At 54.5% G+C, this 226,205-nt stretch carries 223 protein-coding genes, 2 tRNA genes, 1 other RNA gene and 1 other annotated feature (2 of these 227 running past the window's edge); of the genes, 123 read left to right on the forward strand and 103 right to left on the reverse strand.

Going from position 1 to position 226,205, the window contains the following annotated elements; genetic code table 11:
* From phoQ to WFN75_RS04415, 4 genes are all read right to left on the reverse strand, one after another.
* Positions 1-1,412, reverse strand: partial view of a two-component system sensor histidine kinase PhoQ gene (gene phoQ / locus WFN75_RS04400; RefSeq protein WP_263616300.1) — the 5' portion only. It extends 52 nt beyond the left edge of the window; 1,412 of the gene's 1,464 nt are visible here — the first part of the coding sequence; it begins with the start codon at positions 1,410-1,412; its stop codon lies off the left edge, out of view.
* Positions 1,413-2,084 carry a two-component system response regulator PhoP gene (gene phoP, locus WFN75_RS04405; RefSeq protein ID WP_040078526.1) on the reverse strand — a complete coding sequence of 224 codons (672 nt, stop codon included), beginning with the start codon at positions 2,082-2,084 and terminating at the stop codon, positions 1,413-1,415.
* A 74-nt stretch (positions 2,085-2,158) separates the two neighbouring features.
* Positions 2,159-2,404 (reverse strand): tyrosine-type recombinase/integrase, encoded by a 246-nt coding sequence (locus WFN75_RS04410; protein WP_336996222.1) that lies wholly within the window; start codon positions 2,402-2,404, stop codon positions 2,159-2,161.
* Positions 2,350-3,297 carry a site-specific integrase gene (locus WFN75_RS04415; protein ID WP_263616299.1) on the reverse strand — a complete coding sequence of 316 codons (948 nt, stop codon included), beginning with the start codon at positions 3,295-3,297 and terminating at the stop codon, positions 2,350-2,352. The genes WFN75_RS04410 and WFN75_RS04415 overlap by 55 nt, the downstream gene beginning before the upstream one ends.
* Here WFN75_RS04415 and WFN75_RS04420 point away from each other — a divergent pair.
* Positions 3,283-4,413, forward strand: a complete 1,131-nt coding sequence (locus WFN75_RS04420; protein WP_263616298.1) for a hypothetical protein — start codon at positions 3,283-3,285, stop codon at positions 4,411-4,413. The two genes, WFN75_RS04415 and WFN75_RS04420, sit on opposite strands and share 15 nt — an antisense overlap.
* Before the next feature lie 30 nt (positions 4,414-4,443).
* Here the strand turns inward: WFN75_RS04420 and WFN75_RS04425 are convergent, their stop codons facing one another.
* From WFN75_RS04425 to WFN75_RS04435, 3 genes are read right to left on the reverse strand one after another with little or no spacing between them, the layout of a single operon-like run.
* Positions 4,444-6,093, reverse strand: coding sequence for a DUF6056 family protein (locus WFN75_RS04425; RefSeq protein ID WP_263616297.1), 1,650 nt, complete (start codon positions 6,091-6,093; stop codon positions 4,444-4,446).
* The gene (locus tag WFN75_RS04430; protein WP_263616296.1) at positions 6,080-7,009 is read right to left on the reverse strand and encodes a glycosyltransferase family 2 protein; all 930 of its coding nucleotides are present in this window, start codon (positions 7,007-7,009) and stop codon (positions 6,080-6,082) included. Before WFN75_RS04430 ends, WFN75_RS04425 begins: the two co-directional genes overlap by 14 nt.
* A complete protein-coding gene (locus WFN75_RS04435; RefSeq protein WP_263616295.1) occupies positions 7,006-7,368 on the reverse strand; it encodes a GtrA family protein in 363 nt (120 codons plus the stop codon). Before WFN75_RS04435 ends, WFN75_RS04430 begins: the two co-directional genes overlap by 4 nt.
* A gap of 114 nt (positions 7,369-7,482) precedes the next feature.
* On the opposite strand from WFN75_RS04435, the gene WFN75_RS04440 reads away from it, so the two are divergent.
* The gene (locus WFN75_RS04440) at positions 7,483-7,722 is read left to right on the forward strand and encodes a DNA polymerase V (RefSeq protein ID WP_263616294.1); all 240 of its coding nucleotides are present in this window, start codon (positions 7,483-7,485) and stop codon (positions 7,720-7,722) included.
* 1 nt (position 7,723) lies between these two features.
* Positions 7,724-8,038 carry a hypothetical protein gene (locus WFN75_RS04445; protein WP_263616293.1) on the forward strand — a complete coding sequence of 105 codons (315 nt, stop codon included), beginning with the start codon at positions 7,724-7,726 and terminating at the stop codon, positions 8,036-8,038.
* 143 nt (positions 8,039-8,181) lie between these two features.
* On the opposite strand, the gene WFN75_RS04450 is transcribed toward WFN75_RS04445, so the two are convergent.
* The 7 genes from WFN75_RS04450 to rluE form a co-directional block, all read right to left on the reverse strand.
* Complete coding sequence (locus WFN75_RS04450; protein WP_263616292.1) at positions 8,182-8,610, reverse strand: type II toxin-antitoxin system PemK/MazF family toxin; 429 nt, start codon at positions 8,608-8,610, stop codon at positions 8,182-8,184.
* Positions 8,611-8,624: 14 nt separating this feature from the next.
* Entirely contained in the window at positions 8,625-8,906 is a 282-nt protein-coding gene (locus tag WFN75_RS04455) for a hypothetical protein (RefSeq protein WP_263616291.1), read from the reverse strand.
* Positions 8,907-9,461: 555 nt separating this feature from the next.
* Positions 9,462-10,832, reverse strand: a complete 1,371-nt coding sequence (gene purB, locus WFN75_RS04460; RefSeq protein WP_212477851.1) for an adenylosuccinate lyase — start codon at positions 10,830-10,832, stop codon at positions 9,462-9,464.
* Between the two features lie 19 nt (positions 10,833-10,851).
* Complete coding sequence (gene hflD, locus WFN75_RS04465; RefSeq protein WP_040076078.1) at positions 10,852-11,481, reverse strand: high frequency lysogenization protein HflD; 630 nt, start codon at positions 11,479-11,481, stop codon at positions 10,852-10,854.
* A gap of 27 nt (positions 11,482-11,508) precedes the next feature.
* Complete coding sequence (mnmA, locus tag WFN75_RS04470; RefSeq protein ID WP_046885871.1) at positions 11,509-12,618, reverse strand: tRNA 2-thiouridine(34) synthase MnmA; 1,110 nt, start codon at positions 12,616-12,618, stop codon at positions 11,509-11,511.
* 41 nt (positions 12,619-12,659) lie between these two features.
* Complete coding sequence (locus WFN75_RS04475) at positions 12,660-13,133, reverse strand: NUDIX hydrolase (protein ID WP_212477853.1); 474 nt, start codon at positions 13,131-13,133, stop codon at positions 12,660-12,662.
* On the reverse strand, positions 13,126-13,797 hold the full coding sequence (gene rluE, locus WFN75_RS04480; protein ID WP_336995661.1) for a 23S rRNA pseudouridine(2457) synthase RluE: 672 nt from the start codon (positions 13,795-13,797) through the stop codon (positions 13,126-13,128). Before rluE ends, WFN75_RS04475 begins: the two co-directional genes overlap by 8 nt.
* 117 nt (positions 13,798-13,914) lie before the next feature.
* Between rluE and icd the strand changes: the two genes are divergently transcribed.
* Positions 13,915-15,165 (forward strand): NADP-dependent isocitrate dehydrogenase, encoded by a 1,251-nt coding sequence (icd, locus tag WFN75_RS04485; protein ID WP_212477855.1) that lies wholly within the window; start codon positions 13,915-13,917, stop codon positions 15,163-15,165.
* Between the two features lie 326 nt (positions 15,166-15,491).
* Here icd and yncL (WFN75_RS04490) read toward each other — a convergent pair whose 3' ends face one another.
* A complete protein-coding gene (gene yncL / locus WFN75_RS04490) occupies positions 15,492-15,584 on the reverse strand; it encodes a stress response membrane protein YncL (RefSeq protein ID WP_336995662.1) in 93 nt (30 codons plus the stop codon).
* Positions 15,585-15,938: 354 nt separating this feature from the next.
* Here yncL (WFN75_RS04490) and WFN75_RS04495 point away from each other — a divergent pair, with 354 nt between their 5' ends.
* Positions 15,939-16,187 (forward strand): GlsB/YeaQ/YmgE family stress response membrane protein, encoded by a 249-nt coding sequence (locus WFN75_RS04495; RefSeq protein ID WP_040076073.1) that lies wholly within the window; start codon positions 15,939-15,941, stop codon positions 16,185-16,187.
* Positions 16,188-16,227: 40 nt separating this feature from the next.
* On the opposite strand, the gene yoaJ is transcribed toward WFN75_RS04495, so the two are convergent.
* From yoaJ to WFN75_RS04505, 3 genes are read right to left on the reverse strand one after another with little or no spacing between them, the layout of a single operon-like run.
* A complete protein-coding gene (gene yoaJ, locus WFN75_RS22625) occupies positions 16,228-16,302 on the reverse strand; it encodes a protein YoaJ (protein WP_072039564.1) in 75 nt (24 codons plus the stop codon).
* Positions 16,303-16,401, reverse strand: a complete 99-nt coding sequence (locus tag WFN75_RS04500; RefSeq protein ID WP_154298865.1) for a YoaK family small membrane protein — start codon at positions 16,399-16,401, stop codon at positions 16,303-16,305.
* 44 nt (positions 16,402-16,445) lie between these two features.
* Positions 16,446-17,474, reverse strand: coding sequence for a sensor domain-containing diguanylate cyclase (locus WFN75_RS04505; protein ID WP_336995663.1), 1,029 nt, complete (start codon positions 17,472-17,474; stop codon positions 16,446-16,448).
* A 334-nt stretch (positions 17,475-17,808) separates the two neighbouring features.
* Here WFN75_RS04505 and WFN75_RS04510 point away from each other — a divergent pair, with 334 nt between their 5' ends.
* Positions 17,809-18,114: a hypothetical protein gene (locus WFN75_RS04510; RefSeq protein WP_212477857.1), complete on the forward strand. Its 306-nt coding sequence runs from the start codon at positions 17,809-17,811 to the stop codon at positions 18,112-18,114.
* A 1-nt stretch (position 18,115) separates the two neighbouring features.
* Here WFN75_RS04510 and WFN75_RS04515 read toward each other — a convergent pair whose 3' ends face one another.
* Positions 18,116-18,460 carry a DUF488 domain-containing protein gene (locus tag WFN75_RS04515; protein ID WP_336995664.1) on the reverse strand — a complete coding sequence of 115 codons (345 nt, stop codon included), beginning with the start codon at positions 18,458-18,460 and terminating at the stop codon, positions 18,116-18,118.
* A gap of 114 nt (positions 18,461-18,574) precedes the next feature.
* Between WFN75_RS04515 and WFN75_RS04520 the strand changes: the two genes are divergently transcribed.
* Positions 18,575-19,282: a CTP synthase C-terminal region-related (seleno)protein gene (locus WFN75_RS04520; RefSeq protein ID WP_046885876.1), complete on the forward strand. Its 708-nt coding sequence runs from the start codon at positions 18,575-18,577 to the stop codon at positions 19,280-19,282.
* A gap of 7 nt (positions 19,283-19,289) precedes the next feature.
* On the opposite strand, the gene WFN75_RS04525 is transcribed toward WFN75_RS04520, so the two are convergent.
* Positions 19,290-20,477 carry a CynX/NimT family MFS transporter gene (locus tag WFN75_RS04525; RefSeq protein WP_336995665.1) on the reverse strand — a complete coding sequence of 396 codons (1,188 nt, stop codon included), beginning with the start codon at positions 20,475-20,477 and terminating at the stop codon, positions 19,290-19,292.
* Between the two features lie 99 nt (positions 20,478-20,576).
* On the opposite strand from WFN75_RS04525, the gene WFN75_RS04530 reads away from it, so the two are divergent.
* Positions 20,577-21,353: an AraC family transcriptional regulator gene (locus WFN75_RS04530; RefSeq protein WP_046885878.1), complete on the forward strand. Its 777-nt coding sequence runs from the start codon at positions 20,577-20,579 to the stop codon at positions 21,351-21,353.
* Here WFN75_RS04530 and WFN75_RS04535 read toward each other — a convergent pair.
* From WFN75_RS04535 to WFN75_RS04545, 3 genes are all read right to left on the reverse strand, one after another.
* Positions 21,337-21,783, reverse strand: coding sequence for a DUF441 domain-containing protein (locus tag WFN75_RS04535; protein WP_040076064.1), 447 nt, complete (start codon positions 21,781-21,783; stop codon positions 21,337-21,339). The genes WFN75_RS04530 and WFN75_RS04535 overlap by 17 nt on opposite strands.
* 107 nt (positions 21,784-21,890) lie before the next feature.
* Positions 21,891-23,927 (reverse strand): glycoside hydrolase family 31 protein, encoded by a 2,037-nt coding sequence (locus tag WFN75_RS04540; protein WP_336995666.1) that lies wholly within the window; start codon positions 23,925-23,927, stop codon positions 21,891-21,893.
* A 15-nt stretch (positions 23,928-23,942) separates the two neighbouring features.
* Entirely contained in the window at positions 23,943-25,277 is a 1,335-nt protein-coding gene (locus tag WFN75_RS04545; protein ID WP_046885880.1) for a glycoside-pentoside-hexuronide (GPH):cation symporter, read from the reverse strand.
* A 294-nt stretch (positions 25,278-25,571) separates the two neighbouring features.
* Here WFN75_RS04545 and yoaI point away from each other — a divergent pair, with 294 nt between their 5' ends.
* The 3 genes from yoaI to WFN75_RS04560 all read left to right on the forward strand — a co-directional run bounded on the left by yoaI (position 25,572) and on the right by WFN75_RS04560 (position 29,052).
* Positions 25,572-25,676 (forward strand): small membrane protein YoaI, encoded by a 105-nt coding sequence (gene yoaI / locus WFN75_RS04550; protein WP_281064309.1) that lies wholly within the window; start codon positions 25,572-25,574, stop codon positions 25,674-25,676.
* A 202-nt stretch (positions 25,677-25,878) separates the two neighbouring features.
* The gene (locus tag WFN75_RS04555; protein ID WP_336995667.1) at positions 25,879-27,909 is read left to right on the forward strand and encodes a TonB-dependent copper receptor; all 2,031 of its coding nucleotides are present in this window, start codon (positions 25,879-25,881) and stop codon (positions 27,907-27,909) included.
* Between the two features lie 246 nt (positions 27,910-28,155).
* A complete protein-coding gene (locus WFN75_RS04560) occupies positions 28,156-29,052 on the forward strand; it encodes a diguanylate cyclase (RefSeq protein WP_336995668.1) in 897 nt (298 codons plus the stop codon).
* A gap of 37 nt (positions 29,053-29,089) precedes the next feature.
* Here WFN75_RS04560 and WFN75_RS04565 read toward each other — a convergent pair whose 3' ends face one another.
* Positions 29,090-30,373 carry a YeaH/YhbH family protein gene (locus WFN75_RS04565; RefSeq protein WP_040076058.1) on the reverse strand — a complete coding sequence of 428 codons (1,284 nt, stop codon included), beginning with the start codon at positions 30,371-30,373 and terminating at the stop codon, positions 29,090-29,092.
* A gap of 92 nt (positions 30,374-30,465) precedes the next feature.
* Positions 30,466-32,400: a protein kinase YeaG gene (gene yeaG / locus WFN75_RS04570; RefSeq protein WP_046885883.1), complete on the reverse strand. Its 1,935-nt coding sequence runs from the start codon at positions 32,398-32,400 to the stop codon at positions 30,466-30,468.
* 431 nt (positions 32,401-32,831) lie between these two features.
* Between yeaG and WFN75_RS04575 the strand changes: the two genes are divergently transcribed.
* Together WFN75_RS04575 and WFN75_RS04580 are read left to right on the forward strand one after the other, a co-directional pair.
* Positions 32,832-33,578 carry a MipA/OmpV family protein gene (locus WFN75_RS04575; RefSeq protein ID WP_046885884.1) on the forward strand — a complete coding sequence of 249 codons (747 nt, stop codon included), beginning with the start codon at positions 32,832-32,834 and terminating at the stop codon, positions 33,576-33,578.
* Between the two features lie 90 nt (positions 33,579-33,668).
* The gene (locus WFN75_RS04580) at positions 33,669-34,523 is read left to right on the forward strand and encodes an aldo/keto reductase (protein WP_336995669.1); all 855 of its coding nucleotides are present in this window, start codon (positions 33,669-33,671) and stop codon (positions 34,521-34,523) included.
* A gap of 42 nt (positions 34,524-34,565) precedes the next feature.
* Here the strand turns inward: WFN75_RS04580 and WFN75_RS04585 are convergent, their stop codons facing one another.
* Entirely contained in the window at positions 34,566-35,450 is an 885-nt protein-coding gene (locus WFN75_RS04585) for a D-hexose-6-phosphate mutarotase (RefSeq protein ID WP_046885886.1), read from the reverse strand.
* A gap of 73 nt (positions 35,451-35,523) precedes the next feature.
* Complete coding sequence (gene gapA / locus WFN75_RS04590; RefSeq protein WP_336995670.1) at positions 35,524-36,519, reverse strand: glyceraldehyde-3-phosphate dehydrogenase; 996 nt, start codon at positions 36,517-36,519, stop codon at positions 35,524-35,526.
* Between the two features lie 341 nt (positions 36,520-36,860).
* Here gapA and msrB point away from each other — a divergent pair, with 341 nt between their 5' ends.
* The gene (msrB, locus tag WFN75_RS04595; RefSeq protein WP_040076050.1) at positions 36,861-37,274 is read left to right on the forward strand and encodes a peptide-methionine (R)-S-oxide reductase MsrB; all 414 of its coding nucleotides are present in this window, start codon (positions 36,861-36,863) and stop codon (positions 37,272-37,274) included.
* Positions 37,275-37,316: 42 nt separating this feature from the next.
* On the forward strand, positions 37,317-37,592 hold the full coding sequence (locus tag WFN75_RS04600; RefSeq protein ID WP_040076049.1) for a YeaC family protein: 276 nt from the start codon (positions 37,317-37,319) through the stop codon (positions 37,590-37,592).
* 49 nt (positions 37,593-37,641) lie between these two features.
* Here the strand turns inward: WFN75_RS04600 and pncA are convergent, their stop codons facing one another.
* The 4 genes from pncA to sppA all read right to left on the reverse strand — a co-directional run bounded on the left by pncA (position 37,642) and on the right by sppA (position 41,810).
* Positions 37,642-38,283: a bifunctional nicotinamidase/pyrazinamidase gene (gene pncA, locus WFN75_RS04605; RefSeq protein ID WP_212477915.1), complete on the reverse strand. Its 642-nt coding sequence runs from the start codon at positions 38,281-38,283 to the stop codon at positions 37,642-37,644.
* A gap of 94 nt (positions 38,284-38,377) precedes the next feature.
* Positions 38,378-38,809 carry a DUF2569 family protein gene (locus tag WFN75_RS04610; RefSeq protein ID WP_336995671.1) on the reverse strand — a complete coding sequence of 144 codons (432 nt, stop codon included), beginning with the start codon at positions 38,807-38,809 and terminating at the stop codon, positions 38,378-38,380.
* A 69-nt stretch (positions 38,810-38,878) separates the two neighbouring features.
* Positions 38,879-39,895, reverse strand: coding sequence for an asparaginase (gene ansA, locus WFN75_RS04615; protein ID WP_040076047.1), 1,017 nt, complete (start codon positions 39,893-39,895; stop codon positions 38,879-38,881).
* A 58-nt stretch (positions 39,896-39,953) separates the two neighbouring features.
* Positions 39,954-41,810 (reverse strand): signal peptide peptidase SppA, encoded by a 1,857-nt coding sequence (gene sppA, locus WFN75_RS04620; protein ID WP_336995672.1) that lies wholly within the window; start codon positions 41,808-41,810, stop codon positions 39,954-39,956.
* A gap of 162 nt (positions 41,811-41,972) precedes the next feature.
* Between sppA and WFN75_RS04625 the strand changes: the two genes are divergently transcribed.
* From WFN75_RS04625 to WFN75_RS04635, 3 genes are all read left to right on the forward strand, one after another.
* A complete protein-coding gene (locus WFN75_RS04625) occupies positions 41,973-42,524 on the forward strand; it encodes an NAD(P)H nitroreductase (protein ID WP_212477918.1) in 552 nt (183 codons plus the stop codon).
* Between the two features lie 116 nt (positions 42,525-42,640).
* On the forward strand, positions 42,641-43,684 hold the full coding sequence (gene selD, locus WFN75_RS04630) for a selenide, water dikinase SelD (RefSeq protein ID WP_046885890.1): 1,044 nt from the start codon (positions 42,641-42,643) through the stop codon (positions 43,682-43,684).
* Positions 43,685-43,688: 4 nt separating this feature from the next.
* Entirely contained in the window at positions 43,689-45,596 is a 1,908-nt protein-coding gene (locus tag WFN75_RS04635; protein ID WP_336995673.1) for a DNA topoisomerase III, read from the forward strand.
* Positions 45,597-45,653: 57 nt separating this feature from the next.
* On the opposite strand, the gene gdhA is transcribed toward WFN75_RS04635, so the two are convergent.
* Positions 45,654-46,997, reverse strand: a complete 1,344-nt coding sequence (gdhA, locus tag WFN75_RS04640) for an NADP-specific glutamate dehydrogenase (RefSeq protein WP_046885892.1) — start codon at positions 46,995-46,997, stop codon at positions 45,654-45,656.
* A gap of 248 nt (positions 46,998-47,245) precedes the next feature.
* Here gdhA and WFN75_RS04645 point away from each other — a divergent pair, with 248 nt between their 5' ends.
* Positions 47,246-47,509, forward strand: a complete 264-nt coding sequence (locus tag WFN75_RS04645; RefSeq protein ID WP_442913307.1) for a DUF1496 domain-containing protein — start codon at positions 47,246-47,248, stop codon at positions 47,507-47,509.
* Here the strand turns inward: WFN75_RS04645 and WFN75_RS04650 are convergent.
* Entirely contained in the window at positions 47,469-47,888 is a 420-nt protein-coding gene (locus tag WFN75_RS04650) for a pyrimidine (deoxy)nucleoside triphosphate diphosphatase (RefSeq protein ID WP_207293567.1), read from the reverse strand. The two genes, WFN75_RS04645 and WFN75_RS04650, sit on opposite strands and share 41 nt — an antisense overlap.
* 10 nt (positions 47,889-47,898) lie before the next feature.
* The gene (gene xthA / locus WFN75_RS04655) at positions 47,899-48,705 is read right to left on the reverse strand and encodes an exodeoxyribonuclease III (protein WP_336995675.1); all 807 of its coding nucleotides are present in this window, start codon (positions 48,703-48,705) and stop codon (positions 47,899-47,901) included.
* A gap of 444 nt (positions 48,706-49,149) precedes the next feature.
* On the opposite strand from xthA, the gene astC reads away from it, so the two are divergent.
* The 7 genes from astC to ves all read left to right on the forward strand — a co-directional run bounded on the left by astC (position 49,150) and on the right by ves (position 56,852).
* A complete protein-coding gene (astC, locus tag WFN75_RS04660; protein ID WP_040076038.1) occupies positions 49,150-50,370 on the forward strand; it encodes a succinylornithine/acetylornithine transaminase in 1,221 nt (406 codons plus the stop codon).
* Positions 50,367-51,401, forward strand: a complete 1,035-nt coding sequence (gene astA, locus WFN75_RS04665; RefSeq protein ID WP_336995676.1) for an arginine N-succinyltransferase — start codon at positions 50,367-50,369, stop codon at positions 51,399-51,401. Before astC ends, astA begins: the two co-directional genes overlap by 4 nt.
* On the forward strand, positions 51,398-52,885 hold the full coding sequence (gene astD / locus WFN75_RS04670; RefSeq protein ID WP_327061738.1) for a succinylglutamate-semialdehyde dehydrogenase: 1,488 nt from the start codon (positions 51,398-51,400) through the stop codon (positions 52,883-52,885). The genes astA and astD overlap by 4 nt, the downstream gene beginning before the upstream one ends.
* The gene (gene astB, locus WFN75_RS04675; protein WP_336995677.1) at positions 52,872-54,197 is read left to right on the forward strand and encodes an N-succinylarginine dihydrolase; all 1,326 of its coding nucleotides are present in this window, start codon (positions 52,872-52,874) and stop codon (positions 54,195-54,197) included. The genes astD and astB overlap by 14 nt, the downstream gene beginning before the upstream one ends.
* Before the next feature lie 10 nt (positions 54,198-54,207).
* The gene (gene astE / locus WFN75_RS04680; protein ID WP_336995678.1) at positions 54,208-55,173 is read left to right on the forward strand and encodes a succinylglutamate desuccinylase; all 966 of its coding nucleotides are present in this window, start codon (positions 54,208-54,210) and stop codon (positions 55,171-55,173) included.
* Positions 55,174-55,511: 338 nt separating this feature from the next.
* Positions 55,512-56,000 (forward strand): ATP-independent periplasmic protein-refolding chaperone Spy, encoded by a 489-nt coding sequence (gene spy, locus WFN75_RS04685; RefSeq protein ID WP_040076032.1) that lies wholly within the window; start codon positions 55,512-55,514, stop codon positions 55,998-56,000.
* Between the two features lie 294 nt (positions 56,001-56,294).
* Positions 56,295-56,852 (forward strand): environmental stress-induced protein Ves, encoded by a 558-nt coding sequence (gene ves, locus WFN75_RS04690; protein WP_040076031.1) that lies wholly within the window; start codon positions 56,295-56,297, stop codon positions 56,850-56,852.
* On the opposite strand, the gene cho is transcribed toward ves, so the two are convergent.
* Together cho and nadE are read right to left on the reverse strand one after the other, a co-directional pair.
* Positions 56,830-57,708: an excinuclease Cho gene (gene cho / locus WFN75_RS04695; RefSeq protein WP_207293573.1), complete on the reverse strand. Its 879-nt coding sequence runs from the start codon at positions 57,706-57,708 to the stop codon at positions 56,830-56,832. The two genes, ves and cho, sit on opposite strands and share 23 nt — an antisense overlap.
* A gap of 85 nt (positions 57,709-57,793) precedes the next feature.
* Positions 57,794-58,621, reverse strand: coding sequence for an ammonia-dependent NAD(+) synthetase (gene nadE, locus WFN75_RS04700; RefSeq protein WP_263616928.1), 828 nt, complete (start codon positions 58,619-58,621; stop codon positions 57,794-57,796).
* A 231-nt stretch (positions 58,622-58,852) separates the two neighbouring features.
* Here nadE and osmE point away from each other — a divergent pair, with 231 nt between their 5' ends.
* The 7 genes from osmE (at position 58,853) to chbG (ending at position 64,692) form a co-directional block, all read left to right on the forward strand.
* A complete protein-coding gene (gene osmE / locus WFN75_RS04705) occupies positions 58,853-59,197 on the forward strand; it encodes an osmotically-inducible lipoprotein OsmE (protein WP_040076027.1) in 345 nt (114 codons plus the stop codon).
* A 269-nt stretch (positions 59,198-59,466) separates the two neighbouring features.
* Complete coding sequence (gene chbB / locus WFN75_RS04710; RefSeq protein WP_040076026.1) at positions 59,467-59,784, forward strand: PTS N,N'-diacetylchitobiose transporter subunit IIB; 318 nt, start codon at positions 59,467-59,469, stop codon at positions 59,782-59,784.
* Between the two features lie 82 nt (positions 59,785-59,866).
* A complete protein-coding gene (gene chbC / locus WFN75_RS04715) occupies positions 59,867-61,225 on the forward strand; it encodes a PTS N,N'-diacetylchitobiose transporter subunit IIC (protein WP_040076024.1) in 1,359 nt (452 codons plus the stop codon).
* A 44-nt stretch (positions 61,226-61,269) separates the two neighbouring features.
* Positions 61,270-61,617 carry a PTS N,N'-diacetylchitobiose transporter subunit IIA gene (gene chbA / locus WFN75_RS04720; RefSeq protein WP_040076023.1) on the forward strand — a complete coding sequence of 116 codons (348 nt, stop codon included), beginning with the start codon at positions 61,270-61,272 and terminating at the stop codon, positions 61,615-61,617.
* Positions 61,618-61,619: 2 nt separating this feature from the next.
* A complete protein-coding gene (gene chbR, locus WFN75_RS04725; RefSeq protein WP_072039513.1) occupies positions 61,620-62,462 on the forward strand; it encodes a transcriptional regulator ChbR in 843 nt (280 codons plus the stop codon).
* A gap of 104 nt (positions 62,463-62,566) precedes the next feature.
* On the forward strand, positions 62,567-63,922 hold the full coding sequence (locus WFN75_RS04730) for a 6-phospho-beta-glucosidase (RefSeq protein WP_336995679.1): 1,356 nt from the start codon (positions 62,567-62,569) through the stop codon (positions 63,920-63,922).
* Positions 63,923-63,933: 11 nt separating this feature from the next.
* On the forward strand, positions 63,934-64,692 hold the full coding sequence (chbG, locus tag WFN75_RS04735; RefSeq protein ID WP_336995680.1) for a chitin disaccharide deacetylase: 759 nt from the start codon (positions 63,934-63,936) through the stop codon (positions 64,690-64,692).
* Positions 64,693-64,728: 36 nt separating this feature from the next.
* On the opposite strand, the gene katE is transcribed toward chbG, so the two are convergent.
* Positions 64,729-66,987: a catalase HPII gene (katE, locus tag WFN75_RS04740; RefSeq protein WP_286931609.1), complete on the reverse strand. Its 2,259-nt coding sequence runs from the start codon at positions 66,985-66,987 to the stop codon at positions 64,729-64,731.
* 199 nt (positions 66,988-67,186) lie between these two features.
* On the opposite strand from katE, the gene cedA reads away from it, so the two are divergent.
* On the forward strand, positions 67,187-67,441 hold the full coding sequence (cedA, locus tag WFN75_RS04745) for a cell division activator CedA (protein WP_072039512.1): 255 nt from the start codon (positions 67,187-67,189) through the stop codon (positions 67,439-67,441).
* Positions 67,442-67,487: 46 nt separating this feature from the next.
* Here cedA and WFN75_RS04750 read toward each other — a convergent pair whose 3' ends face one another.
* The 4 genes from WFN75_RS04750 to hxpB form a co-directional block, all read right to left on the reverse strand.
* On the reverse strand, positions 67,488-68,879 hold the full coding sequence (locus WFN75_RS04750) for an L-cystine transporter (protein ID WP_040076018.1): 1,392 nt from the start codon (positions 68,877-68,879) through the stop codon (positions 67,488-67,490).
* A gap of 129 nt (positions 68,880-69,008) precedes the next feature.
* On the reverse strand, positions 69,009-69,599 hold the full coding sequence (locus WFN75_RS04755) for a metal-dependent hydrolase (protein ID WP_040076017.1): 591 nt from the start codon (positions 69,597-69,599) through the stop codon (positions 69,009-69,011).
* Positions 69,600-69,693: 94 nt separating this feature from the next.
* Entirely contained in the window at positions 69,694-70,455 is a 762-nt protein-coding gene (gene kduD / locus WFN75_RS04760; protein ID WP_207293581.1) for a 2-dehydro-3-deoxy-D-gluconate 5-dehydrogenase KduD, read from the reverse strand.
* Positions 70,456-70,597: 142 nt separating this feature from the next.
* Entirely contained in the window at positions 70,598-71,266 is a 669-nt protein-coding gene (hxpB, locus tag WFN75_RS04765) for a hexitol phosphatase HxpB (protein ID WP_336995681.1), read from the reverse strand.
* A 137-nt stretch (positions 71,267-71,403) separates the two neighbouring features.
* Between hxpB and WFN75_RS04770 the strand changes: the two genes are divergently transcribed.
* A complete protein-coding gene (locus tag WFN75_RS04770; RefSeq protein WP_207293583.1) occupies positions 71,404-71,940 on the forward strand; it encodes a YniB family protein in 537 nt (178 codons plus the stop codon).
* Between the two features lie 37 nt (positions 71,941-71,977).
* Here WFN75_RS04770 and WFN75_RS04775 read toward each other — a convergent pair whose 3' ends face one another.
* The 3 genes from WFN75_RS04775 to pfkB all read right to left on the reverse strand — a co-directional run bounded on the left by WFN75_RS04775 (position 71,978) and on the right by pfkB (position 74,251).
* Positions 71,978-72,838: a fructosamine kinase family protein gene (locus WFN75_RS04775; RefSeq protein ID WP_040076013.1), complete on the reverse strand. Its 861-nt coding sequence runs from the start codon at positions 72,836-72,838 to the stop codon at positions 71,978-71,980.
* 105 nt (positions 72,839-72,943) lie between these two features.
* Positions 72,944-73,231 (reverse strand): type V toxin-antitoxin system endoribonuclease antitoxin GhoS, encoded by a 288-nt coding sequence (gene ghoS / locus WFN75_RS04780; protein ID WP_207293584.1) that lies wholly within the window; start codon positions 73,229-73,231, stop codon positions 72,944-72,946.
* A gap of 87 nt (positions 73,232-73,318) precedes the next feature.
* Complete coding sequence (pfkB, locus tag WFN75_RS04785) at positions 73,319-74,251, reverse strand: 6-phosphofructokinase II (protein ID WP_046885908.1); 933 nt, start codon at positions 74,249-74,251, stop codon at positions 73,319-73,321.
* A 292-nt stretch (positions 74,252-74,543) separates the two neighbouring features.
* Here pfkB and WFN75_RS04790 point away from each other — a divergent pair, with 292 nt between their 5' ends.
* Both WFN75_RS04790 and WFN75_RS04795 read left to right on the forward strand, forming a co-directional pair.
* Positions 74,544-75,302: a DUF481 domain-containing protein gene (locus WFN75_RS04790; protein WP_212477934.1), complete on the forward strand. Its 759-nt coding sequence runs from the start codon at positions 74,544-74,546 to the stop codon at positions 75,300-75,302.
* Between the two features lie 255 nt (positions 75,303-75,557).
* The gene (locus WFN75_RS04795) at positions 75,558-75,791 is read left to right on the forward strand and encodes a hypothetical protein (RefSeq protein WP_040076008.1); all 234 of its coding nucleotides are present in this window, start codon (positions 75,558-75,560) and stop codon (positions 75,789-75,791) included.
* Positions 75,792-75,970: 179 nt separating this feature from the next.
* On the opposite strand, the gene yniD is transcribed toward WFN75_RS04795, so the two are convergent.
* Both yniD and yncL (WFN75_RS04805) read right to left on the reverse strand, forming a co-directional pair.
* Positions 75,971-76,078, reverse strand: coding sequence for a small membrane protein YniD (gene yniD, locus WFN75_RS04800; RefSeq protein ID WP_154298868.1), 108 nt, complete (start codon positions 76,076-76,078; stop codon positions 75,971-75,973).
* A 98-nt stretch (positions 76,079-76,176) separates the two neighbouring features.
* Entirely contained in the window at positions 76,177-76,269 is a 93-nt protein-coding gene (yncL, locus tag WFN75_RS04805; protein ID WP_156132618.1) for a stress response membrane protein YncL, read from the reverse strand.
* 312 nt (positions 76,270-76,581) lie between these two features.
* Between yncL (WFN75_RS04805) and thrS the strand changes: the two genes are divergently transcribed.
* From thrS to selO, 14 genes are all read left to right on the forward strand, one after another.
* A complete protein-coding gene (gene thrS, locus WFN75_RS04810) occupies positions 76,582-78,510 on the forward strand; it encodes a threonine--tRNA ligase (protein WP_040076006.1) in 1,929 nt (642 codons plus the stop codon).
* A 3-nt stretch (positions 78,511-78,513) separates the two neighbouring features.
* Positions 78,514-79,056, forward strand: a complete 543-nt coding sequence (gene infC, locus WFN75_RS04815) for a translation initiation factor IF-3 (protein WP_059287945.1) — start codon at positions 78,514-78,516, stop codon at positions 79,054-79,056.
* A 97-nt stretch (positions 79,057-79,153) separates the two neighbouring features.
* Complete coding sequence (rpmI, locus tag WFN75_RS04820) at positions 79,154-79,351, forward strand: 50S ribosomal protein L35 (RefSeq protein ID WP_003030583.1); 198 nt, start codon at positions 79,154-79,156, stop codon at positions 79,349-79,351.
* 51 nt (positions 79,352-79,402) lie between these two features.
* On the forward strand, positions 79,403-79,759 hold the full coding sequence (gene rplT / locus WFN75_RS04825) for a 50S ribosomal protein L20 (protein ID WP_000124850.1): 357 nt from the start codon (positions 79,403-79,405) through the stop codon (positions 79,757-79,759).
* A gap of 235 nt (positions 79,760-79,994) precedes the next feature.
* Positions 79,995-80,119, forward strand: a sequence feature (Phe leader region).
* Positions 80,000-80,044 (forward strand): pheST operon leader peptide PheM, encoded by a 45-nt coding sequence (gene pheM, locus WFN75_RS04830; RefSeq protein WP_001386830.1) that lies wholly within the window; start codon positions 80,000-80,002, stop codon positions 80,042-80,044. It overlaps the preceding feature by 45 nt.
* A gap of 62 nt (positions 80,120-80,181) precedes the next feature.
* Positions 80,182-81,165, forward strand: coding sequence for a phenylalanine--tRNA ligase subunit alpha (gene pheS / locus WFN75_RS04835; protein WP_040076004.1), 984 nt, complete (start codon positions 80,182-80,184; stop codon positions 81,163-81,165).
* A gap of 15 nt (positions 81,166-81,180) precedes the next feature.
* Entirely contained in the window at positions 81,181-83,568 is a 2,388-nt protein-coding gene (gene pheT / locus WFN75_RS04840) for a phenylalanine--tRNA ligase subunit beta (protein WP_336995682.1), read from the forward strand.
* A 4-nt stretch (positions 83,569-83,572) separates the two neighbouring features.
* Positions 83,573-83,872 carry an integration host factor subunit alpha gene (gene ihfA, locus WFN75_RS04845; RefSeq protein ID WP_006820203.1) on the forward strand — a complete coding sequence of 100 codons (300 nt, stop codon included), beginning with the start codon at positions 83,573-83,575 and terminating at the stop codon, positions 83,870-83,872.
* A 101-nt stretch (positions 83,873-83,973) separates the two neighbouring features.
* Entirely contained in the window at positions 83,974-84,954 is a 981-nt protein-coding gene (gene btuC / locus WFN75_RS04850) for a vitamin B12 ABC transporter permease BtuC (RefSeq protein ID WP_040076002.1), read from the forward strand.
* 36 nt (positions 84,955-84,990) lie between these two features.
* A complete protein-coding gene (locus tag WFN75_RS04855) occupies positions 84,991-85,542 on the forward strand; it encodes a glutathione peroxidase (RefSeq protein ID WP_046885913.1) in 552 nt (183 codons plus the stop codon).
* Entirely contained in the window at positions 85,542-86,297 is a 756-nt protein-coding gene (gene btuD, locus WFN75_RS04860; protein WP_336995683.1) for a vitamin B12 ABC transporter ATP-binding protein BtuD, read from the forward strand. Before WFN75_RS04855 ends, btuD begins: the two co-directional genes overlap by 1 nt.
* 73 nt (positions 86,298-86,370) lie before the next feature.
* The gene (locus tag WFN75_RS04865) at positions 86,371-86,835 is read left to right on the forward strand and encodes a C40 family peptidase (protein ID WP_040075998.1); all 465 of its coding nucleotides are present in this window, start codon (positions 86,371-86,373) and stop codon (positions 86,833-86,835) included.
* Positions 86,836-87,105: 270 nt separating this feature from the next.
* Entirely contained in the window at positions 87,106-87,825 is a 720-nt protein-coding gene (locus WFN75_RS04870; RefSeq protein WP_046885915.1) for an EAL domain-containing protein, read from the forward strand.
* 54 nt (positions 87,826-87,879) lie between these two features.
* Positions 87,880-89,322, forward strand: a complete 1,443-nt coding sequence (gene selO, locus WFN75_RS04875; protein WP_336995684.1) for a protein adenylyltransferase SelO — start codon at positions 87,880-87,882, stop codon at positions 89,320-89,322.
* On the opposite strand, the gene WFN75_RS04880 is transcribed toward selO, so the two are convergent.
* The 8 genes from WFN75_RS04880 to ppsR form a co-directional block, all read right to left on the reverse strand.
* The gene (locus tag WFN75_RS04880) at positions 89,319-90,098 is read right to left on the reverse strand and encodes a heme ABC transporter ATP-binding protein (RefSeq protein ID WP_336995685.1); all 780 of its coding nucleotides are present in this window, start codon (positions 90,096-90,098) and stop codon (positions 89,319-89,321) included. The two genes, selO and WFN75_RS04880, sit on opposite strands and share 4 nt — an antisense overlap.
* Positions 90,091-91,083 carry a FecCD family ABC transporter permease gene (locus WFN75_RS04885; RefSeq protein WP_336995686.1) on the reverse strand — a complete coding sequence of 331 codons (993 nt, stop codon included), beginning with the start codon at positions 91,081-91,083 and terminating at the stop codon, positions 90,091-90,093. Before WFN75_RS04885 ends, WFN75_RS04880 begins: the two co-directional genes overlap by 8 nt.
* A complete protein-coding gene (locus WFN75_RS04890) occupies positions 91,083-91,904 on the reverse strand; it encodes a heme/hemin ABC transporter substrate-binding protein (protein ID WP_336995687.1) in 822 nt (273 codons plus the stop codon). The genes WFN75_RS04885 and WFN75_RS04890 overlap by 1 nt, the downstream gene beginning before the upstream one ends.
* Entirely contained in the window at positions 91,901-92,929 is a 1,029-nt protein-coding gene (locus tag WFN75_RS04895) for a hemin-degrading factor (protein ID WP_263616722.1), read from the reverse strand. Before WFN75_RS04895 ends, WFN75_RS04890 begins: the two co-directional genes overlap by 4 nt.
* A 47-nt stretch (positions 92,930-92,976) precedes the next feature.
* Complete coding sequence (locus WFN75_RS04900) at positions 92,977-94,962, reverse strand: TonB-dependent hemoglobin/transferrin/lactoferrin family receptor (RefSeq protein WP_336995688.1); 1,986 nt, start codon at positions 94,960-94,962, stop codon at positions 92,977-92,979.
* A 68-nt stretch (positions 94,963-95,030) separates the two neighbouring features.
* Positions 95,031-95,225: a hemin uptake protein HemP gene (gene hemP, locus WFN75_RS04905; protein WP_040075988.1), complete on the reverse strand. Its 195-nt coding sequence runs from the start codon at positions 95,223-95,225 to the stop codon at positions 95,031-95,033.
* Between the two features lie 170 nt (positions 95,226-95,395).
* On the reverse strand, positions 95,396-96,442 hold the full coding sequence (gene aroH, locus WFN75_RS04910; protein ID WP_046885991.1) for a 3-deoxy-7-phosphoheptulonate synthase AroH: 1,047 nt from the start codon (positions 96,440-96,442) through the stop codon (positions 95,396-95,398).
* Positions 96,443-96,594: 152 nt separating this feature from the next.
* Positions 96,595-97,428, reverse strand: a complete 834-nt coding sequence (ppsR, locus tag WFN75_RS04915) for a posphoenolpyruvate synthetase regulatory kinase/phosphorylase PpsR (protein ID WP_040075986.1) — start codon at positions 97,426-97,428, stop codon at positions 96,595-96,597.
* Positions 97,429-97,765: 337 nt separating this feature from the next.
* Here ppsR and ppsA point away from each other — a divergent pair, with 337 nt between their 5' ends.
* The 3 genes from ppsA to WFN75_RS04930 all read left to right on the forward strand — a co-directional run bounded on the left by ppsA (position 97,766) and on the right by WFN75_RS04930 (position 104,178).
* A complete protein-coding gene (gene ppsA / locus WFN75_RS04920) occupies positions 97,766-100,144 on the forward strand; it encodes a phosphoenolpyruvate synthase (protein WP_046885923.1) in 2,379 nt (792 codons plus the stop codon).
* Between the two features lie 254 nt (positions 100,145-100,398).
* Positions 100,399-101,799 (forward strand): MFS transporter, encoded by a 1,401-nt coding sequence (locus WFN75_RS04925; RefSeq protein WP_046885924.1) that lies wholly within the window; start codon positions 100,399-100,401, stop codon positions 101,797-101,799.
* Between the two features lie 3 nt (positions 101,800-101,802).
* Positions 101,803-104,178, forward strand: a complete 2,376-nt coding sequence (locus tag WFN75_RS04930) for a glycoside hydrolase family 3 N-terminal domain-containing protein (RefSeq protein ID WP_336995689.1) — start codon at positions 101,803-101,805, stop codon at positions 104,176-104,178.
* 4 nt (positions 104,179-104,182) lie between these two features.
* Here WFN75_RS04930 and rprA read toward each other — a convergent pair.
* Both rprA and ydiK read right to left on the reverse strand, forming a co-directional pair.
* An RNA gene (rprA, locus tag WFN75_RS04935) (antisense sRNA RprA) lies at positions 104,183-104,290 on the reverse strand.
* 187 nt (positions 104,291-104,477) lie between these two features.
* Entirely contained in the window at positions 104,478-105,590 is a 1,113-nt protein-coding gene (gene ydiK, locus WFN75_RS04940; protein ID WP_046885926.1) for an AI-2E family transporter YdiK, read from the reverse strand.
* A 312-nt stretch (positions 105,591-105,902) separates the two neighbouring features.
* Here ydiK and ydiJ point away from each other — a divergent pair, with 312 nt between their 5' ends.
* The 3 genes from ydiJ (at position 105,903) to WFN75_RS04955 (ending at position 109,649) form a co-directional block, all read left to right on the forward strand.
* The gene (gene ydiJ / locus WFN75_RS04945; RefSeq protein ID WP_336995690.1) at positions 105,903-108,959 is read left to right on the forward strand and encodes a D-2-hydroxyglutarate dehydrogenase YdiJ; all 3,057 of its coding nucleotides are present in this window, start codon (positions 105,903-105,905) and stop codon (positions 108,957-108,959) included.
* On the forward strand, positions 108,956-109,366 hold the full coding sequence (gene menI, locus WFN75_RS04950; RefSeq protein ID WP_336995691.1) for a 1,4-dihydroxy-2-naphthoyl-CoA hydrolase: 411 nt from the start codon (positions 108,956-108,958) through the stop codon (positions 109,364-109,366). Before ydiJ ends, menI begins: the two co-directional genes overlap by 4 nt.
* 88 nt (positions 109,367-109,454) lie before the next feature.
* The gene (locus WFN75_RS04955) at positions 109,455-109,649 is read left to right on the forward strand and encodes a YdiH family protein (RefSeq protein WP_040075977.1); all 195 of its coding nucleotides are present in this window, start codon (positions 109,455-109,457) and stop codon (positions 109,647-109,649) included.
* Between the two features lie 223 nt (positions 109,650-109,872).
* On the opposite strand, the gene WFN75_RS04960 is transcribed toward WFN75_RS04955, so the two are convergent.
* Positions 109,873-110,028 carry a hypothetical protein gene (locus tag WFN75_RS04960; RefSeq protein ID WP_212477951.1) on the reverse strand — a complete coding sequence of 52 codons (156 nt, stop codon included), beginning with the start codon at positions 110,026-110,028 and terminating at the stop codon, positions 109,873-109,875.
* 437 nt (positions 110,029-110,465) lie between these two features.
* Here WFN75_RS04960 and sufA point away from each other — a divergent pair, with 437 nt between their 5' ends.
* The 7 genes from sufA (at position 110,466) to ldtE (ending at position 117,100) form a co-directional block, all read left to right on the forward strand.
* Positions 110,466-110,834, forward strand: coding sequence for a Fe-S cluster assembly scaffold SufA (gene sufA, locus WFN75_RS04965; protein WP_040075975.1), 369 nt, complete (start codon positions 110,466-110,468; stop codon positions 110,832-110,834).
* Positions 110,835-110,842: 8 nt separating this feature from the next.
* On the forward strand, positions 110,843-112,330 hold the full coding sequence (sufB, locus tag WFN75_RS04970) for a Fe-S cluster assembly protein SufB (RefSeq protein WP_286781070.1): 1,488 nt from the start codon (positions 110,843-110,845) through the stop codon (positions 112,328-112,330).
* A 16-nt stretch (positions 112,331-112,346) separates the two neighbouring features.
* Positions 112,347-113,093, forward strand: a complete 747-nt coding sequence (gene sufC / locus WFN75_RS04975; RefSeq protein WP_046885930.1) for a Fe-S cluster assembly ATPase SufC — start codon at positions 112,347-112,349, stop codon at positions 113,091-113,093.
* Positions 113,068-114,342: a Fe-S cluster assembly protein SufD gene (gene sufD, locus WFN75_RS04980; RefSeq protein WP_336995692.1), complete on the forward strand. Its 1,275-nt coding sequence runs from the start codon at positions 113,068-113,070 to the stop codon at positions 114,340-114,342. Before sufC ends, sufD begins: the two co-directional genes overlap by 26 nt.
* Positions 114,339-115,559, forward strand: a complete 1,221-nt coding sequence (gene sufS / locus WFN75_RS04985; protein WP_336995693.1) for a cysteine desulfurase SufS — start codon at positions 114,339-114,341, stop codon at positions 115,557-115,559. The genes sufD and sufS overlap by 4 nt, the downstream gene beginning before the upstream one ends.
* Positions 115,560-115,573: 14 nt before the next feature.
* The gene (sufE, locus tag WFN75_RS04990; protein WP_336995694.1) at positions 115,574-115,990 is read left to right on the forward strand and encodes a cysteine desulfuration protein SufE; all 417 of its coding nucleotides are present in this window, start codon (positions 115,574-115,576) and stop codon (positions 115,988-115,990) included.
* A 96-nt stretch (positions 115,991-116,086) separates the two neighbouring features.
* Complete coding sequence (ldtE, locus tag WFN75_RS04995; RefSeq protein WP_207293602.1) at positions 116,087-117,100, forward strand: L,D-transpeptidase LdtE; 1,014 nt, start codon at positions 116,087-116,089, stop codon at positions 117,098-117,100.
* A 63-nt stretch (positions 117,101-117,163) separates the two neighbouring features.
* Here ldtE and lpp read toward each other — a convergent pair whose 3' ends face one another.
* From lpp to WFN75_RS05010, 4 genes are all read right to left on the reverse strand, one after another.
* A complete protein-coding gene (gene lpp, locus WFN75_RS05000) occupies positions 117,164-117,400 on the reverse strand; it encodes a murein lipoprotein Lpp (protein WP_001082307.1) in 237 nt (78 codons plus the stop codon).
* Between the two features lie 311 nt (positions 117,401-117,711).
* On the reverse strand, positions 117,712-119,133 hold the full coding sequence (pykF, locus tag WFN75_RS05005) for a pyruvate kinase PykF (RefSeq protein WP_040075967.1): 1,422 nt from the start codon (positions 119,131-119,133) through the stop codon (positions 117,712-117,714).
* A gap of 7 nt (positions 119,134-119,140) precedes the next feature.
* Positions 119,141-119,335, reverse strand: a complete 195-nt coding sequence (ynhH, locus tag WFN75_RS22630; protein WP_419395493.1) for a protein YnhH — start codon at positions 119,333-119,335, stop codon at positions 119,141-119,143.
* Positions 119,336-119,495: 160 nt separating this feature from the next.
* Positions 119,496-119,663, reverse strand: a complete 168-nt coding sequence (locus WFN75_RS05010; RefSeq protein WP_336995695.1) for a hypothetical protein — start codon at positions 119,661-119,663, stop codon at positions 119,496-119,498.
* A gap of 108 nt (positions 119,664-119,771) precedes the next feature.
* On the opposite strand from WFN75_RS05010, the gene WFN75_RS05015 reads away from it, so the two are divergent.
* The 8 genes from WFN75_RS05015 to WFN75_RS05050 all read left to right on the forward strand — a co-directional run bounded on the left by WFN75_RS05015 (position 119,772) and on the right by WFN75_RS05050 (position 125,550).
* Positions 119,772-120,794 (forward strand): methionine ABC transporter ATP-binding protein, encoded by a 1,023-nt coding sequence (locus WFN75_RS05015; RefSeq protein WP_336995696.1) that lies wholly within the window; start codon positions 119,772-119,774, stop codon positions 120,792-120,794.
* Positions 120,787-121,455 (forward strand): methionine ABC transporter permease, encoded by a 669-nt coding sequence (locus WFN75_RS05020; RefSeq protein ID WP_040075965.1) that lies wholly within the window; start codon positions 120,787-120,789, stop codon positions 121,453-121,455. Before WFN75_RS05015 ends, WFN75_RS05020 begins: the two co-directional genes overlap by 8 nt.
* A gap of 28 nt (positions 121,456-121,483) precedes the next feature.
* On the forward strand, positions 121,484-122,296 hold the full coding sequence (locus tag WFN75_RS05025; RefSeq protein WP_039029111.1) for a MetQ/NlpA family ABC transporter substrate-binding protein: 813 nt from the start codon (positions 121,484-121,486) through the stop codon (positions 122,294-122,296).
* A 107-nt stretch (positions 122,297-122,403) separates the two neighbouring features.
* Positions 122,404-122,613, forward strand: coding sequence for a fumarate hydratase FumD (gene fumD / locus WFN75_RS05030; RefSeq protein WP_040075964.1), 210 nt, complete (start codon positions 122,404-122,406; stop codon positions 122,611-122,613).
* A 137-nt stretch (positions 122,614-122,750) separates the two neighbouring features.
* On the forward strand, positions 122,751-122,918 hold the full coding sequence (locus tag WFN75_RS05035; RefSeq protein WP_046885936.1) for a hypothetical protein: 168 nt from the start codon (positions 122,751-122,753) through the stop codon (positions 122,916-122,918).
* A 130-nt stretch (positions 122,919-123,048) separates the two neighbouring features.
* Complete coding sequence (locus WFN75_RS05040; protein WP_336995697.1) at positions 123,049-124,377, forward strand: sensor histidine kinase; 1,329 nt, start codon at positions 123,049-123,051, stop codon at positions 124,375-124,377.
* Positions 124,370-124,981 carry a response regulator transcription factor gene (locus WFN75_RS05045; protein WP_336995698.1) on the forward strand — a complete coding sequence of 204 codons (612 nt, stop codon included), beginning with the start codon at positions 124,370-124,372 and terminating at the stop codon, positions 124,979-124,981. Before WFN75_RS05040 ends, WFN75_RS05045 begins: the two co-directional genes overlap by 8 nt.
* An 89-nt stretch (positions 124,982-125,070) precedes the next feature.
* On the forward strand, positions 125,071-125,550 hold the full coding sequence (locus tag WFN75_RS05050) for a GlcG/HbpS family heme-binding protein (protein ID WP_336995699.1): 480 nt from the start codon (positions 125,071-125,073) through the stop codon (positions 125,548-125,550).
* Between the two features lie 31 nt (positions 125,551-125,581).
* Here the strand turns inward: WFN75_RS05050 and WFN75_RS05055 are convergent, their stop codons facing one another.
* The gene (locus WFN75_RS05055; protein WP_046885940.1) at positions 125,582-125,722 is read right to left on the reverse strand and encodes a hypothetical protein; all 141 of its coding nucleotides are present in this window, start codon (positions 125,720-125,722) and stop codon (positions 125,582-125,584) included.
* A 260-nt stretch (positions 125,723-125,982) separates the two neighbouring features.
* Between WFN75_RS05055 and fhuE the strand changes: the two genes are divergently transcribed.
* A complete protein-coding gene (fhuE, locus tag WFN75_RS05060; protein WP_336995700.1) occupies positions 125,983-128,142 on the forward strand; it encodes a ferric-rhodotorulic acid/ferric-coprogen receptor FhuE in 2,160 nt (719 codons plus the stop codon).
* Between the two features lie 144 nt (positions 128,143-128,286).
* Positions 128,287-128,922, forward strand: a complete 636-nt coding sequence (locus tag WFN75_RS05065; protein WP_040075960.1) for a carbonic anhydrase — start codon at positions 128,287-128,289, stop codon at positions 128,920-128,922.
* Between the two features lie 27 nt (positions 128,923-128,949).
* On the opposite strand, the gene WFN75_RS05070 is transcribed toward WFN75_RS05065, so the two are convergent.
* Entirely contained in the window at positions 128,950-129,885 is a 936-nt protein-coding gene (locus tag WFN75_RS05070) for a LysR family transcriptional regulator (RefSeq protein ID WP_336995701.1), read from the reverse strand.
* A 99-nt stretch (positions 129,886-129,984) separates the two neighbouring features.
* Between WFN75_RS05070 and WFN75_RS05075 the strand changes: the two genes are divergently transcribed.
* Positions 129,985-130,419 (forward strand): DMT family transporter, encoded by a 435-nt coding sequence (locus tag WFN75_RS05075; protein WP_233802099.1) that lies wholly within the window; start codon positions 129,985-129,987, stop codon positions 130,417-130,419.
* Positions 130,420-130,422: 3 nt separating this feature from the next.
* The gene (locus WFN75_RS05080) at positions 130,423-130,881 is read left to right on the forward strand and encodes a DMT family transporter (RefSeq protein ID WP_336995702.1); all 459 of its coding nucleotides are present in this window, start codon (positions 130,423-130,425) and stop codon (positions 130,879-130,881) included.
* Positions 130,882-130,905: 24 nt separating this feature from the next.
* Here WFN75_RS05080 and WFN75_RS05085 read toward each other — a convergent pair whose 3' ends face one another.
* A complete protein-coding gene (locus WFN75_RS05085) occupies positions 130,906-132,504 on the reverse strand; it encodes an FAD-NAD(P)-binding protein (protein ID WP_336995703.1) in 1,599 nt (532 codons plus the stop codon).
* A 194-nt stretch (positions 132,505-132,698) separates the two neighbouring features.
* Here WFN75_RS05085 and WFN75_RS05090 point away from each other — a divergent pair, with 194 nt between their 5' ends.
* The 23 genes from WFN75_RS05090 to WFN75_RS05200 all read left to right on the forward strand — a co-directional run bounded on the left by WFN75_RS05090 (position 132,699) and on the right by WFN75_RS05200 (position 162,845).
* Positions 132,699-132,899 carry a hypothetical protein gene (locus tag WFN75_RS05090; RefSeq protein WP_336995704.1) on the forward strand — a complete coding sequence of 67 codons (201 nt, stop codon included), beginning with the start codon at positions 132,699-132,701 and terminating at the stop codon, positions 132,897-132,899.
* A gap of 757 nt (positions 132,900-133,656) precedes the next feature.
* Positions 133,657-134,148 (forward strand): type VI secretion system contractile sheath small subunit, encoded by a 492-nt coding sequence (tssB, locus tag WFN75_RS05095; protein ID WP_336995705.1) that lies wholly within the window; start codon positions 133,657-133,659, stop codon positions 134,146-134,148.
* Between the two features lie 42 nt (positions 134,149-134,190).
* Positions 134,191-135,726, forward strand: coding sequence for a type VI secretion system contractile sheath large subunit (gene tssC, locus WFN75_RS05100; protein WP_286931627.1), 1,536 nt, complete (start codon positions 134,191-134,193; stop codon positions 135,724-135,726).
* A gap of 13 nt (positions 135,727-135,739) precedes the next feature.
* Positions 135,740-137,080: a type VI secretion system baseplate subunit TssK gene (tssK, locus tag WFN75_RS05105; protein ID WP_336995706.1), complete on the forward strand. Its 1,341-nt coding sequence runs from the start codon at positions 135,740-135,742 to the stop codon at positions 137,078-137,080.
* A complete protein-coding gene (tssL, locus tag WFN75_RS05110) occupies positions 137,077-137,730 on the forward strand; it encodes a type VI secretion system protein TssL, short form (protein WP_336995707.1) in 654 nt (217 codons plus the stop codon). Before tssK ends, tssL begins: the two co-directional genes overlap by 4 nt.
* Before the next feature lie 3 nt (positions 137,731-137,733).
* The gene (locus WFN75_RS05115) at positions 137,734-139,455 is read left to right on the forward strand and encodes an OmpA family protein (RefSeq protein WP_336995708.1); all 1,722 of its coding nucleotides are present in this window, start codon (positions 137,734-137,736) and stop codon (positions 139,453-139,455) included.
* A gap of 1 nt (position 139,456) precedes the next feature.
* Complete coding sequence (hcp, locus tag WFN75_RS05120) at positions 139,457-139,948, forward strand: type VI secretion system effector Hcp (RefSeq protein ID WP_233802084.1); 492 nt, start codon at positions 139,457-139,459, stop codon at positions 139,946-139,948.
* A 160-nt stretch (positions 139,949-140,108) separates the two neighbouring features.
* Positions 140,109-142,748, forward strand: a complete 2,640-nt coding sequence (gene tssH / locus WFN75_RS05125) for a type VI secretion system ATPase TssH (protein WP_336995709.1) — start codon at positions 140,109-140,111, stop codon at positions 142,746-142,748.
* Complete coding sequence (locus WFN75_RS05130) at positions 142,748-143,308, forward strand: type IV secretion protein Rhs (RefSeq protein ID WP_336995710.1); 561 nt, start codon at positions 142,748-142,750, stop codon at positions 143,306-143,308. Before tssH ends, WFN75_RS05130 begins: the two co-directional genes overlap by 1 nt.
* Positions 143,305-143,850, forward strand: coding sequence for a putative T6SS immunity periplasmic lipoprotein (locus WFN75_RS05135; protein ID WP_336996223.1), 546 nt, complete (start codon positions 143,305-143,307; stop codon positions 143,848-143,850). Before WFN75_RS05130 ends, WFN75_RS05135 begins: the two co-directional genes overlap by 4 nt.
* Positions 143,837-146,359, forward strand: coding sequence for a type VI secretion system Vgr family protein (locus WFN75_RS05140; protein ID WP_336995711.1), 2,523 nt, complete (start codon positions 143,837-143,839; stop codon positions 146,357-146,359). The genes WFN75_RS05135 and WFN75_RS05140 overlap by 14 nt, the downstream gene beginning before the upstream one ends.
* A gap of 9 nt (positions 146,360-146,368) precedes the next feature.
* Positions 146,369-148,708, forward strand: a complete 2,340-nt coding sequence (locus WFN75_RS05145) for a hypothetical protein (RefSeq protein WP_336995712.1) — start codon at positions 146,369-146,371, stop codon at positions 148,706-148,708.
* Positions 148,705-149,676 carry a formylglycine-generating enzyme family protein gene (locus WFN75_RS05150; RefSeq protein ID WP_336995713.1) on the forward strand — a complete coding sequence of 324 codons (972 nt, stop codon included), beginning with the start codon at positions 148,705-148,707 and terminating at the stop codon, positions 149,674-149,676. The genes WFN75_RS05145 and WFN75_RS05150 overlap by 4 nt, the downstream gene beginning before the upstream one ends.
* A 15-nt stretch (positions 149,677-149,691) precedes the next feature.
* The gene (locus tag WFN75_RS05155) at positions 149,692-150,657 is read left to right on the forward strand and encodes a formylglycine-generating enzyme family protein (protein WP_263616229.1); all 966 of its coding nucleotides are present in this window, start codon (positions 149,692-149,694) and stop codon (positions 150,655-150,657) included.
* Positions 150,658-151,227: 570 nt separating this feature from the next.
* Complete coding sequence (locus tag WFN75_RS05160; protein ID WP_263616230.1) at positions 151,228-151,485, forward strand: PAAR domain-containing protein; 258 nt, start codon at positions 151,228-151,230, stop codon at positions 151,483-151,485.
* Between the two features lie 2 nt (positions 151,486-151,487).
* Positions 151,488-152,690: a hypothetical protein gene (locus WFN75_RS05165; protein WP_336995714.1), complete on the forward strand. Its 1,203-nt coding sequence runs from the start codon at positions 151,488-151,490 to the stop codon at positions 152,688-152,690.
* Positions 152,669-156,091, forward strand: coding sequence for an ImcF-related family protein (locus tag WFN75_RS05170; RefSeq protein ID WP_336995715.1), 3,423 nt, complete (start codon positions 152,669-152,671; stop codon positions 156,089-156,091). Before WFN75_RS05165 ends, WFN75_RS05170 begins: the two co-directional genes overlap by 22 nt.
* Complete coding sequence (gene tssA, locus WFN75_RS05175; protein WP_336995716.1) at positions 156,091-157,668, forward strand: type VI secretion system protein TssA; 1,578 nt, start codon at positions 156,091-156,093, stop codon at positions 157,666-157,668. Before WFN75_RS05170 ends, tssA begins: the two co-directional genes overlap by 1 nt.
* Before the next feature lie 29 nt (positions 157,669-157,697).
* The gene (gene tssF, locus WFN75_RS05180; RefSeq protein ID WP_336995717.1) at positions 157,698-159,461 is read left to right on the forward strand and encodes a type VI secretion system baseplate subunit TssF; all 1,764 of its coding nucleotides are present in this window, start codon (positions 157,698-157,700) and stop codon (positions 159,459-159,461) included.
* A complete protein-coding gene (gene tssG / locus WFN75_RS05185) occupies positions 159,461-160,516 on the forward strand; it encodes a type VI secretion system baseplate subunit TssG (RefSeq protein WP_336996224.1) in 1,056 nt (351 codons plus the stop codon). The genes tssF and tssG overlap by 1 nt, the downstream gene beginning before the upstream one ends.
* On the forward strand, positions 160,497-161,033 hold the full coding sequence (tssJ, locus tag WFN75_RS05190) for a type VI secretion system lipoprotein TssJ (protein WP_336995718.1): 537 nt from the start codon (positions 160,497-160,499) through the stop codon (positions 161,031-161,033). The genes tssG and tssJ overlap by 20 nt, the downstream gene beginning before the upstream one ends.
* 1 nt (position 161,034) lies before the next feature.
* The gene (tssE, locus tag WFN75_RS05195; protein ID WP_336995719.1) at positions 161,035-161,478 is read left to right on the forward strand and encodes a type VI secretion system baseplate subunit TssE; all 444 of its coding nucleotides are present in this window, start codon (positions 161,035-161,037) and stop codon (positions 161,476-161,478) included.
* A gap of 23 nt (positions 161,479-161,501) precedes the next feature.
* Complete coding sequence (locus tag WFN75_RS05200; protein WP_336995720.1) at positions 161,502-162,845, forward strand: VasL domain-containing protein; 1,344 nt, start codon at positions 161,502-161,504, stop codon at positions 162,843-162,845.
* Positions 162,846-163,114: 269 nt separating this feature from the next.
* Here WFN75_RS05200 and WFN75_RS05205 read toward each other — a convergent pair.
* From WFN75_RS05205 to mdtK, 3 genes are all read right to left on the reverse strand, one after another.
* Positions 163,115-163,191, reverse strand: a tRNA-Val gene (locus WFN75_RS05205).
* 10 nt (positions 163,192-163,201) lie between these two features.
* Positions 163,202-163,278 (reverse strand) — tRNA-Val (locus WFN75_RS05210).
* A gap of 151 nt (positions 163,279-163,429) precedes the next feature.
* The gene (gene mdtK, locus WFN75_RS05215; protein ID WP_286931648.1) at positions 163,430-164,803 is read right to left on the reverse strand and encodes an MdtK family multidrug efflux MATE transporter; all 1,374 of its coding nucleotides are present in this window, start codon (positions 164,801-164,803) and stop codon (positions 163,430-163,432) included.
* 226 nt (positions 164,804-165,029) lie between these two features.
* Between mdtK and WFN75_RS05220 the strand changes: the two genes are divergently transcribed.
* A complete protein-coding gene (locus tag WFN75_RS05220; RefSeq protein ID WP_046885965.1) occupies positions 165,030-165,671 on the forward strand; it encodes a riboflavin synthase in 642 nt (213 codons plus the stop codon).
* A 29-nt stretch (positions 165,672-165,700) separates the two neighbouring features.
* Here the strand turns inward: WFN75_RS05220 and cfa are convergent, their stop codons facing one another.
* Together cfa and punC are read right to left on the reverse strand one after the other, a co-directional pair.
* Positions 165,701-166,849 (reverse strand): cyclopropane fatty acyl phospholipid synthase, encoded by a 1,149-nt coding sequence (gene cfa, locus WFN75_RS05225; protein WP_207293621.1) that lies wholly within the window; start codon positions 166,847-166,849, stop codon positions 165,701-165,703.
* Positions 166,850-167,145: 296 nt separating this feature from the next.
* Positions 167,146-168,342 carry a purine nucleoside transporter PunC gene (gene punC, locus WFN75_RS05230; protein ID WP_336995721.1) on the reverse strand — a complete coding sequence of 399 codons (1,197 nt, stop codon included), beginning with the start codon at positions 168,340-168,342 and terminating at the stop codon, positions 167,146-167,148.
* Positions 168,343-168,457: 115 nt separating this feature from the next.
* Here punC and punR point away from each other — a divergent pair, with 115 nt between their 5' ends.
* Positions 168,458-169,390 (forward strand): DNA-binding transcriptional activator PunR, encoded by a 933-nt coding sequence (gene punR, locus WFN75_RS05235; protein ID WP_336995722.1) that lies wholly within the window; start codon positions 168,458-168,460, stop codon positions 169,388-169,390.
* Here the strand turns inward: punR and purR are convergent.
* Positions 169,387-170,412, reverse strand: coding sequence for an HTH-type transcriptional repressor PurR (purR, locus tag WFN75_RS05240; protein ID WP_040075925.1), 1,026 nt, complete (start codon positions 170,410-170,412; stop codon positions 169,387-169,389). The two genes, punR and purR, sit on opposite strands and share 4 nt — an antisense overlap.
* 296 nt (positions 170,413-170,708) lie before the next feature.
* Between purR and cydH the strand changes: the two genes are divergently transcribed.
* Entirely contained in the window at positions 170,709-170,798 is a 90-nt protein-coding gene (gene cydH, locus WFN75_RS05245) for a cytochrome bd-I oxidase subunit CydH (RefSeq protein ID WP_040075924.1), read from the forward strand.
* 162 nt (positions 170,799-170,960) lie between these two features.
* Positions 170,961-172,127 carry an MFS transporter gene (locus WFN75_RS05250; RefSeq protein WP_040075923.1) on the forward strand — a complete coding sequence of 389 codons (1,167 nt, stop codon included), beginning with the start codon at positions 170,961-170,963 and terminating at the stop codon, positions 172,125-172,127.
* A gap of 37 nt (positions 172,128-172,164) precedes the next feature.
* On the opposite strand, the gene sodB is transcribed toward WFN75_RS05250, so the two are convergent.
* Both sodB and WFN75_RS05260 read right to left on the reverse strand, forming a co-directional pair.
* A complete protein-coding gene (sodB, locus tag WFN75_RS05255; protein WP_336995723.1) occupies positions 172,165-172,746 on the reverse strand; it encodes a superoxide dismutase [Fe] in 582 nt (193 codons plus the stop codon).
* A 121-nt stretch (positions 172,747-172,867) separates the two neighbouring features.
* Positions 172,868-173,659: a C40 family peptidase gene (locus WFN75_RS05260; protein ID WP_207293625.1), complete on the reverse strand. Its 792-nt coding sequence runs from the start codon at positions 173,657-173,659 to the stop codon at positions 172,868-172,870.
* 335 nt (positions 173,660-173,994) lie between these two features.
* Here WFN75_RS05260 and grxD point away from each other — a divergent pair, with 335 nt between their 5' ends.
* Positions 173,995-174,342 (forward strand): monothiol glutaredoxin 4, encoded by a 348-nt coding sequence (gene grxD, locus WFN75_RS05265; RefSeq protein ID WP_032617810.1) that lies wholly within the window; start codon positions 173,995-173,997, stop codon positions 174,340-174,342.
* 42 nt (positions 174,343-174,384) lie between these two features.
* Here the strand turns inward: grxD and rnt are convergent, their stop codons facing one another.
* The 5 genes from rnt to eptA form a co-directional block, all read right to left on the reverse strand.
* Positions 174,385-175,035 (reverse strand): ribonuclease T, encoded by a 651-nt coding sequence (gene rnt / locus WFN75_RS05270; RefSeq protein WP_040075919.1) that lies wholly within the window; start codon positions 175,033-175,035, stop codon positions 174,385-174,387.
* Between the two features lie 95 nt (positions 175,036-175,130).
* On the reverse strand, positions 175,131-175,538 hold the full coding sequence (gene gloA, locus WFN75_RS05275) for a lactoylglutathione lyase (RefSeq protein WP_046885972.1): 408 nt from the start codon (positions 175,536-175,538) through the stop codon (positions 175,131-175,133).
* A gap of 83 nt (positions 175,539-175,621) precedes the next feature.
* Entirely contained in the window at positions 175,622-176,719 is a 1,098-nt protein-coding gene (locus WFN75_RS05280; RefSeq protein ID WP_336995724.1) for an alkene reductase, read from the reverse strand.
* A gap of 53 nt (positions 176,720-176,772) precedes the next feature.
* A complete protein-coding gene (locus WFN75_RS05285; RefSeq protein WP_336995725.1) occupies positions 176,773-177,372 on the reverse strand; it encodes a TetR/AcrR family transcriptional regulator in 600 nt (199 codons plus the stop codon).
* Between the two features lie 38 nt (positions 177,373-177,410).
* Positions 177,411-179,039, reverse strand: a complete 1,629-nt coding sequence (eptA, locus tag WFN75_RS05290; protein ID WP_263616282.1) for a phosphoethanolamine transferase EptA — start codon at positions 179,037-179,039, stop codon at positions 177,411-177,413.
* A gap of 149 nt (positions 179,040-179,188) precedes the next feature.
* On the opposite strand from eptA, the gene WFN75_RS05295 reads away from it, so the two are divergent.
* From WFN75_RS05295 to sodC, 3 genes are all read left to right on the forward strand, one after another.
* Positions 179,189-179,428, forward strand: coding sequence for a DUF1289 domain-containing protein (locus WFN75_RS05295; RefSeq protein ID WP_040075915.1), 240 nt, complete (start codon positions 179,189-179,191; stop codon positions 179,426-179,428).
* Positions 179,429-179,476: 48 nt separating this feature from the next.
* Entirely contained in the window at positions 179,477-180,373 is an 897-nt protein-coding gene (locus WFN75_RS05300) for an aldo/keto reductase (protein ID WP_263616247.1), read from the forward strand.
* A gap of 81 nt (positions 180,374-180,454) precedes the next feature.
* Complete coding sequence (gene sodC / locus WFN75_RS05305) at positions 180,455-180,973, forward strand: superoxide dismutase [Cu-Zn] SodC (RefSeq protein ID WP_040075913.1); 519 nt, start codon at positions 180,455-180,457, stop codon at positions 180,971-180,973.
* Here sodC and WFN75_RS05310 read toward each other — a convergent pair.
* From WFN75_RS05310 to WFN75_RS05320, 3 genes are read right to left on the reverse strand one after another with little or no spacing between them, the layout of a single operon-like run.
* The gene (locus tag WFN75_RS05310; protein WP_336995726.1) at positions 180,952-182,985 is read right to left on the reverse strand and encodes an FUSC family protein; all 2,034 of its coding nucleotides are present in this window, start codon (positions 182,983-182,985) and stop codon (positions 180,952-180,954) included. The genes sodC and WFN75_RS05310 overlap by 22 nt on opposite strands.
* Entirely contained in the window at positions 182,982-183,842 is an 861-nt protein-coding gene (locus tag WFN75_RS05315; RefSeq protein ID WP_207293632.1) for an efflux RND transporter periplasmic adaptor subunit, read from the reverse strand. Before WFN75_RS05315 ends, WFN75_RS05310 begins: the two co-directional genes overlap by 4 nt.
* A gap of 5 nt (positions 183,843-183,847) precedes the next feature.
* Complete coding sequence (locus WFN75_RS05320; protein WP_040078506.1) at positions 183,848-184,084, reverse strand: DUF1656 domain-containing protein; 237 nt, start codon at positions 184,082-184,084, stop codon at positions 183,848-183,850.
* A 186-nt stretch (positions 184,085-184,270) separates the two neighbouring features.
* Between WFN75_RS05320 and slyA the strand changes: the two genes are divergently transcribed.
* The gene (gene slyA / locus WFN75_RS05325; RefSeq protein ID WP_040075910.1) at positions 184,271-184,711 is read left to right on the forward strand and encodes a transcriptional regulator SlyA; all 441 of its coding nucleotides are present in this window, start codon (positions 184,271-184,273) and stop codon (positions 184,709-184,711) included.
* A gap of 69 nt (positions 184,712-184,780) precedes the next feature.
* On the opposite strand, the gene slyB is transcribed toward slyA, so the two are convergent.
* A complete protein-coding gene (gene slyB, locus WFN75_RS05330; RefSeq protein ID WP_046885978.1) occupies positions 184,781-185,248 on the reverse strand; it encodes an outer membrane lipoprotein SlyB in 468 nt (155 codons plus the stop codon).
* A 285-nt stretch (positions 185,249-185,533) separates the two neighbouring features.
* Between slyB and anmK the strand changes: the two genes are divergently transcribed.
* The 5 genes from anmK (at position 185,534) to pdxY (ending at position 190,116) form a co-directional block, all read left to right on the forward strand.
* Positions 185,534-186,658: an anhydro-N-acetylmuramic acid kinase gene (anmK, locus tag WFN75_RS05335; RefSeq protein ID WP_336995727.1), complete on the forward strand. Its 1,125-nt coding sequence runs from the start codon at positions 185,534-185,536 to the stop codon at positions 186,656-186,658.
* A gap of 93 nt (positions 186,659-186,751) precedes the next feature.
* Positions 186,752-187,075, forward strand: coding sequence for a C-type lysozyme inhibitor (gene mliC / locus WFN75_RS05340; RefSeq protein WP_336995728.1), 324 nt, complete (start codon positions 186,752-186,754; stop codon positions 187,073-187,075).
* A gap of 57 nt (positions 187,076-187,132) precedes the next feature.
* Positions 187,133-187,789 carry a pyridoxamine 5'-phosphate oxidase gene (pdxH, locus tag WFN75_RS05345; RefSeq protein ID WP_046885980.1) on the forward strand — a complete coding sequence of 219 codons (657 nt, stop codon included), beginning with the start codon at positions 187,133-187,135 and terminating at the stop codon, positions 187,787-187,789.
* 125 nt (positions 187,790-187,914) lie between these two features.
* Positions 187,915-189,189, forward strand: coding sequence for a tyrosine--tRNA ligase (tyrS, locus tag WFN75_RS05350; RefSeq protein ID WP_040075905.1), 1,275 nt, complete (start codon positions 187,915-187,917; stop codon positions 189,187-189,189).
* 66 nt (positions 189,190-189,255) lie between these two features.
* Entirely contained in the window at positions 189,256-190,116 is an 861-nt protein-coding gene (gene pdxY, locus WFN75_RS05355; RefSeq protein ID WP_046885981.1) for a pyridoxal kinase PdxY, read from the forward strand.
* Positions 190,117-190,151: 35 nt separating this feature from the next.
* Here the strand turns inward: pdxY and gstA are convergent, their stop codons facing one another.
* The 12 genes from gstA to blr all read right to left on the reverse strand — a co-directional run bounded on the left by gstA (position 190,152) and on the right by blr (position 200,725).
* Positions 190,152-190,757, reverse strand: a complete 606-nt coding sequence (gene gstA / locus WFN75_RS05360) for a glutathione transferase GstA (protein WP_040075902.1) — start codon at positions 190,755-190,757, stop codon at positions 190,152-190,154.
* 108 nt (positions 190,758-190,865) lie between these two features.
* Positions 190,866-192,374, reverse strand: a complete 1,509-nt coding sequence (dtpA, locus tag WFN75_RS05365) for a dipeptide/tripeptide permease DtpA (protein WP_046885982.1) — start codon at positions 192,372-192,374, stop codon at positions 190,866-190,868.
* Between the two features lie 618 nt (positions 192,375-192,992).
* A complete protein-coding gene (gene nth, locus WFN75_RS05370; RefSeq protein ID WP_046885983.1) occupies positions 192,993-193,628 on the reverse strand; it encodes an endonuclease III in 636 nt (211 codons plus the stop codon).
* The gene (locus tag WFN75_RS05375) at positions 193,628-194,317 is read right to left on the reverse strand and encodes an electron transport complex subunit E (RefSeq protein ID WP_046885984.1); all 690 of its coding nucleotides are present in this window, start codon (positions 194,315-194,317) and stop codon (positions 193,628-193,630) included. Before WFN75_RS05375 ends, nth begins: the two co-directional genes overlap by 1 nt.
* 2 nt (positions 194,318-194,319) lie before the next feature.
* Entirely contained in the window at positions 194,320-194,940 is a 621-nt protein-coding gene (gene rsxG / locus WFN75_RS05380) for an electron transport complex subunit RsxG (RefSeq protein ID WP_046885985.1), read from the reverse strand.
* Positions 194,941-194,950: 10 nt separating this feature from the next.
* Complete coding sequence (gene rsxD, locus WFN75_RS05385) at positions 194,951-196,000, reverse strand: electron transport complex subunit RsxD (protein ID WP_212477991.1); 1,050 nt, start codon at positions 195,998-196,000, stop codon at positions 194,951-194,953.
* A complete protein-coding gene (rsxC, locus tag WFN75_RS05390; RefSeq protein WP_336995729.1) occupies positions 196,001-198,400 on the reverse strand; it encodes an electron transport complex subunit RsxC in 2,400 nt (799 codons plus the stop codon).
* Positions 198,393-198,968, reverse strand: coding sequence for an electron transport complex subunit RsxB (gene rsxB / locus WFN75_RS05395; RefSeq protein WP_212477993.1), 576 nt, complete (start codon positions 198,966-198,968; stop codon positions 198,393-198,395). The genes rsxC and rsxB overlap by 8 nt, the downstream gene beginning before the upstream one ends.
* On the reverse strand, positions 198,968-199,549 hold the full coding sequence (gene rsxA / locus WFN75_RS05400) for an electron transport complex subunit RsxA (protein WP_046887210.1): 582 nt from the start codon (positions 199,547-199,549) through the stop codon (positions 198,968-198,970). Before rsxA ends, rsxB begins: the two co-directional genes overlap by 1 nt.
* A 76-nt stretch (positions 199,550-199,625) precedes the next feature.
* Positions 199,626-200,066, reverse strand: a complete 441-nt coding sequence (locus tag WFN75_RS05405; protein ID WP_040075890.1) for a DUF2569 domain-containing protein — start codon at positions 200,064-200,066, stop codon at positions 199,626-199,628.
* Positions 200,067-200,150: 84 nt separating this feature from the next.
* Positions 200,151-200,366, reverse strand: a complete 216-nt coding sequence (gene ydgT, locus WFN75_RS05410) for a transcription modulator YdgT (RefSeq protein WP_040078505.1) — start codon at positions 200,364-200,366, stop codon at positions 200,151-200,153.
* A 230-nt stretch (positions 200,367-200,596) separates the two neighbouring features.
* The gene (gene blr / locus WFN75_RS05415; RefSeq protein ID WP_172657838.1) at positions 200,597-200,725 is read right to left on the reverse strand and encodes a division septum protein Blr; all 129 of its coding nucleotides are present in this window, start codon (positions 200,723-200,725) and stop codon (positions 200,597-200,599) included.
* Between the two features lie 246 nt (positions 200,726-200,971).
* On the opposite strand from blr, the gene WFN75_RS05420 reads away from it, so the two are divergent.
* Entirely contained in the window at positions 200,972-202,012 is a 1,041-nt protein-coding gene (locus WFN75_RS05420; protein ID WP_263616253.1) for an oxidoreductase, read from the forward strand.
* 73 nt (positions 202,013-202,085) lie between these two features.
* Here WFN75_RS05420 and add read toward each other — a convergent pair whose 3' ends face one another.
* From add to malX, 3 genes are all read right to left on the reverse strand, one after another.
* On the reverse strand, positions 202,086-203,087 hold the full coding sequence (gene add, locus WFN75_RS05425) for an adenosine deaminase (RefSeq protein ID WP_263616254.1): 1,002 nt from the start codon (positions 203,085-203,087) through the stop codon (positions 202,086-202,088).
* Between the two features lie 346 nt (positions 203,088-203,433).
* Positions 203,434-204,609 carry a MalY/PatB family protein gene (locus WFN75_RS05430; protein ID WP_336995730.1) on the reverse strand — a complete coding sequence of 392 codons (1,176 nt, stop codon included), beginning with the start codon at positions 204,607-204,609 and terminating at the stop codon, positions 203,434-203,436.
* A gap of 48 nt (positions 204,610-204,657) precedes the next feature.
* Entirely contained in the window at positions 204,658-206,250 is a 1,593-nt protein-coding gene (malX, locus tag WFN75_RS05435; RefSeq protein WP_336995731.1) for a maltose/glucose-specific PTS transporter subunit IIBC, read from the reverse strand.
* A gap of 177 nt (positions 206,251-206,427) precedes the next feature.
* Between malX and WFN75_RS05440 the strand changes: the two genes are divergently transcribed.
* From WFN75_RS05440 to WFN75_RS05460, 5 genes are all read left to right on the forward strand, one after another.
* Positions 206,428-207,456 (forward strand): Mal regulon transcriptional regulator MalI, encoded by a 1,029-nt coding sequence (locus WFN75_RS05440; protein ID WP_263616257.1) that lies wholly within the window; start codon positions 206,428-206,430, stop codon positions 207,454-207,456.
* Between the two features lie 188 nt (positions 207,457-207,644).
* The gene (locus tag WFN75_RS05445) at positions 207,645-208,499 is read left to right on the forward strand and encodes a ChaN family lipoprotein (RefSeq protein ID WP_336995732.1); all 855 of its coding nucleotides are present in this window, start codon (positions 207,645-207,647) and stop codon (positions 208,497-208,499) included.
* Positions 208,500-208,621: 122 nt separating this feature from the next.
* Positions 208,622-209,278, forward strand: coding sequence for an energy transducer TonB family protein (locus WFN75_RS05450; RefSeq protein ID WP_336995733.1), 657 nt, complete (start codon positions 208,622-208,624; stop codon positions 209,276-209,278).
* A gap of 184 nt (positions 209,279-209,462) precedes the next feature.
* A complete protein-coding gene (locus WFN75_RS05455) occupies positions 209,463-211,682 on the forward strand; it encodes a TonB-dependent receptor domain-containing protein (protein WP_336995734.1) in 2,220 nt (739 codons plus the stop codon).
* 34 nt (positions 211,683-211,716) lie between these two features.
* On the forward strand, positions 211,717-212,892 hold the full coding sequence (locus tag WFN75_RS05460; protein WP_263616261.1) for a YncE family protein: 1,176 nt from the start codon (positions 211,717-211,719) through the stop codon (positions 212,890-212,892).
* Positions 212,893-212,943: 51 nt separating this feature from the next.
* On the opposite strand, the gene WFN75_RS05465 is transcribed toward WFN75_RS05460, so the two are convergent.
* Complete coding sequence (locus WFN75_RS05465) at positions 212,944-214,479, reverse strand: YdgA family protein (RefSeq protein ID WP_233804400.1); 1,536 nt, start codon at positions 214,477-214,479, stop codon at positions 212,944-212,946.
* A gap of 100 nt (positions 214,480-214,579) precedes the next feature.
* A complete protein-coding gene (manA, locus tag WFN75_RS05470) occupies positions 214,580-215,752 on the reverse strand; it encodes a mannose-6-phosphate isomerase (RefSeq protein ID WP_263616262.1) in 1,173 nt (390 codons plus the stop codon).
* 198 nt (positions 215,753-215,950) lie between these two features.
* On the opposite strand from manA, the gene fumA reads away from it, so the two are divergent.
* Together fumA and fumC are read left to right on the forward strand one after the other, a co-directional pair.
* Positions 215,951-217,597 (forward strand): class I fumarate hydratase FumA, encoded by a 1,647-nt coding sequence (fumA, locus tag WFN75_RS05475; protein WP_040075875.1) that lies wholly within the window; start codon positions 215,951-215,953, stop codon positions 217,595-217,597.
* A 136-nt stretch (positions 217,598-217,733) separates the two neighbouring features.
* Entirely contained in the window at positions 217,734-219,128 is a 1,395-nt protein-coding gene (fumC, locus tag WFN75_RS05480) for a class II fumarate hydratase (protein WP_040075874.1), read from the forward strand.
* On the opposite strand, the gene tus is transcribed toward fumC, so the two are convergent.
* From tus to WFN75_RS05495, 3 genes are all read right to left on the reverse strand, one after another.
* The gene (gene tus, locus WFN75_RS05485) at positions 219,129-220,058 is read right to left on the reverse strand and encodes a DNA replication terminus site-binding protein (protein WP_207293651.1); all 930 of its coding nucleotides are present in this window, start codon (positions 220,056-220,058) and stop codon (positions 219,129-219,131) included.
* Positions 220,059-220,131: 73 nt separating this feature from the next.
* A complete protein-coding gene (rstB, locus tag WFN75_RS05490; protein WP_336995735.1) occupies positions 220,132-221,433 on the reverse strand; it encodes a two-component system sensor histidine kinase RstB in 1,302 nt (433 codons plus the stop codon).
* Positions 221,434-221,555: 122 nt separating this feature from the next.
* Positions 221,556-222,437, reverse strand: a complete 882-nt coding sequence (locus WFN75_RS05495; protein ID WP_336995736.1) for an oxidoreductase — start codon at positions 222,435-222,437, stop codon at positions 221,556-221,558.
* A 135-nt stretch (positions 222,438-222,572) separates the two neighbouring features.
* Between WFN75_RS05495 and WFN75_RS05500 the strand changes: the two genes are divergently transcribed.
* Complete coding sequence (locus tag WFN75_RS05500; protein ID WP_212478009.1) at positions 222,573-223,175, forward strand: TetR/AcrR family transcriptional regulator; 603 nt, start codon at positions 222,573-222,575, stop codon at positions 223,173-223,175.
* 30 nt (positions 223,176-223,205) lie between these two features.
* On the opposite strand, the gene WFN75_RS05505 is transcribed toward WFN75_RS05500, so the two are convergent.
* A complete protein-coding gene (locus WFN75_RS05505; RefSeq protein WP_336995737.1) occupies positions 223,206-224,540 on the reverse strand; it encodes an aminotransferase-like domain-containing protein in 1,335 nt (444 codons plus the stop codon).
* A gap of 106 nt (positions 224,541-224,646) precedes the next feature.
* On the opposite strand from WFN75_RS05505, the gene WFN75_RS05510 reads away from it, so the two are divergent.
* Complete coding sequence (locus WFN75_RS05510) at positions 224,647-225,540, forward strand: DMT family transporter (protein WP_336995738.1); 894 nt, start codon at positions 224,647-224,649, stop codon at positions 225,538-225,540.
* Positions 225,541-225,625: 85 nt separating this feature from the next.
* Here the strand turns inward: WFN75_RS05510 and WFN75_RS05515 are convergent, their stop codons facing one another.
* Positions 225,626-226,205: the 3' portion of a TetR/AcrR family transcriptional regulator gene (locus WFN75_RS05515; protein ID WP_207293655.1), read on the reverse strand. The gene runs 26 nt beyond the window's last position; only the last 580 of its 606 coding nucleotides appear in the window; the start codon falls outside the window, past its right edge — the gene reads right to left on this strand; the stop codon is at positions 225,626-225,628.

The raw sequence follows: 226,205 nt of genomic DNA on the forward strand, positions 1-226,205 counted from the left end.
GCACCGCCGAGCAGGCTGTCGCCCGTTTCGATACGGCCGTCATACTGCTCAACAATATCCCGCGCGACCGAAAGCCCCACGCCCTGGCCTGGACGCAGGGTATCAGCCCGCTGTCCGCGGTCGAAGACCTGATCGCGTTTACCCTGGGGAATACCGGGGCCATCGTCCTCAACAATAATATGAAGTTGATCGTCGTCCTGTCGGGCCGAGATTTCGACAAACTCGAGGCAATATTTGCAGGCGTTATCAAGCAGATTACCCATCACCTCCATAAAGTCGTTTTTCTCGCCAATGAAGCTTATCTCCGGCGAAATATCGAGGCTGATGCTGACCCCTTTACGTTGATAGACCTTGTTCAACGCCGAGGTGAGGTTGTCCAGCAGCGGCGCCACCGGGTGAAGTTCGCGGCTGAGCAACGCACTGCCAGAACGCATACTTGCCCGGTGCAGGTAGTAGCCAATCTGCTGGGAGATACGGCTGATCTGTTCCAGCATCACCGGCTCGGCGTCGTCCACGCTCAGCTTCGCGCTGCGCAGGGAGCGTAAGGTACTTTGTAATACCGCCAGCGGCGTCTTCAGACTGTGGGTCAGGTCGGTCAGCGTTGTGCGGTATTTATCATAGCGTTCACGCTCACTTTTCAGCAGGCGGTTCAGGTTCCGCACCAGGCTGGTCAGTTCACGGGTGGTGACCGGGTTAAGTCTCTCCCGGTGATGCTCTTCCAGCTCACGCACCTCTTTCGCCAGCGACTCGATAGGGCGCAGGCTCCACCAGGCGGCGACCCACAACAGGGGGATCACCAGCAGCAGGTTCGCCACCAGCACATAGACGAACCAGTTCCACACCATATAAGAGCGTTTTAGCTCAACGGGAATGGTATCGATCACCACGATGGTGAGCTGGGGCATTTCGAGGGTCGCGGGGTAGAGATTAATGGCGACCGAGTGGGTCATCTCAGTGTCGTCATCATCTTCGCGGATCTCGCTCAGTTGCTGCTGCATAGAGCGGTCATTACCCACCAGGCTGCTGGAGGCGTTAAGATCTGCCTCCAGCTCGTGAAATCCGTTGGTTCTCAGCCACTCCGGCTGGATACGGTTCACCAGCCAGGGTACATCTCGCTGGGCCCAGAGAAGCTGGCCCTTTTCACCGTATATCAGGGCGATGGTCGGGCTCTGTCGGTCCAGATGTTCCGGCATGTCGATGCTGATTTTATTATTTTCCCATCGGGCAAGGGTATAAAACAGGTTACTTTCGCCGCGCAGTAGGCGAAAGGTGGTCTTATCAAAGCTAACGCTGTAACCCACCAACGCCACCAGACCATAGGCTAAAGAGAGCACCAGCACCACGGCGGCTGTCGCCAGCAGGAAGCGAACCCGCAGCGAAAGCGGCAGGAAGTGACGCAGAATTTTTTTCATTTAGCGTAATTCGAAAAGGTAGCCCTGACCGCGGACCGTCGTAATGACATCTTCCGGATACTGTGCCTGGATCTTTTTCCTTAGACGCCCCATCAGCACATCAATGGTGTGGCTTTCACGCAACTCAGCATCAGGATAGAGCTGCAACATCAGGGAATCTTTGCTAACCACTTTGCCGCTGTTGCGGATCAGGGTTTCCATAATGGTGTATTCGAAAGCGGTCAGTTTGATCACCTCGTCATTGATGGAGAGCTCACGGCGAGAGAGATCGACCTGGAAAGGCGGTAGCGAGATCACCTGAGAGGCGTGGCCGCTGTTACGGCGCATCAGGGCCTGCATGCGGGCAGCGACTTCTTCAATATGGAAGGGCTTGGTCACATAGTCGTCGGCCCCGGCGCTAAGTACCTCGACTTTATCCTGCCACCCTTCGCGGGCGGTTAACACCAGCACGGGCAGTGAGACATCGTGGCTGCGCCAGCGACGAATGAGCGACAGGCCGTCTTCATCCGGCAGGCCGAGATCAACGATGGCAATATCCGGCAAGTGTTCATTCAGATAGTAGTCAGCCTCTTTGGCATCTTCGGCATCATCCACCTGATGACCCATTTCCTGAAGTTGAACCTTCAGGTGATGACGTAATAATGCATTATCCTCGACAACCAATACGCGCATCATCGCTTCTCCCTAAAATAAATGCTCTGAATAGTTTAACGCTGATTATGTGACATGGAATCAGCCCCATGAAATTAAATGACTTTTTTCATGCTCCCCAACCCTTGGGGGCTTCTTGGGGGCAACGCCGTCGGCATTTGCTTGTTCAGCATGTTGACCTGATCCTGATTCATATCGCTAATCCACTTCGAATAAACCTGATACACCATACGCGCGTCCTCGTGTCCCATCTGACTAGCAATAAAAGAAGGGTTGGCACCGGCCATCAGCGTCCAGCATGCGAAAGTATGGCGCGTCTGATAGGCGTTTCTCTTACGGATACCGGAAAGTTTAGTACCGCGCTTCCAGCGTAGGAGATTGAGTTTTTCGAAAAATGGTTATTCTTTGATCCTGAGTTTTCGCCAGGTATGAAAACAAAGCGTAAATTCTGCCGCTCAGTCTTACCCAGTTCACGATGATGAAACACTATCTCCTGCTTCTGACCGCCGCCCATGATTTCATATTGCACCAGCAGGGCCTCATGGGCAGGCTTCAGCAATGTGATAGTTCTTATGCCTGCATCCGTTTTAGGCGGCACAAATAACCGCTTGTTCGTCAGGCTTCTCGATACGTGGATTTCACCCTTTTTCAGGTCAATATCTTCCCATGCGAGTGCACAAATTTCGCCAGGCCTTAATCCCGTATGTACCGCAACAATGATGATCAAAGCTTGTCTACGGGGAAGGGCGGCGATTAGGGCCTGGTACTCATGAAGTAAAAGCGGATCCGGATCTGGCTTAGACAGTTTGAGTCTCGATACCCCCTCATGAGGAGCATGTAATATAAACTGACTTCGCTGCGCGAGCTTCAGCATTTCTGATAAAACAGCTATCTGTTTATTGACCGTTGAGGGGGCGCGACCCTGCTTTGCCGTATTAGGTATTGCCGGGTTGATAACTGACCCTGTTAGCAGTTCTCTGCGGTAGTTCAAAATGTCAGCATGCTGGATATCATCGAGACGAGTATGTACTCCCACAACACGTTGCAACGTATTTACTGCTGAGGTAATTGATTGCAATGTTGCGGCAGATACTTCCAGGGCCTTGGTATCAAGGAAAAATTCGCTTAGCTCGCTGAACGTTACGATCCGTTTTGTTGTTGAGAATTTTTTCAGCGATTTGGATTCAGGGAATCGTTCAGCGTAACTGAAGTTCCCCAGTTGGATCTCACTCATGATGAGTGCGCGAAGATTACCCGTGGCGATTCAGACATTTACCTCAATGAATCGACAGTTCGTTATCACTGCGCAGCGCAAGGATGGGGAGACTGGATAGCAACTAACTGCAAACATCTTGGCCTTCTTGGCTTGCAAACATTAGAGTTCTGGGCCTCCAAGCGCGATTATATGTCATCCTGGGATGGTGAAGTTAAGGTGCTTGGGCTTAAAGTAATTGTGCCATCCAGCTGCCAAGGTTATTTTGTCTTGTCGAGCCTTGAGCTAAAACACAATGGTAACTTTTTGGCTACGAGTCCTGACGTGATTATTAAGGATGTGACAATAGATTTATCGAATGCTTCTGGGCTTGTAGATCTGCGTATTCTTGATTTAGGGTTATCTGCAGGAACTAACCTTGAGCAGTATATGATACTGCCAAATAGTCATTACATTGAAAATGTCAAAGTTGTCGGTACAAGGAGTTTTGGTGCCAGTCTGTCTGCAAGTGTTGTTTATAACCAAAGGAACTACTCAGGAATAACGGCCCCTCAACTTTCAACTATCGTAGGGAGAGGAAAATATAAGCTTACGGTGAAGGATGTGGACTTGGCTCGGCTTGGGAATGCTACGCAGGCATCCAACCCTACATATAACGTGCAATCGTTTAAGTTTACGACATATCGTGTTCTTCAAGATGTGACAATCAATAACAGTTACAACTGTGTCCCTTATATCTCTGGCTGGGATGATATGCTGGTCCGGGTTTCCAATCAGGATATGGCTATGGGTTATATCGACGGAGCTGTATCTCGTACAAGCCCCTCGTATAATCGAATCTTCTTCAGCAACTGCAGAATTTACGGAGTTGGGTGGGGGGCTAGCGGCGGGCAGAGAACTGGAATTTTTGACTTCACGAGTTGCGTTTTCGGATGGTTTTCAGCAATAACTGGCGTTACCGAAACATCAAACACAAGTATTGGTGCGCTATTTGGTTCTGCTGAAGGCAATAATACTTCTACAGGAAAGATGTCGGGGTGTGCCATTTTGGTTCCTACCAACTCTTATCAGCAGGTTGATGCGACTTTCAAAACAAGAGTGACAACAGGTTACACAAACCCGGGAGTTTATCAGTAAAAAAAGGGTGGGCCACGCCCACCCCGAACTCTAATTTACAGGGATGTTGATTTTATGAAGAACACCAGAAAGGTCATAGGTCCCTACCTCGATGTTTGCAATATCACCTTTGTTAATTGACTTAGCGGTCCAGCTATAATCTGTCAACTTAGTAGATCTCGGCCAGAAGTCCGTATAAACAGGGCGCGCCTCTCCTTTATAGGTAATTCTCATATACACCTTTGGCCCCTGTTTAAAGTTACCGGATGAAATGTCATTATTAGTTTTAAGCACAATTAGATCATTGCTTTTAGCTATGTAAATGCTTTCAAGTACCGTTCCCTTTTCTGGAATAATTGGTTTGTCAACCTTAACTTCTTTGGACTCAGGCAGAATTGAATAGTCAAACGTTGAGTTGGACTTTCTTATTCTTGAAACTCCGAAGTATTCTCCATAAGTATTTACCGAGTGGTACATATCAAACTTCTCACCCACCGACAGAAGCTTGGGGAAGTAGAAATCGGGGATCGAAAAGTCTTTTTTCCCCTTAAGCTTCATTTCCTCAATGACTTTCATACGTACGTCATTCTGCATGAATGCTGATTTATATGAGTTGTACATGAAGTAATAGGATGGGGAGAAGTATGCGAAAAGTACTGCGGCAATACCGGCAAAAAATAGCTTAATAGAAGTTCCGTGGTAAGCCTGATTTATTGCAAAAGACATAGAGATAAGCATCAGAACCAGAGTTCCGTTGCCTGAACGTGGAGGATAACCCGGAGCCGCAGCCATCATTGCAACAGAGAGAAGGGATGCTGACAGGAACGCCGCTGAGCAAATGATTCTTGATTTCAGTACATCTTTAACTTTTGCATTCAAACATCCCGCAAGCAGTGACACACTGATCATAAGCAATGGCAGCCAAAGCATGCCTATCATCTCTGGCGCCCGGCTATAGAAGTGTTCAACAAGCCTATCCACCATAGGTTTGTCATACCAGTATGCAAAATACTTAGCTCGAGCAGCGTTGCCAGGCGATAGTACTAATATAGCATAACCAATTAGCGCACTGAATGAGTACAATGCAAATGAATAGTTAAGCTCTTTTTTAAGGAAATATCTTATTACAAAGAAAAGAGCAGGAGCAGCGACGGCCACAAAACCTGTATTTTCGTTAGAGCATCCCGCAGCTAAAGCAAGGAGCAATGAAACAATTGATAAACTATTATCTTGCTTAAAGTAAGACTTAAATATGGAAAGCAAGAAGAAGCATAGTATGACGTTAGTCCATAAGTAGTTTGCAGACCCAACCAGCCAGAAGGTTGTTTGTCCTATGTTAGTATTGGATATCCAATATGTAAGGAAAACAATTATTGATACAACAATGAATCCTGAGCAAGACTGGTTCTTTGTTGTGGTATAACCTATTCTGGTTAAGGAATAGGTTAATAAAACTGGAGCCAGTGAGTTTATTGCTGCCCTAATGTAATGATTATCAATGAAGAGTATGAACCCGCTAATGTAGTCCGCTATTACCCGCCCACTCCATGTAAAATAGTGGTTGATATGCGAGTCTAATCCAATGCCCTTCAAAGCATAAGCATAATCATCAGAATGAATTGGTGTATGCAATGCTATGCCAAGCGTTAAGGCATACATTAGAAAATATGCAAGAGAAATTTTAATCTTATCGACGTTCATTTTTTATTCCTTTGATTATATATCTTGGTCTTGATTTTACTTCGACATATATCCTGCCAATGTATTCTCCAAGCACACCAATACCTATCAACTGAATTCCACCTAGGAATAGAATAGAAACTAAAAGAGATGGATAACCACGTACAGCGTTACCGAACACCAACGTGTCGAAAATCATCCATGCGCCGTAAAGGAACGCCACCCCAGCAACGAACAGGCCGACATATGTCCACATGCGTAGAGGGAAAGTTGAGAAGCTGGTGATTCCTTCAAGCGCCAGGTTCCACAACTTCCAGCCGTTGAATTTAGTGCTGCCAGCCACACGCTCGGCTCGGGCATACTCTACAACATCAGTGCGGCCACCAACCCAGCTCAGAACGCCTTTCATGAAAAGATTCCGTTCAGGCAAAAGCTTGATATTTTCCACAACATCACGTGACATTAAGCGGAAATCGCCGACGTTCTCCTCGATTTTAGGATTGCTGATTTTATTATGAAGTTTGTAGAACCACTCGGCAGTTTTGCGTTTCATCCTTCCATCAGTAGAGCGGTCATGTCGCTTAGCCAGAACCATATCGGCGCCAGCCTGCCACTTCTCAATCAGGCGAGGAATAACCTCGATAGGGTCCTGCAAATCAACATCGATCGGGATAATCGCCTCGCCGGTTGCATGATCAAGTCCAGCGAAAAGCGCCGGCTCTTTGCCGAAATTACGAGTAAATGAGAGGGTCTTTACGAGTGGGTCGGATATAGCAAGCGCGTTAATTATTGACTCTGTCGCGTCTTTGCTGCCGTCATTAATGAAAACAATCTCAATATCGTGCTGCTTTAATCCCTCGAACTCCCGCACCGTTTTATAGAAAATCGGTATCGCGTCCTCTTCATTAAAGACGGGAACTACCAAAGAAATTTTCATTTCGCATCCCTAAAGACAATGAACTTTGAATAAATGAAACCGCAGACCAGGCTGATCCCGGAGAACACGACCAGCGTAGCTATAGGAGGGAATGCAAACTTATCTGCAATCCATCCCACTATTGCGCTTAACGTTCCCATAAATCCGACATAAAGCATGTATCGGCCAGCGGTTGTATGGGAATCAAATGTAAATCTTGCGTTTGCAAAAAAGCTGAAACTTACCGCAATAACGAATCCGGCAAAGTTTGCCAGGGCCTGGTTTGTTCCCAGCATGTAGATGCAACAGGCAAACACGACCCAGTGGATCAGTGTGTTGAGAATGCCGACCGATGTGTACTTGGCGAATAACTTTAACATTATAGAAATCAGTGAATTCTGAGAGGTGGAGAAGTTTAGCAAACATCCCGTACTTGATCGACAGCCATAACAAACGATACTGTATATATATACAGTAATCATGGAGGAAAGGTTATGGCACAAAAATACGAAATACCAGGCGCGTTCAAGGCAGCCATCAAGAGAGAGCCTAACGGGCGCCAGACAGTTTCCACGCAGGACTTTGTTACCCAGCTCGCTAAGGTTAACTGGAACTGGTCTCTGCATGAGGCTAACCAGTGGATCGAGCATTACGTCACCACCTTCAAGGACATCTCCCCCACTGAGGGTGAGAACCGCCTGTTCATGCTCTACAACCCGAACGGAGGGCTGTGACATGGGCTTTCCTTCACCGTCAATGGATTTTATTGAGCAGCGCTTGTCGCCAACGAGTATTTGCACAACGCCAGACAGCCGCATTATTGAGACGGCAGAAGGTTATACAGTCATTGAGCCAGTAACTAGGCTGAACGCAGGCCAGGTGCTATTAATCCTTTGTGATGGCCACACTCAGCTTGCGAAACTGCAGGGGAAGTCGCTGATTAATGGTGACGGTGAAGCGATCGAGGGGGAGGCACTTTCAGAAATTGAAGTTATGGGGCGCGTGACGTTTTTTATTAACCGTGCGACAGAAGATAATCGACCGGTTTGATGGATTTTTTCCTTTCCATATATGTGGTCATAGACAATCTTACGTAGCGAGTTTTTAAGCATCGCTCTCTGAAGTGACTCGGCCCCCAAGATTCAGAGGCCATCTTTTGAAGTTGAAACTGATAAGTTCTAAGGAGGGTTCGACTAAGCAGCAAGATGAATCGAATTCTGCATGGCCGTTTTTACAGCAGGGAGGTAGCTGAGGTGCAGGACACCCATTTTGGGGTTGGTTGTTGGTTTTTGGCCTGGCTGAACTGGCGCCAAGTCGAACCAGTCTGAATCATACGGAATGGTGACAACCGTGTTCATGTCAAACTTGGTGTCAAACGCAAGACCGCTGTCAGAAAAATTTGCATCTGCTTTCTTCAGCACAAATTCGGACTTGTAAATTTTGTCCGTTTTTTGGCTGGTACCGTACACAACCTTCACAGTATGGTGTTCAGGCGATACCGCGATTACTAGTGCGGGGCGGGGTTTTGGGCCAGGGTTACCAATATTTGCCGTGGTAGGGAAGTGGCACCAAACAATATCGCCTGGGGTCGGTAGCGGATTGTGTTTATAAGATGCAGACATATTTTCTCCTTAGATTAGAGTAGTGTCATAGTAAAACTCTCCTCCGGTACGTCGCGCGCTGGTGATACTTCGCGGATGGTCTGGATTTGAGCAGGGGTTAGCGCAGCGTCATCTCGCTCATAGTGCGGCAGATAAGCATCAGCCAGATTTCTAAGAGCCAAATGTGTAACTTCTGTTTTGCTCAAGCCGGTTTTTTGCATTAAAGCATCAAGCGTGTCATTGCTAACTCCTGTCGGCGTGTCCTGAGACCGCAACCTAAAGAGAAAACTTGCTTGTTTCTCGGCGTGGACATTCATAGCGTTTTCCTCGGTTATTTTCTGTGTATTAAATATTCCTCATGGTTAGTTAGGTCATCGAAGTCTTATACGATGGGTTAGTACCAGGCGATCGACAGTGATTTTTTTAGACATAATTTTCCGAATAAGTTATTGAATAATAAAATTTTATAGGATTTTTAATTTGCTACAGTTCAAATCAAATCAAGGTCGTTTCTAAGCGACAACTGAAAGATATCAAATCTATATCATTTGGTCAATGCGGTTGATATAGATTTGATATCACTAGTGAGATGGCGTGTGCTTAAAGCTGTTAAACGGTGGTAGCTTTTGGGGGCAATTTTGGGGGCAAAACTTAGCTGGGGGCAGTTATTGGGGCGATGAAATGTACAATATTGTCCGTTATTGTCCGACTACGAAGGTTTGTAACCTTTTGATTTTTATATAATTGTATGTTTTAAAAGTTGTTTAAAAACATGCCGTGTAATTTAACGCTGATTATGTTGGGAAAGGGATAAACATTTAATAAACCGGGGGAGGGAACCCTCTTTCCGGACGGAAAGAGGGGGAATGCGATTACTTCAGTTCATCAACCATGGTAATGGCGCGGCCGATGTAATTCGCCGGGGTCATTGCTTTCAGACGGGTCTTCTCTTCTTCCGGCACGTCCAGGCTATCGATAAACTGTTTCATGCCTTCTGCGTCAACGCGCTTACCGCGGGTCAGCTCTTTCAGCTTCTCATACGGTTTTTCGATGCCATAGCGACGCATCACGGTCTGAATCGGCTCGGCCAGGACTTCCCAGTTGTGATCCAGTTCGTCCAGCAGACGGTCGCGGTTCACTTCCAGCTTGCTCACGCCCTTCAGGGTGGACTGATAAGCAATCAGCGCATAGCCAATACCCACGCCCAGGTTACGCAGGACGGTGGAGTCCGTCAGGTCGCGCTGCCAGCGGGAAACCGGCAGTTTGCTCGCCATGTGTTGCAGCACGGCATTCGCCAGGCCGAGGTTGCCTTCGGAGTTTTCGAAGTCAATCGGGTTCACTTTGTGCGGCATGGTGGAGGAGCCGATTTCGCCGGCGATGGTTTTCTGCTTGAAGTGGTTCAGCGCAATGTAACCCCAGACGTCACGATCAAAGTCGATCAGGATGGTGTTGAAACGCGCGATGCAGTCAAACAGCTCAGCAATATAGTCGTGCGGCTCGATCTGGGTGGTGTACGGGTTCCACTGAATGCCCAGTGAGGTCACGAACTCTTCGCTGAACTGGTGCCAGTCCACTTCCGGGTAGGCAGCGATGTGGGCATTGTAGTTACCGACAGCGCCGTTGATTTTACCGAGAATTTCAACCTGTTCCAGCTGACGGAACTGGCGCTCCATACGGTAGGCCACGTTCGCCATCTCTTTACCCATGGTAGATGGGGTAGCTGGCTGACCGTGGGTACGGGAAAGCAGCGGGATATCGCGATACTCGACCGACAGCGCTTTCACCGCGTCAATAATTTTACGCCAGTACGGCAGCACCACGTCCTGACGCGCAGTTGAGAGCATCAGGGCATGAGAAAGGTTATTGATATCTTCAGACGTACAGGCGAAGTGAATGAATTCGGAGACAGCATTGAGGGCCGGGATGCTGGCCACTTTCTCTTTCAGGAAATATTCAACCGCCTTCACATCGTGGTTAGTCGTGCGTTCAATGGTTTTGATGCGTGCAGCATCTTCTTCATTGAATTGAGCAACGATTTGATCGAGGTAATCGTTTGCCTGGGCGTCAAAAGCAGGAACTTCCTTGATGGCTGCCTGTGCGGCCAGCTTTTGCAGCCAGCGAACTTCAACCTGTACGCGGAACTTCAGCAGACCATATTCGCTGAAAATGTCGCGCAGCGCGCTGACTTTATCGCCGTAGCGTCCATCGACAGGGGAAACGGCGGTCAGTGAGGATAATTCCATAATTCGTAACTCCGGGAGGTTAACAATGAGCAAGAATCTGTTTTGCCTGAGTGCTCAGGCGATGACGAGAAAACATTAACTGCAGGCGGCCACCGCCGACCTGGTGCCACAGCACGGCGGCGCGGATGCCCGCCAGCAGCGAGGCGCGAACTTTGGCCTGCACCTGTGGACTTTGTAGCACTGCCGGGGATCCCGTGACCTGAATGCGTGGCCCCAGTGGGCTGATCACATCCACGTAGATACCCGCCATGGCGCTCAGTAAGGTTTCGGATTGCAGATCGAAATGATCGAGCTGACGCTGCAGCCCGGCAATGCGGTTGCCGAGGGTGTCCATCGCGCCTTTGGCTGCGTTGAGCTTACGCTCCAGCACCATCATGCTTAAGGTATAGCGGGTCAGTTCGGCATTCAGCCCCTGACGATTGTTAGCGTTCAGGACCCCTAACAGGGTTTCAAGGCCGAGGCGAAGATTCGCTTCACTGCCGCCGAAGACACCAAGCGTTGAACTGGGGTTCAGATCAACGATGCTGTTCAGCGACACGTGCAGGGCATCAGCGTCGCAATGACCCTGATGCGCCAACTGTTGCACCAGACGGGCAGACTGGCAAATTCCCGCCAGTGCCAGGGTGATGTCATAATAGTTCTTCGCCACACTTACTCCTTTCTGTGTGTTAACGCATTAGTCGGTTATCAGCGGCAGACGCTGTTCGATGATACCACCGCCCAGACAGATTTCGCCGCTGTAGAAGACCGCGGACTGCCCTGGGGTAACGGCGGAGACGGGCTCGTCGAAGCGCACCTCAATGCGTTCGTCGTCAATCGCGGTGAGGGTGCAAGGAATATCGGTCTGGCGATAGCGGGTTTTCACCGTGCAACGCAGCGTGCCTTTTACCGGCTCGCGATCGACCCAGTGCAGCTGTTGGGCAATCAGCCCCACCGACATCAGACGCGGATGATCGTGCCCCTGCGCCACAATCAGAATATTGTTCTCAACATCTTTATCGACCACGTACCACGGATCTTCGCTGCCTTCTTTGGTACCACCAATCCCCAGCCCTTTGCGCTGGCCGAGGGTGTGGTACATCAGCCCCTGATGCTGTCCAATTTCTTCACCATCAACGGTGACGATTTTGCCCGGCTGGGCTGGCAAGTAGCGGCCAAGGAATTCGCGGAATTTACGCTCGCCGATAAAACAGATACCGGTTGAGTCTTTTTTCTTGGCGGTGATCAGATCGAGCTCTTCGGCAATCTTACGCACTTCGGGTTTTTCCAGCTCGCCCACCGGGAACAGGCTCTGGGCAATCTGCTCATGACCGAGGGTATAGAGGAAATAGCTCTGATCTTTATTGCCGTCGAGGCCTCGCAGCAGCTGGCTTTTGCCGTTGACATCGGCACGACGCACATAGTGGCCGGTGGCAATGTAATCGGCGCCCAGGTCTTCAGCGGCGAACTCAAGGAAGGCTTTAAATTTGATCTCTTTGTTGCAGAGAATGTCCGGGTTAGGGGTACGGCCGGCTTTATACTCTTCCAGGAAATGTTCGAAGACATTGTCCCAGTACTCTGCAGCAAAATTGACGGTATGCAGTTCAATGCCGAGCTTATCGCACACGGCCTGCGCATCGGCCAGATCGGCCGCCGCGGTACAGTATTCCTCGCCGTCGTCTTCCTCCCAGTTCTTCATGAACAGGCCTTCCACCTTATAACCCTGTTGCAGTAACAGCCAGGCGGAAACGGAGGAGTCGACACCGCCGGACATGCCGACGATCACTTTTTTTGGGCTTTCTGACATTGGAATACTCACGACATTGAACTTCAAGGCGGCGTATTCTATCACGCGCCCCCGGCAATGGCACCCTCTGTAAACGGCCAGTTAAATTCACCGATGGTCTCTAATGGCAGGCGATGGCCAGAGAGATAGCAGCGGATGCTCTCGGCAACCAGCGGTGAACGCAGGTTGGTGGCGCTCAGAATCTCGTCGGCCGTCACCCACAGGCAGCGGTCGATATCATCATCGTGCGGCTCGGTGGCGCACATTTCGTTAAGCTCGATAACAAACAGAAAACGCAGGAACGGGGTCTTATCCGGCGCAATCCAGTGATGAAGACGAATAAACTGCTGCGGTTCAGCGTGAATACCGGTCTCTTCCCACAATTCCCGGCGGGCGGCCTGTACCAGGGTCTCATCGGCTTCAAGATGACCGGCGGGTTGGTTCCACAGCGCTTTGCCGTTGATAGTCTCTTCCACCACCAGAAATTTGCCCTGGGCGTGAACCACTGTGGCCACGGTAACGTGCGGTTTAAACATTCTCTTCTCCTTTTTCTGTCCCGTCGCGCCATTCACCATTGGCCAGATTATCCAGTGAGTAATCGCCCATGGCGTAGCGGATTAAGCGTAACGTCGGGAAGCCGACATGCGCGGTCATGCGACGAACTTGGCGATTGCGCCCCTCATAAAGGGTAATTTTGAGCCAGGATGTGGGGATCGATTTGCGCTCGCGTACGGGCGGCGTGCGCGGCCACAGCCACTCCGGCTCACCCACCCGCTCAATACCGGCGGGCAGGGTAGGGCCATCGTTAAGGGTCACCCCGGTACGCAGAGCGGCAAGCGCCTCTTCGGTAGGTTCACCTTCTACCTGTACGTAATAGATCTTTCCGGTGCGCTTACCGGGCTGCGTCAGCCGCGCCTGCAATGCGCCGTCATTCGTTAACACCAGCAGACCTTCACTGTCGCGATCCAGACGGCCTGCGGCGTAGACGCCTGCAACCGGGATAAAGTCTTTCAACGTGCTGCGGCCAGCTTCATCGGTAAACTGCGGCAAAACATCGTAGGGTTTATTGAATAAAATCACCCGTTTGGGCTGGTTTGTTTTCGGTTTTCTGGTGGCTTGTCGTGAGCTGAATCGCTCAACCCGGTGATTTCTAAAAGAAGTTTTCTTCATGGTATTTTCAGGCTTTATCAATTGCCGCATTATAGCCTAATAACGAAGACCTTTCATGGCGCCAGACATTCAGGTACTATCGGGAGGCTCATTACAAATTATTAACATAAGATCAGTAACAACCAGAAGCGCTCGAAGGAGAGGTTAATGGAAAGCAAAGTAGTTGTTCCGGCGGAAGGTAAAAAGATCACCCTGCAAGACGGTAAGCTGAACGTCCCTCATAACCCGATTATCCCGTTCATCGAAGGCGATGGTATCGGTGTAGACGTCACCCCGGCAATGCTGAAAGTGGTGGATGCCGCTGTTGAGAAAGCCTACAAAGGCGAGCGTAAAATTTCCTGGATGGAAATTTACACCGGTGAAAAATCTACCCACGTTTACGGCCAGGACGTCTGGCTGCCAGCTGAAACCCTCGATCTAATCCGCGACTACCGTGTTGCCATCAAAGGCCCACTGACTACCCCAGTCGGCGGCGGCATCCGTTCTCTGAACGTTGCGCTGCGTCAGGAGCTGGATCTGTATGTTTGCCTGCGTCCGGTACGTTATTACCAGGGCACCCCAAGCCCGGTTAAACACCCGGAGCTGACCGATATGGTTATCTTCCGTGAAAACTCTGAAGATATCTATGCGGGTATCGAGTGGAAAGCGGACTCCGCTGACGCCGAAAAAGTGATTAAATTCCTGCGCGACGAGATGGGCGTGAAGAAAATTCGCTTCCCGGAACATTGCGGTATCGGCATCAAGCCGTGCTCCGAAGAGGGGACTAAGCGTCTGGTACGTGCGGCGATCGAATATGCGATCACTAACGACCGTGACTCTGTGACCCTGGTTCACAAAGGTAACATCATGAAGTTCACCGAAGGCGCGTTCAAAGACTGGGGTTACCAGCTGGCGACCGACGAGTTCGGCGGTCAACTGATTGACGGCGGCCCATGGCAGAAGATTAAGAACCCGAACACCGGCAAAGAGATCATCATTAAAGATGTGATCGCCGATGCGTTCCTGCAGCAAATCCTGCTGCGTCCAGCGGAATACGACGTTATCGCCTGTATGAACCTGAACGGTGACTACATCTCCGACGCCCTGGCGGCGCAGGTTGGCGGCATCGGTATCGCCCCGGGCGCGAACATTGGTGACGAGTGCGCCCTGTTCGAAGCGACCCACGGTACTGCACCGAAGTATGCAGGCCAGGATAAGGTGAACCCAGGTTCAATCATCCTGTCGGCAGAGATGATGCTCCGTCATATGGAGTGGTTCGAAGCCGCTGACCTTATCGTTAAAGGTATGGAAGGCGCGATCAACAACAAGACCGTGACCTATGACTTCGAACGTCTGATGGAAGGCGCTAAACTGCTGAAATGTTCAGAGTTTGGTGACGCGATCATCGAAAACATGTAATCCAGTCACTGGGTTATACAAGAACGGGAGCCGAAGGGCTCCCGTTTTTTTATGCTTGATAAACTTTTCCCTTATACCGGGTGGCTCGAGGTTGCCACGCATAGTGTGATAACGGCTGAGTTATATATCAAGGCGAGTGGTATTGAGGGCTGTAATAGTATTTGCTGCTGCGCTTATGATTATCCAAATTATTATTCGGAATAATCGGAAAGGAGATTTTGCATTAATAAATGGCGCGTCAAAACGGCCTCTTTAAGCCTTATGCTCTCTGCGTTACAAGGGGGAAGAAGAGTGTAAACAGCCCGGTAAACACCGGGCCTGCTCAGTTAAAACCAGTTGAATTTGGCGGACAGCAGACATAACAGCGTGCCTGCTGAAACAAGATTTATAAAAATGATGAATCGACTAGATACGTTCATATTATCAATTTATGTATGGGATATTGAACCAGTGCGAATAATCGTAATAGCAAATGCTAAAACGATCAATGCGGATATAGATAAAAAAAAGCCCACACGAGGTGGGCAAGAAATACTGGAAGCAATGTGAGCAATGTCGTACTGAATACCTGAGTGTTTCGCTCAACTATTCAGTATTGAGAAAGATAATCTTTCTCATTGGAACATGCAACCCCTTCTTTTGTGCGGATTGCCTCTTTTTCAGATGGCGTTAAATCGTGCACGTGATGCTTATCACAATTTGCAAATCTGAATCCTGTGCTATCCTTTGTGTGTACTTGATTTAACGACAAAAACCATACAGAGAGGAACGATATGGGAATTTTATCCTGGATTATCTTTGGGCTTATCGCGGGTATTCTGGCGAAGTGGATCATGCCGGGCAAAGACGGCGGCGGCTTCATTGTCACCATCATCCTGGGGATTATTGGTGCCGTGGTCGGCGGTTGGATCAGTACACTTTTCGGGTTCGGCAAAGTGGATGGGTTTAACTTCGGTAGCTTCGTAGTAGCGGTGATCGGTGCGCTGGTCGTGCTGTTTGTTTACCGTAAAATCAAGAGCTAACAGATAAAAAGACCGCCTTCTGGCGGTCTTTTTATTGTCATCACCACCAGCCCAGTTGGCTTCCGGCTACGGCAACAACGGCGACAATCAGCATAATAATGGTCGTTTTTCTCATTTATCCTCCCGGTGCCGCGTAACCGCCGACAAAAAACCACGTTAAAAATACTACCGCCGTTATAAAGATAACGACCGGAAACAAAATACCGATCCGCATGTTTTTACCCATCCTGATAATCAAAGCCCGTTGAGTGTACGGGGTTAATCCACATTGAGGAAAGCGGTTTTACGTCGGGATTTTTTATCCACGTACATCGCCGCATCGGCCGAGCGCAGGGCGCTGTCGGCATCGGTCGAAAGCGGATCCACTTCGATTACCCCAAGGCTGGCCCCTGGATAGACAATATGCACATTCCCTAGCCAATACTCTCCGGCTATACGCGCATTGATTTGCGTCTTCAATAGTGAGAGCGATTGCTCTTCCTGCGTTCCCTCATTCCGGGACAGGCAAGCAACCATAAACTCGTCTCCGCCCAGTCTGCCGACGATATCATCATCACGACGGCCGTCGTTAAGCCGCTTGCCCACTTCAACCAGGAACTTGTCACCCGCTTCATGACCAAAGCGGTCATTAATCAGTTTGAAATCGTCCAGATCGATATAAGCGATAATGGCGTTCCGCTTTACGTGTCGCGCCAGGGAGAAAAGGGTAGAGAGGTCTTCAAAAATCGCACGCCGATTCGGCAGGCCCGTCAGCGCATCGGTATAGGAGTAGGCAATCAACGCCGCGTTGGCTTCCCGCAGTTGAGTGACCAGCGACTCTTTTTCAATGGACTGGGCAATCAGCCCGGCAAACAACTTCAGCACATGTTCGGCGCGCTCGCTCAATCTCTTTTTATGCGTGCTGGTCGCGCACAGGGTGCCGTAGAGAGACCCATCCGCAAGATGAATGGGGATGCTCATATAGGTGGTGATCCCCAGCGCTCTGGCTGCATCGCAATCGGGAAACTGTTCGCCAACGCGATCGCTAAAAAAGGTACTGGAGTCGATCGCGCGCTTACACAGGGTATCGCCCCAGGGAACGCTCAACCCTTCCGGGATCTGCATCTGCTGGCTATTACGGGCATAAAGAATATGCTGCAAACGGGCGCTGATATCGATTTTAGTGAGATAGGTAGACTCGATCTCGGTAACAATCTCGAGCATTTCAAGAAGCTGGCGCACCAGACTCTCAAGAGATTGTTCGGTGGCAAGCGTTTCAGAAACACGGGCAAGAATAAGATCCGACATGCGATGCTCGACTCCCATACAGAGACCTCTGTATCTGTATGTTTTGCTGAAAAAATGGGCTTCGGCGCATAGTAAAACATGAATGTGAATAATTTGATATATCCAGGAATCGTCCGTTATGTTTCGGCGAGAGAATAAAAAAAGCCCCGGTAGTTAACCGGGGCAAAATAGATCTTGATTACGGAATGATGTTCTCTGGTCAAGGTGAGAACGGGGCCACTATAACCCCCAAAGATGCAGTATTAATGAAGAAATCATGGAGAAAGTGATTGCGATAATAGGCGGGATTAAGAATAATCTTAGCCCTCAGAATTCAACCTGCAATGAGTGAAGCATGTTTCAGTTAAAGCCGGGCAACCTGGCGTTAGTCATTGGCGCCCGTACGACTGCCGGCCGTCGCAATATTGGTAAATCCGTTGAGCTGTTTGGTCTTTGCCAGCCTGGACAGCGTTTTTTGAACCCGGTGAATGGCGTAATAACCGAAATGCCAGATACCGCCGAACGCGCGCTCTGGCTGGTGACCGGCGATGTCTTTGCCTGTGATAATCAGCACGGTTTTGCCTTTGTGCGCCCGGAACATCTGTTGCCGCTCAATCCGGAACAACTACCTGAAATCTTGCTCACAGCACTGCACGACTAAATTACAGACGGCGGAGCCATGCGGCCAACACCTGGGCGTGGTTCTGCTCGAGATCTTTCGCACCATAGAGCAGCGTGACCCTTTGTTTATCTGCTAGCCTGGCGATGCGTTTTCCTTCCTCGACGTTTTCTTCCATCTCTTGCTGATACGCCTTACTGAAGCTGGCAAAGTCGATGGTTTCGCTATGGAAGGCTTTGCGCAGCTCGCCTGAAGGCGCCAGGACCTTGCACCATTCATCGCAGGCCAGGTCCGTTTTCTTCACTCCCCGTGGCCAGAGGCGGTCAACCAGAATGCGATAACCATCCTCTTTACTGGCGTCGTCATAGAGACGTTTGCACTGAATCATGATCCTTATCTCCTTATTTTGCCACCTAATTTAAGGTGTTGTGATAATTGCAAAAGATCGGTAGTCTGAGATTCCTTATGTTATCCGGAATTTTTCTGGCATAAGGAATACCTGATGGAACACACTCCGCAAAAAGATACCCTCCGCATTGCCCTGGTCGGGGATTATAACCCTGACGTTCTGGCGCACCAGGCGATACCGCTCGCCATTGATGATGCCGCCGCCGTACTGGATATTACCGCTGATTACGACTGGATAGCGACCACCGAGCTTAGTAGTCCCGAAGATCTGGTCGGTTATGACGCACTCTGGCTGGTTCCGGCAAGTCCTTATAAAAACGTGCAAGCGGCGTTCATTGCCGCCCGCTATGCCCGCGAAAACAGCCTGCCGTTCCTCGGTACCTGTGGCGGCTTCCAGCATGCGCTGATTGAATATGCGCGTAACGTGCTGGGCTGGCATGACGCTGCCCATGCTGAAACGGACAGCGACGGGCGCATGGTGATCGCACCGCTCACCTGTTCTCTGGTGGAGGTCACGAACACCATCGAGTTGCGCGCCAATACCCTGATTGCGAAAGCGTATGGTCGGGAAGAGATTGTCGAGGGGTATCACTGCAACTACGGTGTGTCTGAAGCCTTTGCGGCAGAGCTGGAAAAGGGCGACCTGCGGGTGACCGGCTGGGATGAACAGGGTGATATTCGCGCCGTTGAGTTAGTGACGCATCCGTTTTTTGTCGCCACGCTGTTCCAGCATGAGCGTGCGGCGCTGGATGGGCGTCCTGCGCCGCTGGTGCAGGCACTGCTGCGTGCGGCGCAGGGCTAAAGACCTGTTAACGCGGCGCGATCTCCCGGTCGCGCCCGGCCAGTATGCCGCAACCGGCCATCACGATTGAGGCCAGCGCACAGGCAAGCAGCGGGATATGCCAGTCGCCGCTGGTATCATGAATTTTCCCCATCAGCGGTGGGCCGCAGGCGGCCAGCAAATAGCCCACCGACTGCGCCATCCCCGAAAGCGCCGCAGCCTGATGCGCGGAACTGGCACGCAGGCCAATAAAGGTCAGGCCGAGAATCATCGTCGCCCCTGAACCGAAGCCGAATATCAGCGTCCAGACCACCGCCTGCGAGGGCATAAACCAAAAGCCGGCGGCACTGACCGCACACATTAACGCTACCACTCCGGCCAGCGCGCGCTGATCTTTCAGACGGTGAAGGATCAGCGGAACGGCCAGCCCCGGGGCGGCAGTGGCCAGCTGCAGCAGGCCGTGCATGGAGCCGGCTTCGGTTTCGCTGTAGCCGTGACTTTGTAAAATAGCGGGTAACCAGCCGATAATGACGTAATAGATCAGCGAGTTAATGCCGAGGAACAGCGTGACTTGCCAGGCCAACGGTGAGCGCCAGATCCCCCGGTTATGCAGCGCCCGTGCACCACTGAGCTGGCTGGCCGGTTGCTGTCGCCATTGTGGGAGCCACAGCAGCAACGCCAGCAGCGGGAAGACCATCAGCATCAATAAGGCGCCGTGCCAGCCCGCACCGCCCAATGCCACCGGCACCACCAGCGCTGAGCCCAGCGCAGCCGCCGCGCCCATGGTCAGAGAGTAGGCCCCGGTTAACTTCGCCACCTGGCCTGGAAAATCACGTTTAATCAGTCCTGGCAGTAAAACATTGCCCAGTGCAATGCCGCAGCCGATCACGGCGGTGCCGATAAACAGCAGCGATGCCGCGGGCAGGGAACGCAGCGCAATACCGCTGATAATCAGCAGTAACGCTACAAACAGGCTGCGCTCCATCCCAATGCACCGGGCAAGGCCTGCCGCTAACGGCGATATCAGCGCAAAAGCCAGCAACGGCAGGGTGGTCAGTAATCCAGTCTGAGCGGTACTCAGGGCGTAGTCGAGACGAATCGCATCCAGTAGCGGTGCGGCGCCGGTAAAAGTCACTCGCAGCGTGGTGGCGATTAACAAAATCCCGGCAATCAGCAGGGCGCGCTGTTTCCCGGTGGCAGAGAGTGCAGTGGTCATTGTTTTCCCTGGTCTGAAATGAAGGCCACACGATATCCGTTTTCGTTGATGATGGAATCAAGCTAAAATGACAGATTATCGCTAAATTCGGACAAGATGATGTCTGGTCTCGGTTTAAATGGTTATGACCCGGATAGCCAGCACGCTGCGGCAGTGGCTTTCCATATTCGCGTGGTGGAAGAGGAGCAGCACATTCCGCTGCATCAGCACCGCAAGGGACAGTTGATCCTGGCGCTACGCGGCGCCATCACCACCGAGGTGGAAAACGCCATGCTGATGGTGCCGCCCCAGTATGCGGTGTGGATCCCGGGGCAGCTTCCCCACAGTAATAAAGCCACCCCCGGCGCGCGGCTCTGCTTCTTATTTATTGAACCCGGCGCTATCGCGCTACCCGATCGCTGCTGCACATTAAAAATCTCGCCGCTGGTACGAGAGGTGATCCTCGCAATGGCAGAGCGTCAAAACATCGCCTGCCAGCGGCTGGTGGAGGTGCTGGGCGATGAACTGCCGAGCCAGCCGCAGGAACAGTTACAGTTGCCGGTATCACCACATCCTAAAATCCGTCAGATGAGTGAAATGATGATCGCCCAGCCCGCCGCGTGGCAAACCCTGCATCAGTGGGCGCGTCATTTTGCGATGAGTGAGCGTAACCTGGCGCGGCTGGTGGTTAACGAAACCGGGCTGAGTTTTCGCCGCTGGCGCCATCAGCTACAACTGATTGTCGCGCTGCAGGCATTAATATCCGGGCAGACGGTGCAGCAGGTCGCGCAAATGCTGGGCTACGACTCTACCACCGCCTTTATTACCATGTTCAAGAAGGGGCTTGGGCAGACCCCTGCGCGCTACATTGCCAGCCTGGCTACGTCTTACCGATAAACAGCGAGACCAGACCGGCGGCGATAAGCGGGCCAACGGGAACGCCGCGAAACAGCGCGACCCCCAGCACGGTACCCACCAGCAGGCCGGCAACCAGCGTCGGCTGAGAGCTCATTAAGGTTACGCCCCGTCCGCCCAGCCATGAGACAAAGACGCCCACGGCAATGGCGATCAATGATTTCCAGTTCATAAAGGCGTGGATAAGCGTTGAGGCAGGTAGCGTACCGCTGGCGATGGGCGCCATCACCCCAATGGTGAGAATAATGATGCCGATGGTCAGGCCCTGTTTTTCAATCCAGGGGAAAAAGCCGCTGAGTGGCGTAACGCGCACAATAATTAACACCAGAATGGAGATGGCAACCGTGGTGTTATGGCTGACAAAGCCCAGTGCAGCCAGCCCGAGCAGGATAAGCAGGGTAGGGTCAAACATGAAGAGATCCTTGCCAAAAATAGTAAGCCTGCTTACTTTACCCGCAACCGGGTGAGTAAACAGGCTTTTCTAAAAAATTCCACTATTTTTGGGCGGCTGCCTGAAGATTACTCCACTAACAGCGATACCAGCGGGCTTCCTTCGCGCACAAAGACAGGAATGGTCTCCAGTGCGGCCTCAACGCGGATACGTTCACCTCCCGAATAGCGCTCCCCGTTCAGCGCGATCCACTGCTGGCCGGCAGGCAACCAAACCTCGCGCTGGCGTTGTCCGGCGTGCATCACCGGCGCGACCAGCAGGTCCTCCCCAAACAGATATTGATCTTCTATTTCCCAGCTCTGGGGCTGCTGCGGATAGTGCCAGAAGAGCGGGCGCATTAGCGGATCGCCGTGCTGATGGGCATTGTCATACAACTCATCAATATAAGGCCGCAATTTCTCGCGTACCGTCAGCCAGTGCTGCATGATGCTGAAGTTCGTTTCGCCATAACTCCACAGTTCGTTCGGTGAGCCACTGTTGCACTGAGGAATACCGTCGCGATAGCGCTCTGGCGGCTGGATTTGTGGCTCACGATAACCGTGCATCCGCAGAACCGGGCAGAAGACCGCCCACTGGAACCAGCGGATCAGCAGTTCATGAAACGCCGGATCGTTAACGTTGCCGCCCTGGAAGCCGCCGATATCGGTCGTCCACCAGGGGATACCCGCCAGACCCATATTGAGCCCTGCGGCGAGCTGATTGCGGAAGGCGTGGAATGATGAGTGCACATCGCCTGACCAGGCCAGCACGCCATAGCGCTGGCTGCCTGCCCATGAACAGCGCACCAGGTTAACAATATCCTCTTCGCCGTTGGCCTTCAGCCCCTCGTAGAACCCTTGCGCGAAGTCGCGTGGATAGCGGTTACCCACTTCCAGCACCGGGCCTGCGTGGTAACGATAGTTATCAAAGTCGTAGGCACGATACTCAGGCTCGGCCTCATCCAGCCAGAACAATTTGATACCCAGATCATAATAATTCTGTTTTACCGTATCCCAGACGAAGGCGCGCGCCTGGGGATGCGTCGCGTCAAAGAAGGTCGTGTTACCCATAAAGTCGAGATTTACCTGCACCCCGCGTTCGCTGGACACCAGCCAGCCTTTGGCTTTCATGTGGGGATAGAGCGGGCTACGTGCTTCAACCGTTGGCCAGACCGAGACCATCAGCTCAATGCCCAGGCCGTTAAGCTCTTCAACCATCGCTTTCGGATCGGGCCAGTCGACCGGATCAAAACACCAGGTCCCCTGATTCGGCCAGTGGAAGAAATCGATCACCATCACCGACAGCGGTAGGTTGCGGCGACGGTACTCACGGGCTACGTCCAGCACCTCCTGCTGGGTGCGATAGCGCAGTTTGCACTGCCATAATCCGCTGATAAATGCCGGGGCAGGCGGAGGTGTCCCCGTGGCCTTGACATACTGACGGGTAATGGCCTGGATGGAGTCCGCGGCGGTGATCCAGTAATCCATCTCGCCGGTCACGCGGGCGCGCCATTCGGTCTGGTTTTTGGCGAAACTGACCTCGCCGATGGCCGGGTTGTTCCAGAGCACGCCATAACCGAGGCTCGACTGCATAAAGGGAACGCTGGCCTGGGAGTTGCGCTGTGCCAGCTCAAGGGTGCAGCCTTTCAAATCCAGCCACGGCTGTTGGTACTGACCCATACCGTAAATCCGCTCATCAGGGCGCGACTCAAAACGGACGGCGAGCTGATATTTCCCGCCCGCAAGCGGTTTGAATTCACGGCCATCAAGCTTCAGCGCACTGACGTACTTATCCTGACTCTTTTCACTTGCCCCAATGCCTACCGTGGAGCGCTGACGCCACATCTCCTCCAGCAGCAACTCTCCGCGCTGGTTATAAAACGCCAGTTGCCCCTTCAGGTTGAGCACTGCGGTAATATTGCCATTACGCAGGGTCAGGATCTCGGGCTGGACGTTAATGTCAGCCGTAGACGGTGTCGCCGGCAGTAAGGCGTGATTTTCATCATTGAACGCCGGTGAACAGGTCGCTCTCACGCGCAGGCTGTGCTCTCCCCAGGGCTCTATACGTAAGATCTGACGCTCAAAACGCCACTCAATACTGTTGGTGTGTCGAATAAGTTCACTCATGAATGCTGCGTCCTTTTAAGAAAAAGTCTGTTTGGCGAGTTGGATGGATTTCATGGTACTGTCGTCGAGTTTGTACCAGCGCAGAGTCGCGAAGGCGGCCAGCGAAAGGATGCCCGGCACCACGGTAAAGAGGGCGATGATGCAGTACATGGCGGTAGAGGTCTGCTCCGGCGCATTCGCCACATAGCCGCTAAAGCCCAGCGTCCAGCCAACAATGGCGCCGCTGATGGCCATACCGAGTTTGAGCACCGCCAGGAAGGTCGAGAAGATAACCCCATCCATGCGCTTGCCCTGTTTCCATTCGCCGTAGTCGGCGACGTCGGCCATCATGACCCACATTAGCGTGGTGGTGGCCTGGTAGAGGGTAGAGATGATGAATGTCATTGGCACCAGCACCAGCACGGATTTTGGCGCGAAGAACAGGGCGATGCTCAGTACCCCGGCCAGCACCGCACAATAGCCGAACATTTGCACTTTGCTGTAGTCACGCGTTAGGCGTTTTGCCAGTGCGCTACCGGCGGCTTTACCCAGAATATGCGCCCCCAGCATCCACATAAAATAGCTGGCGCTGCCGAGATAATAGGTGACGAAATACATCATGGCGCCGAGGCGAATTACGCCGAAGCCGATGTTAGTCAATACCAGAACGGCCACAACGCGCCACTGATCGTTGCGTAACAAATCGCGTAATTCTGAGAGGTAATTATTATGAGTCGCGGGGGCATTAATCCTTTCCCGGGTATTGGCGAAGCAGATCCAGAACATGATGACCGCCACCGTCGCCATTATTCCCATGGCCCAGCGATAACCGACTAATTTGTCATCTCCGCCAATAAACTCGGCCAATGGCATCATAAAGAAAGTGGATAATGCGCCGCCCAGGGTGGCAAGGAAGAAGCGATAAGATTGCAGAGAAATACGCGCTTCGTTATCTGGCGTAATGACCGCCCCCATAGAGCAGTATGGAATATTAATGGCGGTGTACATCAGCATCATCAGGGTATAGCTGACGGTGGCGAAAATCATTTTACCATGAAGATCGAGCGATTCCGGTACCGCATAGGTCAGCAGGCAGCTGGCACCAAATGGCAGGGCCAGCCACAACATCCATGGTCGGAACTTACCCCAGCGGGTACGGGTGCGGTCAGCAATATATCCCATGGCCGGGTCAATGATGGCATCGGCGGTACGCGCCAGTAAAAACATGGTGCCAACAAAGGCAGCAGGCAGCCCGACCACATCGGTATAATAGAAGGTCAGAAAAATAATGACGTTATCCAGCCCTATATGGCTGGCCATATCGCCCAGCCCGTAGCTGATTTTTTCTTTACGGGTAATTTTTTCGGTCATTCTATTCCCCTGCCGGTAGGCGGTTTATTTGTTGTGATGTTCTGCAGCTTATGTTTTATCAGTAACGAATGTTTAACAATTACGAGATCTGGCATCGTAGTTATGGAAACTCATTTTCGTGATACCGGTAACAAATCACCCTGTAAGGGTTAGCGTTTATTTGAATTAAATGGTTTGAGAGGCTAGAGCTGTCTGAATCGTTTCAGTATGAAGATATTTATTTCTTACTAAAAATGTCATTGAAGTGTCATTTCTCCGGCGTAAAAACGAGTAAAACACGACGGGAGAATGATGATGAACGATCCTGCTTTTGGCGATGTAATTTATATTTCCGGCACCTTTTTCACCATTGTTTTTATTCTGGTCGCCTCGGTACTTTGGCTCGAAAAGCACGCGTAAATCCGTGACTCCGGGTCGTTAGAACCCCTTTTTCAACCCTTTTTTCACGCCGTTATTCTCCTCGTTTTTTATTGTTGCGCCCCGTTCCCCGCGGCACACTTTTTCATTCAGATCCCTGTGCCTGCCCATCTCTCCCACTCTCTGAACAAGGGATTTGTCTTCACGGCAGGACAGCAACACTCTTTTAAGTTTGGGTTCAGGAATGAATAAAGAACGCTTTGTCCTTCATCCGCTGGCGCTTGCGCTACTGGGCGCATTGTCATTTACTTCTCAGGCGGCTGAACGAACTACGGCCCCGCAGGTAAACGACGACGACGTCATCACCGTAACCGCGCCCGTGCTCTGCCCGCTGGAAGTGGTGACCTCGCCAAAAACGCCACGCCAGCCGGTGCCGGCCAGCGACGGTTCTGATTACCTCAAAACCATTCCCGGGTTTAGCCAGATCCGTAACGGAGGGAGCAACGGCGACCCGGTATTCCGCGGCATGTTTGGCTCACGCCTGCGCCTGTTGACCAATGACAGCGAGATGCTGGGAGCCTGTCCTTCGCGTATGGATGCGCCAAGCTCCTATATTTCGCCAGAAAGTTATGATCTGCTGACGGTGATCAAAGGGCCCGAAACCGTACTCTGGGGGCCGGGTAACTCTGCCGGAACGGTACGATTCGAACGTGAACCTCCGCGTTTCGATAAGGCCGGCATAAAGGGGGACGCCAGTTTGCTGGCCGCCTCTAACGATCGCTTCGATGAAAATGCCGACGTCAGCTTTGGCAACGATAAGGGCTACGTGCGCCTGACGGGGAATAATTCGAAAGCGGGGGATTACAAAGATGGCAATGGCGATCGCGTCGCCTCGAAGTGGGATAAATGGAACACCGATTTGGCCATCGGCTGGACGCCGGATGCGGACACGTTGCTGGAGTTGACCGCCGGGCAGGGCGATGGCGATGCCAGCTATGCCGGGCGTGGCATGGACGGCTCGCAATTCAAACGTGAAAGCCTGGGGCTGCGCTTCAAAAAAGAGAATATCGGCGAGGTCTTCGATTCGCTGGATATGAGCGCGTATTACAACTATGCCAACCACATTATGGATAACTACTCCATGCGTTCGCCGGGATCGCCCGCTTCAGGCACCATGCCGATGGGATCGATGGATATGTCGATGCCAATGGAAAAACAGGTCGATCGCCGGACGGTAGGGGGCAGGGTGATGGGAACCTGGCTGTGGTCTGATTATGAGCTGAAAAGCGGTCTCGATACGCAACTGAATACCCATCGCAGCAACGAAGATGATGAGGACGAAGGCTGGCAGGAAGATGCTCGCTTTCATGACTATGGTGCCTTTAGCGAACTGACGTGGAGTGCGACCGACCTCAGCAAAGTGATTGGCGGTGCGCGTCTGGATAAGGTGGAAGTGGATAACTTTACTGGCGTTGGTAGCAGCAGTCGGCAAGACACGCTTCCGGCCGGCTTCTTACGGGTTGAGCATAATCTCGGATCGCAGCCCGCGATGGTCTACGCCGGACTGGGCTACACCGAGCGTTTCCCGGATTACTGGGAACTCTTTTCACCCACCTATGGACCGGATGGCACCACGGATGTCTTTGATAATCTGAAACCGGAAAAAACCACCCAGCTTGATGTTGGGGCACAATACAAAGGGAAAAAAACGACCGGCTGGATCTCCGCCTATATCGGACGGATTAACGACTACATCCTCTTCCTGTACGATCCCGATGATAGCCACGTCAGCCAGGCAGATAACATTGATGCCACCATTATGGGGGGCGAAATGGGTGCCTCTTATCAGCTGAGCGATCGGTGGAAAACAGATGCCACCCTGAACTACGCCTGGGGGGAAAATACGGACGAACATCAGCCGCTGCCACAAATGCCACCGCTGGAAGCTCGCCTTGGCCTGACGTGGGAGAAAGGCGACTGGAGCTCTACAGGGCTGTTGCGTATGGTCAGCCCACAGCACCGGGTGGCGTTGAACGAGGGGAACGTGGTAGGCAAAGACTTTGATCAGAGTGCCGGGTTCGCCATTGTTTCCGCCAACGCTGCGTACAAGGTCAATAAATTCCTGAAACTCAGCAGTGGCGTTGATAATCTGCTGGATAAAAGTTACAGCGAACACCTTAACCTGGCGGGAAACAGTAGCTTCGGTTACTCCTCTGATACCCCTGTCAATGAGCCAGGGCGTACCTTCTGGGCCAAAATGAACGTTAAATTTTAAGCCTCTGCCCTCCGTCGCTATTATTTAATGGGACGTGAGGGCTATTAAATAGAATTAAACAGGTTGGCCTGTTTTAACTGATAATAATATCGTTGCTTGTTATATGCAGTTTAACGAATAACTAAATTTTCTTATTTAATAGGGAGTTTCTGTTTTTAATGCCGTTAATTTAGATATACTGACAAAAATAGATATTTAACATGGTATACTCTTTACAGGTTATTCTTTTGTTATGTGAAGGTTAATATGAACAGGAAGTTCAGAGATATCGACGCGACCGTGCGTGGACTCAATAGCGCAACTGATGCGCATTTTAAATGGCTGGTAAAAGTTCTCCGTTATGTAGCGAGTCGTGAGGGCGATTTACCTGAAATCACCTGCACCGACGCGCATCATCATTGTGAATTTGGACACTGGCTGAATGACAAATTGCTTGAGGAGCGAGAGGATAAAAACTTTCTCCTGGACATTAATAAACAGCATATTGTGATTCATTACGCCTGTCGTACCATGATTAATGAAATCATTGAAAACAAAGACGCTTCCAGTGCCTATGAGGACTTTGAAAACGCGCTGTTAGCCTTCACGGAATCTCTCACTCTTTTTAAAGTGCATCTTTTGCAGCTGCGCACAAGTTATGACGCACTCACAGGGTTACCTTTACGCCGCGTGCTTGATGAATCTTTCGCGAGCATGAATAAAGAGTTAAGCGATGATGGTCTTTATCTGTTGCTGCTTGATGTCGATCATTTCAAAAAAGTGAATGATGATTACGGCCATTTGAATGGCGATATTGTATTGCAATCATTGGCAACGCATCTTGATAACCACGTTCGCGCATCAGAGTCGGTATATCGCTACGGGGGGGAGGAGTTTATTATTCTGCTGCACGTCAGGGATGATAACGAAGCTATCGCAACGGCGGAACGACTCCGTCGACTGATTTCTGAAATGGTGATTGTCGCAGGGGAATATCATATCAATGTGACGTTCACCTCGGGATTAACCAGAATAAAGTATGGCGAACCCCTTCGGGAAGCGGTCGAGAGAGCAGATTTAGCTTTATATAAAGGCAAAGCCAGCGGCCGAAATTGTACGATGTTGATTAACACCCAGCGTGAAACGCAGAGATATAGCGATTAAAAAAGAACAGCCAGTTAGTAATAACTGGCTGTTTTGTTTAGCTGTTGCTGGTGGCCGATTGCTTATGGAAGAGCTCACGGAAGACAGGATAAATATCATCCTGGTCGCGGATATGCTGCATCGCGAAGTTTTCAAACGTCGCCTGCAGATGTTCATATTCACGCCACAGGGTCTGGTGTGCCCGACGAGTGATCTCAATATAGCTATAGTAGCGCACCACGGGCAGCAGTTTTTTCGCCAGGATCTCATGACACAGTGGTGAATCGTCTGCCCAGTTATCCCCATCGGAGGCCTGAGCCGCATAGATATTCCATTGTGCCGGGTCGTAGCGCTCTTTCACCACCTCGTCCATTAACTTCAGGGCACTGGAGACAATGGTGCCCCCTGTCTCTTGCGAGTAGAAGAACTCGTGTTCATCCACCTCTTTCGCCTGGGTGTGGTGACGAATATAGACCACCTCCACGTTTTTATAGGTTCTGCTCAGGAACAGATAGAGCAGAATATAAAAGCGTTTGGCCATATCCTTAGTGGTCTGATCCATCGAGCCGGAGACGTCCATCAGACAGAACATCACCGCCTGGCTTGAGGGCTCAGGGCGTTTTTCATAGTTCCTGTAACGCAAGTCGAAGGTGTCGATAAAGGGCACGCGTTCGATCTTAGCGCGTAACTCGGCAATCTCTTTGCGCAGACGCTCCTCTTCCAGCAGTTGCACAGGCTCGCTGTTTTCCACCGTTTGCAGGCTGGCTTCCAGTTCACGTAGCGCCCGACGTTTGCCCGCTGTCATGGCGGTCCGCCGCGCCAGCGAGTTCTGCAGCGAGCGCACCACGCTGATGTTTGCCGGTACGCCATTCGCGGTATAACCCGCGCGATGGGTTTTATACTCGGTTAACTGACGGTGCTGATTTTTCTTCAGATTTGGCAGGGCCAAATCTTCAAACAGCAGATCGAGATACTCATCTTTGGAGATCTGAAAAACGAATTCATCCTGTCCTTCACCATCCTGACTCGCCTGGCCCTGGCCGCTGCCAGAACCGCCACCGCCGCCCTGCGGACGCTCGATGCGGTCATTCTGGATAAAGTGATCGTTACCGGGATGTACGCGATGGCGTAAACCGCCGCGTCCCTGGTGAAACATTGGCTCGCTAATATCGTCCGTCGGAATAGAGACGGACTCGCCGCTATCGACATCGGTCACCGAACGCTTATTAATGGCCTCGGAGATCGACTGTTTGATTTGCGCTTTATAACGGCGCAAGAAGCGTTGGCGATTCACCGTGCTCTTGTTTTTGCCGTTAAGACGCCGGTCAATAAACCAGGTCATATGTCCCCCGTACTGCATTTGCCAACTTTGTACCCTTACGGGTATGCGCAGTTGCTGTTTGCCCGGCAGGCTTTCACCGCCGGGCAGCATTGTTATGATGATTTACGGACGCGGAGATACCATTCACACAGCAGGCGAACCTGCTTGCGGGTATAGCCTTTCTCCATCATACGGTCGACAAAGTCGTCGTGCTTTTTCTGCTCGTCGGTGGAAGTTTTGGCGTTAAACGAAATCACCGGCAGCAACTCCTCGGTATTAGAGAACATTTTCTTCTCAATGACCGTGCGCAGTTTTTCATAACTGGTCCAGTTGGGGTTGCGACCGTTGTTATTTGCCCGGGCACGCAGCACAAAGTTAACGATCTCATTACGGAAGTCTTTCGGGTTGCTGATCCCGGCAGGCTTCTCGATTTTTTCCAGCTCGGCGTTCAGCGATTCACGATCGAAGAGCTGACCGGTGTCCGGATCGCGGTACTCCTGATCCTGGATCCAGAAATCGGCATAGGTAACATAGCGGTCAAAAATGTTCTGGCCGTACTCGGAGTACGATTCCAGGTAGGCGGTCTGGATCTCCTTGCCAATGAATTCAGCATATTTCGGGATCAGATAACCTTTCAGGAACTCAAGGTAACGTTCGGCCTGCTCCTGCGGGAACTGCTCACGCTCAATTTGCTGCTCCAGAACATAGAACAGGTGTACCGGGTTTGCCGCCACTTCCGCATGGTCGAAGTTGAATACGCGAGAGAGGATCTTAAACGCGAAGCGCGTAGACAACCCGTTCATCCCTTCATCAACGCCCGCATAGTCGCGATACTCCTGGTAGGATTTCGCTTTCGGGTCAGTGTCTTTCAGGCTCTCACCATCGTACACGCGCATTTTTGAGTAGATGCTTGAGTTTTCAGGCTCTTTCAAACGCGACAAGATTGAGAAGCGTGACAGCGTTTCCAGGGTGCCAGGGGCGCAGGGCGCATGCACCAGCTCACTGTGATTCAGCAGTTTTTCGTAAATTTTGATCTCTTCTGAGATGCGCAGGCAATAAGGCACCTTGACGATGTAAACACGGTCAAGGAAGGCCTCATTGTTTTTGTTATTTCTGAACGTGACCCACTCCGATTCGTTCGAGTGCGCCAGAATAATGCCGTTGAACGGCAGGGCGGAGATGCCTTCAGTCCCGTTGTAGTTGCCTTCCTGCGTCGCGGTCAGCAGCGGGTGCAGCACTTTGATGGGGGCCTTAAACATCTCGACAAATTCCATCACCCCCTGGTTCGCCCGGCAGAGCGCGCCCGAGTAGCCGTACGCATCTGGATCGTTTTGGGCATGGTTTTCCAGTTTACGGATATCGACTTTACCGACCAGGGCAGAGATATCCTGGTTGTTCTCATCACCCGGTTCCGTCTTGGCGATAGCAATCTGTTCCAGAATGGACGGCCAGACTTTTACCACGCGGAATTTGGTAATATCGCCGCCAAATTCGTGCAGACGTTTTGCCGCCCAGGGTGACATGATGGTGCCCAGATAACGACGGGGAATGCCGTACTCTTTATCCAGGATCTGCGCATCTTCCTGCGGATTAAACAGACAGAGCGGGTGATCATTCACCGGGCTGCGCTCACCGTTAGCGCTCAGCACATAGATTGGCACCCGCTGCATTAATGATTTAAGACGTTCAGCCAGTGACGATTTACCGCCACCCACCGGCCCCAGCAGATACAGAATCTGTTTCTTCTCTTCCAGCCCTTGTGCCGCGTGCTTCAGATAAGAGACGATCTGCTCAATGGCATCCTCCATGCCATAAAACTCTTCGAACGCAGGATATCGGGCGACGACCCGATTGGAAAAAAGACGGGAAAGCCGTGGTTCCTGGGCAGTGTCCACCATCTGTGGCTCACCGATAGCCATCAATAGCCGTTCTGCCGCGTTAGCATAGGCACTGCGATCTTGCTTACAGATGGCAAGAAACTCCTGCAGTGTGAACTCTTCGTCCTTGGCAGCTTCATAGCGCTGGCGATAGTGATCGAATATATTCATGGCATGCCGTCCTTTCGTTTTTTAGCACAGGATAAGAGCCGTTCGTATGAATAGTGGAGGCTCCCGGAAGCGGGATCCTTTGCACCTCACTGCAAAAGCAGCAACCCGTGTGCCAGGTCGGGGGCTAAAACTGCGGGGTGGTCAGGAATTCATCTTCTTAAAATTAAGCGTAGATGGCATTTGCAAAACTTGCATGTCGCCCAAATCTAATTTCAATGACATATCAATAACTCATCCGAAAAATCAGCGATAATTTTTAAGTCAAACACACTTATTTCGCGGTTCTGTCATCGGAGTGACAATATTTCGTCATGTGCATCGCAGAAATTAATCTGTTTATCAGAAATATTCGTATGTAAAAAATTGGGAAAGCGCGCGAAGGGCGGTTAAACTCCTTTCGCGGATTATTTGACTACAGGAAAGAATGGATTGTGACCAAACTCAAACTTCTGGCACTGGGAATTCTCGCTGCCGCTTCAGTGGGTACCGCTAGCGCGGAGAATCAGTGGTCTGTCGGCGCAGGCGTCGGCGTGCTCAATAGCCCGTACAAAGACTATGACCGTGATGTCTATCCGGTACCGGTGATCACCTATGAAGGTGACAACTTCTGGTTCCGCGGTCTTGGCGGTGGCTATTATCTGTGGAATGACGAAAGCGATAAGCTCTCGATCATGGCTTACTACGATCCGATGCACTTCAAGCCGGGCGACAGCGACGACTGGCGACTGAAGCAGCTCGATAAACGTAAGAGCACCATGATGGCGGGTCTCTCCTACGTGCATAACACCCAGTATGGTTTCCTGCGTACCTCCCTGGCAGCTGACACGCTCGATAACAGCAACGGCTACATTTGGGATCTGGCCTGGTTGTATCGCTATACCAACGGCGGCCTGACGCTGACGCCGGGCATTGGCGTGGAGTACACCAGTGAAAACTACAATGACTACTACTATGGGGTGTCCCGTCGTGAGGCAAATCGTAGTGGGTTAAATCGCTACAATGCTGACGATGGCTGGAACCCGTACCTGGCGCTCACTGCCAGCTACGAATTCACTCAGGACTGGAATATCTACGGCACCGGCCGTTATACCCGTCTGAGCGACGAGATCAAGGACAGCCCGATGGTCGATAAATCCTGGGCAGGTGCGTTCTCTGTTGGGGTGACCTACAGTTTCTGATTGTGCATCTTCACAGTGCAATCACTGCATTACAACGGGGCGCTTGCGCCCCGTTTGCATTATGTTGGTGCGGTGAAACAGGAGAAACAGATGAGCAAAAAAACCGTTATGTTTGGCGAAAAAGAGACTCTGCCGGCCATTGGCCAGGGCACCTGGTATATGGGTGAGAAAAACAGCCTTCGTTCTCAGGAGGTCACTGCGCTGCGCACGGGCATCGAACTGGGCCTCACCCTGATCGATACCGCAGAAATGTACGCAGACGGCAAAGCAGAAGAGGTGGTTGGCGAAGCGATTAAAGGAGTGCGTGATAAAGTCTATCTGGTCTCCAAAGTCTATCCGTGGAACGCGGCAGGCCAGAAAGGGATGGCGGCCTGTGAAGCCAGCTTACGCCGCCTGGGTACGGACTACCTCGATCTCTATCTGCTGCACTGGCGAGGCGAGTACGGCCTGGAGGAGACCGTCCGGTTGATGGAGACCTTGCAGCGTCAGGGCAAAATTCGCCGCTGGGGTGTATCTAATCTGGATGTTGAAGATATGCAGGCGCTCTGGCAAGTGCCCGGAGGGCAGGCCTGCGCGACAAATCAGGTCCTCTATCATCTGGCTTCGCGAGGCATCGAATACGATCTTCTTCCCTGGTGTCAGCAACAGCAGATGCCGGTAATGGCTTACTGCCCCCTGGCTCAGGCCGGGCGATTACGTTCTGGATTAATGACGCATTCGGTGGTCAATGAGATAGCACAGCGTCATCGCGCCACGCCGGCGCAGATCCTGTTGGCATGGGTCATTAGTCATCAGGGGGTGATAGCGATTCCAAAAGCGGGCTCGCCGGAGCATGTCAGGGATAACGCGCAGGCATTAGAGATTACGCTCTCTGACGAAGAGATAGCTATGCTTGCGGACGCATTTCCGGCGCCTGGCCATAAAACGCCGCTGGATATGGTGTGATGGTAAAACGCCCCGCTCCCGTGGGGAGTGGGGCGGGCATCATTAGCGCTGAATGATGCTAATAGTTTGCCCCAGGCGAGAAGGCTTCTCTTCGCTGGTCTTCTGTGGTGATGTTACGCAGGCGGTTTCTACACAGACGAAGGTCTTATAACCCTCGTCCGGTACGTCGGCCATGCTCACAGAGAGCGCCGGGCCCGGGTTCCAGCCCACAACGTTGCTATGGTGATGGTGCACCACTTCGACGCTGCGGTTCAGCGCGGCGTCATGAATGACGCTGCACGCTTCCGGATGCAGATAAACGCGGTCGGTACGATCCGGGAAGGTCTGCACGCCGTCGCTCAGTTTGCCCTCTTTGGCGTTATCCACTTTGTCGATAAAGGTATCGCCCAATCCACTCACCTTGACCGCGCTGATGTCACCCACGTTGAAATAGGTGTGCAGGGCGCTGGTGGTTTCAAATTCGCCGTGGGCTTCCAGTTCGATTTCACAGGTTTTACCCAGCTTGAAGCGTGCATAGAGTGTGAAATCATGCGGCCAGAGCGCACGGGTCTCCTCATTTGCCTGCAGTTCAAACGTCAGTACCACTCCATTTTCATCGTCATTGTGCGCTTTCAAGGTCCACTGCTGATTACGGGCAAACCCGTGAGCAGGCAAACCTGACTGTGCCGCCGGACCAAACCACGGCCAGCAAATTGGCACACCGCCGCGGATCGCCGCCCCTTTTTTGAAAGAGGTGTTGTCGCTGAGCCACAGCGCTTCGGTTTGACCTTCTGGTTTCCAGGAGAGCAGGTGAGCGCCATTCAGCGCTACGGAGGCTTTTACGCGCGGGTGATCAACCACGATGATGTCGGCTCCGTCAATCTGACGGCGGGAAAGCACAGGGGTAAGTTCTTCGACTACCGGAAGTGCAAAAATTTTATTAATCATTAAGCAATCCTCTGTCTTGAAGCAATAAAAAAGGCGACCGAAGTCGCCTTTTGGATCAGTGTCTCATCTCAACTTATTTGGAGATGTGAGCGATCAGGTCCAGTACTTTGTTGGAGTAACCGGTTTCGTTGTCGTACCAGGATACCAGCTTAACGAAGTTGTCGTTCAGTGCGATACCTGCTTTAGCATCGAACACGGAAGTGCATACTTCGCCGTTGAAATCGGTAGAAACAACGTCATCTTCGGTGTAACCCAGAACGCCTTTCATTGCGCCTTCGGAAGCAGCTTTGATTGCTTTCTTAATTTCTTCATAAGAAGCAGCTTTTTCCAGACGAACGGTCAGGTCAACAACGGATACGTTAGGAGTCGGAACGCGGAACGCCATACCAGTCAGTTTGCCATTCAGTTCTGGCAGTACTTTACCTACCGCTTTAGCAGCACCGGTAGAGGATGGGATGATGTTCTGAGCCGCGCCACGGCCGCCACGCCAGTCTTTGTGAGACGGGCCGTCAACGGTTTTCTGAGTTGCGGTGGTCGCGTGAACGGTGGTCATCAGGCCTTCAACGATACCGAAGTTGTCGTTGATAACTTTCGCCAGCGGTGCCAGGCAGTTGGTGGTGCAGGATGCGTTGGAAACGATATCCTGGCCAGCGTAAGTTTCGAAGTTAGCACCACGTACGAACATTGGGGTGTTGTCTTTGGAAGGACCCGTCAGAACAACTTTTTTCGCGCCAGCGGTGATGTGCTTACGTGCAGTTTCGTCGGTCAGGAAGATACCAGTCGCTTCAGCAACCACGTCAACACCGATTTCGCTCCACTTCAGGTTAGCTGGATCTTTTTCAGCAGTAACACGGATGGTTTTGCCGTTAACAACCAGGTGGCCGTCTTTAACTTCAACAGTACCGTTGAAGCGACCGTGGGTTGAGTCGTACTTCAGCATGTACGCCATGTATTCAGCGTCCAACAGATCGTTGATACCAACGATTTCGATGTCAGAACGTTCCTGAGCAGCACGGAAAACAATGCGACCGATACGGCCAAAACCGTTGATACCTACTTTGATAGTCATATATTCCACCAGCTATTTGTTAGTGAATAAAAGGTTGCCTGTAAAATTACAAAAACCATACGCAGCGTCAAGCGGAATCGTGTCAATCATTGCGACAAATCAATCCTTCGCGCGACCTTTGGGCGATTGACTCGCCTAACATTCCCTCGGAGCTTGCAACCATATGGGGACTGCGCCGTGAATTTTAAAGGGCTGGCCGAAGAAAAATGTGGATTTGATCACATTTGGCCGACCGCCTTTTCGCAACGACTAAGTTTAGAACAAAAGTTCACACTTCAGTGTTAATGTTTTGTTAGAATCGACCTAAACGTTGTCTGTTTTCAATCGTGAGATATGAGCTTATGTCGAATCAATCCAACCCGGACGAACTGAAGAAAAATCTAACAGAAATGCAGTTCTATGTGACCCAGAACCACGGCACCGAGCCGCCATTCACCGGGCGTTTACTGCATAACAAACGTGATGGGATTTACCACTGCCTGGTGTGTGATGCCGCCCTGTTTAACTCTGAAAGTAAATATGATTCTGGCTGCGGTTGGCCAAGCTTCTATGAGCCCGTTAGCGATGAGGCAATCCGCTATCTGACCGACAACTCTCATGGTATGCAGCGCATCGAAATCCGCTGTGGAAATTGCGATGCCCACCTCGGTCATGTTTTCCCGGACGGCCCTCAGCCAACAGGGGAGCGTTTCTGCGTCAATTCTGCCTCGTTAAGCTTCACCGATGACCAGAATGGCGACCAGACTAAAGGTTGAAAAATCGATTCAGCAAATTATTCCACCGGAGCCGGGTAAATCATGAATATTGACGAGATGATTAGTGGGATGACAGAGGACGTTTATCAACGCCTGGTCACCGCCGTTGAGCTGGGAAAATGGCCTGATGGGGTGGCGCTGACCCCGGCCCAGAAAGAGAACAGCCTGCAGCTGGTTATGCTCTGGCAGGCACGGCATAACACCGACGCGCAACACATGACCATTGATACCCAGGGGCAGATGGTGATGAAGAGTAAACAACAGCTGAAGGAAGATTTTGGCATCGCGCCAAAATCGATTGCCATGTTCAAATCCTGATGGGTTTGTGCGTGCCGGGCGGTGAAAGTGCCGCCGCCCGGCAAAAGGATTACGCCTGTGTTTCTTGCCAGTCTTCCAGCGTATACAGGGTAGCACCGGCGGCGGCCATATCCATAAACGCCTGCGCGCTATCCTGAGGCTGAAGATTGACGCCGCGGCAGCCATCGGTAATCACGTTGACGGTGTATCCCAGCTGGAGTGCGTCCAGCACGGTAAATTTCACGCAATAATCTGTCGCCAGACCCAGCACAATAAGCTCAACGATTTCATGGTGACGCAGCCACGCATCCAGCGCCGTTTTCTGACGATGGCCGTTATCAAAGAATGCGCTATAACTGTCGATGGCCGGGTTTTCGCCTTTGTGGAACACCGCATCAATCGCTTTTTGGTTAAGCAAAGGGTGGAGCTCAGCGCCTTCGGTCTGCTGAACGCAGTGATCCGGCCAGAACGTCTGCGCCAGCCCGTCGAGTTCGCCCTGGCTATAAGGTTCAACGTCATGCTGGCTGGCAAAGCTACCGTGATTTTCCGGATGCCAGTCCTGGCTTGCCACCACGGCATCGCCGCGGGCTTTACACCACTCAATAAGCGTATTAGCGATATCAACAGTGCTATCGCCTTCTGCTACCGCCAGTGCGCCGCCTGCGCAAAAATCATTTTGCAGATCAACCAGTAATAAAGCTCGTTGCGTCATATTCATTCCTTAAAAGCAGCGTATTTATCATCTAATTTTAATGGTAAAGCGGGGCCATAGAATGCTATCCGGAGCATTCCTGGACGCCCGGGCATTAACGACAAAAGACGACAGGGACTCGTTTCGAGTAGAGAAACCAGGGCACTAAAACAATCAGGCTGAAAGAGGAGACCAGAAGCCAGAGCAGGTCGGCGAACTGCAGCGACATATCAAAGGCGATCCCGCTGTAGATGACCGAACCGGCGTTGATAACAAAATTACCCACGTAATAGGCAATCATGGCTTTTCGGGTTCGCTTACTTTTTCTGAAGAATTGCCAACAGGCGTTGCCCAGCAAAGTCAGATAGACAATGCTCGGCAGGGTTAACGCTGCAACAGCCAGCCCGACGTCATGGTCTTCACCCGTGAAAAAGAGCCACAGGAGTAACACGACCACCCAGGCGTTGAACGCCCCGGCGATGCAGGAAAGTATCAAACCGGCTGCAGGAAACAAGAGAAAACCGTCAATTTTGGTACTGTTGCTCATAAGCTCCCTCTCATGAGATAGCGGGCGAGGAGGGCAACGCCGTCACCCTCTCGTGCTTCCCAACCGACTCTATTCGTCTGGCGTCAGTTCGCCGCGCAGGTTCTGCATCATGGCGAGACGTATGGCGTGGATATCCAGATCCTGGCTCAGAAGGTAGTGCAATTTGGTAAGGGTGGCTTCCACCGTCATATCAAAGCCGCTGATCACCCCGGCATGAGCCAGCGCGTTACCCGTGGCGTATCCGCCCATATTGACCTTACCGGACATGCACTGCGTCAAATTCACCACCACAATGCCGCGTTCGCTTGCGGCCTGCAGCTCTTGCAGAAATTCACCATTCTGCGGAGCATTGCCCACCCCGTATGAACGCAGTATTAACGCTTTCACCGGCTGACGCAGAAAGTTTCGCACCACATCCGCCGAGATCCCCGGGTAGATCGTCACTACGCCAATCGGCTGCGGCGTAATCGGATGGACCACAAGTTCGCCCAGGGTATTTGGCGCAGGCGGGGTACCGAGGCGGCGAATATGAATACCCGCCTCCAGCAGCGGTTGCAGGTTAGGTGAGGCAAACGCATCGAAACCATCCGCGTGGGCTTTGGTGGTGCGGTTACCCCGGAAGAGGCGGTTATTAAAGAACAGCGCGACCTCGTTAATCGGGTAGTTCGCCGCTACGTACAGGGAGTTCAGCAGATTGATCTGCCCGTCAGAGCGCAGCTCGGCCAGCGGGATTTGCGAGCCGGTCACAATCACGGGCTTACCCAGGTTCTCCAGCATAAAAGAGAGCGCCGAGGCGGTAAACGCCATAGTGTCGGTGCCATGCAGGATCACGAAGCCGTCATACAGATCGTAATGAGCTTTAATATCGTCGGCGATATGCTGCCAGTCCTCTGGCGTCATATCGGAGGAGTCCATTAGCGGGTCATACTCGTGAATGGTGAAGTCTGGCATCTCCGGGCGATGAAACTCCGGCATCAGCGCCAGCTGGCGTTGCAGATGACCCGAGACCGGGATGTAACCATTTTCAGAGCGCTGCATACCGATGGTACCGCCGGTATAAGCCACGTAGATCGATTTCTTGTGCATGATGTTGTGTTCTTGGCTTCAAAGAAAAATCCCCTCTTCACGGAAGAGGGGATGAGGATTAACGCATGTTGGCGCAGGTTAGACAGAACGCGTAACGATTTTGTGGATCGTTAAAGGCCGCGAGCTTATCGCTTTCACCTTTTACCACGCTGGCCGCCGAGGCCAGCGGTGCCGGCAGCATCGCCTGTAGCGCCTGCGGCAACATGGCACGCACCGAGCCTGACATGCTGTTCACGACCACGTCGAAGAACGTAGGTTCGTCCTGATAGTAGTCCACATGCCACTGCTTCAGCTTCGCCAGTTCAGCCGCTTTCGCGACGGCATCGTCGAAATCGCCGAGGCTATCAACCAGACCGTTCTTTTTGGCATCCTGACCGGTCCAGACGTGACCCTGGGCAATCTGATCGATCTGCTCCGGCGTCTTCTTGCGCGAGTCGGCAACCAGCGTAATAAAGCGCTTGTAACCATTCTCAATGCTGAGCTGCATCATCTGCGACACTTCTGGCGGCAGCGCTTTGGTTACCGCGACATCTGCCAGCGGTGAGGTGGCTACGCCGTCGGTATGCACGCCCAGATAATCCAGGCTGTTCTCCATGGTGTTGATGACCCCGAAGATACCGATAGAGCCGGTCAGGGTGCTCGGGTTCGCCACGATGTAGTTCGCTGGCGTGGAGATCCAGTAACCGCCAGAGGCCGCCATACCGCCCATCGATACGACCACCGGTTTACCCGCCGCGCGCGCCGCAGCCAGCTCGGCGCGGATCACCTCAGAAGCGCTGACGCTGCCGCCCGGGCTATTAACCCGCAGAACAATCGCTTTCACTTTTGGATCGAGGCGTGCATCGCGGATCTGCGAAGCGGTAGTATCACCGCCCACGTTACCCGGCGTCTCTTCCCCGTCCATGATGGCGCCGTTAGCAAACACCACCGCAATACTGTCTCCAGCATCGGCCGATTTGTTCGGCTGGTAATCATAGAAGCTGATGGCGCTGAAGTTTTTGTCCTCTTTGCTCCAGCCAAACTGTTTGGTCAGGGCTTTTTCGATGTCGGCGCTGGAGCCGAGCACATCAACCAGTTTGTTATTCAGGGCATATTTCGCCGTGTCGCCATCGACCTTACGCAGGCCATCAAGCACCGCCTGTGCGCCCGGGAAAAGCTGTTCAGGCGTGATCTGGCGGTTAGCGGCCACGGTGCCGAGATAGTTCTGCCACAGTTCGCCAATCCAGCGGCTGTCAGCCTCGCGGGCGGCAGGGGACATATCATCGCGAATAAACGGCTCAACGGCCGATTTATAGGTGCCAACACGGAAGACATGGGTGGTGACTTTCAGCTTATCCAGCAGCGATTTGTAATAAAGGCCATTGGTCGCAAAGCCATGCAGGTCCACGGTGCCTTGTGGCGAGAGCCAAATTTTATTGGCGAAACTGGCCAGATAATATTGCCCCTGACTGTAATTATCGCCCACAGCGATCACCGGTTTGCCGCTGTCGCGGAACTCGCGTAGCGCTTTACCAATGTACTGCATGGAAGGCTGGTCGGCCCCCGCGAAGTTTCTCAGGTCGAGAACGATCCCGGTGATGTTACGATCTGCTTTCGCCTGGCGAATCGCGTCGACGATGTCAAACAGCGAATTCTCCTGCAGACGATCGCTGCTGGCACCAAACAGCTGGCGACCCAGCACGCCGAGTCGGTTGTTGGTAGAAGGTTTATCGACCACCACCCCTGCAATATCCAGCAGCAGCGCACCGCGCGTAGCATGCTGACTTTGACTGGTGCTGCTTATATGCATCCAGACGCCAACGCAAACCATCACCAGCAAGATGAAAAAGAGGTTCATGACCAGCTGACGGACGAAATTCAGCAGCCGCCACGTCCATTTAAAAAATCCGGCAAAAAAACGCCAAAGGGTTCGCATCTCTTCTCCCTGTCCAAAAATTACCCGGCCCGTCGCCATGGACGGGTTGTCGGGCTATCGTAATGACCCAACTGCCTCTTGTCAGCAGGAATCGCCTGCCACGCTGTAACAAAATCTGCTGTCGTGTTAATTTTGAGTAAATCCGTAGACAGGAGTTACCCCATGGATGCACTAGAACTGCTGGTTAACCGCCGCAGCGCCTCACGCCTTACTGAGCCCGCTCCCGCTGGTGAACAGCTGGAAAATATCCTTCGCGCAGCCTTGCGCGCGCCCGATCACGGTACGTTACAGCCGTGGCACTTCTTTATCATAGAAGGTGAAGGCCGCACGCGTTTCAGCGCGCTGCTGGAAAAGGGGGCTATTGCCGCTGAGCAGGATGAAAAAGCGATCGAGAAAGCGCGAAATGCGCCATTCCGCGCGCCGATGATCATCGCCGTGGTCGCTAAATGTCAGCCGAATCACAAAGTTCCCGTCTGGGAGCAGGAGATGTCCGCCGGATGCGCGGTCATGGCAATGCAGATGGCTGCCCTCGCGCAGGGCTTCAATGGTATCTGGCGCAGCGGGGCATTAACCGACAGCCCGGTGGTACGGGATGCGCTTGATTGCAGAACAGAAGATAAAATCGTCGGTTTCCTCTATCTCGGTACGCCGCAGTTGAAAGCGTCCACCACCGTCTCAGTGCCCGATACCTCGCCGTTCGTCACCCGCTTCTGACGACCGGGGCTAAACTGTCTGGATTCTGTGCAAGTGCACCAGAATTCAGACACCCATACTTACCCCGTAATGGAATGAGCGTTAACATAACGCAATTGCAATGACAGGAGATGTCCATGAGCGAGCAAACCATTCGTTTAACGCAATACAGCCACGGAGCCGGTTGCGGTTGTAAAATTTCCCCCAAAGTGCTGGAGACCATTCTTCACAGCGAGCAGGCGAAGTTTGTCGACCCGAACCTGCTTGTTGGCAACGAAACCCGTGACGACGCCGCCGTTTACGATTTAGGCAACGGGACCAGCATCATCAGTACCACCGATTTCTTTATGCCGATTGTCGACAACCCGTACGACTTTGGCCGCATCGCCGCCACCAACGCCATCAGCGATATCTTCGCGATGGGGGGTAAACCCATTATGGCGATTGCCATTCTTGGCTGGCCCATTAATACCCTGGCACCGGAAATTGCCCGCGAGGTGATTGAGGGCGGGCGTTTTGCTTGCCAGCAGGCGGGCATTGCGCTGGCAGGCGGCCACTCTATCGACGCACCAGAGCCTATCTTTGGCCTGGCGGTGACCGGCGTGGTGCCCACCGAACGCGTTAAACGCAACAGTACCGCCGAGCCCGGCTGCAAACTCTATCTGACCAAGCCGCTGGGGATTGGCGTGCTCACCACCGCGGAGAAGAAATCTCTGCTCAAGCCTGAACATAAAGGCCTGGCGGCGGAAGTGATGTGTCAGATGAACCTCGCCGGGGCGGCTTTTGCCAACATTGATGGTGTGAAGGCGATGACGGACGTCACCGGCTTTGGCCTGCTTGGCCACCTGAGCGAGGTGTGTCAGGGAGCGGGCGTGCAGGCGCAACTCTGGTATCAGGATGTGCCGAAACTGCCGGGTGTCGAAGCATATATTGCCCAGGGGGCGGTGCCGGGTGGCACCCAGCGCAACTTTGCCAGCTACGGTCATCTGATGGGCGAGATGCCCGCCGAGTGGCGTGATCTGCTGTGCGATCCGCAAACCTCTGGCGGTCTGCTGCTGGCGGTAACGCCAGAGGCCGAAGCCGAAGTGAAAGCCACCGCCGCGGAATACGGCATCAACCTGAGCGCCATCGGCGAACTGGTCACGGCTCGTGGTGGACGGCCAATGATCGAGATCCAGTAATTCGATGCGGTTATTTATTGCCGAAAAACCGAGTCTCGGTCGCGCCATCGCCGATGTGTTGCCTAAACCGCACCGCAAAGGCGATGGTTTTATTGAGTGTGGTAATGGGCAGGTGGTGACCTGGTGTATCGGCCACCTGCTGGAGCAGGCGCAGCCCGATGCCTACGACAGCCGTTATGCCCGCTGGAATCTTAACGACCTGCCCATCGTGCCGGAAAAATGGCAGCTTCAGCCGCGCCCGTCGGTAACTAAACAGCTCAATGTGATTAAGCGCTTCTTGCACGATGCGGCGGAAATCATTCACGCCGGTGACCCGGACAGGGAAGGGCAGTTGCTGGTGGATGAGGTGCTGGACTACCTGCAACTGGCACCAGAAAAGCGTCAGCAGGTGCAGCGCTGTCTGATTAACGATCTCAACCCGCAGGCGGTCGAGCGCGCCATCTCGCGGCTGCGCGCCAATAGCGAGTTTGTCCCGCTCTGCGTCTCGGCGCTTGCCCGGGCGCGCGCCGACTGGCTGTACGGCATTAATATGACCCGCGCCTACACCATTCTTGGACGCAATGCAGGTTATCAGGGGGTGCTCTCCGTGGGCCGCGTCCAGACGCCGGTCCTGGGGCTGGTGGTGCGTCGTGACGAAGAGATCGAAAACTTCGTTGCCAAAGATTTCTTTGAAGTGAAAGCGCATATCGTTACCCCGAAAGAGGAGCGCTTTACCGCGACCTGGCAACCCAGCGAAGCCTGCGAACCCTATCAGGATGAAGAGGGGCGTTTGCTTCATCGTCCGCTCGCAGATCACGTCGTGAACCGTATCGGCGGGCAACCGGCAGTCGTGACCAGCTATAACGATAAACGGGAATCAGAACCGGCACCGCTGCCGTTTTCGCTCTCAGCGCTGCAGATTGAAGCGGCGAAACGCTTTGGCCTGAGCGCGCAAAACGTGCTCGATATCTGCCAGAAGTTGTACGAAACCCATAAATTGATAACTTATCCGCGTTCTGACAGCCGATACCTGCCCGAGGAGCATTTTGCCGGGCGGCACGCGGTGATGAACGCCATCGGTGCGCATGCGCCGGAGTTATCAGGCCAGCCTGTCGTTAACGCAGATACCCGCAACCGCTGCTGGGATGACAAAAAAGTCGATGCCCACCACGCCATTATTCCGACGGCGCGCAGTAGCAAGGTCACGCTGACGGACAACGAAGCGAAAGTGTACAACCTGATTGCCCGCCAGTATCTGATGCAGTTCTGCCCTGATGCGGTATTCCGCAAGTGCGTCATTGAGCTGGAGATCGCCAAAGGCAAATTCGTGGCCAAAGCGCGTTTCCTGGCCGAAGCCGGATGGCGGACGCTGCTGGGCAATAAAGAGCGCGATGAAGAGAACGACGGTACGCCGCTGCCGGTGGTGGCAAAAGAGGACGAACTGCTCTGTGAGAAAGGCGAAGTTGTTGAGCGCCAGACGCAGCCGCCGCGTCACTTTACCGATGCGACGTTGCTCTCGGCCATGACCGGTATTGCCCGCTTTGTGCAGGACAAAGATCTGAAGAAGATCCTGCGCGCGACGGATGGATTAGGTACCGAAGCTACCCGCGCCGGGATCATCGAGCTGCTGTTCAAACGGGGTTTTTTGATCAAGAAAGGGCGCTACATTCACTCCACCGATCCGGGACGGGCGCTGATCCACTCGCTGCCTGAACTGGCCGCACGGCCGGATATGACAGCCCACTGGGAGTCGGTACTGACGCAAATCAGTGAGAAGCAGTGCCGTTATCAGGACTTTATGCAGCCGCTGGTGGGCACCCTGTTTGATTTGATTAACCAGGCGAAGAGTACCCCGGTCAGGCAGTTCAGGGGGATGTCAGCGCCAGGTGGCGGCAACAAGAAACCCTTTAAAAAAAAGCGCAGCGCAGCATAAAAAAGGCCCGGTGAGGTAACCTGCACCGGGCCTTTAACGTCTGCCATTTCAGAGAATTTAAATCACTCCCTGGCCCATCATTGCATCGGCGACCTTTACGAACCCGGCGATATTTGCCCCGCGTACGTAGTTGGTCTGTTTCTCTTCACCGCCGTATTCGACGCAGGCGTGGTGAATATCCAGCATGATGTGGTGCAGGCGCGCATCCACTTTTTCGGCTTTCCAGCCCATCCGCGCGGCGTTCTGCGCCATCTCAAGACCTGACGTCGCCACGCCGCCGGCGTTAGCCGCTTTACCCGGCGCGAAGAGCACACCCGCCTCCAGGAACAGATCGGTCGCTTCGATGGTGGTGGGCATATTGGCCCCTTCCGCTACCGCTTTCACGCCGTTTGCCACCAGCTGACGCGCGGCATCGATATCCAGTTCATTCTGGGTGGCGCAGGGCAGGGCGATATCCACCGGCACGGCCCATGGCTGTTTGCCCTCAAGATAGGTCAGCCCAAATTCGCGGGCATAGTCGGCCACGCGGCCATCGCGGCTGGCTTTAATTTCGCAAAGACGTGCCAGCTTCTCGGCAGTAAAACCGGCTTCATCAACTACGGTGCCGCTGGAGTCAGAGGCGGTGATGACCCGGGCGCCAAACTCCATCGCTTTCTCAATGGCATACTGAGCCACGTTCCCCGAGCCAGAGACCGCCACGCGCATCCCTTCAAAGCTCAGACCATGGCGCTGTAACATCGCTTGGGTGAAATAGACCAGACCATAGCCGGTGGCTTCCGGACGGATCAGGCTGCCGCCGAAGGAGAGACCTTTGCCGGTAAACACGCAGGCGCTGTTATTGGAGAGTTTTTTCATCATCCCGGCCATAAAGCCCACTTCCCGTCCGCCTACGCCGATATCCCCGGCCGGTACGTCGGTGTCCGGCCCCAGGTGACGATAAAGTTCAGTCATCAGCGCCTGGCAGAATCGCATGACCTCACCTTCACTTTTGCCTTTCGGATCGAAATCACTGCCGCCTTTCCCGCCGCCCATCGGCAGGGTGGTGAGGGCGTTTTTAAAGGTTTGTTCAAAACCGAGGAACTTAAGAATGGAGAGGTTAACGGAGGGATGGAATCGCATGCCGCCCTTAAACGGACCAATTGCCGAGTTGAACTGTACACGCCACGCACGGTTAACCTGTACCTGATTGCGGTCATCCACCCAGACAACGCGGAACTGAATTACGCGCTCAGGCTCAACCAGACGCTCCAGCAGGGACATTTGACGATAGCGTGGGTTCTGTTCAAGGAACGGCCACAGGGTGGTCATCACTTCGCGAACGGCCTGCGAAAACTCACTCTGATGCGGGTCGCGCTGTTGAACAGTATTCAGAAACGATTCCAGAGAGCATACCTGGTCCATAAGTATAAGTTCCTCTTATAAATAGAATTATTATCTTTTTGACGGTTTTATCTGTGATGTGTTGTGGTTTTCGACTATATCACTCGTACCAGTTTGTGACGCAAGTGAAAATTTCCCCATCCAGGGAAATTCATCATCCGCCCCGGGTCATAATAAAAAACGATGATGGAAAGGGTTAAAGCTTGCGGGTGACTGTCCGTTATAGTGTTAAGAGGACAAAACAGGATGAAACGTCTATGAATCGATTAATGATTGCCGCCATGCTCGGGCTTTTCTCTCTCAGCAGTTATGCCGAGCAACGTCTGCGCCCGGATATCGACGTGAACGTGCCGTCGGAAGTGTTCAGCTCTGGCGGGCAGCGGGCGCAGCCGTGCAACATGTGTTGTATCTATCAGGATCAGAACTATTCGGAGGGGGCGGTGGTTCGCGCTGACGGGGTATTGTTACAGTGTCAGCGCGACGAACGGACAATCAGTACGAATCCACTGGTGTGGCGTCGTGTGAAAGAATAAAGGCTTCCAGCAGCGGGACATCCGCGGGCGCAAGGTTGTAAGTCAACGCCTGCCGTGGGGTACACCACACCAGCTGGGTGTGATAGTGCGCCACCGGGGTGCCGCTAAAGTGCGGCACGTGCCAGGCGTGCAGGTGGATCAGCCGGCGGGAGACTTCCCGCTGATGGCTGGCAACATAGTCGCCTGGCTGAACCTCAATGGCGAGTTCCTCACGCAGCTCGCGAATCAGAGCCTCTTGCTGCGTTTCACCCGGTTCCACTTTGCCCCCGGCCAGTTCCCACATTCCCGCCTGATCGGCATGCTCTGGCCGCTGGGCCAGTAAAATCTGGCCATCCCGTTCGAGGATGGCGCAGACGACGTCAATTGTTTTGACCTTCATCGCGGTGAGCTTAGAGATCAAACTTCGCCCAGACCGGCGCATGGTCAGACGGTTTTTCCATGCCGCGGATGGCGTAATCAATCCCGGTGTCGATACAACGTTCCGCCAGCGGATGGCTTGCCAGCAGCACATCGATGCGCAGACCGCGGTTGTCATCAAAACCTTTGGAACGGTAGTCGAACCACGAGAAGCGATCCTGGGTTTCCGGGTTGACGTGGCGGAAAGTGTCTACCAAACCCCAGTCCAGCAGGCGACCCATCCACTCGCGCTCTTCCGGCAGGAAGGAGCATTTACCGGCGCGCAGCCAGCGTTTGCGGCTCTCTTCGCCAATGCCGATATCAAGGTCCGTCGGGCTAATATTGATGTCACCCATGATTAGCACCGGGTTTTCTTTCTGCAGCTCAGTTTCAAGATAACGCTGGAGATCCTGATAGAACTTCTCTTTAGCCGGGAACTTGGTCGGATGGTCGCGGCTTTCGCCCTGTGGGAAATAGCCATTGATAACCGTGATGTTTCCCATCGGCGAAGGCAGTTCTGCCATGATGATGCGGCGTTGCGCCTCACCGTCATCGTCCGGGAAGCCACGACGAACAGAAACTGGCGTCTCTTTGGTCAGCAGCGCCACGCCGTAGTGACCTTTTTGCCCGTGATAAAAGACGTTATAGCCCAGTTTTGCCACCTCTTCGAGGGGGAACATATCGTCGTGAACTTTTGTCTCCTGCAGACCAATGACGTCGGGCTGATGTTGTTCGACGATGGCTGCCAGTTGATGGGGACGGGCGCGCAGGCCGTTGATATTAAATGAGACAAATTTCATAGTCGCTGCCAGTGCAAGGTGAATAGTGCAAGGATGGTAGCAGAATTTAGCGCGACTGACTGCCACCGCCAGCAGGGAAAAACCGATAACGGCGATAGATGTAAATAATGGTGCAACTTTTGCACTTTTTAGGCGCAGCTTGCCCGATAAAAGCGCGTAAAGAGTTAAGTAATTTCGCGAGGGATCACAATTCCAGAATTATATTTGGTAAATGAATAATATTACTATTTTTCATCCGGCAAACCCGCGCTTGTTGCAAAAATATTCACTATTTATGCAAAAATAATGAATAACGCCTCGCCGTAACTTGTTGATTTTACGTTTACACCTCCCTTTTATGCACTTTTATCGCTAGCTGGCACGAACAGTGCAATCTACATTTACAGCGCAAACACTCAAATATTTAACATATAAATAACCTTTTATTTACCGGATGAGGTCGCTATGTCTCTGTCAATTACGCGTGAAAATTTCGATGAATGGATGATGCCTGTTTATGCGCCGGCGGCTTTTATTCCGGTGCGGGGAGAGGGTTCACGTCTGTGGGATCAGCAGGGTAAAGAGTATATCGACTTTGCCGGCGGGATTGCGGTTAACGCACTGGGCCATGCGCACCCGGCATTGCGTCAGACCCTGAACGAGCAGGCGGCCAGGTTTTGGCATACGGGAAATGGCTACACCAACGAGCCGGCGTTGCGTCTGGCGAAGAAGTTGATCGACGCCACCTTCGCGGAGAAAGTGTTCTTCTGTAACTCGGGGGCCGAAGCCAACGAGGCGGCGCTGAAGCTGGCGCGCAAATATGCCCACGACCACTTTGGCAGCCAGAAAAGCGGGATCGTCGCGTTCAAAAACGCGTTCCATGGCCGCACGCTATTTACCGTCAGTGCCGGCGGGCAGCCCTCTTATTCTCAGGATTTTGCACCGCTGCCGCCGGACATTCGCCACGGCGTCTATAACGATCTGAACTCAGCCCGGGATCTGATCGACGACATGACCTGCGCGGTGATCGTTGAGCCGATGCAGGGGGAGGGGGGCGTGTTACCGGCAGACAAAGCATTCCTGCAGGGGTTACGCGAACTCTGCGATCGTCACAACGCGGTGCTGATCTTTGATGAAGTACAGACCGGCGTCGGCCGTACCGGTGAGTTGTATGCCTATATGCACTACGGTGTAACGCCAGATGTACTCTCTACCGCCAAGGCGCTCGGCGGCGGCTTCCCGATTGGGGCGATGCTGACCACCAATAAATTCGCCAGCGTCATGGGCGTGGGGACGCATGGCACAACCTATGGCGGTAACCCGCTGGCTACTGCGGTGGCCGGGCAGGTGCTGGATATTATCAATACGCCAGAGGTGCTGAATGGCGTGAAACAGCGTCATGACTGGTTTGTTGAGCGTCTCACGGCCATCAACAATCAGACCGGCCTCTTTAAGGAGATTCGTGGCCTTGGCCTGCTGATTGGCTGTGTGCTAACGGAGGAGTACGCCGGAAAAGCGAAATTGATTTCACAGGAGGCGGCGAAAGCAGGGGTCATGGTGTTAATTGCCGGGGCCAACGTGGTGCGTTTTGCCCCCGCGCTGATTGTGAGCACCGAAGAGGTGCAAACCGGGTTAGACCGGTTTGCGCAGGCCTGTGAACGTGTGAAGTCCGGGGTGTCATCATGATGGTTATCCGTCCCGTTGAGCGTCAGGATCTCCCTGCGCTCATGCAGCTTGCCGGTAAGACAGGCGGTGGATTGACCTCGTTGCCTGCCGATGAACAGACGCTGTTGGCGCGTATCGAGCGTGCCATTCAAACCTGGCAAGGGACGGTGCCGAAAGGTGAACAGGGCTATGTCTTTGTGCTGGAAGAGTGCGAAACCGGCACCGTGGCGGGGATCTGCGCCATTGAAGTGGCGGTGGGGCTCAACGATCCCTGGTACAACTACCGCGTAGGTACCCTGGTTCATGCCTCGAAAGAGCTGAACGTCTATAACGCACTGCCGACGCTATTTCTCAGTAACGATCACACCGGCAGCAGTGAACTTTGTACCTTGTTTCTCGATCCCGCCTGGCGCAAGGAGGGCAATGGCTACCTGCTCTCTAAATCGCGTTTTATGTTCATGGCGGCCTTCCGCGATCGCTTCAATGACAAAGTGGTGGCTGAGATGCGCGGCGTGATCGACGAAACGGGTTTCTCTCCGTTCTGGAAAAGCCTCGGCGAGCGCTTCTTTTCCATGGAATTCAGCCGCGCTGACTACCTGTGCGGCACCGGGCAAAAAGCCTTTATCGCTGAGCTGATGCCCAAACACCCGATCTATACCCACTTCCTTAGCGAAGAGGCGCAGGCGGTGATTGGCGAAGTGCATCCGCAAACCGCGCCGGCCCGTGCGGTGCTGGAAAAAGAGGGATTCCGCTACTGTAACTATGTGGACATTTTCGACGGCGGGCCAACGCTCGAGTGCGATATCGATCGGGTGCGCGCGATTCGTAAAAGTCGGCTGGTGGAGGTGGCCGAAGGTCAGCCTGCACCGGGCGAGTGGCCAGCCTGTCTGGTCGCCAACGAACAGTATGACCATTTTCGCGCCACGCTGATTCGCGTGGATCCCGACTGCGAACGTCTGGTGCTCACCGCCGCGCAACTGGATGCCCTGAAATGCCACGCAGGCGACCGTATCCGCATGGTGCGTCTGTGTCCTGAGGAGAAAACAGCATGACTTTATGGATTAACGGCGACTGGGTCACCGGCGCGGGAGAAAAACGCACGAAAACCAATCCGGTTGGACAAGAGACCCTCTGGCAGGGCAACGACGCCAGCCCGGAGCAGGTTGAGCAGGCCTGCCGTGCCGCGCGGGCGGCCTTCCCGGCCTGGGCCAGGTTGCCCTTTACCGCGCGCCAGAGCATTGCGGAAAAATTCGCCGGACTACTGGAAGCCAATAAAACTGAACTGACGAGCATTATTGCCCGCGAAACCGGGAAACCGCGCTGGGAAGCGGCCACTGAAATCACGGCGATGATCAATAAAGTGGCCATCTCGGTGAAGGCCTACCATGCCCGCACTGGCGAGCAACGCACCGAGATGGCAGACGGCGCGGCAACCCTGCGCCATCGTCCTCACGGGGTGCTGGCGGTGTTCGGCCCCTATAACTTCCCCGGCCACCTGCCGAACGGACACATCGTTCCGGCGCTGTTGGCGGGTAATACCCTGATCTTCAAACCCAGTGAACTGACCCCCTGGACGGGCGAAGCGGTGGTTAAGCTGTGGGAGCAAGCCGGTTTGCCACCGGGCGTGTTGAACCTGGTGCAGGGGGGGCGGGAAACGGGCCAGGCGCTGAGTGGCCTTCGCGACGTGGATGGCTTGCTGTTTACGGGCAGCGCCGGCACCGGGTATCAGCTGCACCGTCAGTTGGCAGGACAGCCGGAAAAAATTCTCGCGCTGGAGATGGGCGGCAATAACCCCCTGATCGTTGATGAGCCCGCCGATATTGATGCCGCCGTCCACCTTACCATTCAGTCCGCCTTTATTACGGCTGGCCAGCGCTGTACCTGCGCGCGTCGCCTGCTGGTAAAACGCGGTGCGCAGGGGGATGCGTTTCTGGCGCGCCTGGTAGAGGTATCGTCAACGCTGATACCCGGCGAGTGGGATGCTCTGGATCAACCGTTTATCGGCGGCCTAATCTCTGAGCAGGCCGCTATACAGGTGTATAACGCCTGGCGCGAGCATGTTGCGAAGGGCGGGACCTCGTTACTGGATCCGCGACGGGTAAAAGCGGGTACCTCTTTATTGACGCCAGCTATCGTCGAGATGAGCGGCGTGCAGAGCGTGGCGGATGAAGAGGTCTTTGGCCCCCTGTTGTGCGTCTGGCGTTATGACACCTTCGATGAAGCCATCGCCATGGCTAATGCCACCCGCTATGGCCTGTCGAGCGGGTTAATCTCCCCGGATCGTGAAAAGTTTGACCAGCTGTTGCTGGAAGCGCGGGCCGGGATCGTCAACTGGAACAAACCCCTTACCGGTGCCGCCAGTACCGCGCCGTTTGGCGGCGTGGGTGCCTCTGGCAACCATCGCGCCAGCGCCTGGTACGCCGCAGATTACTGCTCGTGGCCGATGGCGAGCCTGGAAACGGAAACCATCGCGCTGCCAGAGCAGCTCAATCCGGGCCTCGATTTTACACAGGGGAAGCGCCATGAAAGCGCGTGAAGTCAATTTTGACGGCCTGGTCGGGCTGACCCACCACTATGCCGGGCTCTCTTTTGGGAATGAAGCCTCAACCAAACACCGTTTCCAGATCTCAAATCCTCGTCTGGCGGCGAAACAGGGGTTGCTCAAAATGAAAGCCCTGGCTGACGCCGGGTTTCCGCAGGGGGTGATCCCTCCTCATGAGCGGCCAAACGTGGCCGTTTTGCGCCAGCTTGGCTTCAGCGGGACTGACGAGCAGGTCGTAGAGAAAGCAGGCACTTTGTATCCGGATCTGCTCTCCGCCGCCAGTTCAGCGTCGGCGATGTGGGTGGCTAATGCCGCCACCGTGGCGCCTTCTGCCGATACGCTCGACGGCAAAGTGCATCTCACCGTGGCTAACCTCAATAACAAATTCCACCGCGCCACCGAAGCGCGAACCACTGAACAGTTGCTACGGTCGATTTTCCGCGACAGAACGCACTTTAGCGTTCATGACGCCCTGCCGCAGGTGGCGATGTTTGGAGACGAAGGGGCAGCCAACCATAACCGCCTGGGAGGGGAGTATGGCGAACCGGGTATTCAGCTCTTCGTCTATGGCCGCGATGAATCCGGGTATGCCACTCCGTCACGCTATCCCGCCCGTCAGACCCTGGCGGCGAGCCAGGCGGTGGCCCGGCTGAATCAGGTCAATCCGGGTCAGCTGATTTTCGCCCAGCAAAATCCCGAGGTGATTGACCACGGGGTATTCCATAACGATGTGATTGCCGTCTCCAACCGTCAGGTACTGTTTTGCCACGAGCAGGCGTTTGTGGACCAGCAGGCGCTGTTCGGGATCCTTCGCAGCCGCGTGCCGGGCTTTACCCCGCTGGAGGTGCCCACAAAGGCGGTCTCGGTCGCGGATGCCGTAGCCACCTATCTCTTTAACAGCCAGCTTCTGAGTAAAGACGATGGCAGCATGATGCTGGTGCTACCGCAGGAGTCGCAACTTCATGCTGGCGTTTGGCATTACCTGAATACCTTGCTGGAAGGGGACAACCCCATCAGCGAATTGCGCGTATTTGACCTTCGCGAAAGCATGGCGAACGGCGGCGGCCCGGCATGCCTGCGGTTGCGGGTCGTCCTCACGCCAGAGCAACAGCAGGCGGTCAACCCGGCGGTGATGATGAATGAGACGTTGTTCAACACACTTAATAACTGGGTGGATCGCTACTATCGCGATCGCTTAACCCAGGCCGATCTGGTTGATCCGCAATTATTGCGTGAAGGGCGCGAGGCGCTGGATGCCTTAACCCGAATTTTACAGCTCGGTTCGGTCTATCCGTTCCAGCAATAAAGGAGGCGAGATGGAAAACCTGTTGACCCTGACGCTGGCGGCGGAGTCACCAGCCCAGCATGCGGGCACCGGCCCTTCGTTTCACTGGCGCTGGCTGGCGCCAGGCGTGGTGGAATTGACCCCTGAGACACAGAGCACGCGTTCGCTGGTGCTTTCGTCAGGGATCCATGGCAATGAGACGGCACCGGTTGAAATCGTCGATGCCTTACTTAGCGCCCTGTTCCGCGGCGAAATGATGCTGAGCTGTCGTCTGCTGGTGATCTTCGGCCATCCGCTGGCGCTGGTGGCGAATAAGCGCTATCTGGAGTGGGATATCAACCGCATGTTTGGTGGACGCTGGACGCAGTTTCCGCCTGGGGAAGATACCGCCCGGGCCCAGGTGCTGGAACAGTGTGTAGCTGAATTCTTTGCCGATGCAGGGAATGATCGCTGGCATCTGGATCTGCATACCGCGATCCGCGCCTCTTACCACGTGCGCTTTGGGGTGTTGCCCCAGCGGGACGCCCCCTGGGATGAGGCATTTCTGGGGTGGCTGGGGGATGCAGGGCTGGAGGCGCTGGTGTTCCATCAGACTCCGGGCGGAACCTTTACCCATTTCAGCTGTGAACGCTTTGGTGCGCTGGCCTGTACTTTGGAACTCGGGAAAGCCCTGCCGTTTGGGCATAACGATCTTCGCCTGTTTGCTGTCACTCAGCAGGCCCTGCAGGCACTATTAAGCGGAAAAACGCCGACCCGGCAGGCAGGCGAGGTGGAGCGCTATCGGGTGGTGCAACAAATCACCCGCCGCAGCGACGCCTTTCGCCTGCATATGGCGGCACATACGCTGAACTTCACCCCGTTTCGTCGGGGCGTGCTGCTGGCGGAAGATGGTGAGGAGCGCTACGAGGTGCAAAAGTCGACCGAGTATGTGCTCTTTCCAAACCCCTCGGTTGCCTTTGGGCTGCGCGCAGGATTAATGCTGGAAAAAATAAACTGATAACGGCTGCCCCGAAAGGGGCGGTCATTCATCGTTGTGTTTATTTTAATTGATCTTTAATGCGCCAGATTTTTTATGCGGATTATTCCTGGATAATTGCTTTATTATTAAACGCCATGCCGCTATACTTCTCCATAATTCCTTTAAAATCATTCATATGATTATTCTTGTTTCATCTCTCCACGGTTTATCCTTATTTCCTTCACAATTGAACAAATATTGTTTTTTACACTTTCACAGTTTTACTGTTGCTCCGATTTATTGACGATAAACCCCGTAAAGTTTATCTCGTCAACACGGCATAGCGCCGAAGAATAACTGAAAGAAAGGACAAGATTATGCGTAAATTAACTGCACTGTTTGTTGCTTCTACCCTGGCTCTGGGCGCTACCAGCATGGCGTTCGCAGCGGATACCGCCACAACGACCGCGGCGCCGACTGAAGGCAAAATGATGCACCATAAAGGCAAGCCGGGCATGCATCACGATATGATGTTTAAAGACCTGAATCTGACCGACGCGCAGAAACAGCAGGTGCGCGACATCATGAAAAGCCAGCGCGACCAGATGAAGCGTCCACCTCTGGAAGAGCGTCGCGCAATGCACGACATCATCGCCAGCGACTCCTTCGATAAAGCGAAAGCAGAAGCGCAGATCGATAAAATGGCCGAGCAGCACAAAGCCCGTATGCTGGCGCACATGGAAACCCAGAATAAGATCTACAACATTCTGACGCCTGAACAGAAAAAACAGTTCAATGCCAATTTTGAGAAGCGTCTGACAGAACGTCGCGCACCAGAAGGTAAAATGCCAGCACCTGCCGAATAATCGGCCCCCTCCTTAAGACCGCCGGAGTCCTGTTCACAAAAGCGAATTCGCTGTGGACAGGTCCGGCGGTTTTTTTCTTTACCGCCCTCTTGTAAGCCGCCAGAAGCGCGGTATTCTCCTGTAACGGCTTGAATGTACTTACACTTATGGCCAGAAATTTTTCCTGACCAGCCTAAAATCTGTAAGCACGCTTGCCGATACTACGTCTGTAGTAAACCAACTAACGATAACAATCAATTCAGCGACCGTGGTAAACGGCCGCTCTGGTGCGTGTTGCGCCATTCAGGAGTGGTGATGGAGTTTTTCGATATCCGTAAAATGCCGGTCAATCTTTGGCGTAATGGCGCCGGAGAGACGCGAGAAATTTGTTGTTTGCCTCCGGCAACCCGTGACTTTACCTGGCGGGCCAGTATCGCGTCCATTGCCGGTAATGGTGAGTTCTCTCTCTTTCCGGGCGTTGACCGGGTCATTACGCTACTGGAAGGGGGGGAGGTCGCTCTCGATGGGGGCCATGCGTTTAACCACAGGCTACGTCGCCATCAACCCTTCAGCTTTGCAGGTGATACGCCGGTAAAAGCGAAGCTCACTGAAGGGCAGATGTCGATGGATTTCAATATTATGACCCGACGTGACCGCTGTCGGGCCAAAGTGCGGGTGGCCGATCGCACCTTTACGACCTTTGCCTCGCGCGGGGGCGTAGTCTTTGTCATCAGCGGCGCATGGCAGATGGGCGACAAGCTTCTGACCGCCGATCAGGGGGCATGGTGGCAGGAAGGCCGACATACCCTGCGTTTACTGAAGGACGAAGGCAAGCTGCTGTTTAGCGAAATTATTTGGCTACCCGGTCATTAAGGGGGGTGATCTCATAACTGCCGGAGAGCAGCGGTTTACAGAGGATCTTATACCCATCCTGATCGAACCCCGCAGGCGTGCGGAGCAACTCCGGCGCCTCGTCCAGCGAATTCACTGCGCCCAGCCAGAGCCAGTTGTGGATGATATGATAATGGGTCATCCCCTCTCGCGACTCTTTAAGCGCAATGGCACTGTCCCACGGCCAGCAGGTGACGCCAATGTTTTCCAGCCCCGTCAGCAGCCGTTGCTGATGATCCTCCACGCTCTCTTTGCCGCAGCAGGCACCCGCGCAGCGTTTTAGCGCTGAGCGAAAGCAGGCGCGCCCGCGGGTTAAGGACTCCAGCCCCAACAGGCCGTAACAGAGCTTCTCCGTATCGGCGAGGCTTTGCAGAGTTTGTAACGCCGCACGGCGGTTAGCAAAGAGGCCGTAGAGATTGGGCGTATGCGAGAAATCGACTTCACGGGCATATACCACCTGCGGTTTCCCCTCGCTGATATGCAGCGAGCAGAGCTGCCGGTTACGGCGCAGCCGTTTGTTAAAGAGCGGCTGCTGCTCTTTAATCAGGCGCGCTTCCAGCAGCAGCGCACCGAGCTCACCGGCGGTCTGCGTCCAGCTAATGCGCCGGGACTGACGTAACATCGCGGCCTCTTCCGGGGTACGCAGATGCGACAGGACCCGGCTGCGAATATTGACGCTTTTACCTATGTACAGCGGCATGGCATCGCTCTCGCCATGGAAAAAGTAAACGCCGGGCTGCTTGGGTAACGCTTCCAGCCAGGGGCGCAAATGTTCGGGGTATTCATAGATGGCAGCCGCTTCAAATTCGAGACGCGGTGCGGATTGACGCCTGCTCACAACTTACTCCTGATACTGTTCAGGTATACAGTGTAGCAGCCTGTCGCTGGTTAAAAAAGAGGCGACTTACGCCGCCTGCAGGAATTTATCGTTTCCAGAAGTCGTCAAATGGCGTGATAGGTGGGCGACGTTTATGCTCTGTCTTCACATACCAGCCTTCGATAATGCGCGCAGTTCCTTCGTCGAGAACCTTGCCTTCCAGATAATCATCAATATTCTCATAGGTTACGCCCAGCGCGGCTTCATCCGGCAGGGAAGGGCGATCGTCTTCCAGATCGGCGGTTGGGGCTTTTTTGTACAGATGCTCCGGACAGCCCAGTGCGGCCAGCAGCTGTTTACCCTGGCGCTTGTTAAGACGGAACAGCGGGTTGATGTCCGTGCCGCCATCACCGTATTTGGTGAAGAAACCGGTCAGCGCTTCGGCGGCGTGGTCGGTCCCAACGACGATCCCTTTGGTCATACCGGCAATGCTGTACTGCGCTTTCATTCGCTCGCGGGCCTTTTCGTTACCGCGAACAAAATCGCTTAGCTCAATACCGGCATCGCGCAGCGCTTTTTCACTGGCCAGAACCGATTCTTTAATATTGACGGTCAATACCCGATCCGGCTGGATAAAGTTGAGTGCATCCTGGCAATCCTGCTCATCGAATTGCACGCCATACGGCAGGCGTACGGCGATAAACTGCAGCGTGGCGTCGCCGGTTTCATCACGCAATTCCGTGATGGCCTGCTGACTCAGTTTACCCGCCAGCGTGGAGTCCTGACCGCCGCTGATGCCCAGCACCAGCGTCTTAATGAAGGGGTAGGTTTTCAGATAGGTTTTCAGAAAATCGACACTACGGCGGATTTCATCCTCCGCGTTGATCGTCGGTTTGACCCCGAGCGCTTGAATAATCTCTTGTTGCAGAGCCATTTAGCCCCTCCGTTTCGTGAATTCGCTTAATGAATGATTCGTTAAAATTACCCCGTCAGGCGTAAAACGACAAGGATCCCTGTTATCACTGTGGCAAAAGCACGCGATTTTGCTGCTAATCGCTGTTTTATTAGAATTTTCCTAAAAAGCCGCGCTGGGCTGTCCGGGGTTGAAAAAAGTAATTTTATATTCCAGGCTTATCTAACACGCTGATAAACAAGAGGACGGAATATGAACAAGAACATCGCAGGAATGTTGGGTGCAGCGGCGGTACTGACTATGCTGGCAGGCTGTACGGCGTATGACCGTACAACGGACCAGTTCACACAGCCTGTTGTTAAAGACGTTAAGAAAGGGATGAGCCGTGCGCAGGTTGCGCAGGTAGCCGGCAAACCTTCTTCAGAAGTTTCAATGATTCATGCACGCGGTACTTGCCAGACTTACATCCTGGGTCAACGTAATGGTAAAGCAGAAACTTACTTTGTTGCCCTGGACGATACCGGTCACGTGATCAATTCGGGCTACCAGACCTGTGCGGAATACGATACTGACCCGCAGGCTCCTAAAGCCCAGTAAGGCACTCTCCTTAGCTCTGATACAAACCGGCCACTGCGCCGGTTTTTTTACATCCCGCCGACGCTTAATTCTCCACGCGAATTATTTGCCTGAAATGTGAAGGTAATCATTACGCCAGGTCAATGAGAGACAATTATAAACCTCTTAGGATTATTACCGGCATAGCGGTTGCCGTATACTCATGCCATACCGAAACGTCAACGATACACCGAGGAAAGTGGAGGCTGGCGTTGTCACCCATCGGGTAGCCATATAAGAGGGAAGTTGGGATGGAAAAGAAACACATCTATCTGTTTTGTTCTGCGGGCATGTCAACGTCACTGTTAGTGTCAAAAATGCGTGCGCAGGCGGAGAAGTACGAAGTACCGGTCATCATCGAAGCATTTCCGGAGACCCTGGCAGGCGAGAAGGGCGTTAACGCCGATGTCGTTCTGCTCGGGCCGCAAATTGCTTATATGCTGCCAGAAATCCAGCGTTTATTACCCAATAAGCCGGTAGAAGTGATCGACTCTGCGCTGTACGGCAAAGTTGATGGTTTAGGTGTACTTAAAGCTGCCGTTGCAGCGATTAAAAAAGCTGCAAATTAAAATTTTATTTTTTTCCCGTCAAAGAGCAATTTCACACTCACTTACGCCGCAATTTTATTGCGGCATTTAAGGGTATTTTTCTATGAGTAGAGTCATTGGTGCACTTGAAAAGGTACTCCTTCCTTTTGCAGTTAAAATAGGAAAGCAACCCCATGTCAACGCCATCAAAAACGGTTTTATTAAATTAATGCCGTTAACGCTGGCCGGTGCCATGTTCGTTTTAATTAATAACGTTTTTCTAAGTTTTGGCGATGGCTCATTTTTCTACTCATTAGGTGTTCGGTTAGACCCCTCAACCATTGAAACGTTAAATGGTTTCAAAGCCATCGGCGGCAATGTATATAACGGTACGCTGGGTATTATGTCGCTGATGGCCCCTTTTTTTATTGGGATGGCGCTGGCTGAAGAACGTAAAGTGGACTCGCTGGCGGCGGGGCTGTTATCTGTTGCTGCCTTTATGACCGTCACGCCCTATAGCGTTGGCGAAGCCTATGCGGTAGGCGCGAACTGGCTGGGTGGCGCCAATATTATCTCCGGTATCGTCATCGGGCTGGTAGTTGCGGAACTCTTTACCTTTATTATTCGTCGTAACTGGGTCATTAGATTACCCGATAGCGTGCCGGCATCGGTGTCACGCTCCTTCTCAGCGCTGATCCCGGGCTTCATCATTCTTTCTATAATGGGCACCCTTGCCTGGGCGTTGTCGCACTGGGGGACAAACTTCCACCAGATCATCATGGATACTATCTCCACGCCGCTGGCATCGATGGGCGGTGTAGTCGGCTGGGCTTACGTTATTTTCACCTCGTTGCTGTGGTTCTTTGGCGTGCATGGCTCGCTGGCGCTGGCGGCACTCGACAGCGGCATCATGACCCCGTGGGCGCTGGAAAACGTGGCGCTGTATCAGCAGTATGGCTCCGTGGATGCGGCACTGGCAGCCGGGAAAACCTTCCATGTATGGGCGAAACCGATGCTCGACTCCTACATCTTCCTGGGGGGCACCGGTGCTACGCTTGGCCTGATCATCGCGGTCTTTATCACTTCACGCCGCGCTGACCATCGTCAGGTGGCGAAACTGGCGCTGCCATCCGGGATCTTCCAGATTAACGAGCCGATTCTGTTTGGTCTGCCGATCATTATGAACCCGGTGATGTTTATTCCCTTTATCCTGGTTCAGCCGCTGCTGGCGGCCATCACCCTGACCGCCTACTACTTAGGCATTATCCCACCGGTGACCAATATCGCGCCGTGGACGATGCCCGCTGGTCTGGGTGCGTTCTTCAACACCAACGGCAGCGTAGCGGCCTTCCTGTTGGCGATGTTTAACCTTGGGGTGGCAACCCTGCTTTATATGCCGTTCGTGGCCATTGCCAACAAAGCGCAGACCACCATTGATGAAGAAGAGAGCGAAGAAGAGATCGCCCTCGCACTGAAATTCTGATGTCGACTGGCGCGGGGTAACTCGCGCCTGTAAAGGAGAAGAGCATGTTTGATTTGGATAACGTCGTGGCAGAAGAGGCCGTTGAAAACGATCTGGAAGAGGTGGTGATGGGCCTCATTATCAACTCAGGGCAAGCGCGCAGCCTGGCGTATGCCGCGCTGAAGCAGGCTAAGCAGGGCGATTTTGCCGCTGCGCGTGCGATGATGGACCAGTCCCGCCTGGCGCTGAATGAAGCGCATCTGGTACAAACTAAACTGATTGAAGGCGATCAGGGTGAAGGTAAAATGAAAGTGAGCCTGGTGCTGGTACATGCCCAGGATCATCTGATGACCTCAATGCTTGCCCGCGAGCTGGTCACCGAACTCATCGATCTTCACGAAAAAATTCAGTAAGTATGGACAGGCAGGAGGTCAGCGCGATGGAGATCAAAACCGCACGTGAGCAGCAACTGTTCAATGGCAAAAATTTTCACGTGTTCATCTACAACAAGGTTGAGAGCATCAGTGGTTTGCATCAGCATGACTACTATGAATTCACCATTGTGCTGACCGGCCGTTACTATCAGGAGATCAACGGCAAGCGGGTACTACTGGAGCGCGGTGATTTTGTTTTTATCCCGATGGGCTCACATCACCAGAGCTTCTACGATTTTGGCGCCACGCGTATTCTCAACGTGGGGATCAGCAAGCGCTTTTTCGAAACGCATTACCTGCCGCTTCTGCCGTTCTGCTTTGTCGCCTCGCAGATTTATCACATCAAAGCAGAGTTCCTGACCTGGATCGAAACGGTGATTGCATCGCTAAATTTTCGCGACAGTGAATTTGATGAGTTTATCGAAACCGTCACCTTTTACGTCATCAACCGCCTGCGCCACCATCGCGAAGAGCAGCAGGTGGCGGATGATATTCCCCAGTGGCTGCGCACCACCGTTGAGGTGATGCACGATAAACTCAAGTTTGGCGAAAACGCGCTGGAAAATATGGTGCAACTCTCCGGTAAATCACAAGAATATCTCACCCGTGCGACTCAGCGCTATTATCGTAAGACGCCGGTGCAGATTATTAATGAAATTCGCATTAATTTCGCCAAGAAGCAGCTGGAAATAACCAACTACTCAGTGACGGATATTGCTTATGAGTCGGGTTATAGCAGTCCCAGTCTGTTTATAAAGACGTTTAAAAAATTCACCTCATTTACACCTAATAGCTATCGCAAAAACCTGACGGTAATCAATTAAACGCCGGCGGATCTGCCGCCGGGAATATCGATTTCAAAAACTTGCCCATAACTGGTGGGAAGGGAGCGCTATACTTAACGGGCGGCTCTCCCAGGGAGAATAATATGCAGAAAAAATTAAAAGTAGTTACGATCGGCGGCGGCAGCAGTTATACCCCGGAATTACTTGAAGGCTTTATTAAGCGTTACCACGAACTGCCGGTCAGTGAATTATGGCTGGTCGATGTGGAAGAGGGGCATGAGAAGCTGAATATTATTTTCGACCTCTGCCAGCGGATGGTGAAAAAAGCTGGCGTACCTATGACGGTGCATAAAACACTGGATCGCCGTGAGGCACTGAAAGACGCCGATTTCGTCACCACCCAACTACGCGTAGGCCAACTCAAAGCGCGTGAGCTGGACGAGCGTCTGCCGCTGAGTTACGGCTACCTGGGACAAGAGACCAACGGTGCGGGCGGGCTGTTCAAGGGGCTGCGCACCATTCCGGTGGTCTTCGACATCATCAAAGATGTGCAGGCGATCTGCCCGAACGCGTGGGTGATTAACTTTACCAATCCGGCCGGCATGGTCACCGAAGCGGTCTATCGTCATACCGATTTCAAACGCTTTATTGGTGTCTGTAATATTCCCATCGGTATGAAGATGTTCATACGCGACGTGCTGGCGCTTGAGGAGAGCGATGCGCTCTCTATCGACCTCTTTGGTCTGAACCATATGGTCTTTATCCGCGATGTGCTGGTAAACGGGCAGTCGCGCTTTGCCGAGCTGCTGGACGGCGTAGCCAGCGGCAATCTTAAGGCTGGCTCGGTGAAAAATATCTTCGACCTGCCGTTCAGCGAAGGGCTGATTCGCTCCCTGAATCTGCTGCCTTGCTCGTATCTGCTCTACTACTTCAAGCAGAAAGAGATGCTGGCTATCGAAATGGGCGAGTACTACAAAGGCGGCGCACGTGCGCAGGTGGTGCAGAAGGTCGAAAAACAGCTGTTCGAGCTGTATAAAGATCCGCAACTGAACATTAAGCCGAAAGAGCTGGAGCAGCGCGGCGGCGCCTATTACTCCGACGCGGCCTGCGAAGTGATCAACGCTATCTATAACGATAAGCAGGCCGAACATTACGTGAACATTCCGCATCATGGTCACGTTGAAAATATTCCGGCTGACTGGGCGGTAGAAATGACCTGCATCCTGGGGCGTGACGGCGCAAAACCGCACCCACGTATCACCCGCTTCGACGATAAAGTGATGGGGCTTATTCACACCATCAAGGGCTTTGAGGTGGCGGCAAGCCAGGCGGCGCTAAGTGGCGAGTTCAACGATGTGCTACTGGCGATGAACCTCAGCCCGCTGGTGCACTCGGATCGCGATGCTGAAAAACTGGCACGTGATATGATTCTGGCCCATGAAAAATGGCTGCCAAATTTTGCAGCAACCATCGATAAGCTCAAGAGCGAACAGCATTAAGAGGGCGTGCAATGGAAAATCTGCTGATCGTCAACGCCGATGATTTTGGTCTGTCGAAAGGGCAGAATTACGGCATCGTGGAAGCCTGCCGGCATGGCGTGGTGACCTCTACCACCGCCATGATGAATGCCGAGGCAATTGAGCACGCCGTTGCCCTGAGCCGTGACCTGCCTGCTTTGGGCGTCGGGATGCACTTCGTCCTGACGTTAGGCAGGCCCCTGACCGCAATGCCTGGCCTGGCGCGCGAAGGGGAGCTTGGAAAATGGATCTGGGAAATGGCTGAGCAGGGCGGCCTGCCGCTTGAGGAGATTGCCAAAGAGCTGGAGTGTCAGTTCAACCGCTTTGTCGATCTCTTCGGTCGTGCGCCGACGCATATCGACAGCCACCACCATGTGCACATGATCCCGGCGATTTTCCCGCTGGTGGCTGAATTTGCCCGCCGTAAAGGGGTGGCGATGCGGGTGGATCGTCAGGAGGCCGCCTTTAAAGCGACGTTGCCGGCGTTGCCGCCGACTACCGACGGCTTCAGCAGCGCGTTCTATGGCGAGGCCATCGACGAGGCGCTGTTCTTGCAAACGCTTGATGATTCGGCGCAGCAGGGGGAGCGAAGTCTGGAGGTGATGGCGCATCCGGCCCTGATTGATAATACTCTGCGTAAAAGCGCCTATTGCTGGCCGCGACTGGATGAGCTGGAGGTATTGACCTCGGCGTCACTAAAATATGCGATTGCCGAGCGCGGATATCGACTGGGAACTTTTAACGACCTGTAAAAAACAAAGCCGGGTGGCATCACCACCCGGCTCTTTTTATGCCGGAATAGCGGCTATCTTGTTGCTACGTGACCAGACACGGTGCGCGGCCAGCAGATTCAAAAGCTGATCGGTGAAGGCGCTATCTGCGCTGTCACCTTCCACAATGCCCTCTTCACCCTGATCCGCAACCTTAAGCAGCGCTTTAAACTGTCGCGCATCGCCCGCCAGCGCGATAGGTTTAAGATGCTTATAGGCCTCCAGCAGGTAATATTGTGCATCGCCATTATTCAACAGGCTTTGAATATCACCACATGGCACCACCACGGCATCTACCGTCAAGGAAGGCGCACCGGCAAAGGTCGCGGCTATCGGCAGGGTAGAGCCGTCGTCAGCCGTCACTTCACCCATGCGGGCGTAGAGCAGCTTTGCGTGAACCCCCCGGGACTTGAGGGCCTGTAACACCGCCAGTAGATCCGACGAACGGGTTTTATCATTCAGCAGTACGCCAACCACACGACCTTTAATATCGCCGCCCGGCACCGCATAAAGGCTGAGGCTGGGATCCTTTTTCAGGTTGTTGACGTCCTTCGGCGGCGCAATGTTGCGCTGTGCTTCAGTGAGGGTTATCCCCAGATTTTCAGCGACCCCCTGGGCAAGCGTGATATCAATGTGGGCCAGCTGATCCACGACCCGCTCCCGGATATAGGCGCGAACCACCTTGCTCAGCTCGAAACTGAAGGCACCAATAATATGCTGCTGCTCTACCGGCGTTTGACTCTGCCAGAAGAGGCGAGGGTGGGCATAATATTCGCCAAAGGAGGGGCTACGCTCACGTACTTTATGACCCTCAACGCGTTCCTGATACGACTCGAAGCCGCCGCGTTTTGGGCCTGGAGGGGTTTCGCGCGGCCAGTTATCGTTAATCGAGTTCGGTTCATAGTTGGCCGGGTTGGTATCGATATCCTGACGGTGCATGCCATCGCGCTGGAAGTTGTGGTACGGGCAGGTCGGGCGATTAATCGGGATCTCGTGGAAGTTAGGTCCACCCAGGCGGCTGATCTGCGTATCGGTATAGGAGAACAGACGCCCCTGCAAAAGCGGGTCGTTAGTGAAGTCCAGCCCCGGTACGATGTGGCCAGGATGGAAAGCAGCCTGTTCGTTTTCGGCGAAGAAGTTATCCGGGTTACGGTTAAGGACCATTTTGCCGACGCGTTGCACCGGCACCAGCTCTTCAGGAATCAGCTTGGTAGGATCCAGCAGGTCAAAATCATACTTGAATTCATCTTCTTCCGGGATGAGCTGGAAGCCCAGTTCATACTCCGGATAATCGCCCGCTTCGATGGCTTCCCACAATTCACGGCGATGGAAATCCGGGTCGCGCCCCGTCAGTTTTTGCGCCTCATCCCAGACCAGAGAGGCTTTACCCGCTACGGGCTTCCAGTGGAAGCGAACAAACGTGGCTTTACCTTCGGCGTTAATCAGCCGGAAGGTGTGGATGCCAAAACCTTCCATGGTGCGATAGCTACGCGGGATACCGCGATCGGACATCGCCCACATCACGTTGTGCAGGGTTTCCGGCTGCAGGGAAACATAATCCCAGAAGGTGTCATGGGCGCTCTGTCCCTGGGGAATGGCCCAGTGTGGCTCGGGTTTAACAGCATGGACGAAGTCGGGAAACTTATGCGCGTCCTGAATAAAGAAGATCGGCGTGTTGTTGCCCACCAGGTCAAAGATACCTTCGTCGGTATAAAATTTGGTGGCGAACCCGCGGATATCACGCACCGTATCGGCGGAGCCAGCACCGCCCTGTACCGTTGAAAATCGTACGAATACCGGGGTGATCTTATCGGGGTCGGAGAGAAAATCCGCTTTGGTCAGGTCGCTCAGGCTTTTATAGGGCTGGAAATAACCGTGCGCTGCCGAGCCGCGCGCATGCACGATACGCTCCGGAATGCGCTCGTGGTCGAAATGGGTGATCTTCTCGCGCAGGATAAAATCTTCCAGCAGCGTGGGGCCGCGGCTACCTGCGCGCAGGGAGTTTTGATCGTCGGCGATACGTACGCCCTGATTGGTCGTTAGCGGAAAGTTCTCGCCATTTTTACGCTGGCACTCCAGCGCGTTGAGCTTTTCGTTACCCGTGTGCGGTGCCTTCAGGCTACCTGGCGCAGTGGGTTGTTCTCCTGGTGCGGTTGGGGCAGCCGTGGGCCGGTGAGAGCCGTCCTCCGGCGCCAGCGAGTCCAGTCCGGGTTTTGCTTCGTTTTCGTTGTGAACTGGAGATTGATGGGGTTTATGGGGATTATCACTCTGCGACATTACTCTCGTCTCCTGTTTTCATTGCTGAAAAGCCTTTTTTATTGGCATCAAAACCTATTAACTATAGAACAAGAGGCGTAATAATCCCGGTTAGAGCGTGATATCTCGCTGTTCAAGTGGGAGTAAAAGGCACGCAAGGCACGACGCAGGAGGGGCAATCAGCTATGATAGGATTTTACTGATTCTTGAATTTGCTTTAGTGAACCAGTCGCTTATGAAACCACTTCGCCAACAAAACCGTCCTGTCATTAGCTACGTACCCCGCGTGGAACCCGCCCCGCCTGACCATGCCACTAAAATGGAGGGGTTTCGTGATGTCTGGCTATTGCGCGGCAAATATGTGGCGTTTGTGCTGATGGGGGAGCATTTTCGTCGTTCCCCACCGTTTACCGTGCCAGAGTCGGCCCAGCGCTGGGCGACACAGGTACGTCAGGAAAACGAGTTAAAAGAGTAGCCATAAAAAAACCGCCCGAAGGCGGTTTTTTTTATGCTGTTAGCGATTAACGGTGCGCCAGTTCGGCGTTGTCGTCGCTCTCCAGAATCTCTTTATCGGTCTGTTTCAGCCACTGGCTGGTCAGCGTACCGGCAGTCATAGAACCACTCACGTTCAGGGCGGTACGGCCCATGTCGATCAGGGGCTCTACAGAGATGAGCAGGGCAACCAGCGTGACCGGCAGGCCCAGTGCAGGCAGAACAATCAGTGCGGCGAAGGTCGCACCGCCACCCACGCCGGCTACGCCTGCGGAACTGATGGTGACGATACCTACCAGCGTTGCAATCCAGACGGGATCCAGCGGGTTAATCCCGACAGTTGGAGCCACCATTACCGCCAGCATCGCCGGATAAAGGCCCGCACAGCCATTCTGACCAATGGTGGCACCAAAGGAGGCAGAGAAGCTGGCGATAGATTCCGGTACGCCCAGACGACGGGTCTGCGCTTCAACGTTCAGCGGAATAGAGGCCGCGCTGGAGCGGCTGGTGAACGCGAAGGTCAGAACCGGCCAGACTTTGCGGAAATATTTCAGCGGGCTCACGCCGTTCACGCCCAGCAGGATCCCGTGAACCACAAACATAATACCCAGGCCCAGATACGAGGCGACAACGAAGCTACCCAGCTTAATGATGTCTGCCATATTTGAACCGGCAACCACTTTGGTCATCAAAGCCAGGACGCCGTATGGCGTCAACTGCATCACCAGACGGACCAGCTTCATTACCCAGCTCTGCAGGGTATCGATAGCGGTGATAACACGCTGACCTTTCGGCGCATCTTCTTTCAACAGCTTGAGGGCGGCCACGCCCAGGAACGCCGCGAAGATTACCACGCTGATGATCGACGTCGGGCTCGCACCCGTCAGATCGGCAAACGGATTTTTAGGCACGAAAGAGAGCAGCATTTGCGGCACGGTCAGGTCGGCCACTTTGCCCGCGTAGTTTGTTTCGATCGCCGTCAGACGTGCGGTTTCGGCCGTACCCTGTACCAGACCTTCGGCAGTCAGGCCGAAGAGGTTGGTGACCAGCACACCCACGAGCGCGGCAATCAGCGTGGTAAACAGCAGCGTACCGATGGTCAGGAAGCTGATTTTACCCAACTGAGAGGCGTTATGCAGACGCGCAACCGCGCTCAGAATAGAGGCAAAGACCAGCGGCATTACGATCATTTGCAGCAGTTGAACGTAGCCGTTACCGACAATGTTAAACCACTGGATGGAGTCTTTCAGTACCGGGTTGGCGGCACCGTAAATAGCCTGCAACGCCAGGCCAAATACCACACCCATTACCAGACCTACCAGCACCTTTTTGGCCAGGCTCCACTGACGATGACGCGTTTGCGCCAGCAGCAATAGCAAGACTACGAACACCACGATGTTCGCGATTAATGGAAAGTTCATCCCCGTTCTCCTGATTTATTATCAGATCGGACGTCAGTCCGATCCTGTTGGCGCAAGGGTAGCAGATGTGAACCAGGTCTCTTATATCCAAATGGAATGGATTATGCCAAACCGACCAATAACGTTGGTTTATTGTTCAATCTGGTGATGAATAAAGCGATTGAACTGCATTTGCAGGGAATTGATCATCTGCGATGACCACCGCACTGCACCATTATCGGGCAAGGTTTGCGGCATCCACACCGCCCATGCGAAGAGCGCCATGCAGAGCACGCGCTCAAGCTGGTTGCCTTTTTGCGGCGCCAGAATTGGCAGGCGAAAACGCCAGCGGCAGGGCCAGAGCAGCGGAACGCCGGCCGGGGTGAGCATATCCGCAAGGATATGGCTGAGATAACCGAGTACCATCCCCTGAATGGCATCCGCGGGGATAATCCAGTCTTCAGGTACTTTTAAATAAAAAAGGGTAAGAGCGATGAAAACCGCCAGCAGGCTGTGGGTAAAGCCCCGGTGACCAAACATGCGGGCCACCGGCTTTGAGATCCACTTGAGGCGCTGCCCCAGCAGCGATTTTGGGTGATCGATATCCGGAAGCAGACAGGTCAGTACCGCGGAGGGCACAATATGCCACCAGTCGCCCTGCGCCAGCACAGGCGTAAGCTCAGCGTTTTTGGCAAACACTGCGCAGGCGAGAGAAAAAAGCAGATGACCTTCCGCCGTCATGATAAAACCCACTAAACTGTCGATTCATCCAGTATAGGGTTTTTATACAGTAGACGGAAGAGGTGACGTTGTAACCCTTTGTCACAAATTGCGCTTAACGCGCCAGCCAGCCGCCGTCTACCGCCAGAGTATGACCATTAATATAGTCGGAGGCCGACGAAGCTAAAAACACGACGGGCCCTTGCAGGTCGGCGGGCGTACCCCAGCGGCCGGCGGGAATACGATCAAGAATCTCTTTGCTGCGCTGCGCATCATCGCGCAGTTGCTGCGTATTATTGGTTGCCATATAACCAGGGGCAATCGCGTTAACGTTAATTCCCTGCGTTGCCCATTCGTTGGCCAGCAGTCGTGTAATACCCAGTACGCCACTTTTAGAGGCCGTATATGAGGGCACCCGGATACCGCCCTGGAAGGAGAGCATCGACGCGATATTAATGATTTTGCCGCCCTGACCCTGGCGAATAAACTGCCGCGCCACCGCCTGCGAGAGGAAAAAGACCGACTTCAGGTTCAGGTTCATGACCTCATCCCAGTCTTTTTCGCTAAAGTTAAGGGCATCTTCCCGGCGGATAGTTCCGGCGTTATTGACCAGAATATCTACCCGGCCCATCTCCGTCACCGTCTGGTTGACGATATCGTCCAGGGCATCCTGCTTACTGAGGTCGGCCTGAATAGCCATAAAGCGGCGACCCAGCGCGTTGACTTTTTCGGCGGTCTCTTGCGGGATTTTGCGGTTTACGCCGACGATGTCGCAGCCTGCCTGTGCCAGGCCGAGCGTCATTCCCTGGCCTAAGCCCGTGTCGCAGCCGGTGACAATTGCCACTTTACCTGAAAGATTAAAGGCATCCATTATCATGTTGACCTCAGAAAGTAGGGTTATTGTGATTCTGAGATAAGAATAGAAGTGGCGTATAGAAAATACAAACTAAAATGAAATGGCGTTTTAAAATATTTAAATTGATCGCATTTCTGGGCAACCTGGGTTGCCCAGTGCCGCATTAACCGAGCAGGTGGGCAGGGGTTAGCTGCGTTAGAGAGTGAAGTTTAACATCGGCCAGCGCATAGCGTGCGTCCTGCTGATTCTCCTCGGCAGGTACCACGATAGCGCGCATGCGTGCCGCTTTACTGGCGATCATGCCATTAACGGAATCTTCCAGCGCGACGCACGCCGTAGGATCGACGCCCAGCTTAGCCGCACAATCCATATAGACCTGCGGGTGCGGTTTGCTGTAAGGCAGTTTTTCGGCCGATGCGAGCGCATCGAAGCTGCTGTGCAGATCAAACATCTCCAGCACTTTTTCCAGCATATGAAGCGGCGAGGCGGATGCCAGACCCACCCGTAACCCCTGCGCTTTACAGAGCGCGACGGCTTCGCGCGCGCCTGCCAGCAGCGGGCGGCTCTCTTCAACCAGCGCAATGGCGCGGTTGATAATTAAGTCGGTGACTTCGGCGCGGCTCGGACCCGACCAGGGTTGCTGGGCAAACCACAACTCCACCACCATGTCGATCCGCAGACCGAGGGTATCCGGCAGTTCATTGCGGCGGCTGATATCCACGCCAAGGCTGGCCATGACATCCAGTTCAGCACGATCCCAGAGCGGCTCGGAATCGATCAGTAATCCATCCATATCAAAAATGGCAGCAATAATTTGACGCGAGTTTGACATTATAACTTCTCCATAAAGGGGGCCGAACACCGTGGGTGTACACAGCAATTTACCATATTGTCCTCAAAGATCGGGCGAAAATGGCGACCAGCAGGTAGACTTATCCACTATGTAAGCGTCTCTATAACGAGGAACCAATGACGTATCAACAAGCTGGACGCATAGCCATTCTTAAGCAGATCGCGGGCTGGGTGATTTTTATTCCAACGGTAATTTCCACGATCATCTCTGTTTTGAAATTTATGTATGACCACAGCGAAAAGCAGGCCGGTATAAACGCCGTCATGCTGGACTTCGCTCACGTCATGATTGAGATGATGCGTTTTAATACGCCGTTTCTTAACTTTTTCTGGTTTAACTCCCCAACTCCGGATTTCAAACAGAGCCTGAATATCGGTTTCTGGATTATCTTTGTCCTTATTTTTGTCGCGCTGGCGTTACAGGCTTCAGGTGCCCGTATGCGGCGGCAAACTCGTTTTCTGCGCGAGGGGCTTGAAGATCAGCTGATTCTGGAGAAAGCGAAAGGGGCAGAAGGGATGAGCCGGGAGCAGATTGAGTCGCGTATCGTGGTGCCACACCACACCATTTTCCTGCAAATCTTTCCGCTTTATGTGCTGCCGGTCATTTTGATTATTGGCGGCTACTTCTTCTTTTCACTGCTCGGGTTTTTGTAAGAGCATTGCCGGGCAGGTTGGCTGCCCGGCAGTTCCGTCAGGCCGCCAGTACCCTTTCCAGCGCTTTTTGGGCATTGACCAGATGCTGTCCGCCAAAGAGGATCGCACGGTTCATCAGCGTATAAAGCTGGTAAATAGGTTGGCGCTCAAGGAAGTCTGCCGGCAGGGGAGAGACCGACTGGTAACCGTCGTAGATTTGTGGCGGCTGTTCTGGGTGCAGCGGCAACATCGCCAGGTCACACTCCCTGTCCCCCCAGTAGCAGGCCGGGTCAAAAATGTAAGGCCCCTGTGGGCCGAGCGCGCAGTTATCTGACCAGAGATCGCCATGCAGGAGCGACGGCTGCGGTTGATGGGAAGAGAGCCGCTGGCGGATATGTTCCACGATGGTATCGATATTCCCGAACTCCAGCCCTTTTTCAGCCGCCAGTTCAAGCTGCCAGCCAATGCGTTGCTCGGCAAAAAAAGTAGACCAGCGCCGCTGCCAGGCGTTGGGCTGAGGCGTGGTGGAAAGATCGTTATCAAAATCGAGGCCGAATTGAGGCTGGTCGCTCCACTGGTGCAGCCGTGCAATCTGTTGCCCCAGAATAAAGGCGTTGTGGGCATCCAGCGGACGGGGAGGGAGATAATCCACCACCAAAAAACTGTAATCGCGATCGCTTCCAACGGCCAGGACCTGCGGCACGCTCACCGTTTTGCTGCGAGAGAGGAGTTCCAGCTGATCGGCCTCGGCGGTGAATATGGGCAGTAACTCCCGCTCATCGCATTTAACGAAAAGGTCGCGCCCCGCATAGCGCAGATGCCATGCGGCATGGATCTCTCCGCCTGGCAGTTCGTTACGCAGTTCAATTTCACCTTCACCCAGTTGTTCACGTAAAAGATGACTGATAGCCTGCCACATGTGCTCTCTCCCATGTTGTCTGCCAGATCATAAAGTTAGCGTAAATTGGTGGTAAAAAAATACGAACTAACGCACATCTGCGCCGTTTGGTACGAGCGAGGGCACTTATTGTTGCTTGTGCCACTCATCCCAGGTGGCAATCTCAACCGTCGCCTCTTTACCGGTAGCACTTGCCACCAGCCCTTTCGCCAGCGCTTCTACCTCATCCGGACTAAGTGGACTCACCAGACCAAAGGTATTGGGGCCGAGTTCATGCAGATTGCCCTCATCATCCGTGAGCGTTAATAAAAAACCGCTGCGGGTAAGATGGTTATTAATTTCGTTCAGTTCAGTCAGCGAATCTTCGTGGACCTTTACGGTTACGACGTAGCGGGTGATGTCACCACTGCTCATATTTCACCTCATTGTTATCATGAAATTTTTCTAGCTTAGTCGATTCATCTGGTTTGGCGACCCCTCCGGCAGGCCGAAGGGGGAATATCAGGATTTCGCCAGGTATTGATATATTTTATCGGTGTCCGCCAGAGAACAGAGACGGGTGCCCTGATTTATGGTGGCTGCGCTACCTGCGGCGACGCCGTAGCGCGTCATCTCCTGCAGCGATGCCCCCTGCGCCAGCTTGAGCGTCATGGCGCCCACCATACTGTCACCGGCACCGACGGTGCTCTGGCTTTTCATCGGGGGCGGCACCACCTGGACGAAGCCAGTGGCATCTACGGCCAGTGCTCCCTGTGGACCCAGGGAGACCACCACGCGGTGTGCTTTGCCGCTTTTTACCAGCTCTTCTGCGGCGGTACGGACGTCATCCGGCTGGGTGAGATCGCGTTTTACCAGCGCGCTCAGCTCTTTTTGGTTGGGTTTCACCAGTTCAATCCCGCCGAGTGCCAGCGCCGCGGTAAGCGCATCACCCGAGCTGTCCACAATGCAGCGAATACCTTGTCGCTGGGCGGCCTGAATGAGCTGCGTGAGTTTGTCGGTTTTGACCCCTGGCGGAAGGCTACCGCTAATAACCAGGATGGATCCGCTTTCAATTGCGAGGACTTTTTCTTCCAGTTGGCGAAACTCGTCATCACTCAATGTGGCGCCGGGCATCACAAAGCGGTATTGCTCGCTGTTAGACTCCACGTGAACATGCAGGTTCTGCCGTGTCCAGTCGTGCGCATCCACGGTCTGAACCGGAACCTGTTCATCCGCAAGCAGGGTAACCAGGTGCTCGCCGGTTGCCCCGCCTGCAGGGAAAATCGCTGTCGCTTTGCCCCCCAGGTGGGTAATGGCGCGAGCGACATTGATGCCACCGCCGCCCGGTTCGAACACGGGCGCGCTACAGCGTAATTTACCTTCCGGGTAGATCTGCGCGGTGATGGTCGCGCTATCCAGTGAAGGGGAGAGCGTTAAAGTAAAGATTCGGACCATTTTAACCTCCATTTTGTATGGGCAGCTTAAGCCTGGCACCGATAAGCCGATTGCGAAAGTAAATAACAGTATGATTTCTCATATAAATATTTTTTTGCGATGTCGCTTCTATTTATATTTTTTTAAAGGGTTTGGGATCGTTCTTATTCAAAAAATGAAATAAGAAATCATTGCTATGTTATTTGAGCCTTTTTATAATTTGTTACCTTTCGATGGGCGGCTTGTTATTGATCCATAAGAAGGTTTCCGGGACCGTGATGGTCTCTTTTTTTGTTGTACGGACTCTTTATAAATGAAGCTCTTAAAGACAGTACCCGCTGCGATGATGTTAGCGGGGGGCATGTTTGTATCTCAGTATGCAGCTGCCGATGATTCCGTTTTTACTGTCATGGATGATCCCTCCACTGCGCAGAAACCTTTTGAAGGCAACCTTAACGCAGGTTATCTGGCGCAATCCGGTAACACGAAAAGCTCATCTCTGACGGCTGACAGCACACTGACCTGGTACGGTAATACGACCGCATGGTCACTGTGGGGGAATGCCAGCAACACCTCTTCTAACGATGAGCGCTCTTCCGAGAAATATGCGGTGGGCGGACGTAGCCGTTACAATTTGACTGATGTGGATTACCTGTTTGGCCAGGCAAGCTGGCTGACCGACCGCTACAACGGCTATAAGGAGCGCGATGTGGGGACCGTCGGTTACGGTCGTCAGTTCCTGAGTGGCCCGGTTCACAGCTTCCGTTTTGAATTTGGTCCGGGTGTACGTTACGACAAATATACCGACGGCGATAGTGAAACTCAGCCGCTGGGTTATGCGTCCGGGACTTACGCCTGGCAGATGACAGACACCACCAAATTTACCCAGGGTGTTTCTGTCTTTGGTGCAGAGGATACTACCGCAAACTCAGAAACGGCGCTTAACGTTGCCATTAACGAGCATTTCGGTTTGAAAGTCGCTTACAACGTGACCTGGAACTCCGAGCCGCCGTCGTCTGCGCCAGAGCATACTGACCGCAGAACCACGCTCTCACTGGGCTACAAGATGTAATAATGGCGGGCCAATTAATATTGGCCCGTTTTTAATTCTGTGTCAGGAAATAACAAACGCCGTTTTAAAATATTAGCGTAGCTGATATCTCCATATTTCCTCCATCATTCCTTTGACTGAGCTTTGTCAGTTTATTTGACACGAATTGATAAATATTTTGACTAGGCAAAAGTGTGATCCAGATCTACACTGTGAACACAGGCAATATAAAGCCTATCAAGTTGTTCTGTATTAATTCTGTGTGAGATATCTGTTATGAATAAAATTACAACTGCGGCTGCAGTGACTGTGCTTTCTGCACTTTCATTCGGCGTATTTGCCGCCGATGCCGTTTATGACTCTGCCAGTAACATGAATAGCCAAATTGGTATTACTCAAGCTTCCGACGTTGAAGCAGGTTCAAACATCGCGCCGGGTTCACAGTCCACAGGGCAGTCCATGGACAAAGCCTTTGATGTGCATACTCTGGTTGCGGGTGAATGGTCCTAACACATGCTAATAATGGCTGGCCGTTGATTTCACATCGTCGTGCCGAGTAAAAAAAACCGGATCTTGTTGTACCGGTTTTTTTATTTTTCGCATTAATGGTTAAAATATTTAAAATTGAATTTTAGTTCTGCGCACAGAGTGCAAATATAAGTAAAGATCGCTTGCCCGAAACGAGGGGATTATCCCCAAATCATCGCAGCCCAACGTAATAACAACATCGCAGCGCATATTGCGATAAGTATCAGCACCATTTTCCAGTGTTTTTTTGAAAAGCGTTTCGTTGGCATAGTTTCCATCCCTGTTCGAATCCCGACGAAGTTTATCAAACTTCGCCTGACGATGCTTCCACCCACTCACTCGGGAAAAACGCGGCAGAGGTTATGTCTTAAAACCAGTGAAATTTATTCGCCAGGATCAGTACCACACCCGCTGCGGAGAGAATGTTCAGGATAACCACGGTTCGACTGGATACATTCATAAGACGCCCCATTATCTGTTAACGGACCAGTACAAGGATAGCTCAGCAATTGCGCCTTGCCTGTTCCCGCTTTGAATCTCAGACAAAAGTACCAGTGACTCATTCTCCGGGGAGGGTGTTTTCACTCTTTTGTTAGTGTTACCATCGGCATGCTGATCGAAAGGGGAAACCACACCCTTCGATCTTGTGCGGGATGACAAGCCAATTTGACGATTGTTGGTCAGATGGTTCGGTAATCCACTGTTAACTGTAAAATTATTCTCTTTGCATATGCTCTTATGTGTGGGGCATCACTGCGAATAAGGACATAAAATGCCTGTTATTACTCTTCCTGATGGTAGCCAACGCCATTTCGACCACGCTGTAAGCCCAATGGATGTCGCCCTGAACATCGGTCCAGGTCTGGCGAAAGCCACCATTGCCGGCCGCGTGAACGGCGAACTGGTTGATGCTTCCGATCTCATTGAAAACGATGCGCAGCTCTCCATCATTACTGCGAAAGACGAAGAAGGTCTGGAGATCATTCGTCACTCCTGTGCGCATTTGTTAGGTCATGCCATCAAACAGCTGTGGCCCAACACCAAAATGGCGATTGGCCCGGTTATCGACAACGGCTTCTATTATGACGTTGATCTTGACCACACCCTGACCCAGGAAGATATCGACGCGCTCGAAAAGCGTATGCACGAGCTCGCTGAAACCAACTACGATGTCATCAAGAAGAAAGTAAGCTGGCATGAAGCGCGTGAAACCTTCGTGAAGCGTGGCGAGAGCTATAAAGTCTCTATTCTTGACGAAAACATCGCCCATGATGACAAGCCTGGCTTGTACCACCATGAAGAATACGTCGACATGTGCCGTGGACCGCACGTGCCGAATATGCGCTTCTGTCATCACTTTAAGCTGATGAAAATCGCCGGCGCTTACTGGCGTGGCGACAGCAACAACAAAATGTTGCAGCGTATCTATGGTACGGCCTGGGCAGACAAAAAAGCCCTGAATGCCTACCTGCAGCGCCTGGAAGAGGCCGCAAAACGTGACCACCGTAAAATCGGTAAGCAGCTTGACCTGTATCATATGCAGGAAGAAGCACCGGGCATGGTGTTCTGGCACAACGATGGCTGGACCATCTTCCGCGAACTGGAAACCTTCGTACGCTCCAAGCTGAAAGAGTACCAGTACCAGGAAGTGAAAGGCCCGTTCATGATGGACCGCGTGCTGTGGGAAAAAACCGGCCACTGGGAAAACTACAAAGATGCGATGTTCACTACCTCTTCCGAGAACCGTGAATACTGCATCAAGCCGATGAACTGCCCGGGTCATGTGCAAATCTTCAACCAGGGTCTAAAATCCTACCGTGACCTGCCGCTGCGTATGGCTGAGTTCGGTAGCTGTCACCGTAACGAGCCATCAGGTGCGCTGCATGGCCTGATGCGTGTACGTGGCTTTACCCAGGATGATGCGCATATCTTCTGTACCGAAGATCAGGTTCGTGATGAAGTTAACGCCTGTATTCGTATGGTCTACGATATGTATAGCACCTTTGGCTTCGAGAAGATCGTCGTCAAACTCTCAACGCGTCCGGAAAAACGTATCGGTAGCGATGAGACCTGGGATCGCGCGGAAGCGGACCTCGCCGTGGCGCTGGAAGAGAACGGTATCCCGTTCGAATACCAGCTGGGTGAGGGCGCCTTCTACGGTCCTAAAATTGAATTTACCCTGTATGACTGCCTCGATCGCGCATGGCAGTGCGGAACAGTACAGCTGGACTTCTCCCTGCCGCAGCGTTTAAGCGCCTCTTATGTTGGCGAAGACAACGAGCGTCAGGTACCGGTTATGATTCACCGTGCAATCCTCGGTTCTCTGGAGCGCTTCATTGGCATCCTGACCGAAGAGTTTGCTGGCTTCTTCCCAACCTGGCTGGCGCCAGTGCAGGTCGTGGTCATGAACATTACCGATTCTCAGGCCGATTACGTTAAAGAATTGACGCAGAAACTACAAAATGCGGGCATTCGCGTAAAAGCGGACTTGAGAAATGAGAAGATTGGCTTTAAAATCCGCGAGCACACTTTACGTCGTGTCCCTTATATGTTGGTCTGTGGTGATAAAGAGGTGGAAGCAGGCAAAGTTGCCGTTCGCACCCGCCGTGGTAAAGACCTGGGGAGCCTGGACGTAAGTGAAGTGATTGAGAAGCTGCAACAAGAGATTCGCAGCCGCAGTCTTCAACAACTGGAGGAATAAGGTATTAAAGGCGGAAAACGAGTTCAAACGGCACGTCCGAATCGTATCAATGGCGAGATTCGCGCCCAGGAAGTTCGCTTAACAGGTCTGGAAGGCGAGCAGCTGGGGATTGTGAGTCTGAGAGAAGCAATCGAAAAGGCTGAAGAAGCTGGAGTAGATTTAGTTGAAATCAGCCCTAACGCCGAACCGCCAGTTTGTCGTATCATGGACTACGGCAAGTTCCTTTATGAAAAGAGTAAGTCTTCTAAGGAACAGAAGAAGAAGCAAAAAGTTATCCAGGTTAAGGAAATCAAATTCCGTCCTGGTACCGACGATGGCGATTATCAGGTAAAACTCCGCAGCCTGATTCGCTTTCTGGAAGATGGCGATAAGGCCAAGATCACACTGCGTTTCCGCGGTCGTGAGATGGCCCACCAACAGATCGGTATGGAAGTGCTTAACCGCGTCCGTGAAGATCTGAGTGAACTGGCAGTAGTCGAATCCTTCCCTACGAAGATCGAAGGCCGCCAGATGATCATGGTGCTCGCTCCTAAGAAGAAACAGTAAGGCCTTCAAGCAGCAAAATCTGTGGAGCCTTCGGGCCTCATAGGTTTTGCTCGCCTATGTTTCGTTTATTTAACAATGCGAAGTGGAAGTTATTAAGATGCCAAAAATTAAGACCGTACGCGGTGCTGCTAAGCGCTTCAAAAAAACCGGTGGTGGTGGATTTAAGCGTAAGCACGCAAACCTGCGTCATATTCTGACCAAAAAATCTACTAAGCGTAAACGTCACCTGCGTCCAAAAGGCCTTGTTTCTAAAGGCGATCTGGGTCTGGTTATCGCGTGCCTGCCGTACGCATAAGCCGTTAACGTTTAATTTTTTTACTAAGAATATAGATACAGGAGAGCACATATGGCTCGCGTAAAACGTGGTGTAATTGCACGTGCACGTCACAAGAAAATTTTGAAACAAGCTAAAGGCTACTACGGTGCGCGTTCACGCGTTTACCGCGTTGCCTTCCAGGCTGTTATCAAAGCAGGTCAGTACGCTTACCGTGACCGTCGTCAGCGTAAGCGTCAGTTCCGTCAACTGTGGATTGCGCGTATCAACGCAGCAGCACGTCAGAACGGTATTTCTTACAGCAAATTCATCAACGGCCTGAAAAAAGCCTCTGTTGAAATCGACCGTAAGATCCTGGCTGACATCGCAGTATTCGACAAAGTAGCGTTCACCGCTCTGGTCGAAAAAGCGAAAGCAGCTCTGGCATAAGCCAGTTGAAAGAGGGGGCTTTGCTCCCTCTTTTCATATACCCGTCATACTTCAAGCTGTACCTGCATTGGCTGCGTTCGTTCACTTCAGTCACTGATGTAAGGGCCTGAGGATTCTCTCTCTTGCCGCCTTGTTACAACGTGAATTATTTGGGGTATAACCTTATCAGAACATTGACATTTATCCGTGCAGGCTTTTCAATAAGCGCTTAACGGTTTTTCCACACAAGGTAACGCAAGCATGAATGCTGCTATTTTCCGCTTCTTCTTTTACTTTAGCACCTGAATTCAGGAGGCTAGCGCGTGAAAGATGAAACGAAAAACAGCGCCAATTAAGCCTCCCGATGGAGGCTTTTTTTGTGTCTAAATTCGAGAGATTAAGTCCACCAAATCGGTGTCTGCACCGACATAATGAGGAAAACCATGTCACATCTCGCAGAGCTGGTTGCCAGTGCAACGGCTGCCATTAACCAGGCCTCAGATGTTGCCGCGTTAGACAACGTCCGCGTCGAATACCTGGGCAAGAAAGGGCATCTGACTCTTCAGATGACCACCCTGCGTGAGCTGCCGCCGGAAGAGCGTCCAGCTGCAGGCGCAGTGATTAACGAAGCCAAAGAGCAGGTCCAGCAAGTTCTGAATGCGCGTAAAGCCGATTTAGAAAATGCCGCGCTGAACGCCCGTCTCGCTGCAGAGACCATCGACGTCTCCCTGCCAGGTCGCCGCGTAGAGAACGGTGGCTTGCACCCGGTTACCCGCACCATTGACCGTATTGAAAGTTTCTTCGGTGAACTGGGCTTTACCGTCGCCACCGGGCCGGAAATTGAAGATGACTACCATAACTTCGATGCCCTGAACATTCCGGGTCACCACCCGGCACGTGCCGACCACGACACCTTCTGGTTTGATGCGACCCGTCTGCTGCGTACCCAGACCTCTGGCGTACAGATTCGCACCATGAAAAACCAGCAACCACCGATTCGCATCATCGCGCCGGGCCGTGTTTACCGTAACGATTACGACCAGACTCACACCCCGATGTTCCACCAGATGGAAGGTCTGATCGTTGATAAGAACATCAGCTTCACCAACCTGAAGGGCACGCTGCACGAGTTCCTGAATAACTTCTTTGAAGAGGATCTGCAGGTGCGTTTCCGTCCGTCCTACTTCCCGTTCACCGAACCCTCCGCTGAAGTGGATGTGATGGGTAAAAACGGCAAATGGCTGGAAGTGCTGGGCTGCGGTATGGTGCATCCGAATGTACTGCGCAACGTGGGCATCGATCCGGAAGTTTACTCCGGCTTTGCGTTCGGCATGGGTATGGAGCGACTGACCATGCTGCGTTACGGCGTAACCGACTTACGCGCTTTCTTCGAGAACGATCTGCGTTTCCTCAAACAGTTTAAATAAGGGCAGGACAGAACAATGAAATTCAGTGAACTGTGGCTACGCGAATGGGTGAATACCTCTCTCGACAGCGAAGCGCTTTCTAACCAGATCACCATGGCTGGCCTGGAAGTGGACGGCGTTGAGCCGGTTGCGGGCGCTTTCAACGGCGTGGTAGTGGGCGAAGTGGTGGAGTGCGGTCAGCACCCTAACGCCGATAAATTGCGTGTTACCAAGATCAACGTAGGCGGCGAACGCCTGCTGGATATCGTCTGCGGCGCACCTAACTGTCGCCAGGGGCTGAAAGTTGCGGTGGCGACCATCGGCGCCGTACTGCCGGGTGACTTCAAAATTAAAGCCGCAAAACTGCGCGGCGAGCCTTCCGAAGGCATGCTTTGCTCCTTCTCTGAGCTGGGTATTTCCGACGATCATAACGGTATTATCGAATTGCCGGCCGATGCGCCTGTCGGTACCGACATTCGTGAGTACCTGAAACTCGATGACAACACAATCGAAATTAGCGTTACGCCAAACCGTGCGGATTGCTTAGGTATTATCGGTGTGGCACGTGACGTCGCCGTGCTGAATCAGACCGAGCTGAACGTACCAGAAATCGTGCCTGTTGAAGCGACCATCAGCGACACGCTGCCTATCCAGGTTGAAGCTGCAGACGCCTGTCCGCGCTACCTGGGGCGTGTGGTCAAAGGCATCAACGTGAAAGCGCCAACTCCGCTGTGGATGAAAGAGAAGCTTCGTCGTTGCGGCATTCGCTCTATCGATGCCGTCGTTGACGTCACTAACTACGTTCTGCTGGAGCTGGGTCAGCCGATGCACGCGTTCGATAAAGATCGTATCGAAGGCGGCATCGTGGTGCGTATGGCGAAAGAGGGCGAAACCCTGGTTCTGCTGGACGGCACCGAAGCCAAACTGAATGCCGATACGCTGGTAATTGCTGACCATAACAAAGCGCTGGCCATGGGCGGCATCTTTGGTGGGGAGCACTCTGGGGTTAATGATGAAACGCAGAACGTGCTGCTGGAGTGTGCGTTCTTCAGTCCGCTCTCCATCACCGGTCGTGCACGTCGTCACGGCCTGCACACCGATGCGTCTCACCGCTACGAGCGTGGTGTGGATCCTGCACTGCAGTATAAAGCGATGGAGCGTGCGACACGCTTGCTGCTCGATATCTGCGGCGGCGAAGCAGGCCCGGTTATCGATGTCACTCACGAAGCGACCCTGCCGAAGCGTGCAACCATTACGCTGCGCCGCAGCAAGCTGGATCGCCTGATTGGTCACCACATTGCCGATGCGCAGGTAGGTGATATTCTTCGCCGTCTGGGCTGCGAAGTGACCGAAGGTCAGGATCAGTGGCAGGCTGTTGCCCCAAGCTGGCGTTTCGATATGGAGATCGAAGAGGATCTGGTTGAGGAAGTTGCCCGCGTCTATGGCTACAACAACATTCCTGACGCCCCTGTTCAGGCGGGTCTGGTCATGGGCTCGCACCGCGAAGCTGACCTGTCCCTGAAGCGTGTGAAAACCATGCTTAACGACAAAGGCTACCAGGAAGTCATCACCTATAGCTTTGTCGATCCGAAAGTGCAGCAGCTGGTTCATCCAGGTGAAGAAGCGCTGATTTTGCCAAGCCCGATCTCCAGCGAAATGTCTGCAATGCGCTTGTCATTGCTGACCGGTCTGCTGAGCACCATCGTTTATAACCAGAACCGTCAGCAGAGCCGCGTACGTATCTTTGAAACCGGCCTGCGTTTCGTACCGGATACCCAGGCTGATCTCGGTATCCGTCAGGATCTGATGCTGGCCGGCGCCATTTGCGGCAACCGCTACGAAGAGCACTGGGATCTGACGAAAAACAGCGTTGATTTCTACGATTTGAAAGGTGACCTCGAGTCCGTGCTCGATCTGACCGGTAAATTATCCGAAATTGAGTTCCGTGCTGAAGCTATTCCAGCCCTGCATCCGGGCCAGTGTGCGGCAATTTATCTGCAGGGAGAACGCGTTGGTGTCATTGGCGTTATCCATCCGGAGCTTGAGCGTAAACTGGACCTGAATGGCCGTACGCTGGCGTTTGAGCTGGAGTGGAACAAGGTTGCAGACCGCGTTATTCCTCAGGCTCAGGACGTTTCTCGCTTCCCGGCGAACCGTCGTGATATCGCTGTTGTGGTGGCCGAAAACGTGCCTGCCGCAGATATTTTGGCCGAATGTAAGAAAGTTGGCGTAAATCAGGTAGTTGGCGTAAACTTATTTGACGTGTACCGCGGCAAGGGCGTAGCAGAGGGCTTTAAGAGCCTGGCTATCAGCCTGATCCTTCAGGATACCGGCCGTACACTCGAAGAAGAGGAGATTGCCGCTACCGTTGCCAAATGTGTAGAGGCATTAAAAGAGCGATTCCAGGCATCATTGAGGGATTGAACCTATGGCGCTTACAAAAGCTGAAATGTCAGAATATCTGTTTGATAAGCTTGGGCTTAGCAAACGGGATGCTAAAGAGCTGGTAGAGCTGTTTTTCGAAGAGATCCGTCGTGCTCTGGAAAATGGTGAGCAGGTAAAACTCTCCGGCTTTGGCAATTTTGATTTGCGAGACAAAAACCAACGTCCGGGCCGTAACCCGAAGACGGGGGAAGATATTCCCATTACAGCCCGCCGCGTGGTGACCTTCAGACCCGGACAGAAGTTAAAAAGCCGTGTCGAAAACGCTTCGCCAAAAGCAGAGTGATATGAACTAACTAAAAAGGCCGCTTTTGCGGCCTTTTTTCTTTGCGCTGTTGTAAACCCACCGTAAAATCAATCACCTCATTCATTCGCATAATGATACCCATGCCCGAATTCGCCCGTCATCAATACCGCGCCGATCTGCGAAAATTACTGTTGCTGATAGTGGCGCTGGTGGCGGCACTGGGGTTTAGCCTGTGTGCGGGTGAGCAGTGGATTTCGCCGCAGGCCTGGTTTAGTGATGACGCGCGTCTTTACATCTGGCAAATACGGCTTCCGCGTACCCTGGCGGTGGTGTTGGTGGGGGCGGCTCTGGCCCTGAGCGGCACCATTATGCAGGCGCTGTTTGATAATCCCCTCGCCGAGCCCGGTCTGTTGGGCGTCTCAAACGGTGCCGGTGTGGGTCTGATTGCGGCAGTCATGCTGGGGGGCGGGGCGCTCTCGGGGACGGCGCTAAGCCTCTACGCCATTCTCGGCGCGCTGATCATTACCACTATCCTGCTGCGCTTCGCCCGCAAACATCTCTCCTCCAGTCGTCTGCTGTTGGCAGGCGTGGCGCTGGGCATTATCTGTAGCGCCCTCATGACCTGGGCGGTCTATTTCTCCACCTCGTTTGACCTTCGCCAGCTAATGTACTGGATGATGGGGGGCTTTGGTGGTGTCGACTGGAGTCAAGGCTGGTTGATGCTACTGCTGATACCTGTGATTCTCTGGGCGTGCCTGCAAGCCTCGCCGCTGAATATGTTAGTGCTGGGAGAGACCTCCGCGCGCCAGCTCGGCCTGCCGCTGACCTTCTGGCGTAACACGCTGGTGATGGCTATCGGCTGGATGGTGGGCGTCAGCGTGGCGCTGGCGGGTGCCATCGGATTTATTGGTCTTGTCATTCCACACATGCTGCGCTTAGCCGGTATCACCGATCATCGTCTGTTGCTACCTGCCGCGGCGGTGGCCGGGGGGGCCATATTGCTGCTGGCCGATATCATCGCCAGGCTGGCGCTGAATGCTGCAGAACTGCCCATCGGTGTCGTGACTGCGACATTGGGCGCACCGGTGTTTATCTGGCTACTCTTAAAGGCCGGACGTTAATCGCCGCCAACCTGAAACACAACCTGAGGTAAAACTATGTCGACAGATATTTTGCATACTGAAGTGACGACCATCGATGGGGAAAAGACCACCCTGGAAAGCTATAAAGGTAACGTTTTGCTGGTGGTGAACGTGGCATCAAAATGTGGCCTTACGCCGCAGTATGAACAGCTGGAAGCGCTGCAAAAGAGCAAAGAACAAGAGGGCTTCACCGTACTCGGCTTCCCGTGCAATCAGTTTCTGGGACAAGAGCCAGGCAGCGAAGAAGAGATCAAGACCTTCTGCAGCACGACTTATGGCGTGACGTTCCCGATGTTCAGTAAGGTAGAGGTTAACGGAGAGCAGCGTCATCCTCTCTACCAGAAGCTTATCGCTGCGGCTCCTGCGGCCGTCGCTCCAGAGGGCAGCGGTTTTTACGAGCGAATGGCAAGCAAAGGTCGCGCGCCGCTCTATCCGGACGATATTCTCTGGAACTTCGAGAAATTCCTCATTGGCCGCGACGGACAGGTCATTCAGCGCTTTTCACCGGATATGACGCCAGACGATCCGCAAATCACTGCCGCCATTGAGAAGGCACTGGCCAGCTAATGACGGCGCTGATGCAGCTCAACGGCGTTGCGGTGGCGAACAGGCTGGGGCCGATCGATGTGCAGGTCAACGCAGGGGAGATTATTCACCTTGTGGGGCCGAACGGCGCTGGTAAAAGCACCTTGCTGAGCCGGATGTCAGGGTTGTCAGACGGTGCAGGGGAGATCCTTTTTCAGGATAAACCGCTGGCCGACTGGTCGCCAGCCTCGCTTGCCACTCGACGCGCCTGGCTGGTTCAGCAGCAAACCCCGCCGTTTGCCATGCCGGTCTGGCACTATTTGATGCTGCATCAGCACGATAAAGCCCAGGAGTCGTTACTGCTGGAAGTTGCGGACGCGCTGGGCGTTAAGGATAAGCTCACCCGCAATGTCAATCAGCTCTCCGGCGGCGAGTGGCAGCGAGTGCGCCTGGCTGCAGTGATCCTGCAAATTCATCCGTCAGGTAACCCACACGGCCAGTTACTGCTGCTGGATGAGCCAATGACCAGCCTTGATGTTGCGCAGCAGGTAGCGCTCGACAGAGCGCTCAGCGCGCTCTCGCAGCAGGGGATCGCCATTGTGATGAGCAGCCACGATCTTAATCATACGTTGCGGCATGCCCACCGCGTATGGCTATTAAAGCGCGGCGAGTTGCTCGCCAGCGGCGCGCGAGACAAGGTTTTAACCCCGCCTAATCTTGCCCGCGCCTACGGGATGCCATTCCGCCGGCTGGATATCGAAGGTCACAGAATGATCATTTCCACCGGACAGGAATAAGCGCAGGTTGCGCCGTAGCGCTAAGACAGGCTAAATTACGGAAAGAACAAAAAAAGCAGAGGATTCGTCTGGAATGCGATTCTGGTTTCCCCTTGTGGTGGCGCTATTTCTGGCCGGGTGCAGTAGCCATCGTGCGCCACCGCCAAACGCGCGCCTCTCTGACTCGATCACGGTCATTGCTAACCTAAACGATCAGTTGCAAAACTGGCGCGGCACACCTTACCGCTATGGCGGGATGAGTCGTGGCGGGGTGGACTGCTCGGGCTTTGTGTTAATGACCTTCCGCGACAAGTTTGATTTGCAACTCCCCCGGGAGACGCGTAAACAGGCTGAAATAGGCACCGAAATTAATAAAGATGACCTGCTCCCAGGGGATCTGGTTTTTTTCAAAACCGGGTCGGGCGAGAGTGGGCTTCACGTCGGTATTTATGATACCGACAACCAGTTTATTCACGCTTCTACCAGCCGCGGCGTGATGCGCTCGTCGCTGGATAATGTCTACTGGCGTAAAAATTTCTGGCAGGCCAGACGTATATAAATGGGTAGCGCCGCAAGGCGCTCTCGCTTTAAAAGTCCCGCAATATTCTTTCAACGACGTTATTTTCTGTTGTAATAATTAGCCGTAAATGCGTTGCTTATCAAAAACTGGCTATTAATGGATATCCAGGATAAGATTATTTCGAGTCTAAGGAAACTCCTAAAATTATAACGGAACTAATGAAATTCTTCCTATTAAAATCCATGATATTGAATTACATATCTATATGTTTCAGGATGACACATAGCGTCATAAGTACGGGGCGGGAAAATGATAATTACGCTGGATAACGCTTATCAGTCTGAGCTGTTAATAGTGCCAGCCCGCAATGATTCAGGGGCGCTAATCGGAATCGAAATAATCGTCAACTTTGTTGGCGTGGCTACAAATGTACGTATGCCGACTGAACTGGTTATGCCGTATCTCACGGCCAGGCAAGAGATTGAGCTGTTTCAGGAAAAGTTGTTACTGCTCGATAGCTGTAAACTCTTTTTTATTCAACATCAGCTGACCGCATGGATAAATATTACCCCTACGGTCGTAACCTGGTTAATTAGCGAAGGTAATGGTATTGCAATTTGTGAACGTTACCCGTCACTCGAGTTTACTGTTAATGAGAATTATCCTGAACTTAATAAAGGAAAAGAAAATACCAGTTTGATGAACTTCGCGCTTCGCTTTCCACTGGTATTAGCCAATTTTGGTGCGGGTGATGCCTCCACCAAAGCCATTTTCGATGGATTGTTTAATCGCGTGGCGCTGGATAAAAACTTCATTCAACAACATTTAACTGATCGAACGTTTGAACCCTTTATCCGGGCCATCATGATGCAGGTTTCACCTTATTGTCAGTCGGTGATGGTGGCTGGAGTGGATGACAAAGAGACCTTGCAGCGTCTGTCGGGTTTTGGCTTTAGCGCCATGCAGGGGAGTCTGTGGCCCCCGGTATCTGTAGAAAACATCACCTCTCTGGTGCAGGATAACCCTTAGGTTACCCCGTGTTTAACACCGGATAAACGCACTACACTAAAGGCAGGAGGATCTATGACCCTGTCTTTTACTTCTCACTGGCATGATGAACTGCCAGGTTTTTACACCGCGCTGAAACCCACGCCGCTCAGCAATGCTCGTCTGGTCTGGCATAACGCCGCCCTGGCGGACGAACTGGGTATCCCTGCATCACTGTTTACCCCAGCCGAAGGGGCTGGCGTCTGGGGAGGCGAAACGCTGCTCCCGGGCATGAAGCCGCTGGCACAGGTCTATAGCGGCCATCAGTTTGGCGTCTGGGCCGGACAACTCGGCGATGGTCGTGGCATCCTGCTGGGCGAACAGCAGCTTGCGAATGGTCAGACGGTCGACTGGCACCTGAAAGGGGCTGGTCTGACGCCTTACTCCCGCATGGGGGATGGGCGAGCCGTTCTGCGCTCAACCATCCGGGAAGCCCTCGCTTCCGAGGCGATGCACGCGCTGGGCGTGCCCACCAGCCGTGCTTTATCGATCGTCACCAGCGATACCCCGGTATCACGTGAATCGGTGGAGCAGGGTGCGATGCTGATGCGTATAGCCCAAAGCCATGTGCGTTTCGGTCATTTTGAACACTTTTACTATCGCCGTGAGCCAGAAAAAGTGCGACAGCTGGCGGATTTCGTTATTGCCCATCACTGGCCCCACCTGCAGAACGATGCCGATAAGTATCGGCTCTGGTTCCGTGATGTTGTCGCCCGCACCGCCTCGCTAATGGCTTGCTGGCAGACGATCGGTTTTGCGCACGGGGTAATGAATACCGATAACATGTCGATACTGGGTCTGACTTTTGATTATGGCCCATACGGTTTTCTGGATGATTACCAGCCCGGTTTTATCTGTAACCACTCCGATTATCAGGGACGCTATAGCTTCGATAACCAGCCGTCCGTGGGATTATGGAACCTGCAACGGCTGGCCCAGTCGTTATCGCCGTTTATCGACGTGGATGCCCTCAATGATGCGCTCGATGAGTATCAGGAGGTGTTGCTGCAGCAGTACGGTAAACTGATGCGCCGCAAACTGGGGCTGATGCGTCAGGAGAAGGGCGATAACACCCTCCTGAACGGGCTGTTTACGCTGATGGCAAAAGAGGGCAGTGACTATACGCGAACCTTCCGCATGCTGGGCCAGACGGAGCGCCAGAGCGCGGCGTCCCCGCTGCGGGATGAATTTATTGACCGCCAGGCCTTCGACCAGTGGTTCGCCCTCTACCGCGCGCGCTTACAGCTGGAAGATGCGGACGATGCTGCCCGACAGACGCAAATGAACGCCGTCAACCCGGCAATGATACTGCGTAACTGGCTGGCACAGCGCGCTATCGAGCAGGCAGAGCAGGGGGATTATGCCGAACTCCATCGTCTACATGAGGCGCTTCGTACGCCGTTTGCCGAACGGGATGATGACTACGTCAGCCGCCCACCGGACTGGGGCAAGCGGCTGGAAGTGAGTTGCTCAAGCTAAGGGGCAAGAAAAACCTGCGGCGTGGCGCTGGCAGGATGCGTACCAACGTGGATCTCAGCGCCATACCAGCGGGTGAGGGTATCAGCTTGTAAAACATGCTGCGCTGTTCCCCCGGCAACGAGATCGCCGTTGTGCAGCAACAACACACGATCTGCCCACAGCGCGGCGAGGTTCAGATCGTGCAGGACAATGCACACATGCAGATGCCCGTGCCCTGTCAAACGCTTCAATAAACGCAGTATGTGTTGCTGGTGGTAAAGATCCAGCGCTGAGGTAGGTTCATCCAGAAACAGCCAGCCTCGGGGCGCCCCGTTGCGCCAGAGCTGCGCCAGCGCGCGGGCAAGTTGCACCCGCTGCTGCTCACCGCCGGAGAGCGCCGAATAAGAACGCCCGGCCAGCGGCAGGCTGCCGGTCAGCTGCATGACCTGGGTGATTATCGATCTGTCCGGCGTTAAGCCCCAGGGGGTACGCCCCATGGCGACGACCGCTTCAACCGGCCAGTCAAAACCAGGCTGGGTGAGCTGGCGCATCACCGCCCGGGTACGCGAAAGGGCCGGTGCGCTCCAGTGTGCCAGGTCTTTACCCTCGAGTTTGCACTGCCCGGCCTCGGGCTTCAGGTAGCCGGTCAGCAGCCGCAATAACGTCGATTTCCCCGCTCCGTTGGGGCCAATCAGCGCCACCAGTTCACCCGGTGCCAGAGTGAGAGAGATGTTGCGGATCACCGTCCGATCCGCCACGCGATAAGTCAGGTTTTGTGCGACAAACGTCTCAGCCATGGTGCCCTCCCCGGCGGAAGATCAGCCACAGGAACCAGGGGGCGCCGAGGAGGCTGGTCAGCAGGCCAACCGGCATCTCCGCAGGCGCCACCAGCGTACGGGCGGCCGTATCGGCGATCAACAGCAGCAATGCTCCCGCCAACACGGAGCCTGGGATCACCGCCCGATGATCGGAACCCAGCCACATGCGCAACAGATGGGGAACCACCAGTCCGATAAAGCCAATCACGCCGCTTACCGCCACGGCAGCAGCCACCAGCAGGGCGCTGCAGAGCAGTAAAATCCGCTGCACCATCCGCACCTCAATGCCGAGGTAGTGTGCTTCTTCATCGCCCAGCTGCAGCACGTTAAGCGCCGACGCCAACCGACAGATAATTAACACCGTGGGGATCATCAGGGAAGTGATGGCCAGTAGCGTTGACCACTGGGCCTGGCCCAGGCTACCCATGCCCCACAGCGAGAGTTGGCGTAGCTGGGCATCGTTACTGACCCACGACAATACACCCACTGCGGCACCGCACAGGGCATTGATCGCGATCCCCACCAGCAGCAAGCGAGACAGCGAACTGTCGCGCTGCTGGCTCAGGATAAAGATCACTCCGGTGGCTGCCAGAGCGCCGACAAACGCTGCCAGCATTGGCGCGTAGAGCATCAACAGCGCGGGTAAAGAGAGCGGTAAGACCACCCATAAAGCCACAGCTAACGCCGCACCGCTACTGATCCCCAGCAGACCCGGATCGGCGAGGGGGTTACGAAACAACCCCTGCATCACGCAGCCTGCCAACGCCAGCGAGCCGCCAATCACCAGCGCCAGCAATACGCGGGGCAAACGGATGGTAAACCAAATCTGGCGCAGAGCGTCGTCACCCCTGCTCCAGATGAGACTTACCGGCAGGCGCAACGCGCCAAAACCGGTAGCAATCAGGGTCGCGAGGGCCAGCGAAAGTGCCAGTAACCATAGCGAGAGCGTGATTTTACGGGACATCAGGGGAGTTGCCCGGCTTTGGTACGCAGCTGCTGGATGGCCTGCGGCGTGCGAACGCTAAAGCCAAGCAGCGCCATATCGTCAATAACCAGAAGCTGTTTATGACGCCCGGCCGGGGTTTGTGCCAGCCCGGGTAACGTCCACAGGTTATCCTCGCCGCCCAGCGCTTTCACGCCGTCCTGCGAGATCACCACCAGATCGGGTTGGCTGGCGATCACCCCTTCTTGCGAAAGGGGCTGATAGCGGGTAAATCCCTGCATCGCATTTTGCAATCCGGCGGCACGGATCGCCGCATCGGCAGCGGTTTGCTGGCCTGCGGCCATCGCGGTCATTCCCCCGTGATTCAGTATGAAAAGGACACGCTTGTGAAGCGAAGAGTCAGGCAGCGCAGCCAGCTGCGCGCGCAGCCTGTTGCGCAGAACCTCGCCTTCAGCTTCCCGGTGCGTCGCCTTGGCCACGATCCGCACTTTCTCATCGATCGCGCTCAGCTCAGGGTTACCTGGCACCGTGACCACCGCGACGCGGCTTTGTTCAACCTGCTTCAGGGCCAGAGAGGGTTGCGCCTGATCGCTGGCCAGCACCAGCGTCGGGCGCATGGCGAGGATCCCTTCGGCATTGAGCTGACGCAAATAGCCCACGTCCGGCAATGATTTCGCCTCGGCGGGCCACAGGCTGGTACTGTCTCGCGCTACCAGCGACGACTGCGCACCCAGGGCATAGACGATCTCGGTAACGTCGCCCCCGAGGGCGACGATTTTTTGCGGAGTGGCGGCAAAAACCGTCAGCGGCAAGGCGGCGATCAGGACCAACAGTCTTTTCATGCGGCCAGCCCCTTAGGCAGCAGGGTGTCGATCTGAGTCCGCCACTGGGTCTGCTCAGGCTCCCCTTCGGTGCGCTGGCCATAAAGCTGGGCGATTTGCGTCCCATCGGCCGCAAAGAGCTCAAGGCTGGTGACGTGACCGTCGGCGGTGGGTTTACGGGTCACCCAGGTTTCTGCGATGGTCTCTTCCAGCAGATGGAGGGTGAAAGTCGGGTTAAAGATATTTAGCCAGCCTTTCATCGGCACCACTTTTTCGACCGCACCCGTGAAAATCTGCACGCAGCCACGATTGCCGACAAAAACCATAATTTCGTTGCCGTCCTGACGGGTGGTCTCCAGCAGTCTGCTCAGGGCGCTGTTATCCACCCGGCAGGCCAGATCGTCACTCACCAGACGGAAGGCCTGCTGGCGGCTCAGGTTATGGCGTTTCAACAGACCAAAGAACTGATGCACATCGGTCATGGCGCGCCATTCTTTATCCAGGGTAGCGGCATCTGCCCCTTCGGCGTAGGTGACGGCGTCGGCCGGTTTGAGCGTCAGCGGCGGATTGTCGGCAGAGATAAAGCGCGTGAGCAGGTCGCCCCAGGCGGCAACGTCAGTCTTGTCGGTGGCGTAAACCTTCAATAGCGCATCGCCCTGATGGTCAAAAAACTGGATGCTCTGACGCGCGCCCCGGGCGTTGACCTCGCTAATATGGAAGGCGCTGGCCCACTGGCCGAGGAACAGGCGCAGATCCAGGGCCCGCGGATTCAGCACCAGCCCGGCGTGACCCTTAAGATGCTGATTGCTGAAGGCACCGACCTGCTCGTGAACCGCATATTCATTACGGCAAATACACTTTGTTTCTCCCACGGCCTCCAGCGCGCCGAGGATCTCGCGGATCTCGCCCTGCAGACGCCAGGCATCATGCCCCACGCGCGCAGAGGTGAGTTCTGCTTCGCTGATACTCATCATGCCTGCGATGTCGCGAGCATATTTACCCGGATGTTCTTCTTTTAGCGCAAGCCAGCGTGTGTAGTCATTCATTGTCTCTTCCTTCCGAATAAAGACCCCGGCGAACCGGGGCAAGGGGATTACCACTGATAACTTACGAAGATCTTACCGTTACGGCCATCCTGCGGGATGCCCTGCGGTGACCAGTACTCTTTGTCGAAGGCGTTGCCCAGCACCAGCGTGGTGGTAACACCTTTCAACTGCGCCTGTCCTTCGTAGCTGACGTAGAAGTCATTTACCGCGTAGCCAGGCTGCTTACTGTAGCTGCTGCTAACGTGGGTTGAACGGTCGGCAAAGGTGCCGATCCAGCCGACGGAGAAGCCGCTCTGGGCCACCGGTATGTTCAGTTTACTGGTGACAGTGTCCGGGTTGATGCTGGAGATGTACTCCCCGGTGTCGGTATCTTTGCCGCGGGTGCGGTTATAGGCCATGTCGAGGCTAAACAGGTCGGCGGAATATTTTGCCATCACGTCCCAGCCCCAGATTTTGGCATTCGGCACGTTGTAGGACATGGTGGTCGCAGCGGCAAAATCGACGGTGGTCGAGATGTAGTCTTTGGCGTTGGTATCAAAGTAGCTGGCTTTGAACTCCAGCGCATCGTTGCCAAGCCAGAGATTGTCAAAGCGCAGACCAAAACCATACTCCTGCGTTTCGTTGGTTTCTGGTCGCAGATTCGGGTTTGGTACCCAGTAGTTGGTGTAGAAACTGCCGATGGAGAAGTGTTTCTCATCGTTATACATCTCACCCATGGTTGGGGCGCGGAAGGCCTGGGCATACGAGCCAAACAGCATCAGCCAGTCGGTTGGGCTAACGGTTAACCCGGCACGGGATGACCACTTATGCGCATCCACATCTTCATAGCCGTCGCTACTTCCGCGATAGTTGTCATAGCGGGTACCGCCAAGAAGGGTGACCGGCAGATCGCGCAGGGTGATTTCATCCTGCAACCAGCCTGAGCTGAAGTCGATTTTCGCATCCGGGAAGCCTGTCGCAGCGCCAGATGCGTTCTGCTCCTGACGGTAATACTCGCCGCCGTAAGTCAGTAAATGAGAGGCGAAGGAGTCGCTGAACAGGCGGGAGCGGTTTTCTACTTTCCCGCCTTTGGTGGTCTGTTTGCGGAATTCGCCGGTGTCATCGAGGTTTTGCGCGTTGATGCGGGCTTCTGACCAGTATACTTTGGCATCCGCATTCAGCCAGTCGTTACCCGCCGGCGCAATCTTATAGCCAAGCTGGGCGTCACGCTGAATAGTGGAACGGTCGGTCATGGGGTTGCTGCTATCCACTTCGCCTGGCGTTTGCGGATTTTTTGGCTCCTGCGCGGCATTATTGTAGTAACGCAGCATTCCGCTCAGGGTCTGAGCGCTATCAATTTTCCAGCTCCCTTTTGCCAGCATGTTATTGATGGATTCATCGTTGGGCGCGGTATTACCGTCGCTCTGACGAATATCGCCCCGGTCGCGGCTGGACCAGGAGAGAAGGCCGTCGAGGGTGTCGGTACGGCCAAAGGCGCTGGCGCCCATGCCCAGGCTATGATCCCCGGTGGCGGCGGTGCCGAATACACGATATCCGCTGTTTTTTCCCGCCTCCAGCAGATCGCTGGCATTCACCGTATCGTAAGCAATCACGCCCCCCAGCGCGCCGCTGCCGTACAGCAGGGCGGAGGGGCCACGCACCACTTCGATGCGCTTAATAAGGGCGGGATCGAGAAAAGTGCTGTTAAGATGACCGGTATCGGTCCCCTGACGCACCCCATCTACCAGGATCAGTACGCCACGACGATCGTAACCGCGCAGGTTCACGTCCTGGCCGTTAGTGCGACCACTACCGTCGAGGGTTATCCCCGGTACCTGACGCAGCAAATCGGCGGCAGAGCTGGCGGTCTGATTCTCAGGGGCGGTGGCATCAATAACGCTCACCATCATCGGGGCTTCAAAGGTGCTCCGGGCGTTGCCCGTGGCGGTGACGGTCATCTCCTCCGCAGCAGCAAAAGCGGCGCCGGGCAGGGTACTGAAAATCGCCAGCGCCAGCAGCGACGGGCGCCAGGACGCGGAATGCAGGTATGGCATAGCAACTCTCCATAAGGATATGAAAGCGCTGGCTGCCTGGGGATGACCTGGGTGGCTGGCGAGGTTTTTTATTTTGTCAGGATTAATTTTCCGGCATGGGTTTGACGCAGCAGATACTGCTGGCCGTCATGCTCGATAATGACGCGGCCTTCATCGCCCAGCAGCGTTTTACTGCTGATACGACGATCGGCTGCATCGGGCGCAGGCTGTGTTTTGTCTTCAGGACGAGAAAGCGTTGCTGCAGTGTTATCCATACGTGACATAGTGTTTTCAAAATAGCAATCAATGTAACAATGATAATCATTATCAACAAAAGATCTGACACGGCAAGCGTTTTTACCAAAAAAGCGCGAGAGGATCGGATTACCGACAAATGTGAAGAAAATGAGGAGATTAAGCGCGGAGAAACCCGGCGCAAAGGCCGGGTATTAGTTTAAAACCGGGTATCAACCGCGGCAGCGAGCTTTTCAATCAGCAGCTCAGTATCTTCCCAGCTGAGGCACGGATCGGTAATGGACTGGCCGTAAGCAATCGGCTGACCGACCACCACTTTTTGCGTCCCTTCCTTGATAAAGCTTTCAGCCATAATGCCGGCGATGGCGGTGGAGCCGCTGCGGATCTGCTGGCAAATGTCATCGCAAACCTCCAGCTGGCGACGGTGTTGTTTCTGGCAATTACCGTGGCTGAAGTCGACAACCAGCTGCTCCGGCAGGTCAAATTCACGCAGCGTTTCACACGCCTCATGAATATCCTGGGCATGATAATTCGGCTTTTTGCCGCCGCGCATAATAATGTGACCGTACGGGTTGCCGCTGGTCTGGTAGATCGTCATCTGACCGTTTTTATCCGGCGAGAGGAACATATGGCTAGCCCGCGCCGCGCGAATCGCGTCTACGGCGATACGGGTATTGCCGTCGGTGCCATTTTTAAAGCCCACAGGGCAGGAGAGCGCTGAGGCCATTTCACGGTGGATCTGGCTCTCCGTCGTACGGGCGCCGATTGCGCCCCAGCTAATGAGGTCGGCGATAAACTGTCCGGTCACCATATCGAGAAATTCGGTGGCCGTCGGCATGCCAAGCTCGTTCACCTGCAGCAGCAGTTTACGCGCCAGTTGAATACCCTGATTAACGCGGTAGCTACCATTCAGATCGGGATCGGAAATCAGCCCCTTCCAGCCCACCACCGTGCGCGGTTTTTCAAAGTAAGTACGCATGACGATCTCAAGCCGGGCCTGATGTTTGTCACGCAGCACTTTCAGCCGTTGGGCATAGTCGATAGCGGCATCAAGATCGTGGATGGAACAAGGGCCAACAATTACCAGCAGGCGAGGGTCGTCGCCATTAAGGATTTTTTCGATACGTTTTCGTGACGTTGTCACATTTTCTGCCACGGCGGCAGAGAGAGGATAGCGCTCGGCCAGTTCGGCTGGCGTGACGAGAGTGTCAATGCGCGCCGTGCGGAGTTCATCGGTTTTATTCATGGAATATCTCAGAATTTTGTGCTTCATCGGCAAACTACCGGGAAGTGATGGGCATCACCTTAAACCAATCCCCGCTGATTTCAAGTGCAGGGCGTTATCCGCCCTGCCGTTGCGCAGTAGTATACGCTTTTATGAATTCATGTACTAGCATGTTAGTACATGCGGCGGCTCAGACCCATTATGTCGAGGATTTTGGTGGCAATCTCTTCCACCGAATAGTTAGTGCTGTTTAGCCAGGGGATCTGGTTTTTTCGGTACAAAGCTTCTACTTCAGAGACTTCCATTCGGCACTGACGCATAGAGGCGTAACGGCTATTTTCGCGGCGCTCTTCGCGGATAGCGGCCAGCCGTTCCGGGTTGATCGTCAGGCCAAAAAGTTTGTGTTGCAGCGGTTTAAGGGCCGCAGGCAGGACAAGATTGTCCATGTCGTCGGCAATAAAGGGGTAGTTGGCGGCGCGGATACCAAACTGCATCGCCAGATAGAGGCTGGTGGGGGTTTTACCGCAGCGCGAAACGCCCAGCAGGATCACCTGCGCCTGATCAAGGTTACGCATTGAAATGCCATCGTCGTGCGCCAGGGTGTAATCAATGGCGGCAATACGGGCATCGTATTTGATGATATTGGCCGGGTTCAGGCCGTGCGTACGGTGGGCGATAGGGGTCGGATCGAGCTGCAACTCATTCTGCAACGGAGCAACCAGCGCCTGAACAATATCCTGGCAGAATCCTTCGCTCTGCAAAATGATGGCCCGGATTTCAGGAAGCACAATGGAGTAAAACACCAGCGGACGTACGCCGGTTTGCTGAAAAATAGCGTCGATCTGATCCTTCACCGCCCTGGCGCGGCTTTCGTTTTCTACAAAAGGGAGCGTGATGCTGTTAATGGCGACCGGGAACTGTGACATTACCGCGTGGCCCAGCACTTCGGCGGTAATTGCCGTCCCATCGGAAATATAAAAAACCTGGCGATCCACAGCATTATCCATTTTGCGTACCCTGAATATCAAACGTAATTGACTGAAAGCATAAATTAAAAAAGTAAATTACAACAGTCAATCAGCGGGCCTAATTAAAAATGAAATGGTGTTTTTATTTTTAATGAAAAGTGGATTTCATTTTTATAAACAGCGTTGTATACCGATTATTTTTGTGGGAATCCATATTAATCATTAGGTTAGCAATTGAGCGGGAACAGTCCGAAAAGCGAAAAAATAAATCTGCTTACACGATTCACCGTTTTTTTAGCGCGGATAAATATGCCAGTATAAATACCGCAGTAAGGTGTTTCTTAACCCGTTCATATATCATAAAAGGATTGTTTCGATGTCCAACAATGGCTCGTCACCGCTGGTGCTTTGGTATAACCAACTCGGCATGAATGATGTAGACAGAGTTGGAGGCAAAAATGCCTCCCTGGGTGAAATGATTACAAATCTGTCAGGTATGGGTGTCTCCGTACCGAATGGATTTGCTACCACCGCCGATGCGTTTAATCTGTTTTTAGACCAGAGCGGCGTAAACCAGCGCATTTACGACCTGCTGGACAACACGGATATTGATGATGTCTCTGCGCTTGCAAAAGCCGGGGCACAAATCCGCCAGTGGATTATCGACACACCTTTCCAGCCGGAACTGGAAAAAGCCATCCACGATGCGTACAACCAGCTCTCGGCTGATGATGCGCAAGCCTCTTTTGCCGTGCGCTCATCCGCCACCGCAGAAGATATGCCCGATGCCTCCTTTGCCGGGCAGCAGGAGACCTTCCTCAACGTGCAGGGCTATGATGCCGTGCTGGTGGCAGTGAAACACGTCTTTGCCTCCCTCTTTAACGACCGCGCCATCTCTTATCGCGTACACCAGGGCTACGACCATCGCGGCGTGGCGCTGTCTGCTGGCGTTCAACGCATGGTACGCTCCGATCTCGCCTCATCGGGTGTGATGTTCTCTATTGATACCGAATCCGGTTTCGATCAGGTGGTCTTTATTACCTCAGCCTGGGGACTGGGCGAAATGGTGGTCCAGGGGGCGGTGAACCCGGATGAGTTCTACGTGCATAAACCGACGCTGGCCGCCGGGCGCCCGTCGATTGTGCGTCGTACCATGGGCTCGAAAAAAATCCGTATGATCTATGCCCCGAACCAGGAGCACGGTAAACAGGTGACGATTGAAGATGTGCCGCAGGAACAGCGCGACCGCTTCTCTCTGACCGATGCCGAAGTGCAGGAGCTGGCGAAACAGGCGGTACAGATCGAGAAACATTATGGCCGTCCGATGGATATTGAGTGGGCCAAAGATGGCAACACCGGCAAGCTGTTTATCGTCCAGGCGCGTCCGGAAACCGTGCGCTCACGCGGGCAGGTGATGGAGCGTTACACGCTGCATGCGCAGGGCAAAATTGTCGCCGAAGGCCGTGCTATCGGCCATCGTATCGGCGCCGGCCCGGTAAAAGTGATCCACGATATCAGTGAGATGAACCGCATTCAGCCCGGCGATGTGCTGGTCACCGACATGACCGACCCGGACTGGGAACCGATCATGAAGAAGGCCGCGGCCATCGTCACCAACCGTGGCGGCCGTACCTGTCACGCGGCGATCATCGCCCGTGAGCTGGGGATCCCTGCCGTTGTTGGCTGTGGGGATGCGACGGAGCGCATGAAGGATGATGAGAAGGTGACCGTCTCCTGTGCCGAGGGTGATACCGGTTATGTCTACGCCGATATTCTGGACTTCAGCGTGAAAAGCTCCAGCGTGGATACCATGCCGGATCTGCCGCTGAAGATCATGATGAACGTCGGTAACCCGGATCGCGCCTTTGACTTTGCCTGTCTGCCGAACGAAGGCGTGGGTCTGGCGCGTCTGGAATTTATCATCAACCGCATGATTGGCGTTCACCCGCGTGCGCTACTGGAGTTTGATGACCAGCCGGCGACGCTGCAGAACGAAATCCGTGAAATAATGAAAGGCTACGACTCACCGAAAGAGTTCTACGTGGGCCGTCTGTCCGAAGGAATTGCCACCCTGGGCGCGGCATTCTACCCGAAACGCGTGATCGTACGTCTGTCGGACTTTAAATCGAATGAGTACGCCAATCTGGTCGGCGGTGAGCGTTACGAGCCGGAAGAAGAGAACCCGATGCTGGGCTTCCGTGGTGCGGGTCGCTACGTCTCCGACAGCTTCCGCGACTGCTTCGCGCTGGAGTGCGAGGCGGTGAAACGCGTGCGCAACGACATGGGGCTGACCAACGTTGAAATCATGATCCCGTTTGTGCGTACCGTAGACCAGGCGAAAGCGGTGGTAGACGAGCTGGCGCGTCAGGGGTTGAAGCGCGGTGAGAACGGGCTGAAGATCATCATGATGTGCGAAATTCCGTCCAACGCACTGTTGGCAGAACAGTTCCTTGAGCACTTTGATGGCTTCTCTATCGGCTCGAACGACATGACGCAGCTGACGTTGGGTCTGGATCGCGACTCCGGCGTGGTCTCTGAGCTGTTTGATGAGCGTAACGAAGCGGTGAAAGCGCTGCTTTCTATGTCTATCCGCGCGGCGAAGAAGCAGGGCAAATATGTCGGGATTTGCGGACAGGGTCCGTCCGACCATGAAGACTTTGCGGCGTGGCTGATGGAGGAGGGTATCGATAGCCTCTCCCTGAACCCGGATACCGTGGTGCAGACCTGGCTGAGCCTGGCTGAGCTGAATAAGTAAAACCTGATCCCGGTTTTTTAAAAGGCCGGGAAAGAATGAAAAGGGCGAGGAGAATACTCCTCGCCCTTTTTATTTTCTCTTATTTGCTGCGCATCACAAATAATGCAAAAAACTAAATATCATAATTTGTCTGTTAATTTCGACAATTGTTAGCCTGGCAGGTGTTGCTAATACTTTGGCCTTAACTGCGCATTGCCCTGAAATCTGCGCATCCTGGTTGAAACACGTTTTAACCTGATAATAAGGCCAATAAAATGACACTCTCCTCTGTTTTAACTACGAAAGATAAAATAGGTTACGGTTTTGGCGATATGGCCAGTGCGCTGGTCTGGCAAACAGCAACGTTATTTCTTGCTTATTTCTATACGGATGTTTTCGGTTTGCCTGCAGCGATTATGGGAACCATGTTTTTAGTGGTTCGCGTCGTGGATGCCTTTGTCGATCCCTGCATCGGTGCCCTGGTCGACCGGACGCAAACCCGCCACGGTCGATTTCGTCCCTGGCTACTGTGGTTCGCCATTCCATTTGGCGTAAGCTGTCTCATCACCTTCTACGTACCGGACGTGGGGGCGACGGCGAAAATTGTCTATGCCTGCCTCACCTATACCCTCCTGAGCCTGATCTACTCTGCTATCAACGTCCCGTATTGCGCCATGCCCGGTGCTCTGACGCTGGATCCGCGTGAACGTCACTCGTTACAATCCTGGCGCTTTGGACTGTCGTTCATCGGCGGGTTGATTGTCACGGTGATTGCCCTGCCGCTGGTTTCGCTCCTCGGTAATGGAAACGTGCAGAAAGGCTATTTCTACGCCATGAGCCTGATGGGGTTACTGGGTATCATTTTATTTTTCTGCTGCTTCTTCATGACCCGCGAACGTTATTCCCCGCGAAATGATACTTCGGGCTCTATGTTGTCTGATTTAAAACTGCTGGCCGGCAACAGCCAGTGGCGAATTGTTTTCCTGTTTAATATTTTACTGTTAACCGCAGTGGTGACGCGTGGCTCGGCGACAATGTATTACGTTAATTATGTCCTGCTGCGCCCGGATCTGGTCTTTGCGTTTATCGTGGCCGGAATGGTCGCAGCCCTGAGCGGGGCGTTATTGTCCGAACGTCTGTTAGGTAAATTCGACCGCGTACGTGCTTATCAGTGGACAATAATCTCTTTCGTGATATTTGGTGCGCTGATCTTCTTTATTCCCCCATCACAGATCTGGCTTATCTTTGGCCTGAATATCATTTTTAGCTTTATTCAAAACCTGACGACGCCATTACAGTGGACGATGTTCTCTGACGTGGTCGACTACGAAGAACATCGCAGCGGTCGTCGCCTTGATGGGCTGGTTTTTTCAACCGCGCTGTTTGCCATTAAGTTCGGCCTGGCGCTGGGCGGTGCCGTTGTGGGCTGGGTGCTGGGTATGGTGAATTATGCCCCAGGACAGGCGACCCAGACGCCGCACGTGCTTACCACGATTAATGCGCTCTTTACCCTCATTCCTTGCGCGCTGTTTCTCGGCATGGTGGTACTGCTTGCCCTCTACAAGCTTAACAGCCGGGTGGTGGATTCCATCGCCCGTGAGCTCGCCAGCAAGCGCGACGCACAGACCGCTGCCAGACCGCTTAGCCCTGCCATTCAATCTGCCACACAGGAGTAAACTATGACTGCTATCTACAAGGATGCGGGCCGTCCCGTTCAGGAACGCGTTGCTGATTTACTGGCGCGCATGACTCCGGAAGAGAAATTTGCCCAGATGCACGCCTACTGGTTGATCCTCGATGAGCACGGCCACCACCGTGAGCGCAGCGATCTCAGCGATGAATTTGCGGGCGTCACTGAGCAGGCATCCCTCAACGAACGCCTCAAGTTAGGCGTGGGACAGATCACCCGTCCGCTGGGAACCCATATTGTGGAGGCAAAAACCGGCGTTCGTGCCGCAAACCGGCTGCAACGAATGATGATGGAGGAAACCCGGCTGGGTATTCCTGCGCTGTTCCATGAAGAGTGCCTGGTCGGCCTGTTATGTAAAGACGCCACCCTGTTTCCCTCTTCACTGAATTATGGATCGACCTGGGATCCGGCACTGGTTCAGCGTGCCGCAGAGCAGATTGGCAAGGAGGCGCGATCTGTGGGCTGCCAGCAGGGACTGGCGCCGGTGCTGGACGTCTCCCGTGATGTACGCTGGGGCCGCACAGAAGAGACCTTTGGGGAAGACCCCTGGCTGGTGGGGGTGATGGCGACGGAGTATGTCAAAGGGCTGCAGGGAAAAGAGCGCGATCTGCTGGCCACGCTAAAACACTATGTGGGTCACTCCTTCAGCGAAGGGGCGCGTAACCATGCTCCGGTACATCTCGGCTTTAGCGAACTGAACGATACCTTCCTGCTGCCGTTCGAAATGGCGGTTAAGCTGGCCAACGCCGGCTCGGTGATGCCGGCCTACCACGATATCGATAATCAGCCGGGGCATAGCGATAGCTTCCTGCTGACCACGGTCTTACGCGAACAGTGGGGGTTTGACGGGCTCATTGTCGCCGATTACGGCGGCGTAAGTTTGCTGCATCAGCATCACGGTATCTCTCATGACGCTGCGGAGTCAGCAGCGCTGGCGTTTAATGCCGGGCTGGACGTCGAGCTACCGAAGGATGATTGCGCCCGCCATCTCGCAGATGCGGTCGCGCGCGGGCTGATAACGATGGCGAAGATTGATGAAATCGTCGCGCGCGTGCTCACGGAAAAATTCCGGCTTGGCTTATTTGAACAGCCTTACGTGGATGAGAGCGGTATCGACCTGCAGAACGAAGAGACCCGGCAGGTGGCACGCGAAGTGGCCACGCGCTCCATGACCCTGCTGGTGAATAACGGGATCTTACCGCTGTCCTCGACACCGCAGGTGGCCGTCGTCGGGCCTACCGCCGATGATCCCCTTGCGCTGCTGAGTGGCTATAGCTTCCCGGTGCATCTGATTATTAGCGATATGGTGGAGGAAACTGTTCAGGTCACTACGCCGCTGGCGGCCCTGAAACACTACCTCGGGGAGGGCAATGTCCGCTATGCCAAAGGTTGCCATATCATTGAGCACCGCATGGCAGGGGCGCCGGTCTTCCCGGGGGAGAGCAGCGGCAAGCCAATGCAGCAATCACCGGTCTCGCACGATACCGGTCTGATAGCGCAGGCGGTGCGCGCCGCGCAGGATAGCGAGGTCGTGGTGGCATGCGTCGGGGATCTGGCGGGCTTATTCCAGAGTGGCACCGTTGGAGAAGGGTCCGATACCGATAGCCTGAATTTACCGGGTGTACAACAGCAACTGCTGGAAGCGCTGGTTGCCACCGGCAAACCGGTGGTTGTGGTGATGACCGGCGGCCGACCTTACAACCTGCAGGGGCTGGAGGAGAAGGTGGCCGCCCTGATGCTGGCCTGGGCTCCGGGTCAGGAAGGGGGCTGGGCCATCGCGGACGTGCTGACAGGGCGCGCTGAGCCTGAAGGCCGGCTGGTGGTCAGCGTACCGAAAAGCGCAGGGGCGATGCCGTATTACTACAACCACAAGCTGAAAAGCGGCGGCACGCCGTTTGCTTTCCATTTTGGCGCGCGCTACCCCTTCGGCTTTGGTCTGGGATGGACGCAATTTGACTGGAGCGCGGCGCAACTCGTTGAAAGCCAGGTTGCGATAACCGGTGATGTTGCGGTGAGTATTACCCTGAAGAACGTAGGCGAGCGTAGCGGCAGTGAAGTCGTCCAGCTGTACGTACGCGATAAAGTGGCGACGCAGGTAAGGCCTTTACAGGAGTTGAAAGCGTTTCAGCGGGTCACGCTTGCGCCAGGCGAATCGGCGACGCTCACCTTCACGCTGCCTGTCGATATGTTCAACTTTACGCGCCGCGACGGCAAGCGCATCGTCGAGCCCGGCGAGTTTGAACTCCAGCTCGGGGCGTCGTCGGCGGATATTCGTGATGTTGTCACGGTCAACGTAACGGGTGAGACTCGGATGCTGCCTGCCCAATGGCGAATGGTGGGGCGGTGCGAGGTCAATCGCGGATAGCAGGATAAAAAAAAGCCCATCGTGGGAGATGGGCAAAGACTACACACAGCAATTCGTTGTTTCACTCAGGGGATTTCCATGCTTATAAATCAACGCGTTGATTCATAACCGTGACCTAATAGTAGGCTTGCGCGCTTTTTGCGTCGATCGGATTCCTCTCAATAGTTTAAAAGCGTTGAAGATTTTTCGAGGTTTATGAGGCAATTGCGGGCACTTAGTAGGTCAGGCGGGATAAATACACTCAATAAATATTAGCAACGCTTAACATTCTGGTGAGCGAACCCACCAGAACCGTGGTTTCACTTATGCCGTTGTTCAGCGTCGCTAATCTCTTCGGGTACCAGGTGCGGATCCTTAACGGGGAAGGGCACTTCATTCACCCACGCTGAGAAAAGACGCCAGGAGACGGCCAACAGGACCGGGCCGATAAACAAGCCTATCATGCCGAAGGCGATCAGCCCGCCGATGACGCCGGACAGAATCAGAATGAGCGGCAAATCCGCGCCCATCCGGATAAGTATTGGGCGAATGACGTTATCCATCGTGCCCACAACGCAGCTCCAGACCAGCAACACGGTGCCCCAGGTGGTATCGCCACTCCAGTAAAGCCAGATAATCGATGGCACCAATACCGTCAGCGGCCCCAACTGCACCAGACAGGAGAACAGCATTACGACGGTGAAGAGGGTTGCGTAAGGCACACCGGCAATCGCCAGACCAATGCCGCCCAGCACCGACTGCACCAGCGCGGTCACCACAACACCCAGCGCCACGGCGCGGACCGCCTGCGCAGCCAGCACCATAGCGGCATCGCCACGCGCAGAGGCGAGGCGCGTGGCGAAGTGACGTACACCCAGCGCCACTTGCTCACCCCGCCAGTAGAGCAGAGCGCTAAACAGCAGCATCAGGGCGCAGTGCACGATAAAGCGACCAATATGCGCCGCCTGGCCGACAAACCAGGCCGTGGTGGCGCCCACGTACGGGCGTACCTTCGCCATAATTGCGCTGCCGCCCATATCCAGCAGGTTGTGCCAGCCGGCGTACAACTTATCGCCCACCAGCGGAATGCTGTTCAGCCAGGCCAGATCCGGTAACGTGAGATCGCCGCTGGTCAGTGCTTTGATAATCGGGCCGCTGCCATCTACAAGGCTGTTCACCAGCAGGGCGACAGGAATCACAAACAGCAGCACCAACAGAAGGGTCATCACCAGCACCGCCAGCGAACGACGGCCAAACAGCAGGCGCTGAAGACGGATAAAGAGCGGCCAGGTGGCAATCACCACCGTACCCGCCCAGGCAAAGCCGAGAATAAAGGGTTGAACAATCCACAGACACGCAATGATCATGATGGCCAAAAACAGCACCGACAGCAGTATCTGCGCAACATCCCTGGGCTGACGAAGAGAGGTCATAAATGAAATTTTCCTTAATGTACACCCGCCGGGCTGGCAGGAAGGGAAACCGCGTCACTCTAATCATCAGTGATTTCCCCGGTTTTTAACAGGCGGATTCTGCCTGTAATTCTACTGAGCGTATAAGAAAAAAATGTGATAAAACTTTCCGGACACAACGCAAACGATTATCCCCCTCCTGGTTCAAGCTGCAGATGCGTTGGCTGCGTGTATTCACCCGGTGTGCTGTGCGCCCGGGGATCTGTTCACATGCCGCCTTTCTGTAGCGCGAATGAGTAAGGGGATCCACAACTCTTATTAGGGTCGACAGTAATGATCCCACAGATTTCTCAGGCACCCGGCGTCGTTCAGCTGGTGCTCAATTTTTTGCAAGCACTGGAGCAACAGGGTTTTACCGGCGATACCGCCACGGGCTACGCCGACAGGCTGACCATGGCCACCGACAACAGTATCTACCAGCTACTTCCCGATGCCGTCGTATTTCCCCGTTCTACCGCTGACGTGGCGCTGATTGCCCGTCTTGCCTCGCAGGAACGTTTTACGTCACTGATTTTTACCCCGCGCGGCGGCGGCACCGGCACCAATGGTCAGGCGCTTAACCAGGGCATCATCATCGATATGTCCCGCTATATGAACCGCATCATCGAAATCAATCCTGAAGAGGGATGGGTGCGCGTAGAAGCGGGGGTGATCAAAGACCAGCTTAATCAGTACCTCAAGCCATACGGCTACTTTTTTGCGCCGGAACTCTCTACCAGTAACCGCGCCACCATCGGGGGGATGATCAACACCGATGCGTCCGGCCAGGGCTCGCTGGTGTATGGCAAAACATCCGACCACGTCCTCGGCGTCCGTGCCGTATTGCTGGGCGGTGACATCCTTGATACCCGGCCCATGCCGGTTGCGCTGGCCGAGACGCTGGGCAACGACAGCACCGCCACGGGGCGAATTTATCGTACCGTGCTGGAGCGTTGCCGGGATAACCGCCAACTGATTATTGATAAATTCCCGAAACTGAACCGCTTCCTGACGGGGTACGATCTGCGCCACGTTTTCAATGACGATCTGAGCGAGTTCGATTTAACCCGTATTCTGGCAGGCTCCGAAGGAACGCTGGCGTTTATTACCGAAGCGCGGCTGGACATTACGCCGCTGCCAAAAGTGCGCCGTCTGGTGAATGTGAAATACAACTCCTTCGACTCCGCGCTGCGTAATGCCCCCTTTATGGTCGATGCGCGGGCGCTGTCGGTAGAGACGGTCGATTCCAAAGTGCTGAACCTCGCGCGGGAAGATATCGTCTGGCACTCGGTAAGCGAACTTATTACCGACGTTCCCGACAAAGAGATGCTCGGTCTGAATATCGTCGAATTTGCCGGCGATAACGGCGAGTTGATCGACCACCAGGTTAACACGCTCTGCCAGCGCCTCGATGAGCTGATCGCCGCGGGCGAAGGCGGCGTGATTGGCTGGCAACTGTGCAGTGAGTTGGCGGGTATAGAACGTATTTACGCTATGCGTAAAAAAGCGGTGGGGCTGCTGGGGAATGCCAAAGGCGCGGCCAAACCCATTCCTTTTGCCGAAGATACCTGCGTGCCTCCCGAGCATCTGGCCGACTATATTGTGGAGTTCCGGGCGTTGCTCGACCGCCACGGCCTGAGCTACGGCATGTTTGGTCACGTGGATGCGGGTGTGCTGCATGTGCGTCCGGCGCTGGATATGTGCGACCCGCAGCAAGAGATGCTGATGAAACAGCTCTCTGATGACGTGGTGGCGTTAACGGCCAAATACGGCGGGCTACTCTGGGGTGAACACGGTAAAGGCTTCCGCGCGGAGTACAGCCCGGCGTTCTTCGGAGAGGCGCTCTACGGCGAGTTGCGCAAGGTGAAAGCGGCGTTCGATCCGGATAACCGCCTGAATCCGGGAAAGATCTGCCCGCCAGAGGGCATCGATGCCCCCATGATGAAGGTCGATGCCGTCAAACGCGGCACCTTTGATCGTCAGATCCCTATCGCGGTGCGCGCCTCCTGGCGCGGCGCGATGGAGTGTAACGGTAACGGGCTGTGCTTTAACTTCGACGCAAAAAGTCCGATGTGCCCGTCAATGAAGATCACCAGCAACCGCATTCACTCGCCAAAAGGGCGCGCCACCCTGGTGCGTGAATGGCTGCGTCTGTTGGCCGATCGGGGTGTGGATCCGCTGGTGCTGGAAAAAGAGCTGCCCGGGAAACGCGCCAGCCTGCGTTCACTTATCGAGCGCACGCGCAATAGCTGGCATGCCCGCAAAGGGGAGTATGACTTCTCGCATGAAGTAAAAGAGGCCATGTCCGGTTGTCTGGCCTGTAAAGCGTGCTCTACGCAGTGCCCAATCAAGATCGATGTGCCGGAGTTCCGGTCACGCTTCCTGCAGCTTTATCACACCCGCTATCTGCGCCCGGTGCGCGATCACCTGGTGGCGACGGTGGAGAGCTACGCCCCCCTGATGGCCCGCGCGCCGAAGACCTTCAACTTCTTCCTTAAACAGCCGATGGTGCGCAAACTTTCCGGTAAGCACATCGGTATGATCGATCTGCCGCTGCTGTCGGTGCCGTCGCTGCAGCAGCAGCTTGTGGGTCACCGCTCCGCCAACACTACGCTCGAACAGCTCGAAGCCCTGAGCGACGAACAGAAAGCCCGCACCGTGCTGGTGGTGCAGGATCCTTTTACCAGCTATTACGACGCGCAGGTTGTGGCCGATTTCATCCGGCTGGTGGAACGCCTCGATTATCAACCCGTGGTGCTGCCGTTCTCGCCCAACGGCAAGGCGCAGCATATTAAGGGGTTCCTCAACCGCTTTGCGAAAACCGCGCAGAAGACCTCTGATTTCCTCAACCGCGTGGCGCAGTTGGGGATGCCGATGGTGGGTGTCGACCCGGCGCTGGTGCTCTGTTATCGCGATGAGTACAAACAGACGCTGGGAGACAAACGTGGAGATTTCCACGTTCAGCTGGTGCATGAATGGCTGCCAGCCGTGCTGAATAACCCTGCGGTGCCGGAGTCCAGCGGGGAGTCCTGGTATCTGTTTGGTCACTGTACGGAAGTGACGGCGCTGCCCGGGGCGCCGGGACAGTGGGCATCTATCTTCGCCCGTTTTGGCGCGAAGCTGGAAAACGTCAACGTAGGGTGCTGCGGTATGGCAGGAACTTACGGACATGAGGTGAAAAACCATGCCAACTCGCTGGGTATTTATGAGCTCTCCTGGCGCCAGGCGATGCAGCGCCTGCCGCGAAACCGCTGTCTGGCTACCGGCTACTCCTGCCGCAGCCAGGTGAAGCGCATCGAGGGCAGTGGCGTGCGTCACCCTCTGCAGGCATTACTGGAGATTATGGGATGATCTGGAGACGTACCACTACGCTTGAGGCCTTGAATGCCATGGGCGCGGACAATATGGTCGGCCTGCTGGATATACAGTTCACCCGCCTCGGTGATGATGAGCTGGAAGCCACCATGCCCGTCGATAGCCGGACGCATCAGCCATTCGGTCTGCTGCATGGCGGCGCCTCCGTGGTGCTCGCCGAAACGCTGGGGTCGGTCGCCGGTTATCTCTGCACCGAGGGGCAACAGAAGGTGGTAGGCCTCGAGGTCAATGCCAATCATCTTCGTTCTGTGCGGAGTGGTAGGGTGCGCGGCGTCTGCCGCGCGCTGCACGCCGGGGGGCGCCATCAGGTGTGGCAGATTGAGATCTACGATGAGCAGCAACGGCTGTGCTGCTCCTCGCGGCTCACAACCGCGGTGGTGTAAAAAAAGGCGGGGATGCCTTGTTTATGGTCAAAAAACGAACAGCAAAGTGTGATATACTGGTCGCGTTTTGTACATAAACGAGGACATTATGGATACCGATTTGAACCCAACCCAACTGGCCATTGAATATTTACGCCGCGATACGAGCAACCTTTCTCCGGCTCAGTATTTGAAAAAGCTGAAACAGCTTGAACTGGAATTTACGGATCTGCTCACGCTCTCTTCAAGCGAACTCAAAGAAGAGATCTACTTTGCCTGGCGGTTGGGTGTTCACGTCCATTAATTTCTGCACTCTGTAATAAAGGCCGCGATTGCGGCCTTTATGCTTTCTGTGCGCTTTGCAGAGCGGCGCCGCAATTTATGTCAAATCACCGCCCGCTATTCATGAGACTATTCTGATGCTCCTTCAAGAGCTAAGCCACAGAGTGCCGGAGATAAGCGCCGGATGGAGCAAGGAACCCTTAAGATTACCCTCGGGTAGTCTTAAGGGTTTTCTTTTGGCTGAATTACAATGACAGGCCGATCGCCGCGTTCACCATGCTCGAAGCCATAAAGACCCCACCTACGATGAGAAACGCCCGGTTTTTGCGGGTGCCCGCGAGCGTCAGCATTACTATAGCCACCACGAAAAACGGGATGGCAATAATCGAAAATGTATTCATAGTGGCACCTAATCTTTAAGAGGCAGATAACGTAACCGGGTCTACCGCCTAACGCCAGACTTTGCGAACCGCCAATACAGGTAGGGTCTCGCTTCACACCTGGTTTCCCTTCTATGACTGTTCCGGAAGAGTCGGGTTGCCGGCCGCGCTCTTCATCAACAAAGCCTGCTCAAAAAACTATCTCATAAATAGGCATTCCCTATACAACTTTTCCATTTCTACCCGTCTCATCGATTAGCGCGTCTAAATCCATTATTAATCAATAAATTGATTAAAAAAATCCTTGCCTGATAACAACTCAGGCAGGGTCTATGCTTAATGAAAGTAGCCAAAAAGGGCGATTAAGCAGAAAGTCCCTGCTGTCAGGGGGTTGAAGTGATAATCGTTATCACTAACATGGTGTTATGCCCTGATGGCGCAACAAATGAGGTGGACCTATGGAATTGCATTCAGAAACGTTCAACCCAGCGGATTTCACATGGCGCGGACTGTCGCTTACCCCTGCGGCAGCGAAGCACATTCATGAGCTGGTGGAGAAACAGCCCGGCATGCTGGGCGTGCGCTTAAGCGTCAAGACGACCGGCTGCGCCGGTTTCGGCTATGTGCTGGATACCGTCAGCGAGCCGCAAAAAGACGACCTTATTTTCGAGCATGACGGTGCAAAACTGTATGTACCGTTACAGGCGATGCCGTTTATTGACGGTACCGAAGTGGATTACGTGCGCGAAGGTTTAAACCAGTTATTCAAATTCAACAACCCGAAAGCCCAGAACGAATGTGGGTGCGGCGAAAGCTTTGGGGTATAGGCGGTACTATGTCTCGTAATACTGAAGCAACTGACGATGTCAAAACCTGGTCCGGTGGCCAACTCAATTATAAAGAGGGCTTCTTCACCCAATTACAAACCGACGAGCTGGCAAAAGGGATCAGCGAAGAGGTGGTGCGCGCTATCTCAGCACGCCGTAATGAGCCTGAGTGGATGCTTGAATTTCGCCTGAGCGCTTACAAAGCCTGGCTGGAAATGGACGAGCCGCACTGGCTGAAGGCGCACTACGATAAGCTGAACTATCAAGATTACAGCTACTACTCCGCCCCTTCCTGCGGTAACTGCGACGATACCTGCGCCTCTGAGCCGGGGGCCGTACAGCAGACCGGCACCAACACCTTCCTGAGTAAAGAGGTGGAAGAGGCCTTTGAGCAGCTCGGGGTGCCGGTGCGTGAAGGGCGAGAAGTGGCCGTAGACGCCATCTTCGACTCCGTCTCCGTGGCGACGACCTATCGTGAAAAACTGGCGGAACAGGGGATTATCTTCTGCTCCTTTGGCGAGGCGATACACGATCATCCGGAGCTGGTGCAGAAATATATTGGCACCGTGGTGCCCAGCAACGACAACTTCTTTGCAGCGCTGAATGCGGCCGTGGCCTCGGACGGCACCTTCATCTACGTGCCAAAAGGGGTGCGCTGCCCGATGGAGCTGTCGACCTATTTCCGTATCAATGCGGAAAAAACAGGTCAGTTTGAACGCACCATCCTGGTTGCCGATGAGGGCAGTTACGTCAGTTACATCGAGGGCTGTTCTGCGCCGGTACGAGACAGCTATCAGCTGCATGCGGCCGTGGTGGAAGTGATTATTCACAAAGATGCGGAAGTGAAGTACTCCACGGTACAAAACTGGTTCCCGGGGGATAACAACACCGGCGGCATCCTGAACTTCGTCACCAAGCGAGCCCTGTGCGAAGGTGAAAACAGCAAGATGTCCTGGACCCAGTCGGAAACCGGCTCCGCCATCACCTGGAAATACCCAAGCTGCATTCTGCGCGGCGATAACTCCATCGGTGAGTTTTACTCCGTGGCGCTGACCAGCGGTCATCAGCAGGCCGATACCGGCACCAAGATGATCCATATCGGCAAAAACACCAAATCAACCATTATCTCGAAGGGGATCTCTGCCGGACAGAGCCAGAACAGCTATCGGGGGCTGGTAAAAATCATGCCAACGGCGACCAACGCCCGAAACTTCACCCAGTGTGATTCGATGCTGATCGGGCCAGACTGTGGGGCGCACACCTTCCCCTACGTGGAGTGCCGGAACAACAGCGCACAGCTGGAGCATGAAGCCACCACCTCGCGGATTGGTGAGGATCAGCTCTTCTACTGCCTGCAGCGCGGCATCAGCGAAGAGGATGCCATCTCCATGATTGTTAACGGCTTCTGTAAGGACGTGTTCTCTGAACTGCCGCTGGAGTTTGCCGTTGAAGCACAGAAACTGCTGGCGATTAGCCTTGAACACAGCGTCGGTTAAGCATTAAGGAAAGCACATGTTAAGCATTAAAGATTTACAGGTCAGTGTGGAAGATAAAGCGATCCTGCGTGGGCTGAGCCTGGAGGTTCGCCCGGGCGAGGTGCATGCCATTATGGGGCCGAACGGTTCCGGGAAAAGTACGCTCTCTGCAACCCTGGCCGGGCGTGAAGATTACGACGTGGTGGGCGGCTCGGTGGCGTTCAAGGACAAAGATCTGCTGGAACTGTCGCCGGAAGAGCGCGCCGGTGAAGGGATCTTTATGGCCTTCCAGTATCCGGTCGAGATCCCGGGCGTCAGTAATCAGTTCTTCCTGCAAACCGCGTTAAACGCCGTGCGCAAGTACCGTGATCAGGAAGCGCTGGACCGCTTCGACTTCCAGGACTTAATGGAAGAGAAGATTCAGCTGCTAAAAATGCCGGAAGATCTGCTTACACGTTCGGTAAACGTCGGCTTTTCCGGCGGCGAGAAGAAGCGTAACGACATTTTGCAGATGGCGGTACTGGAGCCTGAGCTGTGTATTCTGGATGAGACCGACTCCGGTCTGGATATTGATGCGCTGAAAATCGTTGCCGACGGGGTTAACGCCCTGCGCGATGGCAACCGCTCATTTATCATCGTCACCCACTACCAGCGTATTCTCGACTACATCAAGCCAGACTTTGTACACGTACTTTATCAAGGGCGCATTGTGAAATCGGGTGATTTCACCCTGGTTAAACAGCTGGAGGAGCAGGGCTATGGCTGGCTTACCGAACAGCAGTAACGCGCTACAGCAGTGGCATCGCCTGTTTGAGGCGCAAGGTCAACCGCGCTCTGAACAGGCCCAACAGCATCTGCAGCAGATGCTGCGTCTTGGATTGCCTGGGCGGAAACATGAAAACTGGAAGTACACCCCGCTGGATGGGTTGCTGAATAGCCAGTTTGTCACCCGTCTGGCCGAGGTGAGCGCAGCGCAGCGGGATGCGCTGAGCATAGCGGTGGATGCCGTACGGCTGGTCTTTGTCGACGGTCAGTTTATTCCGGGCCTGAGCGACAGCAGCGAAGGGAGCGGTTTTGACATTGAGATCAACGACGCGCGTCAATCCTTGCCCGCGCCGGTTCAGCCTGAGCTCTTTCTGCATCTCACCGAAAGCCTGGCGCAATCGGTCACGCACATTCGCGTGAAGCGCAATCAGCGTCCAGCCCGGCCTTTGCTGTTGCTGCACATTACTCAGGGGCTTGCGGGGGGAGAGGAGGTGAATACCGCCCACTACCGCCACCATCTGGAGATGGAGCAGGGCGCCGAAGCGACGGTCATCGAACACTATGTCAGCCTGAATGATGTTCGCCATTTCACCGGTTCACGAATGACCATGAACGTGGCGGCAAATGCACAGTTGCACCATCTGAAGCTGGCGTTTGAAAATGCGCTTTGTCATCACTTCGGCCACAACGACATCTTGCTGGCTGCAGACGCGGCGGCCCACAGCCACAGCTTCCTGCTGGGCGGCGCGGTGTTACGCCACAATACCAGTACCCAACTTAACGGCGAAAATACCACGCTGCGCATTAACAGCCTGGCGATGCCGGTGAAATCCGAAGTGTGCGACACCCGCACCTGGCTCGAACACAACAAAGGGTTTTGCAACAGCCGTCAACTGCACAAAACCATCGTCAGCGATAAAGGTCGCGCGGTGTTTAATGGGCTAATCAAGGTGGCCCAGCATGCCATCAAGACCGACGGGCAGATGACCAACAACAATCTGCTGATGGGGCGCCTGGCTGAGGTGGATACCAAGCCGCAGCTGGAAATCTATGCGGATGATGTGAAGTGCAGCCACGGGGCAACCGTGGGCCGTATCGACGACGAGCAGATGTTCTATCTCCGTTCGCGCGGTATTGACCAGCAGGCTGCCGAAAAGATGATTATCTACGCCTTTGCCGCTGAGCTGACAGAAGCTATTGGTGACGAAGGGGTAAAACAGCAGGTCCTGACCCGCATCGGTCAGCGCTTGCCTGGAGGTAAGGCATGAATTTTCCGGTGGAGAAAGTGCGGGCGGATTTTCCGGTCCTGACCCGTGAAGTGAACGGTCTGCCGCTCGCCTATCTCGACAGCGCCGCCAGTGCCCAGAAGCCGGCGCAGGTGATCGATGCCGAAGCGGAGTTTTACCGACACGGCTATGCGGCGGTGCACCGGGGTATCCATACCCTCAGTGCGGAAGCGACTCAGCGCATGGAAAATGTGCGCAACCAGGCGGCGGCGTTTTTAAACGCCCGTTCGCCGGAAGAGCTGGTCTTCGTGCGCGGCACCACCGAAGGGATCAACCTGGTCGCTAACAGCTGGGGCAACGCCTCGGTTCATGCCGGGGATAATATTGTCATCACTCAGATGGAGCATCATGCCAACATCGTGCCGTGGCAGATGCTCTGTGAGCGCGTGGGGGCCGAACTGCGGGTGATCCCGCTGAACCAGGACGGTACGCTGCAGCTGGCGCAGCTGGATGCGCTGCTTGATGAACGTACCCGACTGGTGGCGGTGACGCACATCTCTAACGTTCTGGGGACTGAAAACCCGTTGGCGGAGATTGTAGCGAAAGCGCATCAGGTGGGGGCGAAGGTGCTGGTGGACGGTGCCCAGGCGGTGATGCACCAGGGTACCGATGTCCAGGCGCTGGACTGCGATTTTTATGTGTTTTCCGGACATAAACTCTACGGACCGACCGGGATCGGCGTGCTCTACGTGAAGGAGGATATCCTGCAGGCTATGCCGCCGTGGGAAGGGGGCGGGTCGATGATCGCCACCGTCAGCCTCACCGAGGGGACGAGCTACGCTAAAGCGCCCTGGCGCTTTGAAGCGGGTACGCCAAACACCGGCGGCATTATTGGTCTTGGGGCTGCTATAGAGTATGTCTCAGCCATTGGTCTGGAGAAGATTGCCGCGTACGAGCAGAAGCTGATGGATTACGCCTTGCACGCTCTGGCCGAGGTGCCGGATCTGATTCTCTATGGACCGGCAGATCGCAAAGGGGTCATTGCCTTTAACCTGGGTAAACATCACGCCTATGATGTGGGGAGCTTCCTCGACAATTACGGCGTTGCGGTGCGCACCGGGCACCACTGTGCAATGCCGCTGATGGCCTTTTATCAGGTTCCGGCCATGTGCCGCGCGTCGCTGGTCATGTATAACACCACAGAAGAGATCGACAGGCTGGTGGCGGGACTCAAACGCATCCACCAGCTGTTAGGTTAACAGGGAGGCAAGAGATGGCCGCGTTGCCAGACAGAGATAAATTACTGCGTAACTTTACACGTTGCGCAAACTGGGAAGAGAAGTACCTGTACATCATTGAGCTTGGGCAGCGACTGCCTGAGCTTAGTCCGGAAGCCCATAACCCGGAAAACATCATTCAGGGGTGTCAGAGCCAGGTCTGGATCCTGATGCACCAGAACGAGGCGGGGGTGATAGAACTGCAGGGCGATAGCGATGCGGCCATTGTGAAGGGGCTGATCGCCGTGGTGTTTATTCTCTATCACCAGATGTCCCCACAGGACATTCTGGCTTTCGATGTGCGCCCGTGGTTTGAACAGATGGCGCTGACACAACACTTAACGCCGTCCCGTTCTCAGGGGCTGGAAGCGATGATCCGCGCAATCCGCACCAAAGCCGCCAACATTAGCTAAACTTACCAGACAGCATTCATTCTGTTTCGCGAGGCGGTTCCCGCCTCGCTGGTTTTCAGCTTTCTGACGTCCTGTCAGTGAATAAGGAATATCAGCATGAAGCGCGCGTCTCTGATTACACTTTTACTTCTTGGGTCGCTCGGCGCGGTAAATAGCGCCAGAGCGGTGGATTATCCATTGCCGCCTGCGGGCAGTCGCCTAATAGGCCAGAATCAGACTTACACTATTCAGGAAGGCGATAAAAATCTGCAGGCAATCGCCCGCCGGTTTAATACTGCTGCGCACTTAATTCTCGAAACCAATAACACCATTGCCCCGGTTTATCCGGCTCCGGGCACGGTGATTACTATTCCATCGCAAATGTTACTGCCCGATACGCCGCGCGAAGGAATTGTGGTTAATCTTGCCGAACTGCGGCTCTATTATTTCCCCCCCGGGGAGAATAGCGTGCAGGTTTATCCTCTGGGGATAGGCCAGTTGGGGCTGGAGACGCCGGTCACCACGACCCGCATCAGCCAGAAGATCCCCAATCCCACCTGGACGCCGCCAGCCGGCATCCGGGCGCGCTCACTGGCGCAGGGGATAAAACTGCCGCCCGTGGTCCCGGCAGGGCCAAATAATCCACTGGGGCGCTTCGCATTGCGTCTGGGGGTGGGTAACGGCGAATACCTGATTCACGGCACCAGCGCACCCGACAGCGTAGGCCTGCGCGTGAGTTCTGGCTGTATGCGTATGAATGCGCCGGATATTAAAGCGCTCTTCTCGCAGGTTCGGGTCGGCACCCGGGTGCAGATCATCAATGAGCCGGTGAAATTCGCCGTCGAGCCGGACGGCAGACGCTATGTTGAGGTGCACCGCCCGCTGGCGGCTATTGAAGGGGATAATCCACAGATCCTGCCTATTCCGCAGTCTGCTGGTTTTGCGTCCTTTGTTGCTGAGAGCGGTAGCGATAAAGCGCTGGTGGATAAAGCAATGTCACGCAGGGCAGGCATTCCGGTCGCCGTGTCGGTAGGGGCCACGCCTTCAGCGAATCACACTGTGCAGTCGGTGCAGAATCAGCGCACGCCGGTGACCTCTGTTGAGGAGACGCGCGAGCAGGTTACGCAGTAGGGAAGGGGAATCGCAGGCAAAAAAAATGGCGCACAATGTGCGCCATTTTATTAACAGGTACTATTACTTACGGTATTTAGTAGCCTGGTTGTCCAGACGCTGGTTAGCGCGTGCTGCGTCATCTTTAGCAGCCTGAACGTCGGAACGCATTGCGTTCACGTCGTTGCTCAGCTGGTCAACTTTAGCGTTCAGAGTCTGAACGTCAGAAGACAGCTGATCGATTTTAGCGTTGCTGGAGCAACCTGCCAGCAGAGTAGAACCCAGGATTACCGCGCCCAGTACCAGTTTAGTACGATTCATTATTAATACCCTCTAGATTGAGTTAATCTCCATGTAGCGTTACAAGTATTACACAAAGTTTTTTAGGTTGAGAATATTTTTTTGTTGGGAATCCGCCTATTTTTGATCGTTCGCTCAAAGAAGCATCGAAATCGGCTATATCAGCCAAAAAATGCTGTTAAAACAAAATATTTTAATCGGATTCATCTTAGTAAAAGTGCGTATTAAATAGAAAAACCCGATTTGATTTTTTAATGACTATGGTCGATGGCACAAATAAAAAAAGCGCTCCGAAGAGCGCTTTTTAAACTAATTAATTCGGACAGTAATTATTACAGAACGTGAACAGATGCGGTATTGGTGGTGCCTGATGGTACCAGCGCGCCAGAAACCATCACCACAACGTCGCCTTTCTGTGCCAGACCGCACTCAACCAGCTGCAGAGCCACTTCTTTACCCAGACGATAGAAATCATCGGTAGAAGCAATCTCTTTCACCAGATGCGGAACCACGCCTTTGCTCAGCACCAGCTGACGTGCTGTGGTTTCGTTGGTGGTCAGTGCAAGGATGGTGGCGTTCGGGAAGTATTTACGTACAGCTTTCGCAGATTTGCCGCCCTGGGTTGCCACAACGATCAGCGGCGCTTCCAGTTTCTCAGCGGTCTCTACCGCACCGCGGCAGACGGCTTCGGTGATGCGCAGCTTACGGCTGTCGTTGTTGTTGTCCAGACGGCTCTTCATCACGCGGTCGGTACGCTCACAGATGGTTGCCATGATGGAGACCGCTTCCAGCGGATATTTACCTTTAGCGGATTCGCCAGAGAGCATAACGGCATCGGTACCGTCGAGGATGGCGTTAGCCACGTCGCCTGCTTCAGCGCGGGTTGGGCGTGGGTTTTTGATCATGGAGTCCAGCATCTGCGTCGCGGTAATAACCACTTTACGTGCACGCACACACTTCTCGATCATCATCTTCTGCGCGAAGATTACCTCTTCAACCGGAATCTCAACGCCCAGGTCGCCACGAGCAACCATGATGCCGTCAGACGCTTCGAGGATCTCATCGAAGTTGTTCAGACCTTCCTGGTTTTCAATTTTGGAGATGATCTGGATATTTTCGCCGCCGTGCGCTTTCAGGTGCTCACGGATTTCAACGACGTCAGAACGTTTACGGATGAAAGAGGCCGCCACGAAGTCAACGCCTTGCTCACAACCGAAGATCAGGTCTTGCTTATCTTTTTCTGCCAGGGCAGGCAGCGCGATGGAGACACCCGGCAGGTTCACGCCTTTGTTCTCGCCCAGGTCGCCGTTGTTCAGCACTTTACAAACAACGTTCTTACCTTCGATAGCGGTCACTTCCATGCCGATCAAACCGTCATCCACCAGCACGGTGTTGCCCACGGAGAGATCGCTGGTGAAGCCTTCGTAAGTCACAGCAACGATTTCGCTGTTGCCGACCACGGACTTGTCTGTAGTGAACGTGAAGGTCTGGCCCGCTTTCAGCGAAACGTCATTGCCGCCTTCCAGTTTGATGGTACGAATTTCTGGACCTTTGGTATCCAGCAGGATTGCTGCTTTTTTACCGGTCTTGCTCATCACGTTGCGCAAGTTCTGAATGCGCTGGCCGTGTTCAGCATAGTCACCGTGAGAGAAGTTCAGACGCATAACGTTCATGCCGGCGTCCAGCATTTTGGTCAGCATCTCTTCAGATTCGGTTTTCGGGCCGATGGTGCAAACAATTTTCGTCTTTTTCATGACAGTCTTAGTCTTTAAGTTGAGAAGGATATGGAAATCTCGCTCCGGGGGCGCTGGGCCTCAGAGTCAAACCTGTGTTGCGAATGATTTTATGGCACGCAGTAAGGATAGGTGACATCAATTGAGCGTGCAGAAGAAAGTGTGCCTGTGTTTCAGCCCAGGAGGAGAGGGAAAGTTGTATGCGTTGTTTTTTGTATTCCAAGCGCTGAAACCATTCATCAGGGATTAGGCGCGCATTATACGCCTAAGTATGCGCAAAAGGAAAATGAAAACAGCGTTTCAAAAATTATATGTGCAGATTCACAAAGGATTGTTATCAACGCGTTAAGCTTGCCCAGGCGGATGTTGCGGCAACGAAAAACCTAACCGCAAATTTGCCAGATTTGCTGCTTTTCCAGCGATACGCCGCCCTTTCTGGCCCCTGAATCCGGGTAAAAGGCGAACCAGAGGTGCATTTGCGGAAAATAGCTCACCTTTTCCATAATGCAGCTATCCCGCTCTCCCCAGTCAAACTGCCGTTTATAACTCAAAATTATATGAAATTCCTTTTTGGTCATTTCAAAGATAATCACGGCTGATTACTATCATTTGGACATCCATACTGCTAAACCGCTAAATGCTAACGGATAAGTATAAGAATGATAGTTCTCAGGAATATTTCGAAGATTTTTGATGACGGAAAAGTCTCGCTGACCGCCGTTGACGACGTCAACCTGGCGATTGAGCAGGGGCAAATTTACGGCATCATTGGCTACAGCGGTGCCGGTAAAAGTACGCTGATTCGCCTGCTAAACGGACTGGAAAAACCGACTACAGGCACGGTGACCATTAACGGGCAGGAGATTTCCGCGGCGAAAGGCGAGGCCCTGCGTCAGGCACGTCTGAAGATCAGCATGGTGTTTCAGCACTTTAATCTGCTCTGGTCGCGCACGGTGAGTGAGAACATCGCCTTCTCTATGCAAATTGCCGGCGTATCCAAAGCCAGGATCGCTGCGCGCGTCGCCGAGCTGGTAGAACTGGTGGGTTTAAAAGGGCGTGAAAATGCTTATCCATCCCAACTGAGCGGCGGGCAGAAACAGCGCGTAGGCATTGCCCGGGCGCTGGCCAATAATCCGGATGTGCTGCTCTGCGACGAGGCCACCTCGGCGCTTGACCCGCAAACCACCGATCAGATCCTCGATCTACTGCTGGACATCAATCGTCGCTTTAAGCTGACCATTGTATTGATCACCCACGAAATGCACGTGGTGCGCAAAATCTGCGACCGCGTGGCGGTGATGGAAAACGGCAAAGTGGTGGAGGAGGGCGAGGTGCTACAGGTCTTTACCCATCCGCAAAAGGCGATCACGCAGCAATTTGTGCGTCAGTTAAGCCAGTATGCAGAAGAGGAGACCTTCAATCCGGAACTGACAAACGCGCTGGAAGGCACGGTAATCAAACTGACCTTCACCGGTCACAGCACCCATCAGCCCATCGTTGGGGAGCTGACCCTGCGCTATGGCCTGCCCTTTAACATTCTGCACGGCAAAATGACACAAACCGCCCACGGCGTCTTCGGACAGCTCTGGCTGCACGTCGTTGCAACGGAAGAACAACTTAACAATATCCTCGCCGACCTGCAGCAAAGCGATATTGAAGGCGAGGTAGTTAAACATGGCTGAAAATCTCTTCCCACACCTGAAGTGGGACCAGCTCTGGGCCGCCACCCAGGAGACGCTGTACATGACCGCCTTATCCGGCGTGGCGACATTTGCGCTGGGGTTGATTCTGGGACTGGCGCTCTTTTTAACCGCCCGCGGCGGTATGTTCCAGAACCGCACGGTCTATAGCCTGATCTCCATCGTGGTGAACGTCTTCCGCTCGATTCCTTTTATCATTCTGATCGTGCTGCTGATCCCCTTCACCAAAACCGTGGTGGGCACCATTCTTGGCGCTAACGCCGCATTGCCGGCGTTGATTGTCGGGGCGGCCCCTTTCTATGCGCGTCTGGTGGAGATCGCCCTGCGCGAAGTGGATAAAGGCGTTATTGAAGCCACGCGATCGATGGGCGCACGACTGAGCACATTAATCTTTCGGGTTTTATTGCCGGAGTCATCACCCGCGCTGGTATCAGGCATGACGGTCACGCTGATTGCCCTGGTGAGCTACAGCGCAATGGCAGGGGTGATTGGTGCTGGCGGTTTAGGAAATCTGGCTTATCTGGAAGGATTCCAGCGCAACCATGGTGACGTCACGCTGGTGGCAACGGTGACCATTTTAATCATCGTTTTCATTATCCAGTTCTGCGGCGATGTCATTACTTCACTGTTAGATAAAAGATAATCACGAATAACACACAGGAACCAACATCATGAAAAAAACACTGACGCTGATCGCCGCCGCAACCCTGAGCGCCCTGAGCTTTGCCTCCTGGGCCGACACCCTGACCGTGGGCGCGTCTAACACCCCGCATGCGGAAATTCTGGAGCAGGCTAAGCCGATTCTGGCGAAGCAGGGTATCGACCTGGAGATAAAACCTTTCCAGGACTATATTCTGCCGAACACCGCGCTGGCGGGGCGTGATATTGACGCCAACTATTTCCAGCATATCCCTTATCTGAACAGCGTGCTGAAAGACCACGCCGGTGACAAAGAGTATGATTTTGTCAGCGCAGGCGCTATCCACATTGAGCCTATCGGTATCTACTCTAAAAAATACAAATCGCTGAAGGATCTGCCGGAAGGCGGCAAAATCATCATGCGTGACGCGGTGTCTGAAGAGGGCCGAATCCTTTCCATTTTCGAGAAAGAGGGCGTGATCAAGCTGAAGCCGGGCATCGACAAAGTGACCGCCCGCATTAGCGATATCGTGGAAAACCCGAAAAAACTGCAGTTTACGCCGAACGTGGAGGCCTCTCTGCTGCCGCAGATGTATAACAACGACGAAGGCGCCGCCGTGGTGATTAACGCCAACTACGCGATTGATGCCGGTCTGGATCCGGTTCACGACCCCATCGCGGTAGAGAGCGGTGAGAACAACCCGTATGCCAACATCATCACCGTGCATCGTGGCGATGAGAAGAAGAAAGATATCGTCGCGCTGGTGGACGTGCTGCACTCGAAAGAGATCCAGGACTGGATCCGCACCAAATATAAAGGCGCGGTGATCCCGGTAAATAACTAATTCCCTGATTTATTTTAAAAAAGCCTGGTGAGCCACTCGCCGGGCTTTTTTTGTATAAGAGGTATGAATGCTTTAAGCTGGCCTTTTCGGGCAAAGGAGTGAAAGCGATGGGCAATGTGAGCAAAGACGACGCGCTGTATCAGGAGATGTGCCGGGTGGTAGGAAAAGTGGTGCTTGAGATGCGTGATCTGGGACAGGAACCGAAGCATATTGTGATTGCCGGGGTGGTGAGGACATCCCTGGCGAACCAGCGCGTGAAGCGAAGTGAATTGACCACCGAAGCGATGGAGCGCGTCATTAAAGCGCTGGCAGGCTAACCACCACGCACGCGGGCGCTTTGCGCTGCCCGTCCGGTTTGTGCGAATTTCGCAAAACCTCTGCCGGTTTTGGTATTTCCCTCGTCCTCTTTCTGCTGCTTAACTAAGGGCAGGCTGAAATGACGAGGAACAGGACCATGCGAAAATGGATAAGTACGTTACGGCGGTTTTTTGCCACACCCGAAACGCGTGCAGAGAACAGTGCGCAACGTATTATTGAGTCGATTTTGCCTGTCGCCAGCCTGTATGGCGTGGACATCGCCACTATCGACCCGGAGTGGTTCCATGCGCAAACGCAACGTTAAAAACCGCCTCATGCGGGAAACTTACTGGAACGAGGTGTGCGTTCTGTGACCGGGATCCCCGGCACCTTTTGTCCGTAACCTGACAACCTGCTAAGGTTTCTGGCGTCTACCCACCACGCCAGCTAAACGGATGAACAGCAAAAACTTTATTAGACGTAGCCTCCTGCTCTGGCTCTCCTTTAGTCTGCTCTGTAGCGCGCTACTCTACGCCGAGCAAATCCGCCGTCAGTACTGGGATCGCGATCGGGATTTCAGCGCCCTCTGGTCAGCCATCGGTGCGGTACTCACCCAAAACGAATCGGTTCTGCCGTTGCTTAGCGGCGATGAAGATCTGCTGGCGTTGCGCAAAAAATTTCCGCAAATTGTGGCGCTGGAAAAAACGGCTGACCGTCCCCTCGATGCCGTACGCGTTGAACCCTCAGGCGGCAATCAATACTGGCTCTATAATCCCTGGCGACAAATCCGGGTGCGCATTGACCTGCAACCCATGCTGGAGACCCACCACCGTTTTACCGCCTTGCGCCTGAATCTCATCGATCCTGTTGCCGCACCCGACACCACGGCCTTCTGGCACTGGCAGCGCCCGTTTCCTCAGCACACTCAACCGTTCTTGCTGAGCGCCGAGGCAAAGCCGGCCTGGTTTCAGGTCTCTGCCGGGCCGTTCATGCTGCTGATTCTGCTCTGCGGCGCGGTGACCGGGGTCGGTCGACTGTTCGTCTGGCAGCGTCTGCAGCGGCAGAATGCCGAACGCCGCGCCTGGTATTATCAGCATGCCCGTCTGAATACGCTGGGGGAAATCACCGCCGGGATTGTCCACGAAATCAACCAGCCGTTGACGGCCGCGCAGACCTGGATACAGGGTGCAAAGCGACAGGTGCGACAAGGGAATCTGGATGCCACAGGGCAGGCACTGGACGCAGCCCTGGTGCAAACGCAGCGGATCAGCGCCTTGCTAAACCGCTTTCGTGAACATGTGGCCGAAGAGAAAGTGGATTTACAGGCGGTCGATCTGGCCGAGTGCTGGCAGCATGTGGGCAATTTACTGCAACATGAGCGCAGCGCGAAACATATTCGCATTACCCACGATTTTCCCCCTGATGGGCGCAGCATCCTGGCAGACCGTTTATGGCTGGAGCAGGTGCTGCATAACTTGCTCAGCAACGCCATTCAGGCCCAGCAAGAGCGCCCGGCGGGCTGGGTACATATTGCCAGCCAGCGTCGGGCTGAGCATATCCTGGTAACATTAACCGACGGTGGCCCCGGCTTTACCCCCGAAGCCCTCGAGAAGGCCTTTATGCCGTTTTATAGCGGCCGGCAGGCGGGCATCGGATTGGGGATGACCCTGACGGAGTCGCTGGTAGAGAGAATGAACGGCACGATTTCACTGCATAATGCGCCCGAAGGCGGAGCCCGGATCGCGCTGCAATTCACCCATCCGGAGGAGACAACACATGGGTAGTCACATCTATTTAATCGATGACGATGCGGCCATCCGGGAATCGTTATCCTTTTTGCTCTCGGATATGGGCTGGCAGGTCGTTTCCTTCGAGAGCATTGCCGCTTTTATTGCCGTGCACGGCAGCGACCCATCCTTGACCGGCTGCCTGCTGCTGGATATGCGCATGCCGGGGAAAGGGGGATTGACGTGGCTGGAAGAGGGGCAGTGGCCGTGGCCGCTGCTGCCGGTGATCCTGATGACCGGACATGGGACCATCGACGCCTGTCGCCGGGCATTTCATAACGGGGTGTTTGAGTTCTTCACCAAGCCTCTGGACGCCGATAAGCTTATCGAAACCCTCGGTCGCGCGCTGGAGGAGAGCACCGCGCGCATGACGCGCTGGCAGGAAAGCCGGCGCGTGCGAATCTTATTTGAGCAGCTCACCGCCCGCGAACATGAGGTGCTGAAAGCACTGATGGAAGGGCATAGTAACAAAGAGGTGGCGCAGCGGCTGCATCTCTCCCCGCGTACGGTAGAGGCGCACCGGGCGGCAGTCTTCACCAAGCTGGGCGTCACCAGCCTGGTGCAGGCCATACGTGAATATGACAAATTGCAATCCGTATAACTACCAGGTGGATTGCGTAATCAACCGAATAACTTTTCGTCGCGCGCTTTCGTACTCTGTGCCTGTTTCCCCTCACAAGAGAATGAGCGATGAAAAAGAGAATGATGGCAGCGGCCCTGATTGCGGGTCTGGTAAGCGTATCGGCACAGGCGCAGTCTGTCGCGCAGAAAAGCCTCTCATTGACCCAGGCCAATGCCCTGGCGACGGCGGCCATTCAGGCCTGCATGGCCAAAAACTATCAGGTCACGGTGACCGTGGTCGATCGCGCAGGGGTGGTAAAAGCCGTCCAGCGCACGGATAACGCGGGTCCGCATACGGTTAAGGCCAGTGAGATGAAAGCCTGGACTGCGCTGAGCACCAAAAATTCCTCCGGCAAGGTGATGGAGGCGGCGCAAAACAATGCCGGGGCACAAAACATGCGTGATGTTCCTGGCTTCTTGCTGCTGGCGGGTGGGCTACCGGTGAAGGAGGGGGATGAGGTGATTGGTGCCATCGGTATCGGCGGCGCACCGGGGGGCCATTTTGATGAAGCCTGCGCTCAGCAAGCCATTGAAGGCCTCGATAAGTAATAAAAAGCCCCGAGGTAACGGGGCATTTCGTTTAGATCTTGCAGGCGTCGCCGCAGTCGTTGTCCGCGATAATTTCCTGAGCTTTCTTATCAGCATCTTCCAGACGCTCTGCGTTACGCTCTTCTGCCTCATCCAGCCCGCTAAAGACCAGATTATCGAGATCGATTTCCATACATCACCTGCTTTATCAGTTTGATCATCGGCTCAGTATAGGCAGGTGACAGGCAAACTGCACGTCGCAATCTGTGCGGTTACGCGCGACGTTTCATACTGCATTGCATGGCGAGATTGTTGACGAGCGCTATACATTTGCTGACATATCCCTTACATTGCCCTCCTCATAATAAAACAAATAGTTCTCATTACTATTCGCATTGGCGCGCGGCGGGCATCAGACGCTGGCGTAAAAGACGATAAAGGGCAGGGCACAAGATGACATTTCTACGCAGAAAGCGTGGCAGGAAACTCGCCGCGTCGATCCCAGTTAAACCGCTTACCGTTTCTCTGCTGGCGGTGGCAATCCATGCGCTGGTGCAGCCGGCATATGCCGCTGACGAAGCAGAGATGGTGGTGTATGGCAGCGGCGAAAGCACGGCTGAGTCACAGCAAGACTATGCGGTAAAAACCACGCGGGCGGGCACGAAAATGGTGCTGGCACCGCGCGACATCCCCCAGGCGGTGAGCGTGGTAACCACCCAGCGGATGGCGGATCAAAACCTCCAGTCGGTGGATGACGTCTTAACCAACGCCACGGGCGTTTCGTCCCAGGCCATCGACAGCGAGCGTAATTATTACTATTCGCGCGGCTTTGCGATCACGAGCTTCTCTTATGATGACATCCCCACCGCCACGGGCGATGCGTGGAATTACGGCGACGCGGCGGGAGATACTGCCATTTACGATCGCATCGAAGTGGTGCGCGGGGCGACCGGGCTCATGACCGGGGCTGGCGATCCGGGGGCCTCTATTAACATGGTGCGAAAAACCGCCGCCTCGAAAACCCCCGCAGCGAATATTAGCGCCAGCTACGGCAGCTGGAATGCACAGCGCTACGTCGCCGATCTCGCCACACCGCTTAACAGCGACGCCAGCCTGCGCGGGCGAGTGGTGACGGGGTATCAGGATCAAGATAGCTGGCTGGATCGCTACCATAAAAGAAAGAAATTCCTCTACGGCGTGGTGGATGCCGATCTGACCGAACGTACAACGTTGTCGCTGGGCTGGGATTATCAGCAGAATAATACCGCTAATCCAACCTGGGGCGGCCTGCCGAGTCTTTATAGCAATGGCACCAGAACCCATTACAACCGCAGTACCAACACGGCGGCCGACTGGACGGGTTATGAGGTTGAATCACGTAAGGTCTTCGCGACCCTCACCCACGCCTGGGATAATGGCTGGACCTTCCGCCTTAACGGGACGCACGGAGAGCAGACCTTTAACGATACCTTGCTGTATGTGATGGGCAATCCCGATGTGAACACCGGCGAAGGCACCACCGGCTGGGGCAGTAAAGATCGCGGCGAACGTAAGCTCGACGCCTGGGATGCGTATCTCAGCGGCCCCTTCGAGCTGCTGGGACGCCAGCATCAGCTGATGGCGGGAGCCAACTATAGCCGCCAGCATAATGCGACCGAAAGCCGCGATGGCCCGCTGGACAGCGAGCAGATGGGCATTTTTAGCAATAACTGGGACGGCAGCGTGGCAGAACCGACCTGGGGCGACTGGTATCAGAATGCGGATGATGTTGTCCGGCAGAAATCAGCTTACACCGCAGCACGGTTGTCGATCACCGATCCGCTGTCGCTGATTCTGGGGGCGCGTTACACCCAGTACAACACCAACGGCAGCAGCGGTGAGATGCGGAAATATAACCTCACCCCTTATGGCGGCGTGGTTTATGACATCACCGACAGTCTGTCGGGCTACGCCAGCTATACCTCAATCTTCTCACCGCAGACAAAACGCGACCCCCGCGGCGCATGGCTCTCGCCGGTGACCGGCAAAAACTACGAAACTGGTTTGAAAGCCGACTGGGCGGATGGCCGCCTGACGACCAATCTGGCCATTTTCCGCATTGAGCAGGAGCATGCCGCCGAGGCGATCAGCGGCCAGTTTGTTAACGGCTCCAGCGAGCAGGCCTATCAGGAGACGGAAGGCGCGGTGAGCAAAGGGGCTGAGCTGGAAGTTAACGGTGCCGTCACTGATAATCTGCAGCTCACCTTCAGCGCGACGCGTTACGTGGCGCGGGATAAGCGCGGCCGGTTTAACAGCTATGCGCCGCAAACGCAGCTCAAGCTCTTTACCCGTTACCAGCTTCCGATGCTGCCGGAATTGACAGTCGGCGGCGGCGTGAACTGGCAAAACCGGGTCTACAAAGACGTGACCGGGCCTGATGGCGAGACGCAGCGCCTCCATCAGGGCAGCTATCCACTGGTGGATCTGTTTGCTCGCTATCAGCTGACCCGACAGCTAGCGGTGCAGGCGAACGTCAGCAACCTGTTTGATCGTGAATACTATTCATACCTGGATGACTCCGCCGTCTACGGCGATCCCCGTCACTTCTCGGTGAGCCTCAATTACCAGTTCTGATTTTCCTTCCCCGGCCTGGCCGGGGATTTTCTTGCAAAACGTGTCATCTCGCTTAATTCCCCTTCCGGTTTTACCTGCCGGTGGTACACTTTAAAACTGTGATCTTTGTCATGCAGTCATTAAAACCGAAAAAGAGACAGTGCTATGCAACATATCATTGAGGGTTTCCTCAACTTTCAGAAAGAAATTTTCCCACAACGTAAAGAACTGTTCCGCAGCCTGGCTTCCAGCCAGAACCCCAAAGCGCTTTTTATCTCCTGCTCCGACAGCCGCCTGGTACCGGAACTGGTCACCCAGCAGGAACCGGGACAGCTCTTTGTGATTCGTAACGCGGGCAACATCGTTCCGTCATTCGGCCCAGAGCCGGGCGGCGTGTCAGCAACCATCGAATATGCGGTGGTTGCGTTGGGCGTGACCGATATCGTGATTTGCGGCCACTCCAACTGTGGCGCGATGAAAGCCATCGCCGCCAACCAGGATCTGGAGCCGATGCCGGCTGTCGCCCACTGGTTACGTTACTCAGACGCGGCGAAAGCGGTAGTGGATAAGAAAAGCTGGGAAAACGAGACAGATAAAGTGAACGCGATGGTGCAGGAAAACGTCATTGCGCAGCTTAATAACATTAAAACCCATCCGTCTGTCGCGGTCGGCCTGCGTAACAACGCGCTGCGCCTGCATGGCTGGGTCTACGATATTGAAAGCGGTGTGATTCATGCGCTGGATAAAAACAGCAAATCGTTCGTTTCGCTTTCGGATAATCCGGACGTTTACTGCGAATAATCTAAACGCGGCTCAGGCCGCGTTTTTTTATCCCCTCTGCCAGTAGAGAGGCGAGCCAAACGCCTCCAGATAATAATCAATGACCGCCCTGACATTCAGAGAAGGATGACGCGCATCGGGATAAAGTGCCGAAATCAGTTGCGGCTCGGTATTGATGGTCGCCTCAAGTTCGGGCAGTAGCGCAACAAGTTCCCCGCTTTGCAGCTTATCGCCAATCAGCCAGTCCGGAAACAGCACCAATCCCATCCCCCCCAGCGCGGCGATGAGCAAAGCCTCCGCATTGTTAGAGGTCATCAAGGGCGACACAGGGTAGTGTGTCCAGTCAGCGCCCATCGCGCGAAAAAACCAGCGGTTAGGACCCGAAGAACCCCGGTACACCAGACAATGGTGAGATGAAAGGTCGTCAGGGCTCGCCGGCGTGCCAGAGCGGCGGAGATATCCGGGGGCGGCGGCCAGATGATACACCTGGCGTCCGAAGGTACGGGCGTGAAACGACGAGTTGGTGAGAGCGCCGATGCGAAAGATCACATCAGCAGCGTCTTTATGCGGATCGATATAGTCGTCGGTCAGAATGAGCTCGATATCCAGTCCCGGATAGCGCTCGCTCAGGCCCGGCAGGGCAGGGGCAACGTGCCGCTGGCCGAAAAACACCGGAGCGTTAATACGCACCAGACCGGTGGGCTGCTGGGTTCTGGCGGCTAGCTCCCGACGCGCCTCGTCGAGGCTACGAGTCATCTCTCGGGCATAGCGGATAAACAGATGACCATTTTCGGTGGGGATGATTGAGCGCGTGTTGCGATAAAAGAGCTGCTGACCGAGGGCATCTTCGAGCTGATGGATCACCCGCGACACCTGTGAAGCCGAGATCCCCTGCTGGCGTGCCACCACGGAAAAATTATGCGTTTCATAGACTTCTATAAAAATGAGCAAAGTACGCAGGGTGATACTACCCGAATCGGTCATTGATGCAGTTCCTGCAAAGGTGTTTATCCGATTGTAGCATTTTTCTCATGAATACAAACGCGTACCCTTCCGGACCTGGACAACAAAAGAGTCACTATTATGCAATTTTTATTGATCGGGTTAGTCATTGCCGGAGGGATGGGACTGTCCGTAGAGGCCGGTCTGCTGGGGCCGCTGGGACAAGAGGTTGGCGATTTATGGGCAACGTTGAGCATATTTGGCGTAGGCGCGGCGTTAACGTTTTTGCTGATGCTCTTTTTTAGTCCACGTAATGCGCCTTCGTATTTTTCGCAACCTGGTTGGCAGCTGCTGGGCGGCATTCTTGGGCCGGTTTACGTCATTATCCTGACGGTTACCACCCCGATTATCGGCATTGCGCTAACGATGATAGGTATTCTGGCCGGGCAGGTGTTTAAAAGCCTGGTGATCGATCATTACGGCCTGTTTGGTACGCCGCACCGTAAAATTGACCGTAAACGGCTTCTTGCGCTGGTGTTTATTATTGCCGCGCTTATTTTCGTCGCGCAGGGGTAAGATATGACGACAGTAATGGTTATGCTCGCCGTGATTGGCGGGGCGATGTTGAGTATTCAGGCTGCGATTAACGGGCAGCTTGGCAGTAAAGTGGGGGTCTTCAAGAGCGCGTTTCTGACCTTTTCTGTGGGCGCGTTGGTCACGTCGCTGCTTATCCTCTTCTTTGAACCCGCTCATCCGGTCACGCTGCTGGATGTTCCGAAATGGCAACTGGTCGGCGCCCTGTTTGGTGTCCCTTACATCATTATTATGGTGATAGCGGTGCAACGCATCGGCACCGCCGTAGCTACGGTGGCGGTCATTTTTGGGCAACTGGCCATGAGCCTGCTTATCGACAATTTTGGCTGGCTGGGCAATGCGGCTATCCCTTTTTCCTTCAACCGCTTTGGTGCCGTGATCTGCCTGGGCATTGCCCTGTGCTTTATCTACGCCAGCAGCGTTGCTGAAAAACGTCGCTCATAGCGCCCCCGTTGTGTCACGCCGACGCTAGGCTAAGCGTCGGCGTATCCGTTGCGACGGAGAGAGAATGGCCCTCGCCATGGCGGCACCAATGTCAGCACTTTCGGTCAGACCCTGCACAAAGGGTCGGTCCTGCATCAGCCATGGCAGGGCACCAAAGGCGATGCGGCCCCGTGCTTCAACGGGATCGTGCAGAGTGTAATTCTCGGTCACGTCCGGAATGTCGTCCCCGACGGCTTGAAGCTGTTCGCGCAGGCGTGGGAACGGCAGATCTTTGGTTTTTAGGGCCCGCTGACCGCGTGCGTCAATATAGACATCAAATTCATAGTGCCGCTCGTCAGTGGTAATGATGGTTCGGTCTTTCTGAATATCCAGACGATAGTCTGTGCCCAGCGCGATAATGTTGATGATCCCGGCCTCACGCAGTGCAAGCAGGCGGCGAATCGACTGCGAGGGGATAGCCGCATAGTTATCGATAAAGACCCGGGCCAGACCGGATTTAAACCGTTTTCTGTCGTCATCGTTAAGGTGAGGCACTATCTCCTGAACCGGCTCATGCATACGCAAAATAGCGTATCGCCAGGGGACGGTATGCTTGTTACGTTTGTTCTCCTCGACTTCACGCAGATTCTCTTCGGCCCATTTAAAAGGGTCATGCTCACGACGTTCAGCGAACCAGGCTTTTGAGAAGCTATCTGCATCATGGGTCGCCAGCGCGATATGGTCACTCCAGGCCGGATCGGCAAGGCTAATCTCCTTTACCATCAGGGCAAAGACGCGGTCGAGTAACCCCTCCGGGCCCTGTTCGATTTCAGCATTTAGCGCGGCGTCTGTGACCACCTCAAGGGGCTCGTAGGGCAGCGGACAGTAAAAGTCCGCTTCGGGAAACACTCCGGTGCGCGACATTAACGCTACCTTCAACTCTTCGTGGCCATCATCGAGCTCAAAGCGGCACGGCTGTTCATCAGATTCGAAAAACGTCCCGTGCTGGATCACCACCGCCATGGCCGCATCGAGACCACTCAATGAGGTGCCCATAATGCCCACCCGACAGGCCGGAACCGTTGCTTCCATTAGGCCGGACCAGGGGCTTGGGAAATACGTGCGGCTAGATTCCTCTTCATCCGGCCAGACGTGCCCGGTAGCAATCGCAACAAAATCATAATTACGCGGCTCGGGTGCCGCATCTTCCCACAGCATGACCCCGTCTTGTGTTGCTTGCAGATCAGTAACCTGACAAGACTCTTTTATATCAACGTCGAAGCCTTGTTTTTTCGCCTGTTCCACGCAGGCGAGAAAGCGATCGCGCAGGTATTCGCCCAGCAGCAAGCGCGGCAGAAACTGGCGATCGTGCAGGGAGTCTCGCGCCACGTCATAACGGGCCAAATGTTCAATAGGCTGCAGACGTAGCCAGTCGAGGTAAGTCATAAAGAGAGGGGGGATTTCGATACTGGCGATGTTGGCCAGCATCATCCTGGAGTTATCGTCATGGCTGTACGGCATGCCGATACCGGCTTTTTCACCCTGTTCATAAACCGTAATCGATAACTTTTCTTTCGCCTCAAGTAACGAAAAGAACGTGTAAATCCCTGTGGGACCCGAGCCGACAATCGCTATTTTTTTCATTTTTTTATGCATCCTTATCTCAACGCCATGCCGAAAAAAGTCCTCTGGATCAAGTGTGGACGAAAAATGTGAAACCCGGCAGGTCTGGCGGGTAAACGAGGCACGAAGTGCGTAAAAAATGTTCTGCCACAGGCGAATACTGACTTCAGAAAGCATATGACCTTGCGATAAACAACAATCAGGAGGGAGATGCTATGAACGAACACAATCCGTATTCCGTCACCAATTTTGACTTTCTGGCGCACAGTTTTGCCCGGATGCAGGCGATGGGACGACCCGTTGATATTGGTGCTGTCACTGGCAATATGAATGACGAACAAAAGGTCTGGTTTCGGGAAAGATATCAACGTTACCTGGAGCAGGCCACAAGGGCAAAGAAAAAAGCGCTGAGCTAATCATCACGATCAACGGGCTTTCGGGCCCGTTTTCTTTTCGTCGAAAAGGGTGATTAAAAAGAGAGGCACTGAGATTCAGCAGAATGGTGCGTCCGGGTGAATCCGTCCACCGCCCCCCATTCTGTCAATCGGTTAGGGCTACCAACATATTCTGTTCAGATAATAGCGACCTGCCTGGACATTTACCTGACGAGATACTTTGTAGGTGGTGTCAACGCTATCTCTTATTTCTGCTGTTAATTTTGCCTTCAGTATCGAATGAAAAGAATAGTCTGCGGTTCGTCTCCGGCGCTGCATAATCAGAATGAAGAAGCCCGCAATTCTCTCTGAAATTCTTAAACAAAAAATGCTGGGGATATTTTTGGTCTGATAATGGAGTCAATCTCAGCGCAGGCCTGCAAGAACAGGCCGAAGAATATTCTTAATGAAATAATCGCCATAAAAGCAGTAATAAAGATACGTTATTGAATGGGGTGATCTAAATCAATAAATAATGATAATCTCGATATAAAAGTAAGGATTTTTATATTACTAGCCTATATGTCTAGCCTTTTCAAACAAAGCAGTTGATTTCTCTTATCTGTCAGGCATGCGTAATGTTCATCATATTCTCAATGCAGAAGAAAATTCTTAAGTAATTTCTTATGGTGGCCCTAAGATCTAAAATGTTGATCTTTATTAGTGGTTTACACTATTATCGCTTTTGCAATAAAGTGCCCATCCACTCAATAAACATTTTGCAAGGAAAGGGAATGCTATGGCTGATACGTTCCAGAATGAAGTGCCAAAAGCACGAATAAATTTAAAATTGAGCCTGCATACAGGGGGCGCGCAGAAGAAAGTCGAACTGCCGCTTAAACTCCTCGCCATGGGTGATTTCAGTAATGGCAAAGAATCCCGACCATTATCTGAACGAGAGAAAATCAACGTCAATAAAAACAACTTCAACAGCGTGCTTTCAGAATTTAATCCAGAGGTGAACCTGAGCGTTAAGAATACGCTGGCAAACAGTGACTCCGCAGAAAATGTAAAGCTGAGTTTTTCCGATATCAAAGATTTCGAGCCAGAACAGGTTGCTCGTCAAATACCTCAACTTCGCGCCATGCTGGCGATGCGTAATTTATTACGCGACCTTAAATCCAATCTTCTTGATAACGCCACTTTCAGAAAAGAGCTCGAGAAAATTCTCAAAGATCCGGCTCTGTCTCAGGAATTACGCGACGAAATGAGTGCGCTGGCCCCGAAATAACCGTCGGGCCTCTCTTTTAATGGATTAATCGGGAACATGCTGATGACTGTCAATACTGAAACTGCTGCGGCACCGGGTCATACTACGGTGCTGGAAAATGAGAGCGTTTACGCCTCCCTGTTCGAAAAAATTAATCTGACGCCGGCTTCCCATCTTGGCGATATCAACGCCTTTATGGATGATGCTGCCCTTGCCGATGCGCCTGCGGGCGAGCGTTTGACGGCGGCGATGCAGGTCTTTATGGACTGTATCCGTAAATCCGGACAGCAAGTAGAAAAGCTCGACAAGACCTTGATCGATCACCATATCGCCGAACTGGATTACCAGATCAGCCGCCAGCTTGATGCGGTAATGCACCATCCTGAATTCCAGAAAGTTGAATCCCTGTGGCGCGGCCTGAAACAACTGGTCGACAATACCGACTATCGCCAGAACGTGAAAACCGAAATTCTGGATGTGTCCAAAGACGATCTGCGTCAGGACTTCGAGGACGCGCCGGAACTGATTCAGAGCGGCCTCTACTGGCACACCTACACCGCCGAATATGATACCCCGGGCGGTGAGCCGATCGGTTCGGTGATCTCCTCTTACGAGTTTGACGCCAGCCCGCAGGATATCGCGCTGCTGCGCAACATCTCCAACGTCTCCGCCGCGGCACATATGCCGTTTATCGGCTCCGTTGGCCCGACATTCTTCCTGAAAGACTCCATGGAAGAGGTGGCCGCGATTAAGGATATCGCTAACTACTTCGACCGCGCCGAATACATCAAGTGGAAATCCTTCCGTGACACCGACGACTCCCGCTACATCGGGCTGGTAATGCCGCGCGTGCTGGGCCGCCTGCCGTACGGTCCGGACACCGTACCGGTGCGTAGCTTCAACTACGTTGAGCAGGTGAAAGGCCCGGATCACGAGAAATACCTCTGGACCAGCGCGGCGTTCTCCTTCGCCTCCAATATGGTGAAGAGTTTCATCAACAACGGCTGGTGCGTGCAGATCCGTGGCCCGCAGGCGGGCGGGGCGGTGAAAGATCTGCCTATCCACCTGTATGATCTGGGCACCGGCAACCAGGTGAAAATCCCGTCAGAGGTGATGATCCCGGAAACCCGCGAGTTCGAATTCGCCAATCTCGGCTTTATCCCGCTATCTTACTATAAGAACCGCGATTACGCCTGCTTCTTCTCGGCGAACTCTGCCCAGAAACCGGCGCTGTACGACACCGCCGATGCGACCGCCAACAGCCGCATCAACGCGCGTCTGCCGTACATCTTCCTGCTGTCGCGCATTGCCCACTACCTGAAGCTGATCCAGCGTGAAAACATCGGCACCACCAAGGATCGCCGCCTGCTGGAGCTGGAGCTGAACACCTGGGTGCGGGGTCTGGTGACCGAAATGACCGATCCGGGCGACGCGCTGCAGGCGTCACACCCGCTGCGCGATGCGAAGGTGGTAGTGGAAGACATCGAGGACAACCCGGGCTTCTTCCGCGTGCGTCTGTATGCGGTGCCGCACTTCCAGGTGGAAGGGATGGATGTGAACCTGTCTCTGGTCAGCCAGATGCCGAAAGCGAAAGCGTAAGGCGGTAGCAGGGATGAAAATTTATCGTCCGTTATGGAGTGACGGGGCGTTTCTGGCCCCACAACAGTTCCAGCAGCAGGCCCGCTGGGATGCGCACGTTGCTGATAACGTCGCGCGAATGGCGCTGGCGCATCCCTGGGGTGTGCTGTGCGCTGAGTTTGACGACAGCGCACTGTCGCTCTCCCGCCTCAATGCCACGCGTCTGGCGGTACGTTTTGCCGACGGAACGTTGGTGGACACGGATCTGGCGGATAACCTGCCGCCGGTATGTGATGTGTCCGCAGTGGGGCAAGAGAGTGTGGAGGTGCTGCTGTGTCTGCCCCTGCTCAGCGCGAACGGCGGTAATCTGGATGACGGGCGCGACAGCGCCCGTCCTCGTCGCTGGATGTCTGAGCGGATGACGGTTCAGGAGCTTGCCGGTCATGAACGTAGCGATCTGGCGGTACTGCGTCATGCGCTGACGCTGCGGATGTCCACTCAGGAAAACAGCGCGTACCTGACCTGCCCGGTGGCGAGGCTTACCCGCAATACGCAGGGGCAGTGGGTTCGGGATGCCGAATTTATCCCACCGCTACTGTCGCTGGAGGCCAGTCCCGTCCTGACGGGTGAACTCAGGGATCTCCTGCACCGCCTGTCAGCACGACGTAAGCGTCTGATGTCGATGCGACGTGAAAGCAATGAGCGGATGGCGGATTTCGCCGTGGCGGACGTTTCCCTGTTCTGGCTGCTTAATGCCCTAAATAGCGCCGAGCCCGTGCTGACAGAGCTGCACCAGACGCCGACACGCCACCCTGAACTGCTGTATCGGGAGCTGGCACGGCTTGCCGGCAGCCTGCTGACGTTTTCTCTCGAGCACAACGCCGGCGATATACCTCCTTACCGGCACGACACGCCGGAGCGAGTGTTTCCGCCGCTGTTTACCCTTCTGGACCATCTTCTGGAGGCCAGCCTGCCGTCGCGGGTTATCGCCATTGCGCTGGAACAGGGTGAGGACCAGGAAATCTGGCGCGGAAAACTGCACGATGCGCGGCTGCGCGAAGGCGCCGATTTCTATCTCTCCGTGCGTTCTTCCATGCCAAACCACGAACTGCAGACCCGCTTCCCGCAGCTGTGTAAAGCAGGCAGCCATGACGATGTGTCTGAGGTGGTCAATATCGCCCTGAGCGGCATGGTCATTAAACCGCTGAGCCATGTCCCTGCGGCTATCCCGCTGCGTCTGGAGAACCAGTACTTTGCGCTTGACCTGTCCACCGATGCGGCCCGCGCCATGCTGGAAGCAGGAAACTGCACCTTCTACACGCCGCAATCGCTGGGTGACGTGAAACTTGAACTCTTTGCGGTGCTGCGCTCATGAATACCCCGGATATAAACCTGATTAACCAAACCTTTTATCCAGGCTGGCTGATGGTCAGCCAGTTGCGAAGTGGCCATGAGATCCAGGACGGCGAGGCGCTTTACCGCCGCGCCTGCCGGTGGGTGAAGGATGCCCGCGAATCTCTGACTCAGGCGGGCTTCAGCGAGCTGAGCTGTGACCGGATGTTATATGCCTACTGCGCCCTGCTGGATGAGAGCGTACTCAACCGTGACAGGCAGGATGATGGCTACCGCAGGTGGCGTAAAGATCCGTTGCAGGCCCGGTTTTTTAGCACCCTGAACGCGGGTGAAGAGCTGTGGGAGCGCATCCGCCTCATCCTGCGGGAACCCGCGCCGGATGTTGCGGTACTGACCTGCCTGTACCGGACGTTACAGCTCGGTTTTGTCGGCGAATACCGTGCGCAAAATGACGAGCGGCGCGAGGACGTGATCCGTGCGCTCAGCGAGCATGTCCCGCCCTTTACCCTGACGCAGGATTCGCCTGTGGTGGTCAAGGCACCAGGGCTGCGCAGTGGACGCAGGCTCTACTGGCTGGGCTGGGCGGCAGGCTTTGTGGTGCTGGTGGCGCTGTGGTTCACCTTTTCCTCAGTACTGGCGCAGATGGTGTCACATATTGCAGGGCAGGGATAAGGGATGCGTGAATTATCCCGGGTAGTACTGATGATGCTCGCTACTGTACTGGCGCTGTGGCTGGTCCTGGGTTTCTGGCCGCTTTCCGGCGGGAGTCGGTTTGCCCTCTGCCTGTGTATTTTACTGACGGGCGGCGCGGTGCTGTGGCAGCAGTGGCGACGGTTTCTGCGTCTATCTGCGGCCCGTGAGCAGCGCGAAGAGAGCAGTCTGCCGCCGGAGGGATTTCAGGGGGCAGTGGTGTTCGTCTGTGGCGATACCGCATCGCTGTTTTCGCAGGGTCTGGCGCATCGGGAAACGCGCCAGGGCTGGTATCTGCGGGTAGAGAATACTGAGCAACTGCCGTTGCTGGCCCAGCATCTGGCGAACGCCCGTCCTGACCTGATACCCCAGGTTTCGGTACTGCTGGCGGTCGTGCCGGAGCAGCATCATTCAGAAGAGGGGCTGGTGCAGTCGCTGCGCGGATGGCGGCGAAGTATTGCGCAGTGCCGCGCGTGGCTGAATGGCCTGCCGCCGGTCTGGAGCACAGTCTGGGTAACGCCGCCGGACGGCGAATGCCCGCAAGAGGAGCGCTGGTTTACCGTGACGCCAGACCTGCCGGGAGTGCGGGTGCGTCAGAGCAGCCATGTTCCACTTCCGGTTGAGGACTGGCAGCGTGAGGCCGTCGGTCACGCTTTCCGGCTCTACCACGCGCTCTGGCTGAACAGCGTACTGGCGCTGACAGAGCGTCATATTACCCCGCCGCTGAGTACCCGACAGGCCGAACTTCCGGCCCTGACACTCTGCGCCTGCGGTATCAGTCTGACGCCGGTCTCTGCCGTTGCGGATAATCTCTGGCAGCAGCAAATAGGGGAGATCACCACGCTCGCCCCGGACAGTGCGCCCGTGTCGGAAATGCTCTCTCTCCCGGATGTCCTTCTTCCGTATCTGCCGCGCCGCCAGGGTGTCAGTCGCCGGATGCAGGATATACGTCTGGCTGGGGGTGTCTGTTTTCTTTTCCTCGCGCTGGCGATGCTGGCTTCCTTTATTAACAACCAGCGGCTGGTCCGCAGCGTTGGCGATCACCTTGCCGTCTATTACCGCCTCAGCGGTACGCCCCCTGAGCCAAAACTGCAGGCTCAGCAGCGTCTTCGCGCCGATAGCCGCCTGCTTGATGACTGGCTGCGTCGCGGCGAGCCGCTGCGCTACGGTCTGGGGCTGTATCAGGGGATGCGTCTGATCCCGTCTGTGGAGGCAGCCATAAACGACTGGACGCCGCCACCTCCACCTCGTCCGATCATCAAGCAGATCGTGCAGGGACCGCAGACGATCCGCCTCGACAGCATGTCGCTGTTCGACACCGGCAGGTGGGCGCTGAAGCCGGGTTCCACGAAGCTGCTGGTGAACTCGCTGGTCGGCATCAAGGCGAAACCCGGCTGGCTGATTGTGGTGACGGGCCATACCGACAGCACCGGCGATGACAAGTCCAACCAGCTGCTTTCCTTTAAACGCGCGGAATCGGTGCGCGACTGGATGCGCGACACCGGCGACGTGCCGGAGAGCTGTTTTGCGGTGCAGGGCTATGGCGAAAGCCGGCCTGTCGCAACCAATGACACGCCGGAAGGCCGGACGCTGAACCGCCGTGTCGAAATCAGTCTGGTTCCGCAGGCGAACGCCTGCCAGATGCCGGGCAACACCCGTGCGCCATCGCAGGATGATGGCGCATTAAAAAATGAAATGGAGAAATAACATGGCAATTCCTGTTTATCTGTGGCTCAAGGACGACGGCGGCGCGGACATTAAAGGTTCCGTGGATGTAAAAGACCGTGAGGGCAGCATCGAAGTGGTGGCGCAGGAGCATAACCTTTACATCCCGACCGACAACAACACCGGCAAGCTAACCGGCACGCGTATCCACACGCCCTTCCTGTTCACCAAGGAAATCGACTCCTCCAGCCCGTACCTGTACAAGGCGGTGACCACCGGTCAGACCCTGAAATCGGCTGAATTCAAGTGGTACAAAATCAACGACGCGGGCCAGGAAGTGGAGTACTTCAACACCAGACTGGAAAACGTGAAGGTGGTGAAAGTGAACCCGCTGATGCACGACGTCAAAGATCCCTCCTTCGAGAAGCACAACCATCTGGAACAGATTGAGCTGCGCTACGAAAAAATCACCTGGACCTATAAAGACGGCAACATCATTCATTCTGACTCGTGGAACGAGCGTACTACTGCGTAATTACCCTGGCAGACGGTTTTCCGTCTGCTTTTTTTGCTGAGCGCCTGCCATAACGGACGCTCAGCAAAGAACACACTATCTGCCTACCTGACCTGATGCGCTTTGGTAAGTCAACAGCGAGGGGCGGTAGCGTGCCCGGAACTGACAAAGAGAGAATCTCATGGAAAATCCAGCCATCTTGCTACGTCGTCTAAACCCTTACTGCGCCCGTGCGATGGAAGGGGCCGCCTCCCTGTGTCAGACCCGGGCGCACGCTGACATCCTCCCCGAGCACTGGCTGCTGAAGCTGCTGGAGCAGGGCGAGGGGGACATCACGGTGATTGCCCGCCGCTACGAGTGGAACATGGAGGCGATATGGCAGGATCTGCTGGCATTCCTGGAGACACTTCCGCGTTCGGTGCGCAGCCGTCCGCAGCTCTCGGACGGTTTGCAGACCCTGATGCAGAACGCGTGGCTGCACGCCTCGCTGGCGGGGGAGACGCACATCCGCAGCCAGCACCTGCTGATGGCGGTGGTGGAAAAGCCTTCGCTCCTGCGCTGCGACGGCCTGTGGCCGCTGACCACCACCGGGCAGAGCCAACTTGAGCGCCTGCGTGGGCTACTGGATACGCAGTCCGACGAGCGGGAAGAGGTGCAGCAGGAGGCTTCCCTGAGTAGCGGCGGTGACGTGGAGTTTGTTGGCCGCCCGGTGATTGCGGATATAAATGAAGGGGAGCTAAGCCCGGCCCTGCAGAACGCGCTGGACAAGTTCACCCTTGACGTCACTGCCCGCGCCCGCGACGGCAAAATCGACCCGGTGTTCGGCCGCGACAATGAAATCCGTCAGATGGTGGACATTCTCTCAAGACGCCGCAAGAACAACCCGATTCTGGTCGGCGAGCCGGGTGTCGGCAAGACCGCCCTGGTGGAGGGGCTGGCGCTGCGCATTGCCGAAGGCAACGTCCCGGAGAGCCTGAAACCCGTCGCCGTGCGCACCCTCGACCTCGGCCTGCTGCAGGCGGGCGCGGGCGTGAAGGGGGAGTTCGAGCAGCGCCTGAAAAACATCATTGAAGCGGTGCAGCAGTCCCCGCTGCCCGTTCTCCTTTTCATCGACGAGGCCCATACCATCATCGGGGCGGGCAACCAGGCGGGCGGCGCGGACGCGGCCAACCTGCTGAAACCGGCTCTGGCGCGCGGGGAGCTCAGAACCATCGCCGCCACTACCTGGAGCGAGTACAAACAGTATTTCGAGCGCGACGCCGCGCTGGAGCGCCGCTTCCAGATGGTCAAAGTCGATGAGCCAGACGACGACACCGCCTGCCTGATGCTGCGAGGTCTGAAATCCCGCTACGCTGAACATCACGGCGTGCACATAACCGACGAAGCGGTCCGCGCCGCCGTCACGCTTTCCCGCCGTTACCTTACGGGCCGCCAACTGCCGGACAAGGCGGTAGATTTACTGGATACCGCCTCGGCGCGGATTCGCATGAGCCTCGAGACCGTGCCGGAGCCGCTAACCCGCCTGAAAGCGCAGCTGACCGCGCTGGGAATGGAAAAGCAGGCGCTGCTGGAAGATATTGCGGTCGGGAATAACAGCCACGGCGAACGTCTGGTGACGATTGAACAGGAAGAGATAGGCATCATCCTCGAACTCGATGCGCTGGAAACCCAGTACGGAGAGGAACTGAGGCTCACGGAGCAGTTGCTGGCCTGCCGTCAGGACCTCTCCCGCCACGCGGACATCGCGGACCTGCAGCAGCGGCTCACCGGCGTGCAGAACGGCAGCCCGCTGCTGGGCCTGGACGTGGACGCCCGCACGGTGGCAACGGTGATTGCCGACTGGACCGGGGTCCCGCTCTCCTCGTTAATGAAGGATGAGCAGACGGAGCTGCTGAGCCTGGAGGATAACCTGGCCCGGCGCGTGGTGGGCCAGGACGCGGCGCTGAACGCCATTGCTCAGCGCCTGCGCGCCGCTAAAACTGGCCTTGCGCCGGAGAACGGCCCGCAGGGCGTGTTCCTGCTGGTCGGGCCGAGCGGCACGGGAAAAACCCAGACCGCACAGGCGCTGGCCGACGAGCTGTTCGGCGGTGAGAAATCGCTGATTACCATCAACCTCTCCGAGTACCAGGAGCCGCACACCGTCAGCCAGCTCAAGGGCTCCCCGCCGGGCTACGTGGGCTACGGCCAGGGCGGCATTCTCACCGAAGCGGTGCGCAAGCGCCCGTACAGCGTGGTGCTGCTCGATGAAGTCGAGAAAGCGCACCGGGACGTGATGAACCTGTTCTACCAGGTGTTTGACCGGGGCTTTATGCGCGACGGCGAGGGGCGCGAAATTGACTTCCGCAACACGGTCATCCTGATGACCTCGAACCTCGGCAGCGACCCTCTTATGGAGATGCTTGAGGAACAGCCGGAGGCCAGCGACGGGAACCTGCACGAGCTGCTGCGCCCCATCCTGCGTGACCACTTCCAGCCCGCACTGCTAGCGCGCTTCCAGACGGTTATTTACCGCCCGCTGACACAGGCCGCCATGCGCACCATCGTCGGCATGAAGCTGAACCAGGTGAGCAAACGCCTGGCGCGCCACTACGGCATGAAAACCGTCATAGCGGACGGCCTGCTGGACGCGCTGACCGGTGCCTGCCTGCTGCCGGACACCGGGGCGCGCAACATCGACAGCCTGCTGAACCAGCAGATACTGCCGGTGCTGAGCCAGCAACTGCTGACACATATGGCGGCGGGTAAGAAGCCGCAGAGCCTGGCGCTGGGGTGGGATGAGGACGAGGGCATCGTCATTGAACTACAGCAGGCAGGTGAATAATGACCATCCATGACAAAGAGAAGGACAGAGAAAAAAAGGATAAGAAAGAAGGAACGTTGCGGTTACTGATGCCAGGAGAGATTGCGCTGGCGAAGTCGGTATTCAGGTCAACGATCCCGTATCATAAAGTCTGGATCCACTGCGGCAGTTATCTGCCATTTGGCTTGCAAAATGACTTTGTAGCTATGACCCCAAATGGTGAGATCTATTTTCGTCACTGGTACAGAGATGACTACGCATTAACTGTTCCTTTCCTGCAACATCTCTTTATTCATGAAATGGCGCATGTCTGGCAACGGGAAAAGGGGATGAATGTCATCGGACGGGGGCTAATTAGCTGGGCGGTAAGTTACCGCTATGTACTGGATGGCCGTCTGTTGAGTGAATATCCGATGGAACAGCAGGCGCAAATTATTGCCGATCATTTTTCCCTGCAGGCAGAGGGGTATGATAACTGGTGTGAACTAAGAAAAAATAATAATGTCACGCTTGATGGAAATATTTCCGAAAATGTTATCCGTCAACAATATGCCAATGCGTTACGGGGGTTTCCGTGGTGATAATAATAATTTCGCACACCCGGGGTGCTATTTTATTTTTGCTCAGCTTAGCGTTACTGACCGGATGTCCTGGGAGTGGAGACGCGCTTCGGCCTGATGAAATATCAGTGTCCAGTACGAAAGGTGACAGCGTTTGTTTCAGTGTTCCAGAGTCTGAGGATTATCAACCTGTCACTATCTCCATCGAACCGAGAGGAACACGATTCAGGGATCGGGAAATTACGTTTGACCCTAAGCTTCGTGTTGTAAATAACCTGTTGTGCATCCCCCCATCTTTTTATCTTTTCCCGGATAAAGGCCAGTTTATTATCAGCTATGTTCTGCGCTCAAAACGTCATGAAGACACACCGCGCAGAATGGTCGCCGGGATAGAAATTCACAACGACTGTATTTTCGACATTCCGCTTAATGACATGGAAGCGGTGAGGCCATATGGCGAGTTGAGCAACAGTAATGCTCAGAATTTCCAGAGCAGGCGCTACGTCCCCTGCGAACACCCTTTTAAACCTGTTCATGGAGTGAATAATAATGAATTTCACTGACGGTCTGCAAAGTGTTTTATCGACGTCGGGAACCCTGAATCGCTACCGGCTTGATATTCCCTCCAGCCCGTCGCCGCTGGACGTTGAAGAGTTCAGCGGGTCTGAAAGCATGAGCCGGATGTACAGTTACGACATTATTTTTACCAGTACAAACAAACATCTTGATGCCAGCGAGTTGCTGCGTAAACCAGCCAGTCTGACAATGGGTGACGGTTTGCTCAAGCCCCTGACGGGGCAGAAAAAAGTACACGGTGTTATTACTGATTTCCGGAGGTTGTCCGGCTCTGCTGACCAGATGTTATACCGTGTTACGCTGAAACCGTTTCTTTTCCTGCTGGATAAGCAGCATCGCTCCCACCGCTTTTTTGTCAATAAATCGGTGCCCGAGGTGGTGGAGCAGGTGCTACAGGAGCACGGACTGCAAGGCTGGGAGTACGAGTTTAACCTGAAATACAGCTACCCGAAGCGCGAGCAGATAAACCAATACCACGAAAGCGACCTGGCCTTTGTTCAGCGTCTGCTGGCAGAGGTGGGGATATTTTACTGGTTCACGCTGCAGGAGGATGCGCAGACGGAAGTAGTGCACTTTGCCGACGCGCAGCGTGCGATGATGTTTGGCAAAACACTGCAGGTGAACAGCCCGTCCGGGATGAGCGACAGCGGGGCGGATTCTGTGTGGGGGCTGAACGTCGCCCACAACGTGGTGGAAGCGAATGTCACCACGAAAGATTACAACCACCGTGACGCGCAGAGTGTACTCCAGTCCGCCCCTGCCGATATGACGCGGGGCGACGGTGAAGGGATGACCTACGGCGAGGTGTATCACTACCAGATGCGCCATCTTGAGCGCGGCGACAAGATTGAGCCGCAGGCGGAAACCGCCAACTTTTATGCCAGGCTCGACCATGAACGTTTTCTGGCAAGGCAGACGCTGATTAGCGCTGCCAGTACCGATTCCACCCTTTCTCCGGCGCAGGTGCTGACCATCAGCGACAGCCTGCCACCGACTCTTCCAGAGGTGCTGAAGGCACCAGTGTTGATTGTCAGTACACATTTCACCGCCAGCCGAAAAGATGCACTACGTGTGAATATCATAGCTGTCCCGTACAGCGAAACGCTGTGCTGGCGTCCGCCACTGCTGCCGCGCCCGAAAGTCACCGGCACCATGACCGCGCGCGTCACAAGCGCAAAGGCTAACGACATCTACGCCTGGCAGGATGCGTCCGGCCTGTACCGGGTGAAATTTGATGCCGACCGGGATGACAAGTCGCAGGGCCAGGAGAGTATGCCGGTGCGCCTCGCCAAACCCTACGGCGGTGATGTGTACGGCTTCCACTTCCCGTTAATTCAGGGGACGGAAGTGGCAATAGCGTTTCATGAGGGCGATCCCGACCGGCCGTATATCGCCCATGCCCTGCACAACTCCCGCCATGTCGACCCTGTGACGGAGAAGAACAGCACCCGCAACGTGATCCGCACGCCGGCGAACAACAAACTGCGGATGGAGGACAAACGTGGCGAGGAGCATATCAAGCTCAGCACCGAGTACGGCGGCAAAACGCAGCTGAACCTGGGGCATAACGTGGATGCTTCCGGGGTTCGGCGGGGAGAAGGTGCTGAGCTTCGCTCTGATAATTGGGTGGCTGTACGTGGCGGGAAAGGTCTTTTACTCAGCGCGGACAGTCAGCCAGGAGCGAAAGGACAAATGTTGGACATGGGGGCGGCGGTCGCTCAGTTACAGGAATCACTGCAACTTGTCACATCGCTGGCTAAGAGCGCGAAGGTTTCAGGGGCTCTGGATGCTGATATGGCATCCCAGCAGCAACTTGCCAAGGTACTGGATCAGTTAAAAGTTGCGGGTTTACTGGCGACAGCTCCGGGTGGGATCGGGCTGACTACCCCTAAAAATATACAGCTTGCGGCTGGACATACCTTGACAGCCACTGCTGGTGAAAACGCAGATATCACCATTCTGAAGCGTCTAACGGTCGCTGTGGGTGATGCAATTAGCCTCTTTGCACAGAGGATGGGCATGAAGATACTGGCTGCACGGGGCATGGTCGACATTCAGGCCCAGACGGACGAGATGCGCCTGCAGTCCAGCAAAGCAATGATCATCAATAGTGTGGACGATGAAATCGTACTGAATGCGGCCCAGGGGATCACTCTGACCAGTATCGGAGGGGCTTATATCAAAATCAAAGATGGCTCGGTTGAAATAGGCGCTCCGGGAAATATTGATCTCAAAAGTGGGAACATATCCTGGGGAGGAAGTGCGTCTCTTGAAAAGGCTCTTAATCCTATAACCGTTGCTGATCCACAGTATCAAAACACGATGAATGGACGTTTCCGCGTGCTTGATCAAGCAGATAACCAACCCAAACCACACGTCCCTTATCGTATAGAAACACCTGACGGTAAAGTTATTCGAGGGATCACGGATGAACACGGATTGACACAGGCACATTACGGCCTTGATCCTGTTGGAATTAATTTGTTTTTTGAATAACAGGGATGTATGAAAATGAATGAAAAAAATGCTCCGGCTGCAACTAATACTCTAAGCAAAAAAGATATGAATACCGTTGATGTATATCATGCATCGTGCCAGTGCTATTTCAGAATTGAAACGCTAGAAATCATTTTTCTGTCTGAAGCCGATGCCCGGTCTTTTGACGATAAAATGAATACATTGGGTATATTGATGGCAAAACTGCATCAGGCAAAGCAGGAATATTCAGACGCGGTTGAAGAGTACGGAAAGAAACTCCCCGATATTACTAATCGAAATGAACTGATTCATTATGAAAATGCCATTATAAAAAAAGAGAATATTCTGAGAAAAACAACAGATGATCTTCATCAGGAAATTGGTGAGTTTGATGAGCAAAATGGATACGAACCGATCGTCGAATTAATTCCCTTCGAACCTCTGAAAAAAGGGTGCTATGGCCGATTCTATTCATATATAAAACTCTCTGACTATGAATCGTTTAAACAAAGTGGAAAGCTGAATCTCATCAACCTCAAAATCTTTGGGACAGAAGATGTGTATAAAAAAGATTCTGAAGGAAATATCACTAGCATTGATCAAAAAGTCTTAGCTGATAAAATCAAAAATGCACAGGAATCCATTAAGGAGATGATGGATAAAACCAAAAAGACAGGTGCAAATATTGACTATGAAACTACGCTGACAGACTGGGCTACAGCATGGAATAATGAATACGACGGGTATCTAAAAGAAGGCAAAATTATTGATGTTTCTGCCGAAGCCCAGTTCCTGCGATTTTCATCGAATGCAGCCTACAATGCATCGTTGGATCCCGAAAAAAAAGAGGGGGCCATCAAGGGAGAAGCAAAGGCGGAACTTGCTCTATTCAACGGGAAGGTGGATTCATCCATCTACATGCCCGATAGGATTGGCTGGCAGTTGAAATTCATTATTAATGATGAGAGCCAGGAAGCTAATCTGGGAATGTTGCGAACAAGAATCGAAACCGGATTAACAGGCTATGCGGGTGCTTCTGCCCAGATTGAAGGTAATCTGCAGTTTGTTTCCTGTGATGACCAGCAAAAAATTATGGGGTTACGTGCACCTCGCTCCCGATTTGAAGAGCGCAAAAACGGTGTGCTAGTAAATACAGATGGCAAGCCATCAGAAGTTACAAAAGTTAAGGTTGAACTGTTTGCGGGTATTAAATCGGGGTGTACGATAGGTGGGGCTCTACAGTGGCTGAAACCATTTGATTCACTTGTAGAGGCGTTGCCTGGAATGGTAAAGGCCTTAGGGACAGATACGAAATTACTGGAGCGGTTTCTCATTGACCAGAAAAGTGAAGAAGATAAATCGCATTTGGGCAAGTTTACTGATTTTGCATCTCTTTCTGTCGGCGGCGAATTTCAGCTAGGTGCCGGACTATCTGGCGACTGTGAATTTGTGTTTGAAAACGGAAAGTTTAAATTCCATACCTCTGCAGGTCTATGCCTCGGGCCTGGAGCTAAGGGGGATGTGCAGGGCGAAATCACACCTCTAATGTTTAAAGAGTTCGCGATATGGGCGGTTTATCAGCTTTATGGTATGGACTTTAAACATTTTAAGATTTTTAAGAAAGATGCATTTATGGCTTTAACTTATATATTGGTTATGGGAGGTAAAAAGATATATTCAAATTACTTCTCGGAAATGGTTGCTGATGCAAGTGATGTGGCTTTAGATTTCGCTAATTTTATAAGAAAAACATCATCAGATTTAAAAGAGGCTATTGATGCATCAGATAAGAAAAATGACTTTGCTTCAAATATAAATAATGATCCCGGAAGTGTTTACTTGTTTACGCCCGAAGGTAAAGGTGCATCGCTTTATGTTTTGACTGGTGATGGTGCTTATGATTATATTGATTATCAAAACCAAGGTGATGGGTTTTTACCTGATACTAACCACAACAGAAAAAAAGCTGTCCTGACTATTCTATCCAGCATCCAAACTCAACGTGAATGGTTAAAAGTTCTCACAAGAATGACACCCAATGGTATGGTTAGCCCGTTAGCGAAAAAATCAAAAGAAGCCGAGATAAAAGTTGTAAAAGAGAATGAGGAAATCATTAGGAAATCATTACAAGTTGGTTTTGCACGTGATAAAGAATTTGATGGACTAATTAATAAACTGGCATTGCAAGATTTTAAAGAAACTTATAATCGGCTCAGGAAAAAACCTGCTTTTGGATATCCATTCTCCCCGAATTGTAGCAAGCAGTATTTTTTGCACTGCGATGATAGCCCATTTTACTCATCACTTTGTTATTTTTTACCCGCAGACCCTACCATTAAAAATAGATTGAAGCCAGCCAATAAATGAAAAAAATAATCATTCTCGGCATCATATTTGCTTTAAGCGGCTGTGATAATACAGGGCAGGCAACAGTGAGCCTAACTTCGCAACAAAAAAAGGAACTGCAGACTTTTCTACAGAGAGCAAAATCTGAACAAGTGTTTGTCCAGGGAGGCACTTTCTGGATGGGCGATTTTTGTTCAAAAATGCGTAATGGTGGGCCGTATTGTACGCCTGACAAGAATAACAAACCGGTTCATGAGGTTGAACTGAGTAACTTCTCAATATCAAAGTTCAAAATAACCCATGAAAATTATGTATTTTATCTAGAGATAACTGGGCAGCCTAAACAGCACTTTGACAAAGAATGGCGTAATAAAACCCTTTCTGATATGACGTTTTTGAAGAATAGCCCCGCAATAATTACATGGACAGAGGCTTCTAATTATTGCTTGTGGTTAAAAAAAGAGACCGGATTACCGTATTCATTGCCAACAGAGGCACAGTGGGAATATGCAGCTCGTAACCATGGTCAGTATGTAATCGTAGCGACTGATGACGGCACGTTAAGGCTTAATAAAAAAACGGGGAAAGGTGAAAACTTCGCGACTGATGAAGATCGGAATGAGGTTGGTGAACCTAATGGAATACTTCCGTCATTAATTAGTTTTCCTGTTGATAAATATTCTCCATCTCCCTTAGGTTTATACAATATGGCTGATAATGGAAAGGAATGGGTTATTGACTGGTATGACCCTGATTACTATTCTAAATCTCGAAAAAAGGAACCCTTGGGGCCCGATCAACCGGTTGTAAAAGACAGAACTGGAGGTCAGTACTTGAAAGTTTTAAGGGGGGCTTCCAACCCGACTCCTGGATTTCCATCCGGGCTAACTATTACTCGTTATTACCAGGTAAAAGATCCAGAGGCGCCTTTAGGAACTACAGCCCGTTGTGTAGTAAATACCACAACCCCTACAAATACAAATCATTAATGAACCTTTGAATAAATGAAAAAAATAATCATTCCCGGCATCATATTTGCTTTGAGCGGCTGTGATAATACAGGGCAGGCAACAGTGAGCCTAACTTCGCAACAAAAAAAGGAACTGCAGACTTTTCTACAGAGAGCAAAATCTGAACAAGTGTTTGTTCAGGGAGGCACTTTCTGGATGGGAGATTTTTGTTCAAAAATGCGTAAAGGTGGACAATATTGTACTCCAGATAAGAATAACAAACCTGTTCATGAGATTGAGCTAACAAGCTATTCAATTTCGAAATTCAAAATAACACATGAGGACTATAGTTTCTTTCTTGCATCAAATAATTTACCTGCCCAGAAATTTGATGTCAAAAATGTTGATAAGATGCTTGCAGATATGGTTTTTTTAAAAAATAGTCCAGCAATAGTTTCATGGACAGAAGCGTCTGATTATTGTTCTTGGTTAAAAAAGGAAACCGGATTACCGTTTTCCTTGCCGACAGAGGCACAATGGGAGTACGCAGCACGTAATCGGGGACTGTATGTAATCGTAGCGACTGATGACGGCACGTTGAGGATTAATAATAAAACCGGCAAAGGTGAAAACTTTGCGACTGATGAAGATCGTGATGAAATTGCGGAGCCTAATGGGCTTAATCCATCTCTGGTGCATTTTCCTGTAGATAAATTCCCTCCTTCTCCTATAGGATTGTACAATATGGCAGATAACGGAAAAGAATGGGTTCTAGACTGGTATGACCCAGATTATTATTCTAAATCCCCTAAAAATAACCCTCCAGGTCCAGATAAGCCAGTTGTGAAAGATAAAAGCCAAGATCAGTATTGGAAAGTTTTAAGGGGTGCTTCCAACCCAACTCCGGGATTTCCATCGGGCTTAACTATAACTCGTTATTATAAAGTACAGAATCCTACTGGCCCCACAGGAACAACCGCCCGCTGTGTGGTCAATGTCCCTTCACCAATCAAACTATAATGGAAATTTGCAGAGATGAGTACTCTCATCATTAGCCCCAACGAGTTAACGCTAGCTGAACTCAAAAAACAGTTGCTGGAATTAAATTATTGTTCAGACATTCCCTTCAATGTCATTACGGAGGGTGATGAACTCGTTGCATCATAGAAAATTTTTGATGCAAAGTGAATAAAGAAATTTGGAATAGCAGACCTAAAAGAATATGAATTACCCCTGTTCCTCAATATAGTGGATAAGCAGCTTTCCTAAAGTGAAAAATTCATGGAACTGACATGGAATGCGGATCCTGAAACCTTCAGATTCAAAAACACTGTTCATTATGGCAGTCGACGTTAATTTGCCTGTCAATCTTCCTGGGGAATAAGAAAAGATGGCTATTTTGGTAAGCTATATCCCTACAAATTCAGCACCTACATTATTAAAAGAACGGTTTTCGATATCATTATCAACGCTCGATGGAATTTAAAGCTAAGTATGCCGAGCAGATACGGTATTAAGTCTCTCTGAGGTTTTATTATTCTATTGATGCTATCAGGTCTGGCAATTTATTTGTTTTAAGGAAAATGAACGATGATTGGTGTTATTCGCATTGGAGATACTACATCAAGCGGCGGGAAAGTTATTCAGGGCAGTTCTGGCGTAAGATTCATGGGTAAAGAGGTTTCCTGCCTCGGCGATAAAGTGATATGTCCTGTTCATGGAAAAACCACAATTGCCGGAGGTGATGACGGCTCCAAAATCTTAGGAAAGCCAATTGCTCTTCATAATCAACGTTGTGGGTGTGGTTGCTATCTGATCACATCCCTTCCCAATGCCGGAAAGCGTTAACGATGCCTGTTGAATTTCAAAAAATACCGGAAAAAATCGCCGTGCCTGGAGCACCGAATTTACTTCGTTGGCTTATTATTATTGTATTATTAACTGTACTCGGTATGGCGCTTTCGCTCTACTTGTGGCCGACCGGGATGTCTACACACACTTTATGGTTCTGGCTTTGTACACTTGCAATCCCATTGTCTGCTGGGGTTCTTTGCTATGCTCTACGGTTACGTGCGTATGAAAATGCACGAGATAAGGTGCGTCACTGGAATCATCTTCATCAGGTGCAATATGACAGGCACATGACTACCGGACAGCGTCCGATAGGGCTGCTCGGCAAAGCCTATATCACCCCAAATGCTCGTAACAAATTGACAGCAGCCTTATTAGCTAATGGTAGTCAGTTACAGTCACGCTACTTTGCATCGTTGCAGCATTCTCTGCTCTTCGCCAGCCTTTCCCCGATAAAATTCATTATCTCGGAAAGAGACTATAAGGCGAATCTGCGCAACTATTTAGCCGAATTGTTTCATATGCTGGAGCCTGATCTACAAGCAGCGCCTGGGGGGTTGTCTGTCCGTCTCCAGCACGATGGTTCGTTGGATAATATTCAGGTTGGTGCGATATGGCAGGAGATTTTCCCGGCAACCTACCCTGTCAATGAATTGGTAGTTGGTACTGAAGATGATGGTTTAATGTGGATGGATCCCTGGCTTGATACTCGTGTGGCTACACTGATGCTCTCGGTGGAAATCAATCTTTTTCTGGAGCCCCGACAGCATCAGGCGGAGTCTGTTTCGGCGCTCTTACTTGCTACACCCGAATGGTTAGAACAGCATGATGTTGTTCCTGAGGTATTCATTCATCGTCCTGTCGTAGCGACGGAAGAAATGCACTCTGTTGAAAATATGTTGCTTTGGGGTGAGTTACAGCCTGGCGAATCTCATACGCTATGGCGAACTCAGATAAGTAAAGAGGCGTTGACGCAGCTTATTCAACTGGCAGAAAAGGCAGGATATTCACCGGAGCAGGGAGAAAGTTATGTACTGGATGATCTTTTTGGCCACCCTGGCGTCGCAACAGGGAATATTACTTTAATCTGCGCCTGCGAGCATGCTGTCACATCAGGTAAACCGCAATGGATAATGGCAGAGAATAAAACGGTTCATCAGGCTATTGTACGGCGGGCTGAATGTTTAAGGGAAATAGTGTGATAAAGAAAAAACGGATTAGCACATGGTTAATTGTTGCCGTCATTATGCTATTGGGCGCCGTATTGATATGGGTTGATAATCCCATTGTTCAGCCTGGTTCTTTGGTTAATAAATTGATGGCATCATTGATCGTTGTCGCATTTTGTCAGCTTATTCTTCTGCTGGATGAACTGTTTGTACGTCTGTGGAACTGGCTAGTCGCTTTGAATTTTTCTGAGAAATTTAAAGCGCTGACGGATAAAAAATCTGAGCTTTCTGAAAATACTAAATATAAAAATCAATATCAGGACAAGATAAACCAGATTCGCCTAAATCTTTGTGAGTTTTCTCGGAGTAATGGTGGAAAAAAGATTCGTATACTGCTGGTCACGGGGACAGTGGACGAGGTTGAACAATTGACACCAGGTCTGACCGGCCAACATTGGCAGGAAGATCAAGGCACGCTGCTTTTGTGGGGCGGTGACCTGAAGACCCCGTCAGACTCCGACTGGCTGGCAGCACTGCGTAAACTGCGCCGCCGCCCGGTTGATGGCATCGTGTGGGTCACGTCACAACTGGAACGACAGGCAGAAAACGACGCGCCGGCACTCTCGCCAGATGCGATGGACAGCCTCGCCGCATCGCTCAGTGCGCGTTATGCTTCCCTGGGCTGGCAACTGCCGCTGTACGTCTGGTCCCTGCATACCCGCGCCGGGCAGCAGGCCGATCGGATCACCCAGCCCGTTGGTTTTCTGCTGCCATCTGGCAGTCGCCCGGAAGGGCTAAGCAATCAGCTTGCCACCCTGACGCCTGCTCTTATCGCACAGGGTATTCAGCAGATATGCACGAAGGTCCAGCATAATTTCCTGTTGAATCTGGCCGACCAGCTCTCACGCATGCCGGAAACGGTGGCAGGGCCGCTGTCGATTCTGCTCAATCCGTACCGTCCACTCCCGCTGGCAGGCGTGGTGTTCAGTCCGCCGTCAGCGGAAGCCGCGCGCAGCGTGAAACACCACTGGGGTAAGGATAACCGCTGGGACATTATTACTGATTCGGTGCAGTCGCTCCCGGCGGGCCTGTGCCCGCGTAAGCCCGGCATCAGCGCCCCAAAAATACTCCTGGGTGCGGTCGTGGTATTGATGGTGGGATGGGGCATTTCGATGATGGTCTCCTTCACCGCCAACCGCAGTCTGGTAGCGTCCGCACAGGAGCAAGTTCATCAGGCCTCCGCAGACAATCAGCCGCTGGCTGCGCGTCTGCAGGCGCTTTCGGAACTGCAGAAAACCCTTTCCCGCCTTCAGTATCGCGCGGAACACGGTGCGCCGTGGTACGCCCGCGGCGGCCTTAGCCAGAATGATGATCTGCTGGCGGCCTTGCTGCCGCGCTACGGCGAAAATGCGATACCGCTGCTGCGCGATGCGGCGGCTACCCATCTTCAGAAACAGCTGAGCGCCTTCGTGCAGCTTCCGCCGGACAGCCCTCTACGCGAGAAGATGACCAAAACCGCTTACGACCAGTTGAAACTGTACCTGATGCTGGCCCGACCGGAGCGAATGGACGCCGCCTGGTTTTCCGGCCTGCTGATGCAGGACTGGTCGCAGCGTTCGGGTGTGAAAGACGGCATCTGGCAGGGAAGCGGCACATCGCTGCTTCGGTTCTACGGCGCCAATCTGGTGACCCATCCGCAGTGGCGATTGCATCCTGATGAAGGGCTGATTAGCCAGGCACGGACGCTGCTGATCCACCAGATGGGGATGCGTAATAGCGAATCCACGCTGTACCAGAAGATGCTCGCGCAGGTGGCAAACCAGTATGCAGACATGCGCCTGTCGGACATGACCGGCGATACGGATGCGTCACGCCTGTTCACGACCAGTGAAGTGGTGCCGGGGATGTTCACCCGGCAGGCGTGGGAGCAGGCGGTGCAGCCCGCCATTAAAAAGGTCGTCAGGGAGCGTCGCGATGAAATGGACTGGGTACTGAGCGACACTAAACAGCCAGCCACACAGCAGGCCTCCCCGGACGCGCTGAAAGCGCGCCTGACGGAACGCTACTTTGCTGATTTTGGCGGCGTCTGGCTCGACTTCCTTAATAGCCTGCGGCTTCAGCCGGCAGCCACGCTGTCGGACGCTATTGACCAGTTGACCCTGATGGCCGATGTGCGTCAGTCGCCGCTGGTAGCCCTGATGAACACCCTGAGCGTACAGGGACGCACCGGGCAGTCCGGAGAGGCAATATCCGATTCGCTGGTCAAATCGGCGAAAAATCTGTTTAACCGCGATGAGCAACCCGCCATCGACCAGCAAGTCGGTGCACATGGCCCGCTCGATGCAACCTTTGGGCCGGTACTGGCGCTGATGGGCAGCCAGACGAAAGGGACGGGCAATGCGGACCTCAGCCTGCAAACCTTCCTGACTCGCGTGACTCAGGTGCGCCTGCGCCTACAGCAGGTGACCAATGCCACCGATCCGCAGGCGATGACCCAGGCGCTGGCTCAGACGGTGTTCCAGGGAAAGGCGGTGGATTTAACCGAAACCCGGGATTACGGCAGCCTGGTGGCGGCGGGATTGGGCCAGGAGTGGAGCGGCTTCGGGCAGACGGTATTCGTTCGCCCCATGGAACAGGCCTGGCAGCAGGTGCTGACCCCGGCAGCGGAAAGCCTCAATGCCCAGTGGCAAAGCGCGGTGGTCGCGGACTGGAACACGGCGTTTGGCGGCAGGTATCCGTTTAAGGATGTCAGCAGCGAGGTATCCCTGCCGCTACTGGCGAAATACCTCAATGCCGATTCCGGACGCATTACGCAGTTTCTGCAGACCCGGCTAAATGGCGTACTGCATAAAGAAGGAAGGCACTGGGTGCCGGACAGCATAAACGCTCAGGGGTTAACCTTTAATCCGGCCTTCATTCGCGCGGTCGATACCCTGAGCCACCTCTCCGATGTGGTGTTTACCAACGGCGAGGCCGGGCTTTCTTTTGAGATCCGCCCCGGCACGGCTGATGGCGTTATGCAAACCACGCTGGTGATTGATAGCCAAAAGCTGAGTTATATGAACCAGATGCCCACCTGGAAGCGATTCACCTGGCCTGCGGATACGGAAGCCCCGGGCGCTGCCCTGAGCTGGATCAGTACCCAGGCAGGAACGCGGCAGTACGCCGATATGTCCGGCGCATGGGGCTGGATACGGCTGCTGGACAAGGCCACGGTCAGCGCCTACCCGGGTACGGGCAGTAGCTGGAGTCTGAGCTGGCGGGCACAGGACGGCAGACCGCTGAACTATACCCTGCGCACCGAAGCGGGAGAAGGGCCGTTGGCACTGTTGAAGTTACGTAACTTTAGCCTGCCGGAGGCCATATTCAACGTCAACGCATCTGTTGCGGCGTACCCGACAGAGGACGAAGGCAATAGTGAGGAAAGATTCTGATGGCGACGGTTGAGACATTGATTAGCGCCTGCCAGGCCAATGCGGATGACGTGGCTGCGCGGACGCAACAGCGTCTGTCGCTATGGGAAAACTGGCTGCAACCGGTATCAGCTGAAAATCCAGTCGGGGAAGACCCGGGCTACGATGATGATTTTCAGCAGATGCGGGAGGAGGTAAACAAACTCTCCGGCTCAGACACGGATCGGGTCTGTCAGCTTGCCGAAAAACTGCTGACCACCACAACCAAAGATATTCGTGTGGTCTCTTATTACGCCTGGGCGCGCCTGCATCGCGATGGTGAGGCGGGCCTGGCAGACGGTCTTGAGCTGATGGCAGCATTAGTACTGCGTTATGGCGTACAACTGCATCCGCAGCGCGAGCGCAGTCGCCTGGGGGCGTTCGAATGGCTTGCCAGCGTCAGAATGCTCGACAGCCTCGCACGTTACCCGGAAGTCAACAATGCCGATACCCTGCGTATTGCCGGCGCGCTGTTACTGCTGGAGCAGGCAGGAGAAATCGTTTTACCGGCCGGGCTTTACACCGCGCTGGAAACGCGTTTGCAAAAATCCGGCGGCCCGGAGGCCGTTGTGCCGCAAAACGTTAGCGATACCGGTCATACAACCATGACGGACGCGAACGTGCCCCTGCTGGGCGGTATCTCGTCAGGGCAGGAGCTGCTGGCGCAGGCGCGGGTGCTGGCTAATTACCTGAGAAACCAGCCGGAAGGCTGGCTGTCCGCCCACCGCTTAATAAAAAACCTTCGCCACGATACGCTTCACCAGCTACCGCCTCTCCTGGCGGACGGCAGAACCCGCATTGAGCCGCCGAAACCTGACCAGCGGGCGCTTCTGAAACGCCTGTATCTGCAGCAGAGCTGGCGGGAGCTGATGGAGGAGGCGGACAGCCTGCTGTCACGCGGGGCCAACCATCTGTGGCTGGATGTGCAGTGGTATCTGCATCAGGCGCTGGTCAAATCAGGCCATGAACACGAGGCGGCCATTATCCAGGCTGACCTGAAAGGGTTTCTCTCACGTCTGACGGGACTGGAGACGCTGGCATTTAACGACGGTACGCCCTTTGCCGACGAAGTAACGCTTAGCTGGATCCAACAGCAGGTGCAGGAGAGCACGACAGGCTGGTGTGAGACACACACGCTCGGGGCTTCTCCCGCAGTCGATGATGAGGACATTCTGCAGCTTGAGACAGAAGCCTTAGCCCTTGCCGATAGCGAAGGGACGGAGGCTGCGCTGGCGTGGCTGCAAAATCGCCCTGGCATCACCTCAAGGCGCAACCGCTGGCTGCTGCATCTGTTGATGGCGAGAGTCGCCGAGCAGACGGGCAAAAATGAGCTGGCGCTGCACCTTTTGGGTGAGCTGGACGGCGGGGCGACAACCGTCACGCTCACGCAGTGGGAACCCGGGTTGCTGTTTGAAGTAAAAGCCCGCCGCCTGAAACTGCTGCGCATGAAAGCAGGACGTAGCGAGGCGGATAAGGCTCGTCTGAATCCGGAAATGGAGTTGCTGCTGGCAGGGCTGGTTGCAATTGATCCGGTAAAAGCCGCAGTACTGTGCGGCTGACGAACACACTCTGGACGCTGAGAAAATAAATGGAAGATTTAACCCTGCGTTATTTTGACGCCGAAATGCGCTACCTGCGCGAGGCGGCAAAGGAGTTCGCGCAAACCCACCCGGACCGGGCGGCGATGCTGGATCTTGATAAGGCCGGTACGCCAGACCCGTACGTCGAGCGCCTGTTTGAAGGCTTTGCCTTCTCGATGGGCCGTCTGCGCGAGAAAATTGATGACGACCTGCCGGAGCTGACGGAAGGGCTGGTCAGCATGCTGTGGCCACACTACATGCGCACCATTCCGTCGCTGTCGATTGTGGCGTTCAGCCCGGACGTTACGGCGATGAAGATGAGCGAAGTCATTCCCGCCGGGCTGGAAATCTCATCCCGCCCGGTGGGGCAGAAAAATACCGTTTGCCGCTACCGCACCACCCGTGATCTGGTGCTCAACCCGCTGGTGGTGTCAGACGTGGTGATGACCACAGAGCCGGACGGACGTTCAGTCCTGCGGTTACGCTTCACTTGCAGCGGCCAGGCCGACTGGTCGCAGGTCGATCTGCGCCGACTGCCGTTGTATCTCGGGGAAGAGGTCGTGACGGGCAGCGCCCTGCACCTGTGGCTGACCAAACGCCAGGCCAGCCTTTACCTGCGTTTGCCGGGGCAGACGGATCGCATCGCGTTCGACGGTTACTTCTCGCCAGGCGGCTTTGGCGATGAAGACGGCCTGTGGCCCAAAGCGGGCAGTGCGTTTAGCGGGTATCAGCTGCTGCTGGAGTATTTCACGTTCCGTGAAAAATTTATGTTCGTGCACCTTAACGGCCTGGAAAACATCACACTGCCGTCGGGGACAGAACATGTTGATATCGAAGTGGTGTTCAGCCAGGTCTGGCAGAGCGATTTGCCGATGACCCGCGACGCCCTGCGCCTGCACTGCGTGCCGGTGATCAACCTGTTCACGCTTGAGGCCGATCCGCTGACCATCAGCGGGCTGGAAAGCGAGTACCTGCTGCGTCCGAAGCGCCTGCAGGACGGGCACACCGAGATTTACTCCGTTGACAGCGTTACCGGCTCCGGGCGTACCGGGGATGCGCGCTATGTGCCGTTCACCAGCTTCCGTCATCAGGGCGGGATGATGCGCCGCCACGCGCCGGAACGCTATTTCCACACTCGCGTGAAGCGGGGCGTGAACGGCATGCACGATACCTGGCTGATCCTCGGCGGCCAGCAGTGGGAGGCTGACCGGGAAATAGCCCGGGAAACCGTGTCGTTGCGTATCACCGGCACCAACGGCCAGCTGCCGCGCCGGGCACTGCAAAGCACGCTGCTTGACCGCTGTGAACAGGTCTCCGAAACGCCGCTAATCGTGCGCAACCTGTGTAAGCCGACGCTCCCGGCCTACCCTCCTGCGGAAGATCGTTTCCACTGGCGGGTGATGAGCCATCTGGGCACCCGCTTTCTGAATATGATGAGCAGCGCGGATGTGCTGCGCGGCACGCTGTCTCTCTATAACTGGCGGGACGATGAGTTAAACAACCGTCGCCTGGACGCCATTCTGGACGTCAGGCACCACCGTATTCAGCGTTTCGAAGAGGGGTTTCTGCTGCGGGGTCTGGACGTGGAAGTGACGCTCGACAGCAACGGCTTTACGGGTGAAGGCGACATCCACCTGTTTGGTGAAATGCTCAACCGCTTTTTCGCCCTGTACGCCGACATGAACCAGTTTAACCAGCTCACGCTGATTGTTCAGCCTGAAGGGAAGTGTATCCGGTGGAAAGAGAATCACAGTCCGCGCCTGCCCGGATGATGGAAAGGGTACGGCCTCAACTGCCGTACATGAATTTTTACCGCTTCTGCCGGTTGCTTGAACAGAGTCAGCCGGATGCGCCGGTGCCCGGCAGCGACTGGCAGCTACGTCAGGAGCCTGTCCGTTTCCGCCCGCATCCGGGAATGGGGTTCCCGGCCAGTGAAATCAGGGGGCTGACGGAGCCGGAACCGGAACATACGCATCTGCCGCCATCGGTCAATATCACCTTTATGGGCCTGTACGGCGTCGAATCGCCGCTGCCGACGCACTATATCGACGATATCGCCCAGCGGCGGGAGGGAGTTGAAGCCACACGCGATTTTCTCGATATCTTCAATCATCGGCTGATCGCCCAGTATTACCGTATCTGGCGGAAGTACTCTTATCCGGCGACCTTTGAGGCGGGCGGCACGGACAATACCTCGCAGTATCTGCTGGGGCTGGCGGGGCTGGGGATACCCGGTTGTGCGAACAATACCGCCACGCCGCTGTCGCGCTTTCTGGCGCTGCTGCCGGTCATGTTGCTACCGGGGCGCACGGCGGAGGGGATCGCTGCGCTGGTTCAACTCCTGGCACCGGATACCCGTGCGACGGTGTATCCCCACGACCGTTGCCGCATCGAGCTGAAGCATCCGCTCACCATGAGTACGCAGCGGCCGATTGGCCTGCGGATTCGCCCTGTCATGGGCACGCACGGAACGGACGTGAATGGTCAGGTGCTGTTGCAGTTGACCTCAGATAATCCCGAAGAGGTGCGCGGCTGGCTACCCGGCGGGGAGCTGCACGGCGATCTGATGGCGCTGCTGCATGTCTATCTGGGATCGCATCTGGACGTGCGGATGCAGCTGTGCGTGGCGCGGCATCTGCTGCCGGATGCCCGGCTGGCGTGCAATGACGTCCAGGGGGGCCAGATCGGACGGACGGCGGTACTGCGGCCACTGAATGCGCAGCAAAACAATAATGACGTTATCACCATTCATCTGGGCCGTTATCAGCGTGTTCAGGAAAATATTCACCGAAGGGAGAGCGATGAAGATGGCGATTACCGCTGGTAACACCACCGCGACGCTGCTGGCATTAACACTCGCCACGGCCTTAACCGGCTGCGGGCTGACGCAAACGGTAAAAGACGGGACGGTCGCCATGACCCGCTCCATTTTTTACCAACAGGTTAAAACCCTGCATCTGGATATTCAGGCGCGCTCGGGGGTAAATAACAACGCGAAAGGGGCGTCGCTGGCGACGGTCGTACGCATTTACCAGCTGAAAGACCGCAAGGCTTTCGACAGCACCGATTATCCGTCGCTGTTTGCCGATGACAGCCAGGCCATTAAAGCGGACCTGGTAGCCGAAAAAGATATCCGTCTTCGTCCGGGAGAATCCATGACGCTGGACATGCCGCTGGAAGAGGCGGCACAGTTTGTCGCGGTGGCGGGGATGTTTATGTCGCCGGACCAGGCGAACGATACATGGCGTCTGGTCCTCAGCCGTGACGACCTCGACCCGGATAAACCCCGCATTATTGAAGCCAGCAATAATCGCCTGACCCTGCAACCGCTTAAGGAGGAGTGAAATGCCACGTCCGTCTCTGTATGAAATGCTTTTCGGCAACTTCGCCGGCGGCCTCGGCCTGAACAGCGTCAGCGAGGAGAATCAGCTCATCCTGTCGGTGCTGGACAACATGCAGCGCATTCTCAACTGCCGCGCCGGGACGCTGGCACATCTGCCGGACTACGGCCTGCCTGATATGACCAGAATCCTCCAGGGGATGCCCGGCACCGCGCACCAGTTGATCGCGACGCTCTCCGCCGTGCTGCTGAAATACGAGCCGCGCCTGAGCAAAATCACCGTAGTGATGCTGGATCAGAGGCAGCCTGGCGAGCTGCGCTACGCCATTGATGCGGAACTAAAGGGCATTGGACTGGTGCGCTACGGTACCGAGTTTATGCCGGAAGGCAGGGTCTTAATCCGCCATCTTAAACAGCAGCAGTACCTGGACACTCGCGCCGCAATTTAGCGCTCTTTCTGTCGGAAATGACTATGCCAACCTTTCCTGAACGCCACCTCAAAACCGGTGGCGATCCGCGCACGCTTGCGGATTATGTTGCCCTGCGCGATGAAATCAACAAACTGACCCATCCGGCGCGCCCGGATGTCGACTGGATTTATATCGAGAAACGCTGCCTTTCGCTGTTTGAGCATAATGGTGTCGAGTTGCAGACCGCCGCCTGGTATACGCTTGCCCGTACGCATAATGCCGGGTTGTCCGGCATGAACGAGGGGTTAACGGTTCTGATGGCGCTGGTCTCCTGGCAGTGGGAGCACTTCTGGCCGCATCCTGCTAATGCGCGAGTGGAAGTCCTCAGCACGCTCAGTAAACGACTTCAACAGGGGATGCGCACCCTGACCCTGACATACACCGACCTCAGTCAAATGTACCAGGTCGAAGCGCATCTGAAAGCGCTGGAAGAGGTATTGCAGCGCCGGGAATTAAATCATGGCGGTCATCTGACTGCGCTGCGCACGTTACTGCATAACGCGGTGATACGGCTGGAAAAGAGCGACGGTGCGACCGGGGCGGTTTACCCCTCTCCTGTTGCCGAGCCGGGTGACGTAGAGCCCCCCGCTCGCGACAGTAAACCAACAGATCCTGTGAAAAGGGTCTACGTCGTACAGCCGGAGCCGCAACCTCATATCGAGTATGTGCGCGCCCCCTCACAAGCCGCAAAGAGGTGGAAGCCATTTATCGCCGGAATGCTGACCATGCTGGTCATGGCAGGCGGCACCGTAGGCGAATGGCAGGCGATGCACCAGCCGGATCCTCTACAGGCGCAGCTTGCCGCCTCGCTGGCACCCTTGCCCGTCGCGCTCGCTCCGGCGCAGTTGAAGACGTTGCCGCAGAGTTTGCTGTCGCCGGAAAGGGGGATTAGCCAGACGAAGCAGCAATTAGCAAGGCTGGGGCAATTAGAGCCGGACTGGGCCTTCAGCTATAGCCGACAGCTGGTGCAGCAGGCGCTGACGCTGTGGCCTGAGCAGGCAAAACCGCTGGCGACGCAGTGGCAGCAGCAGGTTGCGGCACAGGCGTTACCCACGTCCGGCCTGAACGGCTGGTATCAGGGGATGACGGGTCTACAGAACCTGGCGAACCAGCTCAATGCGCTGGATGAAAAGCGCGGCAAGTATATGACCGTCAGCGAACTCAAAACGCAGGTGTTTGCCATTATGCAGTCGTTTAACCGCGCCATTCCGGCAGAAGAACAGCTGCGCCAGCTCTCTGTCTTACCCGAAGGCGAACCGTGGCCTGCGGCGCAGCAGAGCCTGACGGAGCAGCATCTGCAACAACTTAATGCTCGTTACGGCCTGCTGAAACAGGCAAAGCCATAATAGCCGTTCAGCACAGGGGATGAATGTGTCAGCCAGAGAGCGAATGTGAGAATGTGATCATGACGGAGGCCTGTTTTTTCGACACCATTGACCGTCTGGCCTGAGTGTGACAACGCATTGGCGGAGGCAAGATTGTCGTCGCAACCGTTGGGGGTTAGCTAATCAGCAAACCGGGCAGGGGAGAGCGCGTTAACCCGTCGCTACAGGATGAGCTAAAGACATCACAAGGTTTAAGGTAAAAAGCTGGGAATGAACGAGATAAAACAGAATGGTGCGTCCGAGTGGACTCGAACCACCGACCCCCACCATGTCAAGGTGGTGCTCTAACCAACTGAGCTACGGACGCACTGAAGAGATGGTGCGTTCAATTGGACTCGAACCAACGACCCCCACCATGTCAAGGTGGTGCTCTAACCAACTGAGCTATGAACGCATTGTTGTGTGTGACAACGGGGTCGAATATTAGCGGCAGAGGCGGGAGGTGGCAAGAGGTAAACTGCAAATTTCTTTCGGATTTCACGCGATTGCTTCATTCCCGCGCAAAATGAAGAGAAAGTAGCCGCCCGCAGGCGGCTACTGTGCAATTAGCGGGCGGCGCGCTGTAAAATCACCTGGGACGGTTGGCGCTGCAGGTGACGCATTCGTAGCATCATCATAATGGCCGCCGAGGTTAATCCAATGATAAAGCCCATCCAGAATCCGGCAGGCCCCATCCGATCCACCACCAGATCGGTGAGGGCGAGAATGTAGCCGGTCGGCAAGCCCAAAACCCAGTAGGCAATAAAGGTAATAAAGAAAATAGAACGCGTATCTTTATAACCCCGCAGCACACCGCTGCCTATCACCTGAATAGAGTCCGAGATCTGATAAATCGCTGCCAGCAGCATCAGATGTGAGGCCAGGGTGATAACCTCCGGATTATCGTTATAAAGCAGGGCAATCTGCTCGCGCAGGGCAACGGTGAAAAGGGCGGTGAAAACCGCCATGCATACGCCCACGCCAATGCCGGTTCTCGCCGCCGTTTGCGCCTCCAGCGTGGAGCCCTGACCAAGACGGAAACCTACACGGATGGTCACCGCCGCGGCCAGCGACAGCGGCATCACGAACATCAATGAACTGAAGTTGAGCGCAATCTGGTGACCAGCCACGTCCACGATCCCGAGCGGCGAAACCAGCAGGGCGACAACCGCGAACAGCGTCACTTCGAAAAAGAGCGCCAGTGCGATAGGCAGGCCCAGTTGTATCAGGCGAATCATGATGGCTTTATCCGGCTTGCTAAACGGCACTTCATGGCGAATATCACGCATCGAACGGGCACGCTTCACGTAGGAAATCATGCTGAAGAACATCACCCAGTAGACCGCCGCGGTGGCGACGCCACATCCCACACCGCCAAGTTCAGGCATGCCAAAATGGCCATAAATAAAGACGTAGTTCACCGGAATGTTCACCAACAATCCGATAAAGCCCATCACCATGCCCGGTTTGGTTTTTGCCAGCCCTTCACACTGGTTACGAGCCACCTGGAAGAAGAGATAGCCGGGTGTTCCCCAGAGCAGAGCCCGCAAATAGCCCACCGCTTTATCTGCCAGGGCCGGGTCGATATTGCGCATCGCATGAATGATATACCCCGCGTTCCACAGCACCACCATGATCAAGAGCGAGACAAAGCCCGCCAGCCAGAACCCCTGACGTACCTGATGCGCGATGCGGTCCCGGCGTCCGGAGCCATTTAACTGAGCGATGACCGGCGTTAATGCCAATAGCAGGCCGTGACCAAATAAAATGGCCGGCAGCCAGATAGAGGTGCCGATGGCGACGGCGGCCATATCGGTGGCGCTGTAGCCTCCCGCCATCACTGTATCGACAAAACCCATCGAGGTCTGGGCAATTTGCGCGAGTATCACCGGGATCGCCAGGGCTAATAACTGACGCGCTTCACTCATGTACTTCTGCACGTGAACACCTTTGATATTGTTGTTATTTGAGAGACTAAAAAAGCCGCCGTAACTGGCAGCAAGAAGAAGAAATAGAGGGAATTTCAGCTATTGTAGCGGGGTTTAGCCATTTATCTAGTGAAAAAAACGTCAGATAGGGCAGGGTGCTGGCAACCTCTATTTCCAACTGTTATTGTGATGCGATTAACGGTGGAATCACCGTACCGATCCTGGAGGAGTTGTACGCATGTTTACTGGTATTGTGCAGGGCACCGCAAAACTGGTGTCTATCGATGAAAAACCGAACTTCCGTACCCACGTCGTGGCGCTGCCCGACACCATGCTCGACGGGCTGGAGACGGGGGCATCGGTTGCACACAACGGTTGCTGCCTGACGGTAACTGAGATCAACGGCAATCTGATCAGCTTTGACCTGATGAAAGAGACGCTGCGCATTACCAACCTGGGTGAGCTGGTGGAAGGCGACTGGGTGAACGTCGAGCGCGCTGCGAAATTCAGCGACGAGATTGGCGGCCACCTGATGTCTGGCCATATTATGACTACCGCCGAGATTTCTAAGATCCTTACCTCTGAAAACAATCGTCAGATCTGGTTCAAGGTACAAGACCCGACGCTGATGAAGTACATCCTCTATAAAGGCTTTATCGGCGTAGATGGTATTAGCCTGACCGTGGGTGAAGTGACCCCAACCCGCTTCTGCGTGCACTTAATCCCGGAAACTTTGCAACGCACCACGCTTGCGAATAAAAAACTGGGCCATCGTGTCAATATTGAAATCGATCCGCAAACCCAGGCGGTGGTTGACACCGTAGAGCGCGTCCTGGCGGCAAAAGAGGCAGCCATAAAACAGGCTGTTGATGAAGCATAAAAAAATACCCCGGCAAGCCGGGGTATTTTTTAACGGGCGACCCGCAGGCCGTGTTCAACGCCGCGGCTAAAGACCACCTGCCACAGCTGAATATCACGCGCGCGAAAAGCCCCTGCGCAGGCATTCAGGTAATAGCTGAACATCCGTTTAAATCGTTCTGAATAGTTGTCTGCAATTTCCGGCCAGCTGGCGAGGAAACGCGAATACCATGCCATTAGCGTGGTATCGTAATCTGCGCCGAAATTATGCCAGTCTTCCATCACGAAGTGCGGTTCGCTGGCAGTAGCAATCTGGCGTACAGAGGGTAAACAGCCATTCGGAAAGATGTATTTGTTGATCCAGGGATCCACCTTCAGGTCCGTTTTTTTCGAGCCGATGGTATGCAGCAGAAATAACCCGTCAGGTTTAAGGTTACGATCGACCACTTCAAAATAGGTGCGGTAGTTCTTGGGCCCCACGTGCTCGAACATCCCTACCGAAACGATGCGGTCAAACTGATCGCGCAGCTCACGGTAATCCTGCAGTAAAATCGTGACATCCAGCCCCTCGCACCGCGTCTGTGCCATTTTTTGCTGCTCGGCAGAGATAGTCACCCCGACGACGCTCACGCCATAGTGCTGCGCCATATACTGGGCCAGCCCACCCCAGCCGCAACCGATATCCAGCACCCTCATGCCGGGCTCCAGCTGCAATTTCTGGCAAATAAGCTGCAGTTTATCCTGCTGGGCTTGTTCAAGAGAGTCTGCCTCTTTCCAGTAACCGCAGGAGTACTGCATAAAGGGGTCAAGCATGCGGGTGAAGAGATCGTTTCCGAGGTCGTAATGTTCCTTTCCGACGATCCAGGCGCGTTTTTTGCTTTGAAGGTTGAGCAGGCGGGCAGTGGCAATGCGCAGCGTATCTTTCAGATGACTGGGTAACTGATTTTCCAGTCCGGCGCGGAGAACGCGAGTGAAAAAGATATCCAGCCGTTCGCACTCCCACCAGCCGTCCATATAACTCTCGCCAAGACCTAGCGAACCTTCCCGCATGACACGTTTGAAAAAGTCCGGGTGTTTAACCTGAATATCAGAGGGGGCCGTGCCGTTAATCGCGATGCCCGCGCGGCTTAGCATTTCATTGACGATCCGGAACCAGTTGTCGTCCCGGATGGTGACTTCTTCTATACACGATGAACTCATAGCTTCTCCATCACTCGCTGTGATCAGAACCTTTAAACAGCGTAGACGCTCTTTTGGTTTGTGAGAAATCTCACGGCTTTCCCGCGAGGCTAGTATCCGACGTAGAACAGAGGAAGGGAGGTGACCCTTGCCGAAAGGCCTTCCATGGTGAAACGGGAGCGCTCCGGCTCCCGTTACTACATAATAAGTATCGTTATTATTAGACCGCGAACTCAGTATAGGCCTGAAAAAAGCCTCCTTCAACAGAAAGTTGTTAGCAGGCTAATAACTGATTTTTAACATAATGTCTGGCGGCACTATGCTTCTGAGGATTCTGTCTGCAGCGTTTCGTGCTGCTCTGATGCTTTTTCATACTGCATCCGATAGCCCAGCCCCGACAGCGCCACGGTGGCCAGCATCACGCTGGTGGTCGTCAGCAGCGGTGTCGCAATAAGCCAGGAGACCAGCAGACTTGCCAGGAAACAGAGCCCCAGCTGCAATGTATTTTGCAGCGCCGCCGCGCTCCCGGTGGCCTGTGGGAAGGGACGCAACGCCTGCGCTACCACAATCGGGTAGATCGCGCCGTTAGCCACCGCCATCAGACAGAACGGGATCAGCAACTCCACGAGGTTCGCGCCGGGGATAAAACCGACCCCCCAGGTGGCAACCACGCTCAGGGCATAGAACACCAGCAGCCATGGCAGCATCTGATGCCCGTGCCATTTTTGCAGGGCTGCGCGGCAACCATAGCCGCCAACCAGAAAGGCGATAGTCTGCGGCACATAACTCAGGCCAATCACGGCCGGGCTGTAACCCATTTCGTTGAGAATAAACGGCGATCCGGTCAGCCAGGCGAAGAAGCTGGCGGAGCAGGCGGCATAAATCAGCACGTTGCCACGATACGCGCGGGTGCGCAGGAGCGTGGTGAAGGTAACGGGTGCGGCGGCGCTAACATGCTGCACGCTACGGCGTTTAAGGGTGAAGGCCGGAAGCATCAACAACAGCGTAATCGCGAACAAGACGGCAAAAATGGCTTGCCAGTCAAAGTGAGCCAGTAGCCAGCTGCCCAGCAGCGGGGCGAGAGCAGGGGAGAGCCCAACCAGCGGCATAATGGTGGCAAATATACGGTTGGTACGGGACGCCGGATAGTAGTCTGTCACCAGCGCCTGCCAGGTGACCGCCGCAGCACATACGCCCACGGCCTGCACGAATCGTAATACCAGCAGCCAGGTCGCATCGCGCACCCATAGCATGCCGAGGCAGCCGACAGCGAAAATCGCTAAACCGGTCAGCAAGATTGGTTTACGACCAAAGCGATCGGAGAGGGGCCCCCAGAGCAACTGCGCAAAGGCGAAGCCGGCCAGGAACACGCTCAGGCTGGCGCTGATGGCAGCGGCTGGCGTTTGTAAATCTTCCTGCATCGCCGCAAAAGCGGGCAGGTACATATCGGTTGCAAGAAAGCCCAGCACGCTTAAGCCGCCAAGCCAGACTAAAAATCCTTTCCCGGGTGTCACGATGGTATTCCCCATTTTGTATGCAGGTGTGGCAGCCGCTGAGTGTAGAGAGTGCAATACCGCTTGTGAAACGCTAATATTTGGCGGTTGCATTCAAAAAATTTGCAGGCAGAAAATGTGGTCAGAATATTCCCTTGAAGTCGTAGATGCGGTAGCCCGTAACGGCAGCTTTAGCGGCGCAGCGCAAGAGCTGCATCGCGTGCCTTCTGCCATCAGCTATACGGTGCGCCAGCTGGAGGAGTGGCTGGCGGTGCCGCTGTTTCAGCGCCGCCACCGTGACGTGGAACTGACCCCCGCAGGGGCATGGTTTTTGAAAGAAGGGCGCTCTGTTATCAAAAAAATGCAGATCACCCGCGAGCAGTGCCAGCAGATTGCGAACGGCTGGCGCGGGCACCTCTCTATCGCCGTGGATAATATCGTCCGCCCCGAGCGCACCCGCCAGATGATCCTCGATTTTTATCGCCACTTTTCTGATGTAGAGCTGCGCGTCTCGCAGGAGGTGTTCAATGGCGTCTGGGATGCGCTGGCCGATGGCCGGGTAGAGATGGCGATCGGCGCGACTCAGGCCATCCCCGTGGGTGGGCGCTGGGCGTTTCGCGATATGGGAACCCTCAGCTGGTACTGCGTGGTGGCAAGCCACCATCCGCTGGCGGCGATGCCAGGGCCGCTCAGCGATGATACCTTGCGCAGCTGGCCCTCGCTGGTGCTGGAAGATACCTCCCGCTCATTACCCAAACGCATTACCTGGCTGCTGGATAACCAGCGGCGAATCGTTGCCCCGGACTGGGCATCCTCTGCCGATTGCCTCTCTGCCGGGCTCTGCGTGGGAATGGTTCCCGCCCATTTTGCCCGCCCCTGGATCGATGCCGGCAAATGGGTGATGTTGCAGCTTGAGAATCCCTTCCCGGATGCGGCCTGCTGCCTGACATGGCAACAGAATGATATGTCGCCTGCGCTGGCCTGGCTGCTGGATTATCTTGGGGATAGCGAAACGATGAACAGGGAGTGGTTGCGGGAGCCAGACGCGCTGGCTCCGCAGGAGGATTAACGGCGATAATCGCGGAACGGGCCGTCGGCCACCGAGCGGCGTTCAATAAGGCGGGGATGCACTTCAATTGATTGCGACTCTTCTCGCTTATTGACGATGCGATCCAGCAGCATGTTAAACGCGGTTTCACCGAGGAAATCTTTAGGCTGATGGATGGTGGTCAGAGCCGGGGTGAAGAAGCGCGCGTTGCGCACGTTATCATACCCGATCAACGAAATGTCTTGCGGCACCCGCAGTCCCATCTCGTCTGCAGCGCAGAGCGCGCCCATCGCCATCACATCTCCCCCGCAGAACACGGCGGTCGGGCGCGGAGATTGGGAGAGGATCTGCTGCATGGCACGATAGCCGGACTCGGGCTCAAAATCGCCCTGCACAATCCAGTTTTCTGGCACGGTGATCAGCGCCTCTTCCATCGCTTTCATAAAACCAGCCAGACGTCCGGCGCCGGTATTACGCTCCAGCGGGCCCGGGATAACGCCGATTTCACGGTGTCCGCGTTCAATCAGATAACGCCCCGCCATGTAACCCCCCTCGAAGGCGTTATCGATAACGGAGTCGGTAAAGTCAGCTTTCGCTTCACCCCAGTCCATCACCACCATCGGGATATTGCGATACTCTTCCAGCATCGTCAGCACGGGTTCCGGGTACTCTGAACACATCACCAGCAGACCGTCGACACGCTTTTGCGCCATCATCGATAAATAGGCCCGCTGCTTTTCCAGGTTATTCCACGCGTTGCCAAGAATCAGGGTATAGCCCTTCTGGAAGCAGTTTTTCTCCACGGCTTCGATAATCTCGGCAAAGTAGGGCGCTTCGCTACTGGTTGCTAACAAGCCGATAGATTTGGTGTGATTCACTTTCAGGCTGCGAGCGACCGCGCTCGGTGAATAGTGCAGCTCTTTGATCGCCGCCCAGACGGCATTACGCGTCTCTTCAGCGACAAAACGCGTTTTGTTAATTACATGTGATACGGTTGTAGTGGAAACGTTTGCTCGTTTCGCTACGTCTTTGATTGTTGCCATTAGATGTCACTCCAGACCATATCCTAAACTCCTGAAAAACCGAAAGGTAAACGATTGCCTTCTCTCACCCTAATTGCGCAATCTGAATTGCGGTACGCCGGGAAAACGACACAGGACGTCAGGAGGGGGTCAATGGCCGGTACGCTAATAAATTAAGCCTGGAATTTTGTCTGATCTTGACCAAAAGGGGAAGAGCAAAAACGGATATCGCACTAAATCCTGCAAGATTTTTAGCGTAAGTTGTGTAAAAATGAGCAGGCTCACTTTTCGTGGGGGGATTATAAGGAGAAAAATTGATGAATACCGATCTTAAGTTTTCGCTGACAACCACCATCATTGTTCTGGGTCTGATTGTTGCGGCAAGTTTTACCGCGATTCTGCACTGAGTGACTGGGGGGAGTATCATCTCCCTCCTGCCTTTCCTGATTGTTACCCTTCTGGCAAAAATCTTTTGCGCAATTGTTAACTTCTCATTTTTTGTGATTGATGTCATGCTTTCGCCTTCACTGTTCTGTGTCGCATCAAGACACGGTTTCTGGAGTTGACGTATGAAAATCAATTTTCCCCTGCTGGCCCTGGCGATAGGTGCCTTCGGGATTGGCACGACTGAATTCTCTCCCATGGGATTACTCCCGGTCATTGCCCGTGGCGTAGATGTCTCTATCCCGGCGGCGGGGATGCTGATCAGTGCGTATGCCATCGGCGTGATGGTGGGGGCGCCGTTGATGACGCTTCTCCTCTCTCACCGCGCACGCCGCAACGCACTTATTTTCCTGATGGCAATTTTCACCGTCGGCAATGTGCTCTCTGCCGTAGCGCCGGATTACAGCACCCTGATGCTCTCGCGCATCCTGACCAGCCTTAATCATGGGGCGTTCTTCGGCCTCGGCTCGGTGGTCGCAGCCAGTGTGGTACCTAAACATAAGCAGGCCAGCGCCGTGGCGACCATGTTTATGGGTCTCACCATCGCCAATATCGGCGGCGTTCCGGCAGCTACCTGGCTGGGGGAAACCATTGGCTGGCGTATGTCTTTCTTCGCCACGGCCGGGTTAGGTATGGTGGCGATGGCCGCGCTCTACTTCTCTTTACCGAAAGGGAGCGCGGGTGAGCGTCCGGAGGTGCGTAAAGAGCTGGCGGTGTTACTGCGTCCGCAAGTGCTTTCTGCGCTGTTAACCACCGTGCTGGGTGCCGGGGCAATGTTTACCCTTTATACCTATATCTCACCGGTGTTGCGCGATATTACCCATGCGACACCCGCGTTTGTCACCGCCATGCTGGTGCTGATTGGCGTCGGATTTTCCATTGGCAACTATCTGGGCGGCAAGCTGGCGGATCGCTCGGTCACCGCCACGCTGAAAGGCTTTTTACTGCTGCTGATTGTCATCATGCTTGCCATTCCGTGGCTGGCGCGCAGTGAAATCGGTGCAGCCATCAGCATGGTGGTATGGGGTGCCGCTACCTTTGCCGTGGTGCCTCCACTGCAGATGCGGGTGATGCGGGTCGCCAGCGAAGCGCCGGGATTGTCCTCTTCGGTGAATATCGGGGCGTTTAACCTCGGGAATGCGCTTGGTGCGGCAGCGGGTGGTGCGGTCATCTCCAGCGGAATGGGCTACAGCGTGGTTCCAGTGATGGGAGCGGTGATAGCCGGTTTTGGCTTGCTTCTGGTGCTGCTGTCGGGTCGTCGTCAGCCTGAACAGGTCTGCGTTGCGGAGTAGATACTAGCGCAGAAGGGGTGACCCTTCTGCGTTTTCGTTATGCAGCGAAATTCTTCGCCACAAAGTCCCAGTTTACCAGCGCCCAGAAATGTTCCAGATAGTTCGGGCGCGCGTTACGGTAGTCGATGTAATACGCATGTTCCCACACGTCCACGGTCATCAACGGGGTTGCGCTGGCGGTCAGCGGCGTGCCGGCGTTTGAGGTTGAAACGATGGCCAGTTTGCCGTCTGCCTCTTTCACAAGCCAGGTCCAGCCTGCGCCAAAGTTCTTCACCGCCGCATCGGTAAATTTTGCTTTGAAATCAGCAAAGCTACCGAAGCTTGCAGCAATCGCCTGTGCCAGTTCACCTGTTGGTTCTCCGCCCGCATTTGGTGCCAGGCAGTGCCAGTAGAAAGTGTGGTTCCACACCTGCGCTGCGTTGTTGAAAACGCCCGCTTCGGAAGTCCGAATAATCTCTTCCAGGGATTTGCCTTCGAAAGCCGTACCCGCAATGAGATTGTTCAGGTTCGTGACATAGGTCTGATGATGTTTACCGTAATGGTATTCGAGGGTTTCTGCCGAAATATGCGGTTCCAGCGCCGTTTTTTCGTATGGTAATGCAGGTAATTCGAACGACATTGCTTCACTCCTTAGTATAGTTGCGCACCCAATAACCCTATTGAGTGTAGGGTTAGGGTATCAAATAGCGGAGTGGGGTTAAAGCGTTGTAAATCCCGCTGCAGTTGCAGCGGGTTGGGCGTTAACGAATGGTTTTTGGCGTCATGACGCGGCGGGCACCCACATAATGGCGTTGCCAGTAATCTTCACTCAGGGAGGTGATCTGAATATCCTGACCTGTACGTGGAGACTGAATAAACTTCCCATTGCCCACATACACCCCCACGTGATCGGCGGTACCGCGACCCTGAGTGCGGAAGAAGACCAGGTCCCCGCTCTCCAGTTCGCCGCGATTGACCGGCGAGGCATCGCGCAGGTGGTACATCTCATTGGCGGTACGTGGAATACGGAACTTCACCAGATCTTTATAGGCATACCAGACCAGACCGCTGCAATCGAAACCGGTACGTGGCGAGTTGCCTCCCCAGCGATAAGGTTTACCAATCTGGCCCATCAGTTTATTCATTGCCGTCTTTTGCGCTTTCTGCATCCGCACTTTATGCGCCTCGGCAAGCGTCGTGGGCTTGCTGGTTTTGACGCAGCGGGTTTTATGGCCTTTACGGACGGTGCATTTTTCAGTCACCACGCGAGAAGCGGTTTTGGGCGCGGTGCGGGAAGAGGTTTTACTTTTTTTACTGGAGGAGGCGGTCTGCGTTTTTGCGAGGTTTTTTTTGCTACTGCTCTTTTTACTGCTCTCTTTCTTCGTGGTTTTTTTGCTGCTGCTCTTTTTCTTGGGTTCCGTCACTTTCACCAGATGTTTTTTTTGCACGGCCGAGGTCCGCGCCTGCTCTGAGGCGGTCGCCGTTGAGGTGAAAGTCAGTGTCGTAAACAGCAAAGCACAGAGCGTGATCGAGATTTTATTTATCCGCGCCACTGGGCAATCCCCTAATAATTCCGGGCAACAATAATACCCGCGTGTGATTTACAAAGCCCGTCGATTCTAATCCATAAAAAGGGACAAAGTTAATAAACTTTCACCGCTAAAACGACGTTTCGTTAGCGAGCGCAAAAAAAATCACCATAAAGAGAGCGTATTGTACATTCGCTGAACAAAACCCTGGGCAGAACAGGGTTAAGTTACTTTTAGAATGCAGCTTTATCGGTAGCGCGATACAATAGATAACGTGACGAAAATGTTATTTTCCGTTGTCGTTCTGAAACGCTACAATGACAGACGATTGCCGTAACAGAAGTTAAAGGAAGCAAGACATGAGCACCACTATTGAAAAAATTCAGCAGCAAATCGCTGAAAACCCGATTCTCCTGTACATGAAAGGTTCTCCGAAGCTGCCAAGCTGTGGTTTTTCCGCACAAGCAGTGCAGGCGCTTTCTGCCTGTGGTGAGCGTTTTGCTTACGTTGATATTCTGCAGAACCCGGACATTCGCGCCGAGCTGCCGAAATACGCAAACTGGCCGACCTTCCCACAGCTGTGGGTTGATGGTGAACTGGTTGGCGGCTGCGATATCCTGATTGAGATGTATCAGCGCGGTGAACTGCAGCAGCTCATCAAAGAGACCGCTGCCAAGTACAAATCGGAAGAGCCGGGCGCAGAGTAACGTCTCTCGCCATGCAAAAAAGCGACCTTACGGTCGCTTTTTTTATTCCTCGCTGTCGCCCATCGGCAGCGGCCAGCCGCCCAGACGTTTCCAGCGGTTGACGATCTCGCAAAACAGCTCCGCGGTACGCTCAGTATCATAGAGGGCTGAGTGGGCCTGGCTGCCATCAAACTCAATACCCGCGGTAATACAGGCTTTAGACAGCACCGTCTGACCCAGCGCGAGTCCGCTCAGGGCCGCGGTGTCAAAGGTCACAAACGGGTGGAACGGGTTGCGTTTCAGGGAAGAGCGCTCGGCGGCAGCCATCATAAAGCTATGATCGAAGGTCGCGTTATGGGCGACCATAATGGCGCGATTACAGTTCTGGTCTTTCATCCCCTTGCGGACCATTTTGAAGATGGCGTGCAGAGCGTCGTATTCGCTTACCGCGCCACGCAGCGGATTGTGCGGGTCGATGCCGTTAAAGGCCAGCGCCTCTGGCTGCAGATTGGCACCTTCAAAAGGCTCCACGTGGAAATGCAGCGTCTCGTCCGGCATCAACCAGCCCTGTTCATCCATTTTCAACGTGATCGCGGCAATCTCAAGCAGCGCATCGGTTTTAGCATTAAATCCGGCGGTTTCTACATCAATGACGACAGGATAAAAGCCACGAAAACGGTCACACAGACCGGAAAATTGAGCGATATCGGACATCTGGGTCTCTTAAAAGGGGGAAAAAGCAGTGCGCATTATGGCAAATTTTGAGAAGGGATGCAGTAAAACAACGGGCGCGTAGCGCGCCCGGGGGATTAATTGCCCAGACCGCGACCGGCGTCTTTGGCTTCAATCAGTTCAATTTTATAACCGTCTGGATCTTCAACAAACGCAATCACGGTGGTGCCGCCTTTAACCGGGCCAGCTTCACGGGTGACATTACCGCCGTTGGCACGGATGCGCTCGCACGCCTCTGCTGCGTTGTCCACTTCCAGCGCGATATGACCGTAAGCGGTGCCCAGCTCATAGCTGTCCACACCCCAGTTGTAGGTCAGCTCAATGACCGCTTCTTCGCTCTCTTCGCCATAACCGACAAAGGCGAGGGAGTATTTGTACTCCGGGTTTTCGCTGGTGCGCAGCAGTTTCATGCCCAGCACGTTGGTGTAAAATTCGATGGAACGTTGCAGGTCGCCAACACGCAGCATGGTATGAAGTAAGCGCATAGTATCCTCTTAGCTTTTTATCATCTTGAACAGAAACGATGTTTTAGTATAGCGGCGAAGTGTCGCCGCTATCAATGCGCCGTTTATAAAGTTGGATAATCGGTATAACCTTCAGCACCGCCGCCATAGAAGCTTTCCGGACGCTGCGGGTTGAGTTTGGCTTTATGTTTCAAACGCGCGACCAGATCCGGGTTAGCAATATAATCGCGGCCAAAAGCAACGGCATCAATCAGACCTTTGTTGATCAGATCTTCCGCTTTCTCAGGTGTATACGCACCCGCACCGATAATGACGCCCTGGAAACGGGCACGCACTTTTTCACGGAATGCTTCAGAGTAAGGCTGGCCACCGGCCCAGTCCGGCTCGGACATGTGCAGATAGGCAATGCCGCGTTTTGCCAGCTCTTCGATCAGGTACAGCGCATCGGCTTCTTCGTTCGGGCCGTTATCCACATTCTGGAAGCTGCCAATCGGTGATACGCGAATACCGACGCGGTCAGCACCTATTTCAGCTACCACAGCATCGACCACTTCCAGCACCAGGCGCGCGCGGTTTTCAACGCTACCACCGTACTGATCGGTACGCTGGTTAGAAGACGGGGAGAGGAACTGGTGCAACAGGTATCCGTGCGCAGAGTGCAGCTCGATCATATCGAAGCCGGCTTCACGGGCGTTTGCCACCGCCTGTCGGAAATCATTCACAATGCCGGGGATCTCTTCAAGCTCCAGCGCGCGCGGCGTGGTGGTATCCACGCGGATAGCGCGGCCTTGTTCGTCGCGCAGCGAGGTGCGGGTGCCGGCGTTCAGGGCTGAGGCCGATACCGGCGCCTGGCCGTCAGGTTGAATGCTACTGTGCGAAATACGCCCGGTATGCCACAGCTGAACGGCAATACGTCCCTCTTCAGCATGTACGCCTGCGGTAATTTTTTTCCACGCGGCAATTTGTTCCGGGCTGTGCAGGCCCGGTGCACCGGCATAGCCTTTCGCCTGGGCGGAAATCTGCGTTGCTTCGGAGATAATCAGACCTGCGCTGGCGCGCTGGCGATAATATTCGCCCATCAGCGGCGTCGGGATATCACCCGGCTCAATGCTGCGCAGACGGGTCAGCGGGGCCATAAATACGCGGTTTGGCGCGGTCACGGCACCGACTTTCAGTGGGGTAAACAATTTTGAAGCTGACATAGTGTCTCCTGAGTAGACCGGTCGTCTAGTAAAGTGCGAAATAAAAACGCCTGTTAATCACCAGGCGTGATAATGATGTTCTGGACGTGCGCCAGCGCGCTCTCAAGCGGTACGGCACTGTGCGATATTTTGGCCTGCAGGTTTGCCCCCAGCCACAAGGAGTAGAGCACTTGTGCCTGGGTCAACGGCTCGCCAATAAAGCTCAGTGATTTTTCATCACGCCCCGCAGACAACGCCTGAGCGAGGAGGGTAATCACCCCGCTGGCCCCTTTGTCCATCGCCGTGCGCATATCCTCTGAAAGATCGCACACCTCGGCAGAGAGCTTCACGGTAAGGCATCCACTGATTATGCCCTGCGAACAAAACTGGTTCAGCGTCTCTTGATAATACGCCAGCACACGATCACGATGATTACCTGCGCCGCCCGTAAAATGTTGAGCAAGGCGCTGATAGTAATTAGCGTAATGCCGCTCGAGCAATGCCACCCCAAAAGCCTCTTTCGAGCGGAAGTAGTGGTAAAACGACCCCTTTGGCACATCGGCGGTTTTAAGCAGTTCGCTCAGCCCCATGCCGGTAAATCCCCGGTGCATGCAGAGCTTTTCACCGGTGGCCAGGAGGTGTTCGCGGGTATCGTGTTCAGTGTGTCTGTTCATGGCCTCAATGTAGTAGACCGTTCGGTCTAATGCAAGCGTTATGTTCGTCGACAGGGGTTCAGCAAATCGCTTTGAGGCTGATACACCGAGGTTTGTACATTCATCATGCCGAGCACCGTGGAGAACAGATTATCTTGCGATACGGCCTCAGTCTGCGCCTGTTGGCGAACGCACTGTTCGTCAATGCCGAAGCCTTTCTGATAATCCGCCGATAGCCAGAACAAAAACGGAATATGGGTCTGTTGCGACGGTGCCAGCATATACGGGGTACCGTGCAGATACAGGCCGTTCTCTCCCAGCGATTCACCGTGGTCGGAGAGATAGATCAGCGCCGTATTCATGCTGTTCTGTCGGGCCTTCAGCGCATCAATCGTTTTGCTCACCACGCTATCGGTGTAGAGAATGGTGTTGTCGTAAGTATTAAGCAGCGCCTGATGATCGCAGTTCTGAATTTCATTGGTATCGCAGGTGGGCGTAAAACGACGGAACTGCGGCGGATAGCGCCGATAATAGGCCGGGCCGTGGCTACCCATCAGGTGAATAACCAGCACGCTGTCCTGCTTCAGACCGTCCAGAACTTTATCCAGACGATAGAGATCAACGTCATCAATGCAGACACTGTCTTTGCAGAGTTGATCCTGCTTCCACTGGGTCATATCGGTAAAGTGCACACGATTGCAGGCCCCTTTACAGCCTCCGTCATTATCGCGCCACAACAGATTCACACCCGCGTGGGCGAGCACGTCCATCAGCCCCTCCTTATGATGGGCGAGATCGGCATCATACTGCTTGCGCGGCATTCCGGAGAACATGCAGGGAACAGAAACGGCAGTTTCGGTGCCACAGGACGACGCCTGGGGGAAGTTAATCACGTTCTGTTTTTTCAGTTCCGGATTCGTCTCACGCCCATAGCCATTGAGCGAATAGTTTTCTGCCCGTGAGGCCTCGCCCAGCACCAGCACCAGCACGGTTTTTTTATGCTGAGCCAGCAAAACCGGCCCTTTATGGGCATCTTCTCCCTGCCGAATCAGGGTTTGATCGCCTTCAAACCAGCGCGCTTTGCTGTATTTCACTATCGCACTCACGTAGTTCGCCGGCGTGACCATCTTGACGATGCTTTTGTTATTGCGAAACAGCGAGGCGTAATCCTTATAGAAGACCGCGGCAATCAAAATAATAATCAACAGGCTTCCCAGGATCGACGCCAGTCGCATCACCAGCACATGCCACCAGCGGGCAGGGCGGATGCGAACCATCGCCAACACCACAGCCGGCACCAGCCCGGCCACCGTCAGCCATAGCACCAACTGCGGGGTAATCAACGCCGTCGCTTCCTGTGAATTCGTCTCGAAGACGTTCACCATCATGTTCTGATCGATAACCGCCCCGTAGGTAAACATGAACCAGGTCGCCGCGGCGCAGCCCAGCGTCAGTAGCACCAGCAGCGGTTTACGAATCAGCGGGATGTTTAAAAAGCTAAAAACGATTACCCAGCCGCAGAACAGCACCACTGGAATCGAGAGCGCGAAGAGATATTCATGCAGTCGGGCTGGCGCAATAATGGCCCAGCTACGATGAATGAACAGGGCATTCAAAAGTGTAAAAAAGAGCGCGCAGCCGAGCGTAAACCGGGTATCGTTACACTGTAACTTATTAAAAAGGCGCATCATCAGTAAAACCCTTCATTGTTGTGATGACGCGAGTATAAGGAGCAAAGATTAGTGAAACCTTAGCCCCACATTTCTGATATTGACGCCTTGCGTAACACCGGCTTAAGGTCTTCACTTTACTCTATTCATTGGGCCGGGAGGTGGGTGTGGCAGAACAACTGGAGTTTTTTCCCGTTCAGAGCCCGTGCCGGGGTATCTGCCAGTCGGATGAACGTGGATTCTGCCGGGGCTGTATGCGTAGCCGGGAGGAGCGCTTTAACTGGCAAACCCTGAGCGATGCGCAAAAGCAGGAGGTACTGCGCCTCTGTCGCCAACGTCTGCTGCGCAAATTACGCGCAAACAGGCCGCCCGATGCCGAAGAACCCCAGCAACCCTCACTGTTTTAACCTGCAAAATGCGTATACTCATCTCATCTTTATGTTGAGGAAAATCCAATGGTTCAGCGTATTACTCTCGCCCCGCAGGGGCCAGAATTCTCGCGTTTTGTGATGGGTTACTGGCGTTTGATGGACTGGAACATGTCCGCCCGCCAGCTGGTGAGCTTTATTGAAGAACATCTTGATTTAGGGATCACCAGCGTCGATCACGCGGATATCTATGGCGGTTATCAATGCGAAGCGGCGTTTGGCGAAGCGATGAAGCTGGCGCCGTCGCTGCGTCAGCGGATGGAGGTGGTGACCAAATGCGGTATCGCCACCACCGCCAAACCCGAGCATGCCCTGGGTCACTACATCACCGATCGCGACCACATTGTGCAAAGCGCTGAGCAGTCGCTGGTAAATCTGGCGACCGACCATATCGACCTGTTGCTGATCCACCGCCCGGACCCTTTAATGGATGCTGACGAGGTTGCAGAGGCTTTCCTGGCACTTCACCAGAGCGGCAAAGTGCGCCATTTCGGCGTCTCGAATTTTACCCCTGCGCAGTTCGCGCTGCTGCAGTCTCGTGTGCCTTTCACTCTGGCGACCAACCAGGTAGAGATTTCGCCGGTACATCAGCCCCTGTTGCTGGACGGTACCCTCGATCAACTGCAACAGTTACGTGTGCGTCCAATGGCATGGTCCTGCCTGGGTGGCGGTCGTCTGTTTAATGACGAACAGTTCCAGCCGCTGCGCGATGAGTTGGCGCAGGTGGGGCGCGAGCTGAATGCACAATCGATTGAACAGGTGGTCTACGCCTGGGTGCTTCGCCTGCCGTCACACCCGTTGCCGATTATCGGATCCGGCAAAATCGAACGCGTACGCTCGGCCATTGCCGCTGAAGAGCTTAAGATGACGCGTCAGCAATGGTTCCGCATTCGTAAAGCTGCTTTAGGTTACGATGTCCCCTAAATCTCTATTTATCTGACTTTCCGGTGAAATCCTTGCCCCTCGTATAAACTTAAGGGGCAAAAAATAACCTGAGGAGGTCATATGAAGCGTTTTACTCTGGCAATATTGGCGCTGGTGGTCAGCGCAGGTGCGCAAGCCGCCAGCGACGAAGTTGAGATGAACCTTGTCACACCTCAGGGGGTAGGTCAGTCAATCGGTACGGTGACCATCACCGAAACGGATAAAGGGCTGGAATTTACCCCCGCGCTTAACGCCCTTCCTCCGGGCGAACATGGCTTCCACGTTCACGCGAAAGGCTCCTGCCAGCCAGCGATGAAAGAGGGGAAACCGTCGGCGGCTGAAGCGGCGGGCGGCCACCTTGATCCTCACCAGAGCGGCAAGCACGAAGGGCCAGACGGTATGGGGCACCTTGGCGATCTACCGGTGTTGGTTGTGAACAACGACGGCAAAGCCACGGACGCGGTGGTGGCCCCTCGACTGAAAAAACTGGATGAGGTGAAAGGCAAAGCGCTGATGATCCACGTGGGGGGTGACAATATGTCCGATCAGCCGAAACCCCTCGGCGGCGGCGGCGCGCGTTACGCCTGCGGCGTCATTTGATCCCCCAACGTCCCCGGCGCAGGAGCATGCTCGAGCTGGGATAATGAGCAGTGTAGACGCCAGACCAGCGCGGCCAGATCCTGTGCCGCCGGCTGCGGATGGCGCGCCAGCGTATCGCAGATACGCTGCAACTCGTTAAGCGTGGTGGAGAGCGGACGTTGCTGCACACCGCGTTCGCTCATCACATCCCGCAGAAGTGAAATACAGACATCACGCACCTGGGAGAGTGGGTCAGACCGTGTCTCCCAGCTGCGTAATTGCCATACCACATGCGAACAGTTGAGTAACACTACCCCCCAGCGCAGCAGCCAGCGACGCGCCTGAGCATCCTGACTGGTATTAAGCTGACTGACATGATGATAAACCAGCGACTCATAACCATTCTCATCCCGCTGAGGCCTGCGGCTGAGCTGGTCGACAAACCCACGCCGCAACTCACGAATATGACGACGGCTTTTACGCGCGTCAGAGCCCGGGCGTAATACCGCAAACGCCAGCCATACCAGCCCAATGCCCAGGATTTTAGCCAGATCGTCATTTAAAAAATCGGCAAAGTCATAGGTCGGTGGATTGGTCACCGCGATAAAAGAACCCATAAAAACGATCAACTGCCCCCAGAGTCCCGCCAGTTTCGGCATCTGTAGCTTGAGAAGCTGCATCGTAGTGAGCAAGGGGAAGAGGAACAGCAGGAACTGCCAGAGATCGCTTATCTGCACCATCAGCCCGAACTTCACCACAAAGCTGAACAGCGAGAGCAAGATCAGCGTGCGCAGCAGCAGGTTGAGCGATTTAAATGGCGAGGGCGAAACTGAATAAAGTACGCTGCTGATGGCGGCCAGCGTCAGCGCGGCAGCACCGGCGTCCCACTGCGTAGCAATAGTCCAGGCGCCGATAAGCGTTAGTGCGCAGAAGGTACGAAAACCGCTCCATAACGCTTCGAGGTTATCAGTATGCCGGGCCAGCGCCGGGCTGCGCGGTACGTTAAAGGTGGTAATGGGTGTCGCCGCTTCCAGCATGGCAATCCAGCGGCTACTCCGCAGGTAGAGTCGGCTAAACCAGAGGAGTCGCTGCCAGAAGGCGTGATGGCGATAATCTTGCCCCTCTTGCGGTTTTAGCGGTGCGATAATACGCGCCACGGTATAGAAATCGGTCTCCGGACGGCTCAGCGCCTCCAGCAGTTGTTGTATGACCGGCTGGATCGTCTCAGGCGGATCGGGCCAGTTGAGCAGCATGCGGCGTAGACTGGAGATCGCGCTGGTCATTCGCAACTGCTGATGGAGCAAATAGTTGAGCAGGGCGTTTTGACGGCGAAAACGGTAGTGGCTCCAGAAGGCCTGAATGCGCAGTAAATTGGTGGTCAGGATCTGGGCGATGACTTTTTCGTGTGCAAGACGGATTGCATCGTTGGTGTCAGGTTGCCAGAGCAGCCTGGCATGCTCCAGCAGTCGGGCGTGCATATTTTGTAGGGCGGTAATGAGTGCCGTCCCGTCGGAGGTACTGGGCAGGATCATCATCATCAGACCACCGCAGAGTATGCCGAGCATGACTTCGCATACCCGCGCCTGCGCCATATCCCATAACTCCGTGGTATCAAGAATGTTGATGACCGGAAAGGCGATGATGGCCGCCGTATAGCCTGCAAGTTGAAAAGCATAGGCGACGTTATTGGTGAAGTGGGCGCAGGCCCAGGTACAGACCCCAAGCCAGGTCGCCATACAGAATAAAAACAGCCACGGATCGTTCAGCGTGTGTCCGGCAATAATCAGCGCGGCGGTCGCCCCTAACAGACTGCCCGCCACGCGGCCCAGGCTTTTACTTATGACACCGCCGACGGTAGGGAAGCTGACCACTGCCGCAGAGGTCATCGCCCAGTAAGGTTCATCCAGATTCAGGTAATAGGCGCAGGTCAATGCCAGACACATAGCAATCCCGTTGCGCAGCGCGTAGCGCCACTGCCCAGGGGTCGCCTTGAGCCACGGCGTGTTACGCCAGCTGAACGTAGAGAGTGTCACCGGGCTGTTCCGATAGAGACGCTACAGGTGGTGCCGGAGACCAACGTCAGATCCCTGGGCAGCTCGTCGAACTCGATACGCACCGGAATACGCTGAGCCAGCCGTACCCAGGGGATATTCGGCTTCACGTCCGGTACCAGCCCCGAGTCGGTCTCCACGCTCTGATCAAAGATGGCACGGCCAATGCTGCCGACGTGACCCTGTAACGTCACACCGCCGCTATAGAGGGTAATTTGAGCCGGGGCGCCAGTACGGATATGGCGTAGCTTGGTCTCTTCAAAATATCCCACCACGTAAAACGAGTGGCTGTCCACCAGGGCGAACAGCGGCTGGCCGGTGGTGGCGTAATCGCCGGTGCGGGTGGAGAGGTTGGTTACCCAGCCATCCACCGGGGCTTTAACCACCGTCTGCGTCAACTGCCACTCGGCCTGTTTTAGCGTCGCTTCAGCGACTTTTACGCTTGCCTGCATCGCCTTCACGTTGATATTGGCGGTATCCAGATCTTCTGCCGAAATGTAGTTATGTGACAGGTGGCGGCGACGATTCGCTTCATTGTTGGCTTTGGCGAGATCGGACTGGGCTTTCGCCAGCTGCGCCTGCGCATTCAGCACCGCGATATGATAGGGGGTCTCGTCAATTTGAAACAACACGTCGCCGCTGTGGACAAGTTGATTGTCTTTCACCTTTAAGGCCGTAATCGCACCGGAAACCTGCGGGGTAATGCTGACCTGCTCGGCGCGGATCTTGCCGTCCCGGGTCCACGGCGACTGCATGTAGTAATTCCACACCCACCATCCGGCGACCAGGGCCAACGCAAGCACGGCTAAACTGGAAAAATATTTGAGCGTTTTTAACATGGTTGTCACCAGAAAGTCAGGATAACCAGCGCCAGGCAGACGCAGAGCACGAACAGCGAGAGATCCATGAGCATCGGATGCCAGATTTCACCGGCGTAGATCCAATCGCGAAGCAAACGGTGGACCAGTAGCCAGAGGAAGAAGCCGGGGATCACCGCTTTAAATAACGGAGGGAAATAAATGGATGCACCCACGATGAGATCCTGAAGCGGTAGCCCCGCGGCGAGAGATGTGATTTTCACCAGCTCGTTCCTTTGCAATTGAAAATTGGCCATAACGGCCCAGCCTGACGCGCGACGGCCTCAGAACTTGAGTGTAAATCATGGTGTCATCAAGGATGTAGGACGTATTGCATTTGTTTTGGCAATATAAATGCTGCACACTATTCTAAAATCAGTATAATAACTTAGCAAGCTAATTATAAGGAGATGAAATTGGAATCGCCATTAGGTTCTGATCTGGCAAGGTTAGTACGCATCTGGCGTGCTCTGATTGACCATCGCCTGAAACCTCTGGAACTGACGCAGACACACTGGGTAACGCTGCATAACATTCATCAGCTGCCTCCCGACCAGTCGCAGATTCAACTGGCAAAAGCGATAGGCATTGAGCAGCCATCTCTGGTTCGTACGCTCGATCAACTGGAAGAGAAGGGACTAATCTCCCGTCAAACCTGTGCCAGCGATCGACGTGCCAAACGCATCAAGCTGACAGAAAAGGCTGCGCCTATCATCACTGAGATGGAAGCGGTCATCAGCAAGACGCGTGGCGAGATCCTTTCGGGTATCTCACCGGCGGAACTGGAACAGCTGATTGCGTTGATTTCTCGCCTTGAGCAGAATATCAACGAGCTTCAGTCCCGCGGCTAACCTGCCATACATTAAAAAAGCCTTGCTGATGCAAGGCTTTTTTTTACTTAGCGCTGCTGATATTCACGGTTAGCGTGGGGATACGGTCACCTGGCTGCCATTGCTGGCCAGCACGACACGCTGCCCGGCGGCGAATCTGGTTGCACCTTGTTTCTGCACTACCATGATGGTGCTACCGTCATCTTTACGAATCTCAAGCTCTACGCCCTGAGATTTGTTCATTGCACCCTGGACACCCTGGCCCGCTACACCACCGGCAACGGCACCTGCCGCTGTTGCAAGGCTGCGACCGGCGCCCCCGCCAACGGTGTTACCCAGGAAACCACCCAATACCGCACCGCCAAGTGCACCAATAACGTTGCTTTCGTCTCCACCCTGGATTTGTACCGGGCGAGCGTTAACAACGGTTCCGTAGGTGACATTCTGAACTTGTTTCGCTTCAGAAGCACTGTAGACATCCCCTGAGAGGGAACTGTCGTTGACACAGCCTGCCAGTGTAAACCCTACAAGGGAAACAGCCAGTACACGTAAAATCATTTGAATCTCCTGTTCACCAAAAACGCTCAAAGAGCATCCGTTATGGCTAAATTATAAGGCATTGGCTGCCATAGATCATATTCTTGCGTAAACACCAGCAGAATGGTACTGGATTTTGACGTAACGAAAGATAAACGGCTTAAAAAATCGGCACAATTCTGGCGCTGAATAATGAGAATATCGCTCGGCTGGCGCGGGAGTGTTAAAAAGTATTATCCCGCCATAGCATTGCCCCGGCGTTTATGATGGAGTGGGCCACTCCCCCACGCGAATAAAGGAAAGCGTATGAAATCGGGTCGTTACATCGGCGTTATGTCAGGAACCAGTCTCGACGGTGTGGATGTTGTTCTCGCGGCAATCGACGAGAGCATGGTGGCACAGCAGGCCAGCCTCAGTTGGCCTATCCCCCCCGAACTCAAACAGGCCATTCTCGACATCTGTCAGGGCCAACAGTTGACGCTCTCCCAGTTGGGACAGCTGGATACCCGTCTGGGGCAGCTGTTTGCCGAGGCGGTACAGGCGCTGCTGGACAAGGAGAATCTGCGCCCACAGGATGTGGTCGCCATTGGCTGTCATGGCCAGACCGTCTGGCATGAACCGACCGGCGATGCCCCGCATACCCTGCAAATTGGCGATAACAATCAGATTGTGGCCCGAACCGGCGTGACGGTGGTGGGCGATTTTCGCCGCCGTGACATTGCGTTAGGCGGGCAGGGTGCACCGCTGGTGCCCGCCTTTCATCAGGCGCTGCTCACGCATCCCACTGAACGGCGAATGGTGCTGAATATTGGCGGGATCGCCAACCTCTCATTGCTGATCCCAGGTCAGCCGGTACGGGGTTACGATACCGGGCCAGGCAATATGCTGATGGATGCCTGGATTTGGCGACAGATGGGCAAACCCTATGACAAGGACGCGCAGTGGGCCCGTAGCGGGAAGGTGATCCTCCCCCTCCTGCAGAATCTCCTGAGCGATCCCTATTTTGCCGCACCGGCACCGAAAAGCACCGGGCGCGAATATTTCAATTACGGCTGGCTTGAGCGCCACCTCGTCACCTTCCCGGGACTGGCAGCGGAGGATGTCCAGGCGACGCTGGTCGAACTCACGGCGGTATCTATTGCCGAACAGGTTCTGCTCAGCGGCGGCTGCGAACGTCTGCTGGTCTGCGGTGGCGGCAGCCGTAACCCACTGGTAATGGCTCGTCTGGCCGCGTTACTGCCGGGTACCGAAGTCGCCACAACCGATGAAGCGGGTATCAGTGGGGACGACATGGAGGCGCTGGCATTTGCCTGGCTGGCCTGGCGTACCGTGGCGGGGTTACCAGGGAATTTGCCCTCTGTGACCGGTGCGCGTGAAGCAAGCGTGCTGGGAGCGGTCTATCCCGCTAACCCCCGGCAAAATCAGAGTTAACTGAAATTCGCCTTACCAGGCAGGCAGTACACTAAGGGCATGTGGGAGGGTGATTTCACCCTCCAGGACCAGGAAAGTCTTTGGAACAGATCCATGAAAAAACTGCTGCTTGTGATTGCCCCTCTCTTAATCTCCGGCTGTAGCTACTACAACCAGTTTGTCGAACGTATGCAGACCGACAAACTGGAGTACCAGTGCGATGAGAAACCGATCACCGTCAATCTCAATAACCCGCGCCAGGAAGTAAGCTTCGTCTATGACAACAAATTGCTGAACCTGAAGCAGGGGATCTCTGCCTCCGGGGCGCGCTATACCGATGGAGTCTATGTCTTCTGGTCTAAGGGAGACACGGCCACAATTTATAAGCGCGATCGCATCGTCATGAACAACTGCCAGCTGCAGAATCCGAAGCGTTGAGATTTTCAAAGGGGCGGCGCACAATAGCGCCACCCACTTCTTATCTCAGATAACGCCATGTCAGATAACGATCACTTGCAGCAAATTGCGCATCTGCGCCGTGAATACACCAAAGGGGGGCTGCGCCGTCAGGACCTGCCTGCTGAACCGCTGGTGCTGTTTGAACGCTGGTTGAAACAAGCCTGCGAAGCGAAACTGGCCGATCCCACGGCCATGGTTGTCGCGACCGTTGATGAAAATGGCCAGCCCTATCAGCGTATCGTATTGCTAAAGCACTTTGACGAGAAAGGTCTGGTGTTTTATACCAACCTCGGCAGCCGCAAAGCCCACCATCTGGAGAACAATCCGCGTATCAGCCTGCTTTTCCCCTGGCATATGCTGGAGCGTCAGGTCATGGTGACCGGCAAAGTGGAACGTCTGTCTACGCTCGAGGTGGTGAAATATTTCCATAGTCGCCCACGTGATAGCCAGATAGGTGCCTGGGTCTCTAAGCAGTCAAGCCGCATCTCCGCCCGTGGCGTGCTGGAGAGTAAATTCCTCGAGCTGAAGCAAAAGTTTCAGCAGGGCGAAGTGCCGCTTCCCAGTTTCTGGGGCGGATTCCGTATCCCCATCGATCAGATGGAGTTCTGGCAGGGCGGTGAACACCGTCTTCACGATCGCTTTTTATACCAGCGCGATAATGGCGGCTGGAAAATCGACCGTCTGGCTCCGTAATCCCCGAAATTTGTTGTGTTAAGCGCTAGCGCATGCCGCGCTTGCGCTTTATTCTATGTCTCTTTCGCGTCTGGCGAAAAGTCGTGTACCGACAGAGGTGCAGTCGATTATTAATGGAGCATTTGATGGCAAGCAGTAACTTGATTAAACAATTGCAAGAGCGGGGCCTGGTGGCTCAGGTGACGGATGAAGAAGCGTTAGCTTCGCTGCTGGCGCAAGGTCCCATCGCGCTCTATTGCGGCTTCGATCCCACCGCTGACAGCTTGCATTTGGGGCATCTTGTTCCTTTGTTATGCCTGAAACGCTTCCAGCAGGCAGGCCATAAGCCTGTCGCGCTGGTGGGTGGCGCAACCGGTCTGATTGGTGACCCAAGCTTTAAAGCCGCCGAGCGTAAACTGAACACCGAAGATACCGTGCAGGAGTGGGTGGATAAAATCCGCAAACAGGTTGCACCGTTCCTCGACTTTAACTGTGGCGATAACTCTGCGATTGCTGCTAACAACTACGATTGGTTTGGCGGCATGAACGTGCTGACCTTCCTGCGTGATATCGGCAAGCACTTCTCTGTAAATCAGATGATTAACAAAGAAGCGGTGAAGCAGCGTTTGAATCGTGACGATCAGGGCATCTCCTTTACCGAGTTCTCCTATAACCTTTTGCAGGGCTATGACTTTGCCTGTCTGAACAAGCTGCACGGCGTGTCGCTGCAGATTGGCGGCTCCGATCAGTGGGGTAACATTACCTCCGGCATCGACCTGACTCGCCGTCTGCATCAGAACCAGGTCTTCGGTCTTACCGTTCCGCTGATCACCAAAGCCGATGGTACCAAGTTTGGTAAAACCGAAGGCGGCGCGGTATGGCTTGATCCGAAGAAGACCAGCCCGTACAAGTTCTACCAGTTCTGGATTAACACCGCGGATGCCGATGTTTATCGCTTCCTGAAATTCTTCACCTTTATGGACATTGAAGTCATCAACGCCCTGGAAGAAGAAGATAAAAACAGCGGTAAAGCTCCACGCGCGCAATATGTGCTGGCGGATGAAGTGACCAAACTGGTACACGGTGAAGAGGGGCTGGCTGCGGCAAAACGCATTACCGCCAGCCTCTTCAACGGCACCCTGAGCGATCTGAGCGAGGCTGACTTCGAGCAGCTGGCGCAGGATGGCGTACCTATGGTTGAGATGGAAAAGGGCGCAGACCTGATGCAGGCGCTGGTCGATTCAGAGCTGCAGCCGTCGCGCGGTCAGGCACGTAAAACCATCGCCTCCAATGCCATCACGATCAATGGCGAAAAACAGGCCGATCCGGAATATACCTTCGTTGAGGGCGATCGCCTCTACGGCCGCTACACGCTGCTGCGTCGCGGGAAGAAAAATTACTGTCTGGTCTGCTGGAAGTAATAATCAGTACACAGGGGCGTGGGAAACCACGCCCCTTTATTTTTTCAGGGTTGTGGTAAGTAAAACATGAAGAACATCCTCGCCATCCAGTCCCACGTCGTGTTTGGCCATGCGGGTAACAGTGCCGCAGAGTTTCCAATGCGTCGCCTTGGCGCCAATGTCTGGCCTTTAAACACCGTCCAGTTTTCTAACCATACGCAGTACGGTAAATGGACTGGCTGCGTCATGCCGCCGTCGCACTTGACCGAGATTGTTCAGGGGATCGCTGAGATAGATAAACTTAAAACCTGCGACGCGGTGTTAAGCGGCTATCTGGGCTCGGCGGAGCAGGGCGAGCACATTCTGGGTATTGTGCGCCAGGTGAAGGCGGCAAACCCCGGTGCGAAGTATTTCTGCGACCCGGTGATGGGCCATCCGGAGAAGGGCTGCATTGTGGCGCCGGGCGTGGCGGAGTTTCACGTGCGCCATGCACTGCCGGCCAGCGATATCATTGCCCCCAATCTCGTGGAGCTGGAAATTCTTTGCGAGCATCCGGTGACAAACGTTGAAGAAGCGGTCGCCGCCTCGCGGGAGTTGATCGCTCAGGGCCCTGAAATCGTGCTGGTAAAACATCTGGCACGCGCGGGTTTAAGTCAGGATCGCTTTGAAATGTTGTTGGTTACGAAAGACGAAGCCTGGCACATCAGCCGTCCTCTGGTGGATTTTGGGGTACGCCAGCCGGTGGGCGTCGGCGATGTGACCAGCGGTCTGCTGCTGGTGAAGCTGCTCCAGGGGGCAAGCCTGCGAGAGGCTCTGGAGCACGTTACCGCAGCGGTGTACGAGATCATGGTCGCTACAAAGGGAATGCAGGAGTACGAACTGCAGGTGGTTGCGGCGCAGGATCGCATTGCCCAGCCAGAGCACTATTTTAGCGCGACACAGCTTTAAAAGATGCCGGGCGGCATTGCGCCGCCCGGTAACGCTTAGTTCAGCCCTTCAGCCTGCAGCGCCGCTGCCACCGTCGGACGTGCCGCCACGCGATCCATATAGGACGCGATATGGCCCAGACCTTCCATATTCAGTTTAACCGCACGTGCCCAGCGCAGTACGGTAAACAGATAGGCATCGGCAATCGTAAAGCGCTGGCCGCAAATCCACTGGTCATCCTTAAGGGAGTCGTTCACGTACTGCAGTTTTTTCTCCAGCAGCGCGCGGACGGTCGGTTTGTACTCTTCAGGCGTATCCGGGCGGAAGAGCGGCGTAAAGCCTTTATGCAGCTCGGTAGCGATGTAGTTCATCCACTCCAGCGTCTTGTAGCGCGCGACACTGCCAGTAGGGGCCAGCAGCTGGCGATCCGGCACGGCGTCAGCCAGGAACTGCATGATGGCGACCCCTTCAGTCAGCAGCGTGCCATCATCAAGCAGTAGCGCAGGAACCTGTCCCTTCGGGTTAATTGCGAGAAAATCATCGCCGTTTTCCAGGCGTTTCTTCATCAGGTCAACGCCGTTTAGCGTGTAATCTTTACCGCTCTCTTGCAGCGTGATATGTGACGCAAGCGAACAGGCACCCGGTTTGTAGAACAGTTTCATCGGTAACTCCTTTTGGCTAAGGTTATCGCTATGTTAGTGCGCCGCCAGATAAAAAAAAAGCCGCTAACGCACAGTTAGCGGCTTCTCTTTAGTCGTTTCCCGATGACATTACGCGGTCGCGGTGCTGCTCGCTTTCGCCGTCGTGTCGTCGTCCTGAGTCATACGGTTCAGTTTCGGGGCCGTCAGCAGCATCAGCGCTGCGATAACGGCGGTCACAATACCAATCTGCAGGAACACGGAGCCATAAACATTCAGGGAGAGCAGCGGATCGGTCACGTTTTCCGGTACCGCCATCAGGGAGGCAATTTTACCTGCAATGATCGCTGCGCCGGCGGTGGTCAGGAACCAGCTACCCATAATGAAGCCCATCAGACGCTGCGGCACCAGTTGAGCAACCATTGCCAGGCCGAGACCGGAGATCATCAGCTCGCCGACAGACTGCAGCGCGTAGCTCAGGATCAGCCAGTTAACAGAGACAATACCCGCATCACTGGCGAATTTCGCACCCAGCGGCAGCACCAGGAAGGCGCCCGAGCACAGCACCATACCGATAGCGAATTTGTGCGGCATTGGAAGACGGTCACCCATCTTGTTGTAAATCGCCGCCAGAATCGGGCTACCGACCATGATCCAGAATGGGTTCAGCGCCTGGAACTGCTCCGGCTCGAACGCGATACCGAGGATAGAGTGCTCAACGTTACGAATGGCGAAGAAGTTCAGTGAAGTCGGCATCTGGCTGTAAAGCACGAAGAAGGCAATGGCTTCAACCATCAGAATGAAGGCCACAATCATCTTACGACGTGCAGCACCCTGCATAGAGAAGGCTTCTTTACCGAAGATGATCACAATACCCAGTGCAACCACGCCCAGAACCGCACGCGCGATGCCCTGGTTGTGCAGCAGCCAGGTGGCAATGGCAACCAGTACAACCACACCTACGATGGTTGCCAGCAATTTACCCATCTGCACAGGAGCGAAGTCCGGTTTAGAACCGTACTCTTTAACCCAGCTGCGGCAGAACAGGAAGTTCACCACGGTGATCAGCAGCCCGACGAAGCTCAGGGCAAATGCCACGCTCCAGCCGAATTTTGCCGCCAGCCACGGGGTCGCCAGCATGGAGAAGAAGGAGCCGATATTGATGGACATATAGTACATGGTGAATGCACCGTCCAGACGCGGATCGTCTTTGTTATAGCAGGTAGATAGCAGTGAGGACGGGTTCGCTTTAAACAGGCCGTTACCCACGGCAATCGTCGCCATCCCTAAATAGACCACACCTGCATCGTGGCCGGACCAGGCGACCAGGCCATAGCCGATTGCCAGAACGATGGCACCCAGCAAAATAACACGTTTGGTACCCAGGACTTTATCGCCCAGCCAGCCGCCAATCGCGACCAGGCCATATACCAGCGCACTGAAAGAAGAGAACAGCGTGATGGAATCGGCTTCTGACATACCCAGCTGTTTAACCAGGTAAACCGCCATGATCCCTTGCAGGCCGTAGAAACCAAAACGCTCCCATAACTCGATAGAGAAGATGAGATAGAACGATTTAGGTTGTTTGAAAGCGTTAAGACTTACGCTCTCTTCCGCTGGTTTATTGTTTGCAGTAGACACATATACCTCTTTTTTTACATCCCATATTAACGGGGGTGTTCATAGCGTGATGTCTAAAAAACCATCCGCTTTATAGTTATAGTGGGAGGGGAAACGGCGGGTAATGTTCACTATCCTGACCCATCTGGCAATACATTTGTAATGGTCTGTTACATTTAACTAAGCCGATACAATACGCCAGAAACCTAAATGTTATTTAGCGTTAAATTTCATCCATTAGGTTTTACTGGATTTTTTCACTACCAGGGCGGGGAGAGAATGGGCTTATGGCGATATGTTCTGCTGTTTGGTTGTTTGAGTAGTGATATGGGCTATGTTCTGAAAATTAGCTGGTCAGATATGTTGCATGGGCGGTTGTATCACCTGCGCGCGGAAGGGGTTACCCGTCTTTTATACACATAAAACTAACATCGCGTTATCAGGGTGATCGCGATCACAGAGTTATAGAAATTTTCGCTGACAAAAAAACAATTAACCTGTCTTTCCGTTAATGCGCCCTATGAAATCACTGCGCGTTGGCAAAGCAAGAGCAGGATCGACGTATAAAAAGCGAACAGACAGGTTGGGTTTCAAAGACTTGCTGTTGCCAGGGGTAATAATGAACCGTCGGACGACGGTTCAGGCGTAGACTTTCTCTTTATATTCGCAGAGATCTTCAATGATGCACGAGCCACAACGTGGTTTGCGCGCAATACAGGTATAACGCCCGTGAAGGATGAGCCAGTGATGGCAATCCACTTTAAACGAGGCAGGGACCACTTTCAGAAGCTTCTCTTCAACCTGCTCGACATTTTTCCCGGGGGCGAACTGGGTGCGGTTGCAGACGCGAAAGATATGGGTATCTACTGCGATTGTCGGCCATCCGAACGCCGTGTTTAATACCACGTTCGCCGTTTTGCGCCCTACGCCAGGTAGCGCCTCCAGGGCTGCGCGATCTTCTGGTACCTCGCTACCGTGCTGTTCAACGAGGATCCGGCAGGTTTTGATCACGTTTTCCGCTTTGCTATTAAAGAGGCCAATCGTTTTGATGTACTGCTTTACGCCATCCACGCCCAGCGCCAGCATCGCTTCCGGGGTATTTGCCACCGGATAAAGTAGCGCGGTGGCCTTGTTGACGCTGACGTCCGTCGCCTGGGCTGAGAGCAGCACAGCAATCAGCAGTTCGAAAGGCGAAGTAAACTTCAGCTCCGTCGTCGGGTGCGGATTTTCATCGTGCAGGCGTTGCAGAATCGCAATACGCTTCTCTTTGTTCATCAGGCTTTCCCGGCCGCGCCATCTTCAACGCTTACGCTGCGGGCTGCCGCACGACGTTTGCGTTTCTCATCAATCAGGTATTTTACCGCCAGCATCATGCCAAGGCCGATAAAGGCACCGGGTGGCAACATCGCCAGCAGGAACGGGGTATCGGTGTGGAAGACTTCGATGCGTAGCGCCTTCGCCCAGCCGCCCAGCAGCGCATCTGCACCGTCAAAGAGCGTTCCGTTACCCAGAATTTCACGCATCGAACCGAGCACAAACATGGCGCAGGTGGCGCCCATGCCAATAGAAAAGCCGTCCAGCGCAGAGATGGCCGGATCGTTCTTCACCGCAAAGGCTTCCGCACGGCCTACTACGATGCAGTTGGTTACGATCAGCGGAATAAAGATCCCCAGAGACTGATACAGACCAAAGGCATAAGCGTTGATCAGCATCTGCACCACGCTTACCACCGAGGCGATAATCATGACGTAGATCGGAATACGAATTTCCGACGGCGTCCAGCGACGCAGGGCTGAGATAGAGAAGTTGGTCAGGGTTAACACCAGCGTGGTTGCCAGCCCCAGACCCAGCGCATTGGTCGCTGTGGATGTCACCGCCAGCAGGGGACACATCCCCAGCAGCTGTACCAATGCCGAGTTGTTCTTCCAGAGACCCTGGACGATTACCTCTTTAACCTGGCTCATGATTACTCCTCACAGGCCGGAAGATTGTTGAGTTGCGCAGGCAGCGTTTCCGCATAAAGCCCTGCACGTTTAACCGCGTTGACCACGGCGCGTGGCGTAATGGTGGCGCCGGTAAACTGATCAATCTCGCCGCCATCTTTCTTAACGGCAAAGGCGGTATCATTATCACCGTGAATCACCTTGCCCGCGAACTGCAAAATCCAGTCGCTCAGACGGACTTCAATTTTATCCCCAAGGCCTGGCGTCTCATGATGTTCGGTCACGCGGGTGCCAAGAACGGTACCCGCAAAGTCGGCCCCGACAAGCAGTTGAATAGAACCGGAGTAGCCGTCCGGCGCTGTCGCTTCCATGACTGCCCCAACAGGAGTATCGCCTTTACGGGCAATAAAGACGCGATGGTTCCCTTTCCCCAACTGCGGCGCCTGAACGATAAAGCAGCTTTGCTGCAGATCATTATCATAGACCTCTGACGGGATCACCTGATCGAACAGCGCTTTTTGCTGGCGGGCAGCCTGCTGATCGATAGTCGGTTTGGTCAGCTCATTCACCAGCGCGGTGAGCCCGGTCAGGGCCGCGGCGAAAATCGCCAGGGTCACGCCGTGTTTCTGCATGGTTTTCAGCATGGCGGTTCCCTTAGCGATGGCCGTAAACGCGCGGACGCGTGTAGTAGTCAATTAACGGTACGGTGATGTTTGCCAGTAGCACGGCAAAAGCAACACCGTCCGGATAGCCCCCGAAGGAGCGAATCAGCCACACCAGCAGGCCTGCCAGCGCGCCAAAAATCAGACGTCCCCGATTGGTGGTAGAGGCGGTGACGGGGTCGGTGAGGATAAAGAACGCGCCGAGCATGGTGGCACCGGAGAGCAGATGGATCTGCGGGCTTGCCAGCGATTCGGGAGAGAAGAGCCAACCGAGCGTCGCACATACCGCCAGCGTGACAATAAAGCTCACCGGGATATGCCAGCGAATCGCCTTTTGTTGCAGCAGAAATACGCCGCCCAACAGATAGGCAAGGTTGACCCACTGCCAGCCCGCACCTGCCAGCACGCCGCTGTAAATCGGGTACTGCAAAATTTGCTCGACGGGATGCCCGGCGTGCAACGAGGTTTTAAAGGTATCCAGCGGCGTAGCCTGGCTAATGCCATCTACGCCCATCCGGAGGCTGTCCATATCTCCGCTGGCGCTGTGGCCGGTGAAGATCACCTGAAGAGCATCCATAAAGCCCGGTACGGTGGCAGCTATTTCATGGGGGGGTAGCCAACTGGTCATCTGAACCGGGAAGGAGATCAGCAAGACGACATAGCCAATCATCGCCGGATTGAAGGGGTTATGCCCCAGCCCGCCATACAGCTGCTTGGCGATAATCACGGCGAAAACGGTGCCCAGTACCACCATCCACCACGGGGCGAAAGGCGGAATACTGATCGCCAACAGCAGGCCGGTGAGCAGGGCGGAGTTATCGGCGACAATCTTGCTGACCGGCATCTTGCGCAATTTAAGCACCAGCGCTTCAGCGGCGAGGGCGCTGATACAGCCGAGGAGTATCTGGAAGAGCGTTCCCCAGCCAAAGAACCAGAGCTGAACGGCAATGCCGGGTAGTGCCGCCAGGCAGACCAGCATCATGATGCGTGAAGTCTGGCGCTGGTTATGGGTATAAGGGGAACTTGCGATTCTAAAAACCATTTAATCCTCGTTTACTGCTTGCTGTGCGGCTTTTTTTGCCTGTACGCGCGCAATAGCGGCCGAGATAGCGGCTTTGCGCGGGTCGTCGTTGGCGGCCTGTTCTTCTTGTTGCGCTTCTTTACGGGCTTTAGCGCGGGCGATAGCAGCCTCAACGGCGGCTTTACGCGGGTCAACGGGCTCCGCCGGCGCGTCGACCGGGGGTTCCTCGGCCTGTGCTTTACGGACCTTGGCACGGGCGATGGCAGCCTCAACGGCGGCTTTGCGCGGGTCAACGGGCTCTGCCGGCGCGTCGGCTGGGGTTTCCTCGGCCTGGGCTTTACGGGCCTTGGCTCGGGCGATGGCGGCCTCAACGGCGGCTTTGCGCGGGTCGACCGGCTCTGCCGGGGCGTCAACCGGTGTTTCCTCGGCCTGTGCTTTACGGGCTTTAGCGCGAGCTATAGCGGCCTCAACGGCGGCTTTGCGTGGATCTACGGGCTCCGCCGGGGTGACTTCCTGCGCCCCGGCTTTACGGGCCTTGGCTCGGGCGATGGCGGCCTCGACGGCGGCTTTACGCGGGTCGACCGGCTCTGCCGGGGCGTCGGCCGGAGTTTCCTCGGCCTGGGCTTTACGGGCTTTAGCGCGAGCTATAGCCGCCTCTACGGCAGCTTTACGCGGATCCACGGTTGCTGAGGAGACCTCATCATGATCTTCCGCTTTACGCATCTCCGCCTGCGCAATCGCCTCTTCGACCGCCTCGACGGAGGGATCAATTTTCGGATCGTGAAGCTCGGCGGTTTTCTCAGCCTGACGCGCGCGGGCCTGGGCTTTACGCGCTTCCCGTGCGGCAATCGCTTCGCTGTTATCCGGACGGGTGCCGGACTGAATCACCACCTCTTCGGTGGCGTTGGCATTTTTCTCACGTACGCGCGCCAGCGCCGCCTTGATAGCATCCTGATCTTTCGCTGCAGGCTGCACCGCAGCCTGCTTGTGACGTGCCTGTCGCGCCTCTTTTTCACGCTCAAGACGAGCCTGACGGGCTTCAAAACGGGCTTTTGCTTCTGCAGCCCGTTTCTCTTCCATCGAAATGGCATAAATTTCAGCCTTCTCGACGCGGAAATACTGCACCAGCGGAATATTACTTGGGCAGACCCAGGCGCACGCGCCGCACTCAATGCAGTCTGCCAGATTGTGCGCTTTGGCTTTATCGTGCAATTGACCTTTGCTGTACCAGTAGAGCTGCTGGGGCAGCAGATCCGCCGGACAAGCATCGGCACAGGCGCTACAACGGATGCAGCCTTTCTCTTCCTGCTCCTCGCCCATCTCGCTGGCCGAGGGCGCCAGTAGGCAGTTCGTAATTTTTACGACCGGGACGTCCAGCCAGGGCAGGGTAAAGCCCATTAGCGGGCCACCCATAATCACCATCTGTTCAGGGCCTGGACAGAAACCTGCCTGCTCTAGCAGATGGCGAATTGGGGTACCCAGGCGCGCCCAGACGTTACCCGGACGTGAAACGGATTCACCGGTCAGGGTCACGACACGTTCGGTCAGCGGCTCGCCGTCAATCACCGCGCGTTTAACCGCATAGGCGGTACCGACGTTTTGCATCAGCACGCCGATATCCGACGAACGACCGCCGTGAGGAACCTGCTTGCCGGTTAAAATCTGGGTGAGCTGCTTCGCACCGCCAGAGGGGTATTTTGTGGGGATCACCCGCAGGCTGATATCATGGCTGCCCGCCAGCACCGCACGCAGCATGGAGATGGCCTGCGGTTTATTATCTTCAATGCCAATCAGCACTTCGCGTGGCTGTAACACGTGCGCCAGAATGCGGATACCTTCCACAACCTGCGCTGCGCAGTCCTGCATCAGACGGTCATCGGCGGTGATATAAGGCTCGCACTCGGCGGCATTGATAATCAAGGTTTCAATCTTATCGCCACCGCCACGCAGTTTGGTGCCAGTAGGGAAACCCGCCCCGCCAAGGCCAGCCACGCCGAACTGGTGGATACGCTCAATCAGCGCCTCGCGGCTTTGGCTGCGATAATCACTCCAGCCCTCGCGCTCACACCAGCGATCTTCGCCATCGGCTTCAATCACGACGCACAGTTCAGATAAGGCGGAAGGGTGGGGGACGGTATGAGGCGCGATGGCCACCACCTGACCTGACGTTGGCGCATGTACCGGCAACATCCGGCCACGACCAAAGGTCAGCGGCTGGCCGCGCAGTACAGTATCACCCGGCTTCACGCACAGTTCACCCTCAGCACCAATGTGCTGTTTAAGCGGGATGATAAAACGCGTTGCCAGCGGAATCTGACGCAGCGGCGTACCGCTGGACTGGTTTTTCATCTCCGGCGGATGAATACCGCCATCGAAATCCCAGATCTTCTCTTTTCTGAAGGCAGAAAATAACTTAAGCATGGTGTTCCACAGGAATAATACGAACCGGAATGGTTTGAAGATCCCATTTCCAGCTGTCAGTCGTAGGGCTGACCGGACGCAGCTCAATACATTGCGTTGGACACGGCGCAACGCAGAGATTACAGCCGGTGCACAGATCTTCAACCACGGTGTGCATGGCGCGGGTGGCACCGATGATGGCATCTACCGGACAGGCCTGAATACATTTGGTGCAGCCGATGCAGTTTGGCTCATCAATAACCGCCAGCATACGCACGGGCTCAGCGGCCTCTTCGCCGTCGGTCGGCTGCGGATCGACGTTAAGCAGCTCAGCGATTTTGAGCATTACCGCTTCGCCGCCAGGGGCGCAACGGTTTATTTTCTCTCCGCCGTTACCGACCGCTTCGGCATAAGGGCGGCAGCCGGGGTAGCCACACTGTCCACACTGGCTCTGCGGCAGTAGCTCATCAATTTTTTCAACAACGGGATCATCCTCGACCGCAAAGCGGCGGGAGGCATATCCAAGAATGAGGCCAAACACCAGACCCAGCACGCTGAGCGAGGCGATGGCGATCCAGATTGCATTCATTACAACTTCACCAGACCACTGAAGCCCATAAAGGCCAGAGACATCAGTCCTGCGGTCACCAGCGCGATGGCGTTACCACGAAACGGCGCCGGAACATCGGCCGCAACCATGCGTTCACGGATGGCGGCAAACAGTACCATCACCAGCGAGAAGCCAACCGCTGCAGAAAAACCATACAGCGCGGACTGCATAAAATTATGCCCAAGATTGATATTGAGCAGCGCCACGCCAAGCACCGCACAGTTAGTGGTGATCAAGGGCAGGAAAATGCCGAGCAGGCGATAGAGCGCCGGGCTGGTTTTACGCACCACCATTTCGGTGAACTGCACCACGACGGCAATGACCAGGATAAACGCCAGGGTGCGAAGATAGGTCAGACCCAAAGGAATCAGGATCCAGTTATCGATCCACCAGGCGCAGATAGACGCGAGGGTCATGACGAAGGTGGTTGCCAGCCCCATTCCCATCGCGGTTTCGAGCTTCTTAGAGACGCCCATAAACGGGCACAGGCCGAGAAACTTCACCAGGACGAAGTTATTCACCAGCACTGTGCCGACAAAAAGCAGTAAGTAGTCAGTCATTATTCAGCCTGAAATAAAAAAGCCGCCTATTATCGGACAAAGCCCGGTAAGCGACAACAGGATAACTGTAAGGTTATTACGGGTTCACAAAGGTCTGCTTCACGCGTACAGAGCGCTTAAAGTAGGGAACGAAGAGCGCCGTAACCAGTAGCGGGAAGAGCAGTTGACGAACGGCCAGCGCATCAGAAACCGGCGAGAAAGCGAAGGCTTTCACCGCTAATAACACCGCAACCAGCAGCCAGATAATATAGTGTTTTGGTACGCATTGACGTCGCTTAAAGAAGGCGATAGTCAGCCACAGGGTGTAGTACCACATGGCGATGGCGAAACCGAAGGAAATAAACCACATCACTTTATTACTGGTATTTTGCGCACTGAGGGTCTCGAGAGCATGCGGCGTAATTAAAGCCGTTGAATAAAGCACCAGCGCCAGCGATGCGCTTAATAGTGCCACCAGCAACCAGGCGAGAGGGGCAAGTAACCAGCCTCCAATTCTTTCTCCAGCGGTTGTGGTCATGGTATCTCCCGAAAGTTAGCGCGAAATCGTAGGCAGAATAGCCGGGGCAAGATTATATAACATTTCGCGCTAATGGCTACTTTCTTATTGTACGAAGCGCCAGACGGACTTTGGCACCTCGCCGATATTAAACAAACGCCCACCGGAGACCAGTTCTGCGCGGCGGTGATCGGCGGCGCGGTACATACTAATAATGTCCTGATTATCTGTAAGGGTGTAGTTCAGGTGATCAAACAATTTTTCCAGACTTTCAAGAGAATTGATCTTACGAAATTTTAATAAATAGTCCTGAACTGTCATTTTAATAAGTTTCCATTTAAGAGTTAGTAATACCAGCAGGGTAATTCGTTCGAATAATAAACGGATAAAAAAAGAGGTAAACAAATTGCACAGCGCACCATGCACAATTAAGAGTTTTCTTTGCCGATGAAGTCAGGCGTCGACCGACGCCTGGGGAAGAAGATTAGCGCTGTTCATCATCGCTGGCAATAAGCAACTGACATCATATGTCACCCTTTTTTAGGAGGGCGTTACTTATGCGGCGCCTCGCTGGTTACGGGGACGGGAGGCTGATAGTTATCAATATGGCTGGCGACACCTAGCAGGATCACAGAGACCCCCAGGACAATCCATCCCGTTAACTCAATAATTCGATTAATAATTGACGTCATCATCGTTGATATTTGTTTTATCCATAAATACAGGGGCTAAATTTTACAGCGCAGTACGCGTGGCGGCAAGCGCTTTGCGGGCTAGGTTTGTGATGGTAAACAGTAGGTTATAATTTGATATAAGATTTTACTTATTTAAGGCGCGCCGGGGCTGCCTCCCCTTCGGTATTAATTTATTGTGAGGGCAGGAGAGATCGTGTGAAATAGAAGGGTCATAAGATGAGAGGCAACGTCATGAGCGATAAAATCCGCGTTGGATTAATAGGTTATGGTTACGCCAGTAAAACATTCCACGCCCCCCTGATTGCGGGAACGGCAGGAATGGAGCTGGCGGCAATATCAAGTAGTGATGCCACGAAAGTTCATGCGGACTGGCCAACCGTCCCGGTGGTTTCTGAGCCGAAGCAACTCTTCAACGACCCCAATATCGATTTAATCGTTATACCTACCCCGAATGATACACACTTCCCCTTGGCGAAAGCGGCACTCGAAGCGGGCAAACATGTCGTGGTCGATAAACCGCTTACCGTGACGTTGTCACAGGCCCGCGAGCTGGACGCGCTGGCGAAAAGCCTGGGACGTTTACTGTCGGTCTTTCACAACCGTCGCTGGGATAGCGATTTCCTGACGGTAAAAGCGTTGATTGCCGAGGGTGCGCTGGGCGAAGTCGCTTTCTTTGAATCACATTTTGACCGCTTCCGTCCGCAAGTGCGCGACCGCTGGCGTGAACAGGCAGGGCCGGGCAGCGGCATCTGGTACGATTTGGCACCCCATCTGCTGGATCAGGCGGTCAACCTGTTTGGCCTGCCGGTCAGCTTGTCGGTGGACCTGGCCCAGTTGCGCCCTGGCGCGCAGGCGACGGACTATTTCCATGCGGTTCTGAGCTATCCCCAGCGTCGCGTTGTACTGCACGGCACCATGCTGGCGGCGGCGGAATCGGCGCGCTATATCGTGCACGGTACCCGGGGCAGCTATGTGAAATACGGCCTCGACCCGCAGGAAGATCGCCTGAAGAATGGTGAGCGTCTGCCGCAGGAAGACTGGGGTTATGATATGCGTGATGGCGTGCTAACCCGCGTGGAAGGTGAAGAACGCGTCGAAGAGACCTGGCTGACGCTGCCGGGGAACTACCCTGCGTACTACGCGGGGATCCGCGATGCCCTGAACGGCGACGGCGAAAACCCGGTACCGGCCAGCCAGGCGATTCAGATTATGGAGCTGATCGAACTCGGTATCGAGTCGGCGAAGCATCGCGCAGCATTGAATCTCACCTGATAGCCTGTTCCCTGGCGGTGGCTATGCCGCCAGGGACAACAACGCTAAACCCTGCCAGGCGGCGGGGAATCACTCAGCCGTTCTGCACGCGGGCAATCAGCGCCGTTTTTTCTGCCTGGCTGAGGAACGCAATATCCAGTCCGTTAATCTGCGCCTGGCGGATCTGCTCCCGGCTAAGCCCCGCTTGCGGTGCCGCTACGTTGTACTCGTGAATGATATCCACGCCCTGAACAGCCGGGTCGTCAGTGTTAATCGAGGCCAGTACGCCCTGTTCCAGGAAGTTTTTCAGCGGATGCTGTGCCAAAGACGGCACGGTGCTGGTCTGGATATTGGAGGTCAGGCAGGATTCGATGCCGATGCGCTGCTCGGCAAGGAACGCCATCAGCGCGGGGTCTTCTACGGCTTTCACCCCGTGACCGATACGCTCAGCGCCCAGCTCACGAATCGCTTGCCAGATACTTTCAGGGCCTGCGGCTTCGCCCGCATGAACGGTAATGTGCCAGCCCGCATCACGCGCCCGGTTAAAGTGGGACAGGAAGAGGCTACCCGGGAAGCCCAGCTCGTCACCGGCAAGATCGATTGCCGTGATCTGATCGCGATGGGCCAGCAGCGCTTCCAGCTCTTGCAGGCAGGCGGACTCACCAAAGGTGCGGCTCATAATGCCAATTAAACGCGCCTCTACCGGAAACGCGTTACAGCCTTCACGTACCCCGGCGATAACCGCTTCTACCACACCGGCTACCGGCAGCTGGTGGGTCATAGCCATATACCCCGGCGAGAATCGCAGCTCCACATAATGCAGACCATTGCGCGCGGCATCTTCAATATTTTCAAATGCGACACGGCGACAGGCGTCCAGCGAGGCGAGCACTTTCACCCCCCAGTCCAGTTTGCTAAGGAAACTCACCAAATCCGGTTCGTTTTGAGTCACCTGAACGTGCGGAATTAGCGCCTCAAGCGACTGGGCGGGCAGGGTCAAATTAAACTGGCGGCCAAGGTCGAGGATAGTCTGGGCGCGAATATTGCCATCAAGGTGACGATGGATGTCGGTTAAAGGCAGGCGGGTATCAATCATGGACGCACTCTTATTTAGGTGAAGTGCAGGTCATTATACAACAGGTCAATAATGTATTTAAAATGCTGCGTTAACCCGCAGGTAAAAAGGTTGCTGCGGGGGAAGCTTACCGCAGGAGCAGTTTCTTTCGCTATCCAGCGGACCGGCAGCGCAGCGTATACCCGCTATAAACGCGCAGGGTCACTAACACTCCATGAGCCACTCGCGAACCGCCGCCGTTAAGCGGAAAGACTGGCGCATTATCACAATAATGCCCTTAACTAATTGATATAACGAATAAATATCGACGCGGCGCGACAAAAGGCAAGCGCCCCGGTTACGACCAGGGCGCGGCTCAGGTAGGGTATCACTCGTTTAAGGCATGAATACCGGCAATTAAGCGCGCCACCCCTTGTTCCAGTTTGCTGCGTGGACAACCCGCATTAAGGCGCACAAAGCCAACCCCCTCCTGGCCATAGGTATAGCCGGGCATTATCGCTACCTTTTGTTGCTCAATCAGCACTTTCTGCAGCGCTTTGTCGTCAATACCGAGCGGGCGAAGATCGATCCAGGCGAGGTAAGAAGCTTGCGGCGGTTGCCAGTTTAACTGCGGGAAAGCGTGGTTAAGCGTCGTGGCGACGTAGTGCAGATTCTCTTCAAGATAGTGGCGAAGGGCATCCAGCCAGGGTTCGCCCTGCTGATAGGCGGCGATATGGGCAACCAGCGCCAGCACCGACGGTGATGACAATCCATCCCGGCCTTTGAGCGCATCCAGATAAGCCGCCCGGGTCGCCTCATCCCCAATCAGACCATACGCCCCCGTGAGCGCCGGAATATTAAAGCTCTTGGAACCCGAGGTGAGTAACGCCCACGGCCCCTGCGCTACTGCGCTCCAGGGAGTATGTTGATGGCCGCTCCAGACCATATCCATATGAATTTCGTCGCTAATTACTGCCACGTTGTGGCGTGCGCAGAGCTGGGCCATCCGGGTCAGTTCTTCCCGGGACCAGACTTTCCCCGTCGGGTTTTGCGGGCTGCACAGCAGTAAAATTTTATTCTGCGGCTGCGCAAGAGCATGCTCCAGAGCCGTCATATCGCACTGCCAGCCCTCAGCATCTCTGTGCAGGGGGAGGGCGACAACCTGGCGGCCATTTCCTTCAATCGCTTTGTAAAACGCATCGTAGGCGGGGGTATGAACCACGATGCCGTCGCCGGGCTGCGACCACTGGCGAATCAGTTCCGAGACCATATAGATAACCGACGGGCCATAAACCAGGGCCTCGGTGTCGATTGCGCAGTGAAAACGCTGGCGGAACCAGTGGGCCACGGCGGCAAGAAACTCAGCATTCTTCCAGCGGCTATAGCCAAATACGCCGTGGTCAATTCGCTGATGCAGCGCGTCGATAATGCAGGGGGCGGTGGCGAAATCCATATCGGAGATGGTAAACGGCAGCAGATCGGCAGCACCGAAGCGGTCTGCCACATAATCCCACTGGGTACACCAGGTGCCGTGGCGATCCACGACGGTTGAAAAATCAAACATTTTTCGTCCTTAATGAAAAAGCCCCCTTCTGCAAAAGGGGGCGAGACGTCAGGCTTCTACCGTTCGCATCAGCGTCGCCAGCTCATCTTTTACTGACTGTACCTGTGGACCAATGACCACCTGAAGGTTGTGCTGATTCAACTGCACGACACCGATGGCGCGGTTTGCCTTCAGGGCGTTGGTGTCTACCAGGGACATATTTTTAACCGACAGACGCAGGCGGGTGATGCAGTTATCCAGCGAAGTAATGTTATCAGCGCCGCCCAGCGCCGCCAGAATGGCCGGGGTGTTATAGCCCGATTTACCGGTCACGCCGGCCACGGCCTGCTCAACGGCAGCCGCGGTATCGATATCGCGGCCCGGCGTCTTCAGGTTAAAGCGGGTGATGGCGAAGCGGAAAATGGCGTAATAGACCACAAACCAGATCGCGGCCACCACCGGCACCAGATACCATTTGGTCGACAGACCGTGCAGGATGCCAAACACCACAAAATCGATAACGTTGCCGTCGGTATTGCCGATAGTCACGCCCAGCACCGCCATGGTAGTAAAACCAATCCCGGTCAGTACGGCGTGGATAAGGTAAAGCACCGGGGCGACGAACAGGAACAGGAATTCGATTGGCTCGGTAGTGCCGCCGACTACGCAGGCGATCACGCCGGAGATTAGCAAGCCCTTAATTTTATGTCGGTTCTCAGGTCGAGCGCAGTGGTACATCGCAAGCGCTGCACCCGGCAGGCCGCCGAGGAAAGCGGGCATTTTGCCCTGCGACAAGAAACGGGTGGCGCTTTCAGAGAAGCCGTGGGTGGTCGGGCAGCTCAGCTGCGCCTGGAAGATGGTCAGTGCTCCGCTTACGGAGTTGCCACATACGTCCATGGTGCCGCCGGCTTCGGTGAAGCGGATGAGCGCCACCAGAATATGCTGTAAACCAAAGGGCAGTAGCAGACGCTCGCCGGTACCGAAAATCATCGGTCCAAAGTCGCCCGCGCTGTTGATGATGTGACCAATGCCGGTAATACCCAGCGCAAATACGGGCCAGATCAACGGGATCACCAGACCAAACAGCCCCATCACCAGGGTAGTGATGATGGGGACAAAACGGGTGCCGCCGAAGAAAGCCAGCGCATCGGGCAGGCGGATATTGTGGAAACGCTCATGCAGTAACCAGATAATGACCCCTGCGATCACCGCCCCGAGGATACCGGTATCAATGGACTGAATGCCGATCACGTTCTGTATATTGTTGGCCTTCAGGATGGCGGCATCGGTCGTTGGCAGGATACCATTCGCCGTCAGCCAGAAGTTAACGGCGAGGTTCATCACCGCATAACCAACGAAACCGGCAAACGCGGCCACGCCTTTATTTTCGCGCGCCAGGCCCAGCGGTATAGCGATACAGAACATGACGGGCAGGAAGCTAAACGCAAAGGAACCGACCTTGCTCATCCAGACGAAAATGGCCTTCAGCACCGGGTTGCCCAGCACCGGGATCAGACTGATTACGTCGTGACTGCTTAATGAACTGCCGATACCGAGCATAATCCCACAGAAGGAGAGCAGGGCAACGGGCAGCATGAAGGTCTTTCCTAACTGCTGGAAAAATTCCCATAGCGAGACTTTTTGTGTTGTTTTCGTCGTCATCAAACGACTCCTTTATTGTTAAAATCAGTGTAGCGGCTTCGATGCTGCGAAAAGATAAAACGTTTTATCAAGATTTAGTGCGGTGTGAATCACATTCTCAGGCTTTGACAGGCAGTATAAATATAACCTATTGATAAAACGTTTTACCGGAATGGAACACAAGGGTGGCGGGAACGTATGGCAGTAGCAAAAAAAATCACGATTAACGATGTCGCGCTGGCGGCGGGGGTCTCTGTCAGCACGGTATCGCTGGTTCTGAGCGGCAAAGGGCGAATCTCTCCCGCGACCGGCCAGCGCGTTAACGACGCCGTCGAGCAGTTGGGTTTTGTGCGTAATCGCCAGGCGGCATCGCTGCGCGGCGGGCAGAGCGGGGTGATTGGGCTTATCGTGCGCGACCTGACCTCTCCCTTTTACGCTGAACTGACCGCGGGGCTGACCGAAGCGCTGGAGGCGCAGGGGCGGATGGTCTTTCTACTCCATGGCGGGCGCGAGGCCGGACAGTTAGTGCAGCGCCTCGAAATGTTATTAACCCAGGGTGTAGACGGGGTGATCATTGCCGGTGCTTCGGGAGTGAGTAGCGAGCTGTGTGAACGCGCAGCCGAAAAGGGCATCCCGCTGGTGTTTGCCTCGCGGGCAAGTTATCTCGATGAAGCCGATACGCTGCGACCGGACAATATGCAGGCCGCACAAATGCTGACCGAACATCTTATTCGCCGCGGTCATCAGCGCATCGCCTGGCTCGGCGGTAAAAGTTCTTCTCTGACCCGCGCCGAGCGCGTCGGCGGATACTGCGGCACCCTGCTGAAATATGGCCTGCCTTTCCATAGCGAGTGGGTGGTGGAGTGTGAATCCAGTCAGAAAAAAGCGGCCGAAGCGATGGGTACACTGCTGCGCCACAATCCGACCCTGAGCGCGGTGATCTGCTACAACGAAACCATTGCCATGGGGGCGTGGTTTGGCCTGATTCGCGCCGGGCGGCAGAGTGGGAAGAGTGGGGTGGGGACCTTCTTTGATCAGCAGATCGGGTTGGGAGCCTTCGCTGACGTCGCAGAAAACGCATTGGACGATCTGCCCATTGTCTGGGCGACCACGCCTGCCCGTGAAATGGGTTATCAGCTGGCAGAGCGTATTATGCAGCGTATCGAAAAAACCGAATTGCCGATGGGGCACCACATTTTCCCTGCACGCCTGGTTGCAACCAGCTAAGACGTTCTCTTCATTCCGGTTCCCGGCGACGCGTTTCGCGGGAACCGCCCCCTTGATGCAAATCTCCCCACTAATTATGTGAATGCGAATGATCTTGATAATTATTATCATTACTGAATATAATTCTGCGCAAATTAATAGCATATAAAAATAATGCTAAAAAATGGCGTCTGAAACTGGGATTACGTATGGAATACGCTTTTACTTCGTTCTTGCTCTGCAGCGCATTACTGCTTGGCGGCTGTCACAGTCTGCCGACCGAAAAGCAGCCACTCTCCTCTATCGACACAGCGCGCGCCTCGATACGCGATACCGCAACTGGCGAGACGTTGACCCCGAAGCAACTGTTTGCCCGCCTGGCGACAGCCCCCATGGTGATTATTGGCGAAGAGCATACCAATGTGGAACATCACCGTATTGAAAATGCGCTACTGCAAAACCTGAATAAGCGTCGTCCGCAGGGGAGCGTGTTGCTGGAGATGATCAACAGCAGCCAGCAGGAGGCGGTCAATCGGGTGAAGGAGGCAACGCGATCTGGCACGACGGTAAGCAGTAATCGCGCGGCGCATGCCTTACGCTGGGATCCAGGCTGGCCGTGGACGCTATATGGTGAACTGGTTATGACGGCGCTGGAAGGACCTTATCCGCTGCTCGCCGCAAATATCAGCCGCCAGCAGGTCAGCGAACTTTACACGCACCCGGTTTTCCCTGCGGGGGAGCACGCCTCGCAGCCGAAGGTTCATGAAGCCCTGTCGGCCATCATCTGGCTGATGCACGACGGGAAGATCGAAGACGACCAGATGCGGGCGATGATCGCCATCCAGCAGCAGCGAGATCGCTTTATGGCGGAACAGCTGCGCAAGGCGCCGCGCCCGGCTTTATTAATTGCGGGAGGCTACCATGCAGCGAAAGACATTGGCGTGCCGCTGCACATGGCGGATTTACACGCGGAGGCGCCGATAGTGGTCATGCTTACCACGGAGGGCACCACGGTATCGGCTAAACAGGCTGATTTTGTCTGGTCGGTGCCCGTCACCCGATGAACGCTCAGATAACGGCCTTACCGCGCGCTTCATGGCTCAGAAGCGGTGCTGCAAGCGTCCTCTTTCATATTGCGCTGGCCCTGCCTTTTCTTCTTCACTTCACGCGGGAGCATGACGCGCCGATGCCTGCCGCCGTAATGATGGAACACTCTACAGAGTTTGAGGTTTCGCTGATCCATCCCGATTCACCGCCCGGTATTAGTCAGCAGCGTAGCCTGGAGGCAATGAGTGAACAGGAGACCACGCGGCAAAAGGAAGCGCCAGCGCTGCCTGAACGGGACGACGCTGATGTGAAACTGGCCGCCGCCAGACCGAATCCCGAAAGTAAAAAAAAGAGGGAAATAAAGAAAAAAGCCCAGCGAGAGCAAAAAGAGGAGAAGGGCAACGCAAGCATGACCAGTCTGGCCGCCCCGCCAGTTCAGACGGTGCAGACGCAGCGTACCGCCGCCCCGCTGGATACCGATTCGGCGCATATCAGCCAGCGTAAAATCGGCTGGGAATCGCTGGTTAAAGGCAAGATCAACAAAATGCGCAACTACCCACAAGATGCTCGTCGGCGTAAACGCTCCGGTACGGCGGTGATTATGTTTCGCGTCAATGAGCGGGGCGATGTGCTGAGCTCACAGTTGGTCTCCTCGTCCGGCACGCTGTCACTGGACAGAGCGGCACTCATGGCGCTGGAGAAGGCGAGCCCGCTCCCACCGCCGCCAAAGGAGATTGTCAAAAGCGGCATGCAAATAGTCACATTGCCGGTGGAATTTGGTTTAACAAATATCTAATAAAAAACAGATCCACGTAATTCATTTTCGCGAAGTCGATTTCATTACATGCAGGGGCGCTAATTAACTAACACGCGCTCTGCGGATTTTTTTGCTCTGAGCAATGCGCTGTCATCCTTCGAAATAAGAAGGAGGGGCGCGGCTGCTCATTTTTCCTTGAAAATAAAAATATCAGGAATTGATTATGGAAAAGTCACACATGGTTAAGGGGCTGCTGACCGGGCTGCTTATTGTGCACGGTCATGCCTTTGCGGCGGAACGGGAGGGGGAATCGGTCTTTTCACCGCTAACCATTACCGATAATCCGCTGGAGGAGAAACAACAGGTTGGCTCTTCTGTCGAGAGCTATACCCGGCCGGGCGCTTACAGCTCAAGGACGCTGAATAAAAATTTGCAGAGTCTGGATGCTTCGCTTCGCAGCATGGCGGGGACCTATACCCAAATCGATCCTTTACAGGGAACGGTGAGCGTAAATATCCGCGGGATGAACGGACTGGGTCGCGTCAATACGATGGTGGATGGCGTTACCCAGACCTTCTTTGGGATGGCTCCGGCGAACTATCACGGCGGCGCCAACACCGCGGCAGGCGTGCCGCTCGATCCTAACTTCCTGGCCGAGGTCGATGTCACACGTGGAAATAGCGCCGGTTCTCAGGGAGTTAACGCTCTGGCCGGAAGCGCCAATATGCGTACCCTGGGCGTTGATGATGTGCTGATGGCGGGGCGACAGACCGGGGTGCTTTCACGCTTTAAGGTCGGAGATAATGGCCTGGGGCGCACCGGCATGGTGGCGGTTGCCGGGAAAACGGATCCCTTTGCCAACGGTGGCGGACTCGGGGCAATGGTCGGCATTAGCGGCACGCGGACCTATGCCACCTATAAAAACGGCGGGGGGCGCAGCAGTAAAGATTTTATCGGCGAAGATAATAAATACCTGCGCCAGGAGCCGCATTCAGAAATCTATAAACTGAATTTTAATCCGGATGAATTTAATAAAATCGAACTCTCCGGCAGAAATTACAGTAATACCTTTACCCGCAGGGATATTACCAGCGACGATTATGCGGTGCGTTATAACTATACACCGCTGAATGAGCTGATCGATTTTAATCTGCTGGTCAGCACCAGCCGCGGGAATCAATCTTATAAGCCCGAGTCGCTCTATAATTTTAACCACTCGTCCACCACCAATAAATCCAATGCTGTCGATCTGAATAACACCAGCCGGTTTACCCTGGCAGAGGATCTGTATGCCGAATTTCAGGTAGGCGGCAAGGTGATGGATACGCGTTACAGTCGCCGTTTTGTGCAGAGTACGGAAACCGATCGCAACGCCTTTGCCCCGGCAGGAAAACAGAAGATTTCCGCCCTCTATACGGGACTGACGCTGAATAAAGATATCTACCAGCTTGATCTCAACCTGAATTATACCCGCAGCCAGGTCGAGGGGCATAAACCCGCCTGTGCCGATAACGAGAAATGTTTCCCACAGGGGGCCACCACGCTCCGGCTGGATGACACGGCCTTTAACCCGTCGGCCACCCTCTCTGCGCAGGTCACCCCGTGGCTGCAACCTTTCGTGAGCTGGAGTCACTCGTCACGCGCGCCAAACGTGCAGGAGGTCTTCTTCGCTAACGAGGGCGGCGCCTCGATGAACCCCTTCCTCAAGCCCGAGAAAGCCGAGACCTGGGAGGCTGGTTTTAACGTGAATAAGAAAGGCTTGCTGCTGGAGCAGGACAGTTTCCACCTGAAGGCGCTGGCTTATCACACCCGGATAAAAGATTACATCAACAGTGAATTCTTTATGCTCTGCTACAGCGGCCAGCTCTGTCATGACTTTGAGAACTCATTTGATGGCTTCAACGCGAACGTCTACGTCAACACCACGTCACCTGTCACCACCAAAGGGTATGAGATCGAGGCGGGCTACGATGTGGGCTTCGCTTATGCCAACCTCTCGTGGAGCAAACAGCAGACCGACCAGCCCACTTCTATTGCCAGCACCATTTACACCTTCGCCTACAGCGATATGAGCGATCTTCCCGAGAGCTACGCCACGCTGGATATTGGCGGGCGTCTGTTCGATCAAAAAGTCACCCTTGGCAGCCTGGTGAAATTTACCGGTAAATCCAAACGCCTGAGCACTGAAGGGATAAGCTCCGACACCAACAGCGTTCCTAAAGAGAAGATGCCCAATATCCCGACGGTGATCGACCTCTATAGCAGTTGGCAGATGACCGACAACGTCCTGCTGCGCTTTAGCGTACAGAACGTGACGAACCGCGATTACGCCGAAGCCCTCAATCGCATGAACCAGAGTCTCGATTACGCCCAGGAGGGCGCCAGCGTGAACACCACCGCGCGCGGGCGGACTTACGTCTTCGGCGGCGAAATTCAGTTCTGAGCATCAACTTTTTGTACACTGATCAGGAAAATTTATGAACCGTTCTCGTTTATCACTACAACTTGCCGGGCTCTGTCTGGCCACGCTCATCCCCACCCTGGCGCTGGCCATCGATCCACCCGCGCGCGAACTGACTCGCTTTGCGCTCTCGACGAACTATCTTGAGGATGCCAACGAAGGTCTTTACGAGCTGGCCTACGACAACAGCGGCCACCATCTTTTCGTCGCGGTGACAGACCGCATGAACCGGGCGGCCAATAAGGGCTTTCTCTATACCTTTAACCCGGAAACGCTGGCGGTAGAGCAGCGTCTTGAGATGCCATACCGCGCCTTCTCTCTGGCGCTCGCCCCGACGCGGCATCGGCTTTATGTGGGCCATACCCAGTCGGCTTCGCTGCGTATCAGCCTGCTGGACAGCGAAACGGGTAAACTGCTTAAAACCAGCGACAAGCTGAGTTTCAATCTCGCCAACGCGGCCGATGCGCGCTTCGAACATCTGCGTCATATGGTTTACAGCCCGGCCTCTGACACGCTTTTCGTCAGTTACAGCAATATGCTGAAAAGCGGGGAAGGGATGCAGCCGGTGCATAAATTGTTGATGCTGGATGGGGCAACCCTGGCGCTGAAGGGTGAAGTTGAGGGGGCCTATAGCGGCACCGCCTATGGCCTGACGCTGGATGATAAGACACAGAAAATCTACGTGGGCGGCCGGGATTATATCAATGAGATCGATGCGAAGACGCAGAAGGTACAACGCACCATCGCCCTGAAAAATGTTAAGCCGCAGATCAGCAGCCTGCAGAATCTGGCCGTGGATTCGGCTTCGCAGCGCGCGTTCGTGGTGGTCTTTAACCATGAAGATCGCAGCGGCCCCGATGACGGCCTTTATATTTTCGATCTGCGCGATGGAAAACAGCTCGGCTTCGTGCACACCGGGGCGGGCGCCAATGCGGTAAAATACAACCCGAAGTATAACGAGCTTTACGTCACGAATTTTACCAGCGGTACCCTTAGCGTTATCGATGCGAAAAACTATAAGGTGACCAGAGAATTTGTGGTACCGGTCTACCCGAACCAGATGGCGCTCTCAGCGGATATGGATACGCTCTTTGTCGGCATCAAAGAGGGCTTTAACCGCGACTGGGATCCGGACGTGTTTGTGAAAGGGGCAAAAGAGCGCATTTTGCGTATCGATTTGAATAAATCCTGAAGCCAGATATAAAAAAAAGCCCCGCACTGGCGGGGCTTTTCAGGTTCAGGCTTACTGCTGAGGAACAGCAGGCGCCGCAGGAGCAGCAGGTGCTGCCGGTGTCGGCAGACCCAGCGTTGGCATACCGAACATACCGATAAACTCTTCCAGCGACATCTTCTGTCCGTTCAGGGTGACCTGGCCGTTAGCGTACTGCAGGCTGGCGCCAATCACGTTATCTTGCAGGGTAGTGATGCGGAACATCTGGCCCATCGCCGCAACGCCTTTCACCTGTTGATTCGCCAGCTTGCCAGCATCCTCGTCCTTATACCCTTCCAGCTTCGCAATCTGGGTCATCAGCTCGGTCGCCATATCCACCGGCACCGTCAGTTTGCTCTCGAGCGATTTCACGCTGCGATCCACTTCCTGGGTCAGGGTCTGGGCTTCGCCGGTCGCGGTGGCCGGATCTTTCAGGAACAGCGACAGGTTGAAGTTCGTTTCGCCTTTACTGTTTTTCCAGCTCAGCGGCGCAATGGTGATCACCGGTTCGCCTTTCAGCAGCAGCGGCAGGTTGCCATAGAATGCGTCCATCACTTTCTGCTGGTACAGCGCCGGGTTGCTCTCCATCAGCGCTTTGTCCGCCAGCGCCGCCTGGCTCTGGGCGCGATACTGCTGGCTAAACTGGTGCCATGCCTGGCCGTCAATATTGCCAATTTTGAGGGCCAGCTTGCCGCTGCCCAGATCCTGATTCTGCACTTTCAGGCTCTTCAGGGTGTAATCCAGCTGGCTATCGATGCTCTTGCCATCTTTAGAGACCTCGGACTTGCCGTCCAGATCCATACCCTCCAGCACCGCCATCTCTTTCCCTTCCACGGCGATGGCCAGCTTATCCAGGGTCAGTTTCTGATCGCCGATGCGTTCGTCAAAGGAGGTAAGTCGGCTGTTGCCATCGGTTTTCAGGTTGTTGAAGGTCAACTGAACCTTCTGGCCATATTCGTTAACCGCATTCACCAGCCCGCTGGCGGCGTCACCGGTCAGCGAGAAGACGTTGCCCTCGCGATCGGCATCCAGCTTGAAGTGACCGCCGCTAAAGGCCACTTTTTCGTCGCCTTGTTCATAGTTCAGCGCCTTCAGGTCGATGTCAGAGGAGGTGTCACCGCCGTAACTGATGCGCGTATTGACCTCAAACGGGGACTGGTTCTTCGCCAGATCAAACAGCGGCTTTGTCGCTTCGTTGTTCACCAGCGTGGTTTTCACCGACGCCATTGAGGGGATGAGGTTAAAATGTTTTAGCTGCGCCGCAGGGAAGGGACCATGATCGACCACCTCATCCAGCACCACGCTCTGGCCAGGCTTCAGCCAGCTCTCCTGGCTGCCTGCAACTGGCTTAACCACCAACTGCATTTTGCTGCTGAACAGCCCGCGCTGATAATCCTGATAACTCAGCGCCAGCCCGGCTTCCGGGGCGGTGCGCTTAATTTCGCTGTTCGCCTGCGCCACCATCTCGGCCAGACGGCTTTCCAGCTGTTTTCCGGTGTACCAGGACGCACCCGTCCAGATCACGCCTAATGCAACAATAACGCCAACCGCTACGACCGATTTTTTCATTCTGATTATCCCTAAAATGAAACCAGGCGGTAAATACCGCCTGGTGATGGAAAAGGCTCTCACTAGCTTAGCAAGAGTTGTTAAAAAATTCAGTAAGTGACTATAGCTTATTGAAAACCCGGGCCAGTCGACCCACGCCGCTGACGCTGACCGGCGGCTCACTGGCGCTGATAATGGCCGATTCGCCAGGTTTGAGCACCAGACGCTGCTCGCCCTGGCTGAGTACCGCTTCTCCTTCAACGCAGAAGAGAATTGCCGCGCTTTGCTGGGCAATCGCCGTTTCGTTGTGGCTCAGGTCGTGCAGAGCAAAGGCAAAATCATCAACCGGGATAGGGAAGTCCAGTTCCGCACCGTTTTTCACCGGCTGGGTTAACAGCTCTGCCGCCGGTTTAGCCTCGAACTTGACGTTGGCCACCAGCTCCGGAATATCGATGTACTTCGGCGTCAGGCCTGCGCGCAGCACGTTATCGGAGTTGGCCATCACCTCCAGCGCGACACCCTGCAGATACGCGTGCGGCGTCTCGGCAAAGAGGAACATCGCTTCCCCTGGATTCAGCTTCACCACGTTCAGCAGCAGCGGAGAGAAGAGGCCGCTGTCGTCCGGATAGAACTGCGCAATCAGACGGATGGTCTCCCACGGCTCGCCCTGCTGGCTGTTCAGCGCCGCGGCCAGCACGGCCAGCGCATGGGCTTTCTCCTCGCCCTGCATGTTCAGCAGACTGGCGAACAGCTGGCTTAGCCCTTTGGCATTGGGATTTTCCAGGAAGTGGGCGATAGCGGTATGGGCCCCGGCGACCGGTTGCAGCAACGAGACGATTTCCGAAAACTCGCGAAACGCATTCATCGCCAGGAAGGGGGTAAGGGCAAAGACCAGCTCCGGCTTATGGTTCGGGTCTTTGTAATTACGCTCGGCGGCATCAATTGGAATACCGGCCGCGTTCTCTTTGGCAAAGCCGATTTCAGACGCCTGTTTATTCGGATGCACCTGAATGGAAAGAGGCTGTGCGGCGCAGAGCACTTTAAACAGGAAGGGCAGTTCGCCAAAACGTTGGTTAACGGCGTCGCCAAGCCAGGCGGTTTTGTCACCGTCAATCACGTCACGCAAGGATTTCACTTCGCCGTGAACGTCAATCTTTGAGCTGCTCTTCGGGTGGGCACCCATCCACAGCTCGGCCATGGGCTGCTGGTCTGGGTTGGCGATACCGTAGAGTTCCGTTAACGCAGTTTTACTTCCCCAGGCATAGTTCTGCACTGAGTTGATGAGTTTTTGCATTATCAAGCCCTGTTTCATAAGTAGAATTAACTGCCCGTATTAAAGCAATAAACCGCCCGGAAGTAACCTACGGGCGCAAAAAGTCGTACTAGTCTCAGTTTTTGTTAAAAAATTGTGTAGGATAAGCTAACTCGCTTTTATAGAGGGCAACGGAAAATTGCCCGAACCATAATCTGCAATGTCGTAAGTGAGAGCACAATGTCGAACAAACCCTTTCATTATCAAGATCCTTTCCCTCTTGCGAAGGATCAAACCGAGTATTACCTGTTAACCCGCGACCACGTTTCCGTCACTGAATTTGAAGGCCAGGAGATCCTGAAAGTGGATCCGCAGGCCCTGACGCTGCTGGCGCAGCAGGCCTTCCACGATGCGTCCTTTATGCTGCGCCCGGCGCACCAGCAGCAGGTAGCGGATATCCTCAGCGACCCGCAGGCCAGCGAAAATGATAAGTATGTAGCCTTGCAGTTCCTGCGTAACTCCGATATCGCCGCAAAGGGCATTCTGCCTACCTGCCAGGATACCGGCACCGCGATCATCTCCGGGAAAAAAGGTCAGCGTGTCTGGACCGGCGGCGGTGACGAAGCCGCGCTGGCTCGCGGCGTGTATAACACCTATATCGAAGACAACCTGCGCTACTCGCAAAACGCGGCGCTGGATATGTATAAAGAGGTCAACACCGGCACGAATCTGCCCGCGCAGATCGACCTCTACAGCGTGGATGGCGACGAGTATAAATTCCTCTGTATCGCCAAGGGCGGCGGCTCCGCGAACAAAACCTATCTCTACCAGGAAACCAAAGCGCTGCTAAGCCCCGGTAAGTTGAAAAACTATCTGGTGGAGAAGATGCGTACCCTGGGCACCGCGGCCTGTCCGCCGTATCACATCGCCTTTGTGATTGGCGGTACCTCCGCCGAGAGCACCCTGAAAACCGTTAAGCTGGCCTCCACAAAATATTACGATGGGCTGCCAACGGAAGGTAACGAACACGGTCAGGCTTTCCGCGATATCCAGCTGGAGCAAGAGCTGCTGACGGAAGCGCAGAATCTGGGCCTGGGGGCACAGTTTGGCGGCAAATACTTTGCGCACGATATTCGCGTGATTCGCCTGCCGCGCCACGGGGCTTCTTGCCCGGTGGGGATGGGCGTGTCGTGCTCTGCGGACCGTAACATTAAAGCTAAGATCAACCGCGACGGCATCTGGATCGAGAAGCTGGAGAACAATCCAGGTAAATACATTCCGGCCGAGCTTCGTAGAGCGGGAGAGGGTGAAGCGGTGCGTGTAGATCTGAACCGCCCGATGAGTGACATCCTGGCGCAGCTCTCTCAGTACCCGGTCTCTACCCGTCTGTCGCTTAACGGCACCATTATCGTGGGGCGCGATATCGCCCACGCGAAGCTGAAAGAGCGTCTGGATAACGGTGAAGGTCTGCCGCAGTACATTAAAGATCACCCGATCTATTACGCCGGCCCGGCCAAAACGCCGGAGGGCTATGCGTCTGGCTCCCTGGGGCCGACCACCGCAGGGCGTATGGACTCTTACGTCGATCAGCTACAGGCCAACGGCGGCAGTATGATCATGCTGGCGAAGGGTAACCGTAGCCAACAGGTGACCGATGCGTGCCATAAGCACGGCGGTTTCTATCTGGGGAGCATTGGCGGCCCGGCAGCGGTGCTGGCGCAGGGCAGTATTAAGAGCCTGGAGTGCGTTGAATATCCTGAGCTGGGGATGGAAGCTATCTGGAAAATTGAAGTAGAAGATTTCCCGGCGTTTATCCTGGTGGATGACAAAGGCAACGACTTCTTCAAACAGATCCAGTCCTCTCAGTGTGCGGCCTGCGTGAAATAAAGATGTTCCTGCCGGGTAGCCCAGGGCTACCCGGCCTTAATAAGAGCGCACAAAGCGCCATGCCTTTTCTTTGAAGCCATCAATACTTATTCCTTAAGCACGTGAGCAATCCCATTTGTTTATCAAGGAGAAAGTAATGACAACGTTACGCAGTGAGAAAGATTCCATGGGCGCCATCGACGTCCCGGCGGATAAGCTCTGGGGCGCGCAAACGCAGCGCTCGCTGGAGCACTTCCGCATCTCGACTGAAAAGATGCCCGTCTCGCTGATTCAGGCCCTGGCGCTGACCAAACGCGCCGCGGCGAAAGTAAACCAGGATCTTGGCCTGCTGGTGGCCGAGAAATCCACTGCCATTATCAGTGCCGCCGATGAAGTGCTGGCAGGTCAACATCCCGACGAGTTTCCCCTCGCCATCTGGCAAACCGGGTCTGGCACCCAAAGCAACATGAATATGAACGAAGTGCTGGCTAACCGGGCGAGCGAACTGCTGGGCGGTGTGCGTGGGATGGAGCGCAAGGTTCACCCGAACGATGACGTCAACAAAAGCCAGAGCTCTAACGACGTCTTCCCGACGGCGATGCACGTGGCGGCGGTGATCGCTCTGCGTGAGCAACTTATCCCGCAACTGAATGTGTTAAAGCAAACGCTGGCGGCGAAATCCCAGGCGTTCAGCGATATCGTCAAGATTGGTCGTACTCACCTGCAGGATGCCACCCCACTGACGCTGGGTCAGGAGATCTCAGGCTGGGTGGCGATGCTGGAGCACAACCTGCGCCATATCGAACACAGCCTGCCGCACCTGGCGGAGCTGGCGCTCGGCGGCACGGCGGTAGGCACCGGTCTGAACACCCATCCGGAATATGCCGTGCGGGTGGCTGAAGAGCTGGCGGCCATCACCGGCCAGCCGTTTGTAACCGCACCAAACAAATTCGAAGCGCTGGGCACCTGCGATGCGCTGGTTCACGCTCACGGCGCCCTGAAAGGGCTGGCCGCCTCGCTGATGAAAATTGCCAACGATGTCCGCTGGCTCGCCTCGGGCCCGCGCTGCGGCATCGGCGAAATCAGCATTCCAGAGAACGAACCGGGCAGCTCCATCATGCCGGGTAAGGTCAACCCTACCCAGTGCGAAGCCATGACTATGCTCTGCTGTCAGGTGATGGGCAACGACGTGGCGGTCAATATGGGGGGGGCATCCGGTAACTTTGAGCTGAACGTCTATCGTCCCATGGTGATCCATAACTTCCTGCAGTCGGTGCGCCTGCTGGCGGACGGAATGGAGAGCTTCAACGAACATTGTGCGGTGGGCATTGAACCGAACCGGGAACGCATCAGCCAGCTGCTGAATGAGTCTCTCATGCTGGTGACCGCGCTCAATACCCATATCGGCTACGATAAAGCGGCAGAAATCGCCAAAAAAGCCCATAAAGAGGGGCTGACCCTGAAGGGAGCAGCCCTGGCGCTGGGCTATCTTAGCGAAGCCGAGTTCGACAGCTGGGTCCGTCCGGAAGAGATGGTCGGCAGCATGAAATAATCAGGTCGCCACATAGAGGTGCAGCCGCGGAATAATCAGATGCAGCGGCTGCGCCTCGGGCTTATAGCGATGCTGAATATTTTCAGCATCGTAATTGAGCAGTTCCCCGATATCCGGCATCACCGCCCCCTGATCCGCATCGTACAGCGCAATCAACGGCGTGGGGCAGGCGTACTGTACCTGCTTCTGCTGCCCGGCATACCAGACGCGGGCGATAGGCTGCACCTTCACCGGACGTTTTATTTTCAGCCGCGCATCGGTCGGCAATGCGGCGATGGCCGTGTATTCCGCCTCCAGACGCTCCAGCCACTGCTCCCGTGACCAGGGGGCGACGGTGCGGGGTGCTTTAATGCTCTTTTCCAGCATCTCCAGCACCTCGTTGCGGGTGAAATTCTTAATGATGTGTTTATTCGCCCAGCCGAAGCGCAGCGTAGCCGGGTGGCGCAGCACCGTGAGGGTACGGTAGGCATTAAGCGTGATCAAGCCGGGCAGGTGGCGGTGCACCCATTCAAAGCGGGCGGCGGGGGCGAGGCCCGACTCCTCAACGACGATCTTCTCGAACGCCGCTTTCAGCTCATTAATCTGCGTAATGCGGTTTTCAACCGTTTCCCGCCGTTTGCTCTCTAACTGCAGGCAGATCACCCCTGGCAGCCTTACGGCGGCTTTGCTGCTGCGCCGTTCGGATTGCTGCTGAATAAACAGGTGCCGGTAGTGCTGCAAGGCCATCGATAGCGCCTCTTGCCCCAGATGTTGTTTTACCTGAATTGTATTCAGCGGATCCTGTTCGGCCCCTTTCACCACCTCCGGCAGGGAAAACACCCGGGCGGCCAGCAGGCGGCACTGCTGAAGATCTTCGGTTAGTGCGGCCAGAGCCTGCTCCATCTCCCGGAAGGTGCCGTTAAGCCGCTCGATAAGATCGTAAGTCGCCATAGTCACTCTCATTAGTTACAACATACTTAATGTATAGCACAGCACGCCGGGTCAGGCCAGCGTGCGCGTGGGGTCAGGCAGGGACGTGGAGGGTAATGGCGTGGTAAACCGGCCAGCTAAAGCAAAAACGGGCGCCGCCCAGCGTGCTCTCATCGCACTGTACGTCGCCGCCCATGGCCTGCGCGATTGAGTGAACAATCGCCAGCCCCAGGCCGCACCCGCCGGTAGCACGGTCGCGGCTTGGGTCAAGACGGACAAAGGGCTCGAAGACCCGCTGGCGTGATTCCGGAGCGATGCCGGGGCCATCGTCTTCCACCGTCAGGCTTGCCCGGCTCCCCGTCAGTCCCAGCGCGATGTGCAACGTCTGGTTGCTGTAACGCAGCGCGTTATTCACCAGATTATCCAGCACGCGCTCCATCAGGCGCATATCCAGCGCACCGTACTCCCCGGTGGTCATCTGGCTCAGGACCAGCGTGCGCGTGGGGGTGACGCTCTGGACGTCGTCCACATAGCTGCGGATCCAGGCCGGGAGGTCCGGGGTGCTGAGCTGCAGCTCATTTTGCGGGCGATCGAGGCGGGCGTAAGTCAGAAGCTCCTCAATCAGTGCCTCAAGCTGTCCGATATCCCGGTTCAGCGCCTGCGACTCCCCGGCGGTGAGGTTTTCGCTCATCTCCAGGCGATAACGCAGGCGTACCAGCGGCGTACGCAGCTCATGGGCAATCCCATCGATAAGCTGTTTTTTGCTGGCAATCAGGGCATTGATATTGTCCGCCATCTGGTTGAAAGCGACGCCGAGCCGTTCGAAGCTGGAGGCGCTGTCAAAATGGATGCGTTCGGTCAGGTGCCCCTCACCAAAACGCTGGGCGGCGGCCTCCAGCCGCAGCATCTCTTGCCAGTGAGGGCGCATCCAGATAAACACCGGAAAGGCGAGAGAGATGGCGATAAAAGCCAGCAGGCCAATATCCAGCAGCCGCATCTGATGTAAGAAATAGAGATAGGGAACAGGGCCGACTGCCAGCACGTAATGGCTGCGGGGGATGCGCTGGATGAAGGTGTATTCATCATCCAGCGCCACGATATCACCGTCGCGAAGGCGCTGAGCGGTAGCAGCATCCAGCCGGTAATGGTTCAGCGGCTCGATGCGCAAATCGAAGGAGAGGTTCAGATCCAACTCTTTCAACGTCTGCGCCCAGTCGCGCGGCGGGATCTCGCGCAGCTCGCTGCGCATCAGGTAGAGCGAGCTTTTCATTAAATCATCCAGCGACTGTCGGCCCGCACGCTCGGCGGTAAATTTATAGACCAGCCCGACCAGGATAGTCATCACCAGAAAGCAGACGAACAGCAGGAGATAAAACTGCACAAACAGTTTTTTCACGGATCACCACCAAAACAACGATTTAACCTTGCCGTGTTGCAGCAGAGTCGTATGAAGGCGCTAGTGTATCGCTAATTGTACTGCTTCTGAACCGGGCTGCTTCAGTTACCTTGTTCGTCAGGCTAACCGTGGCCGCCACTGGCGCTAAGCGTGTTGAGCCGGTTCATCTGCTCCGGTGAGAGCAACACCTCCGCTGCCGCCAGATTTTCCCGCAGATGCGCCACCGAAGAGGTGCCGGGGATAAGCAGAATATTCGGCGAGCGCTGAAGTAGCCACGCAAGGGCTATCTGCTTCGGCGTGGCGCCCGCCTCATCGGCAATCTGATTGAGCAGCGACGACTGTAGCGGTGTGAAGCCGCCTAACGGGAAGAAGGGGACGTAAGCAACGCCCAGCCCCGCAAGTGAGTCGATAAATGCGTCATCGTTTCGGCTGACAATATTGTATTGATTCTGTACACAAACAATGTCCGTGATGGCTTTAGCCTCGGCGAACTGGGCAGGCGTGATGTTGCTCAATCCCAGATGGCGGATGAGACCCTGCTCCTGCAGCCTGACCAGCGCCTCCAGAGGGGCTGCAAGCGATCCCGCTTCGGGCCCGTTTACCCCGCCAAGCCTCAGGTTCACCACATCCAGCGCCTTCAGGCCCAGCGTCTCCAGGTTTTCATGCACGGCGCGTTCAAGTCCGTCCGGGCTGATCTCAGGCTGCCATGAGGCGTCAGCGCCGCGCACGTAGCCCACCTTGGTGACCAGCGTCAGGTTTTCAGGATAGGGCCAGAGCGCTTCGCGTATCAGTTGATTGGAAACATCGGGGCCATAAAACTGCGCCGTATCCAGATGATTTACACCGAGCGCAACAGCCTCGCGCAGTACCGAAAGGGCCGCCTCTTTATCACGTGGGGGACCCCATACATGCGGGCCGGGTAACTGCATGGTGCCATAACCCATCCGGCCCAGATTAAGCCGGGTGCCGGCGGGGGTGTACGTTTTAGGCATGTGATTGGTCATGAAATTATCCTGGAATGGGAGAAAGAAGGCCAGTTGAGCGCTTGTAGAGGCCGGGTTTGCCGGGCTAATATTGCACCGGGTGCAAATAAATATATTGCACTGAGTGCAATATTTCAATGGTGACGGGAAAGTAACGTGTCGGACGGATTAAAAAAAGCGGAAGGTACCCGTGAAAGAAAGCGACGGGAAACGCATCGAAAGCTCACCGAAAAGGGCTTAACTCTGTTTGCGCAGAAGGGGTTTGAGGGCACAACGCTGGATGATATTGCCAGTGCAGCGGGTATTGCCCGGCGCACCTTTTTCCACTATTTCAGCTCCAAAGAAGAGATTATCCTCGCATGGCAGAACGGCCTGCCCGAATCTTTGTATGCAGAAATAGTCAGCCGTGGCAACAGCACGACGCCGTTCGGCGTGGTCAGTGAAGCGCTGCTGGCCATGACCATCAGCATGGATCCGAATATTGCCGCACTGATTGCCCGACTGACGCAGTCGAACGAACAACTGCGCATGGGTAATCAAATGAAGTTTCTCAGAATGGAAGAGGCCGCTTATGCCGCACTTTGCGCGCTCTGGCCTGCGCCACAAGGCGCGCCGGCGCTAAAAATGGCGGCCATGGCAGCCACAGGCGCGATGCGCCTCGCAGTCGATGACTGGCTGTGCGAAGCGTGCCAAAAGCCGCTTGGCGACTACCTCAGGGCGAATATTCTTTCTTTGCAGTCTGAACTGTTTGGCGATTAAGCCCCGGGCGCCGGTCATTCCAGGGTTCGCTTAACGATCGGTCTCCCAGGCAATGGCCGCGTTCACTGCAGTCAGGGCGTCCTTTAGCTGCGGCATGCTGACTGAACCAAGGGCGAGGCGAATGGCGTGCGGCACATGCGTTGAGGTGCAGAATGGTTCTGCCGTTGAGACCGAAATCTGTTGCTGCGCTAACTGCTGGACCAGCCGGTCGGCCCGAACCTCCTGCGGAAGCGGTAACCAGAGAAAGTAAGCGTTGGGATGGCTTACGCAGGCGTAGTCAGAGAGTATTTTTCGGGCCAGCGCCTGGCGTTGACGTGCATCCCGTCTTTTGAGTGATTCGAAGCGTTTAATCGTGCCATCTTTAATCCAGCCGCAAACGATGGAGACCATCAGGGAAGGGGTATTCCATGTCGTGGCTCTGATAGCCCGTTCCAGCGCACCCCGCATCATCACAGGGCAAACGACGACGCCGACGCGTAAGCCGGTCGCCACGTTTTTCGCGAATCCAGTTACGTAAACCGTCCGTTCGGGCGCGTAGGCGGCAAGCGGGGGCAGGGGGCGCCTAACAAGAAAAGCATAGGCTGCATCTTCAATGATGAGCAGATTGTAGGTTCTGGCGATCAGCGCGAGTTCGCGTCGTTGGGCGTCGTTCAGGACCCAGCCAAGCGGATTATGTAGCGTGGGCATCGTATATATCGCGCGAATGCGTCTGCGCTGGCACAGCTCCCTGAGCGCGTTAAGATCGGGGCCGGTAGCTTCAACAGGGATGGCGACAAGCTCCAGATGATACAGACGGGCCAGCGCGATAAAACCGGGATAGATCAGCGCATCAACAGCCACCACATCCCCCGGATTCAGTAACCCCATCACCGTAACCGCCAGACCATGCTGCGCACCATTCACGATCAGAACGTCATCTGCAGAACGCTGAATACCGGCCGAACTAAGCCATGAGGCAATGGTTTCCCTGTCGTTTTGTCTTCCGGCGTGCGGCTGATAACGCAGCAGGGAAGCCAGATCGCCTGAGGTGGCCAGTTGCCGCATGGCTTCGCGTAACCGTTCCGCCTGATCCGGCAGAGAGGGGTAGTTGAAGTTGAGGTCCAGAATATCCGAGGCTACCGCGTACTGGTCAACGCCCAACCCTGCGGGCAGGGAAATTTCTCTGACGAACGTTCCTCTGCCGGTTTCTCCACTCACCAGACCCATGGCTTCCAGTTCAGCGTAAACGCGTGTAGCGGTGGCCAGCGAAATATGTTTCTCAGCAGCAAGTGCCCGGTGGGTAGGAAGACGTGTGCCCGGGGCAAGCGTGCCGCTGCGGATGGCGGAGGCAAACGCATCCACGATAGCTTTATACCGCGCTTTCATAGATTGTATCCATGACGATTATTTGATTGTCATAAATGGTGGGCCTTAGCATGGCGGGAGTCAACTTCAGTCGCTGAAGTAGTGTCCTAACTTTGAGAGGTCTAAAGTGGTAACAAACGAAGTCAGTGAAACGCGCCCAGGGGGAAGATCTGGCTGGCTAAGCGGCCTGATTGGAGTGGTTATTTTCAGTGGTTCGCTCCCCGCAACCCGGATAGCGGTTCAGGAAATCGATCCCTTTTTTCTGACATTTCTGCGCGCCTCCCTTGCCGGTGGGCTGGCGTTAGCATTGGTCTTGTTTTGCCGACAACAACGCCCCAGGGCTCAACAATGCCTGTCGCTGATTATTGTCGCCCTGGGCGTGGTGGTGGGTTTTCCTTTGCTGACTGCCATGGCGCTGCAGCATGTGACCTCCGCTCACTCCATTGTATTTTTGGGGCTGTTGCCAATGGCGACCGCTACGTTTGGCGTTGTCCGAGGGGGGGAGAGGCCCCGGCTGGCTTTCTGGCTATTTTCTGCGATTGGCAGCCTGCTGGTGATGGGTTTCGCGCTGTCGCAGGGATCCACCGTCTCGTTTACGGGCGATCTGCTAATGCTGGCCGCCGTGGTTGTCTGCGGTCTTGGCTATGCTGAAGGCGCAGTGCTCTCACGTGAACTGGGAGGCTTGCAGGTGATCTGCTGGGCGTTGATCCTCTCCCTGCCGCTGATGCTGCTCGCTACTTTTGCGACAAGGCCAGAAAACATGGCGGTGATAAGCCTGCAAGGGTGGGCCGCGCTGGGGTATGTCTCCCTGTTCAGTATGCTGATCGGTTTTATTTTCTGGTACCGGGGACTGGCGGCTGGCGGCATTGCCGCGGTAGGACAGCTCCAGTTGCTGCAGCCCTTCTTCGGCCTGGGCCTCTCGGCAACACTGCTCTCTGAAACAGTCAGCCCACTTATGCTGTTGGTTACGCTGGGGGTGATCCTCTGTGTGATCGGTTCCCGCAGGTTTGCTCAGGTATGAGGGCGGGCTTCCGGGTATCGGCTATAACCGAACACGGGTGGCGCTGTATGCACTCTGCGTCCGCCTTTGAAGCCCTACACAACGGTCAGGCGGTTTCGTTTCCTGTATTACGTAAGCCGCCTGCAAGTAGGGTAAATACCTCAATCACTTTTGGCAGCGTCTGTTGCGGAGCATCGCTGGCGGCGATCAAAAGTGCCGCATTCAGCGCAGCGCTGTTCAACAGGTGAGCAGCGGCTTTCGCGTCTACCTCTTTGAGAATGTTGCGCTCGATTAGCTCAGAAACAGTCTGCCGGGTGGCTTCCAGACAGCTATTCTGGCTTGGCCATTGGGAGGGATCGCCCAAAAAAGCCGGGCCATCAAGCAGCACGATGCGCCTGACTTCAGGATCCAGGGCCATTTTTATGTAGGCAATGCCTTCTGCCAGTATCCTCTCCCAGTCGTCGCGGGCCGTCACGGCGGCCGCTTTCGCACGTTGCGCCATTTCACCATCCACCTGCGCAACAACCGCGGCGAGTAACCCTTTTTTATCGCCAAAGGTGTGGTAGAGCGCCCCGCGGGTGAGACCTACGCTTGCGGTCAACTCATCCATTGAAACCTCGGCAAAGCCCTTTTCAGCAAATGCCTTACGCGCTGCGGCAATCATTTTTGCGCGGTTTTCTTCCATC

Origin of the sequence: Leclercia sp. UBA7405, from assembly GCF_037152215.1 — a bacterium.
Classification (GTDB): domain Bacteria; phylum Pseudomonadota; class Gammaproteobacteria; order Enterobacterales; family Enterobacteriaceae; genus Enterobacter; species Enterobacter pneumoniae.

What these genes read in the sequence shown, in the direction of transcription:
- phoP (WP_040078526.1), bottom strand. Translation starts at nt 2,084, where the DNA reads ATGCGCGTATTGGTTGTCGAGGATAATGCATTATTACGTCATCACCTG.
- WFN75_RS04415 (WP_263616299.1), bottom strand. Translation starts at nt 3,297, where the DNA reads ATGAGTGAGATCCAACTGGGGAACTTCAGTTACGCTGAACGATTCCCT.
- WFN75_RS04425 (WP_263616297.1), bottom strand. Translation starts at nt 6,093, where the DNA reads ATGAACGTCGATAAGATTAAAATTTCTCTTGCATATTTTCTAATGTAT.
- WFN75_RS04430 (WP_263616296.1), bottom strand. Translation starts at nt 7,009, where the DNA reads ATGAAAATTTCTTTGGTAGTTCCCGTCTTTAATGAAGAGGACGCGATA.
- WFN75_RS04435 (WP_263616295.1), bottom strand. Translation starts at nt 7,368, where the DNA reads ATGTTAAAGTTATTCGCCAAGTACACATCGGTCGGCATTCTCAACACA.
- WFN75_RS04440 (WP_263616294.1), top strand. Translation starts at nt 7,483, where the DNA reads ATGGCACAAAAATACGAAATACCAGGCGCGTTCAAGGCAGCCATCAAG.
- WFN75_RS04445 (WP_263616293.1), top strand. Translation starts at nt 7,724, where the DNA reads ATGGGCTTTCCTTCACCGTCAATGGATTTTATTGAGCAGCGCTTGTCG.
- WFN75_RS04450 (WP_263616292.1), bottom strand. Translation starts at nt 8,610, where the DNA reads ATGTCTGCATCTTATAAACACAATCCGCTACCGACCCCAGGCGATATT.
- WFN75_RS04455 (WP_263616291.1), bottom strand. Translation starts at nt 8,906, where the DNA reads ATGAATGTCCACGCCGAGAAACAAGCAAGTTTTCTCTTTAGGTTGCGG.
- purB (WP_212477851.1), bottom strand. Translation starts at nt 10,832, where the DNA reads ATGGAATTATCCTCACTGACCGCCGTTTCCCCTGTCGATGGACGCTAC.
- mnmA (WP_046885871.1), bottom strand. Translation starts at nt 12,618, where the DNA reads ATGTCAGAAAGCCCAAAAAAAGTGATCGTCGGCATGTCCGGCGGTGTC.
- WFN75_RS04475 (WP_212477853.1), bottom strand. Translation starts at nt 13,133, where the DNA reads ATGTTTAAACCGCACGTTACCGTGGCCACAGTGGTTCACGCCCAGGGC.
- rluE (WP_336995661.1), bottom strand. Translation starts at nt 13,797, where the DNA reads ATGCGGCAATTGATAAAGCCTGAAAATACCATGAAGAAAACTTCTTTT.
- icd (WP_212477855.1), top strand. Translation starts at nt 13,915, where the DNA reads ATGGAAAGCAAAGTAGTTGTTCCGGCGGAAGGTAAAAAGATCACCCTG.
- yncL (WP_336995662.1), bottom strand. Translation starts at nt 15,584, where the DNA reads ATGAACGTATCTAGTCGATTCATCATTTTTATAAATCTTGTTTCAGCA.
- WFN75_RS04495 (WP_040076073.1), top strand. Translation starts at nt 15,939, where the DNA reads ATGGGAATTTTATCCTGGATTATCTTTGGGCTTATCGCGGGTATTCTG.
- WFN75_RS04500 (WP_154298865.1), bottom strand. Translation starts at nt 16,401, where the DNA reads ATGCGGATCGGTATTTTGTTTCCGGTCGTTATCTTTATAACGGCGGTA.
- WFN75_RS04505 (WP_336995663.1), bottom strand. Translation starts at nt 17,474, where the DNA reads ATGTCGGATCTTATTCTTGCCCGTGTTTCTGAAACGCTTGCCACCGAA.
- WFN75_RS04510 (WP_212477857.1), top strand. Translation starts at nt 17,809, where the DNA reads ATGTTTCAGTTAAAGCCGGGCAACCTGGCGTTAGTCATTGGCGCCCGT.
- WFN75_RS04515 (WP_336995664.1), bottom strand. Translation starts at nt 18,460, where the DNA reads ATGATTCAGTGCAAACGTCTCTATGACGACGCCAGTAAAGAGGATGGT.
- WFN75_RS04520 (WP_046885876.1), top strand. Translation starts at nt 18,575, where the DNA reads ATGGAACACACTCCGCAAAAAGATACCCTCCGCATTGCCCTGGTCGGG.
- WFN75_RS04525 (WP_336995665.1), bottom strand. Translation starts at nt 20,477, where the DNA reads ATGACCACTGCACTCTCTGCCACCGGGAAACAGCGCGCCCTGCTGATT.
- WFN75_RS04530 (WP_046885878.1), top strand. Translation starts at nt 20,577, where the DNA reads ATGTCTGGTCTCGGTTTAAATGGTTATGACCCGGATAGCCAGCACGCT.
- WFN75_RS04535 (WP_040076064.1), bottom strand. Translation starts at nt 21,783, where the DNA reads ATGTTTGACCCTACCCTGCTTATCCTGCTCGGGCTGGCTGCACTGGGC.
- WFN75_RS04540 (WP_336995666.1), bottom strand. Translation starts at nt 23,927, where the DNA reads ATGAGTGAACTTATTCGACACACCAACAGTATTGAGTGGCGTTTTGAG.
- WFN75_RS04545 (WP_046885880.1), bottom strand. Translation starts at nt 25,277, where the DNA reads ATGACCGAAAAAATTACCCGTAAAGAAAAAATCAGCTACGGGCTGGGC.
- yoaI (WP_281064309.1), top strand. Translation starts at nt 25,572, where the DNA reads ATGAACGATCCTGCTTTTGGCGATGTAATTTATATTTCCGGCACCTTT.
- WFN75_RS04555 (WP_336995667.1), top strand. Translation starts at nt 25,879, where the DNA reads ATGAATAAAGAACGCTTTGTCCTTCATCCGCTGGCGCTTGCGCTACTG.
- WFN75_RS04560 (WP_336995668.1), top strand. Translation starts at nt 28,156, where the DNA reads ATGAACAGGAAGTTCAGAGATATCGACGCGACCGTGCGTGGACTCAAT.
- WFN75_RS04565 (WP_040076058.1), bottom strand. Translation starts at nt 30,373, where the DNA reads ATGACCTGGTTTATTGACCGGCGTCTTAACGGCAAAAACAAGAGCACG.
- yeaG (WP_046885883.1), bottom strand. Translation starts at nt 32,400, where the DNA reads ATGAATATATTCGATCACTATCGCCAGCGCTATGAAGCTGCCAAGGAC.
- WFN75_RS04580 (WP_336995669.1), top strand. Translation starts at nt 33,669, where the DNA reads ATGAGCAAAAAAACCGTTATGTTTGGCGAAAAAGAGACTCTGCCGGCC.
- WFN75_RS04585 (WP_046885886.1), bottom strand. Translation starts at nt 35,450, where the DNA reads ATGATTAATAAAATTTTTGCACTTCCGGTAGTCGAAGAACTTACCCCT.
- gapA (WP_336995670.1), bottom strand. Translation starts at nt 36,519, where the DNA reads ATGACTATCAAAGTAGGTATCAACGGTTTTGGCCGTATCGGTCGCATT.
- msrB (WP_040076050.1), top strand. Translation starts at nt 36,861, where the DNA reads ATGTCGAATCAATCCAACCCGGACGAACTGAAGAAAAATCTAACAGAA.
- WFN75_RS04600 (WP_040076049.1), top strand. Translation starts at nt 37,317, where the DNA reads ATGAATATTGACGAGATGATTAGTGGGATGACAGAGGACGTTTATCAA.
- pncA (WP_212477915.1), bottom strand. Translation starts at nt 38,283, where the DNA reads ATGACGCAACGAGCTTTATTACTGGTTGATCTGCAAAATGATTTTTGC.
- WFN75_RS04610 (WP_336995671.1), bottom strand. Translation starts at nt 38,809, where the DNA reads ATGAGCAACAGTACCAAAATTGACGGTTTTCTCTTGTTTCCTGCAGCC.
- ansA (WP_040076047.1), bottom strand. Translation starts at nt 39,895, where the DNA reads ATGCACAAGAAATCGATCTACGTGGCTTATACCGGCGGTACCATCGGT.
- sppA (WP_336995672.1), bottom strand. Translation starts at nt 41,810, where the DNA reads ATGCGAACCCTTTGGCGTTTTTTTGCCGGATTTTTTAAATGGACGTGG.
- WFN75_RS04625 (WP_212477918.1), top strand. Translation starts at nt 41,973, where the DNA reads ATGGATGCACTAGAACTGCTGGTTAACCGCCGCAGCGCCTCACGCCTT.
- selD (WP_046885890.1), top strand. Translation starts at nt 42,641, where the DNA reads ATGAGCGAGCAAACCATTCGTTTAACGCAATACAGCCACGGAGCCGGT.
- WFN75_RS04635 (WP_336995673.1), top strand. Translation starts at nt 43,689, where the DNA reads ATGCGGTTATTTATTGCCGAAAAACCGAGTCTCGGTCGCGCCATCGCC.
- gdhA (WP_046885892.1), bottom strand. Translation starts at nt 46,997, where the DNA reads ATGGACCAGGTATGCTCTCTGGAATCGTTTCTGAATACTGTTCAACAG.
- WFN75_RS04645 (WP_442913307.1), top strand. Translation starts at nt 47,246, where the DNA reads ATGATTGCCGCCATGCTCGGGCTTTTCTCTCTCAGCAGTTATGCCGAG.
- WFN75_RS04650 (WP_207293567.1), bottom strand. Translation starts at nt 47,888, where the DNA reads ATGAAGGTCAAAACAATTGACGTCGTCTGCGCCATCCTCGAACGGGAT.
- xthA (WP_336995675.1), bottom strand. Translation starts at nt 48,705, where the DNA reads ATGAAATTTGTCTCATTTAATATCAACGGCCTGCGCGCCCGTCCCCAT.
- astC (WP_040076038.1), top strand. Translation starts at nt 49,150, where the DNA reads ATGTCTCTGTCAATTACGCGTGAAAATTTCGATGAATGGATGATGCCT.
- astA (WP_336995676.1), top strand. Translation starts at nt 50,367, where the DNA reads ATGATGGTTATCCGTCCCGTTGAGCGTCAGGATCTCCCTGCGCTCATG.
- astD (WP_327061738.1), top strand. Translation starts at nt 51,398, where the DNA reads ATGACTTTATGGATTAACGGCGACTGGGTCACCGGCGCGGGAGAAAAA.
- astB (WP_336995677.1), top strand. Translation starts at nt 52,872, where the DNA reads ATGAAAGCGCGTGAAGTCAATTTTGACGGCCTGGTCGGGCTGACCCAC.
- astE (WP_336995678.1), top strand. Translation starts at nt 54,208, where the DNA reads ATGGAAAACCTGTTGACCCTGACGCTGGCGGCGGAGTCACCAGCCCAG.
- spy (WP_040076032.1), top strand. Translation starts at nt 55,512, where the DNA reads ATGCGTAAATTAACTGCACTGTTTGTTGCTTCTACCCTGGCTCTGGGC.
- ves (WP_040076031.1), top strand. Translation starts at nt 56,295, where the DNA reads ATGGAGTTTTTCGATATCCGTAAAATGCCGGTCAATCTTTGGCGTAAT.
- nadE (WP_263616928.1), bottom strand. Translation starts at nt 58,621, where the DNA reads ATGGCTCTGCAACAAGAGATTATTCAAGCGCTCGGGGTCAAACCGACG.
- osmE (WP_040076027.1), top strand. Translation starts at nt 58,853, where the DNA reads ATGAACAAGAACATCGCAGGAATGTTGGGTGCAGCGGCGGTACTGACT.
- chbB (WP_040076026.1), top strand. Translation starts at nt 59,467, where the DNA reads ATGGAAAAGAAACACATCTATCTGTTTTGTTCTGCGGGCATGTCAACG.
- chbC (WP_040076024.1), top strand. Translation starts at nt 59,867, where the DNA reads ATGAGTAGAGTCATTGGTGCACTTGAAAAGGTACTCCTTCCTTTTGCA.
- chbA (WP_040076023.1), top strand. Translation starts at nt 61,270, where the DNA reads ATGTTTGATTTGGATAACGTCGTGGCAGAAGAGGCCGTTGAAAACGAT.
- chbR (WP_072039513.1), top strand. Translation starts at nt 61,620, where the DNA reads ATGGACAGGCAGGAGGTCAGCGCGATGGAGATCAAAACCGCACGTGAG.
- WFN75_RS04730 (WP_336995679.1), top strand. Translation starts at nt 62,567, where the DNA reads ATGCAGAAAAAATTAAAAGTAGTTACGATCGGCGGCGGCAGCAGTTAT.
- chbG (WP_336995680.1), top strand. Translation starts at nt 63,934, where the DNA reads ATGGAAAATCTGCTGATCGTCAACGCCGATGATTTTGGTCTGTCGAAA.
- katE (WP_286931609.1), bottom strand. Translation starts at nt 66,987, where the DNA reads ATGTCGCAGAGTGATAATCCCCATAAACCCCATCAATCTCCAGTTCAC.
- WFN75_RS04750 (WP_040076018.1), bottom strand. Translation starts at nt 68,879, where the DNA reads ATGAACTTTCCATTAATCGCGAACATCGTGGTGTTCGTAGTCTTGCTA.
- WFN75_RS04755 (WP_040076017.1), bottom strand. Translation starts at nt 69,599, where the DNA reads ATGACGGCGGAAGGTCATCTGCTTTTTTCTCTCGCCTGCGCAGTGTTT.
- kduD (WP_207293581.1), bottom strand. Translation starts at nt 70,455, where the DNA reads ATGATAATGGATGCCTTTAATCTTTCAGGTAAAGTGGCAATTGTCACC.
- hxpB (WP_336995681.1), bottom strand. Translation starts at nt 71,266, where the DNA reads ATGTCAAACTCGCGTCAAATTATTGCTGCCATTTTTGATATGGATGGA.
- WFN75_RS04770 (WP_207293583.1), top strand. Translation starts at nt 71,404, where the DNA reads ATGACGTATCAACAAGCTGGACGCATAGCCATTCTTAAGCAGATCGCG.
- WFN75_RS04775 (WP_040076013.1), bottom strand. Translation starts at nt 72,838, where the DNA reads ATGTGGCAGGCTATCAGTCATCTTTTACGTGAACAACTGGGTGAAGGT.
- ghoS (WP_207293584.1), bottom strand. Translation starts at nt 73,231, where the DNA reads ATGAGCAGTGGTGACATCACCCGCTACGTCGTAACCGTAAAGGTCCAC.
- pfkB (WP_046885908.1), bottom strand. Translation starts at nt 74,251, where the DNA reads ATGGTCCGAATCTTTACTTTAACGCTCTCCCCTTCACTGGATAGCGCG.
- WFN75_RS04790 (WP_212477934.1), top strand. Translation starts at nt 74,544, where the DNA reads ATGAAGCTCTTAAAGACAGTACCCGCTGCGATGATGTTAGCGGGGGGC.
- WFN75_RS04795 (WP_040076008.1), top strand. Translation starts at nt 75,558, where the DNA reads ATGAATAAAATTACAACTGCGGCTGCAGTGACTGTGCTTTCTGCACTT.
- yniD (WP_154298868.1), bottom strand. Translation starts at nt 76,078, where the DNA reads ATGCCAACGAAACGCTTTTCAAAAAAACACTGGAAAATGGTGCTGATA.
- yncL (WP_156132618.1), bottom strand. Translation starts at nt 76,269, where the DNA reads ATGAATGTATCCAGTCGAACCGTGGTTATCCTGAACATTCTCTCCGCA.
- thrS (WP_040076006.1), top strand. Translation starts at nt 76,582, where the DNA reads ATGCCTGTTATTACTCTTCCTGATGGTAGCCAACGCCATTTCGACCAC.
- rpmI (WP_003030583.1), top strand. Translation starts at nt 79,154, where the DNA reads ATGCCAAAAATTAAGACCGTACGCGGTGCTGCTAAGCGCTTCAAAAAA.
- rplT (WP_000124850.1), top strand. Translation starts at nt 79,403, where the DNA reads ATGGCTCGCGTAAAACGTGGTGTAATTGCACGTGCACGTCACAAGAAA.
- pheS (WP_040076004.1), top strand. Translation starts at nt 80,182, where the DNA reads ATGTCACATCTCGCAGAGCTGGTTGCCAGTGCAACGGCTGCCATTAAC.
- pheT (WP_336995682.1), top strand. Translation starts at nt 81,181, where the DNA reads ATGAAATTCAGTGAACTGTGGCTACGCGAATGGGTGAATACCTCTCTC.
- ihfA (WP_006820203.1), top strand. Translation starts at nt 83,573, where the DNA reads ATGGCGCTTACAAAAGCTGAAATGTCAGAATATCTGTTTGATAAGCTT.
- btuC (WP_040076002.1), top strand. Translation starts at nt 83,974, where the DNA reads ATGCCCGAATTCGCCCGTCATCAATACCGCGCCGATCTGCGAAAATTA.
- WFN75_RS04855 (WP_046885913.1), top strand. Translation starts at nt 84,991, where the DNA reads ATGTCGACAGATATTTTGCATACTGAAGTGACGACCATCGATGGGGAA.
- btuD (WP_336995683.1), top strand. Translation starts at nt 85,542, where the DNA reads ATGACGGCGCTGATGCAGCTCAACGGCGTTGCGGTGGCGAACAGGCTG.
- WFN75_RS04865 (WP_040075998.1), top strand. Translation starts at nt 86,371, where the DNA reads ATGCGATTCTGGTTTCCCCTTGTGGTGGCGCTATTTCTGGCCGGGTGC.
- WFN75_RS04870 (WP_046885915.1), top strand. Translation starts at nt 87,106, where the DNA reads ATGATAATTACGCTGGATAACGCTTATCAGTCTGAGCTGTTAATAGTG.
- selO (WP_336995684.1), top strand. Translation starts at nt 87,880, where the DNA reads ATGACCCTGTCTTTTACTTCTCACTGGCATGATGAACTGCCAGGTTTT.
- WFN75_RS04880 (WP_336995685.1), bottom strand. Translation starts at nt 90,098, where the DNA reads ATGGCTGAGACGTTTGTCGCACAAAACCTGACTTATCGCGTGGCGGAT.
- WFN75_RS04885 (WP_336995686.1), bottom strand. Translation starts at nt 91,083, where the DNA reads ATGTCCCGTAAAATCACGCTCTCGCTATGGTTACTGGCACTTTCGCTG.
- WFN75_RS04890 (WP_336995687.1), bottom strand. Translation starts at nt 91,904, where the DNA reads ATGAAAAGACTGTTGGTCCTGATCGCCGCCTTGCCGCTGACGGTTTTT.
- WFN75_RS04895 (WP_263616722.1), bottom strand. Translation starts at nt 92,929, where the DNA reads ATGAATGACTACACACGCTGGCTTGCGCTAAAAGAAGAACATCCGGGT.
- WFN75_RS04900 (WP_336995688.1), bottom strand. Translation starts at nt 94,962, where the DNA reads ATGCCATACCTGCATTCCGCGTCCTGGCGCCCGTCGCTGCTGGCGCTG.
- hemP (WP_040075988.1), bottom strand. Translation starts at nt 95,225, where the DNA reads ATGTCACGTATGGATAACACTGCAGCAACGCTTTCTCGTCCTGAAGAC.
- aroH (WP_046885991.1), bottom strand. Translation starts at nt 96,442, where the DNA reads ATGAATAAAACCGATGAACTCCGCACGGCGCGCATTGACACTCTCGTC.
- ppsR (WP_040075986.1), bottom strand. Translation starts at nt 97,428, where the DNA reads ATGGATAATGCTGTGGATCGCCAGGTTTTTTATATTTCCGATGGGACG.
- ppsA (WP_046885923.1), top strand. Translation starts at nt 97,766, where the DNA reads ATGTCCAACAATGGCTCGTCACCGCTGGTGCTTTGGTATAACCAACTC.
- WFN75_RS04925 (WP_046885924.1), top strand. Translation starts at nt 100,399, where the DNA reads ATGACACTCTCCTCTGTTTTAACTACGAAAGATAAAATAGGTTACGGT.
- WFN75_RS04930 (WP_336995689.1), top strand. Translation starts at nt 101,803, where the DNA reads ATGACTGCTATCTACAAGGATGCGGGCCGTCCCGTTCAGGAACGCGTT.
- ydiK (WP_046885926.1), bottom strand. Translation starts at nt 105,590, where the DNA reads ATGACCTCTCTTCGTCAGCCCAGGGATGTTGCGCAGATACTGCTGTCG.
- ydiJ (WP_336995690.1), top strand. Translation starts at nt 105,903, where the DNA reads ATGATCCCACAGATTTCTCAGGCACCCGGCGTCGTTCAGCTGGTGCTC.
- menI (WP_336995691.1), top strand. Translation starts at nt 108,956, where the DNA reads ATGATCTGGAGACGTACCACTACGCTTGAGGCCTTGAATGCCATGGGC.
- WFN75_RS04955 (WP_040075977.1), top strand. Translation starts at nt 109,455, where the DNA reads ATGGATACCGATTTGAACCCAACCCAACTGGCCATTGAATATTTACGC.
- WFN75_RS04960 (WP_212477951.1), bottom strand. Translation starts at nt 110,028, where the DNA reads ATGAATACATTTTCGATTATTGCCATCCCGTTTTTCGTGGTGGCTATA.
- sufA (WP_040075975.1), top strand. Translation starts at nt 110,466, where the DNA reads ATGGAATTGCATTCAGAAACGTTCAACCCAGCGGATTTCACATGGCGC.
- sufB (WP_286781070.1), top strand. Translation starts at nt 110,843, where the DNA reads ATGTCTCGTAATACTGAAGCAACTGACGATGTCAAAACCTGGTCCGGT.
- sufC (WP_046885930.1), top strand. Translation starts at nt 112,347, where the DNA reads ATGTTAAGCATTAAAGATTTACAGGTCAGTGTGGAAGATAAAGCGATC.
- sufD (WP_336995692.1), top strand. Translation starts at nt 113,068, where the DNA reads ATGGCTGGCTTACCGAACAGCAGTAACGCGCTACAGCAGTGGCATCGC.
- sufS (WP_336995693.1), top strand. Translation starts at nt 114,339, where the DNA reads ATGAATTTTCCGGTGGAGAAAGTGCGGGCGGATTTTCCGGTCCTGACC.
- sufE (WP_336995694.1), top strand. Translation starts at nt 115,574, where the DNA reads ATGGCCGCGTTGCCAGACAGAGATAAATTACTGCGTAACTTTACACGT.
- ldtE (WP_207293602.1), top strand. Translation starts at nt 116,087, where the DNA reads ATGAAGCGCGCGTCTCTGATTACACTTTTACTTCTTGGGTCGCTCGGC.
- lpp (WP_001082307.1), bottom strand. Translation starts at nt 117,400, where the DNA reads ATGAATCGTACTAAACTGGTACTGGGCGCGGTAATCCTGGGTTCTACT.
- pykF (WP_040075967.1), bottom strand. Translation starts at nt 119,133, where the DNA reads ATGAAAAAGACGAAAATTGTTTGCACCATCGGCCCGAAAACCGAATCT.
- WFN75_RS05015 (WP_336995696.1), top strand. Translation starts at nt 119,772, where the DNA reads ATGATAGTTCTCAGGAATATTTCGAAGATTTTTGATGACGGAAAAGTC.
- WFN75_RS05020 (WP_040075965.1), top strand. Translation starts at nt 120,787, where the DNA reads ATGGCTGAAAATCTCTTCCCACACCTGAAGTGGGACCAGCTCTGGGCC.
- WFN75_RS05025 (WP_039029111.1), top strand. Translation starts at nt 121,484, where the DNA reads ATGAAAAAAACACTGACGCTGATCGCCGCCGCAACCCTGAGCGCCCTG.
- fumD (WP_040075964.1), top strand. Translation starts at nt 122,404, where the DNA reads ATGGGCAATGTGAGCAAAGACGACGCGCTGTATCAGGAGATGTGCCGG.
- WFN75_RS05035 (WP_046885936.1), top strand. Translation starts at nt 122,751, where the DNA reads ATGCGAAAATGGATAAGTACGTTACGGCGGTTTTTTGCCACACCCGAA.
- WFN75_RS05040 (WP_336995697.1), top strand. Translation starts at nt 123,049, where the DNA reads ATGAACAGCAAAAACTTTATTAGACGTAGCCTCCTGCTCTGGCTCTCC.
- WFN75_RS05045 (WP_336995698.1), top strand. Translation starts at nt 124,370, where the DNA reads ATGGGTAGTCACATCTATTTAATCGATGACGATGCGGCCATCCGGGAA.
- WFN75_RS05050 (WP_336995699.1), top strand. Translation starts at nt 125,071, where the DNA reads ATGAAAAAGAGAATGATGGCAGCGGCCCTGATTGCGGGTCTGGTAAGC.
- WFN75_RS05055 (WP_046885940.1), bottom strand. Translation starts at nt 125,722, where the DNA reads ATGGAAATCGATCTCGATAATCTGGTCTTTAGCGGGCTGGATGAGGCA.
- fhuE (WP_336995700.1), top strand. Translation starts at nt 125,983, where the DNA reads ATGACATTTCTACGCAGAAAGCGTGGCAGGAAACTCGCCGCGTCGATC.
- WFN75_RS05065 (WP_040075960.1), top strand. Translation starts at nt 128,287, where the DNA reads ATGCAACATATCATTGAGGGTTTCCTCAACTTTCAGAAAGAAATTTTC.
- WFN75_RS05070 (WP_336995701.1), bottom strand. Translation starts at nt 129,885, where the DNA reads ATGACCGATTCGGGTAGTATCACCCTGCGTACTTTGCTCATTTTTATA.
- WFN75_RS05075 (WP_233802099.1), top strand. Translation starts at nt 129,985, where the DNA reads ATGCAATTTTTATTGATCGGGTTAGTCATTGCCGGAGGGATGGGACTG.
- WFN75_RS05080 (WP_336995702.1), top strand. Translation starts at nt 130,423, where the DNA reads ATGACGACAGTAATGGTTATGCTCGCCGTGATTGGCGGGGCGATGTTG.
- WFN75_RS05085 (WP_336995703.1), bottom strand. Translation starts at nt 132,504, where the DNA reads ATGAAAAAAATAGCGATTGTCGGCTCGGGTCCCACAGGGATTTACACG.
- WFN75_RS05090 (WP_336995704.1), top strand. Translation starts at nt 132,699, where the DNA reads ATGAACGAACACAATCCGTATTCCGTCACCAATTTTGACTTTCTGGCG.
- tssB (WP_336995705.1), top strand. Translation starts at nt 133,657, where the DNA reads ATGGCTGATACGTTCCAGAATGAAGTGCCAAAAGCACGAATAAATTTA.
- tssC (WP_286931627.1), top strand. Translation starts at nt 134,191, where the DNA reads ATGACTGTCAATACTGAAACTGCTGCGGCACCGGGTCATACTACGGTG.
- tssK (WP_336995706.1), top strand. Translation starts at nt 135,740, where the DNA reads ATGAAAATTTATCGTCCGTTATGGAGTGACGGGGCGTTTCTGGCCCCA.
- tssL (WP_336995707.1), top strand. Translation starts at nt 137,077, where the DNA reads ATGAATACCCCGGATATAAACCTGATTAACCAAACCTTTTATCCAGGC.
- WFN75_RS05115 (WP_336995708.1), top strand. Translation starts at nt 137,734, where the DNA reads ATGCGTGAATTATCCCGGGTAGTACTGATGATGCTCGCTACTGTACTG.
- hcp (WP_233802084.1), top strand. Translation starts at nt 139,457, where the DNA reads ATGGCAATTCCTGTTTATCTGTGGCTCAAGGACGACGGCGGCGCGGAC.
- tssH (WP_336995709.1), top strand. Translation starts at nt 140,109, where the DNA reads ATGGAAAATCCAGCCATCTTGCTACGTCGTCTAAACCCTTACTGCGCC.
- WFN75_RS05130 (WP_336995710.1), top strand. Translation starts at nt 142,748, where the DNA reads ATGACCATCCATGACAAAGAGAAGGACAGAGAAAAAAAGGATAAGAAA.
- WFN75_RS05140 (WP_336995711.1), top strand. Translation starts at nt 143,837, where the DNA reads ATGAATTTCACTGACGGTCTGCAAAGTGTTTTATCGACGTCGGGAACC.
- WFN75_RS05145 (WP_336995712.1), top strand. Translation starts at nt 146,369, where the DNA reads ATGAAAATGAATGAAAAAAATGCTCCGGCTGCAACTAATACTCTAAGC.
- WFN75_RS05150 (WP_336995713.1), top strand. Translation starts at nt 148,705, where the DNA reads ATGAAAAAAATAATCATTCTCGGCATCATATTTGCTTTAAGCGGCTGT.
- WFN75_RS05155 (WP_263616229.1), top strand. Translation starts at nt 149,692, where the DNA reads ATGAAAAAAATAATCATTCCCGGCATCATATTTGCTTTGAGCGGCTGT.
- WFN75_RS05160 (WP_263616230.1), top strand. Translation starts at nt 151,228, where the DNA reads ATGATTGGTGTTATTCGCATTGGAGATACTACATCAAGCGGCGGGAAA.
- WFN75_RS05165 (WP_336995714.1), top strand. Translation starts at nt 151,488, where the DNA reads ATGCCTGTTGAATTTCAAAAAATACCGGAAAAAATCGCCGTGCCTGGA.
- WFN75_RS05170 (WP_336995715.1), top strand. Translation starts at nt 152,669, where the DNA reads ATGTTTAAGGGAAATAGTGTGATAAAGAAAAAACGGATTAGCACATGG.
- tssA (WP_336995716.1), top strand. Translation starts at nt 156,091, where the DNA reads ATGGCGACGGTTGAGACATTGATTAGCGCCTGCCAGGCCAATGCGGAT.
- tssF (WP_336995717.1), top strand. Translation starts at nt 157,698, where the DNA reads ATGGAAGATTTAACCCTGCGTTATTTTGACGCCGAAATGCGCTACCTG.
- tssG (WP_336996224.1), top strand. Translation starts at nt 159,461, where the DNA reads ATGGAAAGGGTACGGCCTCAACTGCCGTACATGAATTTTTACCGCTTC.
- tssJ (WP_336995718.1), top strand. Translation starts at nt 160,497, where the DNA reads ATGGCGATTACCGCTGGTAACACCACCGCGACGCTGCTGGCATTAACA.
- tssE (WP_336995719.1), top strand. Translation starts at nt 161,035, where the DNA reads ATGCCACGTCCGTCTCTGTATGAAATGCTTTTCGGCAACTTCGCCGGC.
- WFN75_RS05200 (WP_336995720.1), top strand. Translation starts at nt 161,502, where the DNA reads ATGCCAACCTTTCCTGAACGCCACCTCAAAACCGGTGGCGATCCGCGC.
- WFN75_RS05220 (WP_046885965.1), top strand. Translation starts at nt 165,030, where the DNA reads ATGTTTACTGGTATTGTGCAGGGCACCGCAAAACTGGTGTCTATCGAT.
- cfa (WP_207293621.1), bottom strand. Translation starts at nt 166,849, where the DNA reads ATGAGTTCATCGTGTATAGAAGAAGTCACCATCCGGGACGACAACTGG.
- punR (WP_336995722.1), top strand. Translation starts at nt 168,458, where the DNA reads ATGTGGTCAGAATATTCCCTTGAAGTCGTAGATGCGGTAGCCCGTAAC.
- purR (WP_040075925.1), bottom strand. Translation starts at nt 170,412, where the DNA reads ATGGCAACAATCAAAGACGTAGCGAAACGAGCAAACGTTTCCACTACA.
- cydH (WP_040075924.1), top strand. Translation starts at nt 170,709, where the DNA reads ATGAATACCGATCTTAAGTTTTCGCTGACAACCACCATCATTGTTCTG.
- WFN75_RS05250 (WP_040075923.1), top strand. Translation starts at nt 170,961, where the DNA reads ATGAAAATCAATTTTCCCCTGCTGGCCCTGGCGATAGGTGCCTTCGGG.
- sodB (WP_336995723.1), bottom strand. Translation starts at nt 172,746, where the DNA reads ATGTCGTTCGAATTACCTGCATTACCATACGAAAAAACGGCGCTGGAA.
- grxD (WP_032617810.1), top strand. Translation starts at nt 173,995, where the DNA reads ATGAGCACCACTATTGAAAAAATTCAGCAGCAAATCGCTGAAAACCCG.
- rnt (WP_040075919.1), bottom strand. Translation starts at nt 175,035, where the DNA reads ATGTCCGATATCGCTCAATTTTCCGGTCTGTGTGACCGTTTTCGTGGC.
- gloA (WP_046885972.1), bottom strand. Translation starts at nt 175,538, where the DNA reads ATGCGCTTACTTCATACCATGCTGCGTGTTGGCGACCTGCAACGTTCC.
- WFN75_RS05280 (WP_336995724.1), bottom strand. Translation starts at nt 176,719, where the DNA reads ATGTCAGCTTCAAAATTGTTTACCCCACTGAAAGTCGGTGCCGTGACC.
- WFN75_RS05285 (WP_336995725.1), bottom strand. Translation starts at nt 177,372, where the DNA reads ATGAACAGACACACTGAACACGATACCCGCGAACACCTCCTGGCCACC.
- eptA (WP_263616282.1), bottom strand. Translation starts at nt 179,039, where the DNA reads ATGCGCCTTTTTAATAAGTTACAGTGTAACGATACCCGGTTTACGCTC.
- WFN75_RS05300 (WP_263616247.1), top strand. Translation starts at nt 179,477, where the DNA reads ATGGTTCAGCGTATTACTCTCGCCCCGCAGGGGCCAGAATTCTCGCGT.
- sodC (WP_040075913.1), top strand. Translation starts at nt 180,455, where the DNA reads ATGAAGCGTTTTACTCTGGCAATATTGGCGCTGGTGGTCAGCGCAGGT.
- WFN75_RS05315 (WP_207293632.1), bottom strand. Translation starts at nt 183,842, where the DNA reads ATGTTAAAAACGCTCAAATATTTTTCCAGTTTAGCCGTGCTTGCGTTG.
- slyA (WP_040075910.1), top strand. Translation starts at nt 184,271, where the DNA reads ATGAAATTGGAATCGCCATTAGGTTCTGATCTGGCAAGGTTAGTACGC.
- slyB (WP_046885978.1), bottom strand. Translation starts at nt 185,248, where the DNA reads ATGATTTTACGTGTACTGGCTGTTTCCCTTGTAGGGTTTACACTGGCA.
- anmK (WP_336995727.1), top strand. Translation starts at nt 185,534, where the DNA reads ATGAAATCGGGTCGTTACATCGGCGTTATGTCAGGAACCAGTCTCGAC.
- mliC (WP_336995728.1), top strand. Translation starts at nt 186,752, where the DNA reads ATGAAAAAACTGCTGCTTGTGATTGCCCCTCTCTTAATCTCCGGCTGT.
- pdxH (WP_046885980.1), top strand. Translation starts at nt 187,133, where the DNA reads ATGTCAGATAACGATCACTTGCAGCAAATTGCGCATCTGCGCCGTGAA.
- tyrS (WP_040075905.1), top strand. Translation starts at nt 187,915, where the DNA reads ATGGCAAGCAGTAACTTGATTAAACAATTGCAAGAGCGGGGCCTGGTG.
- pdxY (WP_046885981.1), top strand. Translation starts at nt 189,256, where the DNA reads ATGAAGAACATCCTCGCCATCCAGTCCCACGTCGTGTTTGGCCATGCG.
- gstA (WP_040075902.1), bottom strand. Translation starts at nt 190,757, where the DNA reads ATGAAACTGTTCTACAAACCGGGTGCCTGTTCGCTTGCGTCACATATC.
- nth (WP_046885983.1), bottom strand. Translation starts at nt 193,628, where the DNA reads ATGAACAAAGAGAAGCGTATTGCGATTCTGCAACGCCTGCACGATGAA.
- WFN75_RS05375 (WP_046885984.1), bottom strand. Translation starts at nt 194,317, where the DNA reads ATGAGCCAGGTTAAAGAGGTAATCGTCCAGGGTCTCTGGAAGAACAAC.
- rsxG (WP_046885985.1), bottom strand. Translation starts at nt 194,940, where the DNA reads ATGCTGAAAACCATGCAGAAACACGGCGTGACCCTGGCGATTTTCGCC.
- rsxD (WP_212477991.1), bottom strand. Translation starts at nt 196,000, where the DNA reads ATGGTTTTTAGAATCGCAAGTTCCCCTTATACCCATAACCAGCGCCAG.
- rsxC (WP_336995729.1), bottom strand. Translation starts at nt 198,400, where the DNA reads ATGCTTAAGTTATTTTCTGCCTTCAGAAAAGAGAAGATCTGGGATTTC.
- rsxB (WP_212477993.1), bottom strand. Translation starts at nt 198,968, where the DNA reads ATGAATGCAATCTGGATCGCCATCGCCTCGCTCAGCGTGCTGGGTCTG.
- rsxA (WP_046887210.1), bottom strand. Translation starts at nt 199,549, where the DNA reads ATGACTGACTACTTACTGCTTTTTGTCGGCACAGTGCTGGTGAATAAC.
- WFN75_RS05405 (WP_040075890.1), bottom strand. Translation starts at nt 200,066, where the DNA reads ATGACCACAACCGCTGGAGAAAGAATTGGAGGCTGGTTACTTGCCCCT.
- ydgT (WP_040078505.1), bottom strand. Translation starts at nt 200,366, where the DNA reads ATGACAGTTCAGGACTATTTATTAAAATTTCGTAAGATCAATTCTCTT.
- WFN75_RS05420 (WP_263616253.1), top strand. Translation starts at nt 200,972, where the DNA reads ATGAGCGATAAAATCCGCGTTGGATTAATAGGTTATGGTTACGCCAGT.
- add (WP_263616254.1), bottom strand. Translation starts at nt 203,087, where the DNA reads ATGATTGATACCCGCCTGCCTTTAACCGACATCCATCGTCACCTTGAT.
- WFN75_RS05430 (WP_336995730.1), bottom strand. Translation starts at nt 204,609, where the DNA reads ATGTTTGATTTTTCAACCGTCGTGGATCGCCACGGCACCTGGTGTACC.
- malX (WP_336995731.1), bottom strand. Translation starts at nt 206,250, where the DNA reads ATGACGACGAAAACAACACAAAAAGTCTCGCTATGGGAATTTTTCCAG.
- WFN75_RS05440 (WP_263616257.1), top strand. Translation starts at nt 206,428, where the DNA reads ATGGCAGTAGCAAAAAAAATCACGATTAACGATGTCGCGCTGGCGGCG.
- WFN75_RS05445 (WP_336995732.1), top strand. Translation starts at nt 207,645, where the DNA reads ATGGAATACGCTTTTACTTCGTTCTTGCTCTGCAGCGCATTACTGCTT.
- WFN75_RS05450 (WP_336995733.1), top strand. Translation starts at nt 208,622, where the DNA reads ATGCCTGCCGCCGTAATGATGGAACACTCTACAGAGTTTGAGGTTTCG.
- WFN75_RS05455 (WP_336995734.1), top strand. Translation starts at nt 209,463, where the DNA reads ATGGAAAAGTCACACATGGTTAAGGGGCTGCTGACCGGGCTGCTTATT.
- WFN75_RS05460 (WP_263616261.1), top strand. Translation starts at nt 211,717, where the DNA reads ATGAACCGTTCTCGTTTATCACTACAACTTGCCGGGCTCTGTCTGGCC.
- WFN75_RS05465 (WP_233804400.1), bottom strand. Translation starts at nt 214,479, where the DNA reads ATGAAAAAATCGGTCGTAGCGGTTGGCGTTATTGTTGCATTAGGCGTG.
- manA (WP_263616262.1), bottom strand. Translation starts at nt 215,752, where the DNA reads ATGCAAAAACTCATCAACTCAGTGCAGAACTATGCCTGGGGAAGTAAA.
- fumA (WP_040075875.1), top strand. Translation starts at nt 215,951, where the DNA reads ATGTCGAACAAACCCTTTCATTATCAAGATCCTTTCCCTCTTGCGAAG.
- fumC (WP_040075874.1), top strand. Translation starts at nt 217,734, where the DNA reads ATGACAACGTTACGCAGTGAGAAAGATTCCATGGGCGCCATCGACGTC.
- tus (WP_207293651.1), bottom strand. Translation starts at nt 220,058, where the DNA reads ATGGCGACTTACGATCTTATCGAGCGGCTTAACGGCACCTTCCGGGAG.
- WFN75_RS05495 (WP_336995736.1), bottom strand. Translation starts at nt 222,437, where the DNA reads ATGACCAATCACATGCCTAAAACGTACACCCCCGCCGGCACCCGGCTT.
- WFN75_RS05505 (WP_336995737.1), bottom strand. Translation starts at nt 224,540, where the DNA reads ATGAAAGCGCGGTATAAAGCTATCGTGGATGCGTTTGCCTCCGCCATC.